This window comes from Methylocella silvestris, from assembly GCF_002891535.1.
In the GTDB taxonomy this organism is placed as follows: Bacteria; Pseudomonadota; Alphaproteobacteria; order Rhizobiales; family Beijerinckiaceae; genus Methylocapsa; species Methylocapsa silvestris_A.
This window is the reverse complement of sequence record NZ_PDZR01000006.1, coordinates 1-167355: the sequence shown is the minus strand read 5'-3', so window position 1 is coordinate 167355 and position 167355 is coordinate 1. Positions and strand designations below refer to the sequence as shown.

142 protein-coding genes are annotated in these 167355 nt (G+C 63.9%); 79 read left to right on the top strand and 63 right to left on the bottom strand.

The window, feature by feature from the left end; all coding sequences use genetic code 11:
- On the bottom strand, positions 1-1861 hold a 1861-nt coding region (locus CR492_RS08025; RefSeq protein WP_210200244.1), incomplete at its 3' end, for a G8 domain-containing protein.
- Between the two features lie 274 nt (positions 1862-2135).
- Here CR492_RS08025 and CR492_RS08020 point away from each other — a divergent pair.
- The 3 genes from CR492_RS08020 to CR492_RS08010 all read left to right on the top strand — a co-directional run bounded on the left by CR492_RS08020 (position 2136) and on the right by CR492_RS08010 (position 4955).
- Entirely contained in the window at positions 2136-3080 is a 945-nt protein-coding gene (locus CR492_RS08020) for a general secretion pathway protein GspK (RefSeq protein WP_245412007.1), read from the top strand.
- A gap of 97 nt (positions 3081-3177) precedes the next feature.
- Positions 3178-4113, top strand: coding sequence for a phosphoserine phosphatase SerB (gene serB / locus CR492_RS08015; RefSeq protein ID WP_102843215.1), 936 nt, complete (start codon positions 3178-3180; stop codon positions 4111-4113).
- A gap of 146 nt (positions 4114-4259) precedes the next feature.
- The gene (locus tag CR492_RS08010) at positions 4260-4955 is read left to right on the top strand and encodes a hypothetical protein (RefSeq protein ID WP_102843214.1); all 696 of its coding nucleotides are present in this window, start codon (positions 4260-4262) and stop codon (positions 4953-4955) included.
- A 91-nt stretch (positions 4956-5046) separates the two neighbouring features.
- Here CR492_RS08010 and CR492_RS08005 read toward each other — a convergent pair whose 3' ends face one another.
- Together CR492_RS08005 and CR492_RS08000 are read right to left on the bottom strand one after the other, a co-directional pair.
- Positions 5047-5865 (bottom strand): helix-turn-helix domain-containing protein, encoded by an 819-nt coding sequence (locus tag CR492_RS08005; RefSeq protein ID WP_180982471.1) that lies wholly within the window; start codon positions 5863-5865, stop codon positions 5047-5049.
- 407 nt (positions 5866-6272) lie between these two features.
- The gene (locus tag CR492_RS08000; RefSeq protein ID WP_348626708.1) at positions 6273-6557 is read right to left on the bottom strand and encodes a hypothetical protein; all 285 of its coding nucleotides are present in this window, start codon (positions 6555-6557) and stop codon (positions 6273-6275) included.
- Positions 6558-6686: 129 nt separating this feature from the next.
- Between CR492_RS08000 and CR492_RS07995 the strand changes: the two genes are divergently transcribed.
- Both CR492_RS07995 and CR492_RS20750 read left to right on the top strand, forming a co-directional pair.
- Positions 6687-7145, top strand: coding sequence for a hypothetical protein (locus tag CR492_RS07995; RefSeq protein WP_146030206.1), 459 nt, complete (start codon positions 6687-6689; stop codon positions 7143-7145).
- Positions 7146-7163: 18 nt separating this feature from the next.
- Positions 7164-7340, top strand: coding sequence for a hypothetical protein (locus CR492_RS20750; protein ID WP_180982470.1), 177 nt, complete (start codon positions 7164-7166; stop codon positions 7338-7340).
- A 57-nt stretch (positions 7341-7397) separates the two neighbouring features.
- On the opposite strand, the gene CR492_RS07990 is transcribed toward CR492_RS20750, so the two are convergent.
- Complete coding sequence (locus CR492_RS07990) at positions 7398-7634, bottom strand: hypothetical protein (RefSeq protein ID WP_102843211.1); 237 nt, start codon at positions 7632-7634, stop codon at positions 7398-7400.
- A gap of 497 nt (positions 7635-8131) precedes the next feature.
- Between CR492_RS07990 and CR492_RS07985 the strand changes: the two genes are divergently transcribed.
- On the top strand, positions 8132-8986 hold the full coding sequence (locus tag CR492_RS07985) for a DUF4436 family protein (protein ID WP_180982469.1): 855 nt from the start codon (positions 8132-8134) through the stop codon (positions 8984-8986).
- Between the two features lie 37 nt (positions 8987-9023).
- Here the strand turns inward: CR492_RS07985 and CR492_RS07980 are convergent, their stop codons facing one another.
- From CR492_RS07980 to CR492_RS07970, 3 genes are all read right to left on the bottom strand, one after another.
- Positions 9024-9473 carry a VOC family protein gene (locus CR492_RS07980; RefSeq protein ID WP_180982468.1) on the bottom strand — a complete coding sequence of 150 codons (450 nt, stop codon included), beginning with the start codon at positions 9471-9473 and terminating at the stop codon, positions 9024-9026.
- Between the two features lie 124 nt (positions 9474-9597).
- Complete coding sequence (locus tag CR492_RS07975) at positions 9598-10848, bottom strand: RNA polymerase sigma factor (protein ID WP_102843209.1); 1251 nt, start codon at positions 10846-10848, stop codon at positions 9598-9600.
- 36 nt (positions 10849-10884) lie between these two features.
- Positions 10885-11262 (bottom strand): YciI family protein, encoded by a 378-nt coding sequence (locus tag CR492_RS07970; protein ID WP_102843208.1) that lies wholly within the window; start codon positions 11260-11262, stop codon positions 10885-10887.
- Between the two features lie 592 nt (positions 11263-11854).
- Here CR492_RS07970 and CR492_RS07965 point away from each other — a divergent pair.
- Together CR492_RS07965 and CR492_RS20745 are read left to right on the top strand one after the other, a co-directional pair.
- The gene (locus CR492_RS07965) at positions 11855-14020 is read left to right on the top strand and encodes a DUF2235 domain-containing protein (protein ID WP_180982467.1); all 2166 of its coding nucleotides are present in this window, start codon (positions 11855-11857) and stop codon (positions 14018-14020) included.
- 310 nt (positions 14021-14330) lie between these two features.
- On the top strand, positions 14331-14798 hold the full coding sequence (locus CR492_RS20745) for a hypothetical protein (protein ID WP_180982466.1): 468 nt from the start codon (positions 14331-14333) through the stop codon (positions 14796-14798).
- Between the two features lie 594 nt (positions 14799-15392).
- Here CR492_RS20745 and CR492_RS07955 read toward each other — a convergent pair.
- On the bottom strand, positions 15393-16652 hold the full coding sequence (locus CR492_RS07955) for an acyltransferase family protein (RefSeq protein WP_180982465.1): 1260 nt from the start codon (positions 16650-16652) through the stop codon (positions 15393-15395).
- Positions 16653-16881: 229 nt separating this feature from the next.
- On the opposite strand from CR492_RS07955, the gene CR492_RS07950 reads away from it, so the two are divergent.
- The 4 genes from CR492_RS07950 to CR492_RS07935 all read left to right on the top strand — a co-directional run bounded on the left by CR492_RS07950 (position 16882) and on the right by CR492_RS07935 (position 22721).
- Positions 16882-17286 (top strand): COG4315 family predicted lipoprotein, encoded by a 405-nt coding sequence (locus CR492_RS07950; RefSeq protein ID WP_102843205.1) that lies wholly within the window; start codon positions 16882-16884, stop codon positions 17284-17286.
- A 163-nt stretch (positions 17287-17449) separates the two neighbouring features.
- Positions 17450-18586 carry a thiolase family protein gene (locus tag CR492_RS07945; RefSeq protein ID WP_102843204.1) on the top strand — a complete coding sequence of 379 codons (1137 nt, stop codon included), beginning with the start codon at positions 17450-17452 and terminating at the stop codon, positions 18584-18586.
- Entirely contained in the window at positions 18586-20907 is a 2322-nt protein-coding gene (locus CR492_RS07940; RefSeq protein ID WP_102843203.1) for a 3-hydroxyacyl-CoA dehydrogenase/enoyl-CoA hydratase family protein, read from the top strand. Before CR492_RS07945 ends, CR492_RS07940 begins: the two co-directional genes overlap by 1 nt.
- Before the next feature lie 29 nt (positions 20908-20936).
- The gene (locus CR492_RS07935; RefSeq protein ID WP_102843202.1) at positions 20937-22721 is read left to right on the top strand and encodes an acyl-CoA dehydrogenase C-terminal domain-containing protein; all 1785 of its coding nucleotides are present in this window, start codon (positions 20937-20939) and stop codon (positions 22719-22721) included.
- Positions 22722-22739: 18 nt separating this feature from the next.
- On the opposite strand, the gene CR492_RS07930 is transcribed toward CR492_RS07935, so the two are convergent.
- The gene (locus CR492_RS07930; protein WP_102843201.1) at positions 22740-23354 is read right to left on the bottom strand and encodes a glutathione S-transferase family protein; all 615 of its coding nucleotides are present in this window, start codon (positions 23352-23354) and stop codon (positions 22740-22742) included.
- Positions 23355-23546: 192 nt separating this feature from the next.
- Between CR492_RS07930 and pqqC the strand changes: the two genes are divergently transcribed.
- From pqqC to CR492_RS07900, 5 genes are all read left to right on the top strand, one after another.
- Positions 23547-24305, top strand: a complete 759-nt coding sequence (gene pqqC / locus CR492_RS07925) for a pyrroloquinoline-quinone synthase PqqC (RefSeq protein ID WP_102843200.1) — start codon at positions 23547-23549, stop codon at positions 24303-24305.
- A 261-nt stretch (positions 24306-24566) separates the two neighbouring features.
- Entirely contained in the window at positions 24567-24911 is a 345-nt protein-coding gene (locus CR492_RS07915; protein ID WP_102843234.1) for a (2Fe-2S) ferredoxin domain-containing protein, read from the top strand.
- 23 nt (positions 24912-24934) lie between these two features.
- Entirely contained in the window at positions 24935-26500 is a 1566-nt protein-coding gene (locus CR492_RS07910; protein WP_102843198.1) for a flavin monoamine oxidase family protein, read from the top strand.
- Positions 26501-26566: 66 nt separating this feature from the next.
- The gene (ligD, locus tag CR492_RS07905) at positions 26567-29230 is read left to right on the top strand and encodes a DNA ligase D (RefSeq protein WP_102843197.1); all 2664 of its coding nucleotides are present in this window, start codon (positions 26567-26569) and stop codon (positions 29228-29230) included.
- Positions 29231-29249: 19 nt separating this feature from the next.
- Positions 29250-30065, top strand: a complete 816-nt coding sequence (locus tag CR492_RS07900) for a Ku protein (protein WP_102843196.1) — start codon at positions 29250-29252, stop codon at positions 30063-30065.
- Between the two features lie 13 nt (positions 30066-30078).
- Here CR492_RS07900 and CR492_RS07895 read toward each other — a convergent pair whose 3' ends face one another.
- From CR492_RS07895 to CR492_RS07885, 3 genes are all read right to left on the bottom strand, one after another.
- The gene (locus CR492_RS07895; RefSeq protein WP_102843195.1) at positions 30079-30933 is read right to left on the bottom strand and encodes a Ku protein; all 855 of its coding nucleotides are present in this window, start codon (positions 30931-30933) and stop codon (positions 30079-30081) included.
- A 54-nt stretch (positions 30934-30987) separates the two neighbouring features.
- On the bottom strand, positions 30988-32247 hold the full coding sequence (locus tag CR492_RS07890; RefSeq protein ID WP_102843194.1) for a DUF763 domain-containing protein: 1260 nt from the start codon (positions 32245-32247) through the stop codon (positions 30988-30990).
- A 102-nt stretch (positions 32248-32349) separates the two neighbouring features.
- A complete protein-coding gene (locus tag CR492_RS07885) occupies positions 32350-32862 on the bottom strand; it encodes a hypothetical protein (protein ID WP_102843193.1) in 513 nt (170 codons plus the stop codon).
- Between the two features lie 183 nt (positions 32863-33045).
- On the opposite strand from CR492_RS07885, the gene CR492_RS20740 reads away from it, so the two are divergent.
- Complete coding sequence (locus tag CR492_RS20740; protein WP_180982472.1) at positions 33046-33216, top strand: hypothetical protein; 171 nt, start codon at positions 33046-33048, stop codon at positions 33214-33216.
- A gap of 21 nt (positions 33217-33237) precedes the next feature.
- On the opposite strand, the gene CR492_RS07880 is transcribed toward CR492_RS20740, so the two are convergent.
- Positions 33238-33726 (bottom strand): molybdopterin-dependent oxidoreductase, encoded by a 489-nt coding sequence (locus tag CR492_RS07880; RefSeq protein WP_102843192.1) that lies wholly within the window; start codon positions 33724-33726, stop codon positions 33238-33240.
- 140 nt (positions 33727-33866) lie between these two features.
- Here CR492_RS07880 and CR492_RS07875 point away from each other — a divergent pair, with 140 nt between their 5' ends.
- Positions 33867-34262: a hypothetical protein gene (locus CR492_RS07875; RefSeq protein WP_102843191.1), complete on the top strand. Its 396-nt coding sequence runs from the start codon at positions 33867-33869 to the stop codon at positions 34260-34262.
- 39 nt (positions 34263-34301) lie between these two features.
- Here CR492_RS07875 and cutA read toward each other — a convergent pair whose 3' ends face one another.
- The 5 genes from cutA to CR492_RS07845 all read right to left on the bottom strand — a co-directional run bounded on the left by cutA (position 34302) and on the right by CR492_RS07845 (position 40933).
- Complete coding sequence (gene cutA / locus CR492_RS07870) at positions 34302-34610, bottom strand: divalent-cation tolerance protein CutA (RefSeq protein ID WP_102843190.1); 309 nt, start codon at positions 34608-34610, stop codon at positions 34302-34304.
- A 53-nt stretch (positions 34611-34663) separates the two neighbouring features.
- Positions 34664-35641 (bottom strand): HpcH/HpaI aldolase/citrate lyase family protein, encoded by a 978-nt coding sequence (locus CR492_RS07865; protein ID WP_102843189.1) that lies wholly within the window; start codon positions 35639-35641, stop codon positions 34664-34666.
- 70 nt (positions 35642-35711) lie between these two features.
- Positions 35712-38432 (bottom strand): phosphoenolpyruvate carboxylase, encoded by a 2721-nt coding sequence (locus tag CR492_RS07860; RefSeq protein ID WP_245412011.1) that lies wholly within the window; start codon positions 38430-38432, stop codon positions 35712-35714.
- Between the two features lie 313 nt (positions 38433-38745).
- The gene (sucD, locus tag CR492_RS07850) at positions 38746-39672 is read right to left on the bottom strand and encodes a succinate--CoA ligase subunit alpha (RefSeq protein WP_102843186.1); all 927 of its coding nucleotides are present in this window, start codon (positions 39670-39672) and stop codon (positions 38746-38748) included.
- Between the two features lie 76 nt (positions 39673-39748).
- On the bottom strand, positions 39749-40933 hold the full coding sequence (locus CR492_RS07845) for a malate--CoA ligase subunit beta (RefSeq protein WP_102843233.1): 1185 nt from the start codon (positions 40931-40933) through the stop codon (positions 39749-39751).
- 400 nt (positions 40934-41333) lie between these two features.
- Here CR492_RS07845 and CR492_RS07840 point away from each other — a divergent pair, with 400 nt between their 5' ends.
- From CR492_RS07840 to CR492_RS07820, 5 genes are all read left to right on the top strand, one after another.
- Positions 41334-42599, top strand: a complete 1266-nt coding sequence (locus CR492_RS07840) for a glycerate kinase type-2 family protein (RefSeq protein WP_102843185.1) — start codon at positions 41334-41336, stop codon at positions 42597-42599.
- 166 nt (positions 42600-42765) lie between these two features.
- Positions 42766-43956: an aminotransferase class V-fold PLP-dependent enzyme gene (locus CR492_RS07835; protein WP_102843184.1), complete on the top strand. Its 1191-nt coding sequence runs from the start codon at positions 42766-42768 to the stop codon at positions 43954-43956.
- Between the two features lie 249 nt (positions 43957-44205).
- Positions 44206-45147 (top strand): D-2-hydroxyacid dehydrogenase, encoded by a 942-nt coding sequence (locus tag CR492_RS07830; RefSeq protein WP_102843183.1) that lies wholly within the window; start codon positions 44206-44208, stop codon positions 45145-45147.
- A gap of 24 nt (positions 45148-45171) precedes the next feature.
- Positions 45172-46848: a formate--tetrahydrofolate ligase gene (locus CR492_RS07825; RefSeq protein WP_102843182.1), complete on the top strand. Its 1677-nt coding sequence runs from the start codon at positions 45172-45174 to the stop codon at positions 46846-46848.
- 141 nt (positions 46849-46989) lie between these two features.
- On the top strand, positions 46990-48081 hold the full coding sequence (locus tag CR492_RS07820) for a hypothetical protein (protein WP_102843181.1): 1092 nt from the start codon (positions 46990-46992) through the stop codon (positions 48079-48081).
- 581 nt (positions 48082-48662) lie between these two features.
- Here the strand turns inward: CR492_RS07820 and CR492_RS07810 are convergent.
- The 3 genes from CR492_RS07810 to metC all read right to left on the bottom strand — a co-directional run bounded on the left by CR492_RS07810 (position 48663) and on the right by metC (position 51267).
- Positions 48663-48983, bottom strand: a complete 321-nt coding sequence (locus CR492_RS07810; protein ID WP_102843179.1) for a hypothetical protein — start codon at positions 48981-48983, stop codon at positions 48663-48665.
- A 221-nt stretch (positions 48984-49204) separates the two neighbouring features.
- Positions 49205-50008, bottom strand: a complete 804-nt coding sequence (locus CR492_RS07805; protein WP_102843178.1) for a hypothetical protein — start codon at positions 50006-50008, stop codon at positions 49205-49207.
- 71 nt (positions 50009-50079) lie between these two features.
- The gene (gene metC, locus CR492_RS07800) at positions 50080-51267 is read right to left on the bottom strand and encodes a cystathionine beta-lyase (protein WP_102843177.1); all 1188 of its coding nucleotides are present in this window, start codon (positions 51265-51267) and stop codon (positions 50080-50082) included.
- Between the two features lie 330 nt (positions 51268-51597).
- On the opposite strand from metC, the gene CR492_RS07795 reads away from it, so the two are divergent.
- The 6 genes from CR492_RS07795 to CR492_RS07770 all read left to right on the top strand — a co-directional run bounded on the left by CR492_RS07795 (position 51598) and on the right by CR492_RS07770 (position 57872).
- Positions 51598-52989, top strand: a complete 1392-nt coding sequence (locus CR492_RS07795; protein WP_102843176.1) for an NAD-dependent succinate-semialdehyde dehydrogenase — start codon at positions 51598-51600, stop codon at positions 52987-52989.
- 268 nt (positions 52990-53257) lie between these two features.
- Positions 53258-54271: an amino acid ABC transporter substrate-binding protein gene (locus CR492_RS07790; protein ID WP_432431201.1), complete on the top strand. Its 1014-nt coding sequence runs from the start codon at positions 53258-53260 to the stop codon at positions 54269-54271.
- Between the two features lie 48 nt (positions 54272-54319).
- Positions 54320-55495 (top strand): amino acid ABC transporter permease, encoded by a 1176-nt coding sequence (locus CR492_RS07785; RefSeq protein WP_102843174.1) that lies wholly within the window; start codon positions 54320-54322, stop codon positions 55493-55495.
- 1 nt (position 55496) lies between these two features.
- The gene (locus CR492_RS07780; RefSeq protein ID WP_102843173.1) at positions 55497-56645 is read left to right on the top strand and encodes an amino acid ABC transporter permease; all 1149 of its coding nucleotides are present in this window, start codon (positions 55497-55499) and stop codon (positions 56643-56645) included.
- A gap of 35 nt (positions 56646-56680) precedes the next feature.
- Positions 56681-57424 (top strand): amino acid ABC transporter ATP-binding protein, encoded by a 744-nt coding sequence (locus CR492_RS07775; protein WP_102843172.1) that lies wholly within the window; start codon positions 56681-56683, stop codon positions 57422-57424.
- A gap of 106 nt (positions 57425-57530) precedes the next feature.
- Positions 57531-57872 (top strand): hypothetical protein, encoded by a 342-nt coding sequence (locus CR492_RS07770; RefSeq protein ID WP_146030204.1) that lies wholly within the window; start codon positions 57531-57533, stop codon positions 57870-57872.
- Between the two features lie 223 nt (positions 57873-58095).
- Here CR492_RS07770 and CR492_RS07765 read toward each other — a convergent pair whose 3' ends face one another.
- Positions 58096-58998: a cupin-like domain-containing protein gene (locus CR492_RS07765; protein ID WP_102843170.1), complete on the bottom strand. Its 903-nt coding sequence runs from the start codon at positions 58996-58998 to the stop codon at positions 58096-58098.
- Between the two features lie 565 nt (positions 58999-59563).
- On the opposite strand from CR492_RS07765, the gene dnaE reads away from it, so the two are divergent.
- Positions 59564-63040 carry a DNA polymerase III subunit alpha gene (gene dnaE, locus CR492_RS07760; RefSeq protein WP_102843169.1) on the top strand — a complete coding sequence of 1159 codons (3477 nt, stop codon included), beginning with the start codon at positions 59564-59566 and terminating at the stop codon, positions 63038-63040.
- Between the two features lie 264 nt (positions 63041-63304).
- On the opposite strand, the gene CR492_RS07755 is transcribed toward dnaE, so the two are convergent.
- On the bottom strand, positions 63305-64873 hold the full coding sequence (locus tag CR492_RS07755) for an acid phosphatase (protein ID WP_102843168.1): 1569 nt from the start codon (positions 64871-64873) through the stop codon (positions 63305-63307).
- 161 nt (positions 64874-65034) lie between these two features.
- Between CR492_RS07755 and CR492_RS07750 the strand changes: the two genes are divergently transcribed.
- Positions 65035-66333 (top strand): cytochrome-c peroxidase, encoded by a 1299-nt coding sequence (locus tag CR492_RS07750; RefSeq protein ID WP_102843167.1) that lies wholly within the window; start codon positions 65035-65037, stop codon positions 66331-66333.
- Positions 66334-66523: 190 nt separating this feature from the next.
- Here CR492_RS07750 and CR492_RS07745 read toward each other — a convergent pair whose 3' ends face one another.
- Positions 66524-68011 carry an FAD-linked oxidase C-terminal domain-containing protein gene (locus CR492_RS07745; RefSeq protein ID WP_102843166.1) on the bottom strand — a complete coding sequence of 496 codons (1488 nt, stop codon included), beginning with the start codon at positions 68009-68011 and terminating at the stop codon, positions 66524-66526.
- Positions 68012-68302: 291 nt separating this feature from the next.
- Between CR492_RS07745 and CR492_RS07740 the strand changes: the two genes are divergently transcribed.
- From CR492_RS07740 to CR492_RS07720, 5 genes are all read left to right on the top strand, one after another.
- On the top strand, positions 68303-69337 hold the full coding sequence (locus tag CR492_RS07740) for a 30S ribosomal protein S2 (RefSeq protein WP_102843165.1): 1035 nt from the start codon (positions 68303-68305) through the stop codon (positions 69335-69337).
- A gap of 106 nt (positions 69338-69443) precedes the next feature.
- The gene (gene tsf / locus CR492_RS07735) at positions 69444-70376 is read left to right on the top strand and encodes a translation elongation factor Ts (RefSeq protein ID WP_102843164.1); all 933 of its coding nucleotides are present in this window, start codon (positions 69444-69446) and stop codon (positions 70374-70376) included.
- 184 nt (positions 70377-70560) lie between these two features.
- Complete coding sequence (locus CR492_RS20455; RefSeq protein WP_146030203.1) at positions 70561-71088, top strand: hypothetical protein; 528 nt, start codon at positions 70561-70563, stop codon at positions 71086-71088.
- Positions 71089-71406: 318 nt separating this feature from the next.
- Entirely contained in the window at positions 71407-72051 is a 645-nt protein-coding gene (locus CR492_RS07725; protein WP_245412005.1) for a protein-L-isoaspartate O-methyltransferase family protein, read from the top strand.
- Between the two features lie 134 nt (positions 72052-72185).
- A complete protein-coding gene (locus CR492_RS07720) occupies positions 72186-73607 on the top strand; it encodes a TolC family outer membrane protein (RefSeq protein WP_102843232.1) in 1422 nt (473 codons plus the stop codon).
- On the opposite strand, the gene CR492_RS20450 is transcribed toward CR492_RS07720, so the two are convergent.
- Entirely contained in the window at positions 73564-73827 is a 264-nt protein-coding gene (locus CR492_RS20450) for a hypothetical protein (RefSeq protein WP_146030202.1), read from the bottom strand. The two genes, CR492_RS07720 and CR492_RS20450, sit on opposite strands and share 44 nt — an antisense overlap.
- Positions 73828-73878: 51 nt before the next feature.
- On the opposite strand from CR492_RS20450, the gene CR492_RS07715 reads away from it, so the two are divergent.
- Positions 73879-74349, top strand: a complete 471-nt coding sequence (locus tag CR492_RS07715; RefSeq protein WP_102843161.1) for a PopZ family protein — start codon at positions 73879-73881, stop codon at positions 74347-74349.
- A gap of 190 nt (positions 74350-74539) precedes the next feature.
- Positions 74540-77248, top strand: coding sequence for a valine--tRNA ligase (locus CR492_RS07710; protein WP_102843231.1), 2709 nt, complete (start codon positions 74540-74542; stop codon positions 77246-77248).
- A gap of 3 nt (positions 77249-77251) precedes the next feature.
- Here the strand turns inward: CR492_RS07710 and CR492_RS07705 are convergent, their stop codons facing one another.
- Positions 77252-78562: an Nramp family divalent metal transporter gene (locus tag CR492_RS07705; RefSeq protein WP_245412004.1), complete on the bottom strand. Its 1311-nt coding sequence runs from the start codon at positions 78560-78562 to the stop codon at positions 77252-77254.
- A 263-nt stretch (positions 78563-78825) separates the two neighbouring features.
- Here CR492_RS07705 and mntR point away from each other — a divergent pair, with 263 nt between their 5' ends.
- The 3 genes from mntR to CR492_RS07690 all read left to right on the top strand — a co-directional run bounded on the left by mntR (position 78826) and on the right by CR492_RS07690 (position 81741).
- Complete coding sequence (gene mntR, locus CR492_RS07700; protein ID WP_245412003.1) at positions 78826-79302, top strand: manganese-binding transcriptional regulator MntR; 477 nt, start codon at positions 78826-78828, stop codon at positions 79300-79302.
- Positions 79303-79930: 628 nt separating this feature from the next.
- Positions 79931-80773 carry a tetratricopeptide repeat protein gene (locus CR492_RS07695; protein WP_102843229.1) on the top strand — a complete coding sequence of 281 codons (843 nt, stop codon included), beginning with the start codon at positions 79931-79933 and terminating at the stop codon, positions 80771-80773.
- Positions 80774-80928: 155 nt separating this feature from the next.
- Complete coding sequence (locus tag CR492_RS07690; RefSeq protein WP_348626707.1) at positions 80929-81741, top strand: DUF72 domain-containing protein; 813 nt, start codon at positions 80929-80931, stop codon at positions 81739-81741.
- 15 nt (positions 81742-81756) lie between these two features.
- On the opposite strand, the gene xth is transcribed toward CR492_RS07690, so the two are convergent.
- From xth to gltX, 4 genes are all read right to left on the bottom strand, one after another.
- Positions 81757-82533 (bottom strand): exodeoxyribonuclease III, encoded by a 777-nt coding sequence (xth, locus tag CR492_RS07685; RefSeq protein ID WP_102843158.1) that lies wholly within the window; start codon positions 82531-82533, stop codon positions 81757-81759.
- A gap of 17 nt (positions 82534-82550) precedes the next feature.
- A complete protein-coding gene (locus CR492_RS07680; protein ID WP_102843228.1) occupies positions 82551-83792 on the bottom strand; it encodes an FAD-dependent monooxygenase in 1242 nt (413 codons plus the stop codon).
- 54 nt (positions 83793-83846) lie between these two features.
- Positions 83847-85136 carry a citrate synthase gene (gltA, locus tag CR492_RS07675; RefSeq protein WP_102843227.1) on the bottom strand — a complete coding sequence of 430 codons (1290 nt, stop codon included), beginning with the start codon at positions 85134-85136 and terminating at the stop codon, positions 83847-83849.
- Between the two features lie 413 nt (positions 85137-85549).
- Complete coding sequence (gene gltX, locus CR492_RS07665) at positions 85550-86971, bottom strand: glutamate--tRNA ligase (RefSeq protein ID WP_102843156.1); 1422 nt, start codon at positions 86969-86971, stop codon at positions 85550-85552.
- Between the two features lie 297 nt (positions 86972-87268).
- On the opposite strand from gltX, the gene CR492_RS07660 reads away from it, so the two are divergent.
- Positions 87269-89527, top strand: coding sequence for a ComEC/Rec2 family competence protein (locus tag CR492_RS07660; RefSeq protein WP_245412002.1), 2259 nt, complete (start codon positions 87269-87271; stop codon positions 89525-89527).
- Between the two features lie 41 nt (positions 89528-89568).
- Here CR492_RS07660 and lexA read toward each other — a convergent pair whose 3' ends face one another.
- Positions 89569-90279 (bottom strand): transcriptional repressor LexA, encoded by a 711-nt coding sequence (lexA, locus tag CR492_RS07655; RefSeq protein ID WP_102843154.1) that lies wholly within the window; start codon positions 90277-90279, stop codon positions 89569-89571.
- Between the two features lie 376 nt (positions 90280-90655).
- Between lexA and CR492_RS07650 the strand changes: the two genes are divergently transcribed.
- Entirely contained in the window at positions 90656-91285 is a 630-nt protein-coding gene (locus CR492_RS07650; protein ID WP_102843153.1) for an HPF/RaiA family ribosome-associated protein, read from the top strand.
- A 68-nt stretch (positions 91286-91353) separates the two neighbouring features.
- Here the strand turns inward: CR492_RS07650 and CR492_RS07645 are convergent, their stop codons facing one another.
- Positions 91354-91953 carry a superoxide dismutase gene (locus CR492_RS07645; protein WP_102843152.1) on the bottom strand — a complete coding sequence of 200 codons (600 nt, stop codon included), beginning with the start codon at positions 91951-91953 and terminating at the stop codon, positions 91354-91356.
- Positions 91954-92286: 333 nt separating this feature from the next.
- Here CR492_RS07645 and CR492_RS07640 point away from each other — a divergent pair, with 333 nt between their 5' ends.
- Complete coding sequence (locus CR492_RS07640) at positions 92287-93315, top strand: hypothetical protein (RefSeq protein WP_102843151.1); 1029 nt, start codon at positions 92287-92289, stop codon at positions 93313-93315.
- A 31-nt stretch (positions 93316-93346) separates the two neighbouring features.
- Here CR492_RS07640 and CR492_RS07635 read toward each other — a convergent pair whose 3' ends face one another.
- Positions 93347-95479, bottom strand: coding sequence for a S9 family peptidase (locus CR492_RS07635; protein WP_102843226.1), 2133 nt, complete (start codon positions 95477-95479; stop codon positions 93347-93349).
- A 518-nt stretch (positions 95480-95997) separates the two neighbouring features.
- On the opposite strand from CR492_RS07635, the gene CR492_RS07630 reads away from it, so the two are divergent.
- Positions 95998-96411, top strand: coding sequence for a MucR family transcriptional regulator (locus CR492_RS07630; protein ID WP_102843150.1), 414 nt, complete (start codon positions 95998-96000; stop codon positions 96409-96411).
- A gap of 109 nt (positions 96412-96520) precedes the next feature.
- On the opposite strand, the gene CR492_RS07625 is transcribed toward CR492_RS07630, so the two are convergent.
- Together CR492_RS07625 and CR492_RS07620 are read right to left on the bottom strand one after the other, a co-directional pair.
- Positions 96521-96949 (bottom strand): SufE family protein, encoded by a 429-nt coding sequence (locus tag CR492_RS07625; RefSeq protein WP_102843149.1) that lies wholly within the window; start codon positions 96947-96949, stop codon positions 96521-96523.
- Between the two features lie 113 nt (positions 96950-97062).
- The gene (locus tag CR492_RS07620) at positions 97063-97371 is read right to left on the bottom strand and encodes a hypothetical protein (RefSeq protein WP_102843148.1); all 309 of its coding nucleotides are present in this window, start codon (positions 97369-97371) and stop codon (positions 97063-97065) included.
- 335 nt (positions 97372-97706) lie between these two features.
- Between CR492_RS07620 and CR492_RS07615 the strand changes: the two genes are divergently transcribed.
- Positions 97707-99203, top strand: coding sequence for a PAS domain-containing sensor histidine kinase (locus CR492_RS07615; RefSeq protein ID WP_146030201.1), 1497 nt, complete (start codon positions 97707-97709; stop codon positions 99201-99203).
- 139 nt (positions 99204-99342) lie between these two features.
- A complete protein-coding gene (locus CR492_RS07610) occupies positions 99343-99888 on the top strand; it encodes a peptidoglycan-binding domain-containing protein (protein ID WP_146030200.1) in 546 nt (181 codons plus the stop codon).
- 104 nt (positions 99889-99992) lie between these two features.
- Here the strand turns inward: CR492_RS07610 and CR492_RS07605 are convergent, their stop codons facing one another.
- On the bottom strand, positions 99993-101540 hold the full coding sequence (locus CR492_RS07605; RefSeq protein WP_432431200.1) for an inorganic phosphate transporter: 1548 nt from the start codon (positions 101538-101540) through the stop codon (positions 99993-99995).
- Positions 101541-101677: 137 nt separating this feature from the next.
- On the opposite strand from CR492_RS07605, the gene CR492_RS20445 reads away from it, so the two are divergent.
- From CR492_RS20445 to CR492_RS20440, 3 genes are all read left to right on the top strand, one after another.
- Positions 101678-101866, top strand: coding sequence for a hypothetical protein (locus tag CR492_RS20445; RefSeq protein WP_146030199.1), 189 nt, complete (start codon positions 101678-101680; stop codon positions 101864-101866).
- Between the two features lie 107 nt (positions 101867-101973).
- Positions 101974-102354, top strand: coding sequence for a DUF2267 domain-containing protein (locus CR492_RS07595; protein ID WP_102843144.1), 381 nt, complete (start codon positions 101974-101976; stop codon positions 102352-102354).
- 274 nt (positions 102355-102628) lie between these two features.
- Positions 102629-102901, top strand: coding sequence for a hypothetical protein (locus CR492_RS20440; protein ID WP_146030198.1), 273 nt, complete (start codon positions 102629-102631; stop codon positions 102899-102901).
- 160 nt (positions 102902-103061) lie between these two features.
- On the opposite strand, the gene CR492_RS07585 is transcribed toward CR492_RS20440, so the two are convergent.
- The 3 genes from CR492_RS07585 to CR492_RS07575 all read right to left on the bottom strand — a co-directional run bounded on the left by CR492_RS07585 (position 103062) and on the right by CR492_RS07575 (position 106547).
- Positions 103062-103643 (bottom strand): DUF1254 domain-containing protein, encoded by a 582-nt coding sequence (locus CR492_RS07585; RefSeq protein WP_102843142.1) that lies wholly within the window; start codon positions 103641-103643, stop codon positions 103062-103064.
- Positions 103640-104218, bottom strand: coding sequence for a DUF1214 domain-containing protein (locus CR492_RS07580; protein WP_102843141.1), 579 nt, complete (start codon positions 104216-104218; stop codon positions 103640-103642). The genes CR492_RS07585 and CR492_RS07580 overlap by 4 nt, the downstream gene beginning before the upstream one ends.
- Before the next feature lie 100 nt (positions 104219-104318).
- Entirely contained in the window at positions 104319-106547 is a 2229-nt protein-coding gene (locus tag CR492_RS07575) for a transglycosylase domain-containing protein (RefSeq protein ID WP_102843224.1), read from the bottom strand.
- Between the two features lie 308 nt (positions 106548-106855).
- On the opposite strand from CR492_RS07575, the gene CR492_RS07570 reads away from it, so the two are divergent.
- The 4 genes from CR492_RS07570 (at position 106856) to CR492_RS07555 (ending at position 112598) form a co-directional block, all read left to right on the top strand.
- Positions 106856-107386: a YcgN family cysteine cluster protein gene (locus CR492_RS07570; RefSeq protein ID WP_102843223.1), complete on the top strand. Its 531-nt coding sequence runs from the start codon at positions 106856-106858 to the stop codon at positions 107384-107386.
- Positions 107387-107544: 158 nt separating this feature from the next.
- Positions 107545-108777, top strand: a complete 1233-nt coding sequence (gene rocD, locus CR492_RS07565; protein WP_102843140.1) for an ornithine--oxo-acid transaminase — start codon at positions 107545-107547, stop codon at positions 108775-108777.
- Positions 108778-108856: 79 nt separating this feature from the next.
- Positions 108857-111985 (top strand): bifunctional proline dehydrogenase/L-glutamate gamma-semialdehyde dehydrogenase PutA, encoded by a 3129-nt coding sequence (gene putA / locus CR492_RS07560; RefSeq protein ID WP_102843139.1) that lies wholly within the window; start codon positions 108857-108859, stop codon positions 111983-111985.
- A 286-nt stretch (positions 111986-112271) separates the two neighbouring features.
- The gene (locus CR492_RS07555; protein ID WP_102843138.1) at positions 112272-112598 is read left to right on the top strand and encodes a YnfA family protein; all 327 of its coding nucleotides are present in this window, start codon (positions 112272-112274) and stop codon (positions 112596-112598) included.
- 75 nt (positions 112599-112673) lie between these two features.
- Here the strand turns inward: CR492_RS07555 and fliI are convergent, their stop codons facing one another.
- The 4 genes from fliI to CR492_RS07535 all read right to left on the bottom strand — a co-directional run bounded on the left by fliI (position 112674) and on the right by CR492_RS07535 (position 116604).
- The gene (gene fliI, locus CR492_RS07550) at positions 112674-114038 is read right to left on the bottom strand and encodes a flagellar protein export ATPase FliI (protein WP_102843137.1); all 1365 of its coding nucleotides are present in this window, start codon (positions 114036-114038) and stop codon (positions 112674-112676) included.
- Positions 114035-114760, bottom strand: a complete 726-nt coding sequence (gene flgF / locus CR492_RS07545; RefSeq protein ID WP_102843136.1) for a flagellar basal-body rod protein FlgF — start codon at positions 114758-114760, stop codon at positions 114035-114037. Before flgF ends, fliI begins: the two co-directional genes overlap by 4 nt.
- 3 nt (positions 114761-114763) lie before the next feature.
- Positions 114764-115543, bottom strand: a complete 780-nt coding sequence (locus CR492_RS07540; RefSeq protein ID WP_102843222.1) for a DUF1217 domain-containing protein — start codon at positions 115541-115543, stop codon at positions 114764-114766.
- Between the two features lie 146 nt (positions 115544-115689).
- Positions 115690-116604 carry a GNAT family N-acetyltransferase gene (locus CR492_RS07535; protein WP_102843135.1) on the bottom strand — a complete coding sequence of 305 codons (915 nt, stop codon included), beginning with the start codon at positions 116602-116604 and terminating at the stop codon, positions 115690-115692.
- 190 nt (positions 116605-116794) lie between these two features.
- On the opposite strand from CR492_RS07535, the gene CR492_RS07530 reads away from it, so the two are divergent.
- Positions 116795-117643 carry a lysophospholipid acyltransferase family protein gene (locus CR492_RS07530; RefSeq protein ID WP_180982464.1) on the top strand — a complete coding sequence of 283 codons (849 nt, stop codon included), beginning with the start codon at positions 116795-116797 and terminating at the stop codon, positions 117641-117643.
- Between the two features lie 70 nt (positions 117644-117713).
- Here the strand turns inward: CR492_RS07530 and CR492_RS07525 are convergent, their stop codons facing one another.
- On the bottom strand, positions 117714-118178 hold the full coding sequence (locus tag CR492_RS07525) for an Lrp/AsnC family transcriptional regulator (RefSeq protein WP_102843133.1): 465 nt from the start codon (positions 118176-118178) through the stop codon (positions 117714-117716).
- A gap of 129 nt (positions 118179-118307) precedes the next feature.
- Here CR492_RS07525 and CR492_RS07520 point away from each other — a divergent pair, with 129 nt between their 5' ends.
- Positions 118308-120701, top strand: coding sequence for a transketolase (locus CR492_RS07520; protein ID WP_102843132.1), 2394 nt, complete (start codon positions 118308-118310; stop codon positions 120699-120701).
- Positions 120702-120704: 3 nt separating this feature from the next.
- On the opposite strand, the gene ruvB is transcribed toward CR492_RS07520, so the two are convergent.
- Together ruvB and CR492_RS07510 are read right to left on the bottom strand one after the other, a co-directional pair.
- Positions 120705-121751 carry a Holliday junction branch migration DNA helicase RuvB gene (gene ruvB / locus CR492_RS07515; RefSeq protein ID WP_102843131.1) on the bottom strand — a complete coding sequence of 349 codons (1047 nt, stop codon included), beginning with the start codon at positions 121749-121751 and terminating at the stop codon, positions 120705-120707.
- A gap of 80 nt (positions 121752-121831) precedes the next feature.
- Entirely contained in the window at positions 121832-122728 is an 897-nt protein-coding gene (locus CR492_RS07510; RefSeq protein WP_102843130.1) for a LysR family transcriptional regulator, read from the bottom strand.
- 98 nt (positions 122729-122826) lie between these two features.
- Here CR492_RS07510 and CR492_RS07505 point away from each other — a divergent pair, with 98 nt between their 5' ends.
- Positions 122827-123858 carry an NAD-dependent epimerase/dehydratase family protein gene (locus tag CR492_RS07505; RefSeq protein WP_102843129.1) on the top strand — a complete coding sequence of 344 codons (1032 nt, stop codon included), beginning with the start codon at positions 122827-122829 and terminating at the stop codon, positions 123856-123858.
- A 115-nt stretch (positions 123859-123973) separates the two neighbouring features.
- Here CR492_RS07505 and CR492_RS07500 read toward each other — a convergent pair whose 3' ends face one another.
- The 3 genes from CR492_RS07500 to CR492_RS07490 form a co-directional block, all read right to left on the bottom strand.
- Entirely contained in the window at positions 123974-124780 is an 807-nt protein-coding gene (locus CR492_RS07500) for a 2OG-Fe(II) oxygenase (protein ID WP_102843128.1), read from the bottom strand.
- Positions 124781-125078: 298 nt separating this feature from the next.
- Complete coding sequence (locus tag CR492_RS07495; RefSeq protein ID WP_102843127.1) at positions 125079-125975, bottom strand: 2OG-Fe(II) oxygenase; 897 nt, start codon at positions 125973-125975, stop codon at positions 125079-125081.
- A gap of 473 nt (positions 125976-126448) precedes the next feature.
- Positions 126449-128254: a chloride channel protein gene (locus CR492_RS07490; protein WP_102843126.1), complete on the bottom strand. Its 1806-nt coding sequence runs from the start codon at positions 128252-128254 to the stop codon at positions 126449-126451.
- Between the two features lie 161 nt (positions 128255-128415).
- Here CR492_RS07490 and CR492_RS07485 point away from each other — a divergent pair, with 161 nt between their 5' ends.
- The 7 genes from CR492_RS07485 to CR492_RS07455 all read left to right on the top strand — a co-directional run bounded on the left by CR492_RS07485 (position 128416) and on the right by CR492_RS07455 (position 132874).
- Positions 128416-129096 carry a 50S ribosomal protein L25/general stress protein Ctc gene (locus CR492_RS07485; RefSeq protein WP_102843221.1) on the top strand — a complete coding sequence of 227 codons (681 nt, stop codon included), beginning with the start codon at positions 128416-128418 and terminating at the stop codon, positions 129094-129096.
- A gap of 135 nt (positions 129097-129231) precedes the next feature.
- Positions 129232-129816, top strand: coding sequence for an aminoacyl-tRNA hydrolase (gene pth / locus CR492_RS07480; RefSeq protein WP_102843125.1), 585 nt, complete (start codon positions 129232-129234; stop codon positions 129814-129816).
- Positions 129806-130207, top strand: a complete 402-nt coding sequence (locus CR492_RS21100) for a hypothetical protein (RefSeq protein ID WP_245412012.1) — start codon at positions 129806-129808, stop codon at positions 130205-130207. The genes pth and CR492_RS21100 overlap by 11 nt, the downstream gene beginning before the upstream one ends.
- Positions 130092-130529: a PIN domain-containing protein gene (locus CR492_RS07470; RefSeq protein ID WP_245412008.1), complete on the top strand. Its 438-nt coding sequence runs from the start codon at positions 130092-130094 to the stop codon at positions 130527-130529. Before CR492_RS21100 ends, CR492_RS07470 begins: the two co-directional genes overlap by 116 nt.
- 92 nt (positions 130530-130621) lie before the next feature.
- Positions 130622-131719: a redox-regulated ATPase YchF gene (ychF, locus tag CR492_RS07465; RefSeq protein WP_102843122.1), complete on the top strand. Its 1098-nt coding sequence runs from the start codon at positions 130622-130624 to the stop codon at positions 131717-131719.
- An 18-nt stretch (positions 131720-131737) separates the two neighbouring features.
- The gene (gene bluB / locus CR492_RS07460; RefSeq protein WP_102843121.1) at positions 131738-132394 is read left to right on the top strand and encodes a 5,6-dimethylbenzimidazole synthase; all 657 of its coding nucleotides are present in this window, start codon (positions 131738-131740) and stop codon (positions 132392-132394) included.
- Between the two features lie 243 nt (positions 132395-132637).
- Positions 132638-132874, top strand: a complete 237-nt coding sequence (locus CR492_RS07455; RefSeq protein WP_245412001.1) for a hypothetical protein — start codon at positions 132638-132640, stop codon at positions 132872-132874.
- Between the two features lie 64 nt (positions 132875-132938).
- Here CR492_RS07455 and rpoD read toward each other — a convergent pair whose 3' ends face one another.
- From rpoD to CR492_RS07415, 7 genes are all read right to left on the bottom strand, one after another.
- Positions 132939-134999 (bottom strand): RNA polymerase sigma factor RpoD, encoded by a 2061-nt coding sequence (gene rpoD, locus CR492_RS07450; protein WP_102843219.1) that lies wholly within the window; start codon positions 134997-134999, stop codon positions 132939-132941.
- A 431-nt stretch (positions 135000-135430) separates the two neighbouring features.
- Entirely contained in the window at positions 135431-137386 is a 1956-nt protein-coding gene (gene dnaG / locus CR492_RS07440) for a DNA primase (protein WP_102843119.1), read from the bottom strand.
- 288 nt (positions 137387-137674) lie between these two features.
- Positions 137675-137902, bottom strand: a complete 228-nt coding sequence (locus tag CR492_RS07435) for a hypothetical protein (protein WP_146030197.1) — start codon at positions 137900-137902, stop codon at positions 137675-137677.
- A 51-nt stretch (positions 137903-137953) separates the two neighbouring features.
- Complete coding sequence (locus CR492_RS07430; RefSeq protein WP_102843117.1) at positions 137954-138199, bottom strand: hypothetical protein; 246 nt, start codon at positions 138197-138199, stop codon at positions 137954-137956.
- Positions 138200-138283: 84 nt separating this feature from the next.
- Positions 138284-139789: a SulP family inorganic anion transporter gene (locus tag CR492_RS07425; RefSeq protein WP_102843116.1), complete on the bottom strand. Its 1506-nt coding sequence runs from the start codon at positions 139787-139789 to the stop codon at positions 138284-138286.
- A gap of 68 nt (positions 139790-139857) precedes the next feature.
- On the bottom strand, positions 139858-140556 hold the full coding sequence (locus CR492_RS07420) for a carbonic anhydrase (protein ID WP_102843115.1): 699 nt from the start codon (positions 140554-140556) through the stop codon (positions 139858-139860).
- Between the two features lie 211 nt (positions 140557-140767).
- Positions 140768-141196, bottom strand: coding sequence for a hypothetical protein (locus CR492_RS07415; RefSeq protein WP_146030196.1), 429 nt, complete (start codon positions 141194-141196; stop codon positions 140768-140770).
- 209 nt (positions 141197-141405) lie between these two features.
- Between CR492_RS07415 and panB the strand changes: the two genes are divergently transcribed.
- Together panB and CR492_RS07405 are read left to right on the top strand one after the other, a co-directional pair.
- On the top strand, positions 141406-142224 hold the full coding sequence (gene panB / locus CR492_RS07410; RefSeq protein WP_102843113.1) for a 3-methyl-2-oxobutanoate hydroxymethyltransferase: 819 nt from the start codon (positions 141406-141408) through the stop codon (positions 142222-142224).
- A 171-nt stretch (positions 142225-142395) separates the two neighbouring features.
- Positions 142396-143586, top strand: coding sequence for a serine hydrolase domain-containing protein (locus CR492_RS07405; RefSeq protein ID WP_102843112.1), 1191 nt, complete (start codon positions 142396-142398; stop codon positions 143584-143586).
- On the opposite strand, the gene CR492_RS07400 is transcribed toward CR492_RS07405, so the two are convergent.
- On the bottom strand, positions 143573-144025 hold the full coding sequence (locus tag CR492_RS07400) for a GatB/YqeY domain-containing protein (protein ID WP_102843218.1): 453 nt from the start codon (positions 144023-144025) through the stop codon (positions 143573-143575). The two genes, CR492_RS07405 and CR492_RS07400, sit on opposite strands and share 14 nt — an antisense overlap.
- Before the next feature lie 235 nt (positions 144026-144260).
- On the opposite strand from CR492_RS07400, the gene carA reads away from it, so the two are divergent.
- The 3 genes from carA to CR492_RS07385 all read left to right on the top strand — a co-directional run bounded on the left by carA (position 144261) and on the right by CR492_RS07385 (position 147342).
- Complete coding sequence (gene carA / locus CR492_RS07395; protein ID WP_102843111.1) at positions 144261-145457, top strand: glutamine-hydrolyzing carbamoyl-phosphate synthase small subunit; 1197 nt, start codon at positions 144261-144263, stop codon at positions 145455-145457.
- A gap of 298 nt (positions 145458-145755) precedes the next feature.
- On the top strand, positions 145756-146607 hold the full coding sequence (gene cysQ, locus CR492_RS07390; protein ID WP_180982462.1) for a 3'(2'),5'-bisphosphate nucleotidase CysQ: 852 nt from the start codon (positions 145756-145758) through the stop codon (positions 146605-146607).
- A gap of 147 nt (positions 146608-146754) precedes the next feature.
- Positions 146755-147342: a DUF1134 domain-containing protein gene (locus CR492_RS07385; protein WP_102843110.1), complete on the top strand. Its 588-nt coding sequence runs from the start codon at positions 146755-146757 to the stop codon at positions 147340-147342.
- Positions 147343-147373: 31 nt separating this feature from the next.
- On the opposite strand, the gene CR492_RS07380 is transcribed toward CR492_RS07385, so the two are convergent.
- Complete coding sequence (locus CR492_RS07380) at positions 147374-147859, bottom strand: peroxiredoxin (RefSeq protein WP_102843109.1); 486 nt, start codon at positions 147857-147859, stop codon at positions 147374-147376.
- A gap of 290 nt (positions 147860-148149) precedes the next feature.
- On the opposite strand from CR492_RS07380, the gene CR492_RS07375 reads away from it, so the two are divergent.
- Positions 148150-151725, top strand: a complete 3576-nt coding sequence (locus tag CR492_RS07375) for a DUF3971 domain-containing protein (protein WP_146030195.1) — start codon at positions 148150-148152, stop codon at positions 151723-151725.
- Positions 151726-151754: 29 nt separating this feature from the next.
- Here the strand turns inward: CR492_RS07375 and tyrS are convergent, their stop codons facing one another.
- The 4 genes from tyrS to CR492_RS07355 all read right to left on the bottom strand — a co-directional run bounded on the left by tyrS (position 151755) and on the right by CR492_RS07355 (position 157328).
- Positions 151755-153014 (bottom strand): tyrosine--tRNA ligase, encoded by a 1260-nt coding sequence (gene tyrS / locus CR492_RS07370; RefSeq protein WP_102843107.1) that lies wholly within the window; start codon positions 153012-153014, stop codon positions 151755-151757.
- Positions 153015-153081: 67 nt separating this feature from the next.
- Positions 153082-154698, bottom strand: a complete 1617-nt coding sequence (locus CR492_RS07365) for a PEP/pyruvate-binding domain-containing protein (RefSeq protein WP_102843106.1) — start codon at positions 154696-154698, stop codon at positions 153082-153084.
- On the bottom strand, positions 154695-156620 hold the full coding sequence (locus CR492_RS07360) for a hypothetical protein (RefSeq protein WP_102843105.1): 1926 nt from the start codon (positions 156618-156620) through the stop codon (positions 154695-154697). Before CR492_RS07360 ends, CR492_RS07365 begins: the two co-directional genes overlap by 4 nt.
- 111 nt (positions 156621-156731) lie before the next feature.
- Positions 156732-157328: a hypothetical protein gene (locus CR492_RS07355; RefSeq protein ID WP_102843104.1), complete on the bottom strand. Its 597-nt coding sequence runs from the start codon at positions 157326-157328 to the stop codon at positions 156732-156734.
- A gap of 154 nt (positions 157329-157482) precedes the next feature.
- Between CR492_RS07355 and CR492_RS07350 the strand changes: the two genes are divergently transcribed.
- Positions 157483-158595, top strand: coding sequence for an anhydro-N-acetylmuramic acid kinase (locus CR492_RS07350; RefSeq protein ID WP_102843103.1), 1113 nt, complete (start codon positions 157483-157485; stop codon positions 158593-158595).
- 95 nt (positions 158596-158690) lie between these two features.
- Complete coding sequence (locus CR492_RS07345; RefSeq protein WP_102843102.1) at positions 158691-159260, top strand: carboxymuconolactone decarboxylase family protein; 570 nt, start codon at positions 158691-158693, stop codon at positions 159258-159260.
- 117 nt (positions 159261-159377) lie between these two features.
- On the opposite strand, the gene CR492_RS07340 is transcribed toward CR492_RS07345, so the two are convergent.
- Positions 159378-160076 carry an alpha/beta hydrolase gene (locus CR492_RS07340; RefSeq protein ID WP_102843101.1) on the bottom strand — a complete coding sequence of 233 codons (699 nt, stop codon included), beginning with the start codon at positions 160074-160076 and terminating at the stop codon, positions 159378-159380.
- A 436-nt stretch (positions 160077-160512) separates the two neighbouring features.
- On the opposite strand from CR492_RS07340, the gene CR492_RS07330 reads away from it, so the two are divergent.
- From CR492_RS07330 to CR492_RS07305, 6 genes are all read left to right on the top strand, one after another.
- Positions 160513-161691: a cysteine desulfurase family protein gene (locus CR492_RS07330; protein WP_102843099.1), complete on the top strand. Its 1179-nt coding sequence runs from the start codon at positions 160513-160515 to the stop codon at positions 161689-161691.
- Between the two features lie 100 nt (positions 161692-161791).
- Positions 161792-163264 (top strand): Fe-S cluster assembly protein SufB, encoded by a 1473-nt coding sequence (sufB, locus tag CR492_RS07325; RefSeq protein ID WP_102843098.1) that lies wholly within the window; start codon positions 161792-161794, stop codon positions 163262-163264.
- Between the two features lie 113 nt (positions 163265-163377).
- On the top strand, positions 163378-164127 hold the full coding sequence (gene sufC / locus CR492_RS07320) for a Fe-S cluster assembly ATPase SufC (protein ID WP_102843097.1): 750 nt from the start codon (positions 163378-163380) through the stop codon (positions 164125-164127).
- A gap of 12 nt (positions 164128-164139) precedes the next feature.
- On the top strand, positions 164140-165486 hold the full coding sequence (locus CR492_RS07315; RefSeq protein WP_102843096.1) for a SufB/SufD family protein: 1347 nt from the start codon (positions 164140-164142) through the stop codon (positions 165484-165486).
- Complete coding sequence (locus CR492_RS07310; protein WP_102843095.1) at positions 165483-166727, top strand: cysteine desulfurase; 1245 nt, start codon at positions 165483-165485, stop codon at positions 166725-166727. The genes CR492_RS07315 and CR492_RS07310 overlap by 4 nt, the downstream gene beginning before the upstream one ends.
- A 223-nt stretch (positions 166728-166950) precedes the next feature.
- Complete coding sequence (locus CR492_RS07305; RefSeq protein WP_102843216.1) at positions 166951-167307, top strand: iron-sulfur cluster assembly protein; 357 nt, start codon at positions 166951-166953, stop codon at positions 167305-167307.
- Positions 167308-167355: the final 48 nt, after the last annotated feature.

Below are 167355 nucleotides of genomic sequence, written 5' to 3'. Positions count from 1 at the left end.
GAGCGAGGGGGTTGGGGATCGGAACCGCGGGGGTACTGGGCGTTTCAGTCGGTCCGACGCCTACGCAAGCCTCAGTATAGCCGACTGTCTGGAAAGACGTCATCGCCGACGTACAGAAATTGCCGTCGAAATTCATCAGGGGGCTCGTGCCGATGCGCGTCGCGGACTGCGTTCCGGCATAGGAATCCCAGGTCTGTGTCAGGGAGCCGCCGCAGATCTGAGCGGGCGCCTGCCAGTAGCAGACGCCGCAGAGCGCCGCCCCGGCGGCCATATTGCCCTGAAAGTCGTTCCAGCCGTTGGTAATCCAGAAAACGGATGGCGTGGTCACGTCGCCCATGTATTTGGGGATAGGAACAAAATCCGGGGACGAAAGAATGCCCGGAATATTGCGCGGATTTTGGGCATTTTTTATGCCCGCGCGGGCGAAAATGCCGATGTTCGAGTATAATTTATTATCGGTTTCGACGGCGTCCTCGAGATAGAATCCGTGTCCGATCGAGAGATAGCCGACGTTGCGCGCGAGCAGCACGTTTTGCGTGCCGTGCACGGTGACCCAGCGGGTCATGGATTCATTGATGGAGGAATCCTTCAGGAAGGTGCCGACCGGCGTTTTCCGCGCCATATGGAAATGAACGGGATAGTGGCCAATCCGCCCTCCCTGCCCGAGTTGGCGAAACTCGACGCCCTGAACGTTGAACGCCTCAAATCCCGCCCGCGCAATGACTTGGCCGCCGAAGGAATTATAGATATCGGCCGGATCGGTGTCGCAGGGCGCAAAGCATTTGCCGAAGGCCGCGCCTGCCGAGACGATTTGGATGCTGCGCGTCAGCAAAGCGACCGCGGCCCTGGTTTCCGCAGCCTTCTTGGTGAACATCAGGCGGGCGGGAATACTCGCGAGCGAATATTGCTCTCCGTTGTGCGTCCATTTCGCACCGGTATCGTTGCATTTTTGCCCGGCGGGGCAGAGCGCGTCAAATTTTATTTTTTCGCCGCGCTCGATCTTTTCAATGACCATTTCCTCGGAGTGATCGGCCAGATAGTCGGTGGTCGTGACGACAAAATGGTCGCCATCTTCCCAATCGACCGGGGGCTCGACGGTGATCGTGTGGTCGTTCTTTCCTCCCTTAATGGTTCCCTTCAGCCTGACCCAGCTTGTGCCGGAGTTTTTCGGGCCGGGCTCGGCGCCGTAAGTAGCCCCCTTCTTGCCGTAGAGCTGCAGCGTACCGCCATAGGAAACCGCCAGCACTTTGGCGCCGAAATAGCCGACATCGTTGTTCGCGTCCGTTCCGTCGTCAAACGGAAGCGGGGTATATTGATAGAAGCGGTCCTCGACGCCGCCAGGCAAGACTTTCTCGGTCCCCCCTTTACTGGCCCATATGGTTGGGTCGATGCCGCAAGGGGCGCCATTGTCGGCTTTGGGCGATTTGCATGTGATCCCTTTGCCGTGCAAATCCGCAGGAATGGCGCCGTAGAGATGGATGGTGAGGCGGCCGCCGCGCGTTCCAAAAGGATCGGAGACGCTTCCGGCGATCAGTTTGCCCCCGTTTTCAATCAGGATCGAACTCGCCCAAAAATCAATTGCGATCTTGAGAGTATTTGCGCCTTCATCGAAAATCAGGCTTCCGCCGTTGATGATGTTGATCTGATTATAATTATAGGTCCCGCTTCCCGCGTGACACTCGTGGCTGATGATGATGCTCTCGCCAGTGCCGAGAGGAAGCGCTTTGCCCGGACATTCGGGGGATTGCGCGCGCGCCGGCCCCGCGGCGACAAACGCGCCGATCAGCAATGACGCAATCGCCAGCGTTACGGAATTGATGAGGGGGCGGATATGACGCCGGACAGCCGCAAGCAAACGCATCATTTTGCCCCTCAGTATTTTCCTGATCAGGAACCGGATAATCCTGAAAACGTCAAGGCCCTGATAGGCTATGGCGAACAGCGCGCAACGGAATATTTGATCTGTTGCAACAGCGAAGCGAAGTCTTCCCCACGAGCGTGACATTGACATGTTGTTTGCCTTGGGAAACCATCCATGGAAAGTGGCCGAGGCTCGTTCCGCCGCGCTGACCAAGTAAATCGCCATTGAACCCGACACGCCGCGGCGCGAAAGCTTCCTGCCTGAAGAACTTGCTTTGACAACCAGTCGAGAAAGAGCCGCGATAAAAACGCCCCGCGCGGCGTTCGGCGATCGGCTGGCGCGCCCGCGGGCGAACAGGGCTGACGGCTTTATTGTCGTCGTGGCGCTCTGGATGATGGCGGCGCTGGCGGCTTTGGCCGGCCTGTACGCGGCCTTCGTCTCCAATACGGCGGCGTCCGCCCGTCTCTTCGATGACCGGCTGCAGGCCGAGGCGCTGATCTACGCAGGGCTCGAACTTGCCGCCCTGCGCGTCCTTGGCGGCAAAGATGACGACCGCCCCAGTTCCGGTGAAACCGCCTTCAGGCTCGGGCGGGCGACTGTCGTCGTCACATTTCGCTCGGAGGCGGCGCGCATTGATCTCAATGAGGCCCCGAAGCCCTTGCTGTCCGGCCTGTTCGTGGCGCTTGGCGCCAAACAGGACGACGCCGATTTCGCCGCCGACCGGATCATAGGCTGGCGCAAGGCGAACAGCGTTCCGGGCCGGAACGAGGAAGCCGATCGCTATCGCGACGCGGGGGTTCGCTATGCGCCGCGGCAGTCGCCGTTCCAGAATATCGCCGAACTGCGCTTCGTTCTCGGCCTGCCCGCCGACCTCGTCGAGCGCGCGCTTTCCTTTGTCACGATTTTCAACGGCCATGCGGAAATCGACGTCAATGAGGCCGCGCCTGAGGTCATCGCGTCGCTGCCGCATATCAGCCCGGACGTCGTCGCCGCCATTCTCCGCGCGCGGGATCCGCAAAATCCATCGGCGGTCGTCAATCTGCTCGGCGCGGCGCGCTCCGGGATCTCGGTCGGCGGCCGCCGGCCGATCCGCGCCGCCGTTGCGGTCCGTCTCGATAGCGGCCGGAAGGTCAGCGCTGACGTCGTCCTGCTCATTACGGATGGAGGAACGCCCTATCGCATTCTTGCCTGGCGCGATAATTTTGATGGTTTTCAATGAAACGGCGCGGCGCGGGGTACGCCATTTGCGTGCTTTATCCGGCGTCGGGCGCATGCGAAAGAGGAGCGCCGCCAACCTCCCCGCCGGGCTCTGATCCATGATGCATGTCGCGACGCTTGTCTGCGATCCCAGAACGCCAATCCTGACCGACGAATTGGTGCGACTGGCGCGGGCCGCCGCGCCGCGCCCGCGGGAAACGCGCTGGCTTGATCCGGGCGTCGCTGTCGACATTGGCTTTGCGGCTGACGCTTCCGCCGATCTGAAGCTGGTGGAACAGGCGATGCGCCGCGCTCTGAACAGCGCCCCGATCGACGTGATTGTCCAGCCGACGCAAGGCCGGCGCAAAAAGCTTCTGACCGCCGACATGGATTCCACCATGATCGGCCAGGAATGCATCGACGAACTGGCCGCCGAAATCGGCAAGAGGGACCGTGTCGCCGCGATCACCGAGCGCGCCATGCGCGGCGAAATCGCCTTCGAGGCGGCGTTGCGCGAGCGGGTGGCGCTGCTGAAGGGGCTCCATCGCGACGCTATCGATCGCGTGATCGAGACGCGCATCACGCTGACGCCGGGCGCACGCACGCTGATCGGCGCCATGCGCCGCCATGGCGCGCATACGGCCCTGGTTTCCGGCGGATTCACCGCCTTTACCGGCGCGATCGCCGAGGCGATCGGATTTGAGGCGCATTTCGCCAACAGGCTGGAGATCGACGCTGGCGATCGCTTTACAGGCCGCGTGGTCGAGCCGATTTTCGGCGCCGACGCGAAGCTTGCGACGCTGCGGAGCCTTCGCGCCGCCTACGGGCTCGAGGCCAGCGAAACCATCGCGGTCGGCGATGGCGCGAACGACCTTCCAATGCTGCGCGAGGCAGGTCTTGGCGTCGCCTTTCATGGCAAGCCCCTCGTCGCCGCGGCGGCGGATATTCGCATTGACCATGCCGATCTGACCGCGTTGCTGTACGCGCAGGGCTTCTCGCGTGAGGAATTTGCCGGTGACGGCGGCAGGGCCGCTGCAGGCTCCGTTAAATCATAGCAGCTGGCCCCGGGGCCGTGCGACGCCCGGTATGGATTTTTCGCTGGAATCGCAGGGACGCTTCTGGAATGATCCATCGCTGGCGAAGCGGCTTGCCTCAGCGCCGGCCGGATAATCAGGGTCGATCAAAAAGAAAAGTACCGGACGTGCCAGCATTTCGATTTCATGCCTTTTTCGCGCATCGCAACGGAGCCGCGCGGCAGGTCTTTCGGAACGGCGTTTTCGCGCTGCTGACGCTCTGCCTTGGCGGCTTCGCCGGAGCGGCGCCGTCCGCCGCGATGAGCTTTCGATCGGTCGGTCATCCGGCCGTATCCTGTCGGGGCGCTTGCGGCCCGATCATCGCCGCCGAAGGCCGGATTACGGACGAGTCGCCTGCGGAATTTCTGGCTTTCCTGCGAGGCGCCTATGGCTCCGCCCATGGCGGCTCGCCGCGTCCAATCGTTCTGCTCAATTCGCAAGGGGGTAAAATCGTCGCGGGCATGGAGCTTGGCAAAGCGTTTCGCAGGTTCGGCGTGACCGCCATCGTCGCCTCGGCGGGCGAGGGCGATGCGACCCATGCCCCCGGCGTCTGCTTGTCTGCTTGCGTCTATGCGCTGATGGGGGCGGCGACGCGGATTGTCGCGCCGTCCAGCTCCATCGGCGTCCATCGCATGTTCGCCTATGAGGGCGGCGCGCGCCATTTCGCGACCGGGGAGATGACGGCGGCGCTGCGCCGTTACAGCCGGGCGATGGGCGTCAGCGCAGACGTTATCGCCGCGGCGGAACAGGTCGGTCCCGATTCGATGCGCATTTTGACGCCTGCCGAACTCGCGCGCTGGGGTCTTGCCTCCGCCGGATCGTGAGTCCCGAGATCACGATGATTTTGGTTCGGTGCATGCCGCGCCGCTTCGAGCGCAAGCCTCGAGGCCGCGGCGCGCTTGGCGTCCGCCGCTCTCAAACGTCGCCCGGGTCCGGTCGCCCCAGGCTGCGCGAGGAGCCGCCGCTCTGGGCTTGTAACTCGTCATTGCGGTACCGCGCCGGGGTCATTCCCACCATTCGGCGAAAATATTCATTGAGATGACTCTGGCTGCTGAAGCCCACCGTCAGGGCGATTTCAATCAGTGAGGATCCGGGCTTGGCGAGCAGTTTTTTCGCCTGCTCCACGCGTCGCTCGATCTGATATTGATGCGGCGGCCGGCCTGTGGCCTCCTTGAAGGCGCCGCAAAAATAACGCGGCGTGAGATCGACCAGAGCCGACAACTCCGAGAGCGTAACATTTCGGTGGAGATTGGCTTCGATATACGCGGTCACCAGTCGCAGCTTGGCGTCGCAAAGCGAGCGTGTCGGTTCGGGCGCCAGATCACCGTCGCCGAGAAAATAGGCGAGCTGCGCGAGGAAGACAGTCGCAGCGCTTTCAAAGAACATCGGCCCCCGGGGAAAGCCATTTTGACATTCTTTTCGGAGTTCCGAGGCGATCATCCAGCACATCCGATCCTTCGTCCAGGATCGGTCGAAGACAGCCGCTTTTTCCACCAGGGATCTTATGCGGCGGTCCGAATTGACGAAATCCGCTCCCAGAAACAGCCACAAGCCTTCGCCCTTGCCGCGGCAACGCACCGCAATCTCGCAGCCCGGAGGCGCGATGAACATGTCGCGCGAGTCCATAGCTGACGCGTAGGTTTTCGCCATGCTCTGTTTGCCATCGAGACTCCAGTGCACCTCGCTGCCGGCGTCCTGAAAGCAAATCCCAATTGCGACATCGTCGCGCTTCATATTGCGCTCGCACCGGACGTCCGCGTCCTGAGTTCGCCTGAAAACAGAACCTGCTCCCCATGAGAGTTGAGATTCCTGAAAGGACGTCCGAAGGACCTCTTTCCCGTCTACAGCCCTCGCCAAAGATGCGCCCACCCTGTCCTCCCCCATTTTTCATATTTGCGGGGACGATAGGCGAATGAATTAATTTATCAATCATGCGCTGCACAATAAAGAGAGACGAATATGATGATAGGCTGCAACATAGCATTTTGCGAAAGTAGCTTATCAATAGTATAAATTTATATAGAACAATATTGATCTGTAAATCTGACTCGCCGCAGGCACGGTGCTCTTTAAATTTCAGACGGATAGGCATGCGGCACCGTGCTCCATTGAGAAGCACGCGCCGCCCGCCCCGTAGCGGCTCAGATTTGCTTCAGCTGGTCCAGTCGCACCGGTCCGTTCTGGCTGGTGAAGCTTGGCGGCTGCGAGCCGCCGCTTTGCTGGACGCCCGAGATCTGGTGGTCGCCGCTATCGTAGGTCGTCAACTTGCCGTCCTGTTCGATCAGGAGCCGATGCTTTTGCGGAAAGAAGGCGTAGCGCATGTTGTTCTGTGCGCCGCTCGATGACGGCTGACCGAGTTCGTCGGGCCACCATTTCTCGCCCCACGACATGGGCTTCATGGGCTCCATCGGTTTCATTGGCTGCATTGGCTCCATCGTTTTCACCCTCGAGGTTTCTATTTCGCGCGCCGGCAACGTATAAGTCCGCGCAAGGTTGCGCGCCGGCGCCCGAATTGGAACGGGGACGGCAGAGTGAGAGCGAAGAGGGAGATAAAAATGAGGCGGTCTCAACGGTCCAGGTCAAGCCTTGCGCTGAGGGTGGCGCTGGCGGCGGCCGTGGCGGCGGTTAGCCTCGCAATGACCACGGCAAATGCGTCCGAGACGAACGCGCGGAAGCGCGCGGCCCACAAAAACCGCTCTGGCGTCTCCTATGCGGGGCAGGGCGGGTCGACGGGCTATGTGGACCTTTCCGAGGATGGCGCGAGCGGCGCGGGATTCTATCCCCTGCCGAAGCAATATCGGACCGGGGCGGTACACGAGCGGCAAAACCGTCCGGTTGAATATGCTGGCGAGAGGAACCCGATTGGCTACGCGATCCAGAGCGAGGCGATCGGCTATGATTACGATTCGGGCGTCCCGTTCGGCGGCGGCTATGCTTTCAGCAATTCCCACAGCGTGCTCGATCCGATCGACGGCGCAGGGACGCCGTTCTTTGGCGGCTATTATCCCAATTAGTGACTGGGAACCCTGCAGTTGGCCTATGCGATCCGGCGCCGGACCGTCGCCGGCTTGCCAGCGCATGAGCTCAAAATCGGGCTCCGGCTCTTTATTCTCGAGCGGCTGCGCGAAACACCTGGCCTGACCGGCACAAAACGGCTGCGATCACGGCCGATGCTGCGCATACGCCTGCGTAAACGGATCTCGAATTAAGGCAAGCGCATCCAAATTGTTTTCATTTTGCCGCCTGCTGTTGCGGGCGTGTCACAGTTAAAAAGCAAAGTTAAATTCGCGGGCCGCGATGAAGCGATCGATCTGGATCGGGCGCAGGGTCTTGGAAAGCTCGTTTGCCAGCCTGTGTCCGTGCGCCTGGCGCGCGTCGAGCCAACCTTCCGTCCAGCCTTCGCAAGCCTCTGCCTGGTCCCTGGGGTTGTGCGGATTCATGCTGAGCGCGCGGCCCTCGACGTAAGCTTTCACTCCGTGCTGATAGAAGCGAGCGTATGACATGGCCTACCTCCCAAACCAATTTTCCGCCTTGTTTATTAAGACAAAGTATAGATCAGCTGTTTCGCGCCGATATGTGATGGCGCACCCACTATAATCTCGAAGAAGACTTAAGCGAGACCGCAAAACGATACGGCCTTTAGCGCAGCAACAATTAGAGGCGGAAAAATGACGGCGCTGTGGCCGGAGCGGCGCGCGAATCCGCCGCCGTCGCGAAGGCTGCGGATCTTTCACGACAGTTGGGCGGGAGCGAACGGCTTTAGGATGAGGGGACACCGCGCCTTCGGCCACGTCCTTGTGAGCGAGGAATAGCGAGCGCGGCCTCGCTGTCGGCAGTCGCGCAATCCGGTCAAGCTCAAGCGAATCATCTTGTCGTCTGCTGTCGAACCTGCGAGAAAGGTCGGCCTCGATTCCAGCCAGGCGCCGGTGACCCGGCCTATTTCGTCTATTGGTGCCGCCGCGCGATGATCGATCTGGCGCCTGCAAAACCATCGGCGACGATGCGTCGCGTTGTTGCGCTCTCGCTCGCGCTGGTTGCGATTTTCGCCGCTTACATGGCGTTTTTCGCCGGTCTTGGTCTTGCGCCGGAAACAAGCGAAACGACTGTCGCTGAAACCGACGCGTCAAAGAGCGCGCCCCTAAACATCTACCTCGAAGCGACGCAGGTCGATCCGGTGAGGCAGGTGATTTCGGTCAGCCTCGATTTTGCGACCGACGTAGGCCCCCAGGGCGCCCATTATCCCGCTCTGCCCCAGCGCGACATCAGCGTGCATGCCAGCGACGGCGCCTATGTGCTCGACATTGCGCTTGAGACCGGCAAGCCCGCGCCGACAAAAATCGCGCAGATCGGCGTCAAAGGCTCGATCAGCGCCTATCCCTTCGATCAATATGCCGGCGCCGTGACGATTGCGGCGTGGGAAGGCAACAAGCGAGATGGCGAAAAAATTCCCCTTCGCATCACCCTGTCGGAGCGTCTCGCCGCCTGGGAGGTCGACATTTCGGCGCGCCCACTCGCGCCCGGCGAAACGGGCCTCGGGTTCGACATCAGGGCGAAACGTCCTCTTGCCCTGATTTACTTTGCTGTGCTGGTCTATTCGGTGATGGCGGTGATCGCGCTCTGCGGCCTGACGATCGGCGTGCTCGCCATTACCGGTCTGAGGCGGCTCGAGGCGGCGCTGACCGGCGCTCTCGCCGCCATGCTGTTCGCCGTCCCGGCTCTGCGCAACGTGATGCCTAGCGCGCCGCCGCTGGGGGTCAGGGCCGACGCTTTCGTGTTCCTTTCGGCGCAGATGGCGCTGATGATCGGGCTGGCGCTTTTTATCACCGCCTGGGCCCGGCGCGGGCCGGCGCCTTGATCGTGCGGGGATCGCGCCGGCCGCGCGATATGCGATTTCAGCCAAGCGGCTCGTTCAGCGCCCAGACAATGCCGAAGGGGTCGCGCAACTGGCCGTAGCGCGCTCCCCAGAACATCTCCGTCACAGGCATGACGGATTCAGCGCCAGCGTCGATCGCGCGTTTCCACCAGGCGTCGATATCGGCGACCTGCACCATGAGATTGAACCCCTGCGCGCTGGCTTGAGGGCATCCGTGCTCGGGGAAGAAATCGCTCAGCATGATCGAGCCGCCGTTGATATAAAGATGCGCGTGCATGGTGCGGCCCTGCGCGTCGGGGGGGACCATTGCGGCGGTTTCGGCGCCGAAGGCGCGCGCATAGAACTCAACCGCCTTGAGCGCCCCTTCGACCATAAGATAGGGCACGACGCCGCTCTTGACCTCGGCGGCGGGACATGTCTGCGCCTCGGCGCCTTCGGGTCCGGTTTGAACGTCCGTGCTAGCGGTCATGATCTGTTTCCTTTCGTCTGTTGGGCGCATGCGCGAAGCGGAAAGCGGGAAGAAGGGGTGATCTGGCTCCCGTTCAAGGACGGCGCGGCGAGCGGGCGTCCGACAGGTCGCCCGGATAATTTTGCTATGGCAAAGGCGGGGTCTCCCGCGTCAGGCGATCGAGATGCATGCGGATGTGCGCCGCCTCCGCAGGCGAACCGGCGAGCGCGATCGCCTGGGTAAAGGCCGCGTGCGCCTCCTCCCTGCGGCCGAGCTGGGAGAGAAACGCGCCCTTGGCTCCGAAAAAGTAGAAATATCCGGAAAGCTGCGCCGCCAGCGGCGCGATCATCTCCAGCGCCGCGGCCGGTCCGCGCGTCTTGCTTATCGCGACGGCGCGATTGAGCGTGACGACCGGAGAGGGCTGCAGCCGTTCAAGCGCCGCATAGAGCGCGTCGATCTGCCTCCAATCGGTCTCTTCCGGCCGGTTGGCGCGGGAGTGCGTCGCGGCGATCGCGGCCTGGATCTGGTAGACGCCCGGCTGGCGATGACGCAGCGCCTTGTCGATCAGCGCCAGCCCTTCGGCGATCAGCTTGCCGTCCCAGAGGTTTCGATCCTGATCGTCGAGAAGGATGATCTCGCCGGCCTTGTCGAAGCGGGCTGGGGCGCGGGCGTGCTGGAGCAGCATCAGGGCCGTCAGACCCATGATCTCGGGCTCGGTCTGAAACAGACGCAACAGCAGCCGCGCCAGCCGGATCGCCTCCTCGCAGAGGCAGGCGCGAACGGTGGACACGCCGGAAGAATAGCCTTCGTTGAACACGAGGTAGATCATCGCGGCGACGGCGCCGAGCCGTTCGGCCCGCTCGACCGGGCCGGGGACTTCGAAGCGAACTTCGGAGCGCGCGATCTTCGCCTTGGCGCGCGTGATGCGCTGCTCCATCGCGGCTTCGCTGGTCAGAAAGGCGCGCGCGATCTGGCGCACGGTGAGGCCCGAGACGATCCGCAGCGCCAGAGCGATCTGCTGCCCGGGCGGCAGGCTCTCCGCGCAGCAGATGAATAGAAGACGCAGCACGTCGTCACGATAATGGGCGCCGTCGAGCCGCTCGGCGAGTTCGGCTTCGGCGTCGCCGAGATCCGAGATTGCCTCGTCTGGCGGCAGCGGGGCGAGTTTTGCCCGCTTGCGTACGCCGTCGAGCGCGGCGTTGCGGCCGACGAGGATCAGCCACGCCGCGGGGTCGCGCGGCGGCCCGTTCTGCGGCCAGTTGCGGAGCGCGCGCAGGCAGGCGTCCTGAAAGGCTTCCTCCGCCGTGTCGAGATCGCGGAAATAGCGCATGAGGGCGGCGATCGCCTGTGGCCGGGCGGCGGTGAGCGCGGCGTTGATCCAGGTGAGTTCGCTCATGTGAGTTCGCTCATGCGAGTTCTCATGGCCGGCCGTTCACGCCTTCGCCCCCCGCTGGTCAGGAATGAAAAGGGCGACTGGACGAATCTCGTAAGACCCGCCGGGGTTGGCCGCGGCGAGTTCCCGTGCGACCTCGAGCGCTTCGTCGAGGCCGGCGACGTCGATCACGTAAAAACCGAGGAGTTGCTCCTTGGTTTCCGCGAAAGGGCCGTCGATCACGAGCGGCGGCTCCTGCGTCTTGCGCAAGGTCGTCGCGGCCGTGGTCGGCAGGAGGCGCAGGGACGGCCCGAGCTTGCCGGATTTTGTCAGCCGCTCCTGAACGACCCCGATGCGGGCCATGACGGCGTCATCCTCGTCCTTGCTCCAGGAGCAGACGACGTCTTCTTCATTGTAGCAAAGAATGGCGTAGAGCATGGCCGTTCCGCTCCTTATGCGCCGGACTGCGCCGCCGCGAGCAACCGATCGAGACGATCATAGCTTTGCGCGATCCCCCGCGTCATGCCAGAATTGAGAGCGCCGTCGCGCGACAGGGGCCTCTATATAGACGAGCCTCTGTTCCAGAGTGGTCCGGCCATTCTGTTCGTCGAGCGCCAGCGAGCATGTGGTTTCCCCGCCGGTCCAAGAAGCTTTCGCGGGGCGGCGGACAGGCGAACCATCAAGATGTCGCACTCGCCTGGCGTCTTGATCCTGAGATCAGTTGAAGCGGTCATCGGCGCTTTCCATCGTGCAACCCAAGGAAACGCGGCCGCTTGGGCCGCCAAAGCGGTCGACTGCGGCGTCTACTGTGGTGCGAGCGGTCATCCTGATCTCCGTTGACAGGCCTGCCCCAAGGACGGCCGGGCGCCGTCCGCGCCGACAGCGCGGGTGATGATTTTATACCGTGAAACGGCGGCTGGCTGGCCGCCCGCAATCTGGGGCGCGATCGTCCCGCCCGCGCAAGCCTATGTTTCGATTGTCAATCGATCCCGGCGGAGCCAAACTCGCAATCCCTCACGGGAGCATTCGCATGGGCCGGCTCGTCTCGTTCTTGCTTTCGTTCTTCGGCGTCTTCGCCGGCTTTATCGCCTTTGCCTGGTGGTTCAACACATTGCTTATCGGGTTGGCGCTACGCTGGGCCGAATGGCATCCGCCCTTGCGAAAAGGTCCGCTTTGGGCCTCGGGGCTGTTGCTTGCGACAATCTGGCTCCTCTTCACCGCCATTTCAGCTGGCGCCGCCTTCGTCCTGTTTCAGGCATTGAGCGGCGATATCAGACTCTGGCTGGCGCAATCGACGTCCGAATCCTATGTCTCCCTTGCCTATGTGATCGTCGCATGGGCGTTCGGCCTGATGTTAGTGGTCGGCGCCGCGGCCGGCCTCAGCAAGTCCCTCGGCGCCTGGGGCGCGGCAAAGCGGCGCCAACACCTCTTCAACCGCAATGAGCCGGAGCTGCAGGATGTTTCCCTCCCCGCCGCGCCGGGCCGCGGCCGGCGCATTGTCATCCTCTGCGACGGCACGTCCAACCGGCCGGACGACAAGGAAGAAGGCGAAAGCGCCGCGACCAACGTCTGGAAGTTGAGCGAGGCGCTGAAAAGCGACGACACCCAGACCGTATGGTATCAGCCAGGTGTCGGGACAGACACATCCTCGACCGCCAAGGCGGCCCGCCGCACGCAAAATATGCTGTCGATCACCGGCGCCGCGGCCGTGACCAAAATCTCCGCGATGGGCGGCGCTGTGATCAAGCTGGTCGAAAGCGCGGCCGGCGTCGGCATCAGCGAAGCTATCCTTAACGGCTATAGCGAAATCGTGCGTCAATACCAGCCCGGGGACCGCATCTATCTTATCGGCTTTTCGCGTGGCTCCTTCGCCGCCCGATGCATCGCCGGGGTGATCTCGCGGTGCGGGCTGTTGCGCGCTGATTATTTGTACTATGCGCCTGACGTCGTGCAGATCTATCGCAGCCGGGCGCATCCCCAGGACAAGATCTATTTGCGCGAGGATATGGCGTATCCCGCCGCGGAAAACGCCAAACCGGGCGAGACCGCGGGCGTTGTGAAAGTCGAATTCCTCGGCGTCTTCGACACCGTCGCCTCGCTCGGATTTCCGCTCTGGGGCTACTGGTTCCGCGTTCTTCCGATCTGGAACAATAGCAATTTCTCGGCCAGTCCGGCGAAGGCCTGCAAAGCGGTCTATCATGCCCTATCGATGGACGAACGGCGCTCGCAGTTCTTCCCGATGCTGTTTGAAGAGCCATCCGCGGCTTCCGGCGATGATCCTGTGCTCACGCAAATGTGGTTTCGTGGCGCGCATGGAGATATCGGCGGCGGTTACGGCCGTCATGAGGTTTCCGACGTCGCTCTCGAATGGATGATGGACGCCATGATTTGCCATGGCCTGTCTTTCCGCAAAGAGGCCGCGGCCGGCCTCAAGCCAGATCCGCTGGGGCGGCTGCATGACGAGCTCAAGCGTGAGCCGACATGGCGGATGTTTGGAACCTGGCCGCGGTGGCATCCTGTTACAGGCGGGACTGACGGCAAGCTTCACGCCAGCGTGCTGCATCGCGCCGAGACGCTGCGCAACGAGACCGGGCGCCCGGACCTGCTGCGACTCGGGATCGGCGAATCGATCGAATTCATCATCAACATGCAATCCGACTGGAACCGCACCGGCGTCGTAATCGAGCAGGGCGCCGCCTATCGCATCGACTATCTCGCCGGCTACTCCCGCGACGGCGCCTGTCCGCCGTGCGGTCCGGACGGCCAGAAGGCCGGATACTTCGATCGGCGCCGTTGGCTCGGTTGGGGACTGCGGGTAAAGAAGGCGCAATGGATGGCCCTTGGCGCCACAATCGCCCATCCGCGCGACTGGCCGCCGCGGGAGAGGCCTTTTCATGAGGCTCTGAAATTTCTGTTCTACAGCGCGCCAAAAGAGCTTCTCGACCAGATCGCCATGCTGGGCTGCGATCTCCACAGGCCGGGCGACGGGGTCTGCCTCGTCAACGAAGCGCCGGGCGGCCTATTGCATATGTTCGCAAACGACTGGTGGCAGACGTCCTCGAACAACAGCGGCGGCCCGCGGCTGCGGGTCACGCGGCTTGCTCATCCCGATGAGGGGGCGCCGATCTGGACATTGGAGGCGTCAGGCTCCGCATGGAGCCGCCGAACCGCCGGCGGAAACCGGCATGTCGCCTGATTCGGCAAACTGCGCCTCGCTCGCTCGGATGTTGCAGCTTGGGGTCGCTGCGGCAACCAGAAGTCGTTGCACCGGAGGCACAACAGCCGCTGCGTAGGTCAATTTTGACGGAGAATGCCAAAGAAATGCTATCTCTTTCACAAGGTGGATGGATTTTCGTTTGAACTTGTGACAGGAACTCTTGAGCATACTACCGAGTTTGCTTCGGCGGGGCCACATCGCTGATGTTTGACAGGTAGTTTGGGCAGGATCGATGGTTGGCGCTGTCTCCCGTTGGGGGCCGTTCAACCAAACAACTAACGAAGGCGTCATGGACACATCACTGGACCGCATACGTAGCAAAATCTCGGAACTCGAGCAAAAGATCGCCGACCTGCGTACCGCCGAGCGCGAACTGCACGCTCTCGAAGCCGCGCCTGCGAGGAAGGCTCGCGGCCGCGCCGCAGCCGCTCCGGCTGCCGCCGCCCCAGCCGCGCCGGCGCCCGTAGCCAAGGCCCCGGCCGCCAAAACAGCCGCTGCCAAAAAAGGCGCGGGAAAGCGGGGCCCGCGCAAGGCGTCCGCCGAGGGCGCGCCGCGTCAAACGATTGGAGCGGCGATTTCCGAAGTGCTCGACAAGCACGGCGCGCTTCCCGCCGCCGATATTTCGGAGCAGATCAAGGCGACCGGCCGCGATATCAACAATCGCATGGTGTCCTTCGCTCTGCAGGCGATGAAAAAGCGCGGTCTGGTCAAAAATTCGGACGGAAAGTGGTCTACGGCTAAGCCGCGATCCAAATAGTCTCGCGATCGCGCCATCGCGTAGCGCGACGACCCTTGCCCCGGTTGCGAGCACGGTGAGAGCAGGCAGCCGGAGGTTTCGCCGGCCGCCTGCATTATCCTCGATCGGGCAGGGCTCAGAGCGCTGCGCCGGCCGCCCGACGGCTCCGCCCCAAGGTCGCGAGGGCCGTCGTGACGCCGGCGCGGTTTCAACGCGGATCGGCTCTTCGTGCAGGCGTTGCTGAAGCGATCAGCCAATTTCCGACCCACGCGACCGCCAACAGAGACTGTCTTTACCGGGTCGGCCGCGGCGCGAAGCGAGGCGAATTAGGCGGCGTCGCCGGTTAAACCGGCTGTGACGAACCTTATAGCCGCGCCGAGTGCGTTGCAGGCGGCGATCAGATCACAACGTCCTTTCCCTTCTCTGAGGTGGGCCTGCCGCGGCGCTGGCGTAGATCCCGGGACGTCCTCTGCATCGGTGAGACTTCGGACTGCGAACGACCTCAATGCCATTTTCGCCAAGGTCTGGCTGGTTTTCCATTAGCACTCACGCATTCCGCGTCGGGCGGACGTCGCCGTGGCTCGCCCTCCGAATACATGAATACATAACGCCGTTTCAGTCCGCGGACGCTTCCCTGCCCGCGGCGCGGCTTTTGTGAATCCTTTCCTCGAGCGTTGCCGAGGAGGCGGCGGGCGCCTTTTGCGGCTGCGCGTTCTTTGTTTCGTCGCGCGCGGCGGCCTCAGCGCCCGCCAAACCGCGATTGCGGCGGCTCCATCCGGAGAAATCGATCCTGTCCACCCACCGTCGCGCTGGGGTCTCAATGTAGAAAAACGACAGATAGCCCACGACGCCGATTGCGACATAGCTGACGATCGCGAGAAAGATTGTAGCCGCCTGGCGGCCATGCAGGAACTTATCACCGATCGCGTTTATGAGCACGAGGATGATGATCGAATGCCACATGTAGATGGAATAGGTGAGTTGGCCGAGGGGCGCGCAGCGGCGCACCGCGGGCGAAACCGCCCCTTGCAGATCGGCCGCGATCGCTGCCACTGCGACAATATAGACGATGACGAGGGTGACAAGCTCCGGCGCGCCGTTCATCATCGCGACGAATGAGCACAGCGTTGCGCCGATGAGGATCAGGCGGGGCGCTGGCACACACGCGATGAGCGCGCGATTGTAATAAAGCGCGGCGCCAATGGCGAAGGACGGCGCTGCGCGGAGCACGGCGGGAATCTCCGTCCATGTCGCGCCATAAAGGCTCCAGTGATAGTCCGATAGATTCACTGTCATCAGCGCGGCGAGCGCCGCCACGCCGGCGGCGAGAAGGAGAAGCCCGCCGCGGGCGCCCAGGAGCGCGACCAGCGGGAAAGCGAGATACATCACCATTTCTGCGCTGATCGACCAGGAGACGCCGTTGAATGTGAGGCCATTGCCGCAAGGGAGATAAGCGTGCATGAGGAGCGCTGTCTCGGCGATGCATTCGGGCGCGAAGGAGGGCGTATGACTGCCGGCAGCCCCGACGGTCCTGAAGAGCGACCAGATCGCGATAGCGACCGCAAGTGTCAGCCAGTGCAGGGGAACGAGGCGTCCGATCCGGCGCTGAATGAAAGTGGCGTAGTCGCCGAACGTGCCCGTGCGGTCATGGTAGACAAAGGCGATGACATAGCCTGAAATAATGAAGAAGAGATCGACGAACAGCGCAAGCCCGGCTGTTCTTTCCATCTGCGCCGCGCGTTCGGCGAGGGGAACGAAGAATTCATGAGAATGGTGGAATACGATCCCCACCGAAGCGATGAAGCGCATAAGGTCGAGATGAAGCAACTCGCCCGAGGCGGCCCGCAGCCGCGGCAAACGCTCCATAAATCCCATGTCTTGACCTTCGCATTCGAACCGGCGCGCCTTTGTCATATGGCGACTGTGGAAACCGCACAAGCTGCATGTCTGGCGCTGTCTCAATACGCACATGCTGATAAGGCCCGCCGGTTGCGGACGAGGAGGGATTGTCAAAAAGATGTGGGATGATGGGCTTTGGGAAAGGTGGAAAGGTCCCCGCCAAGCGTTTAGCAAAGCCTCGAAGCAACGGAATGGTGGATTGCTCATGACAAGGACCACGCTGTCGAACCGTCTTACGCGCGTCGTCTGCGGCGCGACGCTCGCGCTGGCGGCTTCCGGCGCTTTGGCCGAAGCTGGCCCGCCGGCCGCGACTGGGCGGACCTCCAAGGGACCGACGCTCGTCGATGCGCGGGGCATGAGCCTTTATACTTTCGACAAGGACGCAGGTGGAAAATCGGCCTGCAATGATGGCTGCGCGGCGCTCTGGCCGCCGCTTCCTGCGACTGCGGGCGCGACCCCCCGTGGCGACTGGACGATCATTTCGCGCGACGACGGGTCAAGGCAATGGGCTTATAAGGGCAAGCCGCTCTACGCATTCACACAGGACGCCAAGGCTGGCGACGTTGTGGGCGACGGCTATAAATCGGTCTGGCATATCGCCAAGCCGTAGTCAGCGGCGTCGGCTCCCCCGGCTTTCGCGCGAGACGGGTTTCCGCGGCTCGCGAGACGGCGCTCGGCTTGCGGGGGATCGGAATAATCGGCTCGTCTTGATAGCTTGTCGGCGGATCAAGGTCTAAATTCGCGGCGAAAGCCGTTAAAAAGGAGAGGCGTCCATGACCAGTGTCGTTATCGCCGGATATGCGCGCTCGCCCTTTACGCCGGCCAAGCGCGGCGAACTGGCTGCCGTACGGCCGGATGAATTTGCCGCGCAGCTTGTCCGCGCGCTGGTCGAAAAATCCGGCGCGCCGCCCGAGGAATTCGAGGATCTGCTGCTTGGCTGCGCGTTTCCGGAAGGCGAGCAGGGGCTGAATCTCGCCCGAATGGTCAGCCTTATCGCCGGCCTGCCGAAATCGATTGGCGCCGCCACCATCAACCGCTTTTGCGGATCGTCGATGACCGCCGCGCACATTGCGGCCGGCGCGATCGCCATGGGCGCCGGAGACATCTTCATCGCCGCCGGCGTCGAGAGCATGAGCCGGGTGCCGATGATGGGCTTCAACCCGCTGCCGCATCCGCTCTTCGCCGACCGGGAGCCCGGCGCCTATATCGGCATGGGCGACACCGCCGAGAACGTTGCGGCAAAATGGAAGATCGGCCGCCGCGAGCAGGAGGAATTCGCGTTGCGCTCGCAGCAGCGCGCCGCCGCCGCGCAGGCGTCGGGCAAATTCGCCGACGAGATCGTCGCGATCAAGACGCCAAAAGGCGCTGTGGCGGCGGACGGCTGCATTCGCGCGGACACCACCCTCGAAGGCCTCGCTGAACTGAAGCCCGCCTTCAACGCCAACGGGGTCGTCACCGCGGGGACATCCTCGCCGCTGACGGACGGAGCCGCCGCCCTTATCATCGCCTCGGAAGATTATGCGAGACGGCGCGGCCTCGACATTCTGGCGCGCATAAAATCCGTCGCGGTCGCCGGCTGCAATCCCGAGATCATGGGGATCGGCCCCGTGGCGGCGTCGCGCAAGGCGCTGCAGCGCGCCGGCCTCACGGCGGCCGATCTCGACGTGATCGAACTGAACGAGGCTTTCGCGGCGCAGGCGATCGCCTGCATCCGCGAGCTTGCGCTGCCCTTGGACGCCGTCAACATTGATGGCGGCGCCATCGCGCTCGGCCATCCGCTCGGCGCCACAGGCGCGCGCATCCTCGGCAAGGCGGCCTCGCTCTTGAAGCGCGAGAAGGGCAAATATGCGCTCGCCACGCAATGCATCGGCGGCGGCCAGGGCATCGCCACCATTCTTGAGGCAGTCTGATGAGCGACATCAGAAAGGTCGGCGTCATTGGCGCGGGCGTGATGGGCGCCGGCATCGCTGCCCATGTCGCGAACGCCGGCGTTCCCGTGCTGCTGCTTGATATCCCGGCGAAGCAAGGGCCGCGCAGCGCCATCGCGCAGGAGGCTGTGACGCGGCTGCTCAAGACCGATCCCGCGTCTTTCATGAGCAAGTCCGCCGCCAAGTTCGTCAGTATCGGCAATACCGAAGACGATATCGGACTGTTGTCGGAGTGCGACTGGATTATCGAAGCCATCGTCGAGCGCCTCTACGTGAAGCAGGATCTTTACCGCCGGCTTGAAGAGGTCAGAAAGCGCGGCTCCGTCGTCTCATCCAACACTTCGACGATTGAGCTCGCCGATTTGACGAAGGGATTGCCGGAGCGCTTTGCCGAAGATTTCTTAATCACGCATTTCTTCAATCCGCCGCGCTACATGCGGCTGCTCGAAATCGTCGCCGGGCCGCAGACGCGCCCTGACGCGCTCGCCGCGATTTCGCGCTTTGCCGATATCTCTTTGGGCAAGACGCTCGTCCTCTGCAAGGACCGGCCGGGCTTCATCGCCAATCGTCTTGGCGCCTATTGGCTGCAGACGGCGGTGACGGAAGCGATCGATGCGGGGCTCGATATCGAGGACGTCGACGCGATCCTTGGCAAGCCGATGGGCGTTCCAAAAACAGGCGTGTTCGGCCTCATCGATTTGGTCGGCCTCGATCTGATGCCGCATGTCGCAGCAAGCCTTGCCGCCGCGCTGCCGCAGACCGACCCGTTCCACGCCGCCAACAGGCCGGTTCCGCTGGTTGGCCGGCTGATCGCCGAAGGCTACACCGGCCGCAAGGGCAAGGGCGGCTTCTATCGCCTGAACCGCGAGGGTGGCGAGAAAATCAAGGAGGCGCTCGACCTGCGCAGCGGCGTCTACCGTCCGAGCCGCAAGGCCGAGGTCGAGGCGATAAGCGCTGGTGGCGGCAAGCTCAAGCCGTTGCTCGAACATAACAGCGTCCATGGGCGCTACGCCTGGCGCGTGATCGGCGCGACGCTGAGCTACGCGGCCGCGCTCGTCGGCGATGCGGCTGATGACGTCGCGGCGATCGATGAGGCGATGCGGCTCGGTTATAATTGGCGCTTTGGACCGTTGGAGCTCATCGACCAGCTTGGCGCCGGCTGGTTTGCCGCAAAGCTCGAAAGCAGCGGCCTTCCTGTTCCCGAAATTCTACGCGGGGCGGGGGGGCGCCCGTTCTACCGCGTCGAGCACAGCCGTCGTCAGCGGCTGGGCATTGACGGCGCCTATCGCGATCTTGCGCGCCCGGACGGCGTGTTGATGCTGGCCGACCTGAAGCTCGGCCGGGAGCCTGTGATCAAGAATGGCTCTGCGGCGCTGTGGGACATTGGCGACGGCGTCGCCTGTTTCGAGTTCACGAGCAAAATGAATTCGCTCGACCCCGACACGCTCGATCTGTTGATGCGTTCGGTCCATGAGGTCGCCAGGAATTTCAAGGCGCTGGTGATCTACAATGAGGGTCAGAATTTTTCGGTCGGCGCCAATCTCGGCCTTGCATTGTTTGCCGCCAATATTGCGATGTGGCCGGAAATCGAAAACCTTGTGAATCAGGGGCAGACCGTCTACCGCATGTTGAAATATGCGCCTTTCCCGGTGGTCGGCGCGCCCTCCGGCATGGCGCTTGGCGGGGGCTGCGAGATGTTGCTTCATTGCGACGCCGTACAGGCCCATGCGGAAACCTATGTCGGCCTCGTCGAGGTCGGCGTCGGGCTCATTCCCGGCTGGGGCGGATGCAAGGAAATGCTGCAGCGCTGGGCGAGCCTCGGACGCCTTGCCAAAGGCCCGATGCCGCCAATCGCCAAAGTGTTCGAGATTGTCGGCACGGCGACCGTCGCCAAGTCGGCGGCGGAAGCCAGGGAGCTGTTGTTTCTGCGGCCCGGCGATGGAATCACCATGAACCGCGACCGGCTGCTTGCCGACGCAAAGGCGAAGGCCCTGGCGCTTGTCGAGAATTACGCGCCGCCGAAGCCGATCGTCCTCAACCTGCCGGGACCCAGCGCCGCGACCGTGCTTAAAATGGCGGCTGAGAGCTTCTTCCGCACAGGCAAGGCGACCGCGCATGATCTTGTCGTCTCGGCTGCGCTGGCGCGCGTGTTGTCCGGCGGCGACACGGACGTCATGCTTGACAGCGACGAGGACCGATTGTTGCGGCTCGAACGCGAATCCTTCATGCGGCTCGTGCGTGACCCAGCCAGTCTCGCCCGGGTCGAGCATATGCTGGAGACAGGCAAGCCCCTGCGCAATTAGGCGCTTAATCGAACGGGAGCGGTCACATCATGATGAGCTACAAGGCTCCGTTGCGCGACATGCGCTTCGTGCTGTTCGAGCTGATGGGCGCCGGCGAACTGGCGTCCTTGCCGGGCTATGAGGATTTCACGCGCGACCTGATCGACCCTGTTCTCGAACAGGGCGCGAAAATCTGCGAGGAGGTGCTTTTTCCGCTGAACCGATCGGGGGATGAGGAGGGCTGCACGCTCGAAAACGGGCTCGTGCGCACGCCGAAGGGATTTCAGGAAGCCTATCGGATCTATTGTGAGGGTGGCTGGCCTTCCCTCGCCTGCGATCCGGAATTTGGCGGGCAGGGCGCGCCTCATATGCTGGGGGTGATGATCGAGGAGATGATGTGCTCGGCCAATCTCTCCTTTGGCCTCTATCCCGGCCTGACGCAGGGCGCCTATGTCTGTCTCAGCGGCTATGGCTCCGATGAGCTGAAACGAATCTATCTGCCGAAAATGGTCGAGGGCGTATGGTCTGGAACCATGTGCCTCACCGAGCCGCATTGTGGCACTGATCTCGGTTTGCTGCGCACGCGCGCCAAGCCGCAGGCGGACGGAAGCTACAGGCTCTCGGGGTCGAAAATGTTCATCTCGGCGGGCGAGCACGATCTGACCGAGAACATCGTCCATCTCGTGCTCGCGCGGCTGCCGGATGCGCCGAAAGGGGTCAAGGGCATCAGCCTGTTCCTCTGCCCGAAATATCTCGTCCATGAGGACGGATCGCTCGGGGCCCGCAATGGCGTTTCCTGCGGCTCGATCGAGCATAAGATGGGGATCAAGGCGTCGGCCACCTGCGTCATGAACTTCGACGAGGCGACGGCTTTTCTCATCGGCGAGCCGCACAAAGGCCTGCGCGCCATGTTCGCCATGATGAACGCCGAGCGTCTTGCCGTCGGCGTGCAGGGCTTGGGAGTCGCCGAGGCCGCCTATCAGGGCGCTGCGGCCTACGCCCGCGAGCGGCTACAGGGCCGTTCGCTCTCCGGCGCCAAACACCCCGAAAAACCCGCCGATCCGATCATTGTTCATCCGGATGTGCGCCGCATGCTGCTGACGCAGCGCGCCTATGCGGAGGGGTGCCGCGCTCTTGCCGCTCTCGCAGCGAAACAGCTCGATCTCGGCCGCCATTCCGATCCGGCCGTGCGCCGGGACGCCGAGGATTTCGTCGCGCTGGTGACGCCGATCGTCAAGGCGCTGCTGACGGATCTTGGGACAGAATGCGCCAATCTCGGCATGCAGATCATGGGCGGCCATGGCTATATCCGCGAGAACGGCATGGAGCAATATGTACGCGACGCCCGCATCGCGCAGATTTATGAGGGAACCAACGGCGTCCAGGCGCTCGATCTCGTAGGCCGCAAGCTGCCGGCTCATGCCGGACGGCTGTTGCGCGCGTTCTTCCATCCCGTGTCGGCCTATATCGAGGCGAAGGCGGGCGACAAGGAACTCGCCGAATTCGTGCAGCCGCTCGCCAAATCCTTCCAGCGGCTGCAGCAGGCCACAGCGCAGGTCGCCCGCGCCGGCATGCGCGATCCCGACGAGGCAGGCGCCGCGGCCAGCGAATATCTGCGGCTGTTCGGACTGACGGCGCTCGCCTATCTCTGGACGCGAATGGCCGAAGTCAGTCTCGCCGCGAGGCAGACCGGCGAAGACGAAAAATTCTACGCTGCCAAGATCGCCACGGGGCGCTTCTACATGCAGCGCGTGCTGCCACAGACGAGCGGACTTTTCTCGTCGATCATGGCCGGCGGCAGGACGATGATGGCTTTCGACGAAGCGGCGTTCTAGCGCTCTCTTGCGGGCGAGCTACCGGTAGCCTTCCTCGGCCAGAACCTGCCGCACGGCCGGACGCGAACGCATCAGCTTGTAATGGGCGAGGCAATTGTCGGGCAGCGGAATATTGGTCTTGTCGGCCCAGAATTCGACATAGAACAAAGCGGCGTCGGCGATTGAAAAATCACCGGCGACATAGGCCTTGCCGGACAACTCGCCGTTCACCGTCTCCAGCGCTTTGAGGACGATGTCGCGGCCTTCGCTCTTGACGGCTTCGACGCCTTTTCGCGCCGAGACATAGTTTTCCGGCGTGAAGACGCGGCGAAACCCCTCGCCGTGAATATGCCGTGTGCAAAAGTTCAGCGTCTCGAGCGCGAACTGCGCCGCCTGATCGTCCTGCGGCATCAGGCGTCGCCTCGGATAGGTTTTGGCGAGCCACACCGCGATCGAGTTGAAGTCCGTCAGCGTCGCTCCGTCATCGCACACCAGCGTCGGAATGGTCCCATTGGGATTGATGGCGAGATAGTCGGGCTTCAGATGATCGCCCTTGACCAGATTGACGATATAGGCCTCGAAGACGAGACCTGCCTCCTCAAGCAGGATGTGAATGCCGGTCGAGCAGGATCCGGGCGTCATATAGAACTTCATAAAGCGCGCCTTTTGCGGTGATGCCCGAGATGTTCGCGGTAAAGCCCCGGCGTTCGCAATTCGGGCGCCATCCCGCCCGACCTTGTTCGGCGTCAATCCTTGAAAGCGCGGAAGACGCTAGGTTTGCGGCCAGTGGCGGAGCCCGTTCGCGCGGACAGAACGGCCGGACTGCCGCGGCAGAGGAGGATATTTATGAATGAGATGAGCCCGGTGCGGCCGAACGACACGGAATTATGGTCGCCTGAAAAATTCGAGGCGGAGATCCGCGCCGTCGGCGCCGAGCGCTATCATGACAAGCATGCGTTCCATAAGCTTCTGCACGGCGGAAAGCTGAACAAGGGTCAGGTGCAGGCTTGGGCGCTCAATCGCTATTGCTATCAGGAGGCGGTTCCGCGCAAGGATGCAGCCCTGATCAGCCGCACGCATGACCGCGCGTTGCGGCGCGAATGGGTCCGCCGCATCCACGATCATGACGGCTTCGGCGACGAGCCGGGCGGCCTCGAACGCTGGCTCATTTTGACCGATGGGCTCGGCCTTGATCGCGACTATGTCGTCTCGCGCCAGGGCGCCCTGCCGGCGACGCGGCATATCGTTGAATCCTATGTGCGTTTCGTGCGCGAGGAGCCGCTTGTCGTCGCCGTCGCCTCTTCGCTGACGGAGCTGTTCGCGCCGTCGATTCATCGTGAGCGCATCGCCGGCATGCTGGAAAATTATGATTTCATTGGCGACGACGTGATGGCCTATTTCAAGCGGCGTCTGACGCAGGCGCCGCGCGACGCCGATTTCGCGCTCGGCTACGTCAAGGAGAGGGCGAGGACGCGCGCCGAGCAGGAGGCCTGCGTCGGCGCGGTGCGCTTCAAATGCGACGTGCTCTGGGCGCAGCTTGACGCGCTCCACCATGCTTATGTGGTTCCGGGGCTGATACCGCCAGGGGCCTTTGTTCCGGGCTAGAAGCGGCTTTGGTCTGGGGGCGCGGCAGTGCGGCCGCGCCCTTATGGCGCTTTCCCGACAAAACTGTCCGCTTTCGCCGCCGCCGCGGGGCGCAGGCTCCCGGCCGGACTGCGCCGCGAAAAGGCGTTCAAAAGCAGTTCCCCCGAAGGGAGCGGCGATCGTCCTGCGCCATTCGGGCCGCGGCGCAAAATGCCGCGTGCGCTGCGGCACGCAAATTGAATTGTTCTAAATCAATCGATCCCGATGTTTTGGAACTTTTGGATGTCCTCAGTCGCTGAACTCGATCTGCCCGTCGTCTTCAAATATCACGTCATCGCCTGCTTCACGAAGCGCCCGCCGGGGCATCCGCGCGGAAGCTGCATGGAGAATGGCGCGCAGCCGCTTTGGGAGCACTTGCAGAAAAAGGTGGAGGCGCAGCGCCTGACCGATGTCTGCGTGACAGCGTCCGGCTGCCTCAGCTTCTGCCGCGCCGGTCCCTTGATGGTCGTTTATCCGGAGGGCGTCTGGTACCACCCGGAAACCATTGAAGACATCGACGAGATCGTCGACCGGCACTTTGGCGCGGGCGACCCGGTCGAGCGCCTCATCATCGTCCCGAAGGTCTAGACTCCTGTTTTGAGAGACTCGCCATGCTTGAGACGGCTATCATCGGCGGCGGATTATGCGGCCTCGCCCTCGCCGCCGAGCTGGAAGCGCTGGGGCGCGACTATTGCGTGTTCGAGGCGCGCGCGCGCCTTGGCGGCCGCGTTCTTTCGGAGCCGTCCGAAAAAGCCGCGATGCGCGTCGATCTCGGCCCGACATGGTTTTGGCCGGAAACCCAGCCGCGCATCGCAAAACTCGTCGCTGATCTTGGCCTTGCCCATTTTCCCCAGCATGATGAAGGCGCTGTCCTGCGGCTGCTCGACTTCGACAAGCGGGCCGAACGGTCGGATGGAGAGAGCGTCCACGCCGGGGCGCGGCGCATTGTCGGCGGAACGGCGTCTCTCATCGAGGCGCTCGCCGCAAAAATTCCGGCGGACCGCATCCGGCACGCCCATGTCGTCGTCGCGATCAAGGATTGTGGCGATCATATCAAGCTGACGCTTCGCACGGGCGAGGCGGAGACAATTGTCGAGGCGCGCCGCGTCGTGCTCGCGCTGCCGCCGCGCCTCGTCGAACAGAGCATCGGTTTTGAGCCGGCGCTCGACGATCATCTCACCGAGGCGCTGCGCGAAACCGCGACCTGGATGGCGGCCGAGGCCAAGGCGGTGACGGCGTATGATCGGCCGCTCTGGCGCGAGGCCGCCGCGTCGGGCAACGCCTATGTCACGCATCAGGACGCCGTGTTCTATGAGATTTTCGACGCCTGCGACGCCGCGGGGACGGGCGCCGCGCTTGGCGCTTTCCTGGCTTTGACGCCGGCTTTAAGGGAATCCTTCGCGGTCGGCCTGCCCATGCTGATGGGCAATCAGATCGGGCAAATTTTTGGGCCCGAGCTCGAACAGGGCGAGTTGCATTTTCAGGATTGGGCCGCCGAGCCGTTCACCTGCGCCGCGCGCGATCTCGCCCCCATGGCGGAGCGCCCGCTCTATGACAATCCCTATCTGCGTCAGGCTGCCTGGGGCGGCAGGCTGCTGTTCGGCGGCTCGGAAACGGCCGGAGCGGCGGGCGGCTATATGGAGGGCGCGATAGAGGCGGCTCAGCGCCTTTTGCGCGACATCACGCGCTTTGCGCCTGCGAAGGAGAAAGGCATGGCAAACGAAGTCGCGCTCGCCGCTTTCGGGCAATGGACCGCCGAGCGCCAATCGCAAATACTCGCAGCCTACCGCACCCATCTCAATCGCCTGCTCGCAAGCTCCGACAAGGAGATCGTCACGCAGCGCGCTATGCTCGCGACGATGGAAGAGGTTTTCGCTGACGCGCTCGCCAAACTGGGCGAGCTGCCGTTTGATATGGATGGCGTCGCCATCGCGGCCGGCCGCTCGGACCTCACGCCAAGAATCCTGCAAAATTTCGACGGCTTTCTGCAGAGCCTGCTCGACTGCGTCGTGAAGTTCAATCGAACCTCCTGCGCGCTGTCCAATTTTCCAGGCGAAGACAAGCTCGCGAAAGACTATGTGCAGGCGATCCTGCTCGATCTTGCGGCGGCGTGGCGGGAGTTCTGCCTCTCCGCCAACGCTATCTTCGTCGCCAAAACGCAGGCGGCCGCGGCCTAGCCCTTCGTTACTTTTCCGGCGCTCGCGCGTTTAGCGGCGAATGCGTCCAGCGCCGGAAAATGCAACGTGGCGGACACCAAGCTCAGTACCTATCGCGCCAAGCGCGACTTCGCCCGAACGGCGGAGCCAAGCGGAGCAGCCGAGATCTCCGCCGGGCCGCGTCGGCGCTTCGTCATCCAGAAACATGCCGCGACCCGGCTCCATTACGATCTTCGACTGGAGCTCGACGGCGTCTTCAAATCATGGGCCGTCACCAAAGGCCCCTCGCTCGATCCGCATGACAAGCGCCTTGCGGTCGAGGTCGAGGACCATCCGCTCGACTATGGCGATTTCGAAGGCGTGATCCCCAAAGGCCAATATGGCGGCGGCACGGTGCAGCTGTGGGATCGGGGCTTCTGGGCGCCGGAGGGCGACAAGACGCCGGAACAGGCGCTGGCCGACGGCGATCTCAAATTCACGCTCGACGGCCAAAGGCTGCATGGCAGTTGGGTGCTCGTGCGCATGAAGGCCGACCGCACGGGCGGCAAACGAACCAATTGGCTGCTCATCAAACATCGCGACGATGACGCGCGCGATGGCGACGCCGACGCTCTGCTCGCGGAGGACCGCTCCGTCGCCTCCGGCCGCGCAATGGCCGCGATCGCGGCCGGCAAGGGCAAGGGGCCAAAGCCTTTCATGCTCGCCGGCGAGCAAGCCGCCGATCCGAAAGCTGTGTGGGATTCGCGTAAAGGGCTCGCCGCCGAGGCGCGCGCGGCGCCGAAGGCGGCTCGCCCGGCGCGAAAGAAATTGGCGCAAATGCCGGATTTCCTGCCGCCGCAGCTGTGCTTGCCGGTCGAGCGGCCGCCCTCGGGCGACGGCTGGGTTCACGAAATCAAATTCGACGGCTATCGCATGCAGCTTCGCGTCGCCGGCGGCAAAGCGACGCTGAAAACGCGCAAGGGGCTGGACTGGACCAATAAATTCGCCGCGATCGCGGCCGAGGCGGCGAATTTCCCCGACGCCATCGTCGATGGGGAGATCGTCGCGCTGGATGCCTCGGGCTCGCCCGATTTCGTTGCGCTGCAGGCGGCGCTTTCGGAGCAGGACACCGACGATCTGATTTTCTACGCCTTCGACCTGATGTTCCAGGGCGAGACGGATTTGCGGCTCGAACCGCTCGCCGAACGCAAACAGGCGTTGGCGCGCCTCATCGCCGGCGCGAGGCTTGGCCCGGGCGCGCTGATCCGCTTCGTCGAGCACTTCGAGACGGGCGGCGACGCGATTTTGCAATCCGCCTGCCGCCTCAATCTCGAGGGCATTGTTTCAAAGAAACGCGACGCGCCTTACCAGCCCGGCCGCTCCGACAGCTGGACCAAGGCCAAGTGCCGCGCCGGCCATGAGGTGGTGATCGGCGGATGGACGACGACGGACGGGAAATTCCGTTCCCTGCTGGCGGGCGTGCATCACGGCGAGAATTTTACCTACCTTGGCCGCATCGGAACGGGGTTTGGCGAAGCAAAAGTGCGTAGCCTGCTCCCCAAATTGAAGCAGCTCGCCGCCGAGGAGTCGCCCTTCACCGGGCCGAGCGCGCCACGCAAAACCGCCTCAATCCACTGGCTGAAGCCGGAGATTGTCGCCGAGATTGAATTTGCCGGTTTTACCGGCGCCGGCATGGTGCGGCAGGCGGCCTTCAAGGGGCTACGCGAGGACAAGCCCGCCGAAGAGGTCGAAGCCGAAACGCCGGCCCCGCCGAAGCAAGCTGCCGTTCCCGATCCGGCAGAGATTCGGGCGAGCGCGCGTTCGCCCTCGGAAAAACCCATGGCGACGGCCAACAGCAAGCCCATTGTCATGGGCGTCGCCATCTCCAACCCGGCGAAGAAGTTGTGGCCGGCTGACGGCGCCGAAGCGCCGGTCACGAAACTCGATCTGGCGCGCTATTACGAGGCGGCCGGCCCCTGGCTGATCGAGCATGTGCGCGGCAGGCCCTGTTCGCTCATCCGCGCTCCCGACGGGATCACGGGGCAGCAATTCTTTCAGCGCCACGCCATGGCCGGAGCCTCGAACCTGCTCGATCTTGTGACCGTGTCGGGCGATCGCGCGCCCTATCTGCAGATCGACCGGGTCGAGGGACTGGCGGCGGTGGCGCAAATCGCCGGGCTTGAGCTGCATCCGTGGAATTGCGCGCCGGGCCGGCCGGAGACGCCCGGGCGGCTCATATTCGATCTCGACCCCGGCCCGGACGTTTCCTTCGAGCAGGTGGTGGCCGCCGCTCTTGAGATGCGCGACAGACTCGACGCGCTTGGCCTCGTCAGTTTCTGCAAGACGACGGGCGGCAAGGGGCTGCATGTCGTCACGCCGCTGGCCGTCGCCAAGGGCTCCAAACTCACCTGGCCCGAGGCGAAAGGGTTCGCTCAGGAGGTCTGCCGGCGCATGGCCGCGGACAATTCGAACGCCTATCTCATCAACATGGCCAAAAAGCTTCGCGCGGGGCGTATTTTCCTCGACTATCTGCGCAATGACCGCATGTCGACGGCCGTCGCGCCGCTGTCGCCGCGCGCGCGTCCGGGCGCCACGGTTTCGATGCCGCTGAACTGGAGCGAGGCGACCAACAGCCTTGATCCGAAGGCCTTTACGGTCCGTACGTCCGTTGCGCTTCTCGACAAGAGCAATGCCTGGGCCGACTATGATTCCGGCGCGCGTCCGCTGGAGGCGGCGATCAAACGCCTCGGCCGCGCCAAGGCGGCCGCCTGATCCGCAAGAGAGGCAGCCGATGGCTCCGCGTTCATTCTGGAAAGGTTATCTGAAGCTCTCGCTGGTGACCTGTCCCGTGGTCATGGCGCCGGCGAAATCCGAAAAGGAAAAGCTGCGCTTTCACACGCTGAACCGGGCCACGGGCAACAGGGTGCAAAGCCGCTACATCGATGCGGTTTCGGGCAAGCCTGTAGATTCGGCCGATCAGGTCAAGGGTTTTCCGCGGGACGATGAGTCCTACGTCATGCTCGAAGACGAGGAGCTCGATTCCGTCGCGCTGGAGAGCGCGCGCACGATCGACATCGAGGTTTTCGCGCCGGCGGAGTCGATCGACTGGATCTGGTATGACGCGCCGCACTATCTGACCCCGGGCGACGAAGTTGGCGAGGAAGCTTTCGCCGTCATCCGCGAGGCGATGAAGGCGACCAAAATGGTCGGGATTTCACGCGTCGTGCTCTACCGCCGCGAACGCGCGGTGTTGCTGGAGCCGCGCGGCAAGGGCATCATCCTGTGGACGCTGCGCTATGGCGACGAGGTGCGCGATCCAAAACTCTATTTCGACGCCATCAAGGATCAAAAGCCAGCTCCCGAGCTGTTGTCTCTCGTCAACAGGCTGATCGAGGAGCGCGTCAAACCCTGGAGCCCGCAGATGGCCAGCGATCCCGTGCAGGATCGGCTGCGGGACATCATCGAGGCCAAGAAAAAACCGCCAGCGAAAAAGACCAAAGCCGCGGAAAAAACGGGGAAGGGCGGCGCGGAGAGCAACGTCATCGACATCATGGACGCCCTGCGCAAAAGCCTCGGGCCGGCGGTGAAAAAGCCTAAGGGGCGCTGAGCGGCCGACGCCGTCAGCTGGCCTTTTTCCGCGGCGCGCGGGCTCTTGCGTCGCTCGTCTTCGACGTCGATTTCGCTGTCGCTGTCGCCTTTTCGGCGCCTTTGGCGCTCTCCCTCAACGCGTCGAGCAGGCTCGTCACATTGGTCGCTGCGACGGGTTTCGGAGGCTCGATCTTGCGGCCTTCGAGCTTTGCCTTGACGAGAGCCGCGACCGCCGCCTCATAGCGGTCGTCGAACGTGCTGACGTCGAACTTGCCGGCCTTGGTCTTGATGATGTGCTTGGCGAGATCGAGCATCTCGCCCTCGATCTTGACGTCGCGCACATCGGCGAAGGCTTCGTCGGCGGAGCGGACTTCATAATCGAAGTTGAGGGTGCTCGCGATCAGTCCCGCGCCAGAGGGGCGAATGAGCAGCGAGCGCATTCTGCGAAACAGCATCGCGCGCGCGAGCGCCGCAACCTTGTTGGCGCGCATCCCTTCACGCAGCAGCGCGAAAGCCTCCTCGGTGGCCTGGTTGCTTGGCGCGAGATAATAGGGGCGATCGAAAAACACGTCATCGACTTTGTCGCAGGGGATGAAGGCCTGAACGTCGAGCGTCTTGTCGCTTTCGGGAAGGGCTGCGGCGATTTCGTCGGCCTCCAGCATGACATATTCGCCATGCCCGGTCTCATAGCCCTTGACTTGATCCTCCGGCGCCACCGGCTTCCCGGTTTCGGCGTCGATGAATTGCCTCTGGACGCGATGGCCGGTTGTGCGGTTCAGCGTGTGAAAGGCGATCCGCTCCGACGTCGAGGCAGCAGTGAATAGCGAAATCTGTGAGGTTAGTTCGGCGACCTTGAGGACGCCTTTCCAGTTCGCGCGCGGCGCCACAGCGGTTCTCCTTCATCGTGCAACGCCGCCGCCGCCTCGCCCGTTCCCCATTTCTCACGCGGCGGGAGCCTTGGCTTTCGTTCGAGCGGGGACAAAGTCGCCGGCGACGGTCCTGCCGCCGTAAGAGGGCGAGAGCCGCCTTTCTTCCGCAATAAACGCCTCAAAGGACGGTCCCGTCGCGGCCCGCTCGGCCAGCCGCGCCTGATCGTCAAGGCGTTTGAGGGCGTCAAGCTCCTCTGCGCGTCCGAGCCGGGCCTTGCAAACGGCGGATTTCATCACGCGGATCGTCTCGTCGTAGATTTTCAAGGGTACGGGGAAGGGATGCCCGTCCTTGCCGCCATGCGCGAGCGAGAACCGCGCTGGATCGCTGAAACGGCAGGGCGCGCCATGCACGACCTCGGCGACGAGCGCCAAAGCGCGCACCGTGCGCTCGCCAACGCCCGGCGTCATCAAGAGATCGGCGAAATCCTGCGGACCACGATCGGCTGCGGCGGCAAGGGCGCCGCGCAGCCGGCGGATCATCACGTCGCCGGGATAAACCTCATGGTGCGCCGGCATGACGAGAAAGGGGAGTTCAAGCTGCGGCTGCGGCGCCGGCGACGCGCGTTCTGCGAGCGCCCCGAATTTGCTGGCGATTCCATCCGGCCCGAGCGTTTGCAGCAAATCGAGTTGCCGTGCGCGTGAAAATTCCGCGCGATGATCGGTCAGGTTGATGATGTCGGCGCCCTTGCGTCCGTCGATCGCCGCATGGGGGTCGTCGACGAAGCTGCGCAGCCCCTCCGACAACCAATGATAGCGTCGCGCCTGCCGCAGCGCGCCGTTCATGCCCTGTTGCACGACGACCCAGCTGCCGTCATCGGCGACGATGAAGCTGTGCAGGTAAAGCGCGAAGCCGTCCTGCACGGCGGCGCTGTCGACCTTGGCGACGAGGCGGCTCGCGTCCGCCAGCGCCGCTCCGTCAAATCCGGCGGCTTCGCCGGCGCGCATCAGCTCGGTCGGCGTCTGGCGGGAGTGCTTGCCGCGCCCGCCGCAGATATGGATCCCAAGCTCGCGCGCCCGCGGCGCAAGGCCCCGCTTCAAGGCGCCGAGCACGCTTGTCGTGACGCCCGACGAATGCCAGTCCATTCCCATCACGGCTCCGAAGGACTGGAACCAGAAGGGATGCGAGAGCCGGCGCAGGAACTCGTCGCGGCCATAGTGCAGGATCACGGCCTCGCTGAGCGCCGCGCCAAGCAGCGTCATGCGATCCGCGAGCCAGGCTGGGACGCGGCCGGAATGGAGGGGCAGATCGGCGTTTCCGCTTCGGCGGGCCATCGATAAAAGATCCCGTTCGCCTGACGAAACGGGACTTTGAAGCAATGTCGTCCTCGCGTAAAGGCGCTGCGATTGGGGGAAATCTGCAACCAATGCCTTTGGCTACGGCCCCGCGCGCCAGGGCGTCTGCAGCGTGACGTCGGCGCCATAGGCTTCCGCCTCGAACGCCTTGCCGACCTCGATCGCGTTTCCTGAATCGTCGGTGGGGTCGGACAGCTTCTGCTTCCAGCGCGCCCAGTGGACAAGCTCATGCAGCACTGTCGATTCCCAGATGATCCAGCCGTTTCCCTGCTCGTATTTGTTGGCGACCTTGCCATGAATGAAGCAGGCCACGCTAGCGGAGGTATCCCCTGTGGTGCGCCCCATCGCGTGGCCGACCTTGGCGCTGTTGATCTGAACCAGCGGGCCCTTGCCCCAGGCGCAGGCCTCGGTGGCCCAGACCTCGTTGCCGCACCATTTGACGAAAATTTCCCAACGGTCCGGCGTTTTTGCCTTCATCGTCTGGGGACTGAGCCAATATTTGAGATATTGGCCGCAGCAGGGAAATTTACTGGCGTGATCGGCCGAGGATGCGGTGGGGCCCGCATCGCCGCTATCGAACTGCTCGAACTTCATGACGTGTCTCCGCAACAGGCGCGAGACGCAAAGTAGCGCTTCGCCGCGGGGCGCGGCGTGCCGCGGCGCACGACGGAAGGCTTTCACATGACCGCGGTGTTATGGGCTTTGATGGCGGGAACCCGATGCCGCGTCGTCTGTTGAGCGTGACGCATGCGACTGACGCTGCGAAGGGAGCAATCAATGACCATAAGAGAGGATCGGGGCAATCACAGCCCGGATACGCCGGAGGTGCTGACAACCACGGAAGCGCGGCAAGGCGCCTCGACGCATGTGACGCGCTACGTTCTAGGTTGGGGATTGTTCCTCGTCATCTGCGCATTCATGATCATTTATTTCGTGATGTATCGATAACGGCGCGGAAATCAAAGCGCTCTAATGCAGCCGTTCAAGCCTGATCTGCTTGACCATCCGCACCGAGCGGGCAGGGCGAAAATCGCCCTCCACAACCAGCCGGAACGGGCCCGTTTCCGGTCCGATCGGCGCGCCGTCCATGCGGTCGGCGAGGATCACGCGATCCTTGCGAATTGTGGCGTCGATTCCCGCGAGATCGAGCGCGACTTTGTAGCCGTCGCGGGCTTCAACGATGATGACGTCTGTCATCTCGGCGCCGTGAATGGCCTTGCCGCGCGGCGCCCCGACTCTAGCGAGAACATCCGTCAGCAGCGCGCCCTCAAAGACATGCGTCGCGTCATGCTGTTCGGCGCTGATTGTGATCCGAGGCAGCGCGTCCAGCTCGTCGAGGGTCACTGCGCCGCCTTGCCCGTTGAGCCCGGTCAGGCCGACGCTGGCGTTTGCCTCGTCCGCCCGCGAAGGGCTTGCTGTGAGCAGAGCGAGCGCTATCAGCGCGGCGGAAAATCGCATGCCTGTCCTCGTGACGGTTCAATACGCGGGTCAATCGCGGCGGATTGGGCGTCATTATATTGGCGGCGCGCCTCTCTTGTCACGCGCGGGCGCCCATGAGACGCTTGTCCTCTCCAGCCCGATTTTGGAGGGAGCGGCCGATGAAGCATCATCAACCCTATTTGTCCGCGCGCGCGCTCGGCGTCGAAGATTGGGAGAGGGAGGAGTTGATCGCCCTTGCCGCGAAACTGCTCAACGGGGACATCGCGCTCGATATGGCGCGGGCGTCTTCGGATTGCGGCTCGATCGGTTGCATCGGCGGCCATGTGGCGCTGGCGCACGGCGTATCCGTGCGCGGCGCCAGGCGCTATGTGCAGAGCCAGGCGCAAAGCGGCGGCCCGCTCGCGGCGCTATACTTCCCCGATTTGACCGCCAACCACAGCCATCCCGGCTGGCGCGCGAATGCTGCGCAAGCGGCGCGGGCGATCATCGATTTTCTGACCCTCGGCGCGCCCGATTGGGACGCCGCCATGGGCGCGCCGATTGTCGCGCGGTAATGATCCAGCATAGTGGCGGTTTCGGTCTGAGCGGCTCGCTCAGCCGGCCGGCGCGTCGCGGTCGAGCCAATCGAGAAAGGCCGCATTGACGGAGGAAGGCGCAAGCTCGACGACGCAATTGACGTAATCGACGACGCCGCCGACGATGGCCTCGATGGACGCGCGCCTGCCGTCCTGCGTCTTGATGAGAAGCACGACTTCCGGCTCCTCCTTGATCTCTTCGCCCCAGCGGTAGGCGCAGGTGATCGGAAACCAGTTGCAGCAAACGGCGATGCGTTGCTCCAGCGCGGCGCGGGCGATGCAGCGCGCTTCATCGATAGTGTTCAGCGTAACGTAGAAGATTTTCATTCTGGCACCCTGCGGCGGCGCAGCTGGACCACGCCGCCGTTGGCGACGTCAGATCAGGCGGCGATGCCGATCGAGCCGGCCTTGGCGAGCAGCGCCTCGGCCATGCGGATGCTGGCGATATCTATCAGGCGGCCGTCGAGCGACACCGCGCCCTTGCCGGCTTTCGCGGCGTCGTCCATCGCGGCCAGGATGCGGCGCGCTTTGGTGACTTCGGCGTCGGACGGCGTGAACACCTTGTTGGCGAGTTCGATCTGCGACGGGTGGATCGCCCATTTTCCTTCATAGCCGAGCACCGCGACGCGATTGGCGGCGGCGATGAAAGCGTCGGGATCGGAGAAATCGCCGAACGGGCCATCGATCGGGCGCAGGCCATAGGCGCGGCAGGCGACCATCATGCGGGTCTGAGCGGCATGCCATGGATCGCCCCAGAAATACTGGCGGTTTCCATTGGCGTCCTTGTCGGTCAAGACGCCATAGTCGGGGTTGACGCCGCCGATGACGGTGGTGCGCGCGCGCGTCGAGGCGGCGTAGTCGGCGACGCCGAAGGACATCGCCTCAAGCCGCCGGCTCGACTGCGCGATCGCCTCGACATTTGCCATGCCGAGAGCGGTCTCGATCAGCACCTCGAAGCCGATCTTTTTCGTGCGTTTCTTGGCGGCTTCGATCTGCGTCACAAGCATATCGATGGCGTAGACGTCAGCCGGCACGCCGACTTTCGGAATGAGGATCATGTCGAGGCGGGGACAGGCTTCGACGATGTCGACCACATCGCGATACATGTAGTGCGTGTCGAGACCGTTGATGCGCACCATCATGGTCTTCGCGCCCCAATTGATCTCATTGAGGCCCTGAATGATGTTCTTGCGCGCCTGCTCCTTGTCGTCGGGAGCCACCGCGTCCTCGACGTCGAGGAAGACGATGTCGGCGGCCGACGAGGCCGCCTTTTCGAACAAGCCGACATTCGAGCCGGGAACGGCGAGTTCGGAGCGGTGCAGTCGCGGCGTCGCCTGTTCTATGATCGTAAAGCTCATCCGGGGGTTCCTTTCGAGAGCATGTAGGCCGCGCGATCCGCGACGGCGAATTGATACGACGGTCGTCACGTCACCCGGTGGCGCCAAGACCGCTTGAAATGCAGTTGATCGAGAGCAGAAGATTCGATTTGAAGGCTTCCTTGCTCAATTCATTCGTGCTGGCGCGGAAGTTCCGCAACAGCTCGACCTGCTCGCGATTGACCTTGTTGATGGTTTTGAGCCGCGTCGCGAGGCGCGAGCGATAGGCCGGAAAGCGCTGCGCGATTTCGTCTTCGCCAGTGATCTTCAGGATGCTTTCGCGCGTCAGCCTGTATTCGGCCTCGATCATGCCGAAAATCGCCTCGCGCACGTCGTCGTCGTAAACGAGCCCCGCATATTCGCGAGCGATGTCGAGATCGACCATGCCGAGGGTTTTCTCGACCTCGCCGACAACCATGCGAAACAGGTCGGATTCGGCGAACATGCGCTTGAGCAGGGTCAGGCCGCGCTCCTTGCGCACGTCGAGGAAGCTCGCAATCCCGCTGCCGACGCCATACCAGCCTGTGATGACATGACGATTCTGCGCCCAGGCGAACACCCAGGGAATGGCGCGCAGATCGGAAAGCGTGCGCGCGCCGAACCGCCGCGCCGGACGTGAGCCGATGTTTAGCATCGAGATTTCATCGAGCGGGCTCGCCGACTGGAAATAGGTGAGCAGGTCCGGATGATTGATGAAATTGGCGTAGGCCGCGTGCGAGGCGCCAGACAGCGCCTCCATCGCCTCCTCGAATTCGGCGCGAAGGGCAGGGGCGGCGCGCTCCGACGTCAGCGTATGCTCGAACACGCTGGATCCCAGCATTTCCATCTGGAAGCCGGCGGTGCCCTTGTTGGCGTATTTGAATGACACCACCTCGCCCTGTTCGGTGACGCGCAGGCGTCCCTGAATCGAGCCGGCCGGCTGGGCCGCGATCGCCTGCGCCGTCGGCGCGCCGCCGCGGCTCACCGAACCGCCGCGTCCGTGGAAGAACGAGATCGGAATGCCGGCCTCGGCCCCGATCTTGGCGAGCTTGTCCTGCGCCTTCGCAAGCTCCCAATTCGAGGACAGGAAGCCGCCGTCCTTGTTCGAGTCGGAATAGCCGATCATGACTTCCTGCACGCCGCCCTGCATGCGGGCGCTGCGGCGCACCAGCGGCATCGACAGCAATTCGCGCATGATCTGCGGCGCGGCGCGAAGGTCTGTGATCGTCTCGAACAGCGGCGTGATCGACAGCGTGCACGCCTCGACGCGCGTTGCGTCATGATAGAGATCGGCCTCCTTGGCGAGCAGGTAGGCGCCAAGCACGTCGGCGGCGGAGCGCGTCATGCTGAGCACGAAACTGCCGAACGCCTCGCGATCGAATTCCTCATCGGAGTCGCGGGCAAGCTTGAACATCCCGAGCGTTTCTGCAGCTTCCGGCGGCAGCGCGCGATAGACCGGCTGCCCGATGCGCGGCCGCGCGAGCTCGGCGAGGATCCAGGCTTTCCATTCGTCCGATTCGACGGCAGGCGGCTCACCGTCAGCCTCCGCATGCATGGCGCGCCACAAGGCCTGCAGCGTCGCCGTGAGCTTCGTTGTGTTTTCGCGCAGATCGAGCCTTTGCGTGCGGAAGCGGAACACTTCGACGGCAAAGCGCAGCGGACGCACGAGATCCTGCCCGAGGCCAATGCTGCCGCTCTCCGCGAGCGCCTGCTCGGTCACTGCGAGATCGGAAATGAGATCGTCCGCGCTGATATAATAAGGGCCCGGCGTCCGCTCGCCTTCGTAAAGGGCGAGCGTCGCCCTCACCTTGGCGTGTATGCAGAACAGAAACTGGCGATATGGCTCGCCGGGATTGCGCAGCGCAATTCCGGCGCCGTCGCCGCTTTCGCCAAGAGCGCGGTTCAGCGCCTCGCGAAAGCCCGAGGGCGGCGGCAGGGCCCGCTCGGAGATCGACAGGCTTTTCATCAAGTTGAACAGGCGTTGTTCGTAATAGCGCAGGCTGGCCTTGGCGTTCTCCCGCAGCGCGCGGCGCGTCACCTTGTTAACGACGAAGGGATTTCCGTCGCGGTCGCCGCCGATCCAGGAGCCGAACTGAAAGAATTGCGTCAGCGTGAAATTTTCGCCCGGGTAGAACCGCTTCAGGGCGCGGTCGAATTTTTTCAAAAGTTCGGGCACGCCCTCGAAAAGGGTTTCATGAAAGAAATGCAGACCCCAGGCGATTTCCTGCTCGACCGAGGGTTTCTCCAGCCGCAATTCGCCGGTCATCCACAACAGTTCGATTTCGTCGCGCAGCTGGTCGATGATGCCGGAGCGTTCCCGGCCGGTCCAGCGCGGCTGCTCGAGCTCGACCAGCAGGCGGTAGATGCGCCGGTGCTTTTCGAGCACGGTGACGCGTTTGGCTTCCGTCGGATGCGCGGTGATGACCGGGCGCACCCGAGTCTGGCTCAGCTTCTCGGCGACTTCGGAGCCCGGAATTCCGAGCTTCGCCGCCTTGGCGATCACATTGGCGAAAGTGCCCGGCACAGCCTGTTCGCCGAGCTCGCGCTCGGTCCTGCGGCGCTCGCCCATGGCGGCGTCCTGCTCGACGATCGAAAGCAGCTGAAACCAGATGCCATGCGCCTGAAAAACGCGTGAAACCACCTCCGGCGCCGCATTCTGGAGCACCGTCTCGCCGGACAGCACCGGCGCGATTTCGGGATGGTGGCGTTGCACCACTTCAAGCAACAGCTGGTAGAGAATTTCCGCGATGCGCTCGCCAGAGGGCGCGCCGTCGCTGACGTCGACAACGCGCATGGCCTGCTCCAGGCGCCGTTCGGCTTGCAGCTCAGTCATGGCGGGCGCTTCCTTGCGATTTGAGCTGGCCGGCGTGGAATTTGCGGTTGGCGGTCATCGGCCCTGCGAAGCCTCCCTTTTTGATGTGATCGGATGCGGAGGTTGCATCCTCCGTCGCGATCCGTTGCGGCCGGAGCGGGGCGTCCTGTCGGGCGCCGCTTCGCGCTACGGGCAAGCGGGGCGTTGCGCGCCGCAACCTCGCAACCAGGCGCCGGCGCGACCTTGGCGGCAGGCTGCGCGGCGACTTGGCCGCCGCGCAGCGTCATGTGCGCAATTAATGCGCGGCTACGGCTTCCGGCGTCTTGGCTGGCGTCGTGCTGCGGCCGAGCACCCTTGCCATGGTGGCGCCAAGCTCGCTCGGGCTTGGCGCGACGGTGAGGCCGTAGGATTTCATGATCTCGGACTTTTCCGCGGCGCTGTCGCCGGAGGCGGAGATGATCGCGCCGGCGTGGCCCATGCGGCGCCCCTTGGGCGCGGTCAGGCCGGCGACATAGCCGACAACCGGCTTTGTCATGTTGTCCTTGATCCAGGCCGCGGCCTCGGCTTCCTGCGGGCCGCCGATTTCGCCAATCATCATCACCGCCTCGGTCTCGGGATCCTGCTCGAACAGGATCAGATGATCGAGGAAGGAGCTGCCGTTGATCGGATCGCCGCCGATCCCGACGCTGGTCGAGACGCCGATGCCGAGCTCTTTCATTTGCGCGGCGGCTTCATAGCCGAGCGTTCCCGAGCGCGACACGATGCCGACCGAGCCACGCATGTAGATGTTGCTTGGCATGATGCCCAGCATGGCTTTGCCGGGGCTGATGATGCCGGCGCAGTTCGGCCCGACCATCAGGGTGCGGCGGCCGCGCTGATAGCGCAACAGATAGCGCTTGACGCGCATCATGTCCTGCGCCGGAATGCCGTCGGTGATCGAGCAAACCAGCCCGATGCCGGCGTCGGCGGCCTCCATGATGGCGTCGGCGCAGAAGGCCGGCGCGACGAAGGTGATGCTACAATTGGCCCCGGTTGCGCGCACGGCGTCCTTGACCGTGTTGAACACCGGTTTGCCGAGGTGGGTCGAGCCGCCCTTGCCGGGCGTTACGCCGCCAACGACATTGGTGCCGCACTCGATCATTTCCTTGGCGTGGAAAGTGCCTTTGTCGCCGGTAAAGCCCTGCACCAGGACCCGGCTGTTCTCGTCGATTAGAATGCTCATCTCGCAGCTCTCCTAAAAGCCGATTGCGCCGCAAGAAACCTGAAGCAATTGCGGCGCGAATGGCTTTTGATCTTGTTCAGTTCAGGCTTCTGGCCGGCGCTGCGCCGGCCGCTTCGACCGCCGCGCGGGCGGCGTCGGCGAGAGTGTCTGCTGAAATGATCGGCAGCCCGCTGTTGACGATGATCTCGCGCCCCGCCTCGAAGTTGGTGCCGGAGAGACGCACGATAAGGGGAACATTGACGTTGAGGGTGCGGCAGGCCTGGACGACGCCTTCGGCGACCCAATCGCACCGGTTGATGCCGGCGAATACATTGACGAGGATCGCCTTGACGTTGCGGTCGGACAACACGAGGCGGAACGCCGCGGCGACGCGCTCGGGCGATGCGCCGCCGCCGACGTCGAGGAAGTTCGCCGGAGCGCCGCCGGCATATTTGATCATGTCCATCGTCGCCATCGCGAGGCCGGCGCCGTTGACGATGCAACCGATGTCGCCGTCGAGGCCGACATAGTTGAGATTATGCTCGGCGGCCTGAACCTCGCGGGGATCCTCTTGCGAATGATCGCGCATGTCGGAGATGCCGCTGCGCCGGAACAGCGCGTTGTCGTCAAACGACATCTTGGCGTCGAGCGCCAGCACACGGTCGTCCTTGGTGACCACAAGCGGGTTGATCTCGACCATGGTCGCGTCGAGGTCGCGGAAGGCGCGATAGCAGCCGAGCATGCTCTGCACGGCGCGGCTGACCTGCTTCAGATTGAGGCCGAGGCCGAAGGCGAGCTCGCGCGCTTCGAACGCCTGCAATCCGACGGCGGGCTCAACAACGACCTGCAAAATTTCTTCCGGATGCTCCTTGGCGATTTCTTCGATCTCCATGCCGCCGAAGCGCGAGGCGATGATGCGCACGCGCTCCACTTTGCGGTCGAGCACGAAGCCGAGATAGATTTCGCGGTCGAAGGGCTCTGCGGCCTCGATGTAGACGCGCTGGACGATCTTGCCTTCGGGGCCGGTCTGGTTGGTGACGAGCGTCTTGCCGAGCATGTCGTTTGCTGCAGCGCGCACTTCATTATAAGTCTTGCACAGCTTGACGCCGCCCGCCTTGCCGCGCCCGCCGGAGTGGATCTGGGCCTTGACGGCCCAATGCCAACCGCCGAGCTCGGTTGCGCAATAGACGGCTTGATCCGGGCTGTAGGCGACAGCGCCGCGCGGGGTTGCGACCCCGAAGTTGGCCAGGATCTCCTTGGCCTGATATTCGTGAATGTCCAGCTTCCCCTCCTCCACATTGAGAGCGCTCCGCTTCGCGCGGGCTGCCCGATCGTCTCATCTTTTTGTTGCGGCGCCGAAGAACATGGCGGCAGGCCGCGAGCGGCGTCCTTGTTGAGCCGATGCGCTTGCAGCGAAGCATCGGCGCAAGCGCGCGAAGATTAGCAGCCCTTTTTTCCCTTGGCCATCGCGGCGGCCGACATCTGGCGCCACCCCGTCGGCCACAAAACAGCGACCCGTATAAGCTGATGTTATAGCGTGAGAAGCGCTTGCGGCGCTCCTTTATTTTTTTTAGGCGCGCCTCAGTTTATTTAGGCGCCGGTTTGCCCGGCTATGTCTTGCGGCAGTTCGTAAAAGCGCGGATAACGGCCACACTCGCACCTAACGCGGATTTCGAACTCGCATGACCTTTGATCCAGGCAAGCTCCTTCTCGACATGTTCGAAGCCGCGGTCAGCGCGGCCTCGCCCGAGAAATGCCTGCCGCAGCATCTGCCGCCGCGGCCGAAGGGGCGCACCATCGTCGTCGGCGCCGGCAAGGCGGCGGGCGCGATGGCGAAGGCGGTCGAGGATCATTGGGACGGCCCGCTCGAGGGCCTCGTCGTCACCCGTTATGGCCATGGCGCGCCCTGCCGCCGGATCGAGGTGGTCGAGGCAGGCCATCCGGTGCCGGACGCCGCCGGCCGCGAGGCGGCCGAACGCATCCTTGCCTCGGTGAAGGGCCTGACCCCCGACGATCTGGTGCTGTGCCTGATTTCCGGCGGCGGCTCGGCGTTGCTGGCCTTGCCGGCGGCTGGGGTCACGCTCGCCGACAAGCAGGGGATCAACAAGGCTCTCCTGAGGAGCGGCGCCAACATTTCCGAGATGAACTGCGTGCGCAAACATCTCTCCGCGATCAAGGGCGGCAAGCTCGCCGCCGCCGCGGCGCCTGCGCGCGTGTTCGCCCTGATGATCTCCGATGTTCCGGGCGACGATCCGAGCGTCATCGCCTCGGGTCCGACCGTCGCCGATCCGACCACCTCGGCCGACGCGCTCGCCATCATCGAAAAATATCAGATCGCCGCGCCCGATCACGTGCTCGCCTATCTGCGCTCGCCGGAGTCCGAAACCTTGAAGCCCGGCGATCCGAAGCTCGCCGGCGTGACGAATGTGATGATCGCGACGCCGCAAATGTCGCTCGATGCGGCCGCGGCGATTGCGCGCGCCGCCGGCGCCGCGCCGTTGATCCTCGCCAATGACATCGAGGGCGAGGCCCGGGATGTCGCGCTGGTGCATGCCGCCATCGCTCGGCAGGTCTATCATTTCGACCAGCCGGCTCCTGCGCCCTGCGTGCTGATTTCGGGCGGCGAAACCACCGTCACCGTGCGCGGATCGGGACGCGGCGGACGCAACGCCGAATTTCTGCTGGCGCTCGGCGTTGCGCTCGACGGCCATAAGGGCGTCTATGCGCTCGCTGGCGATACAGACGGCATCGACGGAACGGAAGACAACGCTGGCGCGCTTTTGTTTCCGGACAGTCTCGCCAAAGCTGCTGCGGCCGGCGTCAGCGCGAAAGCGCGGCTCGCCGATAATGACGGCTATAGTTTCTTCGCTGCGCTCGATCATCTGATCGTTACCGGGCCGACCCGAACAAACGTCAATGATTTCCGCGCCATTTTGGTGGCTCGATAGAACTGTCGCTTGAGTTGGCATGCGTCGCGCGGCGCCGCGGCAGCACATCGCGAGTATAAGCAGAGTTCTCTGGCCGTTCGCCTGGCTGGTCAAGCAATCGCCGGTGACTTGAGATTGTCGGCTTTTTCGTGGATACTACCAAAGTAGTGCAAATGGAGGATACATAATGCCGGGCCGTCACTTTCTTTTTGTCCCAGGACCGACCAATGTCCCGGAGCGGGTCGCGCGCGCAATGGTCGTGCCGATGGAGGACCACCGGTCTCCTAAATTCCCCGAGCTGACTCTGCCGCTGTTCCAGGATCTGAAGAAGATTTACAAGACCAAGGACGGCCAGGTCTTTCTTTTCCCCTCCTCAGGCACGGGCGCCTGGGAATCCGCCTTCAACAACACGCTGTCGCCCGGCGACAAGGTGTTGATGTCGCGTTTCGGCCAGTTCAGCCATCTCTGGATCGACATGGCGCAGCGGATGGGCTTCGACGTGCAGATCCTCGAGGAGGAATGGGGCACGGGCGTCAAGCCAGAGAAGATCGAGGAGATCCTGCGCGCCGACAAGTCGCATCAGATCAAGGCCGTGACCGCGACGCACAATGAGACGGCGACGGGCGTTGCGAGCGATATCGCCGCGGTGCGCAAGGCGATGGACGCCGCCGGCCATCCGGCGCTGCTGTTCGTCGACGCCGTGAGCTCGCTCGGCAGCCTTGACTTCCGCCAAGACGAATGGGGCGTTGACCTCGCGGTTTCCGGCTCGCAGAAGGGCCTGATGTTGCCGGCCGGCCTTGGCGTGCTCAGCGTCAGCCAGAAGGCGCTCGCCGCCTCGAAGACGGCGACGTCGAAGCGCTGCTATTTCGATTTCGACGACATGATCAAGGCCAATGCGGCCGGCTATTTCCCCTATACGCCGCCGCTGCCGCTGCTCTATGGCCTGCGTGAATCGCTGAAAATGATCGAGGAAGAAGGCCTCGAGAATATTTTCGTGCGGCACAGCCATCTCGCCGGCGGCGTGCGCGCCGCAGTGAAGGCCTGGGGTCTTACCCCCTGCGCCAAGGAGCCGAAGTGGTATTCCGATACGGTGACCGCGATTGTCGTGCCGCCGCAGTTCAATGCGGTGCAGGTCATCAGCACGGCCTATAGCCGCTACAATCTGTCGCTTGGCGCCGGATTGTCGCAGGTCGCCGGCAAGGTGTTCCGCATCGGCCACCTTGGTGATCTCAACGAACTGATGGTGCTCGGCGCGCTCGCCGGCGCCGAAATGGCCATGGCCGACGTTGGCATTCCGGTCACGCTCGGCAGCGGCGTCGGCGCGGCGCAGTCCTTCTATCGTGCCGCCGCGCCCGTCAAGGCTGAAAAAGCGGCCTGACCGCTCATCTTGCGAAAGCGCCGCGCGTTTTTCGCGCGGTGCATTTTGTCGCGGGCGGATCGGCGGCCGACGCGGAATAATCTCGCCCGATTCCGCCGCGATCCCTCCTGCGCCGGCTGCTTCCTTTGCGATATTGCCAGGGGGATGCGGCAGGCCGCATAGTTGCGTTGAGGCCGCCTTCACAGGGGCCGGCGACGCCGCCATCAAACCCGTTCACGTCAATAACATCCAAAGACAAAAGGGAGCGCCGTGACACATTCGATCGTCTTTCTCGACCGTTCGACCCTTGACGCCAATGTGCGGTCGCCGGACTTTCCGCACAGCTACAAGGACTATGACGTCACCGCCCCCAATGAGATCGTCGAGCGCCTCAAGGGCGCGACGATTGCAATCACCAACAAGGTTCCGCTGCGCGAGGCGACCCTCGCGCAACTGCCCGATCTGAAGATGATCGCCGTCGCCGCGACCGGCACTGACGTCATCGACAAAGCCTACGCCAAGGCTCATGGCGTTACCGTGTCGAACATCCGTAACTACGCCTTCAACACCGTGCCGGAGCATGTTTTCGCGCTCGCCTTCGCGCTGCGCCGCAGCATCGTCGCCTATGTTGACGACGTGCGCGCCGGCCGCTGGCAGGAAAGCGATCAGTTCTGCTTCTTCGACCATCCGATCCGCGACATGCGCGGCTCGACGCTCGGCATCGTCGGCTACGGCGCCCTCGGCAAATCGGTCGGCAAGATCGCCGAAGCCTTCGGCATGAAGATTCTCGCCTATGACGTCTTTCCGCAGCCGGGCCTCGTCGACCTCGACACGCTGATCAAGGGCAGCGACATCATCACCTTGCATGCGCCGCTGACGCCGGACACCAAGAACATGATCGGCGCGCGCGAACTCGATATGATGAAGCCCGATGCGTTGCTCATCAACACCGCGCGTGGCGGCCTCGTCGACGAAGCCGCCCTTGCCGACGCCCTGAGCGCGGGAAAGATCGGCGGCGCCGGCTTCGACGTGCTGACCGTCGAGCCGCCAAAACAGGGCAATATTCTGCTCGATCTCAAATTGCCGAACCTCCTCATAACGCCGCATGTCGCCTGGGCGAGCCGCGAAGCGATGCAGATTTTGGCCGACCAGTTGATCGACAATGTCGAGGCTTTCGCCGCCGGCAAACCGCAGAATGTCGTTGAAGCCTGAGTTCAGATTGTTTTAGGAGCGGCCATGGCCTCGGATATTGAAATCGCCCAGCGCGCCACGATGGAGCGCATCACCAAAGTCGCGGCGGAAAAGCTCGGCATCGACGACGCCCATCTCGAACCCTACGGACATTTCAAGGCGAAGATTTCGCTCGACTATGTCGACAGCCTGAAAGACCGCCCGGACGGCAAGCTCATTCTCGTCACCGCGATCAGCCCGACGCCGGCCGGCGAAGGCAAGACGACGACGACGGTCGGTCTTGGCGACGCGCTGAACCGCATCGGCAAGAAGGCCTCGATCTGCCTGCGCGAGCCTTCGCTTGGCCCTGTGTTCGGCATGAAGGGCGGGGCGGCCGGCGGCGGCTACGCGCAGGTCGTTCCGATGGAGGACATCAATCTCCATTTCACCGGCGACTTCAGCGCCATCGCGCTGGCGACCAATCTCCTTGCCGCGATGATCGACAATCACATCCATCACGGCAACGAACTCAACATCGACGTGCGCCGAATCGCCTGGAAGCGCGTCGTCGACATGAACGATCGGGCGCTGCGCGACATCACCATCGCGCTCGGCGGGACGGCGAATGGGTTTCCGCGCCAGGATGGATTCGATATTGTCGTCGCTTCCGAGGTGATGGCGATTTTCTGCCTCGCCAATTCGATCGAGGATCTGAAGGCGCGGTTAGGGGCGATCGTGGTCGGCTACACAACCGATCAGAAGCCCGTGCATGCCCGCGATTTGCAGGCCCATGGCGCGATGGCCGTGCTGCTCAAGAATGCGCTGAAGCCCAATCTTGTGCAGACGCTCGAGAACAACCCGGCTTTCATCCACGGCGGGCCTTTCGCCAATATCGCCCATGGCTGCAATTCTGTGCTCGCCACCAAGACGGCGCTGAAACTGTCCGACTATGTCGTGACGGAGGCAGGCTTTGGCGCCGACCTTGGCGCTGAGAAATTCATCGACATCAAATGCCGCAAATCGGGCCTGCGGCCGCAGGCGGTCGTTATTGTCGCCACGATTCGCGCGCTGAAATATCACGGCGGCGTGGAGCTCAAGGAGCTCAACACGGAAAACCTCGATGCGCTGCGCAAGGGGCTCTCCAATCTCGAACGCCATATCAACAACATCCGCAATCACTACGGGCTGCCTGTTGTCGTTGCGATCAACCACTTCACAGCGGACACCGCGGCCGAGGTGGATCTCCTGAAGAAGAGCGTCGCCGATCTTGGCGCGCCGATCGTCGTCTGCCGCCATTGGGCGGAAGGCGGCAAGGGCGCCGAAGATCTGGCCCGCGTCGTCGTCGAGATGATCGACAAGGTTCCGAGCGATTTCCATTTCGTCTATGAGGATTCCGCCTCGCTGTGGGACAAGGCGACAGCAGTCGCGACCAAGCTCTACGGCGCGACCAAGGTGACGGCGGACGCCAAGGTGCGCAACCAGATCAAGAAGCTGGAAGAGGGCGGCTACGGCAATTTCCCGATCTGCATCGCGAAAACCCAATATTCCTTCTCGACCGACGCGAAGCTGCGCGGCGCGCCGACGGGCCATGACATCAACATTCGCGAGGTCCGGCTTGCGGCCGGGGCGGAGTTCATCGTCCTCGTCTGCGGCGACGTCATGACCATGCCGGGGCTGCCCAAAGTTCCGTCGGCGACCAAGATCGACCTCAATGAGAAGGGCGAGGTCGTCGGACTGTTCTAAAGCGCTTCCGACCCACATGGGCCCAACATCAAGCCGGCGCGCGCGCCGGCTTTTTTGCGCGTGTGCGCTTGCGCATATCGTTCATTGTCGCAAAAAGCTGAACAAGCAGGCCCGCCATGGCCGGCGCAAGGAGCTGACAGCTTGTTCACCGAGGATGATCTTTCCGCCGCGCGCGCCGCCGGCGTTCTTTCCGAGAGCGATTATCAGCGCCTCGGCGCCTTCCTGCTCGGCCGAGCACAAAGGGAGCAAGAGCAACAGCCGCAGGGCCAAGAGCGTTTGACGGCGGCGGCCGAACCGGCGCGGTTCGACGTCATCCATCTGCTCTGGTACGCCGGCGCCCTTGTCATTATTGCGGCGATGGCCGTGTTCATCAACGAGGCGTTCAACGCGCTTGGGGGTCCGGGGCTGGCCCTGGTCGCGGTCTGCTACGCGGCCTTCTTCGTTTTTCTTGGCGATCATCTTTGGCGCCGCAAGGATCTCAAAATCCCTGGCGGACTTGCGATCACCATCGCCGTCGCCATGACGCCGATGGCGATATGGGGCCTGCAGGAATCGTTCGGCCTTTGGAGCGAAGAGGCGACTGGCAGCCACGCCTATGGCGATTTCGTCCCCCTCATCAACGGCAACTGGCTCTTTATGGAGCTCGGCGCCGTCGCGGCGACGCTGCTTGCGCTGCGCTTCTTTCCCTTTGCGTTCCTGACGATGATCGCGGCGGTCGCGCTCTGGTTCATGTCGATGGACCTTGGCGCGCTGCTGACGCATGGCCGTTACGACGAATATGAACTGCGGCGGGAGGTCTCGCTCTGGTTCGGCCTCGCGCTGATCGGCGTCGCCTGGTTCGTCGACGTCAAATGGCGCCCGGCGGGGGATTTTGCCTTCTGGCTGCATCTTGCCGCCGCCGCCGCCTTCTGGGGCGGCCTCACCTTCCGCGCCAGTTCGGGCGAATGGCTCGCGCTAACCTATTGCCTCATCAATGTCGCGCTCGTCTTCTTCGCGGTGTTCGTGCGCCGGCGCGTCTATGCGGTGTTTGGCGCGCTCGGCGTCAGCATCTACCTTGGGCATCTCGCCTATGACGTTTTCGATCACGTCGTACTTTTTTCCTTCGCGCTGTCGGCTCTCGGTCTCGCCATTATTGGGCTTGGCATCGCGTTGCACAGGAAAATCGGCGCGATAGACGGCTGGATCGACGCCAATGCGCCGCCGGCGCTGCAACAGTTGCGGCCAGAGGCTTGATTTTGCTCTATCTTTCGACCGCTTCCGACGACTTGGGCGCCGTTGCAAGCTGTGCGTCAAGCGCCGCGAGATCCTTGCGATTCGCGTGAAGCCTGCGTTCGAGTTGCAGGAGGATTGAACGGCTGCGGCCGCCAAGGGCCGGTGAATTTCTCGCTTCCGTCAAATCATCTTCGGAATGTCGTACGAGCAGCGCGATTTCCTCGCGCCGCGCCCTGAGGTTCCCGATTTTGTGCAGCATCCCCGATTCCCCCCTGCCGCGTTTCGCAGGAGCATGACACTGCACTTTAACGCCTCAATCTCGGCGCGGTTTCACGGCGCCCGAGAATTGCAGCGTCGCAGCGGCATGCGCGAACGGACGGAAACTATGGGAACCTCAAGATGCGGCGTTGATACGGCGAAGGTCGCGCCACATGGGCCTCAGGCGTGGCCTTTTCTGGGCGACTTCACGGTCGGGCCCTTGCCCAGGCTCACTCAGGCGATTGCCTGCCGCCATTATCATTCGGCGATGTATGTGACCGGACATATTGTCGCACGCAAGCTGGCATGCCTGCGTGCTTCGTTTTCATGACCGCAGGCCTGCTTTAGCGGGAGGCGCTGCCGTTGACGCCGCCAAAGCCAGCCCGTTCGGCAAAGCCCTGACCCTGGGTCCGGACGAAAATGTTGCTGCTTCCGGCGCCTGCTCCGGTGTTATATTCGCCATAGTAAGAGCTGGGATCGATGGCGCCGCCGGTCTGCGGAGCGGCGAGCTGTCGGCCATCGACGGTCGCAGTGGGCGAAGCTCCCGACACCCGGTCCACAAAGGACTGCCCTGGATAGCTGACGCCTGCGGTGGCGGTCTGCTGGGCAATGGCGCCGAAGGCCAGGATGGTGATGGCCCGGATGATATTTTTTGAAGCGCTCATGATCGTTGCTCTTTCATTTCGCTGCAGGACGGGGTTCCCCGCTCTCTCTGTGGCGAGTAATATGAACGGTCATATTGAGATTGGCAATAGCAGAAGCGTCTCATCGCGCGAACGTGATTAAGGGCGGCAGGCCTTGCCCGCCAATCGCGATAAGCGCGCAGGCGCTATCGGCGCCGCCTGATTTTATGGATTGGGTGTTTGGGGCTTGGGATTTTTGCGGATCAGGAACGCGCCATCAATTCAATGGCAAAGCCGTAGATGCGCCGTCGCGGCGCCTCCGGCAAAGCGGCGAGCGTTTTGAGATAGGTTTCGCCCGCCTGACACATTTCGCCGTCGCTCAGCGGCGGGTTTAAAACCTTGCCGTCAAGCAGCGTCGTGATTGCGGCGTTGGAGACGCCTTGCGCGCGTAGCGCATTCTCCAGCGTGTGGAAATCCTCCTCGGTCGGCCGCTCACGGTCGCCTCTTTTATCCTTGCCGTCGCTGATGGCGTCGAGGCCTGCCGCGGCGAGCGCGGCGAGCAAAGTGCGATGATCGCGCGTAAAACCCGTGAAATCGGCGCGGCCGCCGCCATAGAGGAAAGCGACGCACAGCGCCTGATCATTTGCGGCCAGCGCATGGAGCATGGCGTATCTGGCGTCGAAATACCGATCGAGCGTCGGACCGTCCGCCTTCGCTGCGAGGATCCCATGCGAGCGCCGCAAGCCGCGCGCGGCCTCGATCATTAGCGCGTCGGCGCTGGAGCTCTCGCCCGCATTGGCCGCGCGCTCCGCGGCGCTGACGAGAAAGGCTTCATATTCGGCGGGGAAACCCGCTTTCAGCGCCTCGAAGAAACCGGAATAATCGGGGGTTCCGGCGACCGTCCGTTCGATCGCCCGGCGCATGGCGGCAATCTCCTGCGGCGAGGCCTGACGCTCGGCGACGCGTACCGAGGCCGGCCCGCGCGCGGCCTCATGCCAGTAGGCCCAGCCAAGGATGATCGCGACACATGCGGCGAGGCCAAGCAGCGCGAGCCGCAGCGTATGCATGCCGGCCGGTTCTCCTTATCGATTTTGCCAGAATGTGCCCACAACCGCGCGACGAGGGCAAGCGCGCGCCTTCAGCTTGCCGCGCGCAGCCGCTCGAAGCCCCGCTCGAGGTCGGCCTTGAGGTCGTCGACGTCCTCGAGCCCGATGTTGAAGCGCAGCGCCGGTCCGGGCGATGTCCACAACGTCGCGGTGCGATAGGCGCGGCAGTCGAACGGGATGACCAGGCTCTCGAAGCCGCCCCACGAAAATCCCATGCCGAACAGTTCCAGCCCGTCCAGCATGGCGGCGACCGCCTTTTGCGGAAAGGGATTGAGCAGCACGGAAAACAGGCCCGTCGAGCCGGTAAAATCGCGCTTCCACAACGCGTGGCCTGGGCAGGAAGGCAGCGCCGGATGTAGCACCTTTGCGATTTCCGGGCGTGCTTCCAGCCATCGCGCCATGGCGAGCCCTTGCGACTGCGCCTCGCGCAGACGCAGTTCCAGCGTGCGCAATCCGCGCAGGGCGAGAAAAACATCCTCCGGCCCGGGGCACATGGCGAAGGCGTCGGCGGTGGCCGCGAGGCGCGGCAGCCATTCTTCCGTCGCCGAGATGAGGCCGAGCAAGAGGTCCGAATGGCCGGAGAGATATTTGGTGCCGGCCTCGATTGCCATGTCGGCGCCGCGCTCATGCGGCGGGAAGAACAAAGGCGTCGCCCAGGTGTTGTCGAGGATCGCGCAAACTCCCCTAGCCCGCGCGATGGCGAAGATCGCCGGAACGTCGGGCAGTTCGAAGCTTTGCGATCCAGGCGTCTCGAGGAAGATGACGCTGGTGTTCGGCCGGATCAGATGCTCGATCCCGGCGCCGATCAGCGGATCAAAATAGGTCGTCTCCACCCCGAGCCGCGCGAGCACGCCGTCGCAGAAAATACGTGAGGGCCGATAGATCGAATCGGTGACGAGGATGTGGTCGCCGGCTTTGACCGCGGTCAGGAGCGCCAGCGTGATGGCGGCGAGCCCCGTCGGGGCGAGCGCCGCGCCGGCGGCCCCGCTAAGCTCGGTCCATGCGTCGGTCAGCGCCTTGGTCGTCGGCGAGCCGGACGTGCCATAGGTGAAAGGCGCATTGCGGGTCACGAGGTCGTGATAGCTTGGAAAAAGCACGGTCGAGCCGCGATAGACCGGCGTATTGACGAAGCCGAATTGCTCCGACGGGCGGCGGCCGGCATAGACAAGCTTCGTCCGGGTCTTCAGCGCTTCGTGATCGATTTTGGTTGGTTCGGTCATTCTCGTCCAATCGGGCGTTGATGCGCCGCAAATTGTTGTCGCGCCGCGGCAGACGTCAAGATCACGCTTCAGCGCATTTCAAGAAAAAGCGCCGTCTGGCGTCAAGAAATAGCATTTAAACAGGGGTTTAATTACTGGCTCGGGTGAGCGTTGGCGATGGCCGTCTGCACGCTTCGATCTCAGATCAAGCATAAATGACCATGCTTTGGAATGGCGAGAGCAATCACGCCTTGCAAACCGCGGCGCCGGTGGTCAGGTCGAAGCCCATCAAGGGCGCATCGGACCGGCGACCTGCGCGGGGGTCCCGCGCCAGCCAGAGGAGGATCTATCGTGGCCTATGCATCCATAAATCCCTACACCGGCGAAACCCTGGAGACTTTTCCCGACGCCGCCGACGCCGAAGTCGAGAGGGCCATAGAGAACGCCCACGCAGCCTTTCTGTCATGGAAGGACGTTCCTTTCGCCCGCCGCGCCAAAATCATCCAGAGCGCGGCCAATAATTTGCGCAAGGAGAGCGACGCCTACGCCCGGCTGCTGACGCTCGAAATGGGCAAGTTGTTCTCGGAGGCCAGGGCGGAGGTCGAGCTATCCGCCGCCATCTTCGAATATTATGCTGTGAACGCCGAAAAGCTGCTGGCGCCGGAAAAGCTTCCGGTTGCCGATCCCGCCGAGGGCGAAGCGATCCTCGTGCATGAGCCGCTTGGCGTGCTGCTCGCCATCGAGCCGTGGAATTTCCCCTATTATCAGATCGCCCGCATTCTTGCGCCGCAACTGTCGGCCGGCAATACGATGCTGCTCAAGCACGCCTCCAACGTGCCCCAGAGCGCCGCCGCCTTCGAGAATTTGATGCGCGCCGCCGGCCTGCCCGACGGAGCCTTCAAGAACCTTTACGCCACCCGCTCCCAGATCGAGCTGATCCTCAACGATCCGCGCGTCCATGGCGTCGCGCTGACAGGGTCCGAGGCCGCCGGCTCCGTCGTTGCGGCCCAGGCGGGCAAGGCGCTGAAAAAATCGACGATGGAGCTTGGCGGCGCCGACGCCTTCGTCGTGCTGGCGGACGCCGATCTCGACAAGACGGCGAAATGGGCCGTGTTCGGGCGCCATTGGAACGGAGGACAGGTCTGCGTTTCCTCCAAGCGCATGATCGTCGTCGACGATGTCTATGAAAGCTTCCTTGATCGCTACAAGGCGGGGGTGGCCGGTTTGCGCGCGGGCGATCCCTTTGATGACCGCACGACCCTCGCGCCCCTGTCGTCGCAGGGCGCGGCCGATGAGGTGAAGGACAAGATCCGTGAGGCGGTCGGCCATGGCGCGACGGCGACTGAGGTCGGACCCAGCGTTCCCAATCAGGGCGCTTTCGTGCAGCCGACGATCCTCACCGATTTCACGGAGGACAATCCGGCCCGCTACTGGGAGTTCTTCGGTCCGGTGTCCATGATGTTCCGCGCCAGGGACGAAGACGACGCCGTGCGCATCGCCAATGATTCCCCGTATGGGCTCGGCGGCTCGGTATTCACCTCCGACCCGAAGCATGGCGCCGAGGTCGCGCGGAAAATTTCGACCGGCATGGTTTTCGTCAATCATCCAACGATGGTGAAGGCAGATCTTCCTTTCGGCGGCGTCCGCCGCTCCGGCTACGGCCGCGAACTGATCGGCCTTGGCATCAAGGAGTTCGTCAATCACAAGCTGATCGACGTCGTCGACATTGACGCGCCGTTCTGACGGCGCCCGCCCGCCTTTTAAGCGGAAATTAGCCGTTTCCGGCGGACTTTAGCGCGCATTGCGCCATTGTTCATGAATCGCGCATGCGCTCATGAGGGCCGCGAGGCCGCAAAGCAGCCCTGCGCCGAGCCGCCGGGCGGGCCTCTGTTTGGCCTCTTGGGCCGACGCTCTTGACCCGTTTCCGCAAAGCCCTCTAGTTGCGTCTGCGGGCCTGCCTTTGAAGCGCCGGCGCGCGGGATCAATTCTGGAATGGTTTCGCATGTTCAAAATGAACGTCGTCAGGACTCTTTTTGCGCTCGGGCTCATGATCGGCTGTGCGCAGGGGGCGCAGGCGAGCCTGCTCGATCAGGTGCAAAAGCGAGGGTTTTTGATCTGTGGCTCCAATCCCGGCGTCCCGGGTTTCGGCCTGCCCGACGATAAGGGCGGCTGGACGGGATTTGACGTCGATTTCTGCCGAGCGGTCGCCGCCGCCATCTTCAATGACCCGACCAAGGTCAAATTCATCGCGCTGAGCGCCAAGGACCGCTTCACCGCCCTGCAGTCAGGCGAGGTTGATCTGCTCTCGCGAAACACGACCTGGACGCTGTCGCGCGAGACGGGGCAGGGGTTTCTCTTCGCCGGGATCTCCTATTACGACGGACAGGGCTTTCTCGTGCGCAAGAAGCTCAATCTTTCCTCCGCGCTCGAATTGTCCGGGGCCTCGATCTGCGTCCAGCAGGGCACCACGACGGAGCTGAATCTCGCGGATTTCTTCCGCGGCAACAATATGAAATATGAGCCGGTCAATTTCGCCAATGCCGAGGAGGCGGTGCGCGCCTATGAGGGCGGCCGGTGTGACGCCTATACGACCGACGCCTCTGGGCTCTATGTCGAGCGCCAGCGTCTGACCGACCCCGAAGACAGCGTGGTGTTGCCGGAAATCATCTCGAAGGAGCCGCTCGGCCCGGCCGTGCGTCAGGGCGACGACGAATGGTTCAACCTCGTCAAATGGACCCTGTACGCCCTCGTCAATGCGGAAGAACTCGGCGTCAATGCGAAGAATGTTGACGAAAAGGCCAAATCCGATCGGCCCGAGGTGAGGCGGCTGCTCGGTTTTGAAGGCAATTTCGGCGAAGGGCTCGGGCTCGGCGCGGACTGGGCCTATCGCATCGTCAAGCATGTCGGCAATTACGGCGAAATTTTCGATCGCAATCTCGGCGAAGGCTCGCCTTTGAAAATCAAGCGGGGCATCAATGCGCTCTGGACCAAAGGCGGGTTGCAATACGCTCCGCCGATCCGATAGGCGCAGAATTTGACGGCAGGGAGCGATGGACTTTCCCCCTTCAAGGCGATGAAGCTTCGACGCCATCCCGCGCTGGAGTTCTGGTACGACGCCAAGGCGCGGGCCATCCTGCTGCAGAGCGCCTTCGTCGTCGCCTTTGTCGCGCTCGCCATTTTCGCCTTCATCGACGTGCGCGCCAATATGGAGGCGCGCGGCATCGCCACCGACCTCAGCTTTCTCGGCAAGGTTGCGGGCTTCGACATCAATCAGAGCCTCATTCCCTACAGCGCCGCCTCGACCTATGGCCGCGCTTTTGTCGTCGGGCTGCTGAATACGTTGCTTGTCGCTGCAGTCAGCCTCGCGCTGGCGACCGTGCTCGGCTTTATCGTCGGCTTCGCGCGGCTGTCGAAGAACTGGATCGTCGGCCAAACGGCGATGGCCTATGTCGAGGCGATACGCAACGTGCCTTTGCTGCTGCAGCTTCTGTTCTGGTACAACGCCGTTCTGAAGCCGCTGCCTTCGCCAAAGCAATCGCTGCCGCTGCCGTTCGGGATGTTTCTAAATAATCGCGGCCTGTTCGCTCCGGCGCCGGTGTTCGAGGCTGGGGCCGTGTGGCTCGTGGCGGCGCTCTGCGTCAGCCTCCTCGCCGCGGTCGCGATGCGCCTGACGCCGAAACGCATCAAATTCGCCACCCCCTCGCGGGCATTCTTCAGCGGCGTCGCAGCGGCGCTGCTGCTCGTTCTTCCGCTCGCGGCCTTCGTCGGCGCGGGGACGCCCGTCGCCTTCGTTCAGCCTGAACTCAAGGGCTTCAATTTCGTCGGCGGGGTCCGGCTGCTGCCGGAATTCGTCGCGCTTGTTTTGGGCCTCAGCCTCTATACGGCGGCGTTCATCGCCGAGATCGTGCGCGCCGGCGTCGAGGCGGTGCCGCGCGGCCAGCGCGAGGCGGCGGCGGCGATCGGCCTTGACCGCGCCGACGCCGACCGTCTCGTCATCGCGCCGCAGGCGATGCGCCTGATCGTCCCGCTGCTGACCAGCCAATATTTGAACCTCATCAAGAACTCTTCGCTCGCCGTCTTCATCGGCTATCCGGACCTTGTGCAGGTTTTCGCCGGAACGGTGCTGAACCAGACCGGCGCCGCCGTGCAGGTCATTTTCATCACCATGGCGGTCTATCTTGCGATCTCGCTCGTCGCCTCGCTCGCCATGAACCTCTACGGGCGCCGCTTCGCGCTAGTGGAGCGCTAGCATGGCAGGCAGCACGCGCGGCGGCCCGGGCGCAAATGCGCTCTATGTGCTGCAGGGCAACATCCCGCCGCGGGCGCCGCCGCTGCGTCGCCGCCGGCTCATTGATCTTCTCGCCGGCAATCTGTTCGACGGCTGGCGCGCCAGCCTGCTCACGATTGCGACCCTCCTTCTGATCGCCCTGGTCGCGCCGCCGCTGCTGCGCTTCCTCGTGTTTGACGCGGTTTGGTCGGCGCCGGACGGCGCCGCCTGCCGGGCGCCGGGGGCCGGGGCCTGCTGGGCCTTCATCTGGCGCAAGCTGCCCTATTTCACCTACGGCTCCTATCCGCTCGATCAGCGCTGGCGCGTCGACGTCACGCTGGCGATGGGCGCCGTTTTGATCGTCTGGCTGCTCTGGCTCAATGCGCCCCGGCGCAATCTCGCGGCGCTGCTGTTCTTCGGCGCCTATCCGATTATCGCCTTCCTGCTCCTGCATGGCGCGCCCTTCATTGGCCTGCCGCGCGTCGCCAGCGATCTGTGGGGAGGCATCTTCGTCAGCCTGCTCGTCGCCACGGTCGGCATGGTCGTTTCGCTGCCCTTTGGCGTGCTGCTTGCGCTTGGACGGCGCTCGTCCCTGCCGGCCCTCAGCCTCGCCTGCGCCGGCTTTATCGAACTCGTTCGCGGCGTGCCGATCATCACCGTCTTGTTCATGGCGAATACGATGCTGCCGCTGTTCGTGCCCGAGAATTTGGCGCCCGACCGGCTGCTGCGCCCGCTGATCGGCGTCGCCCTGTTCGCCTCGGCCTATATGGCCGAAGTGGTTCGCGGCGGATTGCAGGCGATCCCGAACGGCCAGTTCGAGGGCGCGCTGGCGCTTGGGCTCGGCCGCTGGCAGATGCAGCGCCTCGTCATCCTGCCGCAGGCGCTGCGGGCGGTCATTCCCGGCGTCGTCAATAATTTCATCGCTCTCTTCAAGGATACGACGCTCGTCGCCGTCGTCGGCATCTTCGACTTTCTGCGCACGGTCGATTCGGCGCGGCTTGATCCCGTCTGGGCGGGGCCGACCATCGCGGCGACGGGCTATGCTTTCGCGGCGATGTTCTATTTTGTCTTCTGCTTCGCCATGTCGCGCTATTCGCTGTTCGTCGAGCGGCGTTTTTCGCACGGCAGATAGCGGTCAGAGGGGAGTTCCGGCGTTTGGCGTCAAACATGAATGAACCGGGCCGCGCAGCGATCGAGATGATCGGCGTCAACAAATGGTATGGCGCCTATCACGCCTTGCGCGACGTCAACCTCACGGTGATGGCGGGCGAGCGGATCGTCGTCTGCGGCCCGTCCGGCTCGGGCAAATCGACGCTGATCCGCTGCGTCAACCGGCTCGAGGCGCATGAGAGCGGCGACATCGTCGTCGAGGGCGTGACGCTCACCGACGATCTGCGCCACATCCATGAGGTGCGCCGCGAGGTCGGCATGGTGTTCCAGCATTTCAACCTTTTTCCGCATCTGACCATCCTTGAAAATTGCACGCTCGCGCCGATCCATGTGCTGAAGATGGAGCCGCGCGACGCCGAGGCTGTCGCCATGCATTATCTCGGCAAGGTCCATATTTCCGACCAGGCCGACAAGTATCCGGGCCAGCTTTCCGGCGGCCAGCAGCAGCGCGCGGCCATCGCGCGGGCGCTGTGCATGAACCCGAAAATCATGCTGTTCGACGAGCCGACCTCGGCGCTTGATCCCGAAATGGTCAAGGAGGTGCTGGAGACCATGGTGCAGCTCGCCCGCGAAGGCATGACCATGGTCTGCGTGACGCATGAGATGGGCTTTGCCCGCCAGGTGGCCGACCGCGTGATTTTCATGGATGCGGGCGCGATCGTCGAGATCAATCGTCCCGAAGACTTCTTTTCGGCGCCGCGGCATCCGCGCGCGCGCCAATTCCTCGGCGAAATTTTGTAAAAGGATCGGCGCCTTTTTGGCGTCAGGCGTGGAACGGCAGAGCTTGCTCGCGCGTTATCCGCAATAGTTGGGGAATTGCCGGCGTCTCGGCCGGCTGGAGGATCGAATGAGGCCTGCGCAGACGTTTCTTCTATCCGTAATGGCCGCGGTTTGCGCTTATGGGCTTGCGATCCGCTGTGCGTCGGCGCAGGCGGCGGGCGCTTCCAATGGCCTCGATCACACCTTTCGCTCGCTTGAGGATTTGCGCGACGAAGTCCGGGCAAACGCGGGATGGCGCAAGTCCGAATGGATTTGCCAGCCGCCAAATGGGCCGTGCACATGGCGGGCCGGCTATTGGGGGCCGCCGCCGGCGCCTATGCCTGCTCCGACGACCGGCTATATCACCGTCCAATCGTTGCGCGGCTTTCCGTGGATCGCCGAGGCGCCGCCCGGCCCTCCGCCCTATTGAGCGCGCCTCATTGCGATGATTTCCGATGGGACCGTAGAAGCTGAGGTAGTTTAGGCCGTCGTGGATTGCAGACCCGACGGCTCTGCTCGCGACGAAATCGCGCGGGAGCAAAAGGCGAGCGTATCCGATCCGATTGAAATCTGATCGGATCGCGACGCGGGGCGCTCAAGCTTGAAAAGCTTGAGCCTGTTCTGTTAGCCAGAAAATTCGATCGGTATATGCTTTAGCCTAGGCGCCCCATCGCATGCCGCACCGCGTTTCGGGCGGAGCGCATTGCGGCTGTGACAGCGGCCTTGGAGCGGTCCGCGATCGGCGATTGTCCCGGGGAACTCGGCGACAGACCAAGCCGTCGCAGGAAGTAGTTCGCGCGATAGAGGTCGGCGCACTCCCCATAGGGAACCTCCATGTTGAGGCTCAGCGTCACCGAGACGTTGTTGTGGTTCTGCACCCAATGGGCGGCATGCTGGGGAACATGCACCGCATCGCCCGGATAGAGCGAAAATTTCGTCGCGACTTCCTCGGCATGAGGCTTGTACGTGCCGGCGGCGATCGTCGATCCGTAATATTCCTCGATCTCGCGTTCGGTCGTCACGCTGCGGTCGTTCGGGTCGCAGACCCATATATCCTTCGATCCCTGGATCTGAACGACGAAATTGACCTCGCCGTCGAAGTGGTAGGGCGTTTTGCGGTTGGGCGAGGTGATGAAGACGAGCATTTCGGCGTTGCTCAGCCTTTTCGACATCTCCGGCCCTGCGGTTTCGCGCACGAAGGCCTCATATTCGTCGAGCAGCGCCTTATAGGCCGGATCGGTTTCGACATGCTTCATGACGATCCAGGCGCCGGCCGTCTCGATCCGGTCGATAAGCTGCGGAATCGGCATATTCGGCTCGGGAACGCTGCCCCATTTGTCGGTCAGGGAAAGGTCGCCGGCGTCGGCCCAGAGGTCGCCGTTACGCTTGGCCGCTCTTTCCGCGACCTTGGTCAGGGCTTCGATGGTGAACAGGGGATGACCCGCGAGCGGATGGCGAACCAGGAAGGGACGCTTTTGAAACGCCGCGCGGGCTTCTTCGAGGGGATCGACCGGACTCCATTTTTCATTGGCGCGGATGGATGGCGTCGTCAACATCGGTTATTCCCCTTTGAAGCAATGATGAAGCCTTGAATCGTCTATGCAATTCGTCAGACGAGCGGGCCGACAATTTGAAAACTCTAACCGACAGGCGCGAACGGGAGCCATGAGGCGGCGCAAGCCGCGCTCCCAAAAACCCTCCGTTCGCACCGACGCTGCCGGATGTGAGGGCATCCAGCACGCAAAACTCTTATGCACACCGCGGCGGATCATCGTTCTTTTAGTTCAAATCGCCACGCCGCGTTATTTGGCTCACTCTGCGCTTATAAAGCAAATTCATCCGAATTTGAACAGCGTGACGGCGGAGCTTGCCGCCAATACTCGCTTCGCTATGCGAAAACGCACTTGCCGGAGGGCGACGTCTCGATTCGCCAAACGCTATAGTTGCGTGATCGCTGCGCCTGTGAGGGTTTGTTGCGCCGCAGCAAAAAGCGCGCTGGCGCGGCAATGCCGGCGAATGACGCCGCGAACGCTCCTCTAACCCCGAGGACTCGGCGCCAGCGTCAAAACTGCTAATGTCCGCCCCGCGGCTTTTGCCGCGCTCGCTCCGATCAGGGATTCGATGACGCAAAATTCCGCGCAGGCGCATGATTCCTCCGCGCCCGGCCCCGGCTTCGTACATCTCCATGTCCACAGCTCGTTTTCCTTGCGGGAAGGGGCCATGGGCATCGGCAAGCTCGCCAAACTGGCGGCGGCTGACCATATGCCGGCGCTGGCGATCACCGACGCCAATAATTTATTCGGCGCGCTCGAATTCTCCGAAAAACTCGCCAAGGAAGGCGTGCAGCCGATCATCGGCGCAAAGCTCACGCTCGATTTTCGGGACGGAGCTGCGATTTCTGCGCGCGGCGAGGAGCTTGGGGCCGGCCGCGCCTCGGTCATCCTGCTCGCCCAGGACGAGCCCGGCTATCTCAATCTGATGCATCTTGTTTCACGCGCCTGGCTCGATCCCGCGCCGGGCGATCCGCCGCATGTTCCGATCGAGCGGCTGCACGGGCGGACGGAGGGGCTGATCGCGCTCAGCGGCGGCCCCGCCGGGCCGCTCGACCGGGCGTTCGCCGCAAGGCGTCCCGAACAGGCCTTTGCGCGCGCGGCGCAACTGGAGGAGCTGTTCCCCGACCGTCTCTATGTCGAGCTGCAGCGCCATAACCTTGCCGTCGAGCGCGAGGTCGAACCGCGGTTGCTCGATCTCGCCTATCGCAAAGCGCTGCCCCTCGTCGCCGCCAATGAGCCCTATTTCGCGGCGAGTTCCGATTATGAGGCGCATGACGCGCTGATCTGCATCGCCGAGGGGACGGTCATCGGCGACGGCGCCCGCCGTCAGCTCTCGCCCGAACACCGCTTCAAGAGCCGCGCGGAAATGGTCGCCCTGTTCGCCGATCTGCCGGAAGCGAGCCGCAACACCGTCGAAATCGCGCGCCGCTGCGCTTTTCGGCCGCGGACCCGCAAACCCTTGCTGCCGCGTTTTTCCGCGACCGGCGAGCTTGCGGCAGAAGCCGACGCACTGCGCGGCGAGGCCGAGGCGGGGCTCGAAGCGCGCCTCGAGGCGCATGGACTCGCCAAGGGTTTTACGGCGGAGGATTATCGCAAGCGCCTCGCCTTCGAGCTCGACGTCATCGTGAAAATGAAGTTTCCGGGCTATTTCTTGATCGTCTCGGACTTCATCAAATACGCCAAGTCGCAGGGCATTCCGGTCGGTCCGGGGCGCGGCTCGGGGGCAGGCTCGCTTGTCGCCTACGCCCTCACCATTACCGATCTCGATCCCATTCGCTTCGGCCTCCTTTTCGAGCGCTTCCTCAATCCGGAGCGCGTCTCGATGCCGGATTTCGATATCGATTTCTGCCAGGACCGACGCGACGAAGTCATCGCCTATGTCCGGCGCCGCTATGGCGCGGACAAGGTGGCGCAGATCATCACCTTCGGCTCGTTTCTGGCGCGCGGCGTTCTTCGCAATGTCGGCCGCGTGCTCGAAATGCCGCTCGGCCAGGTCGATCGCCTCGCCAAGCTCGTGCCGCAAAATCCGGCCGCGCCGGTGAGTCTGAAACAGGCGATCGACTCCGAGCCACGCCTCAAGGAGGCCGCCGAGGCCGAGCCGCGCGTCGCCAAAATGCTGCAGATCGCGCAGACGCTCGAGGGGCTCTATTCCAACGCCTCGACCCACGCGGCTGGCATCGTGATCGGCGATCGCCCGCTGGAACAGCTTGTGCCGCTCTATCGCGATCCGAAATCCGACATGCCGGCGACCCAGTTCAATATGAAATGGGTCGAGCCGGCGGGGCTCGTCAAATTCGATTTTCTCGGCCTCAAGACGCTGACCACGCTGTCGACCTGCGTCAAGCTGCTCAGCCGGCGCGGCGTCGAGATCGAAATCGACAAGATCCCGCTCGACGATTCCAAAACCTACGCCATGCTTGGCCGCGGCGAGACGATCGGCGTGTTCCAGCTTGAAAGCGCAGGGATGCGCCGCGCGCTGGTCGATATGCATGCCGACCGTTTCGAGGACATCATCGCTCTCGTCGCGCTCTACCGGCCGGGCCCGATGGCCAATATCCCGCGCTATTGCGCGGTCAAGGCCGGCGAGGAGGAGCCCGACTACATCCACCCCAAAATCGAAGGCGTGCTGAAGGAAACCTTCGGCGTCATCATCTACCAGGAGCAGGTGATGCAGATCGCGCAGATCCTCTCCGGCTATTCGCTCGGCGAGGCCGATCTCCTGCGCCGCGCCATGGGCAAGAAGATCAAGGCGGAGATGGATGCGCAGCGGGACCGTTTTCTGCGCGGGGCGATCGACAACGGGCTGGCGCAAGGCAAGGCGAACGAGATCTTCGATCTGCTCGCCAAATTCGCCGACTATGGCTTCAACAAAAGCCATGCGGCGGCCTATGCGCTGATCGCCTATCAGACCGCCTGGTTCAAGGCCAATTACCCGCTGGAATTTCTCGCCGCTTCGATGACGCTGGATAAGCCCAACACCGACAAGCTGGCTGAATTTTCCAACGAGGCGCGGCGGCTGAACGGCGCTGTCGAACCGCCCTCGATCCAGCGTTCGGGGGCCGATTTCGAGGTCTGCGCCAATGAGGCCGGCGCGCTCCAGATTCGCTATGCGCTTGGCGCAATCAAGGGCGTCGGGCAGGGCCATGCCGAGGCTCTGGTCGCCGCGCGAAAGAACACGCCCTTTCGTGATTTCGCTGATTTCTCGGCGCGCATCGATCCGCGCGCAATCAACAAGCGCATGCTCGAAAGCCTCGTCGCCGCCGGGGCGTTTGACGAGATGGAGCAAGATCGCGCCCGCGTCTTCGCCGCAATCGAGACGATTCTGGCCAGCGCGCACCGGCGCGACGAGGAGCGCCGCGCCGGACAGTCGGCGTTGTTTGGCGCGGGCGCAGAGGATCGCATGCCGTTGCCGAAGGTCGCGCCCTGGACGCTTGCCGAACGGCTGCGGCGCGAATTCGATTCGGTCGGCTTTTTCCTTTCAGGCCATCCGCTCGACGCCTACGCCACGATCATGAGCCGGCTGCGGGTGCAGCGCTGGGCCGAATTTTCGCGCGCGGTCAAATTGGGCGCGACCGGCGGCCGGCTCGCCGCCACCGTGCTTGACAAGCAGGAGCGCCGCACCAAATCCGGCTCCAAGATGGGCATCGTGCAGCTGTCCGACCCGTCCGGCCAATATGAGGCGATCCTGTTTCAGGAAGGCCTCAACCAATATCGCGACCTTCTGGAAAAAGGCGCTTCGCTGCTGCTGGTGCTGCAGGCCGCAGTCGAGGGGGAGGACGTGCGCGCCAGAATCGTCTCGGCCGAGCCGCTCGACCATGCGGCGAGCCGCGTGCAAAAGGGCCTCCGGATATTCGTCGCCGACGACAAGCCGCTCGATCAGATCAAGCAGAGTTTGCGTCCTCAGGGCGACGGCGAGGTCGCCCTGATCCTGCAGACCCCGGAATGCGAGATCGAGCTCAAACTGCCGGGCAAATATGGGGTTTCCGCGCAGGCCGCGGGGGCGCTGAAAGCGATCCCGGGCATTCTTGCCGTGGAGCATGTCTGAGGCCGAAGGCGCATCAACAACGCTCGCGCTTTCAAATGGCTGCATGCGGCGGCCGACGCGCAATGATGCAATCGTCAATAAGATTGGATCAAAAGCATGGCGCGGGCAGGCGGGTTTGGCTGGCGTCGCCAAGTTACGGAAGCCAAAAGTCTGAAGAGTCGGACGTTCAAACTTGAAGTCCTGATCCTTGAACAAAACGCCCGGGAGCGCTGAGGGCGATCCCGGGCGTTCTAATTTTTGCGCGAGCCCTGTGAGGCGCGCAGGCTAGTTGGCGCTGGTCAGCTTCAGCGCCGGCACGAGATCGCCGAGCGCCTCGCCGCCCTGGCGTTTGATCGCGGCGTCGCGCACGGTAATTCCCGGCAGTTTCGGTAAATTATAGCGTCGCGTGATCAAGCGCAGGATCGAGGTCGTGTCGTAGCGCGTGTGATCGACGAAGCCCTTGCGGGCGAAGGGCGAGACGATCAGCGCCGGGATGCGGCTGCCGGGGCCGAAGCGATCGGCCTTCGGCGGGGCTGCGTGATCCCAGAAGCCGCCGTTCTCGTCATAGGTGACGACGACGACCATATTGGCCCACTGCGGGCTGTTTTGCAGATGCTGGATGACATTCGCAATATGATTGTCGCCGCTGAGCACGTCGGCGTAGCCGGGATGTTCGTTTAGATTGCCCTGCGGCTTGTAGAAAGTGACCTCAGGCAGCGTTCCTGCGTCGATCGCGGCGATGAAGTTTACGCCGTCGAGGCCGCCGTCGCGCAGATGCTCGGCGCGGGCGGCGGTTCCCGGCGCATAGGCCGCGAAATAATTGAACGGCTGATGATGATACTGGAAATTCGGGATCGGCGAGGCGTTCTGCCCGTCGAGCGTCGCCTGCCAGGCGCCGGCATACCAGGCCCAGGTGACGCCGGCGTTGGACAGAAGATCGCCGATGGTCGTCTGCGTCTGCGGCGGCAGGACATTCGCCACGGCCGGATTGGCATAGGCAGGATCGCCTCCGGCAGCCGGCGCGACGGAACTCGGCTGATAGGGCGGCTGCATGGTGTTGACGGCGTAGAAATCCGGCGTGATCGCGCCGTCATTGACGAATTTCGGCGCTCCGTCGATCGCCGACGCCGGCGAGGTCGCAGTGTTGACCGTGAGGCTGACCTTGTCCGCGTTGACTGTGGCGATCAGGCCGGCGGCCGGGCTGTTGTTGGCGTTCGGATAGATCGGCGCGCAGGAGCAAATGAGATATTGGTGGTTGAGAAACGAGCCGCCGAAGGCGCCCATGAAGAAATTGTCTGCGAGCGTGTACTGTTTCGCAATATTCCACAGCGGCAGGCTGGCGCCGCCGTTGTAATAGCCCATCACAGCCGCGCCAGAATCGGCCCAGGCGGCGAAGCGGTCATTCTTGCCGTTGTTGATCTGCATCTGGTTTTGATAGAAACGATGCCATAAATCGCGCGTCACTTTCCCCATCGAGACGTCGAACCCGTTCGGGTCGTCGATCTGGAAAGGCGCGTTGGGCAGGTGCTCGGTCTGGATTTGCGTCACCGCCGGCACGACGCCCGCCGCGGTGAGGCCGCCCCATACCGGCGGCAGTTCCTTCAGAACCTGGCCGTTGCGGTCTTTCTGGGTGAGGCGGGCCGCCTTCGCGCGCGCGCTCTTCAGCCCGTCTGCGCCGGGAAAAAAGCCGTAAAGATTATCGAAGCTGCGGTTCTCGGCGTAAATGACGACGACGGTCTTGATTTTGGCGAGTCGCGCCGAAACGGCCGCCGTCTCCGGAGTGACGCTCTCGGCCGCGAACGCTGGCGATGCGATCGCGATGGCGACAGCCCATGATACAAAAACTTTTTTCATTATAGTCCCCTCGCCGCCCCCTGGCGCAGCGCTGGCATAGAACCGGCTTGCAACAGAAATTTGACAGTCTGCATGCGTTGTAAATCAGCGGCCGGCTGTCATCTTACTGTCGCGCCAGTGGAGCATTTTCGCGCCGTTTTCAGCAGCGAGGCGGCGCACATATGACGTTTTTATTTTTCCGGCGCGGAGCCCGCTCCCTGACGGTCGCGGCGACGATCGCCGCCGCCTGCGCCGTCCTTGCGTCGCATTCCAGCGCTCTCGAAAAACCCGCAGCAGATCCCGTCGGCGCCGCGCCGGGACAATCGCGCGCGGCTGTGTTTCAGCGCGTCAGAAAGCTTGCCGACATCGGCCGCCGGGTGTTCGCCGATCCCGCCCTCTCGGCGTCGGGCCAGATGTCCTGCGCGACATGCCACGATCCCGCCAAGGGCTTTTCGCCGGCCAATGCGCTCGCCGTGCAGCTCGGCGGCAAAAACATGGATCAGGCCGGGTTGCGCGCGGCGCCGAGCCTTACCTATCTACAGACGACGCCGCGCTTTACCGAGCATTTTCATGAGTCGGACGACGACGGCGACGAGAGCGTCGACGCTGGCCCAACCGGCGGTTTGATGTGGGACGGCCGCGTCGATCAGGTGGCCGCGCAGGCGTTGTTTCCCTTGTTCTCGGTCTATGAAATGGCGAATGAGGATCACGCCGCGCTGGCCCGCCTGATCGACGCGAAATATGGCGCGGAGCTGCGCGCCACAATGGAAGGAACGATGTCGGAGGGCGAGGACTTCGCGCTGCGAGCGGCGGCGAAGGCGCTGCAGGCCTATCAGGAAACGCCAGCCGCGTTTTTTCCCTACAGCAGCAAATATGATTTCTATCTCCGCGGCGCCGTTGCGCTGACGGATCAGGAAAAACATGGCCTCGAACTGTTCAACGACGAAAAGAAAGGCAATTGCGCCAGCTGCCATTTCTCCGCGCAGGCGAAGCCAGGGGTGTTTCCGCAGTTCAGCGACGCCGGCTTCATCGCCCTCGGCCTGCCGCGCAACAAGGATATTCCGCGCAACGCCGATCCGGCCTTCTTCGATCTCGGTCTTTGCGGACCAGAGCGCCTCGATGTGAAGGATAGTGCCGACTATTGTGGAACGTTCAAGGCGCCGAGCTTGCGCAATGTCGCGCTACGCCAGAGCTTTTTTCACAATGGCGTCTTTCACGATCTGCGCGAGGCTGTGGCTTTCTACGTCGAGCGTGACGTGAAGCCGGAGAAATATTATCCGCGCCGGATCGACGGCAGCGTCGACAAATTCAACGATCTGCCGCCGCAATATCGCGCCAACATCAATAATGATCCGCCTTTCGGGGGCAAGCCGGGCGACAAGCCCGCGATGACCGACGCCGAGATCGACGACGTTGTGGCGTTTCTCAAGACGCTGACGGACGGCTATGCGCCGCCGTCTCCCGAGCATGCGGCGCGGTAGGCGAGCGGCGCTAGAGGAAGCTCCGCGAGGGGCGCCGCCGCCGATCTTGACGGTGTTTGGGCGTGGCGCGCAATCCGGCCAGCTTCCTTTTAACGATCTGGTCTGGCCTCGATCGATCGCCCTCGCCCTTCGAGACGCGAGCTTTGCTCGCTCCTCAGAGTGAGGGCATTAGGTTCAAGAAACCGTCGATTTAAAACCGCGGCAGCTCGGGGAACGGCAGCTGGCCCTGATGCACATGCATGCGGCCCATTTCGGCGCAGCGGTGCAGCGTCGGAAAGACCTTGCCGGGGTTCAGCAGCATCTTCTCGTCGAAGGCGCATTTGATGCCGATCTGCTGGTCGAGGTCGATCTCGTTGAACATGACGGGCATCAGATCGCGCTTTTCGACGCCAACCCCATGCTCGCCGGTCAGCACGCCGCCGACCTCGACGCAGAGCCGCAAAATATCCGAGCCGAAATCCTCCGCCGCCTGCAATTCGCCGGGCTTGTTGGCGTCATAGAGAATCAGCGGATGCAGATTGCCGTCGCCTGCGTGAAACACATTGGCGACGCGCAATTTGTGCTTTTCCGAAAGCTCCGTGATGCCGGCCAGCACGCGCGGCAGCGCCTTGCGCGGAATCGTGCCGTCCATGCAGAGGTAATCCGGCGACAGCCGCCCGACCGCCGGAAAGGCCGCCTTGCGTCCGGCCCAGAAGGCGAGGCGCTCGGCTTCGGAGTTTGAGATCCGGCATTGCGTCGCGCCGCGCTTCAGCGCGATCGCCTCGACGAGCCCGACGAGGTGATCGACCTCGACCGGCGGCCCGTCGAGTTCAACGATCAGCATCGCCTCGGCGTCGAGCGGATAGCCGACATGGACGAAATCCTCGGCCGCATGGATGGCCGGCCGGTCCATCATCTCCATGCCGCCTGGAATGATGCCGGCGGCGATGACGTCGGCGACGCAGGCGCCGCCCGCCTCGCTGGAATCGAAAGCGATCATCAGCGCCCGGGCGCTCTCGGGCTTGCGCAACAGGCGGACGATAACCTCGGTTACGACGCCGAGCATCCCTTCCGAGCCGACGACGAGGCCGAGGAAATCATAGCCCTCGGCGTCGAGGAAGGCGCCGCCAAGGCGCACGATTTCGCCGTTCATCAGCACCATCTCGACGCCAAGCACATTATTGGTGGTGAGGCCATATTTCAGGCAATGCACGCCGCCGGAGTTCTCCGCCACATTGCCGCCGATCGAGCAGGCGATCTGGGAGGACGGGTCCGGCGCGTAATAGAAGCCCCTGTGATCGACGGCGCGGCTGATGGCGGCGTTGGTGACGCCGGGCTCGACCACGGCGCAGCGGTTCTCAAAGTCGATCTCCTTGATCTTGTTGAATTTCATCATGGAGATCAGCACGCCGTCGACGAGCGGCAGCGCGCCGCCGGAGAGCGAGGTGCCGGCGCCGCGCGGCACTACCTTGATGGCGTTGGCGTAGCAATAGCGCAGCACGGCCTGAAGCTCGGCTGTCGTCGAGGGCAAAACGACGACCAGCGGCAGATTGGCGTAGGCGGTAAATCCGTCGCTCTCATAGGGACGGCGGCCGATTTCAGCGTCGATAACGGCCTCGCCCGGAATGATGGCGCGCAGCGCCGCGACGATTTCCCTGCGCCGCGCCATGATGGATTGGTCGATATCGAGCGCTTTCATCTGCCTCCCCAACCGCTGGCCGCCTTTACGGACGCGGCGCGAAACCCTAAATTAGGCCTGCAAAGTCGGCCGGGTAAAGTCCGACTTCAACGGGCGTCAGCTCAGCTTTGGCGCGCGGACCTTGCGTTCGCCTCCCAACGCCCCTATAAGCACGCCCATTCCACACGCGGATCGCGCGACCCTGATTCAAGGGCCGCATCCGGTGGCGTTGTCTATTGGATCGTCCGCAAGGACGCCACGAGAGAACGCCCATAACGTTCCGCGGCGGCTCAACCGGAGATTCAGAACAAGATGTCATTACCCGATTTCACCATGCGCAGCCTGCTCGACGCCGGCGCCCATTTCGGCCACCAGTCGCACCGCTGGAATCCGAAGATGGAGCCCTTCATTTTCGGCACGCGCAACAATATCCATATCATCGATCTTGCCCAGACCGTGCCGCTGCTGCACCAGGCGCTGAAGGCCGTGTCCGACACGGTCGCCCGCGGCGGCCGCGTGCTGTTCGTCGGCACCAAGCGGCAGGCGCAGGACGCCATCGCCGATGCGGCGCATCGCTCGGCGCAATATTACATCAATTCCCGCTGGCTCGGCGGCATGCTGACCAACTGGAAGACGATTTCCGCGTCGATCCAGCGTCTGCGCAAGGTCGAGGAGACGCTGCAGGGCGGCGGCTCGGGCCTGACCAAGAAAGAGCGGCTGATGATGTCGCGCGAGCGCGACAAGCTCGAGAAGGCGCTTGGCGGCATCAAGGAAATGGGCGGCATTCCCGACCTCATCTTCGTGATCGACACCAATAAGGAGCAGCTCGCCATCAAAGAGGCGGAGCGGCTGCATATTCCGGTGGCGGCGATTCTCGACACCAATTGCAATCCGGACGGCATCACTTTCCCGATTCCGGGCAATGACGACGCCGGCCGCGCCATCACGCTCTATTGCGATCTCATCGCCCGGGCGGCGCTGGACGGCATCGCCCGCGGCCAGGGCGCCGGGGGGATTGACTTCGGCGAGGCCGACCAGCCGCCGGCCGAGGATCTTCCGGTTGAGACGCAGGAGCCCGTCGTTGGCGTGACCGAGGCCTATGAGGCCCCCGTCGAGACTTTTGAGCTGTTAACCGCTCCGCGCGGCGCGCCGGATGATCTTGGCAAATTGCCTGGCATTGGCCCGCAGATCGTCAAGAAGCTCAACGACGCCGGACTCTATCATTTCTGGCAGATCGCGGCGATGACTCCCGAGGATGCGGCGAAGACCGATCATGATCTGAAGCTTGGCGGCCGCATCGAGCGCGACGGGTGGGTCAATGTGGCCCGCAGCCTCGTCGCGGCCTGATCGTTTTTCGCAGCAGAGACGCTCGGCGGCAGCGGCGCAATTCATCAGAACCAGAGTTCTGCTGCGGCTGCCGGCGAAGCAAACGAATTCATAAGGAAACGAGACAATGGCGAGCGTCACGGCCGCAATGGTGAAGGATCTTCGCGAGAAGACCGGCGCCGGCATGATGGATTGCAAGAACGCCCTCAACGAAACCGAAGGCGATATTGAAGCTGCGATCGACTGGCTGCGCAAAAAAGGCCTCTCCAAGGCCGCCAAGAAATCCGGCCGCATCGCCGCCGAAGGCCTTGTCGCCGTCGCCGTCCACGAAACCGACGGCGTGGTGGTCGAGGTCAATTCGGAAACGGATTTTGTCGCCCGCAACGAGGAATTCCAGGCGCTTGCGCGCACCATCGCGCTTGTCGCGGTCGAGAAGGGCCTGACCGACGTCGAGGCGCTGAAGGGCGCGCATTATCCGGGCGGGACCACTGTCGCCGAAGCCATCGCCAATTCGGTGGCGACGATTGGCGAGAACATGACTTTGCGCCGCGTCGCGGCTGTCAATGTCGCCCAGGGCGTCGTCGGCCAATATGTCCATAATGCGGTGGCCGACGGGCTCGGCAAGATCGGCGTGATCGTCGCGCTTGAATCGACCGGCGATGCGGTCGTGCTCGCTCCGCTGGCGCGGTTGATCGCGCTGCATGTCGCGGCGGCAAGCCCCCTCGCGCTTGAGCCTGCCGATCTCGATCCGGCCGTGGTTGCGCGCGAGAAGTCGGTTCTCGCCGACAAGAACGCCGGCAAGCCACCGCATGTGCTGGAGAAGATCGTCGAATCCGGGCTCAAGACTTTCTACAAGGAAGTCTGTCTGATCGATCAGCCTTCGATCCACGCCGATCACGCCAACAAAACCATCGGCCAAGTGGTGAAGGAAGCTGAAAAAGCGGCCGGCGCGCCGGTCAAGCTCAAGGCTTTCGTCCGCTATGCGCTGGGCGAGGGAATTGAAAAGCAGGAAAGCGACTTCGCCGCCGAGGTCGCCGCCGCCGCCAGCGGCCAGCTTTAAGGCTGCAATCGATCCCGACTGAAAAGGCCGCCCGCGCGTTTCGCCGGGCGGCTTTTTCGTGTCTGGCGTTGCAAAAAACGCGCGCTGCAATTCGCAAATTGACCGCCGGGCGAAATCGCAGGAATGTCACGCGACGCCGCGTCGACGCGGTGATTCCTGCGTCCCGCTCTGGGAGATTCGCGCCATGTCATTTCGATCCGAACTGCGCCGCCCGAAAGGGCGGTTGATCGCATTTAGCGTTCTCTCCGCCCTTTTTGGCGCGGCGCTCACGAGTCCCGGCGCAGCGCAAACAGTGCGAAAGGACTGCAGCGAGAAATATCAGGCGGCCAAGGCCGCAGGCACGCTCAACGGGCTGGCGTGGCCGCAATTTTACAGCCAGTGCGCCGCTGAAGCCAAAGCAGGCGCTGCGGCGGCGCCCGCTGCTCCCGTGGCGGCTGCGCCCGCGGCTCCGGCCGCGCCCGCCAATCCGCTGAAGCCGCCAGCGACGGCAGCGGCCCCTGCGGCTCCCGCCGCTCCGGTGGCGGCAGGCGCAGCTGTCTTTCCCGCCGCGATTTCGGCTGCCTACGCCAGCGAAAAGCCGGGCAAGCAGCGCATGAAGACCTGTCTCGACCAATATCACGCCAACAAGGCGACCGGCGGCAATGCGGGCCTTAAATGGATCCAGAAGGGCGGGGGCTATTACAGCCAATGCAACGCCCGGCTGAAAGGCTAAAGCCGGCCCCTCTCAAAGAGCGGGCCTGCGCCCCCGGAAGCGCCGCGGCGGTCGCCGCCCGGCGCTTTGGCCTTTGCGTCGAGACGCCACGCGTGCGGCGGCGGCCCCCCTTGTAACGACTAAAGGTTCCTGCGCCCCTTCGCTCGCGGCGGCTTGACGAAAAAGCCACACAGGCCGGAAGAACGACCACCAGGGCGCCCGCCGGAATGGACAGCAACGGCTACGCCCCATATAAATTCGGCGGAACACGTGCGGCGAGGTCGAGACATCATGCAGGACGCGGGCAATTCCGATCCTTGGGAGTCGTCCAGGCGCACAATGGTCGATCGACAGATCCGGACGTTCGACGTTACGGATTCGGCCGTCATCGATCGAATGCTGGCAGTTCCTCGCGAGAAATTTCTCCCCGCGAGCCTCGAGCCATTGGCCTATTCGGATTCGGCGCTCCTCCTTCCGGGAGCCACCGGCGAACGGCCGCGCAGCCTCCTGCCGCCGCTGGTGCTGGCCCGTCTTTTACAGGGCGCGCGCCTTCTGCCCACTGACAAGGCTTTGGTCGTCGCGGCGGGGAGCGGCTATTCGACGGCTCTCATCGCCGGGCTTGCGGGCGATGCGGTCGCCGTTGAATCCGATCCGGCGCTCTACGCCGCCCTGCGCGGCGGGCTCGATGCTTTCGGCCTCGCCAAGGTCCGCACGCTGCCGACGCCGCTGGTCGCCGGCGCTCCCAGCGAAGCGCCGTTCGACGTCATTCTCGTCGACGGCGGCGTTGCAGGGCGCCTCGATTCGTTGTTTGAGCAACTGAAAGACGGCGGGCGCCTTGTAACCGTGCAGCAAATGGCGGACGGGGCGTGCAAGGCCGTGCGCTACGACAAAGCCGATGGCGCGACCGGTTACCGCATCCTGTTCGACGCCTCCGCCCCTGTGCTCGACGCATTCAGGCGGGTCGAGGAGTTCACGTTTAGTTGAGTTTCGGCGAGCCGCCGTTTCGTCGAGATCTTTCCGCCAGTCGGGCGCGGGCAGGCGGCGCCGCCTGCGGAACAGGCCGGAGAGGCTCGCAGCAAGGTTTGCCGGGCGAGGCCGCAAATAAGGGAACCGAAAGTTTGGTTGACGCCTCGCATCAGGCCGCTTTGTCCGGCATTGACCTCAGCCGAGGCAGGGTCGCAAAAGCGCTCGCCATAGCCCTCGTCGGCTGGATCGCCGCCGCCAATCCGGCCGGCGCCGAAACCATGTCGAGCGCGCTGGTTCGCGCCTATATCGGCAATCCGGATATGAACCAGCAGCGCGCGGGCGTTCGCGCGCAGGACGAGAATATCCCCCGGACGACCGCGGGTTGGCGTCCGCAGGCCAGCGCGACGGGCCAGATCGGCTATAATTATCAGGATTTTCGCCAGCTCGGCTCACGCCTTAACGGCAGCACCGCGCCGAGTTCGATCGGTCTCTCGGTCACGCAAAATCTCTTCAATGGCAATCGGACGCTGAATTCGGTGCGGCAGGCCGAGTCAGGCGTTTTCGGCGCCCGCGAGGATCTTCGCAACACGGAGCAGAACGTCCTGCAGAACGGCGCAACCGCTTACATGAATGTGTTGCGCGACACCGCCGTGCTTGAGCTGCGCCGCAACAATATCACGGTTCTCGAAGAGCAGCTGCGCCAGACGCGCGACCGCTTCAATGTCGGCGAAGTGACCCGCACGGACGTCGCGCAGGCGGAGTCGAGCCTTGCAAATTCGCGCTCGGAGTATTTCGTCGCGCAGGCCAATCTTCAAAACAGCGTCGCCAATTTCCGTCAGATCATTGGCGTCGAGCCGACCCGTCTCGAGCCGGCGCGCACCATCGAGGCCCTGCTGCCGAAGAATATGAATAGCGCGGTGGCGCTGGCGCTCGAGGAGCATCCGGCGATTCAGGCAGTCCTGCATGCGGTCGATCAGGCAGAGTTGCAGGTCAAACTGGTCGAGGGCGAGCTCGCCCCGAGCGTCAATATTGTGGGCAGCGTGCAGCGCGAAACCGATTATCAGGGCATTCGCAACTCGACCCTCATCAATGGGCAGGTGGTCGGGCAGATCTCGGTGCCGATCTATACGGGCGGCGAAGTCTATGCACGCGTTCGCCAGGCGAAGGAGACGCTGGCGCAAACCCGGCTGCAGGCCGATCTGCAGCGCGACTCTATCCGCGCCACCGTGGTCTCGGCCTACGGGCAGCTCGATTCGTCAAAAGCGGTGATCCAGTCGGCCAAGGCCGCGGTGAAGGCGGCGGAAATCGCCCTCGACGGCATTCGCGAAGAGGCCAAGGTCGGGCAGCGCACGACCTTCGACGTCTTGTTCGCGCAGCAGACTCTGCTCAACACGCGCGTCAGCCTCGTCACCGCCCAGCGCGACCGCGTCGTCGCCTCCTATAATGTGATGGCGGCGATCGGCAAGCTTTCGGTGGCAAACCTCAGCCTGAGCGTCGCTGAATATGATCCGACCATTCATTTCGAGCAGGTCAAGGACAAATGGATCGGGCTGCGCACGCCTGACGGCCGCTAAATTTCGTCAAGCCGCTTGCTGCCGGGCCTGCGCTGGTTCTCCTTGCCAGCGGGCTTGCGCTGAGACTACCCTTCATTTCCGATTCGGCCGCGAGCGGCAATTGCGCGGCGGCGCCGACAATCATTCTGGTCGGCGCGGCGTTGGCGATCATGTTTTGGCTCGAATTCGAACCAAAATCGTTATGATCGATTGCTGGCGTCTCGGGCAGGATGTCGCCCAAAATCCGTTCCTGACTTTTGGACGACAGGCTCTGGGAAAGCGGTAGAGATCGATGAGCGCAGCCTATTCTGTCGAAGCCTCGGGTGAACTGTCCGATCAGCGGCCACGGGAGCCGTCCATGGAGGACATTCTCGCCTCGATCCGGCGCATCATCGCCGAGGATCAGGCCCTGTTTGCGGCCGACGACTCCTCCCGCGCGAGGAGCGAGGAGGCGAGTGCGGCCGACGCGAGGGACGCAAGCTTCGGCGACCCGACGCAGGCCGCCTCACCGGAGCAGAGGCGCGCGGCGGTGTCGGAAGAGTTCGGCGCGCAGCCGATCGCCTCGGGCGACACCAGCGAAACCGTCGCCGGCGCCTTCAACACGCTGGTCGCGAGCCGCTTCGCCCAGAATTCCGACGCCATTCTTGCGCTGGCGCGCGAAGCTCTGCGCCCGATGCTTGCGGCGTGGCTTGACGCCCATCTTCCCGCCCTCGTCGAGCGGCTTGTCAAAGCCGAGATCGAGCGGATGACCCGGGGCGCCTGACCGGAGCCGGCAAAGCTCGGTTTTGCCGCGCGGCTGATCCGGCGACGCCGCGTGCGAACAGCGCCGCCGCGCCTGTCTCTTCGCGCCGCGCGCCGACGCGGCTTGCCTTTTCCGCTGCGCTTTGCAATCGCTGAGCCCGAACTTTTGTGCGGCGCCCCGGCGCGAGCCCTCGATTAACGAAACGAAGCTGATGATGGACAAGACTTTCGATCCGAAGACGGTCGAAGGCCGCATGCTGGCGGTGTGGAGTGAGGCCGACGCCTTCAAGGCGGGCCGTCCGGACCGCAAGGCCGCCGAGCCTTTCGCGATTGTGATTCCGCCGCCGAATGTCACCGGCGCCCTGCATATGGGCCATGCTCTCAACGCCACCTTGCAGGACATTCTCGCCCGCTTCGAGCGGATGCGGGGCAAGGACGTGCTGTGGCAGCCGGGCACCGATCACGCCGGCATCGCCACCCAGATGGTGGTCGAGCGGCAATTGATGGAGCGGCAGGAGCCCGGCCGCCGCGAGATGGGGCGCGAGAAATTCCTCGAACGCGTCTGGGCCTGGAAGACCGCCTCGGGCGGCGCCATCGTCGAGCAGCTGCAGCGCATCGGCGCCTCCTGCGACTGGTCGCGCGAACGCTTCACCATGGACGAGGGGTTGTCGCGCGCCGTCGTCAAGGTTTTCGTGCAGCTTTTTCGCGAAGGCCTCATCTACAAGGACAAGCGGCTGGTCAATTGGGACCCGGCGCTGCTGACCGCCGTGTCCGACCTCGAAGTCGTTCAGGTCGAGACAAAAGGCCATCTCTGGCATTTCAACTATCCGGTCGTCGATGACGCGGGCCTCGAAACGGGCGAATTCATCACGGTTGCGACGACCCGGCCGGAGACGATGCTTGGCGACGCCGCGGTGGCGGTCAATCCGTCCGACGCGCGCTATTTGCATTTGCAAGGCAAGCGGGTGCGTTTGCCGCTGGTCGGCCGGCTGATCCCGATCGTCGCCGATGATTACTCCGACCCGGAAAAGGGCACCGGCGCGGTGAAAATCACGCCGGCGCATGATTTCAACGACTTCGAGGTCGGCCGCCGGCACGGCCTGCCGCTCATCAATATTTTTGACGCCGAAGCGAGGCTCCTGCTCAACGGCAATGAGGCCTTCGCTGCATGCGCCGAGCCGATTGCGGAGCTTGCTGCGCTAAACGGCCTCGACAGGACCGCGGCGCGCACAAAAATCGTGGAGCTGATGGAGCAGCGCGGCCTTCTCGCGGCGATCGAGCCGCATCCGCATATGGTCCCGCATGGCGATCGCTCGGGCTCGGTGATCGAGCCCTGGCTGACCGACCAATGGTATGTGAACGCGAAGGTGTTGGCTGAGCCCGCGCTTGAAGCGATCCGCTCGGGCAAGGCGCAATTCATCCCGAAGAATTGGGAGAAGACCTATTTCGACTGGCTCGAAAACATCGAGCCCTGGTGCGTCTCGCGTCAGCTCTGGTGGGGCCATCAGATCCCGGCCTGGTATGGTCCCGACGGCGCGATTTTCGTCGCCGCCGACGAGGCGGAAGCGAATGAGGCTGCGCGCGCGCATTATGGCGCGCCGACGCCGCTCAGGCGCGACGAAGACGTGCTCGACACCTGGTTTTCCTCGGCGCTCTGGCCGTTCTCGACGCTCGGCTGGCCGGATGATGACACGGAGCTCAAGCGCTATTACCCGACGAGCGTGCTCATCACCGGCTTCGACATCATCTTCTTCTGGGTCGCCCGGATGATGATGATGGGACTTCATTTCATGGGCGAAGTCCCCTTTCGCGACATCTATTTGCATGCGCTCGTCCGTGACGAGAAGGGCGCCAAGATGTCGAAGTCGAAGGGCAACGTCATCGACCCGCTGAAGCTCATCGACCAATATGGCGCCGATTCGTTGCGATTTACGCTTGCCGCCATGGCGGCGCAGGGGCGCGACGTGAAGCTGGCGGCGCAGCGCGTCGAGGGTTACCGCAATTTCGCGACAAAAATCTGGAACGCGGCGCGCTTCGCCGAAATCAACGGCTGCGTCCGCGTCAAGGGGTTTGATCCGAAATCGGTCAAAATCGCGCTCAACGCCTGGATCATCGGCGAGGCGGCCAAGGCGGTCGCGGACGTCACCGGCGCGATCACAACCTACCGCTTCAACGACGCCGCCAACGCTGCCTATCGCTTCGTCTGGAACATTTTCTGCGATTGGCATCTTGAACTGGCCAAGCCCCTGCTGCAGGGGCCGGATGGCGCGGCCAAGGACGAGACGCGGGCCGCGACGGCCTTTGTCTTCGACGAGATTTTGAAGCTGCTGCATCCCTTCATGCCCTTCCTCACCGAGGAGCTTTGGGGCGTGACAGCGACGGATGAGCTGCCGCGCCAGACCGTGCTGGCGCTGGCCCCATGGCCCGATCTTGCCGGGCTTGGAAACGCGAGCGCGGAGGCCGAACTCGGCTGGGTCGTCGAACTCGTCTCCGAGGTGAGATCGGTTCGCTCCGAGATGAACGCGCCGGCGGGCGCGCTGATCCCGCTGGTGCTCGTCGGCGCTCCGGGCGAGGTCGAGGCGCGGGCGAAGAACTGGGACGAGACGTTGCGGCGGCTGGCGCGCCTGTCCGATATCTCCTTCGCGAAAGAGGCGCCGGATCAGTCCGCCCAATTCATCGTGCGCGGCGTGGCGGCGGCCTTGCCGCTCTCGGGCGTCATCGATTTCGCCGCTGAAAAAGCAAGGCTCGCCAAGGAGATCGGCAAATGCGAGGCCGAGGCGAAAAAGATCGACGCGAAACTCGCCAACGCTGATTTCGTCGCGCGCGCGCCGGAAGAGGTGGTTGAGGAAAATCGCGAGCGTCTCGAGGAGGCCCGCGCCCGCGCCGAAAAGCTTGGCGCGGCGCTGACGCGGCTCGGCTGAATTCTATGATCCCGTCGCCGCGTCGATCAGCAATTTGCCGTTGAGCGCGATGATGACGGCGGCGATCACAAAGGCGATGGCGCTTGTCGCCAGCGGCGCCTTGAGTTCGCCCATCCATTTGCGCGAGGCGGTGAGCCAGACGAGCGGCGTCACGGCGAAGGGCAGGGCGAGGCTCAAGATCACCTGGCTGAGGATCAAAAGCCGGTTGGTCGCGCCCTCGCCGCCGATATAAATCACGACGATCGCTGGAACGATGGCGACCGATCGCGTGATGAGCCGCCGCGCGACCGGGTTTAGCTTCAGATTGATGAAGCCCTCCATCACGATCTGGCCCGCGAGCGTCGCGGTCAGCGTCGAATTGAGGCCGCAGGCGATCAGCGCCACGGCGAAGAGCTTCGCCGCCAAGTCGCTGCCAAGCAGCGGCGCGATCAGCCGATAGGCGTCGGGCAGTTCGACGACCTCGAAATGGCCATGCGCATGGAACGCGGCGGCGGCGAGAATCAGGATCGAACCATTGATCAGCAGTGCGAAGGCGAGCGCGATGGTCGAATCGGCGATGGCGAGGCGGATCGCGCTTTTGCGTTCGGGAATGCTGGTTCCAACCGCGCGGGTCAGCACGATGCCTGAATGAAGATAGAGATTATGCGGCATCACCGTCGCGCCGAGGATGCCGAGCGCGATGTAGAGCATCTGGTTGTCAGAAAACAGCGCGCTCGTCGGCAACAGGCCGCGCGCGACGCCCGCCATGTCGGGACGGGCGAGGATCAGTTCAATGAAAAAACAGGCGGCGATCACGATCAGCAGCGAGACAACGAAGGCTTCCAGCTTGCGGAAGCCAAAACGCATGAAAGCGAGAACAAGAAGCGCGTCGAACGCCGTGAGGATGACGCCGACGCCAAGCGGCAGTCCGGTCAGCAGTTCAAGGCCGATCGCCGTGCCGATCACCTCGGCGAGATCGGTGGCGATGATCGCCACTTCCATAATCAGCCAGAACAGGATCGCGACCGATTTTGGAAAGGCGTCGCGGCAAATTTGCGCGAGATCGCGGCCGGTGGCGAAGGCAAGGCGCGCCGAAAGCGCCTGCAGGACGATCGCCATCAGACTCGACAGGACAGCGACGAACAGCAGCGCCGTTCCGAACTTCGAGCCGCCGGCAAGCGCTGTCGCCCAATTGCCAGGGTCCATATAGCCGGTAGCGACGAGATAGCCCGGACCCGCGAACGCCAGGAACCGCCGGACGGTCGAGCCTGTGGCCGGGACCTTGACGCTCCCATGCGCGCCGCCGAGCGATCGCGCCGCGGAGTCGAGCGGCAAGGACAAGCGCCTTTCAGCAGCCAATAGTTCGGTCAAGACTTGCACCTTCCAGCTTTGCCGCGATGCGGTAGTATGTAGCCAAGGCTACATAAGTGTCAATCGCGATGCGGTCGACGGCCGCGCTTGCGATATTAGGCGGCCGCTATTTCGGTATTAAGAAGCGATGCGCTAAAACATCTGGCGCGCTGGAGATTCACGGGCGCTGGCGGCGGCGCAACAGCGCCTGTCCGATCCACGGGCAAGAAGAGGTCGGAGCGGCCGGTTTGAGCGCCAATGAAGCCAAATCCACCCGCAAGGGGCGCCCCGCCGAAACGATCGGAGAGCCCGCGCTGCCCGACGAGACGGAGCAGGCGCAGCGCTTTGAAAAGGCGCGGTCGGCGCAGGCCCGAGCGGTGCTCGAAGATTACGCCGAATTGATCGACGATCTGCTGACCAGCGGCGGGGAAGCGCGCCCGACAGATATCGCGCGCCGGCTTGGCGTATCGCATCCGACAGCCATCAAAAGCATCGCCCGGCTGAAGCGCGAGGGTCTTGCCGCCTCGGAGGTGAATCGCGGCGTTTTCCTCACGGCGGCAGGGCATGAGCTGGCGGCGCGCGCCCGGGCGCGGCATCGCGTCGTCGTCGATTTATTGGTGGCTGTGGGCGTGCCCCGCGCTTGCGCGGAGTTGGACGCGGAAGGCATGGAGCATCATGTGTCGGATATCGCGCTCGCCGCCTTCTCACGCTTTCTTAAGCGATGACGCTAAAATTTGATTGTCGACAAAAGCGGGCGGCCACAAAGCCAACGCGATTCAGCGTCATTGCAGCATTGTTGCAGTGCGGCGGCGGGGCTTGAAAACTTCGCGGGCGCCTAAGAGGAAGTGTCCCAAGATGGCGCCAAAGACTGTGCTTTTTGGAGCACAGCCGGTGATATCGTTGCTTTGACTTGGCCTTTCAAGAAAAAGGTCACTGTTCAAAGCTATAAAACTGAGCGAATCTGGGATTAAAGAGCAGTCCCTCCGCGCCGTTACGCGTGGAAGGTTAAGGACGCGAGCAGATTACAACGCCTGCTTGCTCGCACCGATCCTCGTCGAGGCTGTTGGCTAGACTGCGCCCCCGCCGCGCCGGCGGGAGGCGAACGCGGATATTTGAACGCAAGACGCGGCGCGGTGTGACGAAACGCACGTCCGACGCTCTTGTGACTGCCTATTTTAATCTCAGCCGGTTTTGGCGGCTGACTCTAGCCGGGTCGCGAGGGCCGGTTTGTCTGACGGAGGCGGCGAGAATTTTTTTTTATTTCTCGCGCACCAAAAGGCGTCCTGCGCGTTCTCTAGTTGGCGCGTGTTGTAGTCGTTGGCGGGATGGCTTCCGCTGGTTGAAAGAGTGATGATGTCGACTTGGGTGAAGCGGATAGGAGCTCTGGCTCTTTTCGGACTGGCGGCGAGTGTGCCGGTCGCGACGATTCGCGCCTTCGAAGGCGCCGAAAGCGCCGCCGCCCAGGACAAGGCCATCGTCTCCCCCGCGTTCAAGACTCCGCGCGCGGCGTTGCAGGCGGGCCTTGAAGATTTCCGCTCTGGCGCCTCCGATTCGGCCATCGCCGCCCTGAAATACGCCGCTGCTGGCGGCGAAACGCTGGCGCAGTGGAAGCTCGCGACGATTTATGCGGCGGGCCAGGTCGTCCCCCACGACGATCTCAAGGCCTATGAATATTTCTCGCAAATCATCAAGGGGTTCGACGAGGATAATCCGAACTGGCGCGATCGTTCGATCGTCTCGAACGCCTTTGTGTCAATCGGAACCTATAGCCTCAACGGAATCGCTCAGTCGAAGGTGATGCCGGATCCGGCGCGCGCGCTCGCTCTTTTTAAATATGCCGCGGCGAATTTTGGCGACGCCACCGCGCAATATAGTCTCGCGCGCATGTATCTCGATGGAGCTGGCGGCGACAAGGATTTGCGGCAGGGCGTCCGCTGGCTTTATCTTGCCGCCGACAAGGGCCATGTCCAAGCGCAGGCGCTGCTCGGGCAGATGCTGTTTTCCGGCGACGAAGGGCTTCCGCCGCAGCGCGCCCGCGCGCTGATGTGGCTGACATTGGCGCGCGAGGCGGCGCTTGATTCCGCCAAGGACCAATGGATCATCGACGCTTATGAAAAGTCGCTCGCGGCGGCGAGCGAGACCGAGCGCCAGACCGCGCTGACTTATCTCGAAGACCATCTGAAGCGGCGGAACTGAGTTTCAGCCGCGGCATGGCCCGCGGATAAGACTCTTTTTTGACTGCCGGTCGCTACTTGATCTCCTGCGGGCGATGCGATCAGTAGCCTTCAACTCCTTGCGATCGCGTCGGTGGAATGGTCAAAGCTCGGACCTCGACAAAGGGTCAAGACAGCTTGGGCGACGCCGGCCGAATCAGGGTCGGCGTCGGCGGCTGGAGCTTTGCGCCCTGGCGCAACAGATTCTACCCAAAGGGTCTGCCGCACGCGCAAGAGCTCAGCTTCGCCAGCCGAAAGCTGACGGCGATCGAAGTCAACGCCACCTTCTACCGTACGCAGAGCCCGCAAAGTTTTCGCCGCTGGGCGGACGAAACGCCCGACGATTTCGTTTTTTCGCTGAAGGCGCACCGCCTTGCGACACATCGGAAATCGCTCGCCGAATGCGCGCCGGCGATCGAGCATTTTGTCTGCAGCGGAATCGCCGAGCTGGGTGGCAAGCTCGGACCGATCGTCTGGCAGTTCGCCGCTTTCAAGCAATTCGACGCCGACGATTTCGAGCGTTTTTGCGAGGCTCTGCCGAAAGCGCTCGAGGGGCGCCCGCTCCGCCACGTTCTTGAGGTTCGCCACGACAGCTTTCGCGTTGCGGAATTCGTCGCCTTGGCCCGGCGCTACGCCTGCGCCATCTGTCTCGCCGATTCCAGCGACTATCCGCTGATCCCCGATCTCACCGCCGACTTCGTCTACGCCCGGCTGCAGCAAAGCGCGCCGGATTGCACGACAGGCTATGACGATATGGCGCTTCGCTTATGGGCGAAGCGGGCGGCGCTCTGGTCGCAGGGTAAGCAGCCGACGGATCTTGCTGGTCTCATCAGCGACGCCGCGCCGGAACAACGCGCCGGGCGGGATGTATTCGTCTATTTCATCGCCGGCGCGAAAGAGAATAATCCGGCGGCCGCCGCGGCGCTCATCGAACGTCTCTCCGTCGCATGACGGCGCCGCCAGGGCTCATTGCAGCTCGATGCGCACCGGCACATGGTCCGACGGCTTGTCCTCGGCGCGCAGGCTCTTGTCGATCATTGTCCTGACAAGGCGGTCGGCAGCGCCCGGCGACAGCAGAAGATGATCGATGCGGATCCCCTTGTTGCGCTGCCACGCGCCCGCCTGATAGTCCCAGAAAGTGTAAAGGCCGGCCTCGTCGGTCGTCGCGCGCAACGCGTCGGTGAGGCCAAGATTGAGCAGCGTGCGAAATCGCGCCCGCGTCTGCGGCAGGAACAGCGCGTCGCTGGCCCAGGCGGAAGGATCAGCGGCGTCCTCCGCGGCTGGAATGACGTTGAAGTCGCCGGCGAGGACGAGCGGCTCCTCCAGCCGCAAGAGGTCGCGGGCGTGTGCGATGAGGCGATCCATCCAGGCAAGTTTGTAATCGTATTTTTCGGTATCGGGCGGGTTGCCGTTCGGCAGATAGATCGACGCGACGCGGACGACGCTCTCCTTGTGCGGAATGACGGCTTCGATATAGCGCGCGTGCTCGTCGGCCGGATCGCCCGGCAGGCCGCGCTTCACCTCGATCGGCGCCTTCGACAGGATGGCGACGCCGTTAAACCCTTTCTGTCCATGCACCGCGGCGTTGTAGCCGGCCGCTTCGACCTCCCCCCAGGGAAAAGCCTCGTCGACGCATTTCAGCTCCTGCAGGCACAAAACGTCCGGCGCCTGCTCCTTGAGATAGCGCAGCAGATGGCCGGTTCGCTGCCGCACCGAATTGACGTTCCAGGTGGCGATCTGCACGGCGGTCCCTTCGCGGATCAGGCGTGCGCGCGGGACGGCGTCTTGCGGCGCGGCGGCGGCTGCATCAGACGCGGCAGGTCGCCATGGGTCAGGACGCCCTCGCGCATCAGGGCCCGGCGCAGCGGGCCGATTGCGGCGAAGGCGAAAAAGCCCGCGCTGCGCATCAGGTCGACCGGAGCAAATTCGCTCAGCAGCGAGCGGTTCAGCAGATCGACGCCGTTGGTTCGCAGCGAAATATCGCCGCGCCGCGCGGCGGCATAAGGCTCCAGAGCCTCCAGCGTCCCGAAATCCTCGCCGCGCGAGCGGGCGTCCTCGACCGTCTGCACGAGCGCGGCGACGTCGCGCAGGCTGAGGTTAAGGCCCTGCGCGGCAAGCGGAGGAAACAGATGCGCGGCCTCGCCAACGAGCGCAACGCGCTCGCCGGTGAGGCGCGACACGCTCATGCCCGCCATCGGAAAGAAACCGCAGGCGCCGTCCAGCGCCATTGCGCCAAGCAGGCCGCCGACCTGATCCTCGATCTCGCCGGCCAGCGCCTCGTCGTTAAGCGCGCGGCGCCGCTCCGCCTCCGCGTCGGACATCAGCCAGACGAGGCTCGAGCGATGCGCCAGGCCGTCTCGCGGGCGCAGCGGCACGAGGGTGCAGGGTCCGGACCTTGTGTGGAATTCCGTCGAGATGTCGCGATGCGGCTTTTCATGCGCGAGCAGCGCGGTCGCCGCGATCTGCGGATAGGTCCAGCTGCGCGCCTCGATCGCGGCCCGGCTTCGCACCAAAGACTGGCGACCGTCCGCGGCGACGACAAGAGCGGCGCGGATCCGGCTCCCGTCCGCGAGCGTTGCGTCAACGCCTCCCGGCTCGAAGCGGATGTCGGCGATCAGGCATTCGCGCAGGCTGAGCGCAGCTCGCGCTGCCTGCGCGAGCTCTTCGACCAGCACATTGTTTTCGATATTGGCGCCGAAGGCGGCAAGGCCGATCTCGCTGGCGGCGAAAGTGACGGAGGGAGCCGCGAACCGCGCGTTGGTGGCGTCGACCATGGCGATCTTCGCCAGCGGAGCGGCAAGGTCGCGCAGACGCGGCCAGAGGCCGAGCGCCTTGTAGAAGCGAAGCGAGGATTCAAACAGAGCGACTGTACGGCCATTGGCGCGGCGGTCGATCTGCCCCGCGCAGGCGACGGAAAACCCGGCTTGCGCCAGAGCGATTGCCGCCGAAAGCCCGGCGGCACCCGCCCCGGCGACCAATATATCGACCTTTTCATCCGCCATCATGCGTTCCTCGCCTGCCTTTCTAGACCGGCGAGGCGCAGATGGCGAGACCGCTCAGCGCTTATCGAGCGGGACGTAATCGCGCAGCGGGGCGCCCGTGTAGAGCTGGCGCGGCCGGCCGATCTTCTGCCCCGGATCCTCGATCATTTCCTTCCACTGCGCGATCCAGCCGGAGGTGCGCGCAACGGCGAAGAGAACGGTGAACATGGAGACTGGGAAGCCCATCGCCTTGAGGGTGATGCCCGAGTAGAAGTCGATGTTCGGATAGAGCTTCTTTTCAATGAAATATGGGTCGCTGAGCGCAATGCGCTCCAGTTCGATCGCGACGGCGAGGAGCGGATCGTCCTTGACGCCGAGTTCGTTCAGGACCTCATGACAGGTCTCTTGCATGATCTTGGCGCGCGGATCGTAGTTCTTGTAGACGCGATGTCCAAAGCCCATCAGGCGGAACGGATCGTTCTTGTCCTTGGCCCTGGCGATGAACTTCGGAATATTGTCGACCGAGCCGATTTCCGTCAGCATCTTGAGGGCCGCTTCATTGGCGCCGCCATGGGCGGGACCCCAGAGGCAGGCGACGCCGGCGGCGATGCAGGCGAAGGGATTTGCCCCGGAAGAGCCGGCGAGCCGCACCGTCGAGGTCGAAGCGTTCTGCTCATGGTCGGCGTGCAGGATGAAGATCTTGTCGAGCGCGCGCGACAGCGTCGGCCGGACCTTGAATTCCTCGGTCGGCACGGCGAAGCACATGCGCAGGAAGTTCGAGGCGTAATCGAGGTCGTTCTTAGGATAAACGAAGGGCTGGCCGATCGTGTATTTATAGGCCATTGCGGCCAGCGTCGGCATTTTGGCGATCAGCCGCATCGAGGCGATCATGCGCTGGCGCGGGTCAGAGATATCGGTCGAGTCATGATAGAAGGCCGAGAGCGCCCCGACGCTCGCGACCATGACCGCCATCGGATGCGCGTCGCGGCGAAAGCCCTGGAAAAACCGGGCCATTTGCTCGTGAATCATGGTGTGGCGCGTGATGCGATAGTCGAAATCGCGCTTCTGCGTCGGCGTCGGCAGTTCGCCGTAGAGCAGCAGATAGCAGGTTTCGAGGAAATCGCCGCCTTCGGCGATCTGGGCGATCGGATAGCCGCGATAGAGCAGAACGCCCTCGTCGCCGTCGATATAGGTGATTTCGGATTCGCAGCTGGCGGTCGAGGTAAAGCCAGGATCGTAAGTAAACATTCCGGTCTTGGCGTAGAGCTTGCCGATATCCACGACCGCCGGCCCAATCGATCCAGTCTTGACCGGCATTTCGACTGTCGTGCTATCAATGCTAAAAGACCCAGTGGTCGCGCTCATGAAGGCTGCCTTCTGCAATAAGGGGTGCTAACCTCGCCGAATCTTTCATTCAGCAGATTTTTTGGCGACGGGCTTAAACAACCTCTAATTTACGCCGTGTCGTTTCCTATCCTATGCCAAGCTTGCGTTCAAGCGGTGGCGCGCCGCCGCACCGAAGAGTATTAGTGCGCCGCCGCGTCTGCATCCCGTTTAACTTCCTGCGCCATGATCGATTGGCTCGGCCCATGCTCCAGACGCCGCCGGACTTGGTCCGGCGCGCCGAGTCTGCTTGAATTTTGTGACGCCCGCTTCCCCTCGCAGCCTGTTTTCGGGCGCCTCGCCCAGAATCGCGTCATGCCGCTCGCGGGCGACTGTCATCACCAATGGTTGTTGCGGAAAGCAAGAAACAATCCAGAGGCTGAACGCGTGCGCGATTATGCCGCCTGATCTTCGAGCCGGCCAAGGCTTTCCGCGCGGCCGAGCACCGCAAGCACGTCGAAGATGCCCGGCGAGGTCGAGCGTCCGGTCAAAGCCGCGCGCAAAGGCTGGGCGACCTGGCCAAGTTTAAGCTTGGTCGTGCTGGCGTAGGCGCGCACCGCGGCTTCGGTCGAGGCCGCCGACCATTCGGGGAGCGCCCTGAACAGGGGCAGCACGCCGGCGATATGGGCCCGCCCGCCCGCGGCCAGAATATCGGCTGCCTTGGCGTCGAACTGCAGCGGCCGGGTCGCGAACAGGAACGCCGCGCCATCAAGCAGCTCGATCAGCGTTTTCGCGCGCTCCTTCAGACCGGGCATCGCGGCCAGCAGCTTCGCGCGCTTGTCGTCGTCGAGTTCGCGCTGCAGATCCGGTCCGCCCGGCAGAAAGGGAAGCGTCTGTTCGAGGCTGGCGAAAAGCTCGGCATCCGGCGTCGCGCGCAAATAATGGCCGTTCATGTTTTCGAGCTTGGCGAAGTCGAAGCGGGCCGGCGAGCGGCCGACATGGGCGAGATCGAAAGCCTCGATCATCTCTTCAGTCGTAAAGAACTCGCGGTCGCCCTGACTCCATCCGAGCCGCACGAGATAGTTGCGCAGCGCGGGCGGCAGGAAGCCCATGGCGCGATAGGCGTCGACGCCGAGGGCGCCATGCCGCTTCGAGAGCTTCGCGCCGTCGGCCCCATGGATCAGCGGAATATGCGCCATGGCCGGCGCGCTCCAGCCCAGGGCGGCATAAATTTGCATCTGCCGCGCCGCGTTGGTCAGATGATCGTCGCCGCGGATGACCTGCGTCACGCCCATGTCGTGATCGTCGACGACGACGGCCAGCATATAGGTCGGCGCGCCGTCCGAGCGCAGCAACACGAAATCGTCGAGATCCTTGTTGGCGAAGGCGACGCGACCCTGCACCTTGTCGTCAATCAAGGTCTCGCCCTCGATCGGCGCCTTCAGCCGGACCACGGGCTTGACGCCGGGCGGAGCGTCCGAGGCCGGACGGTCGCGCCAGCGACCGTCGTAGCGAGGCGGGCGCCCTTCAGCGCGGGCGCTTTCGCGCATGGCGGCGAGTTCTTCCTGCGTCGTATAGCAGTAATAAGCGCCGCCCGAAGCGATCAGGCTCTCGGCGACCTCGCGATGACGCGCGGCGCGCTGAAATTGATAGACGACGTCGCCGTCCCAATCGAGCCCGAGCCATTTGAGCCCGTCGATGAGGGCGTCGATCGCCGCCTGCGTCGAGCGTTCGCGATCGGTGTCCTCGATGCGCAGCAGCATGCGGCCGCCGGCGTGATGCGCGTAAAGCCAGTTGAACAGCGCGGTGCGCGCCCCGCCGATATGCAGGAATCCGGTCGGAGAGGGCGCGAAGCGGGTGACGGGCGCGTCGGACATAGGCTCCATTTCCACTCCTGATAGGCGGCTCCGCGCCGTCTGCATTCTTTCCGTGAACTGGCGATCCGCCGCCGCCGTTCCGGCGACATTAATTCCGGCTGAAGCGGCGCCGGACCTTTTGCCCGGTGGCGGCTCGTGTAACATAGAATGGACGAAAGACTAGGGCTTGGAGCGTGGCCGGCGCGAGGCGACTTCGGCCGGGCCCCGTCAAGCGACGGGCCAAGCAATAGGGCAGCAGATTTGGCGAGGCCGCTCGATACGGCGTTGGCGGACGGGGGCGCGCGGCGGGCCGGCGGAATGTCGCCTGCGCTGCTCGCCCCGTTCGCGCGGCTGCGGCTCGCTTTTGCCGCCGCCTTCGAGACCGAATGCGCGCTGCGCCGCACGTTTCTCTGGCTTCCGGTCGCCGCCGGGGCCGGTGTAGCCAGCTATTTGAGCGCGGACCGCGAGCCGTCGATTTGGCTGCTCACCGCGCTGACGGCTGTCCTTTCCGGCTTGGCCATTGTCGCTCGGGAGCGGCGGGTCGCCTTTCTGGCGCTTTGCGCCACGGCCGCGTTTTTCGCGGGAGAGCTTTCCACCGCGTGGCGATCGGCCCGCGTCGCGGCGCCGGTGATCCAGCGCACGACGATCGGCGTCGTCGAAGGCTTTGTGGAGCAGATGGATTTCCGCCGCGCCGGAGCGCGGTTCGTGTTGCGTGTGCGCGCGATCGAGGGGCTCGCGCCGGAGGCGACGCCCTATCGTGTGCGGCTGTCGGTCCGCCGCGCGCCGCCGTTTGAGGCGGGAACCTATGTAAAATTCAAGGCGCGCCTGCTGCCGCCTTCGCGCGCGAGCCTTCCCGGCGGCTATGATTTCGCCAGGGACGCCTGGTTCGCGCGGTTAGGCGGCGTCGGCAATGCGCTCGGGCGCATCGAGACCCTGGCCCCGCCGGTTCCGGCGGAGTTTTCCCTCAGCGCCGCGATGGCGCTCGACCGCGCCCGCAACGCTTTGTCGCGCCGCATCGATGCGATCGCCGCCGCGATGGTCACCGGCAAGCGCGATCTTCTGTCCGAAAACGCCAGGGATGTGATCCGCGAGGCGGGCATCTTCCATATCATCACCATTTCCGGCGTGCAGATGACGCTGGTCGCGGCGATCTTTTTCATCGGCTTCAGGCGGGCGCTCGCGCTCAGCCCTTCGCTGGCGCTGCGCTATCCGATCAAGAAATGGTCGGCCGCGCTCGCGATGCTTGGCGCTGTGATCTACGACGTCTCGACCGGCTCGCGCGTCGGCACCGAGCGCGCGCTGATCATGACGCTGATCATGCTCGGCGCGGTGCTGGCCGACCGCCAGGCGCTGACCATGCGCAATCTTGCTTTCGCGGCGCTGTTCGTCATCCTGGTCGAGCCCGAGGCGATCATGGGCGCAAGCTTTCAGCTCTCCTTCGCCGCCGTCGCCGCCCTCGTCGCGGTCTATGAGGGGCGCATGGCCGCCACCAGCGCCGAGCGCGAGGAGGCGCCGATCCTGCGTTCAAAGCCTGTCGCCGGCGAGGGCGCGCGGCTGTTTTGGGGATCGGTCCGGACGCTGCTTGGCCACGGCCCCGGCGGCCTCCTGTTCGCGACTTTTTGCGCAACCGCCGCGACGGCCTCCTTCATGGCCTATAATTTTCACGAGCTCAGCCCCTATGTGCTGATCGGCAATCCCATGACGTTGACGGTGATCGAAGTGTTCGCCGTGCCGGGCGCGCTGCTTGGGACGCTGCTTTATCCGCTCGGCCTCGATCCCTGGGTCTGGCGCTATCTCGGGCTTGGCGTCGACGGCGTGATGTGGGCGGCGCGCCAGGTCGGCCAGTTGCCGGGCGCCAGCGTCCATCTGCCGGCCTTTGCGCCATTCTCGCTCGCCTTCCTCTCGCTCGCCGCCCTGTGCATGACGCTGTGGCGCACGCTCCTGTTTCGCGCGATCGCCCTGCCGCTCCTCGCCATCGGTCTCTTTGGCGCGGCCTCCGGGCCGAAATTCGACGTTGCGGTCGCAGCCGGCGGAGAGGCGGCGGCCTATCGCGGCGAAGACGGCAGGTTGGCGGTGCTCGCCGCGCGGCCAAACCTGTTTGCCGCGGAACAATGGCTGCGCGCCGACGCGGACGGGCGTCCGGCGGCCGCGGCGGTCCGAAAAAGCGAATGCGACAAGGCCGCCTGCGTCGGACGTCTTGCCGACGGCCGCACCCTGTCGCTCGTCGTCGACCGCGCGGCTTTCGCCGAGGATTGCTTGCGCGCCGACATCATCGTTACGCCGCTTTTTGCGCCGAAAGGCTGCGCGGCGCAGATCGTCCTCGATCGCGACGCGTTGAAAAAAACTGGCGCGGTCACTTTGGCGCTGACGCCGGGTGGACTGACGCGCGCCGCGGCGCGATCGCCCGAGGAAGACCGGCCCTGGTCGCCGGCTCCGCGCCGCACATGGGGGAGAGCGCCAGTCGCCCCCGCGCCGCAATTTACGCTCGCCGAACCAGATCCGGCTGCTTCGGCCCAGGATGACGGCGCCGCCTCACGCCGGCCCGACGATGGCGACGACGGTTCGCCGATCGAATAGCGTCGGCGCGGGCGCCCAACCAGGGCGCGGCCCCGCGAGGATCAGTAGCGTCGGATCAAGCCGACAAGTTTGCCCTGGATGCGCACGCGGTCAGGCCCGAAAATGCGCGTTTCATAGGCCGGATTGGCGGCTTCGAGCGCGATCGAGGCGCCGCGGCGGCGCAGGCGCTTAAGGGTCGCTTCCTCATCGTCGATCAGCGCGACGACAATGTCTCCGGTCTCGGCCGTATCCTGCTTGCGGATCAGCACTGTATCGGCGTCGAAAATGCCGGCCTCAATCATCGAATCCCCGCGCACTTCGAGCGCATAATGCTCCCCGTGCGAGAGCATTTCCGGCGGCAGATTGAGCGTATGGCTGCGTGTCTGAAGCGCGCTGATCGGCGTGCCGGCGGCGATCCGGCCCATCACCGGGATCGCCACCATCGCACGTGCGCCGTCTTCGTCGTCGCGGGCGGCCGGCATCGGCCGGACGCGCCCAAGATGGCCCTCGATCACGCTCGGCTCGAATTTGCGGCCCCGGCCGGCGTCGGCGGCCGAGGCGCCCGGCATCCGCAAGACTTCAAGCGCGCGCGCCCGGTTCGGCAGGCGCCGGATGAAGCCCCGCTCCTCGAGCGCGATGATCAGCCGGTGAATGCCTGATTTCGACCTGAGGTCCAGCGCGTCCTTCATTTCATCGAAGGAGGGCGGCACGCCGGTCTCCTTCATGCGTTCATTGATGAAGCGCAAAAGCTCGCTTTGCTTTTTGGTCAGCATCTGCGTCCACTTTCTCGCAGGATCGTCAGGCGGAATGGCGGAGCGTAAGGTCGCCTCCGGGAAAAACTTGCCTGTAAATGAGCTGGCTGCAAAACGGTCTGGCCTCCAAAACACTGGGCCGGGAAAGGCTCGGGTAGCGCAGGCCGAAACGTCGAATCGCGAGCCCGCACAAATAGTGAACAGACGATATCTGTTCTCCCTGCGTTCTGCAAGCCGGCATAGCGCTTTGCTGACTATTTTGTTGTCGCGGCTTTGATTCGGGATTTGCGCGAAATCGTTGACGGAACTTTCAGCTTCACCGTAGGTTACTAACTCTCGCCGCCGCTCGGCGAAGTCCGTTCGCCATGCGGCGCCGTCCGTTCAAGAGGAGAAACGCATGGATCGACCGCTGCAGATCGTATTTCGCGACATCCAGCATTCCGATGCGCTTGCAAAGCTCATCGAGGACCGTGCGCAGCGTCTTGAAAGCGCCTTTTCGCGCATCACAGGTTGCCGGGTGGTGGCAGGCGCCGCGCATGGCGCGACAAACAATACGATCCCGCCGCTCTCCCTTTGCGTCGAAGTCGAGGTTCCGGGCCGGCCGATGATTGTCGCCAAGGCCGAAGCCAAGCGGAAGGGCGAGCAGGCGGCGCTGGTCAATCGCGTCTTCGACATCGCCGAACGGCGTCTGGAGCAGCTCTCCGAACTCGCCAAGGACAATGTGCGGCGGCACGAAAGCGCGCCGGAAACGGGCGTCGTCGCGCGCCTGTTTCGCGAACAGGACCACGGCTTTATCGAAGTGCGCGGCGGCCCTGATCTTTATTTCGCGCGCAGTTGCGTAATGCGGGGCGATTTCGACGCGCTCGAGGTTGGCGTTCTCGTGGAAGTCACGCGCGCGACGGGAGAGGGGCCGATGGGGCCGCAAGCCAGCGCCATCTATGTTCTGGATCAGCGCGCCCCGGTCAAAGGCAAGCCGGCAAAGCATCGCGGCGCGGAGGCGTCTCGGCCGGAGAACCTCAACGCCTGAGCGAGGACGCGAAGCGCTTTATGCGGGGCTGGCCGATGCGCCAGCCCCGTTTTTGAACGATAAAGGGCTCAGGCCGTCGCCTTGGCGTAGAGCTCGGCGGCATATTCCCAATTAACGAGATTATCGACGAAAGCCTTCAGATAGTCCGGCCGCCGGTTGCGATAGTCGATGTAATAGGAGTGCTCCCATACGTCGACGCCGAGGATCGGCGTCGCGCCCTGAACCAGCGGATTTTCGCCGTTCGCGGACTTGCTGACGATGATCTTGCCATCCTTGACGGCGAGCCAGGCCCAGCCGGAGCCAAATTGCGTGACGCCGGCCTGAATGAGGTCGGCCTTGGCTTTTTCGACCGAGCCAAGGCTGTCGATGATGGCTTTTTCCAGTTCGCCCGGAATTGCGCCGCCGCCATTCGGCTTCATCCAGTTCCAGAAATGCAGATGATTGTAGTGCTGCGCGGCATTGTTGAAGAGGCCGGCATTCTTGCCGAAAGACTCCTTGACGATATCCTCCAGCGACTTGCCTTCGAGGCCGCTGTCCTTGAGCAGATTATTGCCGTTGGTCACATAAGCTTGATGATGCTTGTCGTGATGATATTCGAGCGTCTCCTTGGACATATAAGGTTGGAGCGCTTCATAGGCATAGGGAAGTTCCGGCAGGGTGAAGGACATGGATCTCTCCTCATTAAAGGCATGCAATCGCGGGAGGCGGTTCGATCAACCGCGCGGCATCTAACTAGACGGCTCAAAGCTTTGCAGCAACCGCATTCGGCCCTGGCGCGGGCAACGTCCGAAACGGATAAAGGATCGTTTTTGCCGGCGAGGCCGCGACGTTTGCGTGATAATATTTTGCCGCTACCTTGCTTAAGTCTCAATTTCGCCCGCGCTTTGTGGGCAGAGCCAAGTTTGAGCGCGGCGGCTCGCTGATGATATGCGTCGCGCCCCTTTCAGCAAAAACAGCCGCCGCTCATATCCGGCGAAAAGCGCGGCCCCTGGGACAAAAAAATGAGCTATGTGATTTTCGCCGCGGGCCTTCTCCTTGCCGTCTGCGGCGCCGCCTCGATTTCCTTCGGCTACGGCATCATCAATGTCGAGCGCGGCTGGGCCAGCGTCATCGGCGGGGCGTCGGCCCTGTCCGGCGGCCTTATCACCATGGCGCTGGCGGTGATCGTTCATAATCTGTCGCGGCTTCGCGCCCTAATCAAGGCTCAAGGCGACGGGGCTGTTGCGGCGGCGCCAGCGGCCGTTCTCGAGGCCCCGGAAGAGCTTCCGGCGCAGCCCTTCGCCAGGGAGACGCCGGGTACGGACAGCGCTGACGCGGATGCCGCGCCAGCACAATCGCGTGTTGACGAAGACCATGTGACTCTCGTCATTCCGGGCCCGGCATGCGCGCCAGCCAGCGCCGCACCGACCGCCATCCGCCAGCCGGCGCCGGCCTCGCTCGAGCCGGAGCCGGGCGCGCAAGCGTCAATCGAGGACATCAGGCGCGTCGTCGCCGAGACCATCAAAGGCAAGCGTCTCGAAACGCCTGGGGCCCGGGCCGCCGAGCGGCAAGTCGCTGATCTGGCCGCCCAGCGGCCAGGCGCTGATCTCGCCGCCGAGGCGGGCGTGACGCTTTCGTCTTCGGCCGCCGTCGAGCCTCCGCCGCGCCGGCGCGCGCCGCCTCTTTCGTTTCATCTGCCGCGCGCGGTCGGCCTCAACGATCTTGCGCCGGAGGGTTTGACCGGGGCGAAGACCTTCCTGGCGCCAGGTCCGGCGAGCCTCGCGGAAGTCCGGCAAGAAGCGCCGGGCCTGGCGCTGGCGCCAGCGCCGGAAGAAGGGGAGGCGGGCGGCGAGCCGCATGCGCCGCCGCGCCAGGATATGCCGCGTAAAGATCCGCCGGTTGTGCTTGGCCGCTATGAATCCGAGGGCACCACCTATGTGATGTTCTCGGACGGATCGATCGAAGCCCGCTCCAAACGCGGCGCCTTTCGCTTCAACTCAATGGCCGAGCTCAAGGGTTTCATGGACGCGCAGGCGCGCGGCGAGGCGTGAGCCTCGCCTGCGTCCTCGTGTGGGGATCATGTCAGCTTGACGGAGCGGCGGCGCCGTTCTGGCCGTCCGGCGCGAAGGCGCCTTGGACGCAGGCGATCGCGAAAGCATATTGAAGCGCGGCTTCCTCAAGCCTGTCGAACCGCCCCGGCGCGCCGCCATGACCCGCCCCCATATTGGTCTTGCAGAGGACCGGGCCTCCCCCTGTCATTTTCGCGCGCAGCCGTGAAATCCACTTCAGCGGCTCCCAATAGGTGACCCGCGGATCGGTCAGGCCGCCGAGCGCGAGAATTGGCGGATAGGATTTTGCCTCGACATTGTCGTAGGGCGAATAGGACCGGATTTTGTGAAACGCGGTCTCGTCGCGAATCGGATCGCCCCATTCCAGCCATTCAGGCGGGGTCAGCGGCAATTCGGCGTCGAGAATCGTATTCAGCACGTCGACGAAGGGCACGTCGGCGATGACGCCGGCGAACAGTTCCGGCGCGAGATTGGCGACCGCTCCCATCAGCATGCCGCCGGCGCTGCCGCCCTGGATGACGATACGGCGCTCGCGCGTTATTCCGGCGGCGATCAGATGGCGGGCCGCCGCGATAAAATCGGAAAAGCTGTTCGGCTTGTTTTCGAGCTTGCCGCCGGTGTACCAGCGCCAGCCCTTGTCCGCGCCGCCGCGGATGTGGGCGATCGCGAAGATGAAGCCGCGGTCAATGAGCGCGAGCCGGCTGGCGCTGAAAGAGGCCGGCGTCGCATGGCCGTAGGCGCCATAGCCATAGAGCAGCAGCGGCGCGCCGCCGCCAAGCTCGAGATCGCGTCGACGGACGATCGAGACAGGAACGCTCTCGCCATCCGGCGCCGGCGCATAAAGCCGGCGCGTCACATAATCCGCGGGATCGAAACCGGAGGGGATGATCTGACGCTTGCGCAGGATTCGCGCCCGCGTCGCAAGATCATAATCATAGGTCTCGCGCGGCGTCGTCATCGAGGAATAGGTGAAGCGCAGCAGCTTTGTGTCATAGGCGAAGCGGCCATTTATCGACAGCGAATAGGCTTCCTCCGCGAAGGCGACCGCATGATCCTCGCCGCTTTCAAGATGCCGGACGATGATGCGCGGCAGGCCGTTCTCGCGCTCGAGCCAGACGAGATAGTCCGGGAAAACAGAAACTTCGATGATCATGCGGCCCGGCTTATGCGGGACCTCGTCGACCCAGAACGCTTTGCCGGGCGTGGCGAGCGGCGCGCTGACGATCTTGAAATCCTCGGCGCCGTCGGCGTTGGTGGTCATGAACAGACGCTCGCCGCGGTGTTCGGCCTCGTAGCGAACCCCCGGCGCGCGGGGCTCGATCAGGCGGGGCCTGGCCGCAGGGTTGGCAAGATCGATCAGCCAGCATTCGCAGGCGTCATGATCGCTGATGCTGATGATGGCGAAAGCGCCCGACTGACTCGCCCTGACATGGATGAACCAGCGTGGATCGCTCTCTTCCAGAATCACGGCGTCAGTCGCGGGATCGGAGCCGATGTCGTGACGCAGGACGCAGGAGGGACGGTTGTTTTCATCGACGCGCACATAATAAAACTGGCGCGAATCGGCGCTGAAGACGAAGGCCCCGTCCGTGTCCTCGACGACGTCTGGCCCATCCGCTCCGCTTGCAAGCTCGCGCACGCGGATTGAATGCAGTTCGGAGCCTTTTTCGTCGACGCTCCAGCCAAATTTATTGTGATCCGGCGAATGGCGGGCCTCGCCGAGATGGAAGAAGGCCTTTCCCCTCGATTGCGCGTCGGCGTCCAGCAGGATGTCGCCGGCGCCGCCGTCTTCCTCGGCGCGACAGAAGATCGGATGCTGCGAACCCTGATTGAAACGGGCGTAGTAGAGAAAACGTCCATCGGGTAGCGGCGCTTCCGCGTCGTCCTCCTTGATGCGCGAGCGCATGTCGCGCGCCAGTTCCTTGCGCAAGGGCTCAAAGGGCTCAAGAACCGCGGCGGCATAAGCGTTTTCGGCTTCGAGCGCGGCGCGGATCGCAGCCGGCAGCGCAGCCGGATCGCGCAGAACCTCACGCCAGTTCTCGGCTTTGAGCCAGGCGTATTCATCGGTGAGCGCAACGCCATGCGCGCGTTTCGTTTCGATCCGGCGTTCAATTTCGGGCGGAGGACTGGGAGGGCTGAGCGCCACGGTGCGGCTTTCTTGAATTTGATCTGATCGGAACAGGCTCCGACGGGGAGGGGCGGGCGCTGATTTGCGCGTCCTGATGCGCAAGTTTTTTGCAAAAACCGCAACCATGCAGCGACGGCCGGCGGTCTATTGGGTCGCAAAATATTCAATCCGACCCATCGCAGCAAGCCGCGGGTGGCGAACTTCCGGCGGCTTCGCCCTGCGTCTATTGCGCCTTTGCTCCGGCGCAAACAACGCCGTTCAATGTTTAACGCCGCTGTGTTCACTTCTGCCTTGATCTGATCGAAGCGGCCAGGGACGGCATTTTTTTGTTAGTTCGCAATAAAGACTGCTGCGCGCTACTTGCAGATACGATGTTTCGGCCTTAATAATGAATGACGTTCCGTACAGTCGATTCGAGGCGGTCGATTAAGAGAACTTAAATTTCACGTGGTTTTGTCGCCTTTTGACGGTTTTATGGCCCTCATATTTGGGCCGGGGTCCGGTGGCGGCGCCTTCTACTAGGGATATTGAGCGCCATGAGCGATGCGTCAGGTTCTAACAGTTATATCGAATTGGCCGCTGACATCGTGTCGGCCTATGTCAGCAACAATTCAGTTCCTGCGAGCGATCTTCCTAGCCTTATCAACGATGTGCATGCCGCCTTGCTGCGCGTCACCTCGGGCGTCGTCGCGCCGATAGTCGAGACGCCGAAGCCTGCGGTTCCCGCCAAGAAGTCGGTCACCAACGACTTTCTCGTTTGTCTTGAAGACGGCCGGAAGTTCAAGTCGTTGAAGCGCCATCTTCGCACGCAATATAATATGTCGCCCGACGAATATCGGGAGAAATGGGGTCTTGCCCCCGATTATCCGATGGTTGCGCCGAATTACGCCAAGGCGCGGTCGAATCTCGCCAAGCAGATGGGCCTCGGGCAGCAGCGCCGCCGCGCCTGACTCTGCGCAGCTTCCTCGGCCTCGGCCTCGGCCGGGATCTTCAAGGACGCGTCAGTTTTCGCGCTCTTCATTTTGCCAGAAGCGCATCCGTGGCGGCAGGCGAACGGGGTCAGGCCGCGTTGGCGGAGGCGCTGCGGGCGTCCGTCTTGATGCGCTCGACCATGGCGCGGACGCCATTGCTGCGCTGCGGCGTCAAATGAGCCGATAACCCAAGCGATTTGAAAAGCTCCTGCGCGTCGGTCGCAAGGATCGTTTCTGGCGTACGGCCGGAATAAAGCGCAAGCGTCAGCGCGACAAGGCCGCGCACGATATGCGCGTCGCTATCGCCCCTGAAGGTCAGAACGCGTTGCCCGGCCGGATCGGATGCGGTCGAGGTCTCGATCCAGACCTGGCTGGCGCAGCCGCGCACCTTGTTCAGATCATTATGGGCGGCTTCGTCGATCGGCTCTAGCGTGCGGCCGAGTTCGATCAGGTAACGATAACGATCGTCCCATTCTTCAAGATAGGTGAAATTCTCAATAATCTCGTCAAGGGTCATGGCGACGCGCGCTGGCTGGAAGTCCGGATTTTTCTTTATATGTGCGCAAGCGCGAAGGGGCGAAAGAAAAATCTGCGGCCAAGCGTATCAGGGCTTTGGATCCGCCCCGTTTTTCAGCGCGGCCCGTCGGGGCGCGGCGGCGGCTTTGGCGTTGCCTCGGCTGGGAGAGGCCCCGCTGAAACGGACGCGGCGGAGCCTGCGGCGAATTGCCCGAGCCGACCCGCCGCCTCAAGGCAGGCGGCCGGCGCGTTGGCGCAGGTCATGGCGCCGGTGGTCCGCGCTTCATCGATCGCGGCCATGACGGCGGCCTTGGTCCCGCTTTGCAGCGCCGCGGAGATTTGACGGATCAGCGAATTTTCCGGCCACGGCAGGCAGGCGAACACGATGGCAAGCCAGAAGACGGATCGGATGAGAAACCACATCGACCGGCTAAGCTCCTGACGAGATCGCGTTCATGCGCTTCGACGGCGTTGATCCCAAATCATGAACGCCAAGCGCTCAAACAGAAGCTTTAGACCGATCTTCGTTAACATTTCTCCAGACCGCCGAATCGCCGTCGCGGTCCTGGTTCCGATCGAGATTGCGCAAGGATTCCTACACCATAGGCCCATTTTGCCGGGCCCCCGCGCCTCCCCGCAGGGTTTTTGCGCGGCAATGATGCGCAGGCGCCGCGGCAATTTAGGGAGGCCTTAAGACGCGGGCGCCAATCTGCCCCTCGAACCGCCGCGCCATCACTCGCGGCGACGCGGAGCAGAATGTGGGTTTGCCCTCAAATCTCGAAGCCCTTATCGCGCGCTTCATCCATGCCGGCGCGGCGCGCCTTCCCCGCGCCTCTCGCTTGATCGAGTCCGATCGACTGGAGTGGGAGGCGGCCGAAGGACCGGCGCCGGCTCATCCCTCGCCGGCGCGCGACCGCGAGCGAGGCGGGATGCGGCCTTTGCCGCTCTCGCTCCTGACCCTTGCGCGCGCGCCCGTCAAGGCCGCCATGCGCCGGCTGCGCGGGCAAAGGCGCGTTGCGCCTGCGCAACTTCCCGCCACAGGCTTCACGGGTCTGCATGAAAGCGTCGGCGACGTCGTCCTTCTGCACGACCGGGCCGGAGCCGTGCTCTCGATCGCCGGCAATCGCAAAAGCCTGTTCGGCCTGCCGGCCGCCGATCTCATGGGGCGCGGCTTCTTTGAGCATGTGCATGTCGCCGACCGGCCAATCTTTCTCAAGGCGATCGGGGAAGCGAGTTTCAGCGACGCCCCGGTCAATGTCGCGCTGCGGCTTCGCGCCTCGAGCCTTGATCGCGGCGACTATGCCGAGCCTGTCTTTCTCTGGCTTGACATGCGGGCGCGGCGCTGCGGCAGGAAGTTGCCGGAACGCGGCGCCGTCGCGATTTTCCGCAACGTCACCGAGCTGAATTGGAGCCAGGACGCGCTTGTTTCGGCGCGGGCGGCGGCAACGGATCTCTCCAAGGACCATTTTCTCGCCAATGTGAGCCATGAGCTGAGAACGCCGCTGAACGCCATCATCGGCTTTTCCGAAATTCTGGGCGATGCGGAACAGATCCCGCGCGACCCCGCCAAGCAGCGCGAATATGCGGCGATCATCCATCGTTCGGGCCAGCATCTTCTGTCGGTGGTCAATTCGATCCTCGACCTGTCGAAGATCCACTCCGGCTCCTTCGATCTGTCGCCATCGCATTTCGGCGTCGCGCCCCTCGTCGAAATTTGCTGCGACATGGTCAAGCTGGAGGCGCAGGAGCGTCACATCGCGCTGAAGCGCTTCTGTCCCGAAGGTCTGCCGGAAGTCGTCGGCGACAAGCGCGCCTGCAAGCAGATCGTGATCAATCTGCTTTCCAATGCGGTCAAATTCACGCCAGCCCATGGCGAGGTTTCGATCAGCGTCAGAATCGAGGATGACACGCTCCTGATCTCCGTCGCCGACTCGGGCGTCGGCATCAATGAGCAGGATCTGGCGCGGCTGGGAAATCCCTTCTTTCAGGCCAGGGGCGCGCTGGATCGGCCGTTTGAGGGCACCGGATTGGGGCTTTCGATCGTCAGCGGGCTTGTCGGCCTGCATGGCGGCTCGATCGCGGTTGCAAGCGAGCCGGATCAGGGCACCTGCGTCCTCGTCCGCCTGCCGGTGGACTGCCGCGCCGACGTCGCCAAGGCGCGACCATCGGCGGAAATCGAAACCATTGCGCGCTATCGTCGAGGCGACGAAGAACATGATCTCGTTCAAAAAGTGATGGTGAAGAAAATTGCGTGAAGCTTTGGCCGCGGCCGATCATGATTTCATCCTGAGCGAAGCTCCAAAGCCAAGGCCGCGGGCAAGACGCACGAGCAGCGCCGGCGCGCGGAAGCGCGCTTCGCCGCATGCTGGGCGGACGACCGGGCGCCTCTTCGGCGTGATCGCGAGCGCGCTCTGCGTCGCCGCCCTCGGCGGCATTGTCATCAACGCCTTGACGCTGCAGAAGGAGCGCCACCCGGCGCCGCTGTTCGGCGCCGTCAAGGAGCGCGCGGCCGAGCCGCAGGCGGCCGCTTCTGCGCCGCCGGTCCCGGCGCCGCGGCCGCAGCAATTCGCCCCGATCCGGGCGGAGACCGAGGCTGCGGGCGGCGGCGCCGAAGACAGGCCTGCGCAGCGTCCGCGCGAGGCGCAGGCGCCGACGGCCGCGGTTCCGGCGCCGCAGCCAAAGCCGCATGACGCCATCTCCGAACTGCTGCTGACCGGCGCTCCGCACGAGGCGCAGCCGGCCGCCTCGAAATCAGTGCTGGCGGCGCAGAAAGCCCTGGTCAAGCTCGGCTATGTGCTGAAGGCGGACGGCGTAATGGGCGCTTCGACGAAGCAGGCGATCGAGCGCTATGAGCGCGACCGCGGCCGCCCGGCCCGCGGCGAACTGACGCCGGCTCTCGTGAAAAGCCTCAGCGCGGAATCGGGGTTGCCGATTAACTGAGGGCGCGAACGCAGCCGGGATAAGATCGGCCCCCGGACGTGAAAAGGGCGTGACGGCCGCGGCCGTCACGCCCTTTGTTTTGCGTAAAAATGAGCGCGCTCTACCTAGAACACATGGCGGAAAATAAAGAACAGCAGCGCCGAAAGGGCGATGGCGCAGGGCAGCGTCAGCACCCAGGCGAGCGCAAGGCTGCGGATCGTCGACATCTGCACGCCGGAGCCGTTCGCCGCCATGGTGCCGGCGACGCCGGAGGACAGAACATGCGTCGTCGAGACGGGCAGGCCGAAGCTGTCGGCGGCGCCGATCGTCGCCATGGCGACGATTTCGGCGGCGGCGCCCTGACCATAGGTCAGATGCGTCTTGCCGATTTTCTCGCCGACGGTGATGACGATCCGCTTCCATCCGATCATCGTGCCAAGGCCAAGCGCGATGGCCACCGACACTTTCACCCAGTCGGGGATGAATTTGGTCGCCGCGTCGAGGCCCTTCTTATAGGTCGCGAGGACCGAAAGATCGGCCTTCGAGAGGTCGCTCGATTTGTCCTTTTGCAGCACCCGGACCGCTTCCGAGGCGAGATACATGTCGTTTCGCGTGTTGCCAACGGTGGCGGCCGGGATCTTCGCAATCGAGCCATAGTGCTGGATCTGGTCGGCGATCTCGCGGATCAGCACGGCGAGGGACGGCAGCGTACCCTCGTTGAATTCATGCGAGGCGACATAGGCGGTGACGGCCGGGCGCGGATCGCCGATGATGTGATGGCCGCCAGCGACCGTCTCGACCACTTTCGAGGCCGCGGCGGAGGTTTCGATGAAACTGGCGATCTGGCTTTCCGGCAGGGCGCGGTTCAGCGCATAGGCGGTCGGAACCGTGCCGATCAGGATCAGCATGATGAGGCCCATGCCCTTCTGACCGTCGTTCGAGCCATGCGCGAAGGAGACGCCTGCCGAGGTGAAGATCAAAAGTCCGCGGATCCACAGCGGCGGCGCGGCGTTGGCCTTCGGCTCACTGTAGAGCTCCGGCCGTTTGATCAGCACCTTCATGGTCAGCAACAGAAGGCCGGCGGCGATGAATCCGACCGCGGGCGAAAGCAGCAGCGCATAGCCGATTTCCGTCGCCTTGCCCCAGTCGACGCCGGACGTGCCGTCGCGCCCGCGCATCAGCGCATTGGCGACGCCAACGCCGATGATCGAGCCGATCAGCGTATGCGAACTCGACGCCGGCAAGCCGAGCCACCAGGTGCCCAAATTCCAGATGATCGCCGCGATCAGCATGGCGAAGACCATGGCGAAGCCGGCGTCGGAGCCAACCTGCAGGATCAGCTCCACCGGCAACAGTGAAACGATGCCGAACGCGACCGCCCCTGTCGAAAACAGGACGCCAAGAAAATTAAACAGGCCCGACCAAACAACGGCGATCGATGGCGCAAGCGAATGGGTGTAGATGACGGTCGCGACCGCATTGGCGGTGTCGTGAAAGCCGTTGACGAATTCGAATCCGAGCGCGATCAGAAGCGCGAGGCCGAGAAGAAGAAACGGCAGCAGGCTGGTGACGGGCGAGCCTGAGGCCTCAATATCCCTGAAAATGCTGAAAGCGGTGAAGAACAGGCCCAGCGCGAGAACCGCGAGAAGAACCACGACCGTCTTCATCGACATGGGTTTGTTGAGGTCTGGTTTCGCCGAATGCGGCTTCGGCTGCGCCAAAATCTCCGACGAGGAGAGGGACGTCATCATCGCTCCTTAAGATTGCACGCCGCGCGCGAACCCGGCGCGGAAACTCGCCGGCGGCGCCCTTGCCTATCGCCGCTGCGCGACGCTTCGATGACAAAACCGGCGCTTCTTCGATTGCCGCCAGAGCCGGTTCCGATCAGATTGAATCGCTGCGATCGCCAAAGAAACTTGCTCAAGCTTTTGAATCTGAAGACATTCCTTTTCGACCGATGCATCCATTCGGTGGACTGGCGCGCTTTTGCGCCTCTTGATTTTTCCATGGTTCGCGGCTTGGCTCGCGCCGTGTTTGCTTCGCCGCATATGTTGCGCTTGATCGCGCCGATCGCCTGCGGCGTTTCTTCAAAGGACGGTGGCTTTCATGGAAGATCTCATTGCCCGAATTTCCGCCACCGCCGGCGTCGACACCGAAACGGCGCGAAAGGCTGTCGGCGCGATCCTGGCGTTTTTGCGCAAGGACGGACCGCAGGACAAGATCGACGATCTGTTCGGCCGCTTCCCTGGCGCCGCAGAGGCCGCCGCCGCCTCGGTCGCCGAAAATAACGGCATGCTGTCCGGTCTGATGGGGATGATGGGCGGCGGCCTCATGGGTCTTGCCGCGCGGCTGTCGGGACTCGGACTCTCGATGGCGCAAATGCAGGAGGTCGGCCGTGAACTCTTCGCCTATGCCGAAGAGAAGGCGGGCGCGGAGCGCGTGCGGGCCGCCGCCGCCGGCATTCCCGGCCTCAGCCAGTTGCTCTGACCGCCGCCGAACCGGCGGTCGCTGCGACGCTGCGGAAAGGCAAGCTCCAGCCCAGTTTCCTGGCGCAGGCTCGTCATCTGGCCGTCCACTTTCAATGCCGGCCGGAGCGTCGGGATCGCGACCGGTCGGCGGGCCCTGACTGGAAGGTGCGATCGCTCACAGCCGGCGCCGCAGGGACCGTTAAACTGCTCCTGTCGCTCTTGTATCGAACGTTTAATTAATTGCTCTGTTTGTGAAACGGCCCGTGAAACTTCGGCAAGCGCGACGCGGTACTGTGATGGAAGTGGCAAGATCGGGGCTCGGCGAGCGAGCAGGACACCGTTCGGAGATGACTGAGATGGGTGAGCTTTTAGCCTTCAAATTGCCGGCGCGGAAAAGCCGGATCTCGCGTCCTTCGAAGTCGGGCGAGATCCTCTTCTTCACCGGCGTTCGCCGGGAAGTCATGGCGGAAACGGCCAATTTCCGCCGGCGAAAAGCATCGCCGCATGAGGAGGCGATCGCGGCCGCGGCCTCTTCTCGCCACGGGGAAACCCACGCGCAATCTTGAAGCCGGCGCAGCGGCGCGGGCGCGCTGTCGGTCCGCGATGGTCTGGAATATTTTTCTCGCCGATATTGCAGAATCCGCGATCGGCAAATACGCCGGGATAAGATCGAGCGCTTTCGTCCTTCGATCGCTCCAACTGCTGGCGAAAACCGCCGCGTCAACATCAATCCAGCGGCGCCTCGGGCGCGCAGGTTATCGCCTTCACGCGCTGGCGCGACTCCTCCGCCTCGCTGGGAAAAGCCGCGAGCGCGTTGACGAGCACGAATCCCTTGGCCGCGGGCGCGATGAGACGGAGTTCCTGCGCCGGCTCGTCATCGTCCTCGCTGTCGGCCTCGAGCGCTTCCAACTGTTCGCTCGTCAGGAGCAGCACGTCGATCTTGCCATGCTGCGCGGCCCGGTCCGTCATCGAATAGAAGATTTCGCCCGACGGCGTGCGGAAGGAAAGCGTCAGCATGCGGTCGGCGTCGACCTCGCCGGAAACGCGCACCGGCGCGCGCGTCAGATCATAGAGGCAGACGCCCTGCGCCACGGCGGGATCTGAAAAGGGAGCCCATTCGGCGCCGGGTCTTGCAAGCGGCAACTGGCTCATCTCGCCGGGCTTCGCCAGAACCGAAAGGCGGCTCATTGGATCATTGCCGAGGCGCCTTGGTAGGTCGAAGACGGCGATGAGATGGACCGCTACCGCCACCAGCGCCACGCCGAGCAACCAGAGCAGGCCGGCGAGAAATCGGTCAAGCCTGTTCACCGGCAGACCTCCCTTGCAATGGTCGGCAGGTTGGCTGCGTCGAACGCGAGCATCGACGTGCTGAACTCCGATTCATAGAGGCGCAGATCGAGGATGAAGGGATCGTTTTCGGCGAGCGGAATCCAGTTGCCCGGCCTCGCGCGGCGCGATAGCGCGATGGCGAAACTGCCGTCCGCCGCGCGCAAGATTTCGCTCGAGGTGAAGCCGCTGCGGCCGGAGGGATTCGCCAGGAGCTTGCCTTGCGGGGTCATCACGGTCAGCGTCCAGTAACGCGCCTGCGGCGTCGGTCCGCTGACGATATAATCGCATCCCGGCTCAAGACGGCGCCCCCCGCTGTCGGCGCGCGCGATAAAACTCAGGCCCTCGGAGGAGCCGAGCGGGATTTCGCCGGACTTTGCCAGCATCGCGCGGGCGTAAGGATCGACGCCGCGGCCGCCGTTCCGCGGCCACGCCGTCCATGGCCCGGCGGTCACGGCCCCGAAGCCGAAGTCGTTTTGCAACGCCGCGGAAGTGAGGCCGAGACCGATGAGGGCGCCGACAAGAGCAGCGAGAATGAATTTGCCGATGAGAATCACGGAGCCTGTCTACCTGTAGGGCGGGACGCAATGCATGAGCTCGTGATTTGCATTTTATTGTGGCGCGCCGCGCGGCGGCAGGTCAAATTCGCGCGGTCAGTCAACCGCCGCCGGGCGGCGCGCTGGGATGCGAGACGGAGGCGGCGCTGGCGGCCCCGAGCCCGGCGGCTTCCCGCCGCTTCTCGGCGTCCGTCATCGCCGCGCCGATCGCGCGCAGCGTCTCGGCCGAGCGCGACGACAGGCTCGCCGGCCGCTGCGGCGCGCCCGCGGCCGTGGCGCCGGCCGCCGCCACGGGAGCGGGGCCGGTTGGCGCCGGACGTCCCGGCAGCGGCTTCAATTCGATCCCCTGATGGGCATAGGCCATGATGTCATGCCATGTGCCGGCAGGGAGCGAGCCGCCGGTCATTTTTTCCATTGGCGTATCGTCGTCATTGCCGAACCAGACAGCCGCGACATAATTGCCCGTGTAGCCGATGAACCACGCGTCCTTATAGCCATTGGTCGTGCCTGTCTTGCCGGCGACCTCGATATTGTCGAGCTGCGCGCGCTTGCCGGTGCCGGCCTGGACGACTTGCGTCATCATCGAGACCATCGTTTCAATGGTCTCGCGCGGGATGATCTGGCGCGGCTGCGGACCGTCGCGGTCATGGCGGTAGATCTCGTCGCCGCGGCCATTCAAGATCTGCACGGCGGCGAAGGGCGGCGCGCGCAGCCCGCCATTGGCGAAGGTGCAATAGGCTGAGGCCATATCGATCACCGTCACTTCTGCCGCGCCGATCGGCAGCGAGACCGTATCGACGAGAGGCGTCGTCAGGCCCATCGCGCGCGCCGTCTCGACGATCTTGGCGCGGCCGCGTTTGGCGCTTTCAAAGACATTATTGTGCCCCGGAACGGAATCGGCGGCGCCGATCGCGACGGAGAGGCGCACCGCGACGGTGTTTAATGAGCGCGCCAGCGCCGTTACAAGCGGCAGCGAACCGGCATAAGTGTTCTTGTAATTGCGCGGGCACCAATTGCCGATGCAGATCGGCGCGTCGACGACGATGGTCGTCGGCTTGAACTTTCCGGTCATCAGCGCCGTCAGATAGACGAAGGGCTTGAACGAGGAGCCGGGCTGGCGCAAGGCGTCGGTCGCGCGGTTGAACTGGCTCGCGCCATAATCGCGCCCGCCAACCATGGCGCGCAGGGCGCCGTTCGGCTCGAACACCACCACGGCGCTTTGCTTGGCGTGATAACTCGGTCCCGATTGGCGCAGCTGATCCTCGATCGTCGCATCGGCGTGTTCCTGCAGGCCGGAGTCGAGCGCCGTACGCACGGTCAGGACGCGCTCGTCGCCGAGCTTTCCTTCCTCGCTGAGCTTCTTCACCTCTTCATAGGCATAGTCGAGATACCAGTCCGGGCTCGTCGTCTTGTTGCGGTCGACCGGCGTTGCAGGATTGCGCAGCGCCGCATAGATCTGCCCCTCGGTCAGATAGCCGGCGTCAACCATATTGCTCAGGACGTCATGCGCCCGGGCGCGGGCGGCCGGCAGATTGACATGGGGCGCATATTTTGTCGGCGCTTTGAAAAGGCCGGCGATCATCGCCGCCTCCGCCAGCGTCAAATCGCGCACCGACTTGCCGAAATAGAATTGCGAGGCGGCCTGCACCCCGAACGCGCCGCCGCCAAGATAGGCGCGGTCGAAATAAAGTTGCAAAATCTGCTTTTTGGAGAGCCGGAACTCGAGCCAGACGGCAAGATAGGCCTCCTTGATCTTGCGCTCGATCGTGCGCTTGTTCGAGAGAAAGAGATTCTTGGCGAGCTGCTGCGTGATCGAGGAGCCGCCCTGGACGACCGTATCGGCTCGGGCGTTGACGGTCAGCGCGCGCATGGTGCCGATCACATCGACCCCGAAATGCTCGAAGAAACGGCGGTCCTCGGTCGACAGCACCGCGTCGATCAGATTTTCAGGCAATTCCTCGAAGGAGACGGAATCATCGTGCTTGATGCCGCGTCGACCCACTTCCTGACCGTAGCGGTCAAGAAAGGTGATTGCGAGATCCTGCTTCTTCAGCCAGTCGTCCGAGGTTTCGCGGAACGCCGGGATCGCCAGCGTCAGGGCGACAAGTCCGGCGCCGATGCTGAGGGTCAGTGTCTCGCAGGCAAGTTCTGTCGCGACGCGCCGCCAGCCGGCGACGTGGAAGCGGTCCATGAAAGCGGAAAAGGCGGCGTAGCGCTCCTTCGACCGCTCGCCGCTGGCGAACATCGACGAATCGATAAGGGCGTCGAAAGCGAGCAACACTGCTGCGGCGCGCTTCCAAAGCCGCGTCTCGCGAAGATCTTTAAGCACTTGCAAGACCTATCAGCACCTGAATGCACGCTCCGGAAAAATCTTGGGCGAAGGTTGAAAGCCTATGCTGGCGGACGACGCTCGCGGCGCAATAGCCCAAGGGATGGGCCGCCAGGGCCGACTATACAGATCATTCCGGCCGCTCGAAGGCGCAAGCGCCAGTTTAGCAAGCGGCTTGACGATTGTCACAAGGAAGCGCAAGTCCACGGTTCACCCGCATACCGAAAATGAATTGGAAAGGCGCTCCTGCCGTCGTGCCGCGATCCCCGTTAAATTCCTGCGAAACAAGCCCGGCCGCGCCCGACGCGGTGGGGCGGGCGCCTGCGCCAAAGGAGCAGAAAACCGCCGCGACGCCATTCTGGCGGCAAAAATCTCTCGAAGAAATGAACAAGACGGAATGGGAGAGCCTCTGCGACGGCTGCGGCCGCTGCTGCCTTGTCAAGCTCGAGGATGAAGATACGGGCGAGATCCATTTCACCGAGATCGCATGCAGGCTGTTCGACGCCGGCGCCTGCCGCTGCGCCGATTACGCCAACCGTCGCCGCAGGGTGCGCGACTGCATCAAATTGACGCCGGAGACGGCGCGCGGGCTGTCCTGGCTGCCGCCCTCTTGCGCCTATCGCCTTGTTTCGGAAGGACGTGATCTTTACTGGTGGCATCCGCTCGTATCGGGCTCGACGGAAACGGTCCATGAAGCCGGCGCGTCGGCGCGAGGCAAGGTCGTCGCGCTGGAAACCGAGATTGCGCTCAACGATTATCCGCACCACATTGTGAAATGGCCGGGCAAGTTGCCGCCGCGGGTTAAAAAGCCTGCGCGGCGGGCGAAAGGCGCAGATTGACGCGACGTTGAAAACTGCGCGTTGCGCTTTTTCGACCCAGTGGCGCGGCCTAGGGCCTTAATTCGCCGCGTTTTTTCGCGACTTGGGGGGCTAGCGCCATGATCTGCCCCCAAAGGCGGCGTAAGCCCAGCCGTTGGACCTTTAAAGCAGAGCTCGTTATGTCCGGGCAGCAAGCGATCAACCGTGAACATCTCTTCGGCGCCCGAAATTATGCGCCGCTTCCGGTCGTGCTGTCGCACGGGCGCGGCGCCCATGTTTTCGACGTGGACGGACATCGCTACATCGACATGATGAGCGCCTATTCGGCCGCGAGTTTCGGTCATCTGCATCCGCGGCTGGTGCAGGCCATGCGCGACCAGCTCGAGCGCCTCGACATCGTCTCCCGCGCCTTTCATTCCGATAACCTTGGCGCCTTTTATCAAGAACTTGCGCAATTTGCCGGTCTCGACGCCTGTCTCGTCATGAACACCGGAGCGGAGGCGGTCGAGACGGCGATCAAGGCCGCACGGCGCTACGCCTATGACGAGCTCGCCATTCCCGCCGACAAGGCGGAAATCATCGTCGCCAACGGCAATTTTCATGGCCGTACGACGACGATCGTCGGCTTTTCCGACGATCCCGATTCCAAACGCGGCTTCGGGCCTTTCGCGCCCGGCTTTGCGTCGGTTCCCTTCGGCGACGCCGAGGCGGTCGAGCTCGCGATCAACCGCTGCACGGCAGCGGTGCTGGTGGAGCCGATCCAGGGCGAGGGCGGCGTCATCGTCCCGCCGGAAGGCTATCACGCCAATTTACGCCGCATCTGCGACCGGCACGGCATCCTGCTCTTGTTCGACGAGGTGCAATCGGGTTTTGGCCGCACTGGCCGCAATTTCTGCTTTCAGCATGAAGGCGCGGTCCCGGACGGTCTCATCGTCGGCAAGGCGCTCGGCGGCGGCCTCATGCCCGTTTCCGCGTTTATCGCCCGTCGCGCGCTGATGGATGTGTTCACCCCCGGCAGCCATGGCTCGACTTTCGGCGGCAATCCGCTTGCCGCCGCGGTCGGGCGCGCGGCGATCGCCCTGATGCGGGAAGAGCAGCTGGCCGAACGGAGCCGCGCGCTCGGCGAAGTTTTGCTCGACGCAATGTCCCGCGTGCGTCATCCCGCGATCATCGCGCTGCGCGGCAAGGGCCTTTGGGCCGGAATCGAGCTCGATCCCTGCCAGGCAAAGGCGAAGGATGTTTGTCTCGCCATGATGCGGCGCGGCGTCCTTGCCAAGGAGACGCATGAGAGTGTGCTGCGGTTTGCGCCCCCTCTCGTCATCGAGGAGCGCGACTTGCTTCAGGCGGTGAACGCGTTCGGCGAAGCGCTGGACGAAGTCGCCGCCGTGCGCCGGGCGCGCTACGCCGGCTGACGCACGCGCGAACGAACCGGAGACGCGATAGCCGATCGACCGGGTTCGTGAATTCGCCAACTCATGAGGCTTGCTCCCCATGACTTCCGACGCTGTTTTCGGCCCTTTTTCAGTCCCCTATGCGCCGCCGGATGAGCCGATCGCCGCGCGCCTTCTGCAAGACGCCGGCCTCGACGCCGGCGCGGAGGCGCGGATCGACCGGCTTGGCCGTCGCCTCATCGAAGCGGCGCGCGGCGCTAAAACCGCCCGCATCGGCGGGCTTGAGGATCTGCTGCGCGAATATTCGCTCTCGACGGAGGAGGGCGTCGCGCTGATGGTGCTGGCCGAGGCGCTGCTCCGCGTGCCCGATTCCCTGACCGCCGACGCGCTCATCGCCGAAAAGATCGGCGCGGCGCGCTGGACCGCGGAGGGCGGCCATGCGTCAGAGCCGCTCGTCGTCTCGGCCGCGGCCTGGGCTTTGGGCGCCACCGCCCGCATGCTCGACAAGGGCAAGACGGCCGAAGGCGTCATCGCGCTGGCGGCGAAGCGGCTGGGGCTCGGCGCGCTGCGCGCCGCCGCGCGGCAGGCGATGCAGCTGATGGGCCAGCACTTTGTCTTTGCCGATGAAATCGAGGAGGCGCTGCGCCGCGCCTCCTCGCGTGTGGGAAGTCGCCATCTCTATTCCTTCGACATGCTGGGAGAAGGAGCGCGCACGAAGGCCGACGCGGATCGCTATTTCGAGTCCTATGCAAACGCCATTGAAAGCGTCGGCCGCGCGCGCGGAGCGGGCGTGTCGGAGCGGCTCGGCGTTTCGGTAAAACTCTCTGCGCTTCATCCGCGCTTTGAGCCCGCCTGCCGCGAACGCGTGATGCGAGAGCTGACGCCGCGTCTGATCGACCTCGCGCGGCTCGCCCGGCGGCATGATCTGCAACTGACGATTGACGCCGAAGAGGCGGACCGGCTCGAGCTTTCGCTCGATCTCATTGCGGCGGCGATGGCCGCGGGGGCGCTGCAAGACTGGAGCGGCTTTGGCCTTGCGGTGCAAGCCTATCAAAAGCGCGCCGGGGCGGTGATCGACCATGTCGCGGAGCTTGCCGCCAGACATCGCGCGCGCATGACGCTCCGGCTCGTCAAGGGCGCCTATTGGGACGCCGAAATCAAGCGGGCGCAGGAGCGCGGTCTTGCCGACTATCCGGTCTTCACGCGCAAGGCGATGACGGATCTGAATTATATCGCCTGCGCGAGGCGGCTGTTGGCGGCGCGTGCGCGGATTGCGCCGCAATTCGCCACCCATAATGCGCTGACCGTCGCGACCATCGTCACCATCGCGGGCGGCGTCGACGGCTACGAGTTCCAGCGCCTGCACGGCATGGGCGAGGAGCTTTACGCCGGGCTTCGCGCGGATTATCCGCAGCTTGCCTGCCGCATCTACGCGCCGGTCGGCCAGCATGAGAATCTGCTCGCTTATCTGGTGCGCCGCCTTCTTGAGAACGGCGCCAACTCATCCTTTGTCGCCCAGATCGGCGACCGCGATATTCCGGCCGCGGCCCTGCTTGAACGGCCGCAGAAAATCATCATTAACGCCGCCCGCGCCCGCGCCGCCGGGCTGCCCCCGCCGCGGGAGATTCATGGGCCTGAGCGCAAAGTTGCGGAGGGCGTTGAATTTGGCGATCGGGCTCAGGTCGAGCGTCTGCTCGGCTCGATCCGGCAGACCCCGGAGGCGCGCCAGGCGGAGCTGATTCTGGCCGGAGGCAAGAGCGCGCCGCAGCGCGCGGGCGGCCGCCGACAGGCGATCTCGCCCATCGATGGCGCGGCGGTGGGGTTCGTCGATGACACGGATCAAGATGCACTCGTCACGATGATGCAGGAGGCGCAAGCCGCTTTTCGAACGTGGTCGCGGCGCGCCGTCGAAGACCGGGCGGCGCGCCTTGACCGCGCGGCGCAAAGGCTGGAGGCGGAGGCGCCGCGCTGGCTGCGGCTGCTCCAGCTCGAGGGCGGCAAGACGCTTGACGACGCAGTCGCCGAATGGCGCGAGGCGATCGATTTTCTGCGCTATTACGCCGCCTTGGCGCGCAAAGCATTCGGGGCAGCGCCAAAACTGCCGGGCCCGACCGGGGAGGACAACAGGCTGCATTGCCATGGGCGCGGCGTTTTCGTCTGCATCAGCCCGTGGAATTTTCCGTTGGCGATTTTTCTGGGACAGGTCGCCGCTGCGCTCGTCTGCGGCAACGCCGTCATCGCCAAGCCGGCCGAGCAGACGCCGCTGATCGCCGCCGAGGCCGTCGCGCTGCTGCATAAGGCCGGCGTTCCCGCCGGCGCGCTGCGCCTTGCGCAGGGAGACGGAAAAATCGGCGCCGCGCTTGTCGCGCTGCCGGGCGTCGCCGGCGTCGCCTTCACCGGATCGGTCGAAGCGGCGGCAAGCATCAACAGGGCGCTTGCCGCAAAGGATGGGCCCATCGCGCCGCTGATCGCCGAGACGGGCGGCGTCAACGCCATGATCGTCGACGCCACCGCTCTGCCCGAACAGGTCGCGGACGATGTCGTCGCCTCGGCATTCCGCTCGGCCGGGCAGCGCTGCTCGGCGTTGCGCCTTTTGTGTTTGCAGGAGGAGGTGGCGGACAAGATGATCACGATGATCGCCGGCGCCGCGCGCGAGCTTCGCGTCGGCGATCCGCGCGATATCGGCGTGCAGATCGGCCCTGTGATCGACGCCGAGGCCAGGGCGGCGCTGCTTGCGCATATCGAGGCGATGCGCGCGCAAACGCAGAACGGCGTCGTCGCGCATTTTGCCGGCGAAGTCGACAAGGACGCGCCCGCCAATGGCTTCTATGTCGCGCCGCATATTTTCGAACTCGCTGCCGCTGGCGATCTCAAGCGCGAGGTGTTCGGACCGATCCTCCATGTCGTGCGCTACAAGGCGCCGGAACTCGACCTTCTGCTCGACGCCATCGAAGCGAAAAATTTCGGATTGACGCTCGGCGTCCATTCGCGCATCGATTCGACCATCGCCCGAATCCTTGAGCGGCGGCTGGCGGGAAATTGCTATGTCAATCGTAATATGATTGGGGCTGTTGTCGGGACGCAGCCCTTTGGCGGCTTTAACCTGTCCGGGACGGGGCCGAAAGCCGGCGGGCCACACTATCTTCAGCGCTTTGTCGTCGAACAGACGGTCACGATCAATACGGCGGCCGTTGGCGGCAATGTTCATTTGCTCAACGCGATCGATTGACGCGCGGCAGATAGTTGCGGCGTCGCCCCCGCCTGTTCTGCAAAGGCGCGACGGTCTGCCCCACCCAATCTCTGCACGGGATTTGCTTGGCAAGCGCCGGACCGACGCATGAAATCGCCGCCTCCTGTTCGCGCCGCCCGTCAAGGCGAAATTTCTGACCAATCCGCGTCGGTCGAGGCTCCAAACTATTGATGTGGAGCGATTTCTTATCGATCACATGTTTCCATGTGATCGGAAAGCGCTTTAAATCTTCGGCCTCCGCATGTGGCCGCGCCCTGGAGAGACTATGCTGACCGCGCTCGTTTACGCCGCCGCCGCCCTTGCGGAAATTGCCGGCTGCTTTTCCTTTTGGGCCTGGCTGCGGCTTGGAAAATCCGCGCTGTGGCTTATCCCGGGAACAGCGTCTTTGCTGTTGTTTGCGTGGCTTTTGACGCTGATCGACGTCAGCGCCGCCGGACGCGCCTATGCCGCCTATGGCGGCGTCTATGTCACGGTCTCGCTGCTGTGGCTGTGGGCGATGGAGGGCGTGTGGCCCGATCGCTTTGATCTTGGCGGAGCGGCGCTCTGCCTGATCGGGGCCGCTGTCATCGTCCTGGCGCCGCGGGCTGCGTAAGGACTCTGCCGCGCGAAGAGATCAGCTGCGCGCTCCCGTCGCGCGCTGGATTGAATTGCTTCGGCCATGCGGAAATCAGGAGGCGCCTGTGAGGCTCTGGGCGAGTTCGCGAAAGGCGTCGGCGCTCGGGGTCGATTGCGGCGATTGTTGCAGCGTCTTGTAGATTTTTGGCACTAGCACGACCGCCTGGTCGAGATCTGCGTCCTGCCCCGCCTTGTAGCCGCCCATCAGGCGCAGATCGCTGGTGTCCTCGAAGCGGGCGATCATGCCGCGCAGCTTGAGGACAAGGTCGCGCTGTTCGTCCGTCCAGGCGATTTGCGCCAGCCGTGAAATCGAGCCGAGCACATTGACGGCGGGAAAGCGACCCTGATCGGCGATCGCCCGGTCCAGCACAATATGCCCGTCGAGCGTGCCGCGCACGGCGTCCGCCACGGGATCATTGTGGTCGTCGCCGTCGACGAGCACCGAGAACACGCCAGTGATCGAACCTCCGCCTTCCTCGCCAGGACCCGCCCGCTCGAGCAGCTTCGGCAAATCGCTGAAGACGCTCGGCGTGTATCCGCGCGCGACGGGGGGCTCGCCGGCGGCCAGCGCGACGTCGCGCGCCGCATGGGCGAAACGGGTGACCGAATCGATAATGAGCAGCACCCGGTCGCCGCGATCGCGAAAGAACTCGGCGATCGCCATAGCCGTGCGCGGCGCGAGCCGGCGCATCGACGGCGTCTCGTCCCCTGTTGCGACGACGGCGACCGAAATCGCGCGATTGGCGGCAAGCGCGTCATCGAGGAATTCGCGCACCTCGCGGCCGCGTTCGCCGACGAGCGCGACAACGACGGTATCGAAATCCCTGGAGCCGGCAAGCATCGCCAGCAAGGTGGATTTGCCGACGCCGGACCCGGCGAATATGCCGATGCGCTGGCCGGCGCAGAGAGGGGTGAAGATGTCGATGACGCGGACGCCGGTGCGCAGCGGTTTTGCGACGCGGGCCCGGCGCATGGCGCTCGGCGGCGGGGCGTCGATCATGGCCCCGCGATCCCCCTGCGGCAGCGGTCCGGCGCCGTCGATCGGGGCGCCGAATGCGTTGACGACGCGGCCCTTCCAGCCCGGATGCGGCGCGATGCGCAGCGGCCCCGCGCAAAACACCCGCGCGCCAAGGCCTGTCAATGCGCCGGCCTCGAAAGTCTTGACGATGACGCCGTGCGGGTCGATCCGCACCACTTCGCCGCGGCTGGAGGCGCTTTCGGCTTCAGCGTCGGCGCCAAGGCCAAAGCGCACGCATTCGCCAAGCTTCACGAAGGGAGATAGTCCGGCGACGCGGGCATGGGAGGGAGATAATTCAGCGACGGCGCCGCTGATCCGCACCAGCGGCTCCGTCGCCGCCTGCGTCATGGCCCGCTCCAGTTTTGCGAGGGCGCCATCTGCGGCGGGCAGGCTGCTCATGACGTCGCGCCGAGTGTCTTAATGGCGTCTTTCAGGGAGGATTCCGACCCTTCGGTCGCGGAATGGATGTTGTCGAAAGCGCGCGAGACCATGATGAGCTTGGCCATTTCGAGAATCGGATTGATGTTGGCTCCCTCGATAAAGCCCTGATGGACGCCATTGTTGCTGAAATCGAGTTCGGCCGTCGCCGGCAGATCGCTCGTCACGCCGGAGTTGGTGTAGCGTTTGAGCTTGGCCTGTGTGTCGAGATTGAAAATGCCGATCGCGCCGACCTGATGGCCGTTCTGCGCGATCATGCCGTCCTGCGCGATGGTCGGCGGCCCCGCGGCCGGATCGAGCAGGATCGGCGTCGCGCCGGCGTCGAGGACCGGAAAGCCGTCGACGCTGACGAGCGCTCCGCTCTCCTCCATATGCATTCGGCCGTCCTTTGTGTAGACAGTCCCGTCAGGCGTTTTCAGGGAAAGCCAGCCGTGGCCCTGAACGGCGACGTCGAGCGGGCCGTCCGTCTTGATGGGAACGCCTCCGCGCCGCGAGATGAAGGATTCGCCATTCGAGACGAAGGCGACGGGATTGGCGCCGGCCTTCGACAGGAGCGACTTGAATTCGACCTCCTCGGCCCGGTATCCGGGCGTACTCTGATTGGCGACATTCGCCGCGATGGTGGTCAGCCGCCGGTCGAGCGCGACCAGCCCCGACAGCGAGACGTAAAGTCCGCCTTGCATCGATCAGCTCCCTCCGAGCTTGAGATTGGCGAGGCTCGTGAGAAGGCTCTGGCTGATGTCAGGCGTCGAGACCTGGAGCGCGGACGAGGGCGTCGTTGAAGCGCTCGATGGATGCTGCAAGTCATAGTTGGCGGTGAAGCGTTGAATGAGCTTTTGCAGCTTGGCGGGATTCTGCAAATCGCTGATTTTGAACAGTCCGTTGATCGTTTTCGCCTGCAGATCGATATTTTGATTCGACATTGACGTCGAAAGGCCGAAGGCGGTCTGCACGACGCTGAGCAGGGTTTTGTCGGCGAGGACGCCGTAGGCGCTTTTGAGGGTCGGCGCGACGCGCTTGAAATACAGCGCCATTTTCGCTCCCTCATTTTGCTTGCCGACATTGGTTTCAAGCGTCTGCTCGACATAATTGTCGGTGGTTGTCTTCTGGGTGTCGGCCGAAATTGTCGTCTCTGCGCCTTTGACGGAAAAATTATAGGCTGTGGCGAGCGCCTTGTAGCGTCCGCTGCTGAGCGTCGAAGCGAGAGATCCGCTGTCGGAGGGGTCACTGGTCAGGACCTTGCGGATGAGGCCCTTGGCATAGGCCATGTCGCTGAGGCCGTAGGCTTTCAGCACATAGGTGTAGAGCCTCTGGTTCTTCATAAAGTCGTCGATCGACTTTACCTTCCCGATATTCGCCTCGTAATAGGCGGTCTCCCTCTTGGCGACCGTATCGGAGGCGGCGCCCTCGAGCGATTTGCTGAAATTTCGCGTCAGCAGCGTGTAGTAAAGCGTCGAGTTCAGCATGCCTTGGTCCCGCAACGAATGGCGCAGTCTTTCACCGCGATCATGCGCGAACCTGACCGCGGCCTCCTTGCGCCAGTCTGCGCGCGACGCGCGAAGAGAGCTCAAACCCGGATGATTGCATTTTAAGGAAAGCCCGGCGCGACGCGTCAGGCGAGAACGCTGTCTGGCCGCTCCATCGGCGCGCCGAAATAGGCGGCGTAGCGGTCTTCCATATCGGCCAGCGGCATGATGGTGAAAACATCGGTTGCGCCGAATTGCGCGTCGACCACGGCGCCGGCGCCGAATTTTGCGCCGACCCGCAGATAGGCCTTGATCAATGGCGGCAGCGCCGCCAGCGCGCTGCGGGCGTCGATTTCCTGCGGCTCCAGAATATCGACGTTCGCCTCGCGCCCCGGCAGCGGCCGAACGTCCCAGGCGTCGGGCGCCTGAGCCTGGTGGCGCAGGAAACTTAAAGGGACGGCGAGCGCCCGCGGATCGACGCCGGGAAGGCTGGCGCAGCCGATCAGCGCGTCGATGCGGTGGCGCGACGCATAAAGCCAGAGGCCGCGCCACAATAATTCGATCACGCGCTTGGAGCGGTAGCGCGGATGGACGCAGGCGCGGCCAAGTTCGAGAAAGCGGGTTCCCTGGCGGCGCCTGACGAGCGCTTCAACGTCGAATTCGCGCTGGCTGTAAAAGCCGAAATGACGTTCGGCGACGTCCTGCCGCAACAGGCGATAGGCGCCGACGATCTTCGGCTTCGGCCGGCCGAATCGATTGGTCCGCTCGAGATCAATGACGAGAAGGTGGTCGCACACCGAATCATATGGGCAGATGTCGCGCCGGGTCAGCTTCGCCGCGGCGTCGGGCCGCGCTCCGCCTTCCTCGAAAAAGACCTCATAGCGCAGGCGCTGCGCCTTGCGGATTTCCTTCTTCGTCGTCGCGAGCCTGACCTCAAAGGGTCCGAAACGCGCGACGAGGGCGTTGCTCGGGAGCGGGGTTCGCCCGAAGCGGGCGAGGCGCGCGAAGCCGCCCGAGACGGGCGCGATCTCGCCGGACGGCGCGTCGAAGGAGTGCGTCAAGTCATGATTCCGCTTTCGATGATCGCGTCCGATTTAGGATTTTGACGCAAAGTTTTGATGACGCGAATACGACAAATCATGGCGTTAGCGCTGTTCACCGTCATCAAACTGCAAGCCGGCGGGCATAAGGCTTTGCCGTTATGGTCTGCCTCGGGAGGCTCGCCTGGCCGTTCTGCGCGCTGTTCTGCTTGTGCTTGCCTTTGTTGTTTTCCTCTGCATTGGAATTCCGGCGCAGAGCCTTGCCGCACGGCTGCGCCGCCCCGCGCGCGTCGATCCGTCGGTTGTCTTCTGCCGCGTGCTGATCCGAGTCCTGCGCGTAAAAATCAGCGTTTCCGGCGCCGCCTGTTCCTCGCGTCCGCTGCTGCTCGCCGCCAATCATGTCTCATGGATCGACGTTCTCGCCCTCGGCAGTCTCTCCGGCTTCAGCTTTCTCGCCAAGCGCGAAGTCGGGTCCTGGCCTTTGATTGGCGCGATCGCTCGCCAGCAGGGGACGGTCTTTGTCGATCGAAAGCGGCGACGGTCGATTCCCGCCGCCAATGCGGCGATGGCGGAGCGCATGCTCGAAGGGCGGCGGGTCCTCCTGTTTCCGGAAGGAACCACCGGCGACGGAAGGGCGCTCGGCGCCTTTCGCAGTTCGCATTTCGCCAGCGCCCGCGACCTTCTCGCGGGGGCGGTAGAAGTCGAGGACGTCGCTGTGCAGCCGGTCGCGATCTGCTATTCCGCACTGTCGGCCGCCTGGCTTGGCGATGCGGCGTTGCTTCCTCACCTTTGGCAGGTTCTGACCGGCGAGCCGCTGCGCTGCAAAATCATATTCGGCGCCCCCCTGCGCTTCGCGCGCGGCGCGGATCGCAAGATAATCGCCCGCGAGGCCGGCTCGCGGGTTGCCCACATGTTGGCGGCCTCGCCGGCGCTTGCCGCAAGCGTTCAAGGGCGGACGCTCGAAGCCGCGCGCACGCCCGCAAAACCTGTCGCCGACCCCGCTTCCAATGCCGAGGAGTCGGGGGCGGGGCGTCGTGAACAGGCCTGGGCGGAGGAATGAACTCGGCCGATCCCGCGAGCGTGCGGTTTGATCGACCGTCCGCCGCGTTTTTCGTTTCGGCTCGCCGAAGCTAAAGCAGCGGCAACGCCTCCGAACGCTTGACCTGGCCGAGCGCAAAGCTTGTCTCGATGGAGGCGACGCCGTCGAGCCGCGTCAGCTTGTCCTTCAGGAAGCGCTCGTAGGATTCAAGATCACGCGCGACGATGCGCAGCAGATAGTCGCGTTGCCCCGTCATCAGATAACAATCGACGACTTCCGGCCAGCGCTCCACCGCTCTGGCAAAACGGTCAAGATCGCCCTCTCTCTGACGCTCGAGTTTGACCGAGGCGAAGGCGCTGATCGGCAGGCCGACTTTGGTTTGATCGATGATCGCGGCGTATTTTTTGATGACGCCGGATTGCTCCAGAAGCCGCACGCGCCGGGCGCAGGGCGAGGGCGAAAGCCCGACCCGCTCCGCGAGCTCCTGCGTCGTGATTCTGCCGTCATTCTGCACGGCGGCGATGATCTTGCGGTCGATCTCGTCGATCTGATGCATTAGCGGGTTTTCCCAGATTTTCGCACGAGATTAGTGGATACCGCTAAAAAATGCCGGCCGGCAAGCAAAGTTTAGCTCCGATCGGCTCGCCGCCCCAGCTATTCTTGTGGCCGTGACAGGAGCTCGTCGATGAGTGATCCACGCCTTCCAATGCTTGCCGCTCTCGAACGCAAGGCGCTGTGGCTCGCGACTTGGATGATCCACAACGCCAACCATCTCCGCTCCCACGCGGACGGGCTGAAGGTCGGCGGCCATCAGGCCTCGTCGGCTTCGGCGGCGACGATCATGACCGCTCTCTATTTTGCAGCGCTTCGCCCGGAGGACCGCGTCGCCGTCAAGCCGCACGCGAGCCCGGTCTTTCATGCGATCCAATATTTGTTCGGCCTGCAGAGCGTCGAAAAGCTGAAGAATTTTCGCGGCTTCGGGGGCGCGCAATCCTATCCCTCGCGCACCAAGGATGTTGACGACGTGGATTTCTCGACGGGTTCCGTCGGGCTTGGCGTCGCGCAGACCCTGTTCGCCTCGCTGACGCAGGATTATCTGCGGGCGAAAGGGTGGGCGAGCGACAAGCGTGAGGGGCGGATGGTCGCGCTGATCGGCGACGCCGAAATGGACGAGGGGAATATTTTCGAGGCGCTGCTCGAAGGCTGGAAACAGGGCCTGAAGAACACATGGTGGATCGTCGACTACAATCGCCAGAGCCTTGACGCGGTAGTGCGCGAAGGGTTGTGGGCGCGATTTGAAAAGCTGTTTGAGAATTTCGGTTGGGACGTCGTCATTCTCAAATACGGCTCGCTACAGCGCGCCGCCTTCGCCGAGCCGAGCGGCGATGCGCTGCGCGGCTGGATCGACGCCTGTCCCAACGAGCTCTACTCAGCGCTCGCCTTTCAGGGCGGGGCAGCGTGGCGCAAGCGCCTGTCTGACGATCTTGGCGATCAGGGCGCATTTTCGCGCCTGATCGGGCGGCGCACGGATGATGAGCTGGCGCGGCTGATGAACAATCTTGGCGGGCATGACCTTGCTTCGCTGCTCGAGGCTTTCGAGGCCGCGCGGACCCATGATCGGCCGGTGTGCTTCATTGCTTATACGATCAAGGGTTTTGGCCTTCCGCTCGCCGGACACAAGGATAACCACGCCGGCTTGATGACGCCGGCGCAGATCGCAACTCTACGCGCTGCGATGAATGTGCGCGAGGGCCATGAGTGGGACAAATTCGAGGGCCTCGAGTCGCCGCGGACCGAGCTTGAGGCGTTCATCAAAAGCGCGCCCTTCGTTCAGGCGGGGCGGCGCCGGTTTACGGCCGCGCCGATTGCAACGCCCGATCGGCTTGACTACACGCCACAACCGGAAATGTCGACACAACAGGGATTCGGCCTGTTGATGCATGACATCGCGAAAGGGAAGTCGAATTTCGCAAATCGCGTCGTCACCACGTCGCCGGATGTGACCGTTTCGACCAATCTTGGCGCCTTCGTCAATCGCCGCGGCCTGTTCGCGCGGGAGGATCAGGCCGATCTCTTTCGCACGGAACGGATTCCCTCGACCTTCAACTGGAGTTTTTCCAGCGCGGGGCAACATATCGAACTCGGCATTGCCGAGATGAACCTGTTCACCATGTTGTCGACGCTCGGGCTTTCGCACGCGATTTTCGGCGAGCGTCTGCTGCCCGTCGGGACGCTCTATGATCCCTTCATCGAGCGCGGTCTCGATGCCCTGAACTACGCCTGCTATCAGGATGCGCGCTTTATTCTCGTGGCGACTCCTTCGGGCGTTACGCTGGCCCCGGAAGGCGGCGCACATCAATCGATAGCAACGCCGCTGATCGGCATGGCGCAGGACGGGCTGGCGAGTTTCGAGCCGGCTTTCGTCGACGAACTCGCCGTCATTCTGCGCTGGGCGTTCGACTATATTCAGAGGTCGGGCGAGGCCGCGCTCCGCGCCGGAAGTTGGCTTCGAGACGAGACCGGCGGCGCGGTCTATCTGCGGCTGTCGACGCGCGCTCTGGAGCAGCCGCAACGGGCGATGACCGCGGCGCTCGCCGCCGATATCATCGACGGCGCCTATTGGGTCCGAAAGCCGGGTCCCAACGCCGAGATCGTCGTGGCCTATACGGGCGCCGTGGCCGCCGAGGCGATCGCCGCGGTGGGGCTGATGGCCGAAGATCGGCGCGACGTCGGGCTGCTCGCCGTGACCTCGGCCGATCGCCTCAACGCCGGCTGGACCGCGGCGAGCCGCGCGCGCGAGGAGGGGATAGCGGCGACAAGCCATGTCGAGCATCTTCTGGCGGAAACGCCGGAGCAATGCCGCCTCGTCACGGTGCTGGACGGGCATCCGGCGACGCTCGGTTGGCTTGGCTCCGTACAGGGCCACCGCACGCGCGCGCTCGGCGTCGAGCATTTCGGCCAGACCGGGACCGTTCAGGATCTTTACCGGCATCATGGCGTCGACGCGCGCGCCATTGTCGCGGCGGCGCAGACGATCGCCCCCGGCCGGCCGATCCGGCATTTGCGGACGGCGCCGTGACTTCTATTCCTCGCCGCCCTCGGAAAACAGCTGGAACTGGGTCTTTTCGCGCGGCGGTTCGGCGAGGCCGAGGTGCCGGAAAGCGTGGCTCGTCAGCATGCGGCCGCGCGGCGTCCGCTGCAAAAACCCCTGCTGGATCAGATAGGGCTCGATAATGTCTTCGATCGCGTCGCGCGGCTCGGACAGAGCGGCGGCGATGGTCTCGACTCCGACCGGGCCGCCGCCGAACGAGAGCGCGATGGTCTGCAAGAAGCGCCGGTCCATCTGGTCGAGGCCAATATGGTCGACGTCGAGCAGGCGCAGCGCCCTGTCGGCTACGGCGCGCGTGATCTCGGGGTCGCCGTCGACGGCGGCGAAGTCGCGCACGCGCCGCAGCAGGCGGCCGGCGATGCGCGGCGTCCCGCGCGCGCGGCGGGCGATCTCATTGGCGCCCTCGTCGGCGATCGGGATCGAAAGCACGCGGGCGCCGCGCCGGACAATTCGTTCGAGCTCCTCCACCGTATAATATTCAAGGCGGATCGGAATGCCGAAGCGGTCGCGCAGCGGGGTCGTCAGCAGCCCGGCTCGCGTCGTCGCGCCAACCAGCGTGAATTTGGCGAGATCAATCTTGACCGAGCGTGCGCCCGGACCTTCGCCAATGATGAGATCAAGCTGGAAATCCTCCATCGCCGGATAGAGGATTTCCTCGATCGCCGGATTGAGGCGGTGGATTTCGTCGATGAACAGCACGTCGCGGTCTTCAAGGCCGGTCAGCTGCGCCGCGAGATCGCCGGCTTTGGCGATCACCGGCCCGGAGGTCGAGCGGAAATTGACGCCAAGCTCGCGCGCGACGATCTGCGCCAGCGTCGTCTTGCCAAGGCCAGGCGGTCCCCAGAACAGCACATGGTCGAGCGCCTCGCGCCGCGCCTTGGCGGCCTCGATGAACACTTTGAGATTGGCTCTGGCCGACGCCTGGCCGGTGAAATCGGCGAGCGCAAGGGGACGCAGCGACGGCTCCGCGTCGTCTTCGCGAGCGTCCGGGGCGATAAGACGGCGTGTTTGTGGCGCCAAGAGACAGCGATCCTCAAGATGTGAGTCGCGAGCCTAGCACGAACGCCGAATCTTGCCGACAACAACGCCGATAACGAAGCTCAGGGCTGGGATTGCGCGACATAGGCCGCAAGCCCCGCGGCCAGATGATCCATCATCAGCCGCAGCCGCCGGCTTGCGCGCAAATCCTCGTGCAGCGCAAGCCACATGTCCAAAGTAAAGCCGATCTCTCCGGGGAAAATCGGGATAAGCTCCGGATCGCGGCGCGCGATGCCGTGCTGAATGAAGCCGATGCCGAAGCCGGCGCGGATCGCGGCCAATTGCGCGAGATCGCTGTCGGCGCGCAGGGCGAAATCGTCGCGCGTCAGGGGCAGGCGGGTCAGCATCTCTCGCAAGAAGGGCGTCCCCCGGTCGAAGCCGATCAAGGCGTGATCGCGCGCCAGCGTCGCGAGCGAGCGCAGCGGGGGCGCCCCCTCCAGATAGCGCCGATGGGCGTAGAGGCCGAGGCTTACCGCTCCGATATGCCGCGTCACCAGCGCCTGCTGGCTCGGGCGCACCATGCGCACGGCGATGTCGGCGTCGCCGCGAAGCAGATCCTCCACCCGGTTCGAAAGGGCAAGTTCGATCGTCGCCGCGGGATGGGCGCGGCGAAAAGCGCCAAGCAATGCGGGCAGGACTTCCGCCCCGATGATGTCGCTCGCCGTGACGCGCACGACGCCCGAAGCGCCGTCGGTCCCGCCGGAGGCGAGCCGCATCATTGCGCCGGCCGCGGCCGCCATCGCTTCGGCATGAGGGGCGATGTCCCGCGCCGCGTCGGTCGGAACGAGGCCGCGCGGCGAGCGGATGAACAGGGCCGCGCCCAAGTTGCGCTCCAGCTCGGCGATCTGGCGCCCGAGCGTCGGCTGGGCGAGGCCCAAAGCGCGCGCGGCGCCCGAAAGACTGCCCTCCCGCAACACGGCGACGAAGGCGCGATAATGGCTCCAGTCGGGCTCGATCATGCAAATATGTATATCTACGATACGAGATCAGGCAATTCGCGAATAGCGCTGATCGGCGATAGTCGGCTCCAAGGTCATTCGACGACAAGGAGAAGCCCATGTCCGACTCGCATACCAGAATCGCTCTCGTCATCGGCGCCGCCGGCGGCGTCGGGGGAGAAACATCCGGCGCGCTCGCGCGCCACGGCTGGCGCGTGCGCGGCCTCACCCGGCGTCCGCAGCCGGCGAACGCGGCGATCGAATGGATCGCCGGCGATGCGATGAATGCAGCCGATGTGCTGCGCGCCGCGCAGGGCGTCTCGTTGATCGTTCACGCCGCCAACCCGCCGGGATACCGCAACTGGGACACGCAGGTGCTGCCGATGCTGGATCATACGATCGCCGCCGCCAAAGCGGTCGGCGCGCGCATCGTGTTGCCCGGCGCGGTGTATAATTTCGGCGCGGACGCGTTTCCCGTGCTGCGGGAAGATTCGCCGCAGCATCCGACGACACGCAAAGGCGCGATCAGGGTGGAGATGGAGAAGCGGCTGAAAGCGGCGGCCAGCGCGGGCGCCCCGGCGCTGATCGTGCGCGGCGGTGACTGGTTCGGCCCGAAGACGACGGCAAACAGCTATTTCACCGCGGTCATGGTTCGGCCCGGCGCGCCGGTCAAATGGATTGTCGATCCCGCGCGGCGCGGCGCCAGCCACGCCTGGGGCTATCTTCCGGATGTCGGCGAAACGATCGCGCGGCTGATGGATCGCGAGACTGCCTTAGGCAATTTTGAAGTGTTTCATTTCGCCGGCCATCAGCTTCAGCCCGGCGAAATGGCGGCGGCGATCGCAAAGGCGGCAGGCAGCCCGCAAGTGCAGGTCTGGCCCTTTCCCTGGACTCTGGTCGTCGCTTTGCAGCCTTTCGTCCGGCTGTTCCACGAACTCGCGGAACTCCGCTATCTGTGGAGCGAATCCATTTCGCTGGACGGCGGCAAGCTCGAGACTTTCCTCGGCGCCGACCTGCCGGCGACGCCGCTCGATATCGCGGTGCGCGACACACTGGTTGGTCTTGGATGCCTCAAACAGAAGGCGCCAGACCAAGTAAAGATTGACAGGCCCGCGACCGGAGCGTCAGGCGGCGCGCAACACGCGCCGTAATCCCGTGGGGAACAAAGATTGCGAGCGTCAACCGTCTCGCTTGCGGCCACGCTTTAGCGCAGCAGCGACCTCACTTTGCGGGTGGCGTCGACGAGGATCGGCGGGACCAAATATTTCAGCGCGCTCGACAATCTTTCGCGCGTCGGCGTTGCGATCGGTTGGGGATACAATGTGCTGTGACGATGTCCCCGTCGGATCGTCCATTGCTGTAGTAATAGGCCGCGACGGATCGGCGGTGACGCTCATTTGGCGCCTCGATAGGTTTCGGGTGCCCATGCAGACTTTTCGACGATTGATAGAAAAGCACCGAGCGCCCAAATTCCGGCGTCACCTCCGCGCCTTTTGCGTTCGTTTCCAAATCCCAGAGCTCGAGGGCGCCGCCATAGGACGAGCGCCAATCCTCATTCAGGTAAGTGATGAACACCAGACGATTGTCGAGCCGCGTCACCGGATGCAGGTTGAAGTCGATATGCATCGCGAATTTACCGCCGGGCGGGATGTCATGCAGGCCTCCCGCGGAAAGGGAAGGATCTGTAACGAGCCCGGGGATGCCGGATACGCGTTCGAGAAAATTAACGAAGCGGCTCGAATAGATCGTATTGAAATAGAATTCGCTCGCATGCCCGAGTCTTGGGTTGGCGATTGATGCGCGTTTGACTTCGTTCGAATTGTCGTAGCGCCTCCATTCGCTCCAGCTGAGGCGCGCGAAATCGGCATGCACAAGCCTCAAAAGCTTGGGAGGAAACAGGCCGTCGATGACGAGGTAGGGAAATGGCTTGTTGTGTATAAAAGTTTCGTGAAGCGTCTTGATCGTGTCCTCGCGAAAAAACGCTTCGTTCAGCGTTTCATCGAGTGCGAGACTTATGCCGTCGATAATTATTTTATCGGAGCATACTGAATCCGAGTCGCAACTACACACCATTTTTATTCAATCTATAGTTGATTATACTTAATTTATGCTGCGCTGGATTGCGTATGCATGGCCTCAACGAACCGTAAGCGCGCCTCAGCTTAAACGCAACGGTGAGCTTGTCAGGATTAGTTCGAAAAATCGCCTGTATCGATCAATTATGCTCGATACAGGCGACGATCGATTCTGCTGTTGAGGGAATTCCAGACGAAGGACTTATTACAAGTTGCAAGGTCGCCGGGACGACCGAACTCACGACGCGTAAGGCAAGGGCGCGGAGGCGCTCAGCTTCTTGTTGGAAGCCCGCAGCTCATTTGACGAACGACTTCAGCTTCCGGGCGGCGTCGAACAGCACCGGCGGCACGAAATATTTCAGCGTATTGCGGAGTTTCTCGAATTCCGGCGCATCGTTCGCAACCGGAAACTGGGTCGTGTGGAATTCGGGTCCGTCGCCGTCAGAGCGGCCGCTGGAATAGAAATAGGCCGCCGCCGACCGGCGGTGGCGCCCGTTTGGCGCGTTCACCGGCTTTGGATGGCCATGCAGGCTTTTCGAGGATTGGTAGAACATGGCGGTGCGTCCGAACACCGGTTCGATGTTGGCGACGCACGCGTTCGTTTCGACGTCCCAAAGCTCGAGGCCGCCGCCATATTCGGGCCGCCAGTCCTTGTTCAGATAGGTGATAAAGACGAGCCGATTGTCGAGCTTGGTGATCGAATGCTGATTGAAATCGATATGCATGGCGAATTTGCCGCCGGTCGGAATGTCGTGCAGGCCGCCGGCAAATAATTCGGGATCGGTGACCAGCCCCTCGATGCCCGTCACTTTTTCCAGGAACTCGACGAACTCGCCGGAATAGATCGTGTTGAAATAGAGCTGGCTGGCGTTGCCGAGCCGGGTTTTCGGCGCGGAGCCGCGCTTCAATTCATTGGCGTTGTCGTAACGGCGCCAGTCACTCCAGTTGAGGCGGTCGAAATCGGCGAGCATGAGCTCGAGCAGGCGCGGGTTGAACAGCCCCTCGAACACGATATGGGGAAAGGGCTTGGCCGCGAAGAAGGCGTCATGCAGTTCGGCCGCCCGTTTTGGCGCGAGGTAATCCGGATTGATAAGCTCGTCGAATCGAAGCGTGGCGCCGTCGATGACGACATGGTCGTTGTTTCTCTGAACGGCTGCTGAGCCTGACGGGGAGAGCGTGGAAGCCTCGGACATGGGCGAACGATCCTTGGGCGAATGATGCTTGGACGAAAATTCCTGGGCGAAACGATTCTCGGGCGGAGCGCAAAGCGGAAACAGCGCGCCGCAATCAATCTCCCCCGGCAGGGCGCCCTCCCCGACAGGCGGCCGCCTCGACAGTACCGCAGTTTCGCTCGGGGCGCGACGTCAAACGATGACCGGACCACCAAGCATAATCAAATCCACGTTTGAAAATCAATCCGCGCTGCAAGCTTTTGTCCGCGTTGCTTCGTCGCGGCGGCGTGCAATGCCGCTTTTGAGCAGACGAATACTCGAAATAAAAGCTTGCCTATTTTGATTTGGCTCAATGTCTTTTTACGCGAATTTATTCGCCTGCGTATCTGACAAGTTAGCGTCTGTATTGACGGCGATTTTTCCCTTTGATTGCAGCGCCTCCAAGCTGGCCGGCAAGCATTGCCGGCCGAAAGAGCGCGGCAAAGAACGAACTCTTATCCCCCCGGCGGCGCGAAGGGTTCGCCGGAGAGCTCGCGCCGCGCCTTGTCGAGCTCCTCGGCGTAGCGGCGCAGGAGATGCGCTTCGGTGAGAAGCCCGATCACACGCTGATCCGCGCTGTTGTCGACGACGGCGAGGGCTTCCGCCTCCGTCTGCTCGAACAACTGGGCGGCGCCCTTGACGTTCGTCTCGGCGAGAAGAAACCGCTCGGGCAGGCGGGCAAGGGCCGCAACGTCCTCGCGCTTCAACGCGTCCGGCGCCTTCAGCACATAGGCGTCGGGAACGAAAACCATGCCCTTGTAGCGCCCGAGCGGATCGACGCTGACGACCCATTGCGCGGACCCAAGCGGAAACAGGCGGATGAATTCCTCGATACTCATGTCGGATCGCGCAATCTCGACGTCGGGCCGCATCAGCCGGCCGACGGTGAGGTCGCGCATCCAGCCGACGTCCTGCGCGCTGCGGATCGATTCGCCGCGCAGATGCAGGCGCCAGGTCGCGAAGGAATAGCCGAAACTGCGGCGCACGATGACCGAAACAAGGGTCGTCACCGTCAGGATCAGCAGGCTGAACGTGAAGTTGCGCGTCGTCTCCAGCGCCAGAAAACTCATGGTGAGCGGTCCGCCGACAATGGCGACGGCGAGGCTGACCATGCCGATGATGGCGCTCGTCCAGCCGTCGAGCGGCGCCTGCGGCAGATAGAGCGCGGCGACCTGCGCATAGAGCCAGCCAATGAGGCTGCCGAGGTAGAGCGAGGCGAAAAACAAGCCGCCGCGGAAGCCCGAGCCGATCGAGACCGCGGAGGCGATCGATTTGGCGCCGATCGCCAGCGCGACGACGCCGATTGCCGGCGTTGCGTCGTCGAACAGTTCGATCGTCGCGCCATGGCCGGAGGCTAGGACATGCGGGGAAACGAAGACGAGGGCGCCGACGACGAGGCCGCCGATAACGGGATGCAGCCATGGCGGCAGGCGCGACCAGCGAAACAGCGTCTCGACACTGCCGACGCCGCGCATGATGGCGATGCCGAACGCCGCGCAAAAAATGCCAAGAGCCAGCAGCAGCGCCATGTCGGTTTCGTGCAGGACAATGGCGGGGTCCGGCATTTTCACGAAGTCGCCGGCCGAGCCGAGCAGGCGCGAGACGAGGGCGCCGCCGATCGCCGCCGCGCCGACGGGCGCCAGTCCGAACGGCGTATAGGCTCCAAGGATGAGTTCAAACGCGTAAAACGCGCCGGTCAGCGGCGCTGCAAAGGCCGCGGCGATGGCGCCCGCCGAGCCGCAGGCGACCAGCGTGCGCAGATCGGCGCGGCGCAGGCCGAGCAGCGAGCCGACAAAGGAGGCAAAGCCCGATCCCATTTGCGTATAGGCCGCCTCGAGGCCGACCGAGGCGCCAAAGCCGTTGGAGACCACCGTCTGGCCGACAATGACCGCGCTGTCGGCGAGCGACATCTGGCCGCCGCGCAGCGCATTGGCTTCGATCGGATCGACTGGCCGTTCCTTGCGCCAGCGCCGGATGAAGAGGCCGGTGACGCCAAGCAGCAGGCCGCCGGCGGCGGGGACGAGCGCCTGCCAGGGCGACTCGAGGCGGGCGATGGCGCTGATCCGCTCATGGCCGAAGAGATGCGTGTGAAGAAACAGCGAGGCCCAGAGAATCCCGGTCGCGAACAGACCCGCCGTCGCGCCGGTGAAGAGTCCGAGCACGATGAGGCCGATTTCATTGCGCCGGATCAGCGCGCGGGCCCGCTGCGCGAGGGAGAGACGACCGGCGGGCTTTGCTTTCGCGCGCGCGGCCTCGGCCATCGGCGGTCAACCCTTCAAAAATTCATGGCGGAGCGCGCGGGCCCCGGGCGGCGTCGCGCAAAGTTGCGCTGCGGGCGCGCCGCCGTTATAAGCCGCCTCGCGTCCCTTCCGACACCCCTGGAGGCGTGGGCGCACATTCTTTTTATTTTGAGGACAGCAACATGGCCGAGACCAAAACTCTCGCGGCCGCGGCGCGTCATGGGACCGGCAAGGGGGCCGCCCGCAGCGTACGTCGTGAAGGCCGCATACCCGGCGTCATCTATGGCGGCGGCGATCCCGCCGAGCCGATCACGCTCGACTACCGCGAATTGAACAAACTCATCTACGCCGGTCACTTCCTGACGACGCTGTTCGAGATCGACGTCGCGGGAGCAAAGCAGCGCGTCATTCCGCGCGACTATCAGCTCGATCCGATCAAGGATCTGCCGCTGCATGTCGATTTTCTCCGGCTGAAGCCCGGCGCGAGCCTCAAGGTCGAAGTGCCGGTGCATTTCCTCAATCAGGAAACCTGCCCGGGCGTCAAGAAGGGCGGCAGCATCAATATCGTGCGCCATTCGATCGAGTTGCGCGTCCCGGCCGACAACATCCCCGAGGCGATCACCGCCGATCTCGGCGAGCTCGAGATCAATGATTCGCTGCATCTGACCGCGCTTGCCCTGCCGCAAGGCTGCAGGCCGACGCAGCGCGAGCGTGATTTCACCATCGTGACCATCACGCCGCCGCTCGTCGTCCCCGAAACCCCCGCCGCCGCGGCGGCCGCCGCCGCGCCGAAGGGCAAGGCCGGAGCGAAGGCCGCTCCCGCCGCAGCCGCGGCTCCGGCCGCTCCCGCGAAAAAGAAGTAGTTTTCGCGAGACTTTCGCTGCGTTCCGCGCCGGGGCAGGGCAAATCCTGACCCCGGCGATTTTTTGTCCGAAACGAACGCGGGCCGACGCGAGCCGTCGATCAGTTAAGTTGTCGATCATTTAAGGTATCGGGCCATGATCCTTCTGGTCGGTCTCGGCAATCCGGGCAAAGCCTATGCCGGCAATCGGCATAATATCGGCTTCATGGCTCTCGAGCAGATCGCGCGCGATCATTCGGCCCCGTCATTCCGGTTAAAATTCAACGGATTGATCAGCGAACTCACGCTCGCCGGGGAACGCTGCGTGCTGCTTGCGCCGCAGACCTATATGAACGACTCGGGCCGCTCGGTCGGCGAGGCGGCGCGCTATCTTAAAATCGAGCCAAAAGACATCGTCGTGCTGCATGACGAGCTCGATTTGCCGGCCGGCAAAGTGCGGGTCAAGACGGGCGGCGGCAATGCTGGCCATAACGGCCTGAAATCGATCACCGCCCATATCGGCAACGAATACCGCCGCGTCCGCCTCGGCATCGGCCACCCCGGCGACCGCGCGCTGGTGCATAATTATGTGTTGGGCGATTTCGCCAAATCTGAAGCGCCCTGGGTCGAGGCTTTGTGCAAAGCCGTCTCGGCCAATGTCGGGATGCTGGCGAAGGGCGAGGACGACGCGTTCCAGACGAAGATCTTCAAGGATATGGAAGCGGCGCTCGGTGAATCTTGACACAGAACCCGTGTCACACGATATTCGTGTCGTGAAAAACGTCACCATCACTTTGCGCGAGGAAATCGCCGATTGGCTGCGCGTCGAAGCCGCCAAAGCGGGGATGAGCATGTCCGCCTTTATTGGCGGCCTGCTCGAAACCCGCATGGGGCGCGGCAAGGAGCAAATCGCCGGCCTTGAATTGTTTCTGAGTGGGCCGGGCTTTCCCGGGCTTGCAGCCGATCTGCCCAAGCGAGACGAGCTTTATGACCGCGCGGCTCTTCATCGACACCAACATTCTGATCTACGCGCTCGATCCGGCGGAGCCGATCAAGCGCGCGATCTCAGCGGATTTGCTGAGGCGGACGACAGCGAACCATACCTTGGTTCTGAGCCCACAAAATCTGAATGAATGCTATAGGGTGCTCTCGCAGCGGCGCCGCTTCGTTGACGAGGCGGCGGCGCGGTCCTATTTGACCCAGCTCATGCCCTGGTGCATCGCGCCGCTCGACGCGCAGACCACACTCAAAGCCTGGGCCGTGCAGGACGAGGCGGGGCTTGCATGGTGGGACGCGCTCCTCGTCGCTTCGGCGCTGATGGCCGGGTGCCGGCTGTTTGTCTCTGAGGATCTACAGGACGGCCGGACCATCGCCGGGATGCGCATCGCCAATCCCTTCACGGCTGAGTTTTCCAAGCGCGCTGAAGTAGATCAGAGCGGGAGGCGTTCAAGCTGAAGCGCCTCCTGCTAATCCTTTGTTTCAACGCATAATCTTCTCGAAAAAGTCTGCAACTTTTTCGGATCATGCTCTAGACGAGTTTTAAAACCATGGGCTTCAAATGCGGCATCGTTGGCCTGCCCAACGTCGGCAAGTCGACCCTTTTCAATGCGCTGACGCAGACCGCGGCGGCGCAGGCGGCCAATTACCCGTTCTGCACGATCGAGCCCAATGTCGGCGACGTCGCCGTGCCGGATCCTCGCATCGAGACGCTGGCGCGCATCGCCGGATCGAAGGAGATCATCCCGACGCGGCTGACCTTCGTCGATATCGCCGGCCTCGTGCGCGGCGCCTCGAAAGGCGAGGGGCTCGGCAATCAGTTTCTCGCCAATATCCGCGAATGCGACGCCATCGCCCATGTCGTGCGCTGCTTTGAAGACGACGACGTCACCCATGTCGAGGGCAAGATCGCGCCGGTCAATGACATCGAGACAATTGAGACCGAATTGATGCTGGCCGACCTCGACAGCCTCGAAAAACGCGTCATCGCGCTCGAAAAGAAAGCCAAGGGCGCCGACAAGGAGGCAAAGGAGACGCTCGACCTCGTGCAGCGCTGTCTTGTCCTTCTGCGCGAAGGCAAGCCGGCGCGCCTCGTCGAGACGAAGGCCGAAGAGCGCAAGCTATTCGCCGGGCTCGGGCTCCTGTCCTCAAAGCCGGTCCTCTATGTCTGTAATGTCGAAGAGAGCTCCGCCGCCTCCGGCAACCGTTTTTCCAAGGCGGTCGAGGCGCGGGCAGCCGAGGAAGGCGCCGCCGCCGTGACCGTGTCGGCCAAGATCGAGAGCGAGATCGCCGTACTGCCCGAAGAGGAGCGCAAGGATTATCTCGAAGCGGTCGGCCTCACGGAGCCCGGCCTCAACCGGGTGATCCGCGCCGGCTACGACCTTTTGCATCTCATCACCTATTTCACGGTCGGCCCCAAGGAGGCGCGCGCCTGGACCATCGAGGCTGGCACGCGGGCGCCGCAGGCTGCGGGCGTCATCCATACCGATTTCGAAAAAGGCTTTATCCGCTCCGAGACGATCGCCTATGCTGATTATGTCGCAAACGACGGCGAGGCCGGCGCGCGCGAGGCGGGAAAATTCCGTCTTGAGGGCAAGGATTATGTGGTCGGCGATGGCGACGTGCTGCATTTCCGTTTCGCCAATTAGATTACGGCGGCGGGCGCCTTGAGCGAGCGCCTCGCCGAACGGCCGCCTTCCTTCGACCCAGCCTTCCTGCGCGGGCTCGAGGATCTCTTCAAATGGCGGCGCGACGTGCGCAGCTTCCGCCCCGACGCGGTGCCGGACGGATTGGTCGAGCAATTATTGGGCGTGGCGTCGCATTCGCCCTCCGTCGGCAACAGCCAGCCCTGGCGCTTCATCAGCGTCGAGACTCCGGCCCGGCGCGAGGCGGTGATCGCCAATTTTACCGCCTGCAATGCGGCGGCGCTTGCGGCCTATGACGGCGAACGCGCATCGCTGTATGCGCGGCTGAAGCTCGCCGGGCTTTGCGAGGCGCCTGTCCATCTCGCCGTCTTTTGCGATCATGCGACAGAGACGGGACACGGCCTTGGGCGCGCCACCATGCCGGAAATGCTGGATTACTCGGTGGTCGCCGCGATCCATACGCTGTGGCTGACGGCGCGCGCGCATGGGCTTGGATTGGGCTGGGTCTCGATCATCGATCCGCTGGAAATTAGCCGCGCGCTCGATGCGCCGGCGGCGTGGAAGCTCATCGCCTATCTCTGCCTCGGCTACCCGGAAGAAGAATGCCCGGACCCCGAGCTCGAGCGACGCGGCTGGCAGTCGCATCAGGCGGCGGCCGCCGAACTGCACCGGCGCTAGGCTTTCCGCTGCATAAGAGATTTTATTGCGCCGGGAGGGGCTCCGTGCAACTAAATTATCTGCGGCTCCGAAATATTCGGCGACTGTTCAGTCACGCCGCGCCACCGCTCGCCTGAGTGGAGGAGAGTGGATCTAAACAACGCAGGCGGGCTTCGGCTGCGTTGATACGCTTCAACCCAAATCTTTAACCGCAGAACCGCCGCCACGCCGCCAACTGCGGGTAACGACAATCCAAGGAGGTAGATGATGCTCGGACGCCTGATCCCGGCCGCCTTTTTAGGCGCGACCCTGTTGTTCGCCGCCAGCGCGGTCGAAGCCAAGATGATGAAAGTCGAACTGGTGAAACAGCAGGAAGTGACGCTTGCCGACGGCAAGAAGGTGACAGTCTATGTCGTGAAGATGGACGGCCATATGATGGTGGCTATGCCGGAAAGCAGCATTCCGGACGCCCTGCATCAGCAATTGTTCAAGGTCCAATAAAAATTTAAGAGCGTATCGCGCGCCGTCATCGGTTCAGAGCTGATTACGGCGTCGCAATACGCAATCAATTGTCGAGGAAGCTGCGCAGCTTGCGCGAGCGCGAGGGATGCTTCAGCTTGCGCAGCGCCTTCGCCTCGATCTGGCGGATGCGCTCGCGTGTTACCGAGAATTGCTGACCGACCTCTTCCAGCGTGTGATCGGTGTTCATGCCGATGCCGAACCGCATGCGCAGCACGCGCTCCTCGCGCGGCGTCAGCGAGGCCAGCACCCGGGTCGTCGTCTCGCGCAGATTGGACTGGATCGCCGCGTCAATCGGCAAAATCGCGTTTTTGTCTTCGATGAAATCGCCAAGATGCGAATCTTCCTCGTCGCCGATCGGCGTTTCCAGCGAGATCGGCTCCTTGGCGATCTTCAAGACCTTGCGCACCTTTTCAAGCGGCATGGCGAGCTTTTCGGCGAGCTCTTCTGGCGTCGGCTCGCGGCCAATCTCATGCAGCATCTGGCGCGAGGTCCGGACGATCTTGTTGATCGTCTCGATCATATGGACCGGGATGCGGATCGTTCTTGCCTGATCGGCGATGGATCGCGTGATCGCCTGCCGGATCCACCAGGTGGCGTAGGTCGAGAATTTATAGCCGCGGCGATATTCGAACTTATCGACCGCCTTCATCAGCCCGATATTGCCTTCCTGAATGAGATCAAGGAATTGTAGGCCGCGATTGGTGTATTTCTTGGCGATCGAGATGACGAGGCGCAGATTGGCCTCGACCATTTCCTTTTTCGCCTGCCGGGCTTCGCGCTCGCCCTTTTGCACCATATGCACGATCTTGCGAAATTCCTGGATCTCGAGCCCGGTTTCCGTGGCGAGCGCATGGATTTCGGCGAGAAGGTCCTTGATATGATCCTTGGCGGTCGCGACGAAATCGCGCCAGCCGCGCCCGCCAAGCTTCGAGACGCGCAGCAGCCATTTCGGATCGAGTTCCGAATTCTGGTAATTGCGCAGAAAATCCTCGCGCGAGACGCCGGAGCCTTCGGCAAGACGCAGAAGCTTCGTCTCGAGCCCGATCAGGCGCTTGTTGATGTCATAGAGCTGCTCGACCAGCGCCTCGATCCGGTTCGGATTGAGCGACAGCGATTTGACGTCGGCGACGATCTCTTTCTTGAGCGACTTATATTTGCGCTCCTGCGACGGCGAGAGTGATTCGTTCTTGAGCTTGTTCTCGACGTTCTGGTCCTGCAGCCGGCGCAGCTTCTTATAGGCGTCGGCGACGCGATCGAAGGTGTCGAGCACCTTCGGCTTCAATTCAGCCTCCATCGCCGAGAGGGATACGGAATTCTCCATATCGTCTTCTTCGTCGAAGACGTCCTCGGGGATCGGCGCCTCCGCGCCGTCCTCGCCGGCCGGCCGAAGCCGCGCGGGAGGCGTCAGCGGAGCCGTCGCCGGAGCGGCGGCGGCCAGTTGTTGCTCGGCAAGCGCTTCGGCCGCGCCCGGCGCGGTCATGTCGATTTTCGGCGTATTGCGCCCGTCCGGCCCGGCGTAGGTGGCTTCAAGGTCGATGATGTCGCGCAGCAGAACCTTGCTGTCGTTCAATTCGTCGCGCCAGATGATGATCGCCTGAAACGTCAGCGGGCTTTCGCACAGCCCGGCGATCATCGCCTCGCGCCCCGCCTCGATGCGCTTGGCGATCGCGATTTCGCCCTCGCGCGATAAAAGCTCGACTGAGCCCATCTCACGCAGATACATGCGCACCGGGTCGTCGGTGCGGTCGGCCGGCTCGGAGGATTTGACCGTGACGGCCTTGACGGTCGAGGCCTCGACAAGGTCGCCGCCTTCGGCTTCCTCTTCCTCGGCGGCTTCCTCGGCTTCGCCGTCTTCCTGCTCTTCGGTCTCGACGACATTGATGCCCATTTCATTGAGCATCGCCAGAATGTCTTCGATCTGTTCCGAATTGACTTCCTCGGACGGAAGCACGGCGTTCAATTCGGCATAGGTGACAAAGCCGCGCTTCTTGGCGGCCTTTATCATCCGCTTGACGGCGGCGTCGGACAGATCGAGCAGGGGGCTGTCCGCGGTTTCCACCGCGCCGCCTTCCGTCTCGGCCTTCTCGTTATCCTTCTTCGCCATCATGGTCTCCGCGTTAAGGATCGTTCAGACAAACGCTTCGCGCGCAAAGGGGCTGCGCCCCGCCGGCAAATTGCGCGGCGAAGCGCCGGGGCGCGTTGCGTCTGTCGAGAACAGTCCTTCAAAATGAACAGGGCCAGCTTCGGGCCGGCCGTTAAGGTGGCGTGCGCCATAGATCGCAGCGGAGCGGCCCGCACGCCGATCCAGGCCGCGCAAACAGGTCGTGACGTCCTCGAGATCGCGATAGGTCACCAGATCGTGGACTTTGAAAATGCGTCAACCCTGAAGCGCACACGTGAATATTTTGTTTTGCCGACGCCCGCGCTTGCCGCCGCTCGTCGCCAAACACAAACCAGCGCCCGAAGCTAGCTCTCGAGCTTCGGGGGTTTGCCCCTTCTATATGAATAAAAACGCACGAGTCAAAGACCCGAGCGTCACAAACTCCCGCCTTGACGCCCGGAGAGCGCCCCAAACCCCTCGACACTGGCCTCCGTTCCGCCCAAAGCATTAAGGTCCTCGCGGATGGCCTTCAGTCGCGCGAGATTGGCGTCGGTCATATCCCGCTCGAACGCCTGCTGCGCGGCGCGGAGGTCCTTATTTAAGCCGCGCTCCCTGTGGTGCAAGGTCAAAGCCTGCTTCAAAACCTCGTCGGCGTCCGCTTCAGCGGCGTTTTCCTTCATATACCAATGCGAGGCATGGGCGGCGAAGGCGTCGAGCCGCGTCAGCACTGCGCCAAAGCCCTGCTCCTGCGCGAAGGCGCGCGCGCCGGCAGGATCGAGCGGCGCCGAGCTGACCTTGTCGATCAGGCGGTCGCGCAAGAGGCCGGCGTCGCGGCCGGAAAATTCAATGTCGGCGATATTTTCGAGATGCTGCTCGACGAGGCCCGGATGATTTATCAAAATCAACAGGATCAGCGCCTCACGCGGCGGCAGGGCCAAGGCCCCCGAATCAGAAATGGGGCGCATTAGCGCCGATCCGGCAAGGCTCGGGCTTGCGGTCAGCCGGACCGGCGCCGCCGCGACGGGGTTTGCGCCCTCGCGTCCGCGGCCCGTCCCGCGCCGCTGGCCTTGCGCCGACCCGCCAAAAGTCTCGCGCCAAGGCGTCTTTACGGCGCCGCGCTGCGGCGCGAACAGAGTCTGGCGGCGCTGACGGAATTCGTCCCGGTAATAGCGCCGCAGGGTTTCGTCGCGAATTTCCAAGGCGATCTCATCGAGGCGGCGCTCGAATCCGGCGCGCCGCTCCGGCGTCGAGAAATCAGCCGTCTCGGTCTCGCGCCGCCAGATCAATTCGGAGAGCGAGGCAGCCTGCGACAAAATGTCCGCCATGGCGCCCGGCCCATAAGATCTGATGAGATCGTCGGGGTCCTGTCCTTCCGGCAGCAGGGCGAAACGCAGCGAGCGGCCCGCGCCGATCAGCGGCAGGGCCATGTCGATCGCCCGATACGCCGCCTTGCGGCCAGCCTTGTCGCCGTCGAAACAGAGGATCGGCTCCGCGCACATCTGCCACAAAAGCTCGGCCTGATCCGGCGTCAGGGCCGTTCCGAGCGGGGCGACCGTCTCCGCAAATCCGGCTTCGGATAAAGCGATCACATCGACATAGCCCTCGACGACGATGACGCGATCTGCGCCGTGCGCCGCCGTCCGCGCGCGGTGGTGATTGAACAGCACGCCGCCCTTGTGAAACAGGGTCGTTTCCGGCGAATTCAGATATTTCGGCTGCGCCTCGCCGTTCAGCGCCCGCCCGCCGAAGGCGATCGGCCGGCCCGAGCGGTCGCAGATCGGAAAAATGATGCGGTCGCGGAAGCGGTCATAGGGGACGGCGATATCCTCGCCATGGATCAAAAGCCCGGCTTCGATCATCGTCTCGCGTGGAACGCCCTTGCCGGCGAGATGGTCGCGCAGCGCGAATTTCTCACCGGGCGCATAACCAATTCGAAAGTTTTTTTGCGCCTCGGCCGAGAGCGCGCGGCCGGCGAGATAATCGCGCGCCTTGCCGCCCGACCCTCCGGCAAGCTGCGCGCTGAAAAATTCCACGGCCAGCCCGAGCGTTTCATGCAGGCCGGCGCGCTTTTGCTCCTGCGCCTCGGCTTCGGGCGAGGCCTGCGGCAGCGCCAGCCCGGCCTCGGCGGCGAGCCGCTCGACCGCCTCGCGAAAGGACAGGCCTTCGGTCTCCATCACAAAGTCGAAAATATTGCCGTTCTTTCCGGCCGAGAGATCAAACCAGGCCATTTTCTGGTCGTTGACGAAAAAGGACGGCGTCTTTTCCGTATTGAACGGCGACAGCCCTTTCCATTCGCGCCCGGCGCGCAAAAGCTTGACGCGCCGGCGCACGACCTCCGAAACCGGAAGCCTCGCCTTGACGTCGTCGAGGAAGGAAGGGGGAAAGCGCATGTCACGACTAAAGACGCGGATCGGGGCCCTTCGGCAAGCCGGATCGCGTTTTTCCCCATAGCCCACAGCGATCCTAGAGCATCCGCCCGAAAAGCTGAAAGCTTTTTGGCCAAAGCGGATGCATTGAAACAGAGGGTTAGAGCAAAAGCCCGTTTCACTCAGATCGGCTTTTGCTTTAACCGGGATCGCGCAAAAAGGGCGCGCCGGCGGGCGCGTCCTTCTCTTGGTTGCAAGCCTCATGGCTCCGATCGATTATCGATCACATGTTTCCATGCGATCGGAAGCGCTCTAGTCGTAGGTGTAGCGCTTGAGGAAAGGATCGCGCGGCCCGTTGTAATGGCCGACGGCGTCCGCTTCGCGAAACGCCCTGTCGCGGGGCGCGCCGGACGCTTGCGTCTGCGACCGCGCCGCCGGACGCGAGGCTCCCTCTCCGTCGCGGGGGCCGCCGCCATAAGCGAAGGCTCCGCCGGAGGCGAGGATCGCGCCAAGCGCCGCGCAGGCGAAAAGCTTCTTCATGTCTTTGTCTCCCATCTTTCAGGCTGTTTGCTGGCAGGTCGGTTTGGCCGTTCAGTCGAAGCGGTGGTTGCGCGTCGGGCTGAATGGTCCGTGGTAGGATTCGCCGGCTTCCGCCTCGCGGAAGGTCTCCGCCTTGGCGTGTGGATGACCGGCGATGACGCCGGGAGTAGCTTCAGCCGATGAGGGCGCGTTGTGGCCCCGCGCGCCGGCCGCCGCATTGGGCGTGCCGTTGTAGGCGAATGCGGCGCCGGAGGCGAAGATCGCGCTGAGGGTCAGCGCGGTGAGAAGTTTTTTCACGTGGGAAGTCTCCTGGTTTGAGGTTTGAGGCCCGGCGGAATGCCGGGCGAGGGGGGCGCGCGCCTATTGGGCGCGCCGGTCCGGTCAGGCGCCCTGTCTTGCGCCTTCCGACCGGTTCTGGAGCTCCTGCCAGTCGACGTTAAGGGCGCAGCCGCGCGCCTGCGCGGTCCGGCTCCAGTCGCGCAGGAGCTCAAGAGCTGCGTGATCGATATGGGTCAGTCGGTCGATCACGACGTGAAGCACGGTGCCCGCCGGCACCTGATCCAGCGCCTTCGCCAGGGCGGGGGCCTTGAGGAAGGTTGCGGCGCCGTCGAGATGGAGCTGCGCCTCGCCGGGTTTTTGCGACTGGATCACATTGACGGTGAGCGCCGCCGAACGCAGCGTCAGCAGGATGAGCGACAGACCAAAGCCGATGAGGACGCCGGTCAGGAGATCCGTCGCGACGATCGCCGCCGCCGTCGCCGCATAGACGGCGAGCGCGCCATAGCCATAGCGGCGCAATTGCTGGAAATATTTTGGGCTCAGCATTTTGAAGCCGGTGAACACCAGAACGCCGGCGAGGCAGGACACCGGAATCGCCCGTAAAAGCCCCGGCGCGAGCAGAGCAAAGGCGAGGATCCAGACGCCGTGCAGGATTGTGGAAGCCCGCGTCTTGCCGCCGGCCTGAACATTGGCGGCGCTGCGGACAATGACGCCGGTCATGGGCAGCGCTCCGAGCGCGCCGCAGATCGCATTGCCGACGCCCTGCGCCGCCAGTTCGCGGTCATATTGCGTGCGCGGCCCGTCATGCATGCGATCGACAGCCGCCGCCGACAGCAGCGTCTCCGCGCTGGCGATGAAGGCGAAGGCGAGCGCGGCGATGAAGATTTTCGGGTCGAGCAGATTGGCAAGGGTCGGCAGCGAGACGAGTTGCGCCGCGTCGAAGAGATTTTCCGGCACGTCGACATATTTGACGCCGAGCGAAAGTCCCTGCGCGAGGGCGGTGATTGCGACGACGGCGATCAGCGCGCCAGGCAGGGCGGCGAGACGCGCAGGCCGAAATTTGTCCCAGGCTAGCATCAGGGCGATGGTCGCAAGGCCGAGCGCCCCGGCGATCAGCCCGCCTTGCGTCCCGGCGCCGAGCAGGGCGGCGGGGATGGCGAGCAGATTTTCAAGACCCCCTGCCTGCGGCGAGGCGTCGATCAGCACATGCAGCTGCGAGGCGATGATGAGCACGCCGATGCCGGCCAGCATGCCATAGACCACGGCGGGAGAGGTCATGCGGAACCAGACGCCGAGCTGCAGGACGCCGGCCGCGACCTGAATCAGGCCAGCGAGCAGCACCACTGGTCCGAGCATGGCGATCCCGTGGACGCGTACGAGTTCGAACACCAGCACGGCAAGGCCGGCGGCCGGACCGCTGACCTGCAGCGGCGACCCGGCAAGGAAGCCGACGACAATGCCGCCGACGATGCCGGTTATGAGGCCGCTCGCCGGCGGCATTCCGGAGGCGATGGCGATGCCCATGCAGAGGGGCAGCGCGACGAGAAAGACTACAACAGACGCAAGGAGATCGTCGGCAAATGATCGGCGTGCAAAGAGATCGCGCATGATAGAGCTCGTTTCAGTTGAGGTGCGGGATGAGCCGAGCGCAAGCTTCGGTCAGGCGCCAGCGCCGCTCAGAGGCCTCGCGCCAGACGCGGCGGCGCAACGGGCGCCGCCGCTGCCTCGGGCCAGTCGCTTCCGCCGGCTGCGGCGTCGATCGGCGCAAAGCGCCGCGTCGCCGGATCGAAGCCGCGCAGCTCCGCGCGGCCGATGTCATAGACCCAGCCGTGGATCTTGAGATCGCCGGAGACGATCCCGGCGGCGACGATCGGCATGGTCCGCAAATGGTCGAGTTGCGCGGCGACATTCTCCTCGATGAGATGCGTCAGCCGGTCCGCGTCGCCGTCGTGGCGGCAGCCCGCATGCCGGTGATCGACGATGTGGCGGGCGGTCTCCGCGTGTTTCAGCCAAGCCGCTGTCGAGGGCTTGCCCTCGAGCGCTTCGGGGTGGGCGACCGCCTTCATCGCGCCGCAGTCGGAATGGCCGCAGATGACGATATGGCGGACTTTCAGCGCGCTGACGGCGTATTCGACGGCGGCGACCTCGCCGCTCACTTGCTGACCATAAGGGGGCACGATGTTTCCGACATTGCGATAGACGAATAATTCTCCGAGTTCGCACGAGAAGATGCGCTCGAGCAGGATCCGCGAATCCGAACAGGTGATGATCATGGTGTGCGGATTTTGCGCCCGCGCCGCGCGCTCGTAATCGGCGCGTTTTTCGGGGAACACCGAGCGTTTGAAATGGCCGAAGCCTTCGATCAGACTTTGCATGGCGTTTTCTCGACAAATTGAGAGGGCGAGGTCGCGCGATGGCGCGCGGCCAGGTGAGCTGTGGCGTAACGGGAAGTCGGGTAGGCGACTTGGAGTCTCTGAGACGGAGTCGAGACGGGCGCCGGCAAGCGCTGAGGTCAGACTCCTGCTGTCAGGAGACGGCGCAAGGATTCCGTCGCAGGCCCGCGCTTGAGGCGGACCGTCTCGCGGTTCAGCCGGCTGGGGGAGGACGCAGGGGCGGGTCGTAGCCGCCGGTCGAGGATATGGGGGAGGCCTCCGGCCGCAAGCAGCTGGCCTCTTGGCCCATCCGGCCAAGCGTCGCGGCGTTCGCAAGCGCGGCTTCGAAAGCGTGCGCTTCGTCGGCGTCCGCGAAGGTCCCGCCCGTCAGCTCGCTGGGGCCTTGCGGCGCGGCGGGATCTGACTCTTGTTCAGACAGGGGAAGCAGCAGGCGCTCAGTGGGGGCGGACTGCGTCAGGCAGAGGCCGCAATTTCCGCCGGGTGCGCCGGCCATGGCGGCGGGCGCAGCGAGGGCCAGCGACAAGGCGAAAGCAAGAAGCGCCAGCAATCCGGAAAGGCGTCGCCAGAGCGATGTCTGGGCAAGCGGCTTTTTTTTCTGGTCTGGCAGGCGCGCAGTCCGCAAAAATGATCCTCGCTTCTTCACACGACCAAAGTAGCATCGGGCGCCTTCGATCGGTAGAGCTGCGCCGCACACAAAATTTTGAGTCTGGCTTTTGGACCCTGTTTACGGTTCGGAAGGATTTACGTCAGGCGCTTTCGATGTTGACCGTTCGCGGCGACCCTTGCGACATAAGCGGGCCCGGATGTCGAACATGTGAGGCATGGCCGCCGATGAGCAAAACGGAACGTTTTTTCGAGATGAAGCGGCGCGGCGACCCCATCGCCGTGCTGACCGCCTATGACGCGCCGACCGCCGGCGCCGAGGCCGAGGCCGGCGTTGACATCCTTCTCGTCGGCGACAGCGTCGGGGCCAATGTGCTGGGCTATGCGAGCGAGCGCGATGTGACGCTGGCCGACATGCGCCATCATGTCGCCGCCGTGCGGCGCGGCGCGCCGGACGCCGTGATTATCGGCGACCTGCCGTTTGAAACCTATGGCGGCGCCGAGATCGCCATCGCCAGCGCGCGCGCCCTTATCGGTGCGGGCGCGGATATCGTCAAATTCGAGGGCGCCGACGTTGCCGTCCTGAAAGCGCTTTGTGACGCGGGGATCGAGGTCTGCTGTCATTTGGGACTGGAGCCCCAGACTCACGCCGAAAAGCGCCTCAAGGGCCGCTCGGCGCAAGAGGCGGCGAAACTCCTCGCGGATGCGATCCGTCTCGATGCGGCCGGCATGAAAATGCTGGTGCTGGAAATGATTCCGGAGGAGGTGGCGGCGGAAATCACCCGCGCTGTCCGCGCCCCGACCATTGGCATAGGCGCCGGCCGCCGGACCGACGGGCAGGTGCTGGTGATGACCGACGTGCTCGGCTTTGGCGGGCGGAATTTCCGCCACAACCGGCGCTATCAGGAGGTCGGCCGGCTGATGCGAGACGCCGCCTCGGCTTATGCCCGCGACGTGCATGACGGCGACTTTCCGGCCGAGGAAAATCTCGTCCATATGGCGCCGGACGAGCTTGAGCTCTTCATGGCCGCCCGGGCCGGCGTTTGATCCGGCGCGGCGCGCGGCGGAAGCGCCAGCGTCGCGCGCGAGAGCAGTCACGCCCGCTTCGCGCGCGAGAGCAGTCACGCCCGCTTCGGATAGTTGACGCCGCAAAAGCAATCGGTCGACTATTCTTCACAATTCCGGGCCGCGAAAATAGCCGGAACCGCAGGGGGAGCCATGCCGGAGCCGAGCCGAAGCGATATTCTGAATCTCGTTAAACCCTATTTCAAGACGCAGCCGAAGGGTCTTGGCATAGCGGCCGGATGCGCCAGCCCCTCTTTCCCGGAGGGGCGCATGTTTTTCTTCGGCAACGTGCAGAACCAGTTCGGCCAGGATCTTGCCCTCGATCCGCACACGCCCTTCGAGATCGCCTCTGTGTCGAAGACATTCACCTCGACGCTTTATGCTTACGCGATTCGAAGCGGGGCGAGCGGGGAAACTCTGGCGAAGTACACCGCGCCCAATGGTCCCTTGCCGATCAGCGCGAAGCTCGGCGCGATCACGCTCGACAGCCTGATGAGCTATAGCTCCGGCCTGCCGGCGGATAATCTTGCCGATCCGACCGATCTGCCGCCGTTTCTGCCGCAGCCCTATTCGCAGAGGGCGATGCTCAGTTATCTCAACGCCTCGCCGCCGCCTCTCGCCGGGCTCAACCAACAGTATTTCTATTCCAATCTCGGCTTCGCCTTGATGGCCGCGGTTCTGTCCGGCGGCAGTCTCGAGCTGCGTACTTTCACCGATCTCGTCGCGGCAAAACTCTTCAAGCCGCTCGGCCTGAATTGCTGCTTCTTCGACTGGGCCTCGCTGGAGCATCTCCCTCTAGGCTATAATTACGATTATTCAATTGAGCCGAAGCCGCCTTTCTCGGCCGCAACGCCAGGCTGGCCGTTATTTCCCGCCTATTTCGGGGCAGGCGGCATCGTCGCCTCGACCGCCGACATCCTGCAATGGCTGTTGTTCAACATGGGACTTGTCTCCAACGCCTTATCGACGACGCTGGCGGCGACCCAATCGTCGGCGACGACCGTCAAGTGGGGCGATCAGAGCCTTGGCCTCGGCTGGTTCCTCAGCCCCGCCGCCGGGAATTTTCCCGCCACCGTCTGGAAAGACGGCGATCTCGAGGGGTTTAGATCCTATATTGCCTTCGCCGCCAGCGATCAGCCGGGCGTGGTCGCCTCCGACGCCGGGGCCTTCGTGTTGATCAATGCCCTCGGCGTCACGGTCGATCAAACCAGCTCCGGCCCGGATCTCGCCGTTGCGCTGACCAACGACATTATCAATCTGATCCTCGGCCAGAGCATCCCTAAGGATAAATCATCGTATCCGGGCACGCTCCGCGGCCGAAGCCGCCTCGTCACGCCGCGTTGAGCTTTGCCTTGACGCCGGCGCTGGCCTTGGCGAAATCCATCCGCCCGGCATATTTCGCCTTGAGCGCGGCGACCACCTTACCCATGTCCTTGATCGAGGCAGCGCCGGTCTCGGCGATGGCGGCGGCGATCGCGGCCTCGACCGCGCTGTCGTCGAGCGGCTCGGGCAGGAAACCCCGAATCACCGTGATCTCCCCGCTCTCCTGTCGGGCGAGGTCGTCGCGGCCGGCTTTTTCGTAGATTTCGAGCGATTCCTGGCGGCTTTTGACCATCTTTTGCAGCAAGGCGAGGATATCGTCGTCGCTGACCGTCTTGCCGAGGCCGCGCGCCTCGATGTCCTTATCCTTCAGCGCTGCCGTGATCATTCTGATGGCCCCGACGCGGGCCTTGTCGCCGGCTTTCATCGCCAGCTTGAGCTCGCTCGTAAAATCTTCGCGCATCGACATGGTCGTTAACTTTCCAAAAAGCCGGCAAAAACCGCCACAAATTGACGCGAGGCGCCCTTGCCTCTAATTTTGCGCCGGTCGAAACCCCACATGGATTTGAGCCTTCGGCCGTTGTCCGCGCAGGGGCGGCCGGCGCGCGATCGACCGGCGTCACGGGGGCGACCACATTAAACAACGCGAGCATCCCGCCGGGACGCATCGCGCTCCGGCGCATGGGTGTAAAGCGAGCATGACCTTGGATCAAGACAAAGCGTCGGCCCCCATTTGGCCGGCTCCCCGCCCGACCGCGCTTCTGGTGCTGGCCAACGGCCTCGTGCTTGAGGGCGTCGGCCTGGGGGCAATCGGCGAGGCGGTCGGCGAGGTCTGCTTCAACACGGCGATGACCGGCTATCAGGAAATACTGACCGACCCCTCCTATGCCGGGCAGATCGTCACCTTCACCTTTCCGCATATCGGCAATGTCGGCGCGAATGACGAGGACATTGAGACCAGCAACCCGGCGGCCGCCGCCGGCGTGCGCGGCGCGATCGTGCATGCGCCGATCACCGGCCCTTCGAACTACCGCTCGACGCGCCATTTCGACGGCTGGCTCAAAAGCCGCGGCATTATTGGCCTTTGCGGCGTCGACACGCGGGCGCTGACTGCGCTGATTCGCGACAGCGGCATGCCCAATGCGGTGATTGCCCATTCTCCCGACGGCGAATTCGACCTTGAGCATTTAAAGCGGCTCGCGGCGGAATGGCCCGGCCTCGAAGGCATGGACCTTGTGCCGAGCGTCGCCTCGACGCAGCGTTACGAATGGAGCCAGACTCCCTGGACGCAGGCGAGCGGCTATGGCTCCGCGGAGGGCGGCAAGTTCAAGGTCGTCGCCATCGATTATGGCGTCAAAAGCACCATCCTGCGACTCCTCACCGAGGCCGGCTGCGACGTGACCGTCGCGCCCTCGACCGTGACGGCGGCGGAAATTCTCGCGTTGAAACCGGACGGCGTGTTTCTGTCGAACGGTCCGGGCGATCCCGCCGAGACCGGCAAATACGCGGTTCCGGTCATCAAGGAGTTGCTCGCGGCGAAGATCCCGACCTTCGGCATTTGCCTCGGCCATCAGATGCTGGCGCTCGCCCTCGGCGGGCGGACCGTCAAAATGCGCCAGGGCCACCATGGCGCGAATCATCCGGTGCAGGACTTCACCACCGGCAAGGTCGAAATCGTCTCGATGAACCACGGCTTTGCGGTCGATCCTTCGAGTCTGCCCGAAAACGCCCGCGAGACGCATCGCTCCCTGTTCGACGGCTCGAATTGCGGCCTGGAATTGACCGACCGGCCGGCTTTTTCGGTTCAGCATCATCCCGAAGCCTCGCCCGGCCCGCGCGATAGCCATTATCTGTTCCGCCGTTTTGCCCAGATGATGGAAAAATCGGAAGGCTAGAGAAACATTAACCAGATATAAATTTTTTTGCCCGTCAATATTCAATGCGTTGAACTCTTTTGCCCTTCCGACGAAGTTGATCGACCTTCCGAAGGCGATAGTGAGCGCGTGCGTCACAAAACCCGTTTGCGCCGAGGCGCGCGCGAAGTTGTGATTTCACGAATATTGCCTGATTGTTAAATAATTTGCGTGTTACTTTATTTTGCGACGCGCCGTTCCTAAGTTACTGTGACGCTCGGAACCACGCCGCGCCGATCGCCGCCAAAAAGGCGTGGTCAGGGCGGAACCTGGATATTTCATGGCTTTCGAAATTAATCCTGTTGTCGACGCGGCGCCGAATGGGGCGCCGATCGATCGCGATGCAGCGGCCGAGATTTTCGCGGAAATCGCCGTCGAGGCGGCCATCGCCGTGATGTCGGTCTACACGTCGGACGCCCACGCCCGCCACAAGCCGGACAAAAGCCCCGTCTGCGACGCCGACGAATATGCCGAGGCGATTATCCTCGAGCGTCTCGCCGAGCGGCTCCCCGCCTATCCGGTCCTCGCCGAGGAGGCCTCGGCCCACGGCAAGAAGACGGTCGAAGGCGCAAACTTCATTCTTGTCGATCCCGTCGACGGCACACGCGAATTCCTGCAGCACAGTGGCGAATTCACCATCAACATCGCCCTCATCGTCGATGGCGCGCCGGTCGCTGGCGTCGTCTACGCCCCGGCGCTCGGGCGGATCTGGATCGGCGGAGCGGTCGCGACAAGCTGCCTCGTCGAGCCCGGCGCGCCGCTGCCGCCGCCCGGGGAGCGCCGCGCCATCCATGTCCGCACGGCGCCCTCGCATGGCCTGACCGCGCTGGCGAGCCGCTCGCATCTTGACGCCGAGACCGAAGCCTTTCTTGCCAGCCTGCCCATTCACGAGCGCCGGGCCGCTGGGTCTTCGCTGAAATTCTGCACCGTGGCCGAGGGCGACGCGGACGTCTATCCGCGCTTCGGCCAGACGATGGAATGGGACACGGCGGCGGGCGACGCCATTTTGCGCGCCGCCGGCGGCATCGTGCTCGATGGCGAGCGCCATCCGCTGCAATATGGCAAGGCCGGGCGCCAATTCCGCAACGGGCCTTTCATCGCCTGGGGCGATCGCAACGCCATTCGCCCGTAGCTCGCCGGCTTCACCGCTTCGCCGCAGCCGCTTGGCGCGGCCGATTAAGCGCGTTTTCAGCATCCGCAACGGTTCATTAACCCTCTTGCCGCAATGCTCGCGATAAGAGCGCGGCGTTTGGCGCGAGGATAAGCGCGGAGGATCGACATGCGGTCGCGAAGGGAGTTCACCCAAAATCTCGCCGCCCTGGCGGGCGCCTCGTGGATCGGGCTGGGCGGCGCTGCTTCCGCCAATCCAGGATCCGAGCGGCCGGCCGAATATTCGCCGGACGACATCGTCGCCGACGGCCACAAATTCTTCGGCTCAATCTCGCGCGGCCTCGCCCAGGCCGTCGAATCGGCGACGCAGCGCTGGGGCAAGCCGAACGGCTATATCCTTGGCCAGGAGGCAGGAGGCGCCTTCTTCGGCGGCCTGCGCTATGGCGAGGGCGTGATGCACACCCGCAACGCCGGCGATCTGCGCGTCTTCTGGCAGGGGCCGTCGCTTGGGCTCGACGCCGGCGCCGACGGCGACCGCACCATGATGCTCGTCTATAATCTGCCCGCGACCAACGCCATCTTCCGCCGCTTCGGCGGCGTCGACGGATCGGCCTATCTTGTCGGCGGCTTCGGAGTCACCGCGTTGATCAATGACGACGTCTATGTCGTGCCTATCCGCTCCGGCGTCGGCGCCCGGCTCGGCTTCAACGTCAGCTATCTGAAATTCACGCCGGCCTCGACCTGGAACCCGTTCTGACGTCCTGACCGGTTTTTACGCGGCCTGCCGATCAGGGCAGCGCCTTCGCCGCCGCCAGCACGGCTTCGGCGTGCCCCGGCACTTTCACCTTGGACCACACCTGCGCGATGACGCCCTGCCTGTCGATCAGCAGCGTCGTGCGTTCGACGCCCATATATTTGCGGCCATACATGCTCTTTTCGACCCAGACGCCATAGGCGCCGAGCATTGCCTTCGACTCGTCCGAGGCTAGGTCGAGGTCGAGCTGGTGCTTTGTCTTGAATTTTACGTGACTTGCGGTCGTATCTGGCGAGACGCCAAGGATCGCGGCGTCGGCCTTCGCGAATTCCGGTTTCAGCTGATTGAAGTCGATTGCTTCCTTGGTGCAGCCCGACGTGTCGTCCTTCGGATAGAAATAGAGCACCAGTTTGCGCCCCTCGAAACTTTGCAGGGAGATCGGCTCGCCGTTATCGCCGGGAAGCTTGAACTCCGGCGCAACCGTTCCCGGCTCCCATTTTCCGCCTGCCGCGCGCGTCATGCCGCCTTCCTTTCGTCGCAATGGACCGCCATCGATCTTTCCTCAATTTGAAACACAATTGTTAGAGCCGCGAGCGCGCCGCAGTTGATAAATCAGGGGCTTCCCGGAGCCGAAGCCGCATCGACACGCCGCGCCCGCAGTGTCGCGCGTCGCGAGCGGACGCGGTGACGGACGAGGCGTTTCATGACCGCGAACCATCGCTTCAAGGAAAGCGTTGGCTTCGACAGTTTCCCTATATTCGCGTAGCATTGAAGTTTCCAGCTTCAGCTTGCATGAAAGGCCGCGAGCGGTTGGTCGAACAGCGTGAGGACTCGCCAGAGCGCGCCGTCCCGGACAAGCCGGCGGAGTTTGCGGTCGAGGTCGATCTTCCTCGGCTCAGGGCGCGTGGCCGGCTGCCCGTGCTTGCGCGCTCCTGCGCTTATGTCGTCGCCTCCCTTCTCGCCGTCCTCGTCACCATGGGCGTGTTTCTGGTCGTCCGTCTGGCGCAGGGGCCGATGGCGATCGACGGGCTCGGCCCGAGCATCGCCCAGGCGCTCGATCAGCGTTTCGGTCACGGTTATGATTTCGCCTTCGGCCAGACGTCCATGCTGCAGCGCGGCTATTCGCCGACGCTCGGCGTCGACCGGCTCGTCGTCAAGGACCAGTCGGGACGAACCCTGCTCAGCGCGCCGCGCGCCGAGGTCTCGGTCGATCTCCTGTCGCTCGCCGGCGGCAAGATCGCGCCGAAGCGGCTTGAAATTTTCGATGTCGAACTGCGGCTCGCCCTGCTGCCCGATGGGTCTATCGCCCAGCTTGCCGGCGGCGGCTCCGAGGAAGCCGTCGCCATCACGCCGCCGCTCGCCGAATCCTTGCGCCGGGAGGCGATCCCGGCGGTCGCGCCGTCCGAACCGGCGGTCCCGGCCGGCGCGCCCGCCGCCGAGCCGCCCGCTCAGCCAAAGCCTCGCGCGCTGCTCGTCAAGCAGCTGTCTTCGGCCATGCGTCTCGTGATCGACGCTTTGACCAGTCCAAACAGCCAGATCGCCGCCGTCGACCGGGTCGGCATCACGCGTGGGCGCATCGTTATTGACGACCGCACCTCCAATCAGAAGATGACCTTCGACGGCGTCAACCTCGCCTTCGACAAGACCGACGCCGGCACGCGTTTCGACCTGTCGGTCGACGGGCCGAACGGGCGCTGGTCGGCGAGCGGGCTCGCCAGCGGCCAGCCGGGCGCCGACCGGCGGCTGACGTTCTCCTTGCAAAATCTGTCGATGGACGAAATCCTGCTCGCGACCGGCGTCCGCACGATCGGCGCCGATTTCGACATGCCCCTGTCGGCGCATGTGGACATCGGGCTGCGCGCCGACGGCGTGCTGTCGGAGGCGGTCGCGACTTTCGGCCTTGGCTCTGGCTATCTGCGATTCGATGATCCGAACGACGAGCCGCTGATCGTCGATGAGATCAAGGGCGGCGTCCATTGGGACGGCGGCAAGCGACGCATCATGGTCGATCCGGTGACGCTGGTCGCCGGCCAATCGCATGGCGCGGTCTCCGGCTTCCTCGCGCTGCCCGAGCGCGAGGGCGACGCCTGGACCGTCGAGCTCGGCGCGCCGGAGCCCCTCGTCGCCGCGCCCGAGCGTCCGGGTCAACAGCCCGTGGTCCTCGATCTTGTCTCACTGACGGGGCGGCTGTTTCTCGCCGACAAGAAATTCATCATCGATAAATTCATGCTCGGCGGCCCGCAGGCGGGCTTCTCCATGACGGGCGATGTCGACTGGACCAACGGGCCGCGCGTGCGCCTCGGCGCCTCGATCGATCCGACGCCGGTTTCGATCGTCACGCGCCTCTGGCCGTCCTTCATGGCCGCGCCCATCCGCAATTACCTGCTCGACCATGTCGGGGCGGGCGTCATTCGGCAGGGCTCGATGCGGCTCGACTTCAGCGCCGCCGACCTCGAGTCGATGCGCAACGAGCATTCGCCGCCGGACGAGGCGCTCCTGGTCGATTTCGTCGTGTCCGGGGGAAGCGTCGAATTTCTGAACGGCGCGCCGCCTTTGACCGGCATCGATGGCGTCGGACATGTCACCGGCCGATCGACGACCTTCACGACGACAAGCCCCAGCCTCGTCGAAGCCGGCGCCGGCCGCATTCTGACAATTGCTCCGGGCGGCTCCTTCCACATCCCGGATTCCGAGCAAAGACCGGTCCCGGCGGCGATCGTCGCCAATGTCTCGGGCGCCGTCGAGGCGGTGAGCGAACTGCTCTCGCGCGAGGCGCTCAAGCCCTACGCCAGCCTGCCGCTCGACCCGGCGACCTTGCGCGGTCAGGTCGATGGCCGGCTCGAGGTCGATTTGCGGCTCGGCCCGAAAATGGGGCCGGCCGACACCAGCCTGAAAATCAACGCGACGGCGTCCAATTTCACCGCCGACAATATTCTGGGCAAGGAGCCGCTCGATGCGGCTACGCTGAACATCGTCGTGGATTCAACCGGGCTGAAGGCGAGCGGGCAGGGCAAGATGTTCGGCGCCCCGGCGACGGTCGAACTGGCTCAGCCCGCCGGCAAGCCGGCTTTCGCCAATGTGCATGTCCTTGTCGATGACGCCGCCCGCGCCCGGCAGGGACTTGGCGGCGTTCCAGGCGTAACCGGCGTGATCGCCGCCGCGATCAGCGCGCCGCTTGGAGCGGGCCCCAATGTCAAAGCGGAGGTTGAGCTCGATTTGAGCCGTGCGGCGATCGACTGGCCGGGCGCCTCGAAGCCTCTGGGGCGGCCGGGCAAGGCGAAATTTGCGCTCGTCGTCACGGACGGTCAAAGCGTGCTCGACCAGATCGCCTTCGACGCCGGGACGCTTCAGGCGCGTGGCCAGATCGAGCTCGCGGCCGATCAATCGATCCAGTCAGCGAAATTTCCTCAGGTAAAATTTTCGACCGGCGACGACGCCAGGCTGGAGGCCTTGAAGGTCGGCGAAACGCTCAAGGTCACCGTGCGCGCCCAGACGATCGACGCGCGGCCGTTCCTCAAAACCCTGCTCGCTTCATCGGCCGATGCAACGCCCGCCCCTGGCGTTGTAGCGGGAGCGCCGGCTGCCGGGGCATCCACCGCGGCGATCAAGGAAATCGATCTCGACGTGAAATCCGCCCTGCTGACCGGCTACAACAAGCAGGTTCTCAGCGGGCTTGAGTTGCGCATGCTGAAGCGAGGCGATCAGTTCAAGCAGCTTTCCTTCGCCGGCCGTTTCGGCCGGGACACCGTTTCCGGCAATCTCGCCGGACCCTCCAACGCCTCGCAACTGACGATGCTGTCCGACGACGCCGGATCGCTGCTTCTGTTTACCGATCTCTACCGGCATATGGAGCGGGGGCAGCTACAGGCGAATATGCAGCTTGGCCCGGCAATGTCGGGAACGCTCGTCATCAATGCCTTCGTGCTGCGCGACGAGCCGGCTTTGCGCCGCCTCGTCGCCGAAAGCGCTCCGGCGGGCGACGCCGCCGACAAGCTGCGCAACATCGACGCCGGCGCAATGGCCTTCAACCGTCTGCAGGTGCGGTTCGATCGCGCCGGCACCAGACTGCAACTGCATGACGGCGTCATCAATGGCGAGGCCATCGGGCTTACCGTCGACGGCTGGATCGATTTCGCGCGCGACGCGGTCGACATGAAAGGCACCTTCGTGCCCGCCTATGCGGTCAATAATCTGTTCTCGAAAATCCCCGTCGTCGGCCTCATTCTCGGCGGCGGCGCCAATGAGGGGCTGATCGGCGTCAATTATCGTGTCGAGGGGACGGTCAGCACGCCGACGCTCAGCATCAATCCGCTTTCGGCCATCGCGCCCGGCATCTTCCGGCAGATTTTCGGCGTAGGGCAGCATATCCCGGGGGCCGGGCAGTAACGCCGGCGCACGGCCGCCGCTCTCCTAAATCAGACAAGCTTCAGCAGCACATGCCGTTTGCGGCCGAGCGAAAGCTTTATGACGCCGCTGGCGACGTCGCCGCGCGCAAGCGCCGCGCGCTCATCGCTTACCGCCGCGTCGTTCACGCGCAATCCGCCGCCCTTGATCTGCCGGCGCGCCTCGCTGGTCGAAGCCACCAGTCCGGCCTTGACGAAAGCGGCGAGAACGCCAAGTCCCGCCTCGATCTCCGCGGCGTCGATGTTGATTGAGGGCAGGCTCTCGGCGAGCGCGCCTTCCTCGAAGGTCTTGCGCGCGGCTTCCTCGGCGAGAAGCGCGGCCGCGCGCCCATGCGCCATGCTGGTGGCTTCCGTCGCGAGGATCTTCTTGGCTTCGTTGATCTCGGCGCCGCCGAGGGATTCGAGCCGGACCACTTCGTCGAGCGGCAATTCCGTGAACAGTTTTAGAAAGCGCCCGACGTCGCGATCCTCGCAATTGCGCCAGAACTGCCAATAGTCGAAGACCGGCAGCATGTCCTCGTTGAGCCAGACCGCCCCTTGCGCCGTCTTACCCATTTTGGCGCCGGACGCCGTCGTCAGCAGCGGCGAGGTCAGCGCGTAAAGCTGCGGGGTCCCGAGCCTGCGCCCGAGATCGAGGCCGGTGATGATATTGCCCCACTGGTCGGAGCCGCCCATCTGTAACGCGCAGCCGTAGCGCCGGTTGAGCTCGACGAAATCATAACCCTGCAGGCACATATAGTTGAATTCGAGGAAGGATAGCTCCTGATCGCGTTCGAGCCGCAGCTTGACGGAGTCCATCGCCATCATGCGGTTGACCGAGAAATGCCGTCCGACGTCGCGCAAGAAGTCGACATATTTCAGCGCCGTCAGCCATTCCGCATTGTCGACCATCAGCGCTTCCGTCTTTTCCTCGCCGAAGGCGATGAATTTGGAAAAGACGCTGGCGATGCCGGCCTTGTTGGCCTCGATCGCCTCAAGCGAGAGGATCTTGCGGCTTTCGTCCTTGCCGGACGGGTCGCCGACCTGCGTCGTGCCGCCGCCCATCAGCGCGATCGGCTTGCCGCCGGTTTTCTGCAGCCAGCGCAGCATCATGATCTGAACGAGCGAGCCGACATGCAGCGACGGCGCGGTGCAGTCGAAGCCGATATAGGCGACAAGTTCGCCCGATTGCGCCTTGGCGTCGACGCCCTCGAGGTCGGAGCATTGATGCACATAGCCGCGCAGGAGCAGCGTCTGCAGGAATTCGGAGCGGGGGCGAAAATCTTCGGACATGGCGCTGTCCGTAGCGTGGCGCCGCGCGCTTATCAAGCCGCGCGCAACTGATGGCGTGGCGGCGGGCTCAGCCCGCCTTGCGCGCTTCGCGCCAGGAGGCGATTTCGGCGAGTTCGGTTTCCGGGCGCTCGATCACGATCTCTCGGCGCCCTAGGAAAATCTCGCCGCTCGATCCGTCGAGGGAGAGAAAATCGCCCTGCCTGACGGTGTGGGCGCCAAGCTGCGCCTCGCGCCACGAAGGGGCGATGCGCAGCGCGGCGCAGCCGACGAGACAGACCTTGCCCATCTGCCGCGCCACAACCGCGGCGTGGGCGGTGCGCCCGCCGGTCGCGGTGAGGATGCCGGCGGCGGCGGCAAAGCCCGCGATGTCCTCGGTCGAAACGTCCGGCCGCACGAGAATGACGGGATCGCCCGCGGCCGCCAGCTCCTTGGCGCTTTCGCTGTCGAAGGCGGCGCGCCCGCTCGCGACGCCCCGCGCGGCTGCGGTCGCATGCGCGACCGCTTCGGCGGACCCGACAAAGCGCTGCTCGCCGAGGGTTGCAAGATCAATCCCCTCGATGCGCTGCAGCGCGGTCGCCGCGTCGATGACGCCCTCGCGCTTCAGATCGGCGGCGATGCGCACGGCCGCCAGCGGCGCGCGTTTGGCCGCGCGGGTTTGCAGGAAGAAGAGCTTTCCCTCCTCCACGGTGAATTCAATATCCTGAACGTCCTTGAACTCGGCTTCCAGCCGCGCCGCCGCGAGGTCAAGCTCCTGCGCCGCCTGCGGCAGACGCGCCATCAGAAGCGCGGCGCCGCCCGGCGTGCGACGACCCGAGACGACGTCCTCGCCCTGCGCGTCGAGAAGGAAGTCGACGTAAAGCTCTTTCGCTCCGGTCGAAGGGTTGCGCGAGAAAGCGACGCCCGCGCCCGATTGTCCGCCGGCGTTGCCGAAGACCATGGCCTGAACGGTCACGGCCGTGCCCTGCAGGCTTTCGAGCGCATTGAGGCGGCGATATTCCCGCGCCTTGGGGCTGTCCCAGGAGCGATAGACGGCGCGGGCTGCGCCGGCCAATTGCTCGAAAGGATCGTCGGGCAGAGGCGTCTCGCATTCGCGCGCGGCGATCGCCTCGAAATCCTTGACGAGCCGCTCCAGCGCCTCGCAATCGAGCTCGGCTTCGTTCAAAGCGTCCTCTTCGCCCATCAGGGCGGCGAGGCGCTGCGCCAGGGCGGACGGAGCGACGCCGCCGACGACCTCGCTAAAACTCTCGATGAAGCGGCGCCGGCAGTCGAAGGCGAGCCGCGGATTGCCGGTCAGGCGGATCAGGCCGCGCAGCGTGACCTCATTGAGGCCGACGTCGAGCACCGTCTCAAGCATCCCCGGCATCGAGCGTTCGGCGCCGGAGCGCACCGAGACGAGCAGGGGCCGGCGGGCGTCGCCGAAGCGTCGTCCCGTCGCCTGTTCGAGAAAGGCGACGCCCGCGCGCAACCCTTCGTCGATGGCGGCAAGCGCAGGCTGCTCGCCGGCATTGGCGGGTCGGCAGAGGGCCGTCGGCAGGACGAAGGCGGGCGGAACGGCAAAGCCGAGCGCATTCATGCGCCAGAGCATCGCCGCCTTCGAGCCCAGCTCTTTTGCGCCGAAACTTTTTGGGGCGTCCTCGGCCCCCGTGGCGCCGATGAAGACCGGCTCAAAACTTTGCTGGATCATGCGGACAACTCCTTCAGGACATGATCGCGCAGGGCCAGCGCCGCATGAGCGAGGTGATCGGTCGAGGCCTCGATCATACGCGCGACTTCGAGCCGTAGCGTCAGGCCGCGCGCGTCAAGACCCTGCGCGCCGAAGCACGCGCGCATCGCCTCGCGCAGGGCGGCGTCGGCGCGATGTTCGGCGTCGAGCACGGCGTCGATCGAACGCAGCGCGTCTGTGACGTCAGCGCGCGGGCCGGCTGGCGCAAGCATCGCCGCCTCGCAGGCGCGAATGAGATGGCTGAAACTTTCGAGCCCGATGCTGGCGAGGGTCGAAAGCTCGACTTCCGCCACGTCCAAAGCCTCCGCCTCGGGACGAAGGCTGATCAGGAAGGCGCATTCGTCCAGCGCGTCCATGGCGTTCTCGACCGCATTGACGAGGTGGAGCAGGACGTCGGCGCCGCTGAGGCGGCCCGCTATTTCGCGCGCTGCGAGCGTCAGCGCATCGGCCTTTTTTTCAAGCAGAGCGGAGCGGGCGGCAAAGCGGCGCCGGTCCGTCGCGCCGCCGGACGTCAAGTCGGCGAGCCAACCAGCCAGCATGCGGGAGAGCCCGAGATGGCGCACGATCAGCACGAGGAGCGTCGCTTCGGCGCTTTCAAATCTTTGCGACAGATCGGCCTGGATTTCATCGCGGATCAGTCGCGCCGAGCGCCCGGCGGCAAGGCCAAGGCTGGTCCGCCGCAATACCTCGCGCAGAAAATCGCGCGTTGGCGCGCGGCCGAGCGCGTCGTCGAGCCGGGCCCCATACGGAATACGTCCGGCGGCGACCTTGCGCACGGCGTCGAAGACAAGGTCCGCGCCGCCGAGTTCGAGAAAGGCGCGATGGCCATACTCCTTGGCTGCCGCGAAGGCCAGCAGTTCAGCCGCGCTCTCCTTGCCGGCAAAGATCTGCAGCGCCTTGCGCGCCTTGTTCCAGTCAATGAGAAAGACGAGCCGCGCGCCGAGCGCTTCGAGGAAGGAGAGCAGCGCCGGCTCGGGGCCGGAAAAGCGGCCGGTCAGCAGATAGAAGACATCTTCTTCGCCGATGCCCCGCGTCTGATGTTCGCTCATGGGACCGAATTCGACGCCCTCTCCGGCGAACATCCCGATGAAGAATTTGGCGCGGGGCCGGTGCACGTCGGTGTAGGTCACGGCGACGCTCTGATCCCCGACGTGGACGACGAGAACATGCGCGTCGGTCGTGCCGATATCGTTCTGGATCGTCAGCGAGGCGCCCGTGCGTACAGCCGTCGCGCCCAGTCCCGGGTGGCCGAAGGCGAGCGCGCGGGTGCGATTGACGCCGCGCATGAAGGCGGCGATCCGCACGCGGTCCTGCGGGCTCGCGCCATGGGCGCTGCAGCCGTCGATGATTTCCGGCGCGCTCGCCGCGGCAATCGTGTTGATCGCCTTGTGCAGATCCATGACCAGAAGATGCAGGCTGTCGCCCGCCTCGCGCCGGCCCGAGGTCATGGCGGAGATTTTGGCGGCGCTGACGGCGTCGCCGTCCGGGCCTGCGAGGCAAGCGCCGAGACGTTCGAGCCTTGCCGCGTAACCTGCCGCCGCGGTCGGATCGGTTGTCTCGACCGGCGCCAGCATGGCGGCAAGGTCGGGCTTGATCCCCGCGAGAAGGGCGCCGGCGCCGGGCGCAAGGATGGCGTCGGCGTCGATGGCTTTTGCGCCTGAGACAATGGCGTCGAATTGGGCGTCGCCGAGCCCGGCCGACTGCCGTTCGGCGACGAATGTGGCGGGCCGCTCATGCGGATTGCGCGCCTGCGCCAACGCCTCCTGCAACAGGCTGAAGCGGAGTTTGATACGGTCGTTCGCCTGTAGCGCCTCGCCGATCAGGGACGGCAGAAGAAGGCCGCTTTCGCCAAGCCTTGCGGCGATAGCGCTTTTGCCAGTCATGTCGCGTTTCTCGTTCTGGTAGAGAGAAGCGCACTATAGACCGAATAAGGACCACGGCCTTGCGGTTAATCATTCATAAAAACGACATGAATACTGGCGGTATTCACGGAGCTAGTAGGGAATGCCGCTCATTTTTTCCTGATCGGGAACCATCTTGCCGGCCGCCTTCGCGCGGACCTCGTCGCCCGCGCGAAGGGTTCCGCCGATCAGGCTGACGGCTCTCGGATCTATCACGAATGGACCGCCCGTTTTAGCGGCTTCGATGGATTTGCCGGCGACATCGTAGAGCGACTCGTAAAACGCGCCGGTTTTTGTCATTTTTTCGCCGGTCAACATCCGGTAAATCGTCTCCGCGATCCAGGCCGTCGCCTCATTGTCGGCGCGCCGGACAATCCCGCCAGGATGAGTGGCGTCAATGATCGCATGGGTGCATTCATGGACGATCAGCGCCCGGCTCTCTCCCGTCGCATAAAAGCCGGCGTCGCGGCGGCCAAACCGTAATGTATCGGTTTTATCGTCATATTGGCCGTTGGCGCCGTCGGAGGACCCGAACTGGATGTCGACGCTGCATCGGTTGATGAGTTCGGCGAGATAGCTGTAATGATAGCCCATGATCGACATTCCGGCGCAGACGAAAGCGATTTTTCGGCATGGGGTCGAATTCAGAACATCAAGGACTTTGACCCGGAGCATGAATTCGTCGAACATCGTCCTCTCCTCAACCGGCGGCGCGCTATCTGGCCAATATCGTTGGTATGGGTGAAGTTTGCGGTGCGCCGCGGCACGGCTCCAAGGCGCGAGCGGCGCGCCATCTTGAATAAGCCCGAAGGACGAGACCGAAAATGTTCCTAAAGGATCCGCAATGACTGTCACAGCCATCGGCCTGATGAGCGGCACGTCGATGGACGGCGTCGACGTCGCCCTGATCGAGACGGATGGGGAAGGCCAGATTCGCCTTGGCGGCGTGAGCGCCTTTCCCTATGCCGAGGCGGACCGCGCCTTGTTGCGGCGCGCGCTCGCCGACGCTGCAACGCTAGGCGACCAGCGGGCGCGTCCCGGCTCGCTTCTTGAGGCCGAAGCGATGATTACCGACCGGCACGCGGTCGCGGTCAAGCGCTTCCTCGAAATCCAGCATCTCGAGCCGGCGGACATAACGGTCATTGGCTTCCACGGGCAAACTGTTCTGCACCGGCCGCAAAGCGGGCTCACTGTCCAGATCGGCGACGGCCCCGCGCTTGCGCAGACCCTTGGAATCGACGTGGTGCATGATTTCCGAGCCGCCGATGTGGCGCAGGGCGGGCAGGGCGCGCCGCTCGTGCCGGTGTTCCATAGCGCCCTTGCCGCCGCCGCCGGCTTCGAAAAGCCGGTGGTCGTCATCAATATCGGCGGCGTCTCAAACATCACCTTCTGCGCGCCCGGAAACACGCCGATCGCCTGTGACGCCGGCCCGGGCAACGCCCTTATCGACGATCTGATGCTGTCGCGCACCGGCGAGGCGATGGACCGTAACGGCGCCGCGGCGGCCGAAGGCGACGTCGACGAAAGCATTTTGGCGGAGCTGATGGATCATCCGTTCTTCGTCCTGCCGGCGCCAAAATCGCTCGATCGCAACGCATTTTCGGCGGCGCCGGTCGCCGGGCTTTCGACGAACGACGCGGCGGCGACGCTGACCGCTTTCACGGCGGCGGCCATCGCCCGCGCGGTCGCGCTGATGCCGCAGCGCCCGGAGCTTGCCGTCGTCTGCGGCGGCGGCGCGCGAAATGCGACTCTGATGCGCGAACTGGCGCGCCGCCTGCCCTGCAAGGTTGCGCCGGCCGAGACGCTCGGCTGGTCGATCGACGCCATGGAAGCGCAGGCCTTCGCCTATATGGCGGTGAGGAGCCTGAAAAATCTCGCGATCACCTTTCCCACCACGACCGGCGTCGGCGCGCCGCTCGCCGGCGGACAGATCGCGCGCGCGCCGGCCCAGGGCTGAGCGGCTGCGACTCTCTGGCGCCATTGAATCGATAAGATTTTGGGAAAGACTATGCTGGCTTCCCGATTCGGCGGGGAGCGCCGTCAGGAGTTGCCATGCGTCTTCCGTTAATCGCCCCGTCAGACCTCACGCCTGAACAACGCGCGCTCTACAACGACATGAGCGAAGGAATCGCCGCCAATTTCAAGGGGTTCATCGCCGTGCGCGAGGACGGCGCGCTTGTCGGGCCGTGGAATCCCTGGCTGCACGAGCCGGCGTTCGGCAAGGCAAGCTGGGATCTCGTCAAGGCGCTCGCGAGCAATCCGACGCTCCCGAAAAATGTGCGCGAGGTCGCGATCCTTGTGACCGGCGCGCATTTCCACTCGGCCTATGAGCTCTACGCCCATGTGCTGGTCGGCGAATTGCGCGGTCTCTCGGACGAAAAGATCGCCACCATCGTCGCCGGTCAGCGGCCGGGCGACCTCACGCGGCCTGAGGCGATCGCCTATGATGTCGCAAGCTGCCTCGTCGGCGGCGGCGTCTTGCCGGAGATCGTATACAACGTGGCGGTCGAGGCGTTCGGCCAGCATGGCGCGGCCGAACTTTCCTATCTCGTCGGGCTTTATTGCCTCGTGTCGGTGACGCTCAACACCTTTGACGTGCCAGTCCCCGAGCCAAAAGCCTAGAGCGCTTTCCGATCAGATTGAACCAGCCTGTGCGGCAAGTCCGCGACCGGAGCCGGTCGCGGGAGAAACATAAGCGTGACGCTAACCGGCAAGACGCCGTACGGGATGGCGGTCGGCTCAGTCCTGGACGCGTTTCTCGGCGACTTCGCTGCGCGTCGGCGTCGGCAGGCGCGGCGGATTGCCAAGACGCCGGTCGAGATAGATGCCGACCTCTTCGATCAGCGGCTCGACGCGATTTTCGAAGAAATGATTGGCGCCCGGAATCACCGCGTGCTCGATCAGGATGCCCTTCTGCGTCTTCAGCTTCTCGATCAGCGCAGTCACCTCCTTCAGCGGGGCGACGCGATCCTGATCGCCATGCACGAACAGGCCCGATGAAGGGCAGGGAGCGAGAAAAGAGAAATCGAAGCGATTGGCCGGCGGAGCGATCGAGATGAAGCCTTCGATCTCGGGCCGCCGCATCAGAAGCTGCATGCCGATCCATGAGCCGAAGGAAATGCCGGCGATCCAGCAGGCGCGGGCTTCGGGATTGACCGATTGCGCCCAGTCGAGCGCCGCGGCGGCGTCGGACAATTCGCCCTGGCCATGATCGAAGCCGCCCTGGCTGCGGCCGACGCCGCGAAAATTGAACCGCAGCACGGCGAAGCCCCGCTCGGCGAAAGCGTAATAAAGATTATACACAATCTGATTGTTCATCGTCCCGCCGAATTGCGGGTGCGGATGCAGAATGATGGCGATCGGCGCGCCGCGGACGGTCGAGGGATGGAACCGCCCCTCGATGCGGCCGGCTGGACCGTTGAACATGACTTCTGGCATTTTATCTCCATAACAGCTCTGCGGGGGTCGCGGCCTTGCGTTCGGCTTGCCTTGGCGGCCGCGCTTCGTCTTGACTTCCTGGTCGCGCGCCTTCTAGTGAATTGTGCTCAAAGTTCGCCGCGTAACGGCGGTAAATGCAGCGCGCCTGGAACAGGGCGGCTGGCCGCGCCTCGCCTTCGGCGAGCTGTATTCGGCTGATCGGGCTCGCCGGGCCAAGAACCCGATTGCCCCGCGACCGGATCGGCGCCCGAGCGCGGTTGATGAGGGGCGTCCTGTTTCGCGCGCACGTCCTGTCTCAATTCGCGCGGCGTCTGCGCCCGCTCGGGCATGATTTCAACCGTCGCCGGCCTTTCTAGCACGTCCGGCGGGACGGATTGCAAGCACTTTGAAGGGTTTCCCGCCCTCGACGGGCGGTTCATGCCGGGGATGATGGACTGTGCCGCCGATCCGCGCTTATCTCGATCACAATGCGACGACGTCGTTGCGCCCGGCTGCGCGCGAGGCGATGCTCGGCGTGCTCGACCAGCCGGGCAACGCTTCTTCCGTTCATGCCGAGGGCCGCGCCGCGCGCGCGCTGATCGAAAACGCCCGGATCGCGCTTGGCGCCTTCCTCAATGCGCCGTCAAAAGCAATCGTATTCGCCTCCGGCGGCACCGAGGCGCTCAATCTGGCGCTGACGCCGACGCTTCGACTGGGCGCCCTCGGACCTTTCGACATGTTGCTGGTCGGCGCCGGCGAACACGCCGCGGTCCTTTCCGGACATCGTTTTGCGCCGGAGACTGTCGCAATAGCGACATTAACGCCGGGCGGCGTGATCGATCTTGAAGAGCTGGGCCGGACCTTGCGGCAGAATCAGGGCCGGCGGATCTTGCTGGCGCTGCAGGCGGCGAACAATGAGACCGGCGTCATTCAGCCGGTCGCCGCAGCCGCCGCGCTCGCGCATGCCGCGGGAGGCGCGCTCATCTGCGACGCCGTCCAGGCCGCCGGCAAGATCGATTGCGACCTTGCCGGCCTCGGCGCGGACGCCATTGTCGTATCGGCGCATAAGTTCGGCGGCCCCCAGGGCGCGGCGGCGCTTTGCTTCAGGGACGAGACGTCCCATATAGGAGAGACGATGGTTCGCGGCGGCGGCCAGGAGCGCGGCTTTCGCGCCGGCACCGAAAACGTCGCGGCGATCGCAGGGTTGGCGGCGGCGCTCGCGCCGGCGCGCGAAGGGCTCGAAAGTTCAGGCCAATTGTCGTCCTGGCGCGACGAGATCGAGGCTGAAATCGCCCGGTTCGCGCCGGAGGTCGTCATCTTCGGCCAGGGCGAGGAGCGTTTGCATAACACAAGCTGTTTCGCGATCCCCGGCATCGAGGCACAGCTCTTGCTCATGAGGCTTGATATCGAGGGCGTCGCCGTATCCTCAGGGTCCGCGTGTTCATCCGGAAAGGTGAAGCGGTCCCATGTTCTGACGGCGATGCGCGTCGCGCCGGACTTGGCGCGCGGCGCTATCCGGGTCAGTCTGGGCTGGGATTCGACGAAGGCCGATTGCGCGACATTCGTCAGGGCGCTCGAAACGGGGGTCCGCGCCGTCAAGGCGAGGGCGCTGCGGGCGTCTGGTCAAATGGCGTAAATGCTAAAGGCGCGACCCGCTGAAGACGGCGGAGCTCGCCCGGTCTATGGTCGAAGTCTGAACCGGCGGTCCTTGAAACCGGCAGGGTGAGGAGAAAGATATGGCAGCGGTCCAGGAGACCGTCGATCGCGTCAAGTCGATCGACGTCAGCGAGTACAAGTACGGTTTCTTTTCTGACATCGAGTCTGAAAAGGCTCCAAAAGGTCTGAATGAGGACATTGTCAGATTCATCTCGGCCAAGAAGAATGAACCCGACTGGCTGACGCAATGGCGTCTTGGCGCCTTCCGCCGCTGGCTGACCATGGCCGAGCCGACCTGGGCCCGCGTCGATTTTCCTAAAATCGATTATCAGGACCTCTACTATTATTCGGCGCCGAAGACGGCCGCCGGCCCGAAATCGCTCGACGAAGTCGATCCGGAACTCCTGAAAGTCTACGCCAAGCTTGGCATTCCGCTCGGTGAACAGGAGATTTTGGCCGGCGTTGCGCCCGAGCGCCGCGTCGCCGTCGACGCCGTGTTCGATTCCGTCTCGGTCGTCACCACCTTCAAGGATGAGCTCGCAAAGGCCGGGGTGATTTTCTGCCCGATCTCCGAGGCCGTCCACACGCATCCCGAACTGGTTCAGAAATATCTCGGCTCAGTCGTGCCGACCACCGACAATTATTTCGCGACGCTGAACAGCGCCGTGTTTTCCGATGGCTCTTTCGTCTACATCCCGCCGGGGGTGCGCTGCCCGATGGAGCTCTCGACCTATTTCCGCATCAACGAGCAGAACACCGGCCAGTTCGAACGCACGCTGATCATTGCCGACAAGGGCTCCTACGTCTCCTATCTCGAAGGCTGCACCGCGCCCAAGCGGGATGAAAACCAGCTTCACGCCGCCGTCGTCGAGCTCGTCACCCATGAGGACGCCGAGATCAAATATTCGACGGTGCAGAACTGGTATCCGGGCGACTCGGAAGGCAAGGGCGGCATCTTCAATTTCGTCACCAAGCGCGGCGATTGCCGCGGCGCGCGGTCGAAGATCTCCTGGACGCAGGTCGAGACCGGATCGGCGATCACCTGGAAATATCCGTCCTGCATCCTGCGCGGCGATGAATCGCGCGGCGAGTTCTATTCCATCGCGATCTCGAACGGGCGCCAGCAGGTCGACTCCGGCACCAAGATGATCCATCTCGGCAAGAACACGACGAGCCGGATCATCTCGAAGGGAATTTCGGCGGGCAAGTCGCAGAATACCTATCGCGGCCAGGTCTCCTCGCACCGCAAGGCGACGGGAGCGCGCAATTTCACCAATTGCGACTCGCTGCTGATCGGCAATTCCTGCGGCGCGCATACGGTGCCCTATATCGAATCACGCAATACCAGCACGCAATTCGAACATGAGGCGACGACGTCGAAAATCTCCGACGATCAGCTGTTCTATTGCATGCAGCGCGGGCTTTCGGCGGAAGAGGCGACGGCGCTGATCGTCAACGGCTTCGTGCGCGACGTGCTGCAGCAGCTCCCGATGGAATTTGCGGTCGAGGCGCAAAAGCTGATCGCGATCTCGCTTGAAGGCAGCGTCGGCTAGCGACCGATCGACCAACCGTCGTCTGAGGCGAAATCCGCCTCGTTGGCCAATACATCGGCCGGAAAGCGCAGGGCGAAGCGGCCCGCGCCCGCCGCAACGCGAAGGACAAGATCATGCTGGAAATCAAGAATCTCACCGTCTCGATCGACGGCCGCCCCATTCTCGACGATCTCAACCTGACCGTGCGGGACGGCGAAGTCGCGGCCATCATGGGCCCGAACGGCACCGGCAAATCGACGCTGTCCTACGTCATCGCCGGGCGCAAGGACTATACCGTGGAGGCGGGCGAGATCCTGCTCGACGGGGTCGATCTGCTCGGCCTTGAGCCCGATGTCCGCGCGGCCAGGGGCGTCTTTCTCGCCTTCCAGTATCCGCTCGAAATTCCGGGCGTCGCCACCATGACCTTCCTCAAGGCGGCGCTGAACGCACAGCGCAAGCAGCGCGGCGAGGAGGAGCTGTCGACGCCGGAACTCATGAAGCGTGTCAAGGCCGGCGCCGAAAAGCTCGAAATCAAGCCGGATATGCTGAAGCGGGCGCTGAACGTCGGCTTCTCCGGCGGCGAGAAGAAGCGCATGGATATTTTGCAGATGGCGCTGCTCGAGCCGACCCTCGCCATTCTCGACGAGACCGACTCCGGGCTCGATATTGACGCGCTGCGCGTCGTGGCTGCGGGCGTCAACGCCCTGCGCTCGCCAAAGCGCAGCTTCCTCATCATCACCCATTACCAGCGCCTGCTCGACTATATCGTGCCGGACACGGTGCATGTCATGGCCAAGGGTCGGATCGCCAAGACCGGCGGCGCCGATCTCGCGCTTGAGCTCGAAAAGAGCGGCTATCGCGATTATGTCGCCGACGCAGCCTGAGGGGGAACGAAGATGAGCGCTCCAATGACGCCGCCGCGCACGCTGGCCGAGGCTGCTCTCGCCGAAGCGTTCGACGCCGCCCTGCCGGGCTTGCCCGGCGGCCCCGACGCGCGAAAATTGCGCGAGACGTCGTTCAGCAAATTTTATGACGCGGGCCTGCCGCATCGGCGCATCGAGGCCTGGCATTATACCGATCTGCGCGCGCTTATGCGCACCGCCGCGCCGCTTGCCGAGGCGCCTTCCGCCGATTCGCTTGCGGCATTGCGTGAAAAGCTCGCCGCCTCTGCGCCGGGCTGTCGTCTCGTCGTCGTCGATGGCGTGTTCGTCGCGCAATTGTCGGATCCGGCGCCGGAAGGCGTCGTCATCCAGTCGCTCGCTTCCGTGCTCGCCGCCGGGCGTCCCGATTTGATCGCGCTGCTGGCGGCGCAGGAATTCGGCGGCGCCGACACCATCGTGTCGCTCAACGCCGCCTTGATGCAGGACGGCGTCGTGATCGAGGTCGCCCCCGGCGCCGTGGTCGCCGAGCCGATCCGCATCATCTACGCCTCGACCGCGTGCGAGCCGCGCGCCTCCTATGCGCGCTCGGCGCTGATCGTCGGCGCCGGCGCCTCGATGCGGCTGATCGAGGAGGATTTCGGCGCGCAGGCGGCGCAGACCAATCGCTGCCTGATCGTATCGGTCGGCGACGAGGCGGCCTGCGACCATATCGTCTCGATGACGGGAATGGGCCGCTCCAGCCTTCGCATCGAGAGCATGATCGTTCGCCTCGGCGCGCGTGTGAAGTTCAAGAGTTTCGGGCTGATCGGCGACGGCGGCGTCGTGCGCCGCCAGATCTTCATGCGCTTCGACGGCGCCGATTCCGAGGGGACTCTCAGCGGCGTCTCCCTGCTGCGCGGCCGCGAGCATGCCGACACGACCTTGCTGGTCGAACACGCGGGGACGGGGTGCGCCGGGCGCGAGACCTTCAAATATGTCCTCGATGAGGAAGCGGTCGGGGTGTTCCAGGGCAAGATCACCGTCGAGAAAGAGGCGCAGAAGACCGACGGACGGATGATGAGCAAGGCGCTGCTCCTGTCCGATGGCGTCGCCATGAACAACAAGCCCGAGCTTGAGATCTTCGCCGACGACGTCGCCTGCGGCCATGGCGCGACCTGCGGCGGCCTCGACGAAAACCAGCTTTTCTATCTGCAGACGCGCGGCCTTCCCTTCGCCGAGGCCGAGGCGCTGCTGCTCGAGGCCTTCGCCGCCGATCTCGTCGACGAACTTCTCGATGAGGCGACGGGCGCCGAATTGCGCGAAAAGATCGTGTGCTGGCTGTCGGCCAGAGGCGCGGCGCCGGCTGCCGGAGATGCGCCATGAACAAGCATAGTCCGGCCCCCGCGCCCTACGACGTCGCCGCCATCCGCGAGGATTTTCCGATCCTCGCGACGCAGGTTTATGGCAAGCCGCTGGTCTATCTCGACAATGGCGCCTCGGCGCAAAAGCCGAAGGCGGTCGTCGAGCGCATGGTCGAGGCGACCTATCATGAATACGCCAACGTCCATCGCGGCCTGCATTTTCTCGCCAACGCCGCGACCGACGCCTTCGAGGCCGCGCGCGAAAGCGTGCGATCCTTTCTGAATGCCGAGTCGGTCAACGACATCATCTTCACCAAATCGGCGACCGAGGCGATCAATCTCGTCGCCGCCTCGTTCGGCGAAGCCTATATCAAGCCGGGCGACGAAATCGTCCTTTCGGTGATGGAGCACCACGCCAATATCGTGCCGTGGCATTTTCTGCGCGAGCGCAGGGGCGCGGTGCTGAAATGGGTCGACGTCGACGAGGACGGCGCCTTCTCGCTGGAGCGTTTCGAGGCGGCGCTCGGGCCGAAGACGAAGATCGTCGCCATTACCCATATGTCCAATGTGCTTGGCACGGTGACGCCGATCAAGGACCTCATCCGGCTCGCGCATGAGCGTGGCATTCCCGTCCTGGTCGATGGCTCGCAAGGCGCCGTTCATCTCCCGGTCGACGTGCGTGATCTCGACGTCGATTTCTATGTCGTGACCGGCCACAAGCTCTATGGCCCGACCGGAATCGGCGCCCTCTATGGCAAGGCGAAATGGCTGGAAGCGATGCCGCCCTTCCTTGGCGGCGGCGAGATGATCAAGGATGTGACGCAGGATTACGTCACCTATAATGAACCGCCGCACCGCTTCGAGGCGGGCACGCCGCCGATCATCCAGGCCGTTGGGCTCGGGGCTGCGCTCGAATATATGCGCGCGCTCGGCCGCGACCGCATCCATGCGCATGAGATGGCCTTGAGCGAGTACGCGCATGAGCGTCTGGCGGAGGTCAAATCCCTGCGGATCTTCGGTCAGGCCGAGGGCAAGGGCGCCATCATTTCCTTCGAAATGAAGAATGCTCACGCTCATGACGTCGCGACGATCCTCGATCACGCCGGCGTCGCGGTGCGGGCCGGCACGCATTGCGCGCAGCCGCTGCTGCGACGTTATGGCGTCACCTCGACCTGCCGGGCGTCCTTTGCGCTCTATAACACCTTCGAGGAAGTCGATAAGCTGGTCGAAGCTTTGCTCAAGGCGGAGAAGATGTTCGCCTGAGGCCGCAGACGGAGTTAATCGTCTCGGCTGGGTCGTATCTTGGCGGGAAATTCGCATATAGTGAGCGGCGCGACGCTCGCCGACAAAGCGGACCGCTTTCTGACAATAGCGAGTGGGTCGAACGGGAAAGGGTATTTGCATGACCAGCCTTGAACCGGTTCATGCGGAAGGTATGAGGAATCAATCGATGGTCGAGGAGAACCTGGGCGAAGCTGCGGAGGTGATGCCGCATGAGCCAAAGTGGATCTTTGACGCGTCGATTCCGCAGGCCGAACGCACAAGATTCACCGACGATTGCGTCGCCTCCTTCAAGACCGTCTTCGACCCCGAGATTCCTTGCGACATCTATGAACTGGGTCTGATCTATAAGGTCGACGTGACGGCCGAACGTCTGGTCAAGGTCGACATGACCCTGACGGCGCCCGGTTGCCCCGTCGCCGGCGAATTGACGCGCTCGGTCGAGACGGCGGTCAATTCCGTCGGCGGCATTCTGGGCGTGGTCGTCGACGTCGTCTTCGATCCGCCATGGGATCAGGCGCGCATGTCGGACGAGGCGCGCGTCGCGCTGGATATGTTCTGACCTGTCTCTTATGTCTCTCATAAAACCCACCGAGCCCACGAGACGCTC

Coding starts and splice junctions, on each gene's coding strand:
- serB (WP_102843215.1), top strand. CDS start 3,178: ATGATGCATGTCGCGACGCTTGTCTGCGATCCCAGAACGCCAATCCTG.
- CR492_RS08005 (WP_180982471.1), bottom strand. CDS start 5,865: ATGAAGCGCGACGATGTCGCAATTGGGATTTGCTTTCAGGACGCCGGC.
- CR492_RS08000 (WP_348626708.1), bottom strand. CDS start 6,557: ATGCAGCCAATGAAACCGATGGAGCCCATGAAGCCCATGTCGTGGGGC.
- CR492_RS07995 (WP_146030206.1), top strand. CDS start 6,687: ATGAGGCGGTCTCAACGGTCCAGGTCAAGCCTTGCGCTGAGGGTGGCG.
- CR492_RS07990 (WP_102843211.1), bottom strand. CDS start 7,634: ATGTCATACGCTCGCTTCTATCAGCACGGAGTGAAAGCTTACGTCGAG.
- CR492_RS07985 (WP_180982469.1), top strand. CDS start 8,132: ATGCGTCGCGTTGTTGCGCTCTCGCTCGCGCTGGTTGCGATTTTCGCC.
- CR492_RS07980 (WP_180982468.1), bottom strand. CDS start 9,473: ATGACCGCTAGCACGGACGTTCAAACCGGACCCGAAGGCGCCGAGGCG.
- CR492_RS07975 (WP_102843209.1), bottom strand. CDS start 10,848: ATGAGCGAACTCACCTGGATCAACGCCGCGCTCACCGCCGCCCGGCCA.
- CR492_RS07970 (WP_102843208.1), bottom strand. CDS start 11,262: ATGCTCTACGCCATTCTTTGCTACAATGAAGAAGACGTCGTCTGCTCC.
- CR492_RS07965 (WP_180982467.1), top strand. CDS start 11,855: ATGGGCCGGCTCGTCTCGTTCTTGCTTTCGTTCTTCGGCGTCTTCGCC.
- CR492_RS20745 (WP_180982466.1), top strand. CDS start 14,331: ATGGACACATCACTGGACCGCATACGTAGCAAAATCTCGGAACTCGAG.
- CR492_RS07955 (WP_180982465.1), bottom strand. CDS start 16,652: ATGGGATTTATGGAGCGTTTGCCGCGGCTGCGGGCCGCCTCGGGCGAG.
- CR492_RS07950 (WP_102843205.1), top strand. CDS start 16,882: ATGACAAGGACCACGCTGTCGAACCGTCTTACGCGCGTCGTCTGCGGC.
- CR492_RS07945 (WP_102843204.1), top strand. CDS start 17,450: ATGACCAGTGTCGTTATCGCCGGATATGCGCGCTCGCCCTTTACGCCG.
- CR492_RS07940 (WP_102843203.1), top strand. CDS start 18,586: ATGAGCGACATCAGAAAGGTCGGCGTCATTGGCGCGGGCGTGATGGGC.
- CR492_RS07935 (WP_102843202.1), top strand. CDS start 20,937: ATGATGAGCTACAAGGCTCCGTTGCGCGACATGCGCTTCGTGCTGTTC.
- CR492_RS07930 (WP_102843201.1), bottom strand. CDS start 23,354: ATGAAGTTCTATATGACGCCCGGATCCTGCTCGACCGGCATTCACATC.
- pqqC (WP_102843200.1), top strand. CDS start 23,547: ATGAATGAGATGAGCCCGGTGCGGCCGAACGACACGGAATTATGGTCG.
- CR492_RS07915 (WP_102843234.1), top strand. CDS start 24,567: ATGTCCTCAGTCGCTGAACTCGATCTGCCCGTCGTCTTCAAATATCAC.
- CR492_RS07910 (WP_102843198.1), top strand. CDS start 24,935: ATGCTTGAGACGGCTATCATCGGCGGCGGATTATGCGGCCTCGCCCTC.
- CR492_RS07900 (WP_102843196.1), top strand. CDS start 29,250: ATGGCTCCGCGTTCATTCTGGAAAGGTTATCTGAAGCTCTCGCTGGTG.
- CR492_RS07890 (WP_102843194.1), bottom strand. CDS start 32,247: ATGGCCCGCCGAAGCGGAAACGCCGATCTGCCCCTCCATTCCGGCCGC.
- CR492_RS07885 (WP_102843193.1), bottom strand. CDS start 32,862: ATGAAGTTCGAGCAGTTCGATAGCGGCGATGCGGGCCCCACCGCATCC.
- CR492_RS20740 (WP_180982472.1), top strand. CDS start 33,046: ATGACCATAAGAGAGGATCGGGGCAATCACAGCCCGGATACGCCGGAG.
- CR492_RS07880 (WP_102843192.1), bottom strand. CDS start 33,726: ATGCGATTTTCCGCCGCGCTGATAGCGCTCGCTCTGCTCACAGCAAGC.
- CR492_RS07875 (WP_102843191.1), top strand. CDS start 33,867: ATGAAGCATCATCAACCCTATTTGTCCGCGCGCGCGCTCGGCGTCGAA.
- cutA (WP_102843190.1), bottom strand. CDS start 34,610: ATGAAAATCTTCTACGTTACGCTGAACACTATCGATGAAGCGCGCTGC.
- CR492_RS07865 (WP_102843189.1), bottom strand. CDS start 35,641: ATGAGCTTTACGATCATAGAACAGGCGACGCCGCGACTGCACCGCTCC.
- CR492_RS07860 (WP_245412011.1), bottom strand. CDS start 38,432: ATGCGCGTTGTCGACGTCAGCGACGGCGCGCCCTCTGGCGAGCGCATC.
- sucD (WP_102843186.1), bottom strand. CDS start 39,672: ATGAGCATTCTAATCGACGAGAACAGCCGGGTCCTGGTGCAGGGCTTT.
- CR492_RS07840 (WP_102843185.1), top strand. CDS start 41,334: ATGACCTTTGATCCAGGCAAGCTCCTTCTCGACATGTTCGAAGCCGCG.
- CR492_RS07835 (WP_102843184.1), top strand. CDS start 42,766: ATGCCGGGCCGTCACTTTCTTTTTGTCCCAGGACCGACCAATGTCCCG.
- CR492_RS07825 (WP_102843182.1), top strand. CDS start 45,172: ATGGCCTCGGATATTGAAATCGCCCAGCGCGCCACGATGGAGCGCATC.
- CR492_RS07810 (WP_102843179.1), bottom strand. CDS start 48,983: ATGAGCGCTTCAAAAAATATCATCCGGGCCATCACCATCCTGGCCTTC.
- CR492_RS07805 (WP_102843178.1), bottom strand. CDS start 50,008: ATGCATACGCTGCGGCTCGCGCTGCTTGGCCTCGCCGCATGTGTCGCG.
- metC (WP_102843177.1), bottom strand. CDS start 51,267: ATGACCGAACCAACCAAAATCGATCACGAAGCGCTGAAGACCCGGACG.
- CR492_RS07790 (WP_432431201.1), top strand. CDS start 53,258: ATGAACGTCGTCAGGACTCTTTTTGCGCTCGGGCTCATGATCGGCTGT.
- CR492_RS07785 (WP_102843174.1), top strand. CDS start 54,320: ATGAAGCTTCGACGCCATCCCGCGCTGGAGTTCTGGTACGACGCCAAG.
- CR492_RS07780 (WP_102843173.1), top strand. CDS start 55,497: ATGGCAGGCAGCACGCGCGGCGGCCCGGGCGCAAATGCGCTCTATGTG.
- CR492_RS07775 (WP_102843172.1), top strand. CDS start 56,681: ATGAATGAACCGGGCCGCGCAGCGATCGAGATGATCGGCGTCAACAAA.
- CR492_RS07770 (WP_146030204.1), top strand. CDS start 57,531: ATGAGGCCTGCGCAGACGTTTCTTCTATCCGTAATGGCCGCGGTTTGC.
- CR492_RS07765 (WP_102843170.1), bottom strand. CDS start 58,998: ATGTTGACGACGCCATCCATCCGCGCCAATGAAAAATGGAGTCCGGTC.
- dnaE (WP_102843169.1), top strand. CDS start 59,564: ATGACGCAAAATTCCGCGCAGGCGCATGATTCCTCCGCGCCCGGCCCC.
- CR492_RS07755 (WP_102843168.1), bottom strand. CDS start 64,873: ATGAAAAAAGTTTTTGTATCATGGGCTGTCGCCATCGCGATCGCATCG.
- CR492_RS07750 (WP_102843167.1), top strand. CDS start 65,035: ATGACGTTTTTATTTTTCCGGCGCGGAGCCCGCTCCCTGACGGTCGCG.
- CR492_RS07745 (WP_102843166.1), bottom strand. CDS start 68,011: ATGAAAGCGCTCGATATCGACCAATCCATCATGGCGCGGCGCAGGGAA.
- CR492_RS07740 (WP_102843165.1), top strand. CDS start 68,303: ATGTCATTACCCGATTTCACCATGCGCAGCCTGCTCGACGCCGGCGCC.
- tsf (WP_102843164.1), top strand. CDS start 69,444: ATGGCGAGCGTCACGGCCGCAATGGTGAAGGATCTTCGCGAGAAGACC.
- CR492_RS20455 (WP_146030203.1), top strand. CDS start 70,561: ATGTCATTTCGATCCGAACTGCGCCGCCCGAAAGGGCGGTTGATCGCA.
- CR492_RS07725 (WP_245412005.1), top strand. CDS start 71,407: ATGGTCGATCGACAGATCCGGACGTTCGACGTTACGGATTCGGCCGTC.
- CR492_RS07715 (WP_102843161.1), top strand. CDS start 73,879: ATGAGCGCAGCCTATTCTGTCGAAGCCTCGGGTGAACTGTCCGATCAG.
- CR492_RS07710 (WP_102843231.1), top strand. CDS start 74,540: ATGATGGACAAGACTTTCGATCCGAAGACGGTCGAAGGCCGCATGCTG.
- CR492_RS07695 (WP_102843229.1), top strand. CDS start 79,931: ATGTCGACTTGGGTGAAGCGGATAGGAGCTCTGGCTCTTTTCGGACTG.
- CR492_RS07680 (WP_102843228.1), bottom strand. CDS start 83,792: ATGGCGGATGAAAAGGTCGATATATTGGTCGCCGGGGCGGGTGCCGCC.
- gltA (WP_102843227.1), bottom strand. CDS start 85,136: ATGAGCGCGACCACTGGGTCTTTTAGCATTGATAGCACGACAGTCGAA.
- gltX (WP_102843156.1), bottom strand. CDS start 86,971: ATGTCCGACGCGCCCGTCACCCGCTTCGCGCCCTCTCCGACCGGATTC.
- CR492_RS07660 (WP_245412002.1), top strand. CDS start 87,269: ATGTCGCCTGCGCTGCTCGCCCCGTTCGCGCGGCTGCGGCTCGCTTTT.
- lexA (WP_102843154.1), bottom strand. CDS start 90,279: ATGCTGACCAAAAAGCAAAGCGAGCTTTTGCGCTTCATCAATGAACGC.
- CR492_RS07650 (WP_102843153.1), top strand. CDS start 90,656: ATGGATCGACCGCTGCAGATCGTATTTCGCGACATCCAGCATTCCGAT.
- CR492_RS07645 (WP_102843152.1), bottom strand. CDS start 91,953: ATGTCCTTCACCCTGCCGGAACTTCCCTATGCCTATGAAGCGCTCCAA.
- CR492_RS07640 (WP_102843151.1), top strand. CDS start 92,287: ATGAGCTATGTGATTTTCGCCGCGGGCCTTCTCCTTGCCGTCTGCGGC.
- CR492_RS07630 (WP_102843150.1), top strand. CDS start 95,998: ATGAGCGATGCGTCAGGTTCTAACAGTTATATCGAATTGGCCGCTGAC.
- CR492_RS07625 (WP_102843149.1), bottom strand. CDS start 96,949: ATGACCCTTGACGAGATTATTGAGAATTTCACCTATCTTGAAGAATGG.
- CR492_RS07620 (WP_102843148.1), bottom strand. CDS start 97,371: ATGTGGTTTCTCATCCGATCCGTCTTCTGGCTTGCCATCGTGTTCGCC.
- CR492_RS07605 (WP_432431200.1), bottom strand. CDS start 101,540: ATGTCGATGAAGACGGTCGTGGTTCTTCTCGCGGTTCTCGCGCTGGGC.
- CR492_RS07595 (WP_102843144.1), top strand. CDS start 101,974: ATGGAAGATCTCATTGCCCGAATTTCCGCCACCGCCGGCGTCGACACC.
- rocD (WP_102843140.1), top strand. CDS start 107,545: ATGTCCGGGCAGCAAGCGATCAACCGTGAACATCTCTTCGGCGCCCGA.
- putA (WP_102843139.1), top strand. CDS start 108,857: ATGACTTCCGACGCTGTTTTCGGCCCTTTTTCAGTCCCCTATGCGCCG.
- CR492_RS07555 (WP_102843138.1), top strand. CDS start 112,272: ATGCTGACCGCGCTCGTTTACGCCGCCGCCGCCCTTGCGGAAATTGCC.
- fliI (WP_102843137.1), bottom strand. CDS start 114,038: ATGAGCAGCCTGCCCGCCGCAGATGGCGCCCTCGCAAAACTGGAGCGG.
- flgF (WP_102843136.1), bottom strand. CDS start 114,760: ATGCAAGGCGGACTTTACGTCTCGCTGTCGGGGCTGGTCGCGCTCGAC.
- CR492_RS07540 (WP_102843222.1), bottom strand. CDS start 115,543: ATGCTGAACTCGACGCTTTACTACACGCTGCTGACGCGAAATTTCAGC.
- CR492_RS07525 (WP_102843133.1), bottom strand. CDS start 118,178: ATGCATCAGATCGACGAGATCGACCGCAAGATCATCGCCGCCGTGCAG.
- CR492_RS07520 (WP_102843132.1), top strand. CDS start 118,308: ATGAGTGATCCACGCCTTCCAATGCTTGCCGCTCTCGAACGCAAGGCG.
- CR492_RS07510 (WP_102843130.1), bottom strand. CDS start 122,728: ATGATCGAGCCCGACTGGAGCCATTATCGCGCCTTCGTCGCCGTGTTG.
- CR492_RS07505 (WP_102843129.1), top strand. CDS start 122,827: ATGTCCGACTCGCATACCAGAATCGCTCTCGTCATCGGCGCCGCCGGC.
- CR492_RS07500 (WP_102843128.1), bottom strand. CDS start 124,780: ATGGTGTGTAGTTGCGACTCGGATTCAGTATGCTCCGATAAAATAATT.
- CR492_RS07495 (WP_102843127.1), bottom strand. CDS start 125,975: ATGTCCGAGGCTTCCACGCTCTCCCCGTCAGGCTCAGCAGCCGTTCAG.
- CR492_RS07490 (WP_102843126.1), bottom strand. CDS start 128,254: ATGGCCGAGGCCGCGCGCGCGAAAGCAAAGCCCGCCGGTCGTCTCTCC.
- CR492_RS07485 (WP_102843221.1), top strand. CDS start 128,416: ATGGCCGAGACCAAAACTCTCGCGGCCGCGGCGCGTCATGGGACCGGC.
- pth (WP_102843125.1), top strand. CDS start 129,232: ATGATCCTTCTGGTCGGTCTCGGCAATCCGGGCAAAGCCTATGCCGGC.
- ychF (WP_102843122.1), top strand. CDS start 130,622: ATGGGCTTCAAATGCGGCATCGTTGGCCTGCCCAACGTCGGCAAGTCG.
- CR492_RS07455 (WP_245412001.1), top strand. CDS start 132,638: ATGATGCTCGGACGCCTGATCCCGGCCGCCTTTTTAGGCGCGACCCTG.
- rpoD (WP_102843219.1), bottom strand. CDS start 134,999: ATGGCGAAGAAGGATAACGAGAAGGCCGAGACGGAAGGCGGCGCGGTG.
- dnaG (WP_102843119.1), bottom strand. CDS start 137,386: ATGCGCTTTCCCCCTTCCTTCCTCGACGACGTCAAGGCGAGGCTTCCG.
- CR492_RS07435 (WP_146030197.1), bottom strand. CDS start 137,902: ATGAAGAAGCTTTTCGCCTGCGCGGCGCTTGGCGCGATCCTCGCCTCC.
- CR492_RS07425 (WP_102843116.1), bottom strand. CDS start 139,789: ATGCGCGATCTCTTTGCACGCCGATCATTTGCCGACGATCTCCTTGCG.
- CR492_RS07420 (WP_102843115.1), bottom strand. CDS start 140,556: ATGCAAAGTCTGATCGAAGGCTTCGGCCATTTCAAACGCTCGGTGTTC.
- panB (WP_102843113.1), top strand. CDS start 141,406: ATGAGCAAAACGGAACGTTTTTTCGAGATGAAGCGGCGCGGCGACCCC.
- CR492_RS07405 (WP_102843112.1), top strand. CDS start 142,396: ATGCCGGAGCCGAGCCGAAGCGATATTCTGAATCTCGTTAAACCCTAT.
- CR492_RS07400 (WP_102843218.1), bottom strand. CDS start 144,025: ATGCGCGAAGATTTTACGAGCGAGCTCAAGCTGGCGATGAAAGCCGGC.
- carA (WP_102843111.1), top strand. CDS start 144,261: ATGACCTTGGATCAAGACAAAGCGTCGGCCCCCATTTGGCCGGCTCCC.
- cysQ (WP_180982462.1), top strand. CDS start 145,756: ATGGCTTTCGAAATTAATCCTGTTGTCGACGCGGCGCCGAATGGGGCG.
- CR492_RS07385 (WP_102843110.1), top strand. CDS start 146,755: ATGCGGTCGCGAAGGGAGTTCACCCAAAATCTCGCCGCCCTGGCGGGC.
- CR492_RS07380 (WP_102843109.1), bottom strand. CDS start 147,859: ATGACGCGCGCGGCAGGCGGAAAATGGGAGCCGGGAACGGTTGCGCCG.
- tyrS (WP_102843107.1), bottom strand. CDS start 153,014: ATGTCCGAAGATTTTCGCCCCCGCTCCGAATTCCTGCAGACGCTGCTC.
- CR492_RS07365 (WP_102843106.1), bottom strand. CDS start 154,698: ATGATCCAGCAAAGTTTTGAGCCGGTCTTCATCGGCGCCACGGGGGCC.
- CR492_RS07360 (WP_102843105.1), bottom strand. CDS start 156,620: ATGACTGGCAAAAGCGCTATCGCCGCAAGGCTTGGCGAAAGCGGCCTT.
- CR492_RS07355 (WP_102843104.1), bottom strand. CDS start 157,328: ATGTTCGACGAATTCATGCTCCGGGTCAAAGTCCTTGATGTTCTGAAT.
- CR492_RS07350 (WP_102843103.1), top strand. CDS start 157,483: ATGACTGTCACAGCCATCGGCCTGATGAGCGGCACGTCGATGGACGGC.
- CR492_RS07345 (WP_102843102.1), top strand. CDS start 158,691: ATGCGTCTTCCGTTAATCGCCCCGTCAGACCTCACGCCTGAACAACGC.
- CR492_RS07340 (WP_102843101.1), bottom strand. CDS start 160,076: ATGCCAGAAGTCATGTTCAACGGTCCAGCCGGCCGCATCGAGGGGCGG.
- sufB (WP_102843098.1), top strand. CDS start 161,792: ATGGCAGCGGTCCAGGAGACCGTCGATCGCGTCAAGTCGATCGACGTC.
- sufC (WP_102843097.1), top strand. CDS start 163,378: ATGCTGGAAATCAAGAATCTCACCGTCTCGATCGACGGCCGCCCCATT.
- CR492_RS07315 (WP_102843096.1), top strand. CDS start 164,140: ATGAGCGCTCCAATGACGCCGCCGCGCACGCTGGCCGAGGCTGCTCTC.
- CR492_RS07310 (WP_102843095.1), top strand. CDS start 165,483: ATGAACAAGCATAGTCCGGCCCCCGCGCCCTACGACGTCGCCGCCATC.
- CR492_RS07305 (WP_102843216.1), top strand. CDS start 166,951: ATGCCGCATGAGCCAAAGTGGATCTTTGACGCGTCGATTCCGCAGGCC.